This window comes from Flavihumibacter solisilvae, assembly GCF_000814475.1.
Taxonomy (GTDB): Bacteria; Bacteroidota; Bacteroidia; order Chitinophagales; family Chitinophagaceae; genus Flavihumibacter; species Flavihumibacter solisilvae.
The window spans coordinates 1-198,125 of the sequence record NZ_JSVC01000027.1; the positions used below are offsets into that span (position 1 = coordinate 1).

Annotated in this window: 159 protein-coding genes and 1 tRNA gene; 78 read left to right on the forward strand and 82 right to left on the reverse strand. The window is 47.1% G+C overall.

Annotated features, from left to right (window positions below):
• Positions 1-244: 244 nt before the first annotated feature.
• Positions 245-826, forward strand: a complete 582-nt coding sequence (locus OI18_RS20230) for an RNA polymerase sigma factor (protein ID WP_039143312.1) — start codon at positions 245-247, stop codon at positions 824-826.
• A 449-nt stretch (positions 827-1,275) separates the two neighbouring features.
• Here OI18_RS20230 and OI18_RS20235 read toward each other — a convergent pair whose 3' ends face one another.
• From OI18_RS20235 to OI18_RS20255, 5 genes are all read right to left on the reverse strand, one after another.
• Positions 1,276-3,279 carry a protein-disulfide reductase DsbD family protein gene (locus OI18_RS20235; RefSeq protein ID WP_039143315.1) on the reverse strand — a complete coding sequence of 668 codons (2,004 nt, stop codon included), beginning with the start codon at positions 3,277-3,279 and terminating at the stop codon, positions 1,276-1,278.
• Between the two features lie 35 nt (positions 3,280-3,314).
• A complete protein-coding gene (locus tag OI18_RS20240; protein ID WP_039143317.1) occupies positions 3,315-3,767 on the reverse strand; it encodes a protein-disulfide reductase DsbD domain-containing protein in 453 nt (150 codons plus the stop codon).
• A gap of 54 nt (positions 3,768-3,821) precedes the next feature.
• Positions 3,822-4,499: a phosphoribosylformylglycinamidine synthase subunit PurQ gene (purQ, locus tag OI18_RS20245; RefSeq protein WP_039143319.1), complete on the reverse strand. Its 678-nt coding sequence runs from the start codon at positions 4,497-4,499 to the stop codon at positions 3,822-3,824.
• 90 nt (positions 4,500-4,589) lie between these two features.
• Positions 4,590-5,576, reverse strand: a complete 987-nt coding sequence (locus OI18_RS20250; RefSeq protein ID WP_039143323.1) for a hypothetical protein — start codon at positions 5,574-5,576, stop codon at positions 4,590-4,592.
• A gap of 17 nt (positions 5,577-5,593) precedes the next feature.
• Positions 5,594-7,132 carry a hypothetical protein gene (locus OI18_RS20255; RefSeq protein ID WP_152616901.1) on the reverse strand — a complete coding sequence of 513 codons (1,539 nt, stop codon included), beginning with the start codon at positions 7,130-7,132 and terminating at the stop codon, positions 5,594-5,596.
• A 154-nt stretch (positions 7,133-7,286) separates the two neighbouring features.
• Here OI18_RS20255 and OI18_RS20260 point away from each other — a divergent pair, with 154 nt between their 5' ends.
• From OI18_RS20260 to OI18_RS20275, 4 genes are read left to right on the forward strand one after another with little or no spacing between them, the layout of a single operon-like run.
• Positions 7,287-9,281 (forward strand): KUP/HAK/KT family potassium transporter, encoded by a 1,995-nt coding sequence (locus OI18_RS20260; protein WP_039143330.1) that lies wholly within the window; start codon positions 7,287-7,289, stop codon positions 9,279-9,281.
• Positions 9,281-9,574, forward strand: coding sequence for a rhodanese-like domain-containing protein (locus tag OI18_RS20265; protein WP_082038066.1), 294 nt, complete (start codon positions 9,281-9,283; stop codon positions 9,572-9,574). Before OI18_RS20260 ends, OI18_RS20265 begins: the two co-directional genes overlap by 1 nt.
• Positions 9,575-9,592: 18 nt before the next feature.
• Positions 9,593-10,378: an alpha/beta hydrolase gene (locus tag OI18_RS20270; protein WP_082038067.1), complete on the forward strand. Its 786-nt coding sequence runs from the start codon at positions 9,593-9,595 to the stop codon at positions 10,376-10,378.
• 16 nt (positions 10,379-10,394) lie between these two features.
• Positions 10,395-11,207, forward strand: coding sequence for an alpha/beta hydrolase (locus OI18_RS20275; protein ID WP_039143333.1), 813 nt, complete (start codon positions 10,395-10,397; stop codon positions 11,205-11,207).
• Between the two features lie 14 nt (positions 11,208-11,221).
• Here OI18_RS20275 and OI18_RS20280 read toward each other — a convergent pair whose 3' ends face one another.
• Positions 11,222-12,157: a hydrogen peroxide-inducible genes activator gene (locus OI18_RS20280; protein WP_039143335.1), complete on the reverse strand. Its 936-nt coding sequence runs from the start codon at positions 12,155-12,157 to the stop codon at positions 11,222-11,224.
• Between the two features lie 73 nt (positions 12,158-12,230).
• The gene (locus tag OI18_RS20285; protein WP_039143338.1) at positions 12,231-13,139 is read right to left on the reverse strand and encodes a S66 peptidase family protein; all 909 of its coding nucleotides are present in this window, start codon (positions 13,137-13,139) and stop codon (positions 12,231-12,233) included.
• Between the two features lie 88 nt (positions 13,140-13,227).
• On the opposite strand from OI18_RS20285, the gene OI18_RS20290 reads away from it, so the two are divergent.
• From OI18_RS20290 to OI18_RS20305, 4 genes are all read left to right on the forward strand, one after another.
• Positions 13,228-16,044: a TonB-dependent receptor gene (locus tag OI18_RS20290; RefSeq protein ID WP_082038068.1), complete on the forward strand. Its 2,817-nt coding sequence runs from the start codon at positions 13,228-13,230 to the stop codon at positions 16,042-16,044.
• A 75-nt stretch (positions 16,045-16,119) separates the two neighbouring features.
• Positions 16,120-16,689: an RNA polymerase sigma factor gene (locus OI18_RS20295; protein ID WP_039143340.1), complete on the forward strand. Its 570-nt coding sequence runs from the start codon at positions 16,120-16,122 to the stop codon at positions 16,687-16,689.
• 3 nt (positions 16,690-16,692) lie between these two features.
• Positions 16,693-17,028: a hypothetical protein gene (locus OI18_RS20300; RefSeq protein ID WP_039143342.1), complete on the forward strand. Its 336-nt coding sequence runs from the start codon at positions 16,693-16,695 to the stop codon at positions 17,026-17,028.
• Positions 17,029-17,033: 5 nt separating this feature from the next.
• A complete protein-coding gene (locus tag OI18_RS20305) occupies positions 17,034-17,486 on the forward strand; it encodes a Spy/CpxP family protein refolding chaperone (RefSeq protein ID WP_160290268.1) in 453 nt (150 codons plus the stop codon).
• A 4-nt stretch (positions 17,487-17,490) separates the two neighbouring features.
• On the opposite strand, the gene map is transcribed toward OI18_RS20305, so the two are convergent.
• From map to OI18_RS20320, 3 genes are read right to left on the reverse strand one after another with little or no spacing between them, the layout of a single operon-like run.
• Entirely contained in the window at positions 17,491-18,261 is a 771-nt protein-coding gene (gene map, locus OI18_RS20310; RefSeq protein ID WP_039143348.1) for a type I methionyl aminopeptidase, read from the reverse strand.
• 22 nt (positions 18,262-18,283) lie between these two features.
• Positions 18,284-18,475 (reverse strand): hypothetical protein, encoded by a 192-nt coding sequence (locus tag OI18_RS20315; RefSeq protein ID WP_039143351.1) that lies wholly within the window; start codon positions 18,473-18,475, stop codon positions 18,284-18,286.
• Positions 18,476-18,497: 22 nt separating this feature from the next.
• Entirely contained in the window at positions 18,498-19,526 is a 1,029-nt protein-coding gene (locus OI18_RS20320; protein ID WP_039143354.1) for a S66 peptidase family protein, read from the reverse strand.
• A gap of 74 nt (positions 19,527-19,600) precedes the next feature.
• Between OI18_RS20320 and metG the strand changes: the two genes are divergently transcribed.
• Positions 19,601-21,715 (forward strand): methionine--tRNA ligase, encoded by a 2,115-nt coding sequence (gene metG / locus OI18_RS20325; RefSeq protein WP_039143357.1) that lies wholly within the window; start codon positions 19,601-19,603, stop codon positions 21,713-21,715.
• A 75-nt stretch (positions 21,716-21,790) separates the two neighbouring features.
• A complete protein-coding gene (locus OI18_RS20330) occupies positions 21,791-25,576 on the forward strand; it encodes a hypothetical protein (protein ID WP_039143360.1) in 3,786 nt (1,261 codons plus the stop codon).
• A gap of 53 nt (positions 25,577-25,629) precedes the next feature.
• On the opposite strand, the gene OI18_RS20335 is transcribed toward OI18_RS20330, so the two are convergent.
• Both OI18_RS20335 and OI18_RS20340 read right to left on the reverse strand, forming a co-directional pair.
• Positions 25,630-26,205, reverse strand: a complete 576-nt coding sequence (locus OI18_RS20335; RefSeq protein WP_039143362.1) for a porin family protein — start codon at positions 26,203-26,205, stop codon at positions 25,630-25,632.
• 288 nt (positions 26,206-26,493) lie between these two features.
• On the reverse strand, positions 26,494-27,828 hold the full coding sequence (locus OI18_RS20340; RefSeq protein WP_039143365.1) for a glycerate kinase type-2 family protein: 1,335 nt from the start codon (positions 27,826-27,828) through the stop codon (positions 26,494-26,496).
• 112 nt (positions 27,829-27,940) lie between these two features.
• On the opposite strand from OI18_RS20340, the gene OI18_RS20345 reads away from it, so the two are divergent.
• From OI18_RS20345 to OI18_RS20355, 3 genes are all read left to right on the forward strand, one after another.
• A complete protein-coding gene (locus OI18_RS20345) occupies positions 27,941-30,319 on the forward strand; it encodes a 3-hydroxyacyl-CoA dehydrogenase/enoyl-CoA hydratase family protein (protein ID WP_039143368.1) in 2,379 nt (792 codons plus the stop codon).
• 108 nt (positions 30,320-30,427) lie between these two features.
• Positions 30,428-31,321 (forward strand): ABC transporter ATP-binding protein, encoded by an 894-nt coding sequence (locus OI18_RS20350; RefSeq protein ID WP_039143656.1) that lies wholly within the window; start codon positions 30,428-30,430, stop codon positions 31,319-31,321.
• Between the two features lie 9 nt (positions 31,322-31,330).
• Positions 31,331-32,149 carry an ABC transporter permease gene (locus tag OI18_RS20355; protein WP_039143371.1) on the forward strand — a complete coding sequence of 273 codons (819 nt, stop codon included), beginning with the start codon at positions 31,331-31,333 and terminating at the stop codon, positions 32,147-32,149.
• 7 nt (positions 32,150-32,156) lie between these two features.
• Here OI18_RS20355 and OI18_RS20360 read toward each other — a convergent pair whose 3' ends face one another.
• From OI18_RS20360 to mraZ, 14 genes are all read right to left on the reverse strand, one after another.
• Positions 32,157-33,092, reverse strand: a complete 936-nt coding sequence (locus tag OI18_RS20360; protein ID WP_039143373.1) for a TIGR01777 family oxidoreductase — start codon at positions 33,090-33,092, stop codon at positions 32,157-32,159.
• A gap of 130 nt (positions 33,093-33,222) precedes the next feature.
• A complete protein-coding gene (gene ftsZ, locus OI18_RS20365) occupies positions 33,223-35,121 on the reverse strand; it encodes a cell division protein FtsZ (protein WP_039143376.1) in 1,899 nt (632 codons plus the stop codon).
• A 42-nt stretch (positions 35,122-35,163) separates the two neighbouring features.
• Positions 35,164-36,540 (reverse strand): cell division protein FtsA, encoded by a 1,377-nt coding sequence (ftsA, locus tag OI18_RS20370; protein ID WP_039143379.1) that lies wholly within the window; start codon positions 36,538-36,540, stop codon positions 35,164-35,166.
• Between the two features lie 13 nt (positions 36,541-36,553).
• Complete coding sequence (locus tag OI18_RS20375; protein ID WP_039143382.1) at positions 36,554-37,540, reverse strand: cell division protein FtsQ/DivIB; 987 nt, start codon at positions 37,538-37,540, stop codon at positions 36,554-36,556.
• On the reverse strand, positions 37,537-38,922 hold the full coding sequence (gene murC / locus OI18_RS20380; protein WP_039143384.1) for a UDP-N-acetylmuramate--L-alanine ligase: 1,386 nt from the start codon (positions 38,920-38,922) through the stop codon (positions 37,537-37,539). Before murC ends, OI18_RS20375 begins: the two co-directional genes overlap by 4 nt.
• 11 nt (positions 38,923-38,933) lie before the next feature.
• Entirely contained in the window at positions 38,934-40,040 is a 1,107-nt protein-coding gene (gene murG, locus OI18_RS20385) for an undecaprenyldiphospho-muramoylpentapeptide beta-N-acetylglucosaminyltransferase (protein WP_039143387.1), read from the reverse strand.
• On the reverse strand, positions 40,037-41,263 hold the full coding sequence (locus OI18_RS20390; protein ID WP_039143389.1) for an FtsW/RodA/SpoVE family cell cycle protein: 1,227 nt from the start codon (positions 41,261-41,263) through the stop codon (positions 40,037-40,039). The genes murG and OI18_RS20390 overlap by 4 nt, the downstream gene beginning before the upstream one ends.
• Positions 41,264-41,311: 48 nt before the next feature.
• Positions 41,312-42,652: a UDP-N-acetylmuramoyl-L-alanine--D-glutamate ligase gene (murD, locus tag OI18_RS20395; RefSeq protein ID WP_039143391.1), complete on the reverse strand. Its 1,341-nt coding sequence runs from the start codon at positions 42,650-42,652 to the stop codon at positions 41,312-41,314.
• Positions 42,653-42,751: 99 nt separating this feature from the next.
• Positions 42,752-44,026 (reverse strand): phospho-N-acetylmuramoyl-pentapeptide-transferase, encoded by a 1,275-nt coding sequence (gene mraY / locus OI18_RS20400; protein ID WP_039143394.1) that lies wholly within the window; start codon positions 44,024-44,026, stop codon positions 42,752-42,754.
• 83 nt (positions 44,027-44,109) lie between these two features.
• Entirely contained in the window at positions 44,110-45,576 is a 1,467-nt protein-coding gene (locus OI18_RS20405; protein WP_039143396.1) for a UDP-N-acetylmuramoyl-L-alanyl-D-glutamate--2,6-diaminopimelate ligase, read from the reverse strand.
• The gene (locus OI18_RS20410; protein WP_039143399.1) at positions 45,576-47,684 is read right to left on the reverse strand and encodes a penicillin-binding protein; all 2,109 of its coding nucleotides are present in this window, start codon (positions 47,682-47,684) and stop codon (positions 45,576-45,578) included. The genes OI18_RS20405 and OI18_RS20410 overlap by 1 nt, the downstream gene beginning before the upstream one ends.
• 26 nt (positions 47,685-47,710) lie before the next feature.
• A complete protein-coding gene (locus tag OI18_RS20415; protein ID WP_039143402.1) occupies positions 47,711-48,031 on the reverse strand; it encodes an FtsL-like putative cell division protein in 321 nt (106 codons plus the stop codon).
• A 6-nt stretch (positions 48,032-48,037) separates the two neighbouring features.
• Positions 48,038-48,994, reverse strand: coding sequence for a 16S rRNA (cytosine(1402)-N(4))-methyltransferase RsmH (gene rsmH / locus OI18_RS20420; RefSeq protein WP_052273441.1), 957 nt, complete (start codon positions 48,992-48,994; stop codon positions 48,038-48,040).
• A gap of 3 nt (positions 48,995-48,997) precedes the next feature.
• Positions 48,998-49,459, reverse strand: coding sequence for a division/cell wall cluster transcriptional repressor MraZ (mraZ, locus tag OI18_RS20425; protein ID WP_039143405.1), 462 nt, complete (start codon positions 49,457-49,459; stop codon positions 48,998-49,000).
• A gap of 247 nt (positions 49,460-49,706) precedes the next feature.
• On the opposite strand from mraZ, the gene OI18_RS20430 reads away from it, so the two are divergent.
• Positions 49,707-50,975, forward strand: a complete 1,269-nt coding sequence (locus tag OI18_RS20430) for an S-adenosylmethionine:tRNA ribosyltransferase-isomerase (protein ID WP_240312809.1) — start codon at positions 49,707-49,709, stop codon at positions 50,973-50,975.
• Here OI18_RS20430 and OI18_RS20435 read toward each other — a convergent pair whose 3' ends face one another.
• Positions 50,976-52,316 (reverse strand): sensor histidine kinase, encoded by a 1,341-nt coding sequence (locus OI18_RS20435; RefSeq protein ID WP_039143407.1) that lies wholly within the window; start codon positions 52,314-52,316, stop codon positions 50,976-50,978. It lies immediately after the preceding gene.
• Positions 52,317-52,478: 162 nt separating this feature from the next.
• On the opposite strand from OI18_RS20435, the gene OI18_RS20440 reads away from it, so the two are divergent.
• Positions 52,479-53,036 carry a YqgE/AlgH family protein gene (locus OI18_RS20440; RefSeq protein WP_039143410.1) on the forward strand — a complete coding sequence of 186 codons (558 nt, stop codon included), beginning with the start codon at positions 52,479-52,481 and terminating at the stop codon, positions 53,034-53,036.
• Positions 53,037-53,103: 67 nt separating this feature from the next.
• Entirely contained in the window at positions 53,104-53,286 is a 183-nt protein-coding gene (locus tag OI18_RS24580) for a hypothetical protein (protein WP_152616902.1), read from the forward strand.
• Between the two features lie 123 nt (positions 53,287-53,409).
• Here OI18_RS24580 and atpC read toward each other — a convergent pair whose 3' ends face one another.
• Both atpC and atpD read right to left on the reverse strand, forming a co-directional pair.
• Positions 53,410-53,679, reverse strand: coding sequence for an ATP synthase F1 subunit epsilon (gene atpC / locus OI18_RS20445; protein ID WP_039143412.1), 270 nt, complete (start codon positions 53,677-53,679; stop codon positions 53,410-53,412).
• Between the two features lie 48 nt (positions 53,680-53,727).
• The gene (gene atpD / locus OI18_RS20450; protein WP_039143414.1) at positions 53,728-55,227 is read right to left on the reverse strand and encodes a F0F1 ATP synthase subunit beta; all 1,500 of its coding nucleotides are present in this window, start codon (positions 55,225-55,227) and stop codon (positions 53,728-53,730) included.
• Positions 55,228-55,367: 140 nt separating this feature from the next.
• On the opposite strand from atpD, the gene OI18_RS20455 reads away from it, so the two are divergent.
• Positions 55,368-56,993 (forward strand): L,D-transpeptidase family protein, encoded by a 1,626-nt coding sequence (locus OI18_RS20455; protein ID WP_039143417.1) that lies wholly within the window; start codon positions 55,368-55,370, stop codon positions 56,991-56,993.
• Between the two features lie 11 nt (positions 56,994-57,004).
• Here the strand turns inward: OI18_RS20455 and OI18_RS20460 are convergent, their stop codons facing one another.
• The 3 genes from OI18_RS20460 to OI18_RS20470 form a co-directional block, all read right to left on the reverse strand.
• A complete protein-coding gene (locus OI18_RS20460; protein WP_039143420.1) occupies positions 57,005-57,376 on the reverse strand; it encodes a hypothetical protein in 372 nt (123 codons plus the stop codon).
• The gene (locus OI18_RS24005) at positions 57,351-57,689 is read right to left on the reverse strand and encodes a phage holin family protein (protein WP_160290269.1); all 339 of its coding nucleotides are present in this window, start codon (positions 57,687-57,689) and stop codon (positions 57,351-57,353) included. The genes OI18_RS20460 and OI18_RS24005 overlap by 26 nt, the downstream gene beginning before the upstream one ends.
• Before the next feature lie 65 nt (positions 57,690-57,754).
• Entirely contained in the window at positions 57,755-57,961 is a 207-nt protein-coding gene (locus tag OI18_RS20470) for a YtxH domain-containing protein (protein WP_039143421.1), read from the reverse strand.
• 124 nt (positions 57,962-58,085) lie between these two features.
• On the opposite strand from OI18_RS20470, the gene OI18_RS20475 reads away from it, so the two are divergent.
• The 6 genes from OI18_RS20475 (at position 58,086) to OI18_RS20500 (ending at position 64,778) form a co-directional block, all read left to right on the forward strand.
• Positions 58,086-59,258 carry a hypothetical protein gene (locus OI18_RS20475; protein WP_039143424.1) on the forward strand — a complete coding sequence of 391 codons (1,173 nt, stop codon included), beginning with the start codon at positions 58,086-58,088 and terminating at the stop codon, positions 59,256-59,258.
• Positions 59,259-59,267: 9 nt separating this feature from the next.
• Complete coding sequence (locus tag OI18_RS20480) at positions 59,268-60,428, forward strand: hypothetical protein (protein ID WP_039143427.1); 1,161 nt, start codon at positions 59,268-59,270, stop codon at positions 60,426-60,428.
• A gap of 48 nt (positions 60,429-60,476) precedes the next feature.
• Positions 60,477-62,291 (forward strand): DNA polymerase III subunit gamma/tau, encoded by a 1,815-nt coding sequence (locus OI18_RS20485; RefSeq protein ID WP_039143430.1) that lies wholly within the window; start codon positions 60,477-60,479, stop codon positions 62,289-62,291.
• A 199-nt stretch (positions 62,292-62,490) separates the two neighbouring features.
• On the forward strand, positions 62,491-63,249 hold the full coding sequence (ubiE, locus tag OI18_RS20490; protein ID WP_039143432.1) for a bifunctional demethylmenaquinone methyltransferase/2-methoxy-6-polyprenyl-1,4-benzoquinol methylase UbiE: 759 nt from the start codon (positions 62,491-62,493) through the stop codon (positions 63,247-63,249).
• Positions 63,210-63,965, forward strand: a complete 756-nt coding sequence (porT, locus tag OI18_RS20495; RefSeq protein WP_039143435.1) for a type IX secretion/gliding motility protein PorT/SprT — start codon at positions 63,210-63,212, stop codon at positions 63,963-63,965. The genes ubiE and porT overlap by 40 nt, the downstream gene beginning before the upstream one ends.
• A 36-nt stretch (positions 63,966-64,001) precedes the next feature.
• A complete protein-coding gene (locus tag OI18_RS20500; RefSeq protein WP_052273443.1) occupies positions 64,002-64,778 on the forward strand; it encodes a rhomboid family intramembrane serine protease in 777 nt (258 codons plus the stop codon).
• Between the two features lie 12 nt (positions 64,779-64,790).
• Here OI18_RS20500 and OI18_RS20505 read toward each other — a convergent pair whose 3' ends face one another.
• Positions 64,791-65,933 (reverse strand): hypothetical protein, encoded by a 1,143-nt coding sequence (locus OI18_RS20505; protein ID WP_152616903.1) that lies wholly within the window; start codon positions 65,931-65,933, stop codon positions 64,791-64,793.
• A gap of 174 nt (positions 65,934-66,107) precedes the next feature.
• Here OI18_RS20505 and OI18_RS24010 point away from each other — a divergent pair, with 174 nt between their 5' ends.
• A complete protein-coding gene (locus tag OI18_RS24010; RefSeq protein ID WP_052273444.1) occupies positions 66,108-67,607 on the forward strand; it encodes a glycosyltransferase in 1,500 nt (499 codons plus the stop codon).
• Positions 67,608-67,681: 74 nt separating this feature from the next.
• Here the strand turns inward: OI18_RS24010 and OI18_RS20515 are convergent, their stop codons facing one another.
• Positions 67,682-69,370, reverse strand: a complete 1,689-nt coding sequence (locus OI18_RS20515; protein WP_039143670.1) for a pyruvate dehydrogenase complex dihydrolipoamide acetyltransferase — start codon at positions 69,368-69,370, stop codon at positions 67,682-67,684.
• Between the two features lie 94 nt (positions 69,371-69,464).
• Between OI18_RS20515 and yihA the strand changes: the two genes are divergently transcribed.
• Together yihA and OI18_RS20525 are read left to right on the forward strand one after the other, a co-directional pair.
• Entirely contained in the window at positions 69,465-70,097 is a 633-nt protein-coding gene (gene yihA, locus OI18_RS20520) for a ribosome biogenesis GTP-binding protein YihA/YsxC (RefSeq protein ID WP_039143441.1), read from the forward strand.
• Between the two features lie 52 nt (positions 70,098-70,149).
• Positions 70,150-70,596, forward strand: coding sequence for a hypothetical protein (locus OI18_RS20525; protein WP_039143443.1), 447 nt, complete (start codon positions 70,150-70,152; stop codon positions 70,594-70,596).
• Between the two features lie 97 nt (positions 70,597-70,693).
• Here OI18_RS20525 and OI18_RS20530 read toward each other — a convergent pair whose 3' ends face one another.
• From OI18_RS20530 to OI18_RS20565, 8 genes are all read right to left on the reverse strand, one after another.
• The gene (locus OI18_RS20530) at positions 70,694-71,167 is read right to left on the reverse strand and encodes a ribonuclease H-like YkuK family protein (protein ID WP_039143672.1); all 474 of its coding nucleotides are present in this window, start codon (positions 71,165-71,167) and stop codon (positions 70,694-70,696) included.
• A gap of 80 nt (positions 71,168-71,247) precedes the next feature.
• Positions 71,248-71,616 (reverse strand): CoA-binding protein, encoded by a 369-nt coding sequence (locus tag OI18_RS20535; protein WP_039143445.1) that lies wholly within the window; start codon positions 71,614-71,616, stop codon positions 71,248-71,250.
• Positions 71,617-71,679: 63 nt separating this feature from the next.
• Positions 71,680-73,152 (reverse strand): hypothetical protein, encoded by a 1,473-nt coding sequence (locus OI18_RS20540; protein WP_039143448.1) that lies wholly within the window; start codon positions 73,150-73,152, stop codon positions 71,680-71,682.
• Positions 73,153-74,307, reverse strand: coding sequence for an NAD(P)/FAD-dependent oxidoreductase (locus OI18_RS20545; protein ID WP_039143450.1), 1,155 nt, complete (start codon positions 74,305-74,307; stop codon positions 73,153-73,155).
• Positions 74,304-74,990 carry a methyltransferase domain-containing protein gene (locus OI18_RS20550; protein WP_039143452.1) on the reverse strand — a complete coding sequence of 229 codons (687 nt, stop codon included), beginning with the start codon at positions 74,988-74,990 and terminating at the stop codon, positions 74,304-74,306. The genes OI18_RS20545 and OI18_RS20550 overlap by 4 nt, the downstream gene beginning before the upstream one ends.
• Entirely contained in the window at positions 74,987-76,063 is a 1,077-nt protein-coding gene (locus OI18_RS20555) for a type III polyketide synthase (protein WP_240312810.1), read from the reverse strand. Before OI18_RS20555 ends, OI18_RS20550 begins: the two co-directional genes overlap by 4 nt.
• A gap of 4 nt (positions 76,064-76,067) precedes the next feature.
• Positions 76,068-76,931 carry a UbiA family prenyltransferase gene (locus tag OI18_RS20560; RefSeq protein ID WP_039143457.1) on the reverse strand — a complete coding sequence of 288 codons (864 nt, stop codon included), beginning with the start codon at positions 76,929-76,931 and terminating at the stop codon, positions 76,068-76,070.
• Between the two features lie 29 nt (positions 76,932-76,960).
• The gene (locus tag OI18_RS20565; RefSeq protein WP_039143459.1) at positions 76,961-78,625 is read right to left on the reverse strand and encodes a hypothetical protein; all 1,665 of its coding nucleotides are present in this window, start codon (positions 78,623-78,625) and stop codon (positions 76,961-76,963) included.
• Positions 78,626-78,659: 34 nt separating this feature from the next.
• On the opposite strand from OI18_RS20565, the gene OI18_RS20570 reads away from it, so the two are divergent.
• From OI18_RS20570 to OI18_RS20585, 4 genes are all read left to right on the forward strand, one after another.
• Positions 78,660-80,000, forward strand: coding sequence for a dihydroorotase (locus tag OI18_RS20570; RefSeq protein WP_039143462.1), 1,341 nt, complete (start codon positions 78,660-78,662; stop codon positions 79,998-80,000).
• A gap of 61 nt (positions 80,001-80,061) precedes the next feature.
• Positions 80,062-81,378, forward strand: a complete 1,317-nt coding sequence (locus OI18_RS20575) for a MutS-related protein (RefSeq protein WP_039143465.1) — start codon at positions 80,062-80,064, stop codon at positions 81,376-81,378.
• 15 nt (positions 81,379-81,393) lie between these two features.
• Complete coding sequence (locus tag OI18_RS20580; protein WP_039143467.1) at positions 81,394-83,007, forward strand: M1 family metallopeptidase; 1,614 nt, start codon at positions 81,394-81,396, stop codon at positions 83,005-83,007.
• 38 nt (positions 83,008-83,045) lie between these two features.
• Positions 83,046-84,587: a YifB family Mg chelatase-like AAA ATPase gene (locus OI18_RS20585; protein ID WP_039143470.1), complete on the forward strand. Its 1,542-nt coding sequence runs from the start codon at positions 83,046-83,048 to the stop codon at positions 84,585-84,587.
• Between the two features lie 6 nt (positions 84,588-84,593).
• On the opposite strand, the gene OI18_RS20590 is transcribed toward OI18_RS20585, so the two are convergent.
• On the reverse strand, positions 84,594-85,283 hold the full coding sequence (locus OI18_RS20590; RefSeq protein WP_160290270.1) for a sugar transferase: 690 nt from the start codon (positions 85,281-85,283) through the stop codon (positions 84,594-84,596).
• Between the two features lie 86 nt (positions 85,284-85,369).
• The gene (locus tag OI18_RS24735) at positions 85,370-86,686 is read right to left on the reverse strand and encodes a hypothetical protein (RefSeq protein ID WP_039143472.1); all 1,317 of its coding nucleotides are present in this window, start codon (positions 86,684-86,686) and stop codon (positions 85,370-85,372) included.
• Here OI18_RS24735 and OI18_RS20600 point away from each other — a divergent pair.
• Genes OI18_RS20600 through OI18_RS20615 form a run of 4 tightly spaced genes read left to right on the forward strand, consistent with a single transcriptional unit; the run spans position 86,685 to position 91,016 of the window.
• Entirely contained in the window at positions 86,685-87,899 is a 1,215-nt protein-coding gene (locus OI18_RS20600) for a hypothetical protein (RefSeq protein WP_039143475.1), read from the forward strand. The genes OI18_RS24735 and OI18_RS20600 overlap by 2 nt on opposite strands.
• Entirely contained in the window at positions 87,877-89,088 is a 1,212-nt protein-coding gene (locus OI18_RS20605) for a glycosyltransferase (protein WP_039143477.1), read from the forward strand. The genes OI18_RS20600 and OI18_RS20605 overlap by 23 nt, the downstream gene beginning before the upstream one ends.
• Positions 89,063-89,779 (forward strand): WecB/TagA/CpsF family glycosyltransferase, encoded by a 717-nt coding sequence (locus tag OI18_RS20610; RefSeq protein ID WP_160290271.1) that lies wholly within the window; start codon positions 89,063-89,065, stop codon positions 89,777-89,779. The genes OI18_RS20605 and OI18_RS20610 overlap by 26 nt, the downstream gene beginning before the upstream one ends.
• A 4-nt stretch (positions 89,780-89,783) precedes the next feature.
• Positions 89,784-91,016 carry an O-antigen ligase family protein gene (locus tag OI18_RS20615; RefSeq protein WP_039143482.1) on the forward strand — a complete coding sequence of 411 codons (1,233 nt, stop codon included), beginning with the start codon at positions 89,784-89,786 and terminating at the stop codon, positions 91,014-91,016.
• On the opposite strand, the gene OI18_RS20620 is transcribed toward OI18_RS20615, so the two are convergent.
• A complete protein-coding gene (locus tag OI18_RS20620; RefSeq protein ID WP_205410082.1) occupies positions 90,995-91,921 on the reverse strand; it encodes a glycosyltransferase family 2 protein in 927 nt (308 codons plus the stop codon). The genes OI18_RS20615 and OI18_RS20620 overlap by 22 nt on opposite strands.
• Positions 91,922-91,978: 57 nt before the next feature.
• Between OI18_RS20620 and OI18_RS20625 the strand changes: the two genes are divergently transcribed.
• Positions 91,979-92,911: a glycosyltransferase family 2 protein gene (locus tag OI18_RS20625; RefSeq protein WP_052273446.1), complete on the forward strand. Its 933-nt coding sequence runs from the start codon at positions 91,979-91,981 to the stop codon at positions 92,909-92,911.
• 11 nt (positions 92,912-92,922) lie between these two features.
• On the opposite strand, the gene OI18_RS20630 is transcribed toward OI18_RS20625, so the two are convergent.
• Positions 92,923-94,323, reverse strand: a complete 1,401-nt coding sequence (locus OI18_RS20630) for an undecaprenyl-phosphate glucose phosphotransferase (RefSeq protein WP_052273447.1) — start codon at positions 94,321-94,323, stop codon at positions 92,923-92,925.
• A 148-nt stretch (positions 94,324-94,471) separates the two neighbouring features.
• Complete coding sequence (locus OI18_RS20635; RefSeq protein ID WP_039143485.1) at positions 94,472-96,892, reverse strand: SLBB domain-containing protein; 2,421 nt, start codon at positions 96,890-96,892, stop codon at positions 94,472-94,474.
• Positions 96,893-97,374: 482 nt separating this feature from the next.
• Here OI18_RS20635 and OI18_RS20640 point away from each other — a divergent pair, with 482 nt between their 5' ends.
• Complete coding sequence (locus OI18_RS20640) at positions 97,375-99,168, forward strand: ABC transporter ATP-binding protein (protein WP_039143487.1); 1,794 nt, start codon at positions 97,375-97,377, stop codon at positions 99,166-99,168.
• Here the strand turns inward: OI18_RS20640 and OI18_RS20645 are convergent.
• The 5 genes from OI18_RS20645 to OI18_RS20665 all read right to left on the reverse strand — a co-directional run bounded on the left by OI18_RS20645 (position 99,140) and on the right by OI18_RS20665 (position 105,936).
• On the reverse strand, positions 99,140-99,694 hold the full coding sequence (locus OI18_RS20645) for a hypothetical protein (protein WP_039143490.1): 555 nt from the start codon (positions 99,692-99,694) through the stop codon (positions 99,140-99,142). The two genes, OI18_RS20640 and OI18_RS20645, sit on opposite strands and share 29 nt — an antisense overlap.
• A 28-nt stretch (positions 99,695-99,722) precedes the next feature.
• Positions 99,723-102,014, reverse strand: coding sequence for a TonB-dependent receptor (locus tag OI18_RS20650; RefSeq protein WP_160290272.1), 2,292 nt, complete (start codon positions 102,012-102,014; stop codon positions 99,723-99,725).
• Positions 102,015-102,150: 136 nt separating this feature from the next.
• Positions 102,151-103,986: a tetratricopeptide repeat-containing sensor histidine kinase gene (locus OI18_RS20655; RefSeq protein ID WP_152616905.1), complete on the reverse strand. Its 1,836-nt coding sequence runs from the start codon at positions 103,984-103,986 to the stop codon at positions 102,151-102,153.
• A 4-nt stretch (positions 103,987-103,990) separates the two neighbouring features.
• On the reverse strand, positions 103,991-104,641 hold the full coding sequence (locus tag OI18_RS20660; RefSeq protein WP_039143495.1) for a LuxR C-terminal-related transcriptional regulator: 651 nt from the start codon (positions 104,639-104,641) through the stop codon (positions 103,991-103,993).
• 119 nt (positions 104,642-104,760) lie between these two features.
• Positions 104,761-105,936, reverse strand: coding sequence for a thiolase family protein (locus OI18_RS20665; protein WP_039143496.1), 1,176 nt, complete (start codon positions 105,934-105,936; stop codon positions 104,761-104,763).
• Between the two features lie 161 nt (positions 105,937-106,097).
• On the opposite strand from OI18_RS20665, the gene OI18_RS20670 reads away from it, so the two are divergent.
• Together OI18_RS20670 and OI18_RS20675 are read left to right on the forward strand one after the other, a co-directional pair.
• Entirely contained in the window at positions 106,098-107,159 is a 1,062-nt protein-coding gene (locus OI18_RS20670; RefSeq protein WP_039143687.1) for a quinone-dependent dihydroorotate dehydrogenase, read from the forward strand.
• A gap of 38 nt (positions 107,160-107,197) precedes the next feature.
• Complete coding sequence (locus OI18_RS20675; protein WP_039143499.1) at positions 107,198-108,013, forward strand: TerC family protein; 816 nt, start codon at positions 107,198-107,200, stop codon at positions 108,011-108,013.
• An 8-nt stretch (positions 108,014-108,021) separates the two neighbouring features.
• Here the strand turns inward: OI18_RS20675 and OI18_RS20680 are convergent, their stop codons facing one another.
• Positions 108,022-108,723: an RsmE family RNA methyltransferase gene (locus OI18_RS20680; protein WP_039143502.1), complete on the reverse strand. Its 702-nt coding sequence runs from the start codon at positions 108,721-108,723 to the stop codon at positions 108,022-108,024.
• Between the two features lie 3 nt (positions 108,724-108,726).
• A complete protein-coding gene (gene dnaB, locus OI18_RS20685) occupies positions 108,727-110,280 on the reverse strand; it encodes a replicative DNA helicase (RefSeq protein ID WP_039143505.1) in 1,554 nt (517 codons plus the stop codon).
• 614 nt (positions 110,281-110,894) lie between these two features.
• On the opposite strand from dnaB, the gene pheT reads away from it, so the two are divergent.
• The 3 genes from pheT to OI18_RS20700 are packed head-to-tail and all read left to right on the forward strand — an operon-like array spanning position 110,895 to position 113,920.
• Positions 110,895-113,318, forward strand: a complete 2,424-nt coding sequence (pheT, locus tag OI18_RS20690) for a phenylalanine--tRNA ligase subunit beta (protein ID WP_039143507.1) — start codon at positions 110,895-110,897, stop codon at positions 113,316-113,318.
• A 12-nt stretch (positions 113,319-113,330) separates the two neighbouring features.
• Positions 113,331-113,618, forward strand: a complete 288-nt coding sequence (locus OI18_RS20695; RefSeq protein WP_039143509.1) for a hypothetical protein — start codon at positions 113,331-113,333, stop codon at positions 113,616-113,618.
• Entirely contained in the window at positions 113,618-113,920 is a 303-nt protein-coding gene (locus tag OI18_RS20700; protein ID WP_039143511.1) for a cell division protein ZapA, read from the forward strand. The genes OI18_RS20695 and OI18_RS20700 overlap by 1 nt, the downstream gene beginning before the upstream one ends.
• Here OI18_RS20700 and OI18_RS20705 read toward each other — a convergent pair.
• Positions 113,913-115,037 carry a TlpA disulfide reductase family protein gene (locus tag OI18_RS20705; RefSeq protein ID WP_039143514.1) on the reverse strand — a complete coding sequence of 375 codons (1,125 nt, stop codon included), beginning with the start codon at positions 115,035-115,037 and terminating at the stop codon, positions 113,913-113,915. The two genes, OI18_RS20700 and OI18_RS20705, sit on opposite strands and share 8 nt — an antisense overlap.
• A gap of 159 nt (positions 115,038-115,196) precedes the next feature.
• Here OI18_RS20705 and rny point away from each other — a divergent pair, with 159 nt between their 5' ends.
• The 5 genes from rny to OI18_RS20730 all read left to right on the forward strand — a co-directional run bounded on the left by rny (position 115,197) and on the right by OI18_RS20730 (position 120,194).
• On the forward strand, positions 115,197-116,762 hold the full coding sequence (rny, locus tag OI18_RS20710) for a ribonuclease Y (protein WP_039143517.1): 1,566 nt from the start codon (positions 115,197-115,199) through the stop codon (positions 116,760-116,762).
• Positions 116,763-116,845: 83 nt separating this feature from the next.
• On the forward strand, positions 116,846-117,208 hold the full coding sequence (rplS, locus tag OI18_RS20715) for a 50S ribosomal protein L19 (protein ID WP_039143521.1): 363 nt from the start codon (positions 116,846-116,848) through the stop codon (positions 117,206-117,208).
• Positions 117,209-117,340: 132 nt separating this feature from the next.
• Positions 117,341-117,574 (forward strand): Sec-independent protein translocase subunit TatA/TatB, encoded by a 234-nt coding sequence (locus tag OI18_RS20720; protein ID WP_039143524.1) that lies wholly within the window; start codon positions 117,341-117,343, stop codon positions 117,572-117,574.
• Positions 117,575-117,594: 20 nt separating this feature from the next.
• A complete protein-coding gene (gene gatA, locus OI18_RS20725; protein WP_240312811.1) occupies positions 117,595-119,055 on the forward strand; it encodes an Asp-tRNA(Asn)/Glu-tRNA(Gln) amidotransferase subunit GatA in 1,461 nt (486 codons plus the stop codon).
• A 68-nt stretch (positions 119,056-119,123) separates the two neighbouring features.
• The gene (locus OI18_RS20730; protein ID WP_039143527.1) at positions 119,124-120,194 is read left to right on the forward strand and encodes a lytic transglycosylase domain-containing protein; all 1,071 of its coding nucleotides are present in this window, start codon (positions 119,124-119,126) and stop codon (positions 120,192-120,194) included.
• Positions 120,195-120,203: 9 nt separating this feature from the next.
• On the opposite strand, the gene OI18_RS20735 is transcribed toward OI18_RS20730, so the two are convergent.
• From OI18_RS20735 to OI18_RS20745, 3 genes are all read right to left on the reverse strand, one after another.
• Positions 120,204-121,391, reverse strand: coding sequence for an anthranilate synthase component I family protein (locus tag OI18_RS20735; protein WP_240312812.1), 1,188 nt, complete (start codon positions 121,389-121,391; stop codon positions 120,204-120,206).
• Between the two features lie 113 nt (positions 121,392-121,504).
• Complete coding sequence (locus OI18_RS20740; protein ID WP_039143533.1) at positions 121,505-121,945, reverse strand: hypothetical protein; 441 nt, start codon at positions 121,943-121,945, stop codon at positions 121,505-121,507.
• 91 nt (positions 121,946-122,036) lie between these two features.
• Positions 122,037-123,299: an adenylosuccinate synthase gene (locus OI18_RS20745; RefSeq protein ID WP_039143534.1), complete on the reverse strand. Its 1,263-nt coding sequence runs from the start codon at positions 123,297-123,299 to the stop codon at positions 122,037-122,039.
• 166 nt (positions 123,300-123,465) lie between these two features.
• Between OI18_RS20745 and OI18_RS20750 the strand changes: the two genes are divergently transcribed.
• Positions 123,466-123,903 carry an SRPBCC domain-containing protein gene (locus OI18_RS20750; RefSeq protein ID WP_039143537.1) on the forward strand — a complete coding sequence of 146 codons (438 nt, stop codon included), beginning with the start codon at positions 123,466-123,468 and terminating at the stop codon, positions 123,901-123,903.
• 50 nt (positions 123,904-123,953) lie between these two features.
• Here OI18_RS20750 and OI18_RS20755 read toward each other — a convergent pair whose 3' ends face one another.
• From OI18_RS20755 to OI18_RS20775, 5 genes are all read right to left on the reverse strand, one after another.
• Positions 123,954-125,357 (reverse strand): RagB/SusD family nutrient uptake outer membrane protein, encoded by a 1,404-nt coding sequence (locus OI18_RS20755; RefSeq protein ID WP_039143538.1) that lies wholly within the window; start codon positions 125,355-125,357, stop codon positions 123,954-123,956.
• Positions 125,358-125,376: 19 nt separating this feature from the next.
• Positions 125,377-128,352, reverse strand: coding sequence for a SusC/RagA family TonB-linked outer membrane protein (locus tag OI18_RS20760; RefSeq protein ID WP_039143541.1), 2,976 nt, complete (start codon positions 128,350-128,352; stop codon positions 125,377-125,379).
• 215 nt (positions 128,353-128,567) lie between these two features.
• Positions 128,568-129,896, reverse strand: coding sequence for a RagB/SusD family nutrient uptake outer membrane protein (locus OI18_RS20765; RefSeq protein ID WP_039143692.1), 1,329 nt, complete (start codon positions 129,894-129,896; stop codon positions 128,568-128,570).
• Positions 129,897-129,907: 11 nt separating this feature from the next.
• A complete protein-coding gene (locus OI18_RS20770; protein ID WP_039143543.1) occupies positions 129,908-132,841 on the reverse strand; it encodes a SusC/RagA family TonB-linked outer membrane protein in 2,934 nt (977 codons plus the stop codon).
• A gap of 104 nt (positions 132,842-132,945) precedes the next feature.
• Complete coding sequence (locus tag OI18_RS20775) at positions 132,946-135,186, reverse strand: RelA/SpoT family protein (RefSeq protein WP_039143546.1); 2,241 nt, start codon at positions 135,184-135,186, stop codon at positions 132,946-132,948.
• Positions 135,187-135,258: 72 nt separating this feature from the next.
• On the opposite strand from OI18_RS20775, the gene OI18_RS20780 reads away from it, so the two are divergent.
• The 10 genes from OI18_RS20780 (at position 135,259) to OI18_RS24825 (ending at position 143,529) form a co-directional block, all read left to right on the forward strand.
• A tRNA-Leu gene (locus OI18_RS20780) sits at positions 135,259-135,340 on the forward strand.
• A gap of 335 nt (positions 135,341-135,675) precedes the next feature.
• Positions 135,676-136,230, forward strand: a complete 555-nt coding sequence (locus OI18_RS20785; RefSeq protein WP_052273450.1) for an RNA polymerase sigma factor — start codon at positions 135,676-135,678, stop codon at positions 136,228-136,230.
• The gene (locus OI18_RS20790) at positions 136,208-136,879 is read left to right on the forward strand and encodes a hypothetical protein (RefSeq protein ID WP_039143548.1); all 672 of its coding nucleotides are present in this window, start codon (positions 136,208-136,210) and stop codon (positions 136,877-136,879) included. The genes OI18_RS20785 and OI18_RS20790 overlap by 23 nt, the downstream gene beginning before the upstream one ends.
• Positions 136,880-136,884: 5 nt before the next feature.
• A complete protein-coding gene (locus tag OI18_RS20795; RefSeq protein ID WP_039143550.1) occupies positions 136,885-137,997 on the forward strand; it encodes a hypothetical protein in 1,113 nt (370 codons plus the stop codon).
• A 99-nt stretch (positions 137,998-138,096) separates the two neighbouring features.
• Positions 138,097-138,924, forward strand: coding sequence for a universal stress protein (locus tag OI18_RS20800; RefSeq protein WP_039143552.1), 828 nt, complete (start codon positions 138,097-138,099; stop codon positions 138,922-138,924).
• Positions 138,925-139,020: 96 nt separating this feature from the next.
• The gene (tig, locus tag OI18_RS20805) at positions 139,021-140,406 is read left to right on the forward strand and encodes a trigger factor (RefSeq protein ID WP_039143555.1); all 1,386 of its coding nucleotides are present in this window, start codon (positions 139,021-139,023) and stop codon (positions 140,404-140,406) included.
• Between the two features lie 192 nt (positions 140,407-140,598).
• Positions 140,599-141,285, forward strand: coding sequence for a ClpP family protease (locus OI18_RS20810; RefSeq protein ID WP_039143558.1), 687 nt, complete (start codon positions 140,599-140,601; stop codon positions 141,283-141,285).
• A 51-nt stretch (positions 141,286-141,336) separates the two neighbouring features.
• Complete coding sequence (locus OI18_RS20815) at positions 141,337-141,966, forward strand: ClpP family protease (RefSeq protein WP_205410084.1); 630 nt, start codon at positions 141,337-141,339, stop codon at positions 141,964-141,966.
• Between the two features lie 141 nt (positions 141,967-142,107).
• On the forward strand, positions 142,108-143,340 hold the full coding sequence (clpX, locus tag OI18_RS20820; protein ID WP_039143561.1) for an ATP-dependent Clp protease ATP-binding subunit ClpX: 1,233 nt from the start codon (positions 142,108-142,110) through the stop codon (positions 143,338-143,340).
• 12 nt (positions 143,341-143,352) lie between these two features.
• Positions 143,353-143,529, forward strand: coding sequence for a hypothetical protein (locus OI18_RS24825; RefSeq protein ID WP_162836164.1), 177 nt, complete (start codon positions 143,353-143,355; stop codon positions 143,527-143,529).
• A 119-nt stretch (positions 143,530-143,648) separates the two neighbouring features.
• Here OI18_RS24825 and OI18_RS20825 read toward each other — a convergent pair whose 3' ends face one another.
• The 5 genes from OI18_RS20825 to porX form a co-directional block, all read right to left on the reverse strand.
• Positions 143,649-144,791, reverse strand: coding sequence for an acyl-CoA dehydrogenase family protein (locus OI18_RS20825; protein ID WP_039143565.1), 1,143 nt, complete (start codon positions 144,789-144,791; stop codon positions 143,649-143,651).
• A gap of 61 nt (positions 144,792-144,852) precedes the next feature.
• Positions 144,853-145,785, reverse strand: coding sequence for a ComEA family DNA-binding protein (locus OI18_RS20830; RefSeq protein WP_082038071.1), 933 nt, complete (start codon positions 145,783-145,785; stop codon positions 144,853-144,855).
• A 133-nt stretch (positions 145,786-145,918) separates the two neighbouring features.
• Positions 145,919-146,704, reverse strand: coding sequence for an MBL fold metallo-hydrolase (locus OI18_RS20835; RefSeq protein WP_039143568.1), 786 nt, complete (start codon positions 146,702-146,704; stop codon positions 145,919-145,921).
• Positions 146,701-146,994, reverse strand: coding sequence for a hypothetical protein (locus OI18_RS20840; RefSeq protein ID WP_039143570.1), 294 nt, complete (start codon positions 146,992-146,994; stop codon positions 146,701-146,703). Before OI18_RS20840 ends, OI18_RS20835 begins: the two co-directional genes overlap by 4 nt.
• A 38-nt stretch (positions 146,995-147,032) precedes the next feature.
• Positions 147,033-148,589: a T9SS response regulator signal transducer PorX gene (gene porX / locus OI18_RS20845; protein WP_039143574.1), complete on the reverse strand. Its 1,557-nt coding sequence runs from the start codon at positions 148,587-148,589 to the stop codon at positions 147,033-147,035.
• Between the two features lie 82 nt (positions 148,590-148,671).
• Here porX and OI18_RS20850 point away from each other — a divergent pair, with 82 nt between their 5' ends.
• The 5 genes from OI18_RS20850 (at position 148,672) to OI18_RS20870 (ending at position 153,973) form a co-directional block, all read left to right on the forward strand.
• Positions 148,672-149,907, forward strand: coding sequence for an HD domain-containing protein (locus OI18_RS20850; RefSeq protein WP_039143577.1), 1,236 nt, complete (start codon positions 148,672-148,674; stop codon positions 149,905-149,907).
• 30 nt (positions 149,908-149,937) lie between these two features.
• On the forward strand, positions 149,938-150,981 hold the full coding sequence (gene lpxD / locus OI18_RS20855) for a UDP-3-O-(3-hydroxymyristoyl)glucosamine N-acyltransferase (RefSeq protein WP_039143579.1): 1,044 nt from the start codon (positions 149,938-149,940) through the stop codon (positions 150,979-150,981).
• 61 nt (positions 150,982-151,042) lie between these two features.
• Positions 151,043-152,449 (forward strand): bifunctional UDP-3-O-[3-hydroxymyristoyl] N-acetylglucosamine deacetylase/3-hydroxyacyl-ACP dehydratase, encoded by a 1,407-nt coding sequence (locus OI18_RS20860; RefSeq protein ID WP_039143582.1) that lies wholly within the window; start codon positions 151,043-151,045, stop codon positions 152,447-152,449.
• A 119-nt stretch (positions 152,450-152,568) separates the two neighbouring features.
• Positions 152,569-153,375 carry an acyl-ACP--UDP-N-acetylglucosamine O-acyltransferase gene (lpxA, locus tag OI18_RS20865; protein WP_039143584.1) on the forward strand — a complete coding sequence of 269 codons (807 nt, stop codon included), beginning with the start codon at positions 152,569-152,571 and terminating at the stop codon, positions 153,373-153,375.
• Positions 153,356-153,973 (forward strand): ABC transporter ATP-binding protein, encoded by a 618-nt coding sequence (locus tag OI18_RS20870; protein ID WP_039143586.1) that lies wholly within the window; start codon positions 153,356-153,358, stop codon positions 153,971-153,973. Before lpxA ends, OI18_RS20870 begins: the two co-directional genes overlap by 20 nt.
• Before the next feature lie 6 nt (positions 153,974-153,979).
• Here OI18_RS20870 and OI18_RS20875 read toward each other — a convergent pair whose 3' ends face one another.
• Positions 153,980-155,194, reverse strand: coding sequence for an alanine dehydrogenase (locus OI18_RS20875; protein WP_039143588.1), 1,215 nt, complete (start codon positions 155,192-155,194; stop codon positions 153,980-153,982).
• Between the two features lie 24 nt (positions 155,195-155,218).
• Complete coding sequence (tsaE, locus tag OI18_RS20880; RefSeq protein WP_039143591.1) at positions 155,219-155,632, reverse strand: tRNA (adenosine(37)-N6)-threonylcarbamoyltransferase complex ATPase subunit type 1 TsaE; 414 nt, start codon at positions 155,630-155,632, stop codon at positions 155,219-155,221.
• Between the two features lie 110 nt (positions 155,633-155,742).
• Between tsaE and OI18_RS20885 the strand changes: the two genes are divergently transcribed.
• Both OI18_RS20885 and OI18_RS20890 read left to right on the forward strand, forming a co-directional pair.
• Positions 155,743-157,881, forward strand: a complete 2,139-nt coding sequence (locus OI18_RS20885) for a heavy metal translocating P-type ATPase (protein ID WP_039143593.1) — start codon at positions 155,743-155,745, stop codon at positions 157,879-157,881.
• Between the two features lie 32 nt (positions 157,882-157,913).
• Positions 157,914-159,812, forward strand: coding sequence for a RecQ family ATP-dependent DNA helicase (locus OI18_RS20890; RefSeq protein WP_039143596.1), 1,899 nt, complete (start codon positions 157,914-157,916; stop codon positions 159,810-159,812).
• Between the two features lie 22 nt (positions 159,813-159,834).
• On the opposite strand, the gene OI18_RS20895 is transcribed toward OI18_RS20890, so the two are convergent.
• Complete coding sequence (locus tag OI18_RS20895) at positions 159,835-161,400, reverse strand: helicase HerA-like domain-containing protein (protein WP_039143598.1); 1,566 nt, start codon at positions 161,398-161,400, stop codon at positions 159,835-159,837.
• Positions 161,401-161,433: 33 nt separating this feature from the next.
• Positions 161,434-161,805: a co-chaperone GroES gene (locus tag OI18_RS20900; RefSeq protein WP_039143601.1), complete on the reverse strand. Its 372-nt coding sequence runs from the start codon at positions 161,803-161,805 to the stop codon at positions 161,434-161,436.
• Between the two features lie 96 nt (positions 161,806-161,901).
• Between OI18_RS20900 and OI18_RS20905 the strand changes: the two genes are divergently transcribed.
• The gene (locus OI18_RS20905; protein ID WP_039143604.1) at positions 161,902-162,606 is read left to right on the forward strand and encodes a response regulator transcription factor; all 705 of its coding nucleotides are present in this window, start codon (positions 161,902-161,904) and stop codon (positions 162,604-162,606) included.
• Between the two features lie 139 nt (positions 162,607-162,745).
• On the opposite strand, the gene ruvB is transcribed toward OI18_RS20905, so the two are convergent.
• A complete protein-coding gene (gene ruvB / locus OI18_RS20910) occupies positions 162,746-163,774 on the reverse strand; it encodes a Holliday junction branch migration DNA helicase RuvB (protein WP_039143607.1) in 1,029 nt (342 codons plus the stop codon).
• A gap of 71 nt (positions 163,775-163,845) precedes the next feature.
• Between ruvB and OI18_RS20915 the strand changes: the two genes are divergently transcribed.
• Both OI18_RS20915 and OI18_RS20920 read left to right on the forward strand, forming a co-directional pair.
• Positions 163,846-164,274, forward strand: coding sequence for a MarR family winged helix-turn-helix transcriptional regulator (locus OI18_RS20915; RefSeq protein ID WP_039143609.1), 429 nt, complete (start codon positions 163,846-163,848; stop codon positions 164,272-164,274).
• Between the two features lie 39 nt (positions 164,275-164,313).
• The gene (locus tag OI18_RS20920) at positions 164,314-165,207 is read left to right on the forward strand and encodes an NmrA family NAD(P)-binding protein (protein ID WP_039143611.1); all 894 of its coding nucleotides are present in this window, start codon (positions 164,314-164,316) and stop codon (positions 165,205-165,207) included.
• 6 nt (positions 165,208-165,213) lie between these two features.
• Here the strand turns inward: OI18_RS20920 and OI18_RS20925 are convergent, their stop codons facing one another.
• From OI18_RS20925 to OI18_RS20935, 3 genes are all read right to left on the reverse strand, one after another.
• Positions 165,214-166,449: an OmpA family protein gene (locus OI18_RS20925; RefSeq protein ID WP_039143614.1), complete on the reverse strand. Its 1,236-nt coding sequence runs from the start codon at positions 166,447-166,449 to the stop codon at positions 165,214-165,216.
• Positions 166,450-166,526: 77 nt separating this feature from the next.
• The gene (gene treA / locus OI18_RS20930; RefSeq protein ID WP_039143616.1) at positions 166,527-168,116 is read right to left on the reverse strand and encodes an alpha,alpha-trehalase TreA; all 1,590 of its coding nucleotides are present in this window, start codon (positions 168,114-168,116) and stop codon (positions 166,527-166,529) included.
• 39 nt (positions 168,117-168,155) lie between these two features.
• Entirely contained in the window at positions 168,156-170,198 is a 2,043-nt protein-coding gene (locus OI18_RS20935) for a kojibiose hydrolase (RefSeq protein ID WP_039143619.1), read from the reverse strand.
• A gap of 91 nt (positions 170,199-170,289) precedes the next feature.
• On the opposite strand from OI18_RS20935, the gene OI18_RS20940 reads away from it, so the two are divergent.
• The 3 genes from OI18_RS20940 to OI18_RS20950 are packed head-to-tail and all read left to right on the forward strand — an operon-like array spanning position 170,290 to position 174,239.
• On the forward strand, positions 170,290-171,207 hold the full coding sequence (locus tag OI18_RS20940) for a GyrI-like domain-containing protein (protein ID WP_152616906.1): 918 nt from the start codon (positions 170,290-170,292) through the stop codon (positions 171,205-171,207).
• 41 nt (positions 171,208-171,248) lie between these two features.
• Positions 171,249-173,324, forward strand: coding sequence for a T9SS type B sorting domain-containing protein (locus OI18_RS24015; protein WP_082038073.1), 2,076 nt, complete (start codon positions 171,249-171,251; stop codon positions 173,322-173,324).
• Between the two features lie 21 nt (positions 173,325-173,345).
• The gene (locus tag OI18_RS20950) at positions 173,346-174,239 is read left to right on the forward strand and encodes a hypothetical protein (RefSeq protein ID WP_039143625.1); all 894 of its coding nucleotides are present in this window, start codon (positions 173,346-173,348) and stop codon (positions 174,237-174,239) included.
• On the opposite strand, the gene OI18_RS20955 is transcribed toward OI18_RS20950, so the two are convergent.
• The 5 genes from OI18_RS20955 to OI18_RS20975 all read right to left on the reverse strand — a co-directional run bounded on the left by OI18_RS20955 (position 174,214) and on the right by OI18_RS20975 (position 186,232).
• The gene (locus tag OI18_RS20955) at positions 174,214-177,534 is read right to left on the reverse strand and encodes a VCBS repeat-containing protein (protein ID WP_039143628.1); all 3,321 of its coding nucleotides are present in this window, start codon (positions 177,532-177,534) and stop codon (positions 174,214-174,216) included. The two genes, OI18_RS20950 and OI18_RS20955, sit on opposite strands and share 26 nt — an antisense overlap.
• Complete coding sequence (locus tag OI18_RS20960) at positions 177,531-180,848, reverse strand: VCBS repeat-containing protein (protein WP_039143631.1); 3,318 nt, start codon at positions 180,846-180,848, stop codon at positions 177,531-177,533. The genes OI18_RS20955 and OI18_RS20960 overlap by 4 nt, the downstream gene beginning before the upstream one ends.
• 71 nt (positions 180,849-180,919) lie before the next feature.
• Positions 180,920-182,443: a RagB/SusD family nutrient uptake outer membrane protein gene (locus OI18_RS20965; protein WP_039143634.1), complete on the reverse strand. Its 1,524-nt coding sequence runs from the start codon at positions 182,441-182,443 to the stop codon at positions 180,920-180,922.
• Positions 182,444-182,461: 18 nt separating this feature from the next.
• The gene (locus OI18_RS20970) at positions 182,462-185,446 is read right to left on the reverse strand and encodes a SusC/RagA family TonB-linked outer membrane protein (RefSeq protein ID WP_039143705.1); all 2,985 of its coding nucleotides are present in this window, start codon (positions 185,444-185,446) and stop codon (positions 182,462-182,464) included.
• 369 nt (positions 185,447-185,815) lie between these two features.
• Complete coding sequence (locus tag OI18_RS20975; protein ID WP_052273453.1) at positions 185,816-186,232, reverse strand: hypothetical protein; 417 nt, start codon at positions 186,230-186,232, stop codon at positions 185,816-185,818.
• Between the two features lie 159 nt (positions 186,233-186,391).
• Here OI18_RS20975 and OI18_RS20980 point away from each other — a divergent pair, with 159 nt between their 5' ends.
• The 4 genes from OI18_RS20980 (at position 186,392) to OI18_RS20995 (ending at position 192,766) form a co-directional block, all read left to right on the forward strand.
• Positions 186,392-189,700 (forward strand): S41 family peptidase, encoded by a 3,309-nt coding sequence (locus OI18_RS20980; RefSeq protein ID WP_039143635.1) that lies wholly within the window; start codon positions 186,392-186,394, stop codon positions 189,698-189,700.
• Positions 189,701-189,923: 223 nt separating this feature from the next.
• Positions 189,924-191,060 (forward strand): hypothetical protein, encoded by a 1,137-nt coding sequence (locus tag OI18_RS20985; RefSeq protein WP_152616907.1) that lies wholly within the window; start codon positions 189,924-189,926, stop codon positions 191,058-191,060.
• A 415-nt stretch (positions 191,061-191,475) separates the two neighbouring features.
• On the forward strand, positions 191,476-191,850 hold the full coding sequence (locus OI18_RS20990) for a hypothetical protein (protein ID WP_039143639.1): 375 nt from the start codon (positions 191,476-191,478) through the stop codon (positions 191,848-191,850).
• Positions 191,851-191,869: 19 nt separating this feature from the next.
• Positions 191,870-192,766 (forward strand): hypothetical protein, encoded by an 897-nt coding sequence (locus tag OI18_RS20995; protein WP_039143642.1) that lies wholly within the window; start codon positions 191,870-191,872, stop codon positions 192,764-192,766.
• Positions 192,767-193,568: 802 nt separating this feature from the next.
• On the opposite strand, the gene OI18_RS24020 is transcribed toward OI18_RS20995, so the two are convergent.
• Positions 193,569-194,138 (reverse strand): hypothetical protein, encoded by a 570-nt coding sequence (locus OI18_RS24020; RefSeq protein WP_052273454.1) that lies wholly within the window; start codon positions 194,136-194,138, stop codon positions 193,569-193,571.
• Positions 194,139-194,820: 682 nt separating this feature from the next.
• On the opposite strand from OI18_RS24020, the gene OI18_RS21005 reads away from it, so the two are divergent.
• The 3 genes from OI18_RS21005 to OI18_RS21015 all read left to right on the forward strand — a co-directional run bounded on the left by OI18_RS21005 (position 194,821) and on the right by OI18_RS21015 (position 198,049).
• Positions 194,821-195,960, forward strand: a complete 1,140-nt coding sequence (locus OI18_RS21005; protein WP_052273455.1) for a tyrosine-type recombinase/integrase — start codon at positions 194,821-194,823, stop codon at positions 195,958-195,960.
• Positions 195,961-196,720: 760 nt separating this feature from the next.
• A complete protein-coding gene (locus OI18_RS21010) occupies positions 196,721-197,290 on the forward strand; it encodes a hypothetical protein (RefSeq protein WP_205410085.1) in 570 nt (189 codons plus the stop codon).
• A gap of 123 nt (positions 197,291-197,413) precedes the next feature.
• A complete protein-coding gene (locus tag OI18_RS21015; RefSeq protein ID WP_039143645.1) occupies positions 197,414-198,049 on the forward strand; it encodes a M949_RS01915 family surface polysaccharide biosynthesis protein in 636 nt (211 codons plus the stop codon).
• The last annotated feature ends 76 nt before the right edge of the window (positions 198,050-198,125 follow it).

Consider the following 198,125-nt stretch of genomic DNA (forward strand, 5'->3'; position numbering starts at 1 on the left):
CATAGCGGAGCCACAAAAGTGTTGGATTATACGTTTTCTCCCTTATAACATCCGTATTGTGAAAGAGGTAAAAAAAATTTTCACAAAATCTTGTTTATTACCAAAAATTATTATTTTTAGTAAGCAATTACGTCCTAAAGAAAAACTGTAAAACTCACGCCTATAGTACAAATACTACTCCGATCGTACTTTTCCCAAATTCCTGTAACCAATATCCCATTATCTTAAAAACCGTAGAAAGTTTATGAAATCACATTGCGTTAAAACTGACAATGAATTGATCCATCTCTTTATGGATGGAGACATGAGCGCTTTGGAAACCCTCATCCTGCGCCACAAAGACAAACTTTACACTTCAATTTTGTTCCTCGTCAAGGACAAATACCTTGCCGAAGACATCTTCCAGGATGTTTTAATTAAAATTATTGACACGCTTCGCGTAGGCAGATATACCGAAGAAGGAAAATTCCTTCCCTGGGCTATGCGCATTGCACACAACCTCTGTGTAGACCATTTCAGGAAAGTAAAGCGCACGCCTGCTATCAAAACAAGCGATGAGCGTGACATTTTCGAAGTGATCAATTTTACTGAAGATGGTGCGGATGTGAAAATGATGAAGCGCCAGAGCCACGACCGTGTTCGTAAGATGCTCGACCTGCTTCCGGAAGACCAGCGTGAAGTGATCATTCTGCGTCATTATGCCGAGTTGAGCTTTAAAGAGATTGCAGCGCTTACCAACTGCAGCATCAATACAGCACTTGGCCGTATGCGTTATGGTTTAATCAACCTTCGTAAGATGATGAGCGAGAAAAATATCGTTCTCTAGGATTAATAAATAATTTACATTCGCAATCCAAACAACGAGCATATCCATTTGTACTTTTACTAAGTAAATCACGCAGATCAAGATACTGTCATTCTGTGGCTCTCTCTACAAATATTGAATTCGCTTGCCCGTAGAAGGTTGTTACAGAATGACGCCTAATTGAAAAAAGCCTCCAGACGGAGGCTTTTTTCTTGTTGCAACGACAAAAGTTCTGCCACTCCAGACAGGGCGACTAGTAGAAGAAACTTTCATGAAGCAATGAAGAAGCTAAGAAGAGCAGTCAAAAAGCTGTCCCAGGACCATAAAACACTAGTGTCCGACTAGTGAAAGACCAGTGCCAACACTAGTGATTCCACGGTCAAACAGTAGTGAAATGTGCATGAACGGTAATTGCTATACATGTATGAACGACCATGTTCCTGTGCACCCCGGGCTTGATTTTCCCTTCATTATTCGCTCTTACTCCGGATCCCGCTTTCCAGCCAATTTTTGTAAGTTTCCGGGTTTGGCGTGTAGCCAACAGGGCGGTTCAATAATTGCTCTTCGGGAGAAAGGATCACATATAAAGGTTGCGAAGCATTCCTGAAGTTTTCGGTCTGGAAGGTCGCATATTTTTGTCCGACCGTTTTGATCTCTTTCTTCGTTCCGTCTGCAGTCGTATATATAAATTGTTCCGAGTCAGGAAGTTTAGCCCGGTCATCGACATAAAGGGAAACAAGGATGAAATTCTTTTCGATAAGTTCTTTGATGCCGGGGGCAGTCCATACATTTTCTTCCATTTTGCGGCAATTGACACAAGCCCAGCCGGTAAAATCAATCAGCAAAGGTCTGTTTTGCTCTTTGGAGAGTTTAAGCGCTTTTTCATAGTCGTTGATCACCATCGGTTCCAGGCCGCTGCTGCCGGCATGGTCATCACCGTAGATACTATAACTTAACGGTGGCGGGAAACCGCTGACGAGTGAGCGGTTGGCATATTTCGTTTTAGTAACTCCGGGTACGAGATATAATGCAAACGCAAGGAATGCAAGCGCCAGAATTTTCCTGCCAGTTGTGAGCTTTGCAGGTGGTGGATCATGTTTGAATTTTATTATCCCGAAGAGATACAGGCTCGTACATATTCCGATCACAATCCATATCAGGAAGAACACTTCCCTTTTCAATATTCCCCAGTGCATTACCAGGTCGGCGTTGGAAAGGAACTTGATCATCAATGCCAGTTCAACAAAAGCAAAAACAATTTTAACGGTATTCATCCATGCACCTGAACGTGGCAGGTTCGACAACCAGTTGGGGAATAGGGCGAATAGTGCGAATGGCAAACCGAGTGCGAGACCAAAACCGGCCATCGCCACCGTAAGTTGTACTGCACCTCCATCCTGGCTGAGTGCACTAACCAGCAAGGTACCCAGGATCGGACCGGTACAGGAGAATGACACGATAGCCAATGTGAGTGCCATAAAGAAGATCCCACCTTTACCGCCAATGCCCGATTTCTGATCTACAGAGCTTGAGAGGCTACCTGGCAGAGTAATCTCAAACAAGCCAAAGAATGAAAGGGCAAAAGCAAGGAAGATCGCAGCGAACACAAGGTTCAGCCATGCGTTCGTGGAGATATTATTGAGGATATCGGCACTTCCACCATCCATGAAATAAAATGGTATACTTAGCAGAACATAGATGAGGAAAATAAAGAATCCATAAGTAAATGCGTTGGCGATACCTTTCTGTCTGCTTTGGGATTTCTTGGTAAAAAATGAAACAGTGAAAGGGATCATAGGAAAGGTACATGGCATGATCAGGCCTATCAACCCACCGATAACACCCAACACAAAAACTGACCAGAGGCTTTTTGAACCGGCATCTTCTCCGCCTGTTCCGCCAACATCAGAAAGCGGCTTATCGAGATTGATTGCTTCACGCTTGAGGAATGTGGAAGTTTGCTCCTGCAGCGCTGACGACCTGGCTGCAACAGTTCCATTTGCGTCTACCGCAAACCGGAAGGGCACTTCTTCGGGACCGATCACTTCTTCGCCCCTGATTGCCATGAATTGTACGGCACCTTTCAGTTCACTCCCAGCTTCAACCGCAGCAATGGGAATTTCAAGAGAGGCCTGGTTTTCGAAAAAGCGAACGGCGATATTATCGAACAGCGGCTCCTTGACTTCTTTCACTGAACCAGCTTCCCTGACCGCACCTGCTTTTTGCAGAATTGCTGAATCAAGTACGACCCGGGTATTGGGTTCGTCATCTTTCATCGTTGTGGAAAACAGTTTCCAGCCTGGGGCAATATCCGCTTTTAGCCGGAGTATCCAGCTATTATCAGGTTGGCGGACCGCTTCATAGGTCCATTTAACAGGGGTGCTGCTGTCTTTAGCTGGTGAGTTGCTGTCCTGTGCAAAGGATGTAAGCACGGTTATCAGTGCCAGGACTAAATTAATTATTCGCCGGTACATGCGTGTAATGGTTCAGAGTGGTGGATCAGGGTAAATTAACCGCCGATGGAAATCTTGAAATCGACAGTAGCGGGTGGAAGGCATTCTTTTTCGTTACATACCATAAATTCAACTTTTCCCGCCAGGTTTGTCTTAGCCTTTCCCTTCACTTTAACCACCTGTACAAAGTTGACCTTCTTTTCGTAGTAGCGTACTTCAGAATCGAAAGCGTCTTCAAACACTTTTTTCATCTTTCCTTCTTCCTTAACGGTTCCGTTCAGGGCAACCAGTGGATTTTTGGTAAAATCAAAACTGGTAGGCACCGGACCTTCGCCTGCATTCTGTGCATAGATATGATAATTGCCACCTATATCGGCGGTCATATGCACTTCATAGGTATTTTCCGCAATTTTTTTTGCCTGGAATGACCATTTAACCTGTTTATCGCTTTGTGCGAAAAGAATAATTGATGCAAACAGGGCCAGAACCGATGTAAGGATTTTTTTCATGCATCAAAATTCAGTCAAATAGTTCTAATTAAAATGTAAAATTGGAAGAAACAGTTATGCCGATACCAACTGTTTCATTAACAGTGTTTCCAGTACGATGCGGCCATCTATATTACCGAGCGCTGCGGTGCAGGCTCTTTCGGGGTGAGGCATCATTCCGAACACGTTACCGGCAGCATTCCGGATACCAGCGATATTGCGGCTTGCTCCATTGTGGTTTGAAGCTTCATTAACATTGCCATTCTCATCGCAATAGCGGTAAATGACCTGTCCGTTTGCTTCAAGCTGATCAAGGGTTGCGTCATCAGCGTGGTAACGCCCTTCGCCGTGTGCGATGGGTATTTTAAGTGCTTTGTCGGAACCTTCTCCTTTCAGGTAAACGTTCTTGCAGATAAACTGCTGGTTGGAATTGCGCAGCAATGCGCCGGGAAGCAGGTGAGCCTCGCAAAGGATCTGGAACCCGTTACAAACCCCGAGAACCTTTCCACCTTTATTGGCAAATTCGATCACGCTCTGCATCATGGGGCTGAATCGCGCAATGGCACCGCATCTTAAATAATCACCGTAAGAAAAACCTCCCGGTAAAATAATGCAGTCTTCCGTACTAAACATGCTCAGATCCCTGTCCTTGTGCCAAAGCATGATCACTTCATGACCAAGGTCATTCTGCAGGGCGTCCTGCATATCTCTGTCACAATTGGAACCTGGGAAAACAACCACTCCGAATTTCATCTTTGCAAGTTAAAAAGTGAAAAGTAAAAATTCAAAATGCGACGACTCTGAACTTTTGGAAGGTGCAAAGTTAAACGGTTTTGGTCATTTTTACATGAGGTGCGGGAAATAGTTAACCGCTACGGCAAACGCGAAAATGAGCCAGTGGAGGATAAGCGGGAACAGCCGGCCGCCCGGATAATAATAAGCTGCAGCGTGAAAAGTGGCAATAGGAATAGTGCTCAGCAGCCAGTGCTGGTAGTTGTCACCGGGATTCACCAGGATGATAAGTACGCCGCAAAGCAGCAGTACCAGCAGCAGGCTCCAGCACTTTCTCACCTGGATCAGCATTTTGTTAAGATTATCCTGCACGAAAAAAGCCCCGATCAGGAAAGGCACCACAAGCAGTACCATTCCCCCGGTTATCCATAATGATGCGGGAAGGCGTGGCAAATGAAAGCTAACCTTGGGAAACAGTTTGTCAGCCTGCCATTTGTCAGTCAGGTAAAGGATAATGTTAAGAAAATAAAAAGGTGACAGGTAACCGATGCCCGCAATGACCCATTCGCCCAGACGAAGCGGCCTGGTAATAATAATCGCCAGTACGATCATGACCATGTAAGCGATAGAGGGGCTGTAAATAAGTGGGAGAATTCCAACCAGCAGGCTCACATTAAAGATTGCAGCCATAGGTTTAGGGTGATTGTACCACCTGATCATCCCATACCAGATCCAGATCAGCAGGAAATTAACAAGCATGGCGGAGGAAAACTGGTTCCACTCCGGCAACAGGGAAGTAACCAGGAGAAATGCCATCCCAAACAGGAAATTTGACTTCGGCAGCAGTTTGACCGTATTGGCCACCCTGTTAAGCAGGCTTGCCTGCAGGTAAAGGAAGATAAATGAAAGCAGTGCATACAGGAAACCCTCCCTGCCTAACGGTGCCAGGATGTCGAGGATCAGCGAGTACAGGTAATTATCTTCCTGCTGCCGCAGCGGAGCGGCCGGGTGCAGGAAAAGGGGAAATTTCAGGATCAGGGCATAAATGAGCAGGATGAAAGCGTTTCCGGCACTCTTTTGCTTAAAGACTCCAATCACAATGGGTTAGTTTTTCTTTAAAAATCTACCCTGGCAAAGCAGAGGTAGTTCCTGTACAAACAGGGAATGATGATCTGCCTTGCACTTACCTGTTTCGCGAATCTCGGCATGAATTCATACCCCTTATCCAGGTTCTTAAACGTAGGATATCGTGTAATCTTGCCCGTTGCATCCATACTTTGATCAGTTAGCACGAATGTCCGCCGCTCGAAAGTATTAAAAAGAAAGTGTACTTCGCCACCTGTGTTCATATTTCCGTATGAAATGAGGTTGTCGGATTCATCGTCAAACTGGCTTTTGGAAATGATATTGCTCCAGGCCATCTTGCCGTCGCGATCGAATGCCAGCACCATGATGTTCTCTGCAAAGTAACGGCTCTGGGTATTTGAATTCCACCCGTAACGGCTCCAGGGCATAGCCCATGGACTGTACATGGGCGACCAGTAGCTGTAGTTCATAGGAGACATCCAGGGGTTGCCCCAACCCATATAATCCCAGCGGTTAAAGCTGTTGTACCTCGAAGTGGTATACAGGGCTTCGCTCACAATTGCAAAAGCGCCGTCTTTCCGGATATAAATATTCTTAATGAAAAAGTCGTTGAAAGCAGTCTTTTTATTGGCATCGCTACCTTTTGCCTGCACGCGGAGTTCGTCGTTAAATACAATCGCGGTATCCATAATTTTCTCGTTGGTCCTGCTGTTCCAGTCAACGATATAAATCCCTTCCATGTTACCCCGCTTCTGTTTTGAATAAAAAGAGGTGAGCAGCAGGCGGTTGTTGTTGTTATCAATTTTAAGAACCAGGTTATCGAGGATCTGCTTCCCGATATCCACGTTCCTGACGCTAAAGCTCAGCGAGTCGGGGTGCTTGATCATCATTGAAACTCCGGAAATGAGGTCGCTGTTGTTCCCTGTTTTGGTAAATTTTGCCACAATGAGCTCCCCTGCATTACTCAGGTGAAAGTCCGAGAAATATTCATTCTTCTCCTCCATCTGCACCTCGCTGAAATTGCGTGTAATCAGCTCAAGCTGGGAATTGTAAAGGAACGAGGTAATGAAAAACCTGCGCGGGTTGGAACTATTCACCTTGAAAAGCATGATGCGTTGTTTGTCGTCGCTGTTTACAAGGGTATAAATTTTGTTGTTGGATGAATAGTTAACCTCTGTGGTATCGAGGGTTACGGGTTGTCCGACTGGTTTCCCATCGCTGTTAATAGTCAGGAAATCACAATAAACCACCCGTTTTTTCTGGTGCTGGTAAAAAACCAGCACTTTGTCGGGATAAGTGATGTAATCAATATTGATCAGCTTGTCGGGCATGAAGTCCAGGGGCACCTGGTTTTTAAGCTTCAGGTCATTATCGTATACAGCCAGCGTATGAACAGAACGGTTATTTTTATAGATAAGGTAGTTACTGTTCAGTTTGCCGATAATTTCAAAGTTGGTCCTCCGGGTGTCATCTTTTTCGGGATCGGAATACACTACGCGCGGGGCCTGGGCGTTTGAAGTAAAAGCGGCTAGGAACAGGAGGCAGGCTATACAGATCTTTATTTTCATGACGGGCGCTTTTAATAAAGGTAACATTATATAGATCACATACAATTTACCAAATGGCAGGGTTGTTGAATCGAATATACACACGGCTATGATATGAATTTTTTAACTATACCTTTGCAATGCAGGTGTAGAAACCATGCAAAATTGACTCATAGTGGGAAAAAATACGGATAAAGCCTCGTGGGCAGGTCTTTTAATAGCACTGGGAATTATATATGGTGATATAGGCACCTCTCCCCTTTACGTTTACAACGCCATTATATCAAACCGGGTGGTGACTGATGACCTGATCATCGGATCGCTGTCGTGTATCATCTGGACACTTACGCTTATTACAACCGTTAAGTATGTATGGCTGGTACTCAGGGCAGATAACCGTGGTGAAGGAGGAACCTTCGCACTGTATGCCCTGGTCCGCCGGCGTAAAAAATGGCTGGTCGTCCCAGCCATGATCGGAGGCGCGTCGCTGCTTGCCGACGGCATCATTACTCCGCCCATTTCCATTACTTCTTCCATTGAAGGTCTCAAGGAACTACCGGCCTTTCACAACATAGCCGTTTCCACCATTGTTTATATCGTCCTTGCAATCCTGACCTTATTCTTTTTCCTGCAACAATTCGGGTCTGCCACAATTGGAAAAATGTTCGGGCCTATCATGCTTATCTGGTTCACCATGCTCGGCGTACTGGGCATTGTGCATCTCTCGGATGATTTTTCCATCTTAAAGGCTTTCAACCCTTACTATGCGGTCGACTTCCTGATCAACTATCCGCATGCGATCTGGTTGCTGGGTGCAGTTTTCCTGTGTACAACAGGTGCCGAAGCATTGTACAGCGACCTGGGCCATACCGGGCGGGCAAATATCCGGTTCTCATGGATCTATGTCAAGCTCTGTCTGATACTTAATTATCTCGGCCAGGGCGCTTACCTGCTTGCAAACCGCACGGGATTGCAGGTAACTGCGGAGACCAAGGCCAGGCTAGGCATCAATGCATTTTATGACCTGATGCCGCAATGGTTTATCATCCCTGGAGTGGTAATAGCTACGACTGCCGCCATTATCGCCAGCCAGGCCATGATCTCGGGTGCCTATACGCTTATCGGTGAAGCAATGCGACTCAACCTTTGGCCAAAGCTCAAGATCAGGTATCCCTCTGAAGAAAAAGGCCAGCTGTTTATTCCCGGTATCAATACAATGATGTACTTAGGGTGTGTAGGTGTGGTGTTGTACTTCAAGGAAACATCAAAGATGGAAGCGGCTTACGGCCTGGCCATCATTGTCACTTTCATGACCACAACGATCCTGTTTTCCAACTACCTCGTAGCTAAACGCATCCCGGCATATCTCATCTGGCTCTTCCTGCTGAGTTACCTGGTGATTGAAAGCAGTTTCCTTGTCGCATTACTCGATAAGTTTATCCATGGTGGTTATATCACACTGCTGATCGGATTCATCATGTTCCTGGTCATGTATGTATCCTTCCGAAGCAGGAAGGTGAAGAACCGTTATGTCGAATTTGTGCGGCTGGAACATTATGTCCCGATGATCCAGGAACTCAGTAACGACAAGACCGTTCCGAAATATGCAACCCACCTGGTGTATATGACCAGCGCTAACAATCCGAAGGAAATCGAACATAAAATCATTTATAGTATACTTAATAAAAAACCGAAGCGTGCCGACATTTATTGGTTTGTCCATGTGGACACACTTGATGACCCTTATACCTGCGAGTATGTGGTGGATCATATCATTCCCAACGACATCATCCGGGTTGAATTCCGGCTCGGCTTCCGGGTGGAGCCAAGAATCAACCTGCTATTCAGGAAAGTGGTTGCAGACCTGGTAAATAACAAAGAGGTGAACATTTATAGTCGTTATGAGAGCCTGGAGAAGAACAACGTGGTCGGAGACTTCCAGTTCATCGTAATGGAAAAGTACCTGAGCCAGGACAACGAATTGCCTTTCTTTGAGCGCGTGATCATGAAGTTCTATTTCTGGCTGAAGGAGATCAGTCTTTCAGAAGAAAGGGGCTTTGGACTTGACCCATCAAACGTAATAGTGGAAAAGTTCCCGCTAATCGTGTCACCGGTTACTTCAATCAGGCTAAGCCGTATTTTTCATGAAGAAGAAGAAGGAGGATTCTGATGGTGCGTCAGATAACGGCCAGCGAATTGATGGAAGCGCTGAACTCCGACAGGCCCCCTGTACTTATTGATGTACGTGAAGATTACGAGCACGAAGATTTCAATATTGGCGGCAGCAACATTCCTCTTGGAGAGATCCTGCGGCATGCGCAGGAAATACCAGGAGATGAAACGGTGGTAGTATATTGCAAGCGCGGAATCAGAAGTGCGATAGCCATTCAGAGGTTGCAGGAGAAGTATGGGTTTACCAACCTGCTCAATCTGCAGGGTGGCATAATGGAATGGCCGGTCTAACCATGCAACAGCATCCATTTGAATATACTGATCTACACACTGATCGGCATTGCCGTACTTAGCCTGCTGGGATACTTCCTGCAGGAGAAATTTATTTTCAAGCCGGAGAAGCTCGATCCGGATTTCAAGTTTGTTTACGACATTCCCTTCCGTGAACTTTTCTTTGATGTATCGGACGGCGTCCGCATCAACGGACTGCATTTTCACCGCGAATCGCCGCTCGGGCTGATCCTTTACCTCCATGGCAATACTCGAAGCATTAAAGGCTGGGCGAAATATGCCAAAGACTTTTACCGGTATAACTATGACGTGGTACTGATCGATTACCGTGGATTTGGCAAGAGTACGGGCAAACGCAGCGAGCGAGAAATGCTGAGCGATATCCAGTTTGTTTACAATACGCTGACGAAACAATACCCCGAGCATCACATAATAGTTTATGGAAGAAGCATAGGTAGCGGTTTTGGCGCAAAGCTGGCATCGGATAACAAGCCCCGGTACCTGATACTTGACTCGCCTTACTATAACTTCCGGAAGGTGGTGGAACGGTTCCTGCCTATTTTACCGGTTAGACTGGTGTTGCGGTATCATCTGCGAACTGACAAGTGGATCAGGCACGTGAACTGTCATACCTATATTATCCATGGAACGCGGGATATGCTGATCCCCATCCGGCACAGCGAACAGCTGCAGCGTGTCAACCCGGGAAAGATCACGCTGATCCGGATCCATGGCGGGGGGCACAACAACCTTCCCTCCTTTCCGGAATACCATAACTTTTTACGGGACATCCTGAAATACTGAAGACTATATTTGCGAAATGAAGATTTTCCGCTGGATCAAGATCATTGTGTTGCTGTATTGCATCGTTGGCATTGCCGCTTTTTACCTCCAGGACCGCTTCCTGTTCCATCCTGAAACAAAAGCACGCAATTCGGCCTATAATTTTGAAGCTCCCCACAAGGAGGTCAACATTGCCTTTGATGCAGGTTCAAACCTTCACATTGTCCAGTTTACAGCTGTTGGCGGTACCGACACTGCAGGGCGGCCGAAGGGTCTTGTGCTTTATTTCCATGGCAACAAAAAGAATATCAGCTGGTATGCCAAATATGCAACTGAATTTACACAACGGGGATATGAATGCTGGATGATCGATTATCCCGGCTTTGGTAAAAGTACCGGAGTACTGACCGAAGAGCGACTGTACGGTTATGCTGCACAGTTGTACAAACTGGGGCGTACCAGGTTTGCGTCAGACAGCATTATCATCTATGGCAAGAGTATGGGAACCGGGATCGCAGCGCAACTGGCTGCTGTACGGGATGCCAGGGCGCTGGTACTTGAAACTCCCTATTATAGCATCCACTCGTTGGTTAGCCGCTATCTTCCGGTTTACCCCGTGTCCAGGATGATCCATTACCGTTTGCCAACTTTTGAGTACCTGCCAAAGGTCACGGCGCCGATCATTATCTTTCACGGCACCAGTGATAACGTGGTTCCCTACTCACAAGCTGACCGGCTAAGACCTCTTCTCAAACCGGGCGACAAACTGGTGACGATAGAAGGTGGGGAACACAATAACCTGACAGAGTTTAAGGAATATACACTGGCGATGGACAGCTTACTGCAGTAAAAATTCAAACGGGCTCAGACGGGGATAATGTTGCGGGCTTTGTTTTTCCGGATCTTTTCAGGGAGGTTGGACAGGATGGCATCTTTAAGTGCAAGGAGTTGTTTCTGCTTTACGAATGTGCGTGATGTGACAAGACTTACCTCACGCATCGGGGAAGGTGATTTAAAGTGCCGGATCAGTTTGTGCTGCGCAGCAGTAAGATCATAAGTAGCCAGTTCGGGAAGAATGGTGATGCCGCGGTTCGTTTCAACCATTTTCTTCAGCGTTTCAAGACTTCCGGCTTCATATTCAAACAGGTAAAGGTCTTTATGTGCCTTCTGGAGTTCACAGAGGTTGAGCATCTGTGAACGGAAACAATGCCCTTCTTCGAGCAGCCATAATTCGTGAACGTCAATATCATTGGCCAGCACGTATGTCTTTTTATAAGCTGCATTTTTCCTGGACACATAAGCGACCATCTCTTCGTAAAAGAGCGGATGCTCTTTGATGGAATTATGCTGAAGAGGTGTAACCACGAGTCCCATTTCGATCTGGCCCCTGATTAGTGCTTCTATCAGGTTATCTGTTGTCATCTCCTTTACCTTCAGCTGAACCTCTGGGTGCCTTTCGAGGAATGTCGGCAAAAACAATGGCAACAAATATGGTGCAAGAGTCGGAATAATTCCAAGCCGCAGTTCGCCATGGATAAGCCCTTGTTTTTCTTTGATCACATCTTCGAGCAGGCTCACCTCCTGGATAATCCGGCGTGCATGAGCCACTACTACTTCCCCAATAGCCGTTGTGGCAACGGGCTGGCGGCTGCGATCAAACAGCTTCACTCCCATTTCTTCTTCCAGTTTCTGAATCTGCATGCTGAGTGTAGGCTGGGTAACAAAACAGTGGGAAGCAGCTGTGGCGAAGTGCCGGTGCTCATCTACTGCGATCACATATTCCAATTGTACGAGCGTCATCCGATAGTTTTCATCTATTGAATCGCAAAATTAATCAATTTGGCTAATGAGCAGGAATTGTGGCGCAGATGTGCTATTTCTCTTTCAGTGTTACCTTGTCTTCACCGACATTCAGCAAATACCGGGCTCCAACTTTAAGCGCATAATTTTCCTTTTCATGACTTACAGGAAATCCAAAACATACAGGATAGCTGTAACTGGCTGTATATTCCTTAAGGATCTCATACACATCCCTCCCAAAAGGTCTTTCTGTGTCTTTATTCTCAGTAAATCCGCCAATAATAAGGGCAGATAATCCATCGAGGGAGCCCGATCTTTTTAACTGCAGCATCATCCTGTCGATATTATACAACAGCTCACCGACATCTTCAATGAAGAGGATCTTTCCTTTGAGCTTGTAAGCCGATGCGGTACCGATTGCGTGAACAAGCATGGCCAGGTTTCCGCCGACCAGTTGCCCGGACGCTTTCCCCTCCTTGTTCAGGTCATGTGGCGGGCAGGAGTAAGACATTTTTTTTCCCGCTAACGAATCCCGGATAGATAAAACATAGGGGGACTCGTAACCGCCGTCATTAAACGCTGCTGCCATAGGTGCATGCATTGTTGCGATCTTTAAAGTCCGGTTGAGATGCGAATGCAGGAGGGTTATATCGCTGAAGCCGATGATCCACTTGGGAGATTTCCGGAAAGCACGGAAATCCAGCCTGTCGATGATCCTGCTTACTCCATACCCTCCCCTGCCGAATAGGATGGCGCTTATCGTTTTGTCATCCAACATTTGCTGCAGGTCCTGGAGTCGTTCTTCGTCAGTCCCGGAAAAATAAGTTTCGGAACTGCTGAACATGGTTTTTCCCAGTTTCACCCTGTACCCCCATTGCTGCAACTGCTCCACGCAGGTCTGGAATCTTTCGGGAGCCATAAAACCAGCCGGACAAACCATTCCAATGGTATCACCTTTCTTAAGTGTAGGGGGATAGATCATACCGCCGAAGATAGGGCATGAAAATAATTTTCAGGGAGGCCGAAGGTTTTTTGGCGGTACTGCGTCTAATAAGGGACAAGATCAAGATATGAGGATTTTTACGATTTTACTGACAGGCATATTGTGCAGCAACATGTTATCGGCCCAGATTACGGTAAAGGGACGGGTTGCCGATTCCACGGCAAGTTCGGCGATGGCCGGAGCAACTGTGCAGCTCCGTAACAGCAACGCAACCAGGAATGCAGTAACGAATAAGTCAGGCGAGTTCAGCATAGCCGATGTGGTTGCAGGCTCCTACAAAGTGACTGTCTCATTTGTTGGATTCGAAACATTTGAAAAAATAATAACAATTGGTACCTCTAACCTTGACCTGGGAACCATTTCGCTTAAGAGCGGCCGGAACCTGGATGAAGTTGTGGTAAAAGGCGTAACACCACCTGCGCAACAGAAGGGAGATACCGTGCAGTTCAATGCCAGCCAGTTTAAAGTCAACCGGGATGCAAATGTGGAGGACCTGGTAAAAAAAATGCCTGGGATAGTAATAGAGAATGGTGCGGTGAAAGCACAGGGTGAAAATGTCAGAAAGGTAACTATTGATGGCCGGGAGTTTTTTGGCGATGATGCCACTGCGGCGCTGCGCAACCTGCCGGCAGATGTGGTTGACAAGATCCAGGTATTCGACAGGTTGAGTGACCAGGCACAGCTGACGGGCGTTGATGACGGGCAGGGATACAAGGCGATAAATGTAGTAACGAGGGAAGACAGGCGGAATGGCCAGTTCGGCCGGATCTATGGCGGTTATGGTACAAATGACCGTTACCAGGCCGGTGGCTCTGTGAACTTCTTCAATAAGGAGCGGCGTATTTCGGTGGTGGGTTTATTCAATAATGTGAACCAGCAGAATTTTTCCGGCTCGGACATACTGGGGCTGACCAGCGGTGGCAGCGGTCGCGGTGGTGGTGCTGGCAGAGGTGGCGGTTTCGGCGGGAATGACAATTTCCAGGTTGCGGGGAAAAGCGGGATCACAAAAACTAATGCGCTCGGAGTAAACTTCAGCGACCTGTGGGGAAAGAATTTTAATGTGAGCGGAAGTTATTTCTTCAATAACAGCATCAATGAGAACCGGTCGGCTTCAAACCGTGAACAATTCATTACACCGGATTCGAGTACCTTTTATAATGAAATTTCGGAGTCGCTTAATAAAAGTACCAGTCACCGAATCAATATGCGGATGGAATACAAAATCGATTCCAACAATACCCTGTTGATCATTCCCAGTTTCAATTTCCAGCAAACAGATAATACCCGGAGCATCGGGGGCTTACAAAGCTTTGAAAACGGTGACCAGATCAGCAGGACTAACAATTTGACCAGGACAAAAGGGGATGGCTACAATTTCAACAATACAGTGTTGTTCAGGCATGCATTCCCCAAAAGAGGAAGATCGATCAACCTTGGTATAACAACAGGTTTCAATAACCGGAATTCAACCCAGGACCTGGCTGCCATTTCTACTTACTTCAAGACGACAACCGAATACGATTCAGTATTGCAGCAGCAGCTATCAGATACCAAAGGATACAATCTCTCAGCCAATGTCAGTTATACAGAACCATTGTCAAAAAGAAGTTTCCTCCAGGTAAGTTATAACCCCTCATACTCCAACAATGATGCAGACCAGCGCACCTGGAAATATGACGACATAAGTGAAAAATACAGCATCCTCGACACCAGTCTTTCCAATGTATTTCTAAATGAAGTAACGACGCAGCGTGGCGGACTCAACTATCGTTTTGTTGAAAAGGATAAGATGATTTCAATAGGGCTTGATGCGCAGGATGTCAGGCTGGACAGCAAGCAGGAATATCCGCAGGCAGGCACTATCAGGAAAAGCTTCAGCAATCTTTTGCCAAATGCAATGATAAGGTGGAAGCTGGGTGAAAAAAGCAATATCCGGTTGTTCTATCGGAGCGGAACAAACAACCCTTCCGTTAACCAGCTGCAAAACGTGATCAATTACAATAACCCACTGTTTATAACGACAGGTAACCCTGACCTGGATCAATCTGTCAGCAACCGCCTGGGTGGAAGATATACATATACAAACAGCCGCAAGGGCAATAGTTTCTTTGTAAACGTGTTTGCGAACCAGGCTGATGGTTATATCACCAATGCCACATATACAGCTTTCGAGGACTCGGTGCTAACACCTACCGTGACACTTTACAGGGGATCACAATTGTCGAAACCAATAAACCTAAATGGCTACTGGAACATGAATACATTGCTTACTTATTCATTTCCATTCAAAGCGATCAAATCGAACCTTACGTTCAACGCTGGAGTTGCATATATAAAAACGCCGGGACTGATCAACAACGTGAAAAACGTCTCAGACAATTACGTGTATAGCGGGGGAATGAATATAGCGAGTAATATCAGCGAATTCGTTGATTTCAATATCAATTACAACGCCAGCTACAACATTGCCAGGAACGAGATTCAACCTAACCTGAACAACAATTATTTTTCGCAATCAGCAGGTGTTGGCCTGAACCTCATGAGTAAGAACGGCTGGGTTTTCAGCAATGATCTGAATAACCAGTTGTACAGTGGTCTCAGCGGCGGACTGGACCAGAATTACTGGTTATGGAATATGGCGGTAGCGAAGAAATTTTTGAAAGACCAGAAAGGCGAACTGCGGCTTTCCGTATTTGACTTGTTGAAGCAAAACCGGAGCATAAGCCGGACAGTGCAACCGAACTACATTGAAGACAATGAAACCCAGGTTCTGACACAGTACTTCATGCTGACTTTTTCGTACAGAATTAAAAATTTTGGCAAAGCTCCTCAAAGGAGGGAACCGGCAAGAAACAGGGAAGGTATGGGAATGCCCTGGAATTAAACCGATAGAACTATTATATTAGTAGTAGCCAGGAAATCGGGAATTCCCAGATCCCTGAATTACAAACAGCCAGCATTGAACGAACCGGAATTTATTGCCAGACTGCAACAGGGAGACGAGACAGCATTCAGCCAGTTGGTTGACGGCTGGAAAGACCGGGTATTCAACACGGCGTTAGGCCTTATCCAACATCATGAAGATGCCGAAGACATAACCCAGGAAGTATTTATTTCAGTCTGGAAGTCGATAGATGAATACAGGGCGGACGCGGGTATTGGCACATGGCTTTATCGCATCACGGTGTCCAGGTCGCTGGATCTGATGCGGAAAAAGAAAGCCCGGAAACGGTTCGCCTTCCTGAAACTGATCTGGCGGAGTGAACCGGAACTGGAAGAGATTCCGGACTTTATCCACCCGGGTGTTCAACTCGAAAGGAAGCAGGACGCCGCAGCGTTGTTCGCCGCGGTCCGCAAATTGCCGGACCAGCAACGGATAGCATACAGTTTACAGAAAGTGGAAGGACTGCCTTATACCGAAATCGCCCTGATCCTTGAAACAACCGTACCTGCAGTTGAATCGCTTCTTCAGAGGGCGAAACAAAACCTGCGAAAATCACTGGCAACCTATTACGGAAAAAATAAATGACCCATGAGAAAACATCCTGATATAGAACAAAAAGTTGAGGACGCGCTGCGAAGCATCGATGGCCTTCAGCCTGCTGAAGCGCCGCCGCATCTATACACCAGGATTAGGGCTGGTCTTGAAAAGCCTGTCGAGAGCAACTGGTCATGGATAGCATCCGTTCTTTCAAAACCATCGGTAGCGCTGGCGCTCAGTATCATACTGATAGCCGTCAATGCCTGGATCATCCTGGGTAATCAACGGAACCTGACTGACGATAAAAATGACCGGGTGGCTGCTCTCGCCCAGGAATATCATTTTGACCATCCGTACCCGCTGGAACAAAACGTACCACAGCCATGAAAAATATGAACAACAAAACCCTTGTTATCATCATTTCCGTTTTGCTGGTGAGCAACCTGGCTTTGCTTGGAATGTACATGGTGAGAGGCAACGAAGCCGCCAAAGAAAAGAAGGTTGAGAAATCGCCTTCGGATTATATGGTGAGAGAATTACAGTTGAATGAACAGCAGGCCACACAGTTCAAAACCATGTGGGAAACGATCAAAGAGAGGAACAGGCCTGTTTACGACTCTCTCCGGAGTCAACGGGAGATCCTTTACAGTTACCTCAGGACAGAGCCACAGCCTGGTTCACAGATCGATGCGGCCGCAACCGCCATTTCGGGTTATGAAAAACAACTGGTGCTGAATAATTACGAGCACTTCAGGAGGGTGCGGGCGATCCTTGACCAGGCACAGCAGGTTAAGCTGGATACACTCATCAATAAAATGGGCAAAAGGATAGGAAGAAGAAGATAAAGCGTTATTGTGCACCGATGCCGTTTGCTGCCGTAAGGATCAGTGGCAATTCATCCGTGATCATAATGGTATGTTCATGCTGGGCAACAAAACTCTTATCTCCGGTCACAAGTGTCCAGCCGTCGTTTGAATCCCTCGCATATACGGATCCGGTTGAAATGAAAGTTTCAATAGCTACGACCATATTTTTCCGGAACCGGTCAAAGTTCGAGCCGTCGTAATAATTAGGAATATATTTCGGGTGTTCATGAAGTTTTCTGCCTATTCCATGACCAACCAGGTTACGGATCACCCGGTAACCGCGTTTGCGCGCGGAGCTTTCAATAAACCGTCCCAGTTCGGCGATGCGCATTCCCGGCCTGATTGTCGCAATTGCCTTCATCAGGATCTCCTCAGACGCATCCACCAGGGGCTGGTGCGCGTGCGGGTCCTTCCCTCCTAATACAAACGAACCGCCATTGTCTGACCAGAATCCATCTAATTCGGCTGATACATCAATGTTAATCAGGTCTCCTTCCCGTAAAATTTTTGTTGAGGCAGGAATACCATGGGCGACTTCGTGGTTGACACTGATGCACGTATAACCTGGGAAACCGTAACTCATTTTTGGCGCGGGATTTGCCCCGGCCGCCAGGATCAGCCGGCCACCATATTCATCCAGTTCCCGGCAATCCATGCCGGGCAAAGCATATTCGCGCATTTTGCGAAGGGCAAGGGCTACCACTTCACTTACTTTCCGCATTCCGAGTAACTCTTCATGAGACGCTATAGACATGAGCCTGCGATTTGATGATTGATTATTTCCTTTTCAGGAGTCTTACTGGAAGGAAAAGAATTTCTTTCAGGGTGAGCAGGACGCCATCCACTGCGATTCCGAGAATCCGGAACGGAAGCAGCAGAAGCCATACCAGGGGATAAAGCACAAGGGCAAATATTGCCAGCGGCCAGCAAAGGATAAACAGGATAAGCCAAAGCAGGAAGGTGATCATGATGGTAAAATAGCCCAAAAAATCATTCCTGCAATACAGCCCCGTTAATATTAACATCCAGTTTTACTATAGCGCCGCATTTCAGGGCAAAGTTGTTCCTCTGGTGACCGACAGGAAAGTCGAAACACACAGGGTATGGGCAATCTTTGACTTTTTCCAATACAATCTGGTGAAGATCCTTGCCAAATTCTTCAAGCGGATCATCCGAGGGTTTTATTTTAAATCCGCCGATAACCAATCCGGCAAGATTATCCAATTTGCCACTACGCTTGAGGTTCCAGAACATCCGGTCAATGCTGTACAGGTATTCACCGGTGTCTTCCAGGAAGAGGATCTTATGTGCGGTAGAAAGGTCTGATCTTGATGCTGCAATAGACTCCAGCGTTTTGCAGTTGCCGCCAACCAGTTCTCCTGTTGCTTTGCCGAACCTGTTAAAGGGATGGGGCGGTACACTGAACCACATCGGTTTGCCGAAAAGCGCTTCGCGGATCGAAAGAATGGTTGCCTGCTGCAACGGATCAGCCACGGACCAGTCGTCAGGAAAACTGTTGCACATTTTGGAATGCAGGGAAGCCACTTTTACCACCCTGTTCAGGTGAGCGTGAAGAACAGTGACATCACTGAAGCCGATCAACCATTTCGGGTTTTTCCTGAAATGGTAGAAGTCAAGCTGGTCAATTATCCTTACAAATCCGTAACCACCACGAGCACACATAACTGCTTTCACTTCCGGGTCGTCGAGCAACTGCTGAAAGTCGAGCAGGCGTTGCTGGTCTGTTCCGCCAAAAGTGCCATCGCGCTGGCCAATTGTAAATCCGTACTTTACTTTCAGTCCCCATGATTCCATGAGCATCACGGCGGGTTGAACCTGTTCATGTGTTATATACCCGGCGGGTGAGGTGATCGCTATGGTATCGCCGGTTTTAAGATATGGTGGAATTTTCGTTTGCAAAGCGACAGGCAACGGCTCTCCGGATTCGGACCTGACATTCACGAGAGGAAGGCCTGTGGCAAGGGTAAGCGCCTTTTGCAAAAAATCTTTACGTTGCATAGGTAAATCGGGAACGGGGGTTCCCTGGACCAAAAATAGGGAGGTTTGAGGTTATCCCGCTTATCTTTGCCCCCATGAATGAACCGAAAAGATACCTGATAACCGCGGCATTACCATATGCCAACGGCCTGAAACACATCGGCCACCTGGCGGGAGCCTACCTGCCTGCGGATATCTATGTGCGTTACCTGAGGTCCCGCAAACGGGATGTCGCCTTTGTCTGCGGAAGTGATGAACACGGCACAGCCATTCCCATCCAGGCTATGAAAGAAGGAACGACTTCCCAGGCTATTATTGATAAATACCACAACCTGATCAAGGAGAATTTCAGGGATCTCAGTATCTCCTTTGACATCTATCACCGTACCAGTTCCCCGCTGCATCACCAGACTTCGCAGGACTTCTTTACTGCACTGAACAACGCCGGCGAACTGGAAACTAAAGAAACCGAGCAGTATTTCGACGAACAGGCGAATACATTCCTGGCCGACAGGTACATCAAAGGAACCTGCCCCAACTGCGGGTTTGATGGTGCTTATGGCGACCAGTGCGAAAAATGCGGTACCGCGCTAAGCCCCGATGAACTGATCAATCCGGTAAGTACACTCAGCGGCCAGCCGCCGATCAAAAAGAAAACAACCCATTGGTACCTGCCACTGAACAGGCATGAAGAATTTTTACGGAACTGGATCATCGGCGAGCATGAAAATGACTGGCGGGCTAACGTTGTGGGCCAGTGCAAGAGCTGGCTGGATGGCGGGCTGCAGCCGCGGGCAGTAACCCGCGATCTTGACTGGGGAATTAAAGTACCCCTTCCCGAAGCAGATGGAAAAGTATTGTATGTATGGTTCGACGCGCCGATCGGTTATATCAGCGCAACCAAACAATGGGCGATCGATAATAACCGCGAATGGGAACCTTACTGGCAGGACAAAGACACCAAGCTTGTTCATTTTATCGGTAAGGATAATATCGTTTTCCATTGCATCATTTTCCCGGTGATGCTAAAGCTGCACGGCAATATCCTGCCGGCAAACGTGCCCAGTAACGAATTCCTGAACCTGGAAGGCGACAAGATGAGTACCAGCAGGAACTGGAAACTGGATATGCAGGACTATATCGATGATTTCGTTAAAAAAGAGAATGGTGGCCCGCAGCTGGTGGATGCGCTGCGATATTATCTCACCCAGATTGCGCCTGAAACCAAGGACAGCGAGTTTACGTGGAAAGGATACCAGGATGCCGTTAACAATGAACTCGTAGCTATTTTCGGGAATTTTGTGAACCGGGCATTTGTGCTCATGCACAAGTTAACCAATGGCAAAGTACCACCACTTCATACAGAGATCATGGATGACAGGGACAATGCGATAATCGCTGCCATAACCCGTTCCAAGTCAAATATTGAGAACCTGCTTGAAGGATATAAGTTCAGGGATGCTCTGTTCGAGGTGATTGACCTGTCGCGCTCCGGCAATAAATACATGCAGGAAAAAGAACCGTGGATCAAGGCGAAAAAACTGGCAGAAGACCCACTCGCACAGCAGGAGATTGACAATACGCTTCATATCTGCCTGCAGCTCTGCGCTAACCTCGCGATCTTCATCAACCCGTTTCTGCCCAATACGGCACAGAAGATGATCCATATGATGAAAGTAGTGGACAAAATGCTGGAGTGGGAAAATGCAGGTAAAACAAAATTGCTGAGTGTTGGCTACAGTTTGCGTGCGCCTGAGTTATTATTCAGAAAAATAGAAGACATGGAAATACAGGAACAGATACAGAAACTTCAGAACAACAGTACACCTTCACCCGGCGTGTCCGCTGCCGCACCGGCACAGGAAAAACAGGTTGAATTGAAAGCCACCATCCAGTTTGATGACTTTGCGAAGATCGACCTGAAAGTTGGCACCATTGAAACAGCAGAAAAGGTGGAGAAAGCAGACAAGTTGCTCAAGCTATCCGTAAACCTGGGATTCGAAACCCGCACAATTGTCAGCGGAATTGCATTGCATTTCAGTCCTGACGAAATTGTTGGAAAACAGGTTGTCGTGGTTACAAACCTGGCGCCGCGGAAAATGCGCGGCATTGAAAGCAATGGAATGATCCTTATGGCTGAGGACAACAACGGAAAACTACACTTCATTTCTCCGGCCAGTGTGATCAATCCGGGTTCCGGAGTAAGTTGATCTTAAACTTTCGCATATAGATGGGGGTTGTCATGGAATAATGGCAACCTCCTTTTTTTTAAGTATATTGTAGCAATGGCGAGGTCTGCATGGAAGAAATGGATAGTCATTGCTTTTAGTGCAATTTTACTGGCGCTTATCCTGTCAATCGGACTGCTGGTTCGGCTGCAATCTGTTTCGGCCGTAAAGCAACTGGTATATGAACTTTCCGCAGGGAAGTATGGCTTTAATGCCTCAAAAATCAGGGTTGATCCGTTTAATATGACAGTTAGGGCCTGGGACATACATATTCATCCTGTTCATACCGGTTCAACGAACAATGAATTTGAACTGCAGGCCGCATCCGTCCGGTTAAATCTCAACGACATTCTTGGTCTGCTCCTGACCCGGACACTTCATGTGGAAAATTTTACTATCGAACGGCCGGCACTCGAACTGCGGGTTTATGAAAAGGACAGTACGAAAAAAAGGATGGCATTACCATTACATATGCAGGTTTCCCGGATCCAGACCGTTTTTTTCGAAGTACTGCATTCACTACAGGTGAAGCACTGCGTTCTGCGGGATGGTTCTATTGCATATTATCCTGAGCGCTCACAGAACAAGGACCGGTATTTCCTGAACCACTTTACCCTTAACATACAGGACCTTCACCTGCTGAAGAAAATAGACAAGTGGAACAAGGATAACAGGGTGATGCTGCAGTTTGAACTGAACAAGCCGCAGATCGAATATCCGGATACAACGATTCGTGTGAACCTGGACAAGTTATTCTGGGATACGCGCAAACATCGTTTTGAAATGAACGGTCTGGCATTTCACAAATCTTTTGTGACCAGCGAAGACAGTTCAGGATTCAGACTTGATGATATCGAACTGGATTCAATTAACTGGAATAAGTTGCTTACAGAAGGCCGGGTTGAGCTTGGCGAACTGAAAGCTTCCAAAGGTTTTTTTTCAAGTAATGAATTCCGGCTCAAAAAAAATAAGGATAGTGTGAGGCTGCGTACCCAGGGAAATCTTCTCGATTTGATCGGGCCGATACTCATACGCCGTTTGAACATAAGGGAAGTTGAATTTACCGGATTCACCCATACCCGTCGAGGCAAAGAAAATATCAGGATCGTTGGCGATCATTTTTTGGTATCGGATCTGCTGGTAGATAAAACCCTACCCAACAAAGTGAGCCTTAACGAGCTGCAACTGAAAGTCCGGGCTTATGTTGAGTCTGACAGCAGCCGGACTTTCCAGGCGGGATTTGGCGAAATGTCCATAAACCGTAACAACCTCGTGCTGAAAGACTACTTTCTGCATACCCCGGCCGGCAGCCGTTATGGCCAGAATACGATTGATGTAAAACAGCTGATCCTGATTGAACTTTCTGTGCCTGACCTTATTAACGGAAAATTGAAAGCGAAGGAGCTTGTACTTTCTGATCCGCGTGTAGACCTGCGACTCAATCCAACCAAAAAGAAACGCGAACAATTTCCCTGGCGGAAGCTGCAGCACGACATCACAAAAAAACTGGATATCGGTCAACTGGAAATCAGGAATGCAAGCGTTGTGGTACACCGACCTGGCTACAAGGAGCCGCTGGTAAACACCGATTCCTTTTACGCGGTCATTTCCAGCAGGAACCTGCTGCGCTCGAGGACACTTGAAGAGTTATTCCGTGGTGAGAGCTCTGTAAAAATGCCACGACTCGTATTACATCTCGACAATTTCAGAATTGACTGCAAAAATGCGATGTACGACAGGCGGACTTTTTATGCCGAAGCAGCAAAGGGAAGAAGCGCTGATGGCGACCTGCGATTTGAGTTCAATCACCTGCTGGCACAAGATGTCAATACTGCAGGAATCATTACGCGCAAGGATTCTGCGTGGCTTCGTTCGTTGACTATCGGTAACGGAGAAATCTATTACAGGATCAGGGATAAAAAATCACGGAAACCTGAGCTGCCAACAGACCTTGTAAGAACCATAAGATCCGGTCGGTTGGGCCTTCACCTGGATGCTCAGAACTGGAGTGTTGTAACTGTACTGGATAGCGTTTCGATTGACAGCCTAAGATATGTTGACAAGGGCTGGAACTGGGACAGCCTGTTTGTATTGGGCAGATCTTTATCCCTGAATCATCCACGGGTGAATGGATCAACAGGTTCTTTTACTATCAGTCATAAACAACCGAATATCATCCGTAAACTTGACATTGTCATAAACAATCCGGGTATGAGGGCGCTGGTCAAGGTTCCGAATTTGCAATTCAATCATCGCATTGTACATTCTGCAAAGATCATGGAAGCGTTGAACCAGGTAACACTGAACCAGCCGTCCGTCGACATCGCATTGAAAACAGTACCACCTGATGAAAAAGCAGGCACATCATCCGGATTGCAATCACTTCGCTTACCGGCAATCACACTGGAAGACCCTTATATCAGGCTGGTAAGAGAAGATGACGCCAATAAAAAAGAACTCGCAAGTGTACAGGGCGGAAAAGTCAGCCTGGAACCATTGCACATAAAAAATGGCACTGTTGAAACAGGCGGCATGGACGTCACTTTCAATCAATTCAGTTCGCACCAGGAAAAGTTTGACCTGGTGTTACCCCACGTCAGTATAAAAACCGGGCATATCAGTTTCAACAAAGACCTACCCCTGAAAACTATCCTGCAAAGGCTCGCCATAACCGGCGGCTCATTCAATTATCAAAAGAATGGAATGTTGCTGGCGCTTACCGGTATCAACACGGAACTGCAAAAGAGTCAGTATCTCAACTCATCAAAAGACTCCCTGAAAAAACTGGTAACATCTTTACCGCACCTGCGGATGGACATCGGCCACTTTATGTATGAAAAACATTCCCGGACATTGGTGGCAGAAAAGCTAAAAGTGGACGCGGATAAAAAGAAAATCAGTTTTGATAGCCTCAGTTGGATAAGTAATATTTCGCGTGACAGTTTTTTTGCCGCCATGCAATACCAGACTGACCTGATCCAGATGAAGACAGGTCCGGGTACTGTTCAGGGTTACCGGATGAGTGACCTGGGTGTTGATACCATCTGGCATGTTGATGCATTTTCCCTGTCTGCAATGGACCTGCTGGTAGAGCGTGATAAACGAATACCTGCAGATTCGATCAGCTACAGGCCAATGCTGACAGGTATCCTTATGAACCTGCCGTTTAAGTTCACGCTAGGCAGGATAGATCTTACAAATTCAAGGATCCGATATAATGAGATCAGTGACAAAACGGGTAAGGAAGGAAGTATTTGGTTCACTGCCATGGATGCCACAGTCAGAAATATCCGGAATATGAACCTTACGGAGAAAGACAGCCTTCGGATCAACGCCCGAACGAAACTGATGAATGAAGGCGACCTGCGATTTTCGTTCAGGCAGTCATATACCGATAGCCTGCAGGGATTTTTTATGTTGGCAAGAATGAGCAAGATGGACCTGAACGCGTTATCACCATTGTTGTTTCCGTTATTTAACCTCCGCATTGACAAAGGAGTTGCGGATAGCCTTTGGCTGCAGGTGAAGGCCAATGATTACCTGGCTTTCGGTCAGATGGAACTCGACTACAGGAACCTTCACCTGAGCCTGCTTAGGGATAATGGCAGGAAGAAAGGGATGACCAGTTTTCTTCTCAATTCCCTTTTACGTAACCAGAATGAGAAGAGCGGGATCGTATATCGTGAACGGTTGCGAAACAAGTCGATCTTCAATTACTGGGGAAAGATTGCACTTAGTGGTTTGCTGACGAATATGGGGGTTCAGCGGGACAAAAAAGCTCTGAAAAAATACCATAAGGAAATAACAGTGCTTGATCTACCCGAAGACCTGTTCGCTGAGTAAATGGCCCTTTTTTAACCGATGGATGGGGAATCCTTCGGCCGGAATTCGTTGGGTCAAAGCGTGATTCTGATACCCGCGTTGATGAAAATGGAACGTGACTTCCCTACATCGACATCCTGCACGTCTTTCTGGACATTAGTGAGAGACCACTCATATGAAGCATCAAGGAATAGTTTCCAAAAGTCGATCCCTACTCCTGCGAAAACGCCCCAGAATGCCTTCTCGAATTCATCCTTGTCAAAATCGCCGCCCGTACCGGTCAGGAAAAATGCTGATCCGCCGCCGAAAATACGCAGACCACCAGTTCCAGCTGAGTCACTACCCAGTAATCTAATTCCAATTGCCACAGGTATACGGATGCCGTTGATTTCACCTTTGATTTCATCGTCGAGGTCTGAAACAACTTTTGTTGATTTGGAAGTCCAGAAAATGCCGGGTTCCAGGTAGAACTTTTTCCCAAAAGCAACACTGCCACCAACCTGGTAGCCTACCCGACTTTTAATTTCACCAGATTCGGGGTCCTTAGAAAAGTCAGTGAAGTTTACTCCAACTGCAGGCTTAATAGTCATCTGTGCCTGCAAGCCACAGTATGCCATAAGCGCAATGCATAGTGCTTTAAACTTTTCCATAGAAAGTGTTTTAGTTGGCTACAAATATAACGTATTTAATACATATATTTACAGAGACGAGAGTACAACTATGCTGAATTACAGTTAATTACGACTTTACTTTTATTATATATAATTTATTTCCGTTTATATATGGTTGCAAAAATTTCTTACTCTCCACATCAATGGAACATGCGAATGGCAGTCATATCTGAGTGGGGTACCGAGCCGGATAGCTCAGTTATTAAAGTGATAAGTGCAGGCTAAATCATTTGAAGTTTGTAACAGTGTTGCTCATGTGCTTTTTCCTCAAACGTCGCTTTCACTCAAAGGCTTTTGCAGAAGAATGATAACCAGATCCATTACGTTTGTCTGAGTAGGTCCCGTAATAAGAAGGCCATCCAGGGCGGCAAAGAAATGCCATGAATCGTTGTTTTCGAGAAATGGTTCGGTGTCCAGGCCGAAGTGCCACATTTGTTCGACCAGCAAAGCATCGACAATTGCTCCAGCGGCGTCTGTGGGACCATCAGAGCCGTCTGTGCCGCCACTCAGGATAACCGGCCAGTTAACCGTATCGATTTGAAGCAGGGCATTCAGGGCAGAAAGGGCAAACTCCTGGTTGCGTCCCCCCTTTCCCTGGCCATTAATGGTCACCGTCGTTTCACCGCCGGCAATTACACAAGTGGGTACATCAATTTCAAGCTGGCTTATTTCGTTAACTATATTTGCTGCGGTGAAGCGACATTCACCTTCCAGTTGGCTAGAGGAATTAAGAACACGGTATCCCAGTTTGTGTGCTTCGCGAGCGGCAGCCTCCATCGCGATCCTGTTGGTTGCGACGAGGTGATGATAAACCCGGTCAAAGATCCGATCACCTTCTCCGGGCGTGTCGGCTATTCTGCCTTCAAGTCCGGCTTCAATCCGATGCAGTAGTGGTGCCGGCATCTCTTCATATAATCCATACTTGTGCAATACATCAGCGGCATCTGAAAAAGTTCCGTTATCGGGGAAGAAAGGTCCGCTTGCAATTGTCGACAGATCATCGCCCGGAACATCGCTCAGGACAAAATTGTGGACAGTGGCAGGATAGACGAGCCTCGCGAGCTGCCCTCCTTTCATAATGGAAAGGTGCTTCCTGACGGTGTTCATCTCGCGGATATTGGCCCCGGATAAAAGGAGGCCAGTGAACAGCTTCTGAAGATCTGCAAGAATCGCATTGGCAGGAAGGTCCGATACCAACGAACTCGCTCCACCACTTGTCAGCACAATCAGGAGATCATCTTCGTTCAGGCCTGACAGGAAGTTAATAACTGAACGACCTGCATCAACACTGTTCTGATCAGGTACAGGGTGACCGGCTTCAATAATAGGCCATGGTATTCCAGGCAAGGCATGACCGGTTTTCGTCACAACAAGGCCATCTGTTATCAGATCGTCCAGCAGTTCATGTGTGACAAGGGCCATTGAAGACGCTGCCTTTCCCATTGCCAGCACCTTTACCCGGTTAAAATTTTCACGTGAATAATGTTTATCATCCAGTAAAAAACCTGTTGCCGTTTTTCTTATGAATGCAGGCAGGCTTCCTTCCGGCAATACAGCAGCGCAGGCTGCCCTGAATATGGAAATGGCATCAAACCGCGACATCAATCAGCATGTTTACAACAAGCAAAATAAGTTCTTTGCCATTATAAGTGTGCATTTCAAAAATCCTTATCTTCACCTTAATTAGTTGTTTAGCTAACTATTTTAATCGGCTATGAAAAGAAAGATCAAAAAGGTCGGAGTTTTAGGAAGTGGCGTTATGGGTTCACGTATTGCCTGTCATCTTGCAGGGGCAGGAATTCAGGTGTTGCTTCTTGACATGGTACCGAAGGAAGCCGCGGAAAGCCAGGATAAATCGGCCAGGAACAAACTGGTAAACGATGCTTTGCAGGCCGCCCTCAAAAGTAATCCGTCACCCGTTTACACCAGGAATGTTGTAAAGCGCATAATCACCGGCAATTTCACTGACAACATGAAAGAAATATCCGGCTGCGACTGGATAATAGAAGTTGTCGTGGAGCGGCTCGATATAAAGAAAATAATCTTTGACCAGGTTGAACAATTCCGCAAACCAGGAACACTGGTAACGTCAAATACGTCCGGTATACCGATACATATGATGGCCGAAGGGAGGTCTGACGATTTTAAAAAACATTTTTGTGGAACGCACTTTTTTAACCCACCCCGTTATTTACGCCTGCTAGAAATAATTCCTACACCTGAAACTGATCCTGAGGTTACTAATTTCCTGATGGAATTCGGCAGCCTGCAGCTGGGCAAAACAACTGTCCTGGCGAAAGACACGCCGGCTTTCATAGCAAACCGAATCGGGGTTTATGGGATCATGGCCATATTTGGCCTGGTAGAGAAACTTGGGCTTACTATCGATGAGGTAGATGCATTGACCGGTCCCGTTATAGGCCGTCCGAAATCAGCTACTTTCCGTACTGCAGATGTAGTGGGCATAGATACCCTCGTTAAGGTAGCAAATGGAGTTGCAGAAAACTGTTCCGGTGATGAACAGCGTACCGCATTCAGCATTCCCTCATGGCTTGACAGGATGGTCGGCAACAGCTGGCTTGGAGACAAGACCGGCCAGGGCTTCTTCAAGAAGACTAAAGGTGCAGCTGGTGAAAAAGAGATTCTTACCCTCAACCTTGCGACGATGGAATACGGTCCTCGTCAGAAAGCGAGGTTTGCTACTCTTGAAGCTGCAAAACCGGTTGATGATCTAAAGACCAGGCTGCAGATGCTGGTGCAGGGTAGCGACAAAGCTGCAGACTTTTACCGTCATTTCCACTATGGCCTGTTTGCTTATATTTCACATCGCATACCTGAAATTTCTGACGAGTTGTATCGGATCGACGATGCCATGAAAGCTGGCTTTGGATGGGAGATCGGTGCGTTCGAAAGCTGGGATGTACTTGGGGTTGAAAAGACAGTTGCGAAAATGAAAGAGGCAGGGTACCAACCCGCGGCATGGATTGAAGAAATGCTTGCATCGGGTGGCAAGTCCTTTTATAAGATTGAAAACGGAAAGCGGCTGTACTATGACGCCAGCAGTAAATCTTACCGGCCACTTCCGGGAGGGGATGCGTTTATCGTGATGAAGAACTTTGAGGGACAGACCGTCTGGAAGAACAGCGCATGCCGAACCTACCACCTGGGAGATGATGTGCTGGGACTTGAATGGCATACAAAAATGGGAAGCATAGGAGGTGAAGTTATAGAGGCAATTAACAGGTCTGTTTCCCTGGCTGAAGAAAAATACAAGGGATTGGTGATTGCCAACGACACAGCAAATTTCAGTGCTGGTGCCAACGTGGGGATGATCTTCATGTTTGCTGTTGAGCAGGAGTATGATGAACTCGACCTTGCGGTACGGCAATTCCAGCAGACCATGATGCGCACACGGTACTCTTCAGTTCCGGTTGTTGTAGCGCCGCATGCTCTTACACTCGGAGGTGCCTGCGAGCTGACGCTTCACGCCGACAAATCCTGCGCCGCTGCCGAAACATATATTGGGCTGGTTGAACTCGGAGTCGGGTTGATACCAGGAGGCGGGGGGACGAAAGAATTTGCCATGCGTGCGGCAGACGAGATGCACGAAGACGAGCCGGAGACCATTACGTTAAAAAACCGGTTCCTCACCATTGCAACTGCAAAAGTAGCCACATCTGCATTGGAGGCATTTGAACTTGGAATGCTGCGCAGGGGCGTTGATGAAGTTGTACTCAACCAGGACAGGCGGATAAGTGAAGCAAAGAAATCAGTGGTGGAAATTTATGATAGCGGGTATTTGACACCGTTACCACGCACAGATGTAAAAGTTTTGGGAAGATCTGCATTAGGCGCATTGTATGCCGGTATTAACGGTATGTGGCGCGCCAACTATGCCACTGACCATGATGCATTGGTCGCAAGAAAGCTGGCCTATGTGATGTGCGGCGGCGACCTTAGTGAACCAACACTGGTAAGTGAGCAGTACCTGCTGGACCTTGAGCGGGAAGCATTTTTATCATTGGCTGGCGAGAAAAAAACGCTTGAAAGAATCCAAAGCGTGCTGAAATCCGGAAAGCCGGTCAGAAACTGACAACCTATACACCTGAGAGCGCAGCCGGCCGTATGGCCGGCTTTTTTTTGCGTACATATAAATCTTTTCACCGGCTCCTGCACATCTGTTAAATTGACAAAAAAAGCAGTGCAAGTACTGGAACTGGAGAATATCAGCAAATCGTACGGAAAAATCAGGGCGCTGAACGGGGTCAGTCTAACCGTGCCACAGGGAAGTGTATATGGTATACTCGGTCCCAACGGAAGCGGCAAAACCACCCTCCTGAGTATTATACTCGACGTGCTGTCGGCCGACAGCGGCAGGTACAGCTGGTTCGGGAAACCGGGCTCGAAAGAGCAGCGCAAACAAATCGGTTCATTGCTGGAAACGCCAAATTTCTATCACTACCTGTCGGCAGTGAACAACCTGAAGATAACACGAAGCATCAGTGGCAGGGGCGATGAAGACGATATTGGGAATGTATTGCGATCTGTAAACCTGTACGAACGCCGGAACAGCAGGTTCAGCAGCTACAGTCTAGGCATGAAACAGCGGCTGGCTATTGCCGGTGCTTTACTGGGAAACCCGGGGGTACTGGTGCTTGATGAACCTACTAACGGACTCGACCCCGTTGGAATCGCCGAGATCAGGGATCTGATCAGGAAACTGAATGCGCAGGGCCATACGATCATCCTGGCAAGTCACCTGCTCGATGAAGTGGAAAAAGTATGCACGCACGTTACTATCCTGAAAACAGGTAATATCGTCACATCCGGAAGGGTTGATGATGTGCTGGCACATGATGATATTGTTGAAATCATGTGTCCCGAAATGGAGCTCGTTAAAAAATTATTTGAAGGGTATCCCGGAATAATTTCCAGTAAGGTCGAAGGACCGTCGTTGCTGCTGTATTTCACCAGGGGATTGGCAGACACCAGGAAGATTAATGAGTTTTGCTTTGCAAACGGAATTGTCTTACAGCACCTAAGCCTGAGAAAGAAAAAGCTTGAAACCAGATTCTTTGAATTGACGAACAACTAAAAATTCAGCATGTCTTCATTGGTAAAAACAGAATGGCTAAAAATAAGCAGGTATCCAGCTTTCTGGCTTCTTACAGGTTTGTGTATCCTCTCCTATCCCGGCATTAACTATATTTCACTGAACATCTTCAAAAAGATCGTCAAAAAGGAAAGCGCAGCAGGCCAGGTTATAAGCATGTTCCTTGGTGAACCATTTACTTTCCCCGAAGTATGGCGGACAACTGCATATTTCTCGAGCTGGTTTATTTTCATCCCCGCAGTATTGGTAATTATGCTCATCACAAATGAGTATACGTACCGCACCAGCAGGCAGAATATCATTGACGGCTGGAGCCGGCAACAATTCATACTAGCCAAGATGGTGGATGTATTGATGGTTTCAGTTCTGGTCACGCTTCTGTATAGCGTGGTGGCTTTAGTTATTGGCATAACAAATACGAAATCACCATCACCTGATATATGGGGAAAAAGCTACCATGTCTTTCTGTTTGCTTTACAGACATTTTCGCAATTGTCACTTGCCTTCATGATCGGGCTGCTCGTAAGAAAATCTTTCATAGCCCTGGCAATCTTCTTATTTTACGCGATGGTTGCGGAACCAATTGCCGTTAACTTTTTACGCTACGATGTAAAGAATGACCTGGGCAGATTTTTTCCTTTTGAGATCTCTGACAGGGTTCTACCGCCACCTGCATTCATGGGAATGATTGACGAAAAGGCATACCAGCTTGCCCTGGATTCAGTTAAATATCACACATTCTATACTGTATTATTGATCATAGGCACCTGGTCGATAAATTATTGGATTTATACAAAAAGAGACCTTTAAGCATCGATTACAAAGCAGGGCCAATCAATTGCTGCAAAGCGCTATCCAAAGTCGGATAAGCGAACTGGAAAGCGGCCTGTCTTGTTTTGGCAGAACTGACTGTAGCACTTTTGAGGACTTCAATACTCATTTCGCCCAGAGCCAGCTTAAGGGCAAATTCAGGCACATGAAGAGAAATGAACATTTTGCCGCGTAAATATTTTGCGAGGCTGAGGGTAAGCTCTTTATTGGTTACAGGATTAGGTGAAACTCCGTTATATGCGCCATTCATCTCAGTGTTTTCGATCGCGTCGGTGTATAGGCGGATGATGTCATGGATGTGAATCCAACTGCAAACCTGGTTCCCATCGCCAAGGATGGTGGCAACACCAAATCGCAGAGGTCGCATGAATTCAGGCAGTGCACCTCCTTCCTTCGCCAGCACGATGCCTGTCCGGATATGTACCATCCGCTTACCGAGATCCGTTACGGGCTTCAGGCTGTCTTCCCAGAGACGGCAGGTTTCACCAAGAAAATCGGCAGAGGGTGGATCAGTTTCTTTGAATGGTTCCGGGTTTGGGCGAATAGGGTCCGGACCATACCATCCGATCCCGGATGCGCTAACAACAGATTTGACTTTATTGGGGGTTTCATTAAGTGCTTTTACAATCAGATTACCGCTATTAATGCGGCTATCACGGATCTCCTGCTTTCTCTTTTTGCTCCATCGTTTGTCCGCTACTCCGGCGCCTGCCAGGTGAATAATATGATCTGCCTCGCCGATCGCAGCCGGATCAATAATTTGACGTTTAACATCCCACCCGGCATACTGCACATGGCGATCAGGTTTATGTTCAGTCGGATTGCGGGTCAGGATGGTGACCTTATATCCTTTATTTACGAGGAATGTTGTGAGGGCGGTTCCCAAAAGTCCGGTCCCCCCGGTAATCAGAACAGTAGGCATTGGTTAAAACTACAACCTTCATGCAACAATCTGCAATAAAAAGGCCCTCTGCAAATGCAAAGGGCCGATTATCCGGATAGGATAAACAACTAAAAACAAACCAGTTTTCACAAGACGTGACGATACTTTCCTAGTCCGGCTTTTTACCGTCCAGGAAAGTATTGATCGTGCTGATCTGGGTATTATTGTGCTCATCTGTCTTCACCGTGTAGTTGCTGTAAAAATTCTCAGCGGGTGAGACAGTGTTGTAGAGTTCAAGGTTGCGGCGGATGTAAGCCGGCACAGTGTCAAACTCGTTGTTAGGGTCTGCGGCGTTAATGTTGAATGACAGATTACGTAGTTTCTGTATCCTCTCGGCTGCTTTCCTTTTCTGTTCCTCCGCTTCGTCCGGCATCGCCGGTTCCTCAGCAGGAGAGTAATAAGAAGGTTGAGTTGATGGTGCCCCAGGCGCATCCGCCGCGGGAATTTCATCTTTGATCACCAGTCGCATGTCGAAAGCAGGATCTTCCTCTTTCTGTGGCATTGCCGGCGGCTGTTGACGGATGGATTCATTCACAGGAGACGTTTGTTCCAGGTTGGCTTTGGTTTCCGGCCTGTGAGCCGATTCTGCATAAATATTGGATGGCTTGGCCAAGTATCCCCCGGATGCTGCAGACACCGGAGAATTATTTTCTGACAGCTTGAGTTCGATTCTTTCTTCTCTTGGTGTGGTGGGAAAGCCTTGCGAATCTACTGTATGGAAAGGTGACGGCGCTGAGAAGTTTTCAACAGTAGTATTACGATCAGGTTCATCCGTAAAAAACACTACGGGCTGTGGCGCCGGTGTAATCGCAGCCGGCCGCTGGGGCTCTTCCACCATTCTTGGCTGCAGTTCAACAGGAAGTTCATTAACCACCGGTTGAACATAAGGCTCCGGTTCTACCGTCTTTTTCTCATCAGCGGCGAAGGGCAGAACAGACTGATCATAAACTTTCGACTCCTCATTTCTGCCACCCAGCGTCACAATGATCTTTTCTTCTTTCCGGGGTTCCGGCCGCTTAACTTCCTTTTTGGTGAATGGATCACGGTATTCAAAACCTGTTGCGATCAGGGTGATGCCAATTTGCTGCCCAAGAGTATTGTCATATCCCAGACCGAGGATAACGTCGGTATTTTCACCGGCGTGACTAAGCAGGTAATTCTGGATGATGTCCACTTCGTCCATCGTGAATTCATGCTCGCCTTCAGCCGAGTTTATGTTGATGAGTATCCAGCGTGCTCCCCGGATATCATTGTCATTCAGCAGCGGTGAATTAAGCGCTTCCTCGATCGCCCGCTGAGCGCGGTCCTCACCTGCCCTTGAGGCATTTCCGAGTATCGCAACTCCACCGTTCCGCATAACCGTGCATACGTCCGCAAAATCGACGTTGATCTGACCGGTACTGCTGATGACATCTGTTATACACTTTGCAGCTGTGGCAAGAACATTATCGGCCTTTTCAAAAGCTTCCTTCATTTTCAGGTTTCCGTACTGGTGACGTAATTTGTCGTTACTGATCACCAGCAATGTATCAACATTGTCCTTGAGTCGCTGAATTCCTTCTTCTGCCTGCAGCTGGCGTTTCCGTCCTTCATATGAGAAAGGTGTAGTAACGATACCTACTGTAAGAATGCCGAGTTCCTTACAAATTTTCGAAATTATCGGCGCACCACCGGTTCCAGTTCCTCCTCCCATACCTGCTGTAATGAATGCCATCTTGGTATTCACTTCCAGGATCCGCTTGATCTCCTCGAGACTTTCTTCAGTGGCCTGTTTCCCGATCTCAGGATTCGCCCCTGCTCCAAGTCCCTGTGTAAGATGCGGACCAAGCTGAATCTTGTTGGGCACCTGGCTAAGCGCGATAGCCTGCGCATCCGTGTTACAGATTATAAAATTCACCCCGTCAATACTTTGACTGAACATGTGATTAACAGCATTGCTGCCACCACCTCCTACGCCAATCACCTTTATGATCGATGACTTCTCCTTCGGTAAATCAAAGTGTATCATATCACTGTTGTTAATGGATTATTTAATGGTTAGTAAGTACGCTTATAAATGTTGATCTTCTTCCTCTTTGAAAAGATCAATCAGGTTGTCCTTGAATTTGCTCCAGAACCTGTTGATCCCTAACTCTGATTTTCTGCCCGAAACTTCAACCGGACCCGATGTCACCTGTGCGGTCTTTTCAACTACTGCATCCTTCTGCAATTCACGTGGTATTTCAACCGGGCGGAAATGCCGTTCGAACTGTTTACGGTTTCGCTCATAGTCATCATATCCTTTTAGGATCAGCCCTATACAAGTGGCATACATTGGTTTGGTCAACTCGTCGATGTGTCCCGATGCCAGGTGCTCATTCGGATATCCGATGCGCGCATTAAGTCCTGTAACATACTCAGTCAGCTGAATAAGATGTTTCAATTGGGATCCACCACCAGTGAGCACGATACCGCCATTTAACATCCTGCTATCCATTCCTACCTGCTTCAGGTGATAGGTCACAAAGTCCATGATCTCGCTCATCCTTGCCTGAACGATATTCGCGAGGTTCTTCACGCTGATTTCCTTGGGAGGGAGCCCGCGCATACCCGGGATGGTTATGAATGCGTTAGCCTTAGCTTCATTAGCAAGAGCCGAGCCAAACTGCACTTTCATTTGCTCAGCCTGTGTTTTTAACACGCCAAGACCGGTCTTTATATCATTAGTGATGTTTTCTCCACCGAAAGGAATTACTGCAGTATGCTTAAGAATGCCTTCGTAAAAAACGGCGAGGTCGGTAGTACCACCTCCGATGTCAACGATGGCTACTCCAGCCTCAATATCTTCCTGGCCCATTACTGCTGCTGCAGATGCGAGTGGCTGTAAAACGAGATCCTTCGTGTGCAGTCCACTTTTTTCCACTGCGCGGTTGATGTTCCTGATCGCATTTTTGTCACCGGTAATGATGTGAAAGTTTGCACCAACTTTCACCCCGCCGTAACCAATCGGGTTTGGAATATTCTGGAAATTATCTACCGTGAATTCCTGCGGGATCACATCGATGATCTGGTCGCCCGCAGGAATGTAGGTTTTATACTGGTCAGCGACAAGCTGATCAATTTCCCGTTGTGAAATTTCCTCTTCATTGCTCTGGCGCACAATATCCCCCCTGGTCTGCAGGCTCTTGATGTGGTGACCTGCAATACCTACATAAACCTCGCTGATTTCGAGGTTCGGGTTTGAAGCATAACAGTTTTCCAGTGCGCAGGCTATTGCCTTGATCGTTTCATCAATGTTCAATACCTGTCCATGCTTTACTCCGTTGCTGTTTGAACGACCAAAACCCAGGATCTCAAGCTTTCCAAATTCATTCTTACGGCCAGCGATGGCAGCAATTTTTGTCGTTCCGATATCAAGCCCAACGATAATGGGTTGTTCGTAATTCATATCTATGTTGTTTTTAGTTGTTCACCTTACTCATTACCGCTTTTGGCTGCCGGATAGCAGCGGTGCGGACAGGAGTTGGATCTTTAACTGTCTTTCTTTCGGGTTGGGATTTTGCGGATGCAGGGTCCGGAACGGCTGGCCTGTTACTAATAACCGATAAAGATGTATCAGCAAAAGTGACGGGCATTATTTTTTTTTCCACCGATGTGGATATTGCATCACCTCTTACACCAATTACCTGCTGATCGAATTTTATATTGATGGCGCTGTAGTAATCGAAGCCTGTGTGCGCGAGAACGTTGCGATAGAATACCGCAAGCCTGCTGAACTTTTTATCACACGAATTACCATTACCAAATAATATAATATGCCGTCCGACAAGAGGTACTAATTCAAATTCATTTCCAGCGGTAACATCGACCTGCGTGATCTGCGCCGACCAGAATTCATCGTTGTACAGAACATTACTGATTGCTTTTATATGTGAAAGCAAAGTACTGTCGCTGACCTGTGCAGGTTTCAGTTTCTCAGGCATACCTGTAAACACAGGAAGTTTTACTGGCGGTTTACCCGGTGACAGAGGCAGATATTTGCCACTGCTGTCGAGGTACCAGGAATTTCCTGAGCGGGTAAACAATCGCGCGATCGGCTCTCTTTCTTCAACCTGCACCTGCAGCACCCTGTCATTATCGAAGAATAGCTCAACATCTGCAACCCAGCTATTGGCGCTGATCCTTTCTTCCATGCTGCTGAGGTCGAAAGAAAGTGTTGATTTCCCTTTCAGGTCTGCAGTCGTTTCCGAACCCATCAGCCTGATCACATCAGACTTATTCAGGAAGGAAAATTTGCGAGATCCTTTAATGCTGATCGTGACTCCCGAGCAGTTTGCATCATTGCCGCTCCTGATGGCAGCGACCAATAGCACCAGCACTGCAACCCCGGCCATCAGCCATAGGATTGCGGCAACAAGTTTTCTGATATTGATCCTGCGTTTATTCATATTTTTTCCAACAGTTCTTTTACCGGTTGCACGAGCGCGTCTATATCACCTGCTCCGGCTGTGATCAGCAGCTCCCCGAATTCGAGGTTTGCCGCAGGAACGTATTCGTTTTTTATATAATTGGTCAAATCTTCTCTTTTAACCACTTTCACATAATCCGATTTCATGCGATCACGGATCATTTCACTTGTAACTCCGGGCATGGGCAGCTCACGTGCGGGATAAATCGGCAACAACACCACATCGTCGGCAAGGTCAAGGCTTGAAGCGAACTCATCGGCTAGATCGTGTGTCCTGCTGAACAGGTGCGGCTGAAAAATCACGGTGCACTTTCTTCCCGGGTAAAGGGTTTTTGCTCCTGTGATCAATGCCCGCAACTCTTCCGGGTGATGGGCATAATCATCTATAAAAACCATCCGGCTGTTGCGGATTACATATTCAAACCGCCGCTTCACTCCCTGGAATTTTTCCACGGCATCGACAATCGCTGCAGGTTCGATGCCAAGCTGGTGTGCAATTGCGATAGACACCACAGCATTTTCTACATTGTGCATACCACCCATATGAAGGGTAAAGCCATCAATGCCACCACCCGGTAACGCAACGGAAAACCTGTAGCTGCCATCATGCATGGTGATATCCTTCGCATAGGCATCAGCAGATTCATTTTGCAGGCTGTAGGTATAGTGTCTTCCTGCATTCAGGGCACTTCCCCTTGGCAGACCGTGTTTGCTGAAAAGTGTACCACCCGCTTTTACCTGCTGACTGAATGCAATAAATGCATCCTGCAATGCCTCTTCCGTGCCATAAATATCCAGGTGATCCGGATCCATCGAACTAATCACTGCAATATCAGGGTGTAGGCGAAGGAAACTGCGATCGTATTCGTCGGCTTCGATGACTGCGACATTGCGCGGGTCACTCCAGAAATTTGTACCATAGTTTACTGCGATTCCACCGAGGAAGGCATTGCATCCATACCCGGTGTGTCGCAAAATATGAGCCGTCATACTGGTAGTGGTGGTTTTACCGTGAGTGCCACCAATACAGATATTAAAAGAGCTATTACTGATGATGCCGAGCACTTCGCTCCGCTTCATTACCGTGTAACCACACTGCAGATAGAAAATCAGTTCTGCATGGCTCGACGGCACTGCAGGTGTATATACCACGAGTTGCACGTCTTTTGGAATAATCTGCAGGTTTTCTTCATAATGAACCGGTATACCTTCCTTTTCAAGCGCAGCCGTCAGTGGTGTTGCCGTCTTATCATAACCGCTGACTGATTTGCCAAGCGAAACAAAATACCGGGCGAGCGCACTCATCCCGATACCGCCAATGCCGATAAAATAAACAGCCTGTATGTCTTTAACAGATAACAATCTCTTATCTTTTATATCTTTTGCCCAGTCAACCGTAACACTTCAGTTGCAATTATTCTGTCTGCATGTGTGACGGATAAAGGTGAAATATTGTTTTTAAGTTCTTTTTGCTGTAAAGGATCTTTAGCCAGGTCAATAGCAGTTTGAACCAGTTTGTTTTTTGCATCACCGTCGCTAACTAAAATCGCAGCATGCTTGTCTGCAAGGTTCCGGGCATTAACAGTTTGGTGATCCTCCGCTGCAAATGGATAAGGCACCAACACAGCAGGCTTTTTTACAACACAGATCTCAGCGATCGCCATTGCCCCCGCTCTTGAGATGATCACATCTGCCGCCGCGTAGGCATATTCCATCTGCGTAATGAATTCGTTCACCCAGACATTGCCTTTCCCTTCCGCAACTTCCTTTCCTCTTTGTGAATAAGGTTTGCCGGTTTGCCAGATCAACTGTAATCCTTCAGTTTCGAATTGCCCCAGGCCTGCGTCAATGGCCTCGTTTATGCTTTTAGCGCCTAGACTCCCCCCGATTGAAAGGATTGTCGTGCGTGAAGGATCCAGGCCGAAAAAGCGGATTCCTTCTTCCCGGCTGAGCGTAGCACTGACGATCGCGGTACGGACAGGATTCCCGGTGATCATGATCTTACCTGCTGGAAAGAATTTTTCCATGCCATCGGTTGCCACGAACACTTTGTCTGCATGCCTGCCAAGCATCTGGTTGCTTTTACCGGCAAAAGAATTTGATTCGTGCAGGAAACTGGCGACACCTTTCTGCTGGGCATATTTCAAGACAGGGAAGCTCGAATAACCGCCTACGCCAATTACTGCATCCGGCCGAAAGGACTGGAAGATCTTTTTTACCTGGAAAAAACTCCTGATGAGCTTAAAAGGCAAACCAACATTTTTTATCAAAGAGCTCCTGTTGAAGCCTGCAATATCAAGTCCTTCGATCCTGTACCCGGCCTGCGGCACTTTCTCCATCTCCATTTTTCCTTTCGCGCCTACAAACAGTAATTCTGTTTCAGGCTCCAATTGCTTCAGCGCATTTGCAATCGCAATGGCCGGAAAAATATGACCACCCGTTCCCCCTCCTGCTATTATTATCTTTCTTCCTCTTTTCATGCCATTTCATTTTCCGGTTCACCATCTGATGTTTTTACAGCCTCATTCTTCTCCACATACCTCGATACGCTGAGGATGATTCCTATGGCCAGGCAGGTAAACAGAAACGAACTTCCTCCCATACTGACGAGAGGCAGGGTTACACCTGTAACCGGGAAAAGATTCACATTCACCGCCATATTCGCCATTGCCTGGATAACCAATGTAAAACTCAGTGCAAGTGCCAGAAAGGCACCGAAGGCATAAGGACATTTCCTGAACAGCTGGATGCTCCTGAACAAAAAGATCAGGTATACGAACATCACAACACCACCACCAATTATGCCATATTCTTCTATTATAATAGCATAGATAAAATCTGAATAGGGGTGTGGAAGAAAATTCCGCTGCTCACTGTTACCGGGACCAAGACCAAAGAATCCACCTTTGGCTATAGCAATCTTCGCCTGGTTCACCTGGTAATTGTCATCGTCATCTTCATCCGAATTACCACCATACATAAACGATTCCACCCGGTTCACCCAGGTACTCACCCGGGCAGTCAGTTTAGACTTATTTTCTGACCGCGCCTGGATACCATTTCCATTACTATGTTGAAATATGGCAGCACCAATCAGCATGGCTATCGGAACGAGGGCAACAAGGCCGGTCAAAAACAGGTGCTTCATGCTGACACGACCAATGAACAGCAACATCATGCTGGTCGCCCCAACCAGAAGTGCTGTTGACAGGTTTGCCGGTGCTATGAGCATACAGGTGATACCGACCGGGATGATCACAGGAAGAAAACCTTTTTTGAAATCCTTGATCACCTCCTGCTTCTTACTCAACATCCGGCTGATATACATAAATAAAGCCAGCTTTGCTAAGTCAGAGGTTTGAAAGGTGAGATTGATTATCGGCAAACGGATCCACCTGCTTCCTTCGTTTAATCGCACCCCAAAGAACAAGGTATATATCAGCAGGGGTATGGTCAGGATAAATACGACCTGCGCAATCCTGGAATATAAGGTATAGTTAACCTGGTGAGCGAAATAAATGAAAAGTATACCGATGCAGATGAAAACTACCTGCTTGAATAGGTAAACTTCCGTATTACCCCGGTACATCTTGTATGCCAATGACCCTGTGGAGCTATACACAACAAGCAGCGACATGAGGGCCAGGAGCACCACCAGGGCCCAGATCACTTTATCGCCTTTCGTTTTGTTTAGCAGGGACACTATATAGAAGTAAAATTAAAAAATCAAAAATTTGAAGAGTCTGTCCAATCAGAGTTCACGAACTGCGGCTTTGAACTGGTTTCCGCGATCTTCATAATTGCGGAACAGATCGAAGCTGGCACAGGCGGGACTCAACAAGACTACATCACCCTTGTCAGCAAGTTGGAAGGAAGCATGAACAGCTTCTGCCGCACTGCCTGTGTTAACCATTACCGAAACATCGTTCTGAAATGCTTCATGGATCTTGCGGTTGTCTACTCCCATGCAAACGATCGCCTTTACTTTTTCTTTAACAAGATCGAGGATCTGCGCATAATCATTGCCCTTGTCAACACCACCCAGGATGAGAATAGTTGGCTTGGTCATGCTTTCGAGGGCATACCAGGTACTGTTCACATTAGTTGCCTTACTGTCGTTGATGAACTCAATGCCACGAACAGTTGCGACATGCTCCATGCGATGTTCAAGCGCTTCGAACGACTGTATTGCTTCCCTGATCTTATCTTTCCTCAGTCCAATTACGGACGCTGCCAGCCCTGCTGCCATAGTATTATACTGGTTATGTTTTCCTTTGAGCGCAAAGTCATAGATGCTCATCTGAAGTTTCTCATCCGAATTTGCCACTGTCATTTCCTGCTCTTTAATAAATGCGCCCTGGAGTAATTCTTTTCTCATACTGAATGGTAATGGGTTAGATAGTATTGGAAACTCTTTTATATGCTGTACAGTCACTTCGTCATCAGCATTGTAAATAAAGTAATCTGATGACTGTTGATTTAATGCTATTCTGAATTTGCTGTTGATGTAATTCCTAAAGCTGTAATCGTAACGGTCAAGGTGATCTTCGGTTATATTCGTCAGGATAGCAATATGCGGTCTGAAAGTCACAATATCATCCAGCTGAAAACTACTGATCTCTGCTACATACAACGGCTTTGGATCGTTTGCAACCTGTCGCGCAAAACTGATCCCGATATTCCCTACCAAGGCACAATCCAGTCCGGCGTGTTTGCAGATATGATATGTTAATGCAGTTGTGGTCGTTTTTCCGTTACTACCGGTTATGGCTATTACGCGGCTGTCGCCAATATACCGGTAGGCCCACTCGATCTCACTGATCATTTCAATTCCTTTTGCCCGGATCTTCTTCACCAGTTCATTCTTCTCAGGAATTCCGGGACTTTTGATCACCAGTGCTGCACTCAGAATCTTTTCTTCACTGTGCGTTCCTTCTTCGAATTCAATTCCATTTTCCTCCAGCTCGGCTTTATGCGCATTTTTGAGTTGGCCGCCATCACTGACAAAACAGTCAAATCCCTTTTGTTTTGCCAGCAAAGCCGCGCCAACCCCGCTTTCGCCGGCACCTAATATGATAACCAGTTCATTCATTTCAGCAAAAAAGGTTTTCCACGGATCGGGGGTTCTTCAACAGCATAGGATTTCTGCACCACAAATGCGTTCGTCGTTGGTTGGTTTTTCAGAAAAGCCTTAACGGATCTTCAGAGTCACAATTGAGAAGATCACACATAATATAGTCACTATCCAAAATCTGGTTACTATCTTACTTTCATGATACCCGAGCTTTTGGTAATGGTGATGAAGCGGGCTCATCAAAAATATCCTTCTCCCCTCACCATACTTTTTGCGGGTGTACTTGAAATAACTAACCTGCAAAACCACACTCAGATTTTCGGCAAGAAACACTCCGCAAAAAATGGGTATCAATAATTCCTTTCTCACAATTATAGCCAGCGCCGCAATGATCCCACCGAGTGTCAGGCTACCGGTATCACCCATAAAGACCTGTGCGGGGTAAGCGTTATACCAAAGGAACCCGACACAAGCCCCTACCATGGCACCAATAAATATGGACAACTCACCCAGGTTAGGGATGTACATGATGTTCAGGTAATCTGCCAGTACCAGGTTTCCACTTGCATAGGCGAATACCGCGAGACAAACCCCGATGATCGCACTCACCCCGGTTGCCAGTCCATCCACGCCATCTGTAATATTTGCTCCATTTGAAACAGCCGTGACAATAAATATTACGATCAGTATATAGAGCACGGAGGTAAATCCGCGTAGCGCCTGCGGAAGCAATTTCGAATAATTGAATTCGTGACCCTTCACAAAAGGGATCGTTGTGATTGGTTCATCGGCTTCAACAAAGTATCGTTTGGCATTCTGGAATTTAACTTCTTTCACCGCCTCGTTCTGTGATGGCGTTCCGCGGTATTCGCGCCATGCCTTCGTATTTTCATTAAACAGAAGCGTAATTCCGATGATCAGTCCGAGTCCCACCTGTCCCAATATCTTGAACCATCCCGCCAATCCGTCTTTATCTCCTTTTTTATACTGAACGCCCTGTTGCTGCGCAATTCTTTTGGCTCGCAGCTTCAGGTAGTCATCCACAAACCCTATCATCCCCATCCAAATGGTGCTGAAAATCATCAGTCGCACATAAGCCTTATTGAGATCCGCCAATAATAGTGTCGGCAAAATGATCGCTAATATTATAATCAGTCCACCCATTGTAGGTGTTCCCTTTTTCTGCTGTTCTCCTTCAAGCCCCAGGTCACGTACGCTTTCACCGACCTGTTTTTTAAGCAGGTAATTGATCAGCTTCTTTCCGAACAGCGTAGTGATAACCAGTGACAGAATAACGGCCAGCAACACCCGGGAAGTGATGAACTGAAACAGCGCACTTCCCGGGAATTTAATATCCATTTCTTTTAACCAATCAATTAAGTGGTACAGCATGATGGTTTTTTTGTCACTGGCTTACCATCCGGTGTCCAGCCGGATGGATTTGTTGTTCGTAACCGTCCTAAAAATTTATATATCTACTTTCCTAATAATTCAATCGCTTTCGTCATCTCTTCCATGTCATCAAAATGATGTCGCACTCCCTTCACTTCCTGGTACTGTTCGTGTCCCTTACCTGCAATAAGAACAATATCACCCGGATTGGCAAGACTAAAAGCAGTCTTAATTGCTTCCCGCCTGTCTGCGATGGAAATGAATTTCCTTTTCGCTGCCGTATTCAATCCTGATTCCATGTCCCGCAGGATTTCCTGAGGATCTTCACTGCGAGGATTATCCGAAGTGAAGATTGCCTTTGTGCTCAGGTCACATGCTGCCTGAGCCATAACGGGTCGCTTTGTCTTATCCCGGTCGCCTCCACAACCCACAACAGTTATCACCTTCTCATCTCCTTTCCGCAACTGCCGGATGGTCTTCAGCACATTAATAAGAGCATCAGGTGTGTGCGCATAATCAACGATTCCGATTACATGGTCCATTGGGGAAACCACGTATTCAAATCTCCCTGCTGCCCCGCTCAGTTCGCTCAGGCTCTGCAACACTTCCTGTTTATTTTCTCCCAGGAGAATAGCTGCACCATATACCGCAAGCAAGTTGTATGCATTGAATTCTCCAATCAGCCGGAAATGCACTTCCTGGTCATTCAACTGCATCACAAGCCCGGTAAGGCCATTCTCCAGGATCTTTCCTTTGAAATCTGCGACTGATCGCAAACTGTACAATTTTTTCACAGCAACCGTGTTCTGCAACATCACCTGGCCTCGCTTGTCATCGAGATTACTGATGGCAAATGCATCGGCCGGCATAATATCGAAGAATGACTTTTTTACCCGTATATACTCATCAAAAGTCTTGTGATAGTCAAGATGATCATGAGTGATATTGGTAAAGACTCCACCTGCGAACTGCAGGCCGCTGATCCTGTGCTGATGGATGGCATGTGAGCTTACTTCCATAAATGCAAACCTGCAACCTGTATCAACCATCTGCCTGAGCAATGCATTCAGGCTAATGGGATCAGGTGTCGTATGTGTTGCCGGCATCACACGGCCGGCAATCATATTCTGCACTGTACTCAGTAATCCACAATCGTATCCCAGCGATGTAAAGAGCTTATATAATAAGGTAGCGACAGTTGTTTTTCCATTTGTTCCTGTAATTCCCACCAGCTTCAGCTTTGCGGAAGGCTGGTCATAAAAGTGATGCGCCATCCAACCCGCAGCATCACTACTGTCTTCTACCTGTACATATGTTATACCGTTGCTAAGGCTTTCCGGCAGCGATTCACAAATCACCGATCTTGCACCAGACTGAATTGCTTTATCTATGAATGCATGACCGTCTGCCGCCGAACCTCTTATTGCAATAAAACAAGAACCGTTTGTCACTTTCCGCGAATCAATCTGCAGGTCATTTACTTCACATTGCAGGTTGCCGTTCACCGAACGGATCCTGGCCTGGTACAGTATGTCTTGTAATATGACCATTAGTTCAATTCTATCTCTACCCGACTATTGACAGGTACCGGGCTACCCGGTTCGATTGACTGCCTGACTACTTTCCCCCTGCCTTTTACGATCACTTTCACTTTCAGATCTTCCAGTATGTAAAGCGCGTCTTTCAACCCCATTCCCTTTAAAGCCGGCATTTCCTTTTTCGTAACCTTAAGTGCAGCCAACTCCGTTTTATGATCCGTCGTACTGGCTACTGTTACCCATCGTTTATCTACTGCACTATCTCTGTATGGTACCTTCAGTACCTCAAACACTTTGCGTACCTCCCCGGATTCGCCAGCATAAAAAAATGCACTGCTGTCGATCCCCGGACCCATTGCTGTTGCTGCAGGTAATTTTTGGGACAGCATAGCGAAGAGCTTATCTGCTATTTCCCTGAATACCGGCCCTGCAACAGCTCCACCATAGTATTTAACTGCATGTGGTTTATTCCTGATCACAACTATACAACTGTATTCAGGTTTGTCTGCCGGAAAATATCCTGCAAATGACGACTGGTAAATATGATCTGAATAACCATGGTTACCATTTGCGACCAGGGCAGTCCCGGTTTTACCCGCAATTCCATAATAAGGAGTTGACAGGCTTTTAGCGGTTCCATTGACCACCACTCCTTCCAGGCAGGTTTTCAGTTGTCTCAGGGTTGCGTCGCTGCAAATTTTCTCAACCATCACTTCCGGTTCATGCGTCCTCACTACTTCTGCACCCTGTCTTATTTCCTGCACGAGATAAGGTTTCATCATCTTCCCGTTATTCGCAACTGCGTTATAAAGCATCAGTGTTTGCAGCGGGCTAACCAGAACTTCGTAACCGAAGGACATCCACGGTAATGAGGTAGCACTCCAGGTTTTCGATTTCGGTGTTTTCACAATCGGTCGGGTTTCACCAACCAGGTCAATACCGGAACCTTCGTGCAGTCTGAGCCTGCGCAAATGACTGATATACTGCATCGGATTACCAGCGTAGTAATTGATCGCGAGTTTGGCCATTCCGACATTGCTGCTCAGCTCAAACGCCTGCTGAATAGTTACATCAGTTCGTTTATGCCTTTCACTGTCAAAGACCGTTCTCCCATTCACTTTCCATACTCCGTTCTCAAGGTTTACATGTGTTCCGATGTGCGCTTTATTATCTTCAAGCACCGCCAGCAATGTTGCCAGCTTGAATGTAGACCCCGGTTCAGAAGCACGTATGGCGTAATTCAAATCTTCCCAATATTCTCCCGCGGATTTCTTTCCGAGGTTTGCAATTGCTTTCACTTTTCCGGTTGCCACTTCCATCACGATGCAGGTTCCATGTTCTGCCTCATTTTCGATCATCATCTTCAGAAGTGCGTTTTCGGCAATGTCCTGAATGTTCACATCAATGGTTGTCACAAGGTCTTTCCCGTTTTCAGGTTCAACTTCATAGCCTTCCACGGGCACTGCCACACCTCCGGAAATAAATCTCACCAATTTCTTGCCGGATTCTCCTTTCAGAAGGCTGTCGTAAGTTCGTTCCAGACCCACATTCTGTGCATTCTCACGAGCCAGGCCAATGGTACGGTTTGCGAGCAAGCCATAAGGATTCAGGCGCCTGCTTCTTACTTCCGCAATAAACCCGCTTTTGTTTCTTCCCTGCCTCACGAGTGGAAAGTCGCGCAGTTTTTTATACTCCTGGAAACTGATCCCTTTTTTCAACTGGAAATACCGGTCTTTTTTCCGGAAGCCAGTTTGCAACAATTGGCGATACTCCTGCGAGCTTCGATCCTGGAAAAGCTGGGCGAGTGAAATACTTAGTGAATCGAGATTATCCCGGAACCTTTTTCCTTTCTTCTCCTGCAACCCTTCTGCCCCGAAATCGATATAGATATTGAAAAAAGGAATGGATGTACTTAGCATATTTCCGTCAGCACTATAAATAGTACCGCGATCTGCGTCAAGATTGATGATCCTTGTATGCAGACTGTCACTTTTACTCCTCCAGTATGAACCTTCGGCGTTCTGTATGTAAAGAGCTCTTCCTAATACTGCGACAGATAACAATACTATACCCAGAAAACAGAGGTACACCCTCCACAGTATATCGCGTTTTACTTCCAAAGCAACCGCTGTTTTTTTTGATCTTATTATTTATTATCTGCACTATCTTTAATTACAACCGGTGGAGTGACAAGTTCTTTCAATCCCAGCGGCTCAACAACTCTCGCAAGTTCTGTCTGTTTGCTCCTGAACATCACTTCACTTTTCAGCGTTTTATATTCAAACTGCATTTCCTTTAACTCCCGGTTCGTTCTGCTGATCGACTTGATCAGTTTGTCCGAATAATGTCCATTATAAATATATAGTACAGCAAGTCCGCATAGGAACAGGATAAACGGGAGGTTTTTTACAATTGCCTCGTAATTGATCCTGAACCACTTTTCTTTTTTGTTGCGCTGCTGTTTCATGTCCGCTTATATTTTTTCTGCGATTCTGAGTTTTGCACTTCTGGATCGCGGATTTCTTTTCAGTTCTTCACTCCCCGGCAGCACCGGCTTTTTGCTGACTACCTTAAGCAGAGAAACACTCTTTTTATTTTCAAAGGGATTGTCATCCTCTTCTGTTTCAAAAGTGCCATTCTTGAAAAAATTCTTCACAAGCCTGTCTTCGAGAGAATGGAATGTTATCATTGCTACACGTCCCCTATGTCTCAATAACAGCGGCACCTGTTGCAGCATTTCCTTCAATGCGCCCAGCTCATCATTCACCTCAATTCTCAATGCCTGGAAGACCTGTGCAAAATATTTATTCGGATTCCCCTTAACGATTGGCTGCAGTGCTGCCTTGAACTGGCTGATCGTGGCCAGCGGAATTTTACTTCTTACCGCCACAATGGTTCTCGCCAGTGTTTTGGCATTTGTCACTTCACCAAATTGTTCAAAGAGCCGGTGTAACTGTTGTTCTGAGTACGTTGCAATTACATCCGCAGCTCTCAGAGTCGCCCGTTGGTCCATTCTCATATCGAGGCCGGCATCGTACCGGATGGAAAAGCCACGTTCACCTTCGTCGAACTGGTGGCTGCTTACGCCCAGATCGGCCAGCACTCCGTCTACCTGCTCAACTCGATGAAGCCGGAGGAACCGTTGAAGATGCCTGAAGTTGTGAGGGATAAAGATCACCCGGTCGTCGTTCGGCAGGTTGCGGCGGGCAGCATCATCCTGGTCGAACGCGAACAGCTTGCCATCGGGTCCCAGGGCTGCAAGTATGGCGCGTGAGTGTCCACCTCCGCCGAACGTACAGTCGACATATATTCCGGCAGGCCTGATATTAAGCCCGTCAACAGTTTCCTGCAACATGACCGGAATGTGATAACCGCCTTCTTCCGGATCCTGCCCTTCGATTCCTGATGGTATGTGGGTCTCTTTTGCCATGACCTAAATTCCGTTTTCACTGGCCTTTGCCATAACCTGCTGGGCAAGGCTACTGAATGCTTCTGATGAAAATGATTCAAAGAACTGCTTATATCTGGCAGCGTCCCATATCTCTATTTTGTTTACCGCCGAAACCAGCACAATATCTTTTTCAAGGCCAGCATGCTCTTTAAGGTTTGGCGGCAACAGCAACCTGCCTGCACTATCCGGTTCCACTTCAGTTGCCCCATTCATGAAATACCTTCTGAATTCCCTTACTTTCGGGTCAAAATCATTCAGTTTGCTGATCTCCGTATATATAGGCTCCCAGCTTTTCATGGGATACAGGGTGAGACATTTCTCAAAGCCCCTGTTGATCACGAATTGCTGTTCCCCTTCCGGCAATTGCTTTTTCAGCCCTGCCGGGAGCAGGAATCGCCCTTTGGCGTCCAGCGTAGCTTCGTATTCGCCTAAAAAACCTTTCATTTACCCAAGTATGTCTGCGTATTGACATTTATTACCACAAAATAACACTTTTTCCCACTTTCGATAAAAATTTCGAACCCTTTATTTTTTCCACATAGGGGATCTACGTCAGGATGCAGCGTACATGTACGTTTTAGCGAAAACATGCATCGAAACTGGACAATGGGATGTGAACTGATTGTGGATTGCGGTGGATATCATGTTAATTGCCAGCAACTTCTTAAAATAAGAGGGCGAATTTGAGCGAATGATGCAATTTGCAGGGAGTATGAACGGCACCAATTCACCAAAAACCCTGGCAATTGCGGATTACACTTATGATTTACCCGATCACCGGATTGCATCATATCCGCTTTCAAATCGCGACGCGTCGCGGTTGCTGGTTTACGAATCCGGAAACATACACGAGACGACCTACAGGCAGCTAGCAGACCAGGTTCCTGCAGGTCACCTGCTGGTATTCAATAAAACAAAAGTTGTAGAAGCCAGGATCTATTTTACCAAACCCACGGGTGGGGTAATCGAACTTTTCTGTCTGGAACCTCACCCGGATTACCCCGATGTTACTACCGCGATGCTGCAGACCGGCCAGGTCAGGTGGAACTGCCTGGTTGGAGGTGCCAGTAAATGGAAGCACGGGACAATCCTGGAAAAATCGGTTACTTATGGCGATACGACAGTTCATCTGACGGCTGCTATCGACGCGCGGAATCAGGACACGTTTAGTATTCTGTTTACCTGGGCTCCAGATACTTTATCATTTGCAGAGCTTCTTCATGCGGTTGGCGTGATACCCATTCCCCCATACTTAAAACGTGACAGCAACAAACAGGATAGTGACAGATACCAAACCATTTATGCAGAAATGGAAGGTTCGGTGGCAGCCCCTACAGCGGGACTTCATTTTACAGACCAGGTATTTAAAGAACTATCTGATAAAGGCATCAGCAGGTCCTTTGTTACATTACATGTCGGTGCGGGAACATTCAAGCCTGTAAAATCGGAATACATTGCTGATCATGATATGCACGCAGAGTTCATAGAGGTGGACATAGCAACCATTGAAGAACTTCTGTCGTATGAAGGAAGAATTCTTGCAGTGGGAACAACATCGTTGCGCACACTGGAAAGCTTATACTGGATGGGAGTTAAAGCATACGTTAATCCCCGGATTAACATTGAAGGACTGGAAATGAAGCAATGGGAAGTATATGAAGAATTGGGCAGGCACCAGCTCACGGCGGGACAGTCATTGATCAGCCTGTTAAGCTGGATGAAAAAACACCAAATGGTTCGCATACTTTGTAAAACTCAAATCCTGATTGCGCCTGGTTATTATGTCCGGATGATCCGGGGACTGATTACGAATTTTCATCAGCCACAATCAACCCTGTTGTTGCTGGTAGCAGCACTGATCGGCAACGACTGGAAAAAAGTATATGCTTACGCTCTTGAAAATGATTTCCGATTTCTTAGTTATGGCGATGGCTCACTGTTGTGGTGCAACAAACCGTAATTATTTTCCGAAAGGCATTTCAATAGTGAATGATGTTCCCTTCCCGAGCGTACTATCAACCTTGATTTTACCCTGGTGTGCGTCAACTATTGTTTTAACATAACTAAGACCGAGGCCAAATCCCTTAACATTATGGAGGTTTCCGGTATGAACCCGGTAGAATTTCTCGAAGATTCGTTTTACACTTTCTTTTGTCATGCCGATACCATTATCCTCAATCTTAACCTGAATACCTTTATTGGTATTGGTGGTACTGATTCTGAGATGAAGGTTATCTTTTGAATACTTTACACCATTATCAACCAGGTTATTGATCAGGTTTGTGAAGTGTACTTCATCAGCCATGATCTCGTCATTTTTTGCATTGAGCAATATATCTGCACGGCCGTTTTTGTTCTGGAACTGCAGGTCGAAATTTTCGAGCACCTGTTCAATTATTGAATGTACGTGTACAGGTTTTTTGTTAAGCTGGATCTCCTGCCGGTCCATAAGTGCAGCCTGCAGAATCGTCTCAACCTGTTTGTTCATTCGTTTGTTTTCCTCTTTGATGATGCCGGTGAAGTAGCCCATTTTTTCCCTGTCCTGCGAAACTTTTTCTGTACGTAATGCATCCACTGCGAGTGAGATTGTAGCAAGTGGCGTTTTAAATTCGTGGGTCATGTTGTTGATGAAATCGTTTTTGATTTCACTCATCTTCTTTTGCCTCAGCAAAGCACTCACCGTTACATAAAATGCGGCCAGCAAAATAAGTGTAAATAGAATGGCCCCTGCCAGCATCCACCTTAGTTCGCGAAAAACGATATGCTTCACGTTGGGCACCACAACCATCATTACCTCTTCAGGAACCAGCCCCTCCAGATTACTGCCCCCGGGAATCTGTAATGGATAAATAAAACGTCTGTTACGGAGGGTATCTTCAACAACCTTATCAAAATTACGCGAGCGCAGTTCGTCATAGGTTAGAAACCCTGCATCGGAAGTAATAACAAACTCGAATTGTGTGTCTTTGAGCCCGTTTGAATTAAAATGTTTACGCAGCTTTTCTTCTACTTCAAAAGTGGTAAACTTTTCAGAAATGGTTGAGGGTTTCATGAGCTCCAGCATAAGCTGGTCCGACGGCCACGTAAGGTTGGGACGCATTCTCCGGTTTTTGAGAGAAGGCAGGGTGCCTTTTTGGGCCATCAGCTCCTGGCCTGCATTGTCCATCGCTTTAATCACCCGTTCAGCTAACTGATCTTCTTTAATCACGAGCATGGAACGGAACCACGAAACCTGTATTACGATGATACCGACCAGAGACAACAGAACCAATAAAATAATAAGTGGAAAGATCCTCTTCATTACAGCAAAAATAACTTTGGTATATGTTTATTCATTATAACTTTCGACAAAGCTTGTTGAATTAACAGCGTTTTATATTCACCCTCCAGATGAACACAAACCGACGGTTGAACGTATCAAACATTTGTTGTGTTATTCCTCAATATTCTATAAATTAATGGTATGGCAAAATTATTACCTGCTGCGGGGGTACTGCTTATCGCTGATCCGTTTCTGAAAGACCCGAATTTCATGAGAACGGTCGTGTTTCTTTGCGAGCACCAGGATGAAGGCAGTTTTGGGTTTGTGCTGAACAGGCAATATGATTTCACCCTCGACCAGTTGATGGCAAGCGCTGAAGGAATGCCGATCACCGTCTACTATGGTGGACCGGTTCAGATGGATACCATACATTTTCTTCACCAATTTCCTGACAAAATACCGGGAGGCTTCGAAGTTACAGATGGTATTTATTGGGGTGGCGATTTTGAAACTGCGGTTTCATTGTTGAAATCAGGCGATATCGAAGTCTCTGGTATCCGGTTTTTTATCGGTTACTCCGGGTGGGCTGAAGGCCAGCTGCAGGGTGAACTGAAGGAAAAATCATGGATTACTTCACGCGGCACAAGCAAACTGATCTTTCATGAAGACTTCAATGCAATCTGGAAAGATGCACTCCTCGAGTTGGGCGGCGATTATGAACAACTGGTAAACTACCCGATAGATCCCCAACTGAACTGAACAACCAGTCATTCCAGGATAAAAGAACGACAAAAAACCGGCACACCCATTTCTGGGGACCGGCTTTTTGTCTGACTTACCAACCCACGAATCCCTCGATGATAACATTGACAGCATTCTCCCGACCAACATTGCAGCTTACCCCATCCTGTCGCTTTTGTATCACCGGGATCCTGATGCAATATTAACTACAACAGCCGGGCTGCACCAGAGTGTTTTAGCGGTAAATGGTATGGTGAAAACACCCTGAACAATGTTTAAAAGCAAAAAACCCGCAGCCTTTCAGCTGCGGGTTCAGTCATTTCCCTAGATTATAGACCGTGCCGGTTATTCGAATTCTCTCCTTTCTTGTTCCAGGGTACGCGAGTCAGGCTTATCGGTTCGATTCAGCCGGAACAGCACCTTCAACCAACACGGTTACTTTATTATGGAATACTTCAACAAATCCGCTCTGGATCGTAAATGCAGTTGATTCATGCTGGTTTTTATCCTTCAGCACCTTCAATTTTCCTGCTTTCAGGGCGCTTACCATTGGTGCGTGTTTTTCCAGTACCTCAAAAAGTCCATCCACACCAGGCAATTGCACACCGTACACTTCACCACTGTAAAGTTTTCGTTCCGGAGTCAGTATTTCAAGATTCATATTTCAGTTTATCATTTGTGGATTGGGGTTAGTTATCCCCAGCAATTGTTATCCCTGTGCCTGAGCAAGCAGTTTCTTGCCTTTTTCAATGGCATCTTCAATAGTACCAACCAGGTTGAATGCGGCTTCAGGATACTCATCCACTTCACCGTCCATGATCATATTGAATCCGCGGATTGTGTCTTCTATACTTACGAACACCCCCTTCAGACCGGTAAATTGCTCTGCCACGTGGAAAGGCTGGCTGAGGAAACGCTGTACTTTACGTGCACGCTGAACCGTCATCTTGTCCTCATCGCTCAGTTCGTCCATTCCAAGGATCGCAATGATATCCTGCAGTTCCTTATAACGCTGAAGAATCAGTTTTACGCGGTTGGCCGTGTTGTAATGTGAATCGCCAACTACCTGCGGACTAAGGATTCTTGAAGTTGAATCCAGCGGGTCAACCGCAGGATAGATACCAAGGTCAGCGATTTTGCGGCTGAGTACGGTCGTAGCATCCAGGTGAGCGAAGGTAGTCGCAGGAGCCGGATCGGTAAGGTCATCCGCCGGTACATAAACCGCTTGTACGGAAGTAATTGATCCGTTCTTTGTTGAAGTAATACGCTCCTGCATCAGTCCCATTTCAGTTGCCAGGGTAGGCTGATATCCTACTGCGGAAGGCATACGTCCAAGCAGAGCCGAAACCTCCGAACCTGCCTGGGTGAAACGGAAGATGTTATCCACGAAGAACAGGATGTCTCTTCCCTTACCTGTACCATCTCCATCACGGAAATATTCAGCTATGGTCAGTCCACTCAGGGCTACGCGCGCACGGGCACCAGGAGGTTCGTTCATCTGTCCGAAAACGAAGGTTGCTTTTGACTCCTTCAGTTCGTCCAGGTTTACTTTTTCCAGATCCCATCCACCTTCTTCCATGCTATGTTTAAAGGCATCACCATATTTCATGATTCCCGCCTCGATCATTTCACGCATCAGGTCGTTTCCTTCGCGGGTACGCTCACCCACACCTGCGAATACAGACAGACCACCGTGTCCTTTTGCGATGTTATTAATAAGTTCCTGGATCAATACGGTCTTACCTACTCCGGCACCGCCAAACAGACCGATCTTACCACCTTTCGCATAAGGTTCAATGAGGTCAATTACTTTGATACCTGTGAACAGCACTTCCGTAGATGTGCTGAGGTTTTCGAATAACGGTGGCTTATTGTGAATCGGACGGCCATTGCTCTTGTCAACTGCAGGAAGTCCATCAATAGGATCACCCGTTACATTGAAAAGGCGACCATTTATGCTTTCGCCGATTGGCATGGCAATAGGTTTACCGGTGTCAACTACTTCCATTCCGCGTACCAGACCTTCTGTACCGTCCATCGCGATACAACGAACACTGTCTTCCCCAAGGTGCTGCTGTACTTCAAGTACCAGAGGCTCAGCGTTTTCGCGCTTTATTTCAAGGGCGTTCAGAATTTCGGGTAATTTCCCATCGAATTGTACGTCCAGTACCGCTCCGATGATCTGTTTGATCTTTCCTTTAGTTGACATTTTATAAAGACCTTTTTTGGTGAGGTTTTCGAATTTTGCCGCAAAGGTAAGGGTTGGGCCGTAAAATCCATCATTTCAACAAGGAATTTGAAGAATCCCGATCCCCGTTATTGGTTATTTTTATTCAACACTCGTTTACCATGAAAAAACCAGGCCCGTTCTATGTTTTTGCCCTGATATCGGTCGGGATTCTCCTGCTGGTCCTGCCCTGCTGCCAGATGCCCGACAGTTCAGCCGAAAGCCCTGATATACCGCGGGACACTGCAATCTCAGCTGAAAATGCCTATTCCGGGCTTTTTTTCGACAGCCTGGCAATGGAAGAATATCTTGATAAAATAGCCGTAGCAGATACAGCGAAGAAGCTGTTCCGGGAGTTTTATAACCAGCGAAACTTCCAGTTTGCGTGGTTCGATACCTCGGGAGTCGCGGAACAGGCGCGTAGTTTCTGGAACCTCCAGGAAAATTTCCTCGCTTACCAGGGCGACAGCAGTATTTATAACCCGTTTCTGCAGCGTTGGTCTGACTCGGTGGCAGTTTATGGACTAAAAGCCATCCCGGACAGCACCAGGCCACATGTGGAATGGGAAATGACTTTCCAGTTTTTCCGTTATGCCGCAAAAGCGTATCTGGGCAATAAAAACCTCGATGCTTCGGCACTGAAGTGGTATATCCCGAGAAAGCGGATTGATATACTGTCGCTTCTCGACACACTGGTAATTGACAAAGGCATGGACATCCGCCGGTATGAGCCTGTAAACCGACAGTACACTTTACTTCGTGAACAGCTGAAGCGCTACTATTCCATGAAACAAAACGGCAGCTGGGACACACTCATCACCCGTAAATCCCGGCTGAAGGAGGGAGACGCCGATTCCGTCCTTTTAAAATTAAAACATCGCCTGTCCATGGGTGGGGACCTGGAAAGAAATGACTCTACTATTTTGTTTACAAAGGAAGTTACGGCGGCAGTAAAAAACTTCCAGCAACGGTATGGATTGAAAGAAGATGGTGTAATCGGCGGCACGACGCTCACAGAACTCAGCCGGCCGATAACTTACCGGATAAGGCAAATCCTGGTGAACATGGAACGATTGCGGTGGGTTCCCAGCGAACCGACAAGCGACTACCTGCTTGTTAACATCCCGGAATACCGCCTGCACGTATATGAAGGGGGGAAATATGCCTACAACATGAATGTAGTAGTGGGTACCTCCACAAACAGTACAGTAATCTTTACCGGGAAGCTACGGAATGTAGTTTTCAGCCCTTATTGGAATGTACCTCCCGACATACTTAAAAACGAGGTACTTCCAGGCATAAAAAGAGATCCGGCTTACCTCGCCAGGCATAATATGGAATGGAATGGCGGCCGTGTCAGACAGAAGCCCGGACCTAAAAACTCCCTTGGACTGGTCAAGTTTCTCTTCCCGAACAGTTACAATATATACCTACATGATACACCTTCCAAAAGCCTTTTTTCTGAAAATAAAAGGGCATTTAGCCACGGATGTATCCGTGTATCTGAACCCGAAAAACTGGCAGCCTGGGTATTAAGGTCTGACAGCAGCTGGAACACCAACAGGATCAGTCTTGCCATGCATTCAGGGAAAGAACAATATGTAGTTGTAAAAAAAGATCTGCCGGTTTTCATAGGATATTTCACGACATGGGTTGACCGGGACGGAAAATTGAATTTCCGGGAAGATATTTACGGGCATGATCAACGGATGAGTGAGAAAATGTTTGGAACGGAACGCAGTCAGTAATGATCTGGCTGCTATTTTTTCTTTGACTTTCTGAATAAGAAGCTTGTTCCGAGTTTTACCAGGGAAAGTATGGCTGCGCTTTTAAGTGAACCTGAAAGTAATCCGCCAGCAGGGGTATTTTTAGATTTAGGAGAAATAAGGTTAGCCAGAAAAGAAGTACCTGCATTAATTGCCATGCTTGAAAGTTTAGTGGCTGCAACCGCGGGCACTACACTAAAAAGTCCGGCTTTAAGCGCTTCCTTAGGAAGTGTTTTCAACTGATGCTTAAGCGCATCTTCCTGGGCCTGGATAACAAGCTCCAGCCGTCTGGCCTCTAACCGAAGGTCACGGACATTATTAATGGTCGAGAGATCTCTTTCACTTACTTCCTTCAGTATGTTCATCATCTGCAGTTTTATCAAAAAAGACGCGTACAATAGTGTTGGTAATGAACGGGTCGATATATTTTTTCCGCAACAGGAACACAATTATAAATAATAAGACATATATGAGGGCGACAATACCGAATCCATAGAATAGACTCCCGGTCACTTCTGCAAAGTAGTACCCTGCCATCATGCTTATAAAAAGCAGGATCAGAAATGCCAGCATCATCAGCACAAGGAAAATCACCAGCAAAGACGCCAGTCGTGCTGTCTTTTCCGTGGCCAGTAGTTTTAACAGCAGCAGCCTGTTCCTGATATACTGCTGAAACATTTGTCCGGTTTGCTCAAAATATCCAGGTTCCTGCTTATCCTGCTTATCCATATAACGTTTCTTGATCAGGTGTTTATGCTACCAGTCTCAGATTCAATATCAGATCCGAATTTTTGTACAGTGTCCTTTACTTTTTCACCTGCAGAAGTGAGTGTTGACTTAAGTTCTTCAAGCATTTCCTTGCCTTTTTCAGAAGTCAGGAAATAAGCAATGGCAGCACCGGCAGCTGCACCTAAAAGAACACCGGTCATGAATTTTGAATTTTCGCTCATGTCAAAGGTTTTCCGATTAACTTATATAAATTTACGCCTTCCACATTGAAATAATCGTACCAGTAGATAAATTAGCGGCTTCGGATTAACTAGGCCGGCTTCGGCACAGAAATTCACAACAACAATGAAGGTCATATCGGTTGAAGATAAAAACCAGGCCAGGCAGTTTTTGCAGGTTCACATAGAAATGAACCGACACAACCCGGATTTTATTCGTCCGCTTGACCAGGAAATAGAACAGGTTTTTGACCGCGAAAGGAATAAAGCTTTCAAGTTTGGCGATTGCCGAAGATGGCTCCTGGTCAATGATTCCGGAAATTTTATTGGAAGAATTGCAGCTTTTACACATTCAAAGTATCGCTCGAAAGGTGATTACGGACCTGTAGGTGGAATCGGATTCTTCGATTGTATCGACAACCAGCCAGCTGCTTCAATCTTATTCGACACTGCTGCCGAATGGCTTCGCAATAAGGGGATGGTTGCAATGGATGGCCCGATAAATTTTGGGGAAAGAGACAAATGGTGGGGATTACTTGTAGAAGGATTTCAACCGCCACCCTTCGGCTTAAATTATAATCCACCTTACTATAAGAAGATGTTTGAAGCCTATGGCTTCAGAATTTTCTATCACCAGATCTGCTGGAGAATGGATGTATCCGGTGAATTCGGGCAGCTTAGTCCGAAATTTTATGAGGCTCACCAGAAGTTTGCTAAAAATCCGCTTATCCAGGCAAGGATGGTGAGGAGGAATGATATCGAAAAATATGCGGGCGATTTCTGCAAAATTTATAACGAAGCATGGGCCAAACATGAGGGTAACAAGCAAATGACCGAGGCTCAGACAATCCGGTTATTCCGGACCATGAAACCGATTCTTGACGAATCAATTGCCTGGATAACATATGATAAAGAAGAACCCGTGGCGATGTGGATCAATATACCTGACATGAACCAGATCTTCCGTCATTTTAATGGCAAAATGAACCTGATAAATAAGCTCAGGTACCTGTATTACAAATGGATGGGCGAATGCAACCGCTTTATCGGCGTGATCTACGGCATTGTACCCCGTTACCAGGGTTCGGGAATCGATTATTATATGATTGTGGAGGCGGAAAAGGTTATTAAGAAAAACGGCAGATATAAAGAGCTGGAACTGATGTGGCAGGGCGACTTCAATAAGAAGATGCTTAATATTTCCCGAAACCTGGGGGCAACGGAAAGCAGGCGGCTGATTACCTGGCGGTACCAGTTCGACCGAAGCAAGGAATTTTACAGGCATCCTTTTATAGATTAAAAAAGATTAATGAGAATAGTTGAAGTTCAGACATCGCAGCATTGTCGACAGTTCCTGGATCTGCCTGTAATTATATATAAAGACTTAAGTGAATGGATCCGCCCGCTTGACAAGGACATTGAAGAGGTGTTCAGTCCGGCGAAGAACAAGGCATTTCGCCAGGGAGCCGCTACCAGATGGTTGCTGTTAAACGGAGACGGGATGCCCGTAGGCAGAATTGCTGCATTCATAAATAAAAAGTACCGGAACAAGGGAGATAATGGCCCGGTTGGAGGAATAGGATTTTTTGAATGTATAAACGATTTTGAGTCAGCACGGCTATTGTTTGACACAGCAGCAGACTGGTTAAAGAATAAGGGGATGGAAGCGATGGACGGACCAATCAACTTTGGTGAACGTGACAAATGGTGGGGGCTGGTAACTGATGGATTTCAGTCACCACTTTATTGCATGAACTATAACCCCCCCTACTATAAAGCCTTGATGGAACAATATGGGTTCATGCCTTTTTTTAACCAGGTATGTTTCGGAATGCACCCGAAGGAAATGCTTCCGAAAAAACTCATTGAACGGCACCAGGTACTTGAAAACGACCCTGCCTTTCGTGCCAGCCAGTTCCGGAAAGACCAGCTCGAAAAATTTGCAGCTGACTTTCATATCGTTTACAATAAGGCATGGGCCGGTCACGCTGGCAATAAGGAAATGAGTCTCGAGCAATGCAGGAAGATCTTCCGTAGTATGAAACCGGTTATGGATGAAAAGATTATTTGGTTTGCTTATTACAATGAGGAGCCTATTGCCATATTTATCAACCTGCCAGATTTGAATCAGTGGTTCAGGTACATGAACGGAAAATTCGGCTGGTTTCACAAATTGCTCTTTCTCCTGATAAAAGCTACCCGTCCCAACAAAAGATGCGTTGGAATTGTATTTGGAGTAACGCCGGAATGGCAGAACAAAGGTGTTGACAGTTTCCTGATTGTTGAAGCTTCAAAAATTTTCCGCAGCCAGCTGTCTTATGAAGAATACGAAATGCAATGGATTGGCGACTTTAATCCCAAAATGATAGCTGTGGCGGAGAAGCTTACTCCTATCAGGACACGAACACTTACCACATACCGGTATTTATTTGACCGCGAAAAACCATTTCAGCGTCATCCCGTACTGTGAAGAACCACCTGGCATGCACGTGCAAACATTTACCTAATTTAGCCGCCTATGGAACAGTTTATAGTTTCTGCCCGGAAATACCGGCCACAGAATTTTTCGACAGTTGTTGGTCAGTCGCACATTACAACAACATTGAAGAATGCCATCCGCAATCAGCAGCTGGCACACGCTTTTCTTTTCTGTGGACCAAGGGGAGTTGGTAAAACTACCTGTGCCCGTATCCTGGCAAAAACTATCAATTGTGAAAATCCCGGCGCAGATGGTGAAGCCTGCAACACCTGTCACTCCTGCACCTCCTTTAACGAAGGCAGCTCCCTGAATATTCATGAACTCGATGCCGCGAGCAACAACAGCGTCGACGACATTCGTGCGTTGGTTGAACAGGTCAGGTTTGCGCCGCAGGCAGGCAAATACAAAGTATATATAGTGGATGAGGTGCACATGCTTAGTACCAGTGCATTCAATGCATTTCTGAAAACGCTTGAAGAACCGCCGTCATATGCAATCTTCATTCTCGCCACTACCGAAAAACACAAGATATTACCTACTATTCTCTCGCGATGCCAGATTTTTGATTTTAAACGCATAACCACTTCCGATACAGTGGAGCACCTGGAAGAGATATGCGAAAAAGAATCTATCCATGCTGAAAAGCCGGCGCTTCAGGTAATAGCCCAGAAAAGTGAAGGATGTATGCGTGACGCTTTAAGCATCCTGGACAAAATAGTGAGTTTTACCAACGGTGAGCTGTCCTATACCAATACGCTGGAGCACCTTAATATACTGGACGCGGATAATTATTTCAAACTGATGGATTGCATGCTGGCACAAGACCTATCCGGTGCAATGCTGCTCTATGACGACATCAACCGGAAAGGTTTTGAAGGCGACCTGGTTTTGAATGGTTTTGCAGAATTCATCCGCAACCTGCTGTTAAGCATAGACGAAAAGGTAGCTTCCCTGATGGAAGTAGTGGAAAGTTTCAGGAGCAGATATATTGAAACTGCCGCGAGAGTGAGCCCAGCTTACCTTGTAAGTGCACTCAACCTGCTGGCCGAAGCAGAGATAAATTACAAGGCTGCAAGGAATAAGCGACTGCATGTCGAACTTGTCCTGATCAGGCTGTGCTACTTGCAGCAAGCAATTGAGCTGGTAAACGACGGAGGTAAAAAAAAACTGACGGAACTACGGCCGCTTAATTTTCGGATACTCGGTCCTGTTGCACAGACTGCTTCAATCCAAACACCTCCTGCACCGCAACTAAATAACCCGGCACAAGCTACCAGCCCAATAGCGGCTTCACCTGCTCCTGCTACTAACCCCAAAGCGGCTGTAAAGGAGAATCAGCCAGGTGGCGCTGTTTTAATAATTGAGGATAAAGTGACACCCCATTCTGCCAGGCCCGCCGCCGGTAAGCTGGGATCGTTGAAAAAACTTCGTGAACAGGTAAGCAGCACTACACAGACAGGCACTGCAAGAAGTGCAATTATCCTTACAGACGAGCTGCTGAAAATGGCATGGGACGAGTTTATTGAACAATTGAGGGCTGCACGTAACCCTGCAGTCCAGAGCTTCGAACTCGCAGAACTTAAGGTCTTGGACAATCAGACATTTACCGTGGTCACGCCAAACAACCTGCAACAAAAATTCATCGATGGAGAAAGAATCCCATTGTCTGAATATATGCAGCAGCGCTTCCATAACCGATATCTTACATACCAGCTGATAGTTGAGCAGCGGGAAGACCTGATGATTAAAGTGGAAATGCCGCTAAATTCAAGAGAACGATTTCAGCAAATTATAGAACAATTCCCATTGGTTAAAGACCTCAAAGACCGGTTAAGGCTTGAGCTCGACTATTAAAAGAACAGACCTGAGCACTTCCAGGATGTGACGATACTGCGAAAATCGGCGAACCCGGACGCTCAGCGATTTCTCCTTTTTCACAAGTCAGCAGCCCCGTAATGCAATATGAATCCCTGAGTCCCATTATAAAGATGGGCATATAAGATATAAATCAAGAACAGAAATCCAAACAGTAAAGGGATTAACTTTGCCCACCATGAGTAACTCACTGCCACACGACAGCATTGTGCCTTTTGGTGACACGCGCCGCAGCAAGAAAGAACAGGTAGCTGAAATGTTTGACCAGATTGCATTCCGTTATGATTTCCTGAACAGGTTTCTTAGTGGCGGCACAGACATTTACTGGAGACGAAGGGCCATCGCCGAATTGAAAGCGGTAAAACCAAAACTGGTGCTGGATGTAGCAACCGGTACTGGTGATGTGGCACTCATGACGATGAAATACCTTCAACCTGAAAAGATCATAGGAATTGACATTTCCACCGGCATGCTCGAACTCGGCCGGAAGAAGATTGCAAAGGCAATGTTAAACGACAGAATTGAACTTGTGGAAGGTGACAGCGAAACAATAAATTTTCCAGTTAACACGTTTGATGCAATAACCGTGGCCTTTGGCGTACGCAATTTCGAACATCTGCAACAAGGATTGAAGGAGATGCTGCGTGTATTAAAACCTGGGGGCAAACTTGTGGTCCTTGAATTTTCCAGGCCTAAACAAACAGGATTCAAAGCACTGTACAAGTTGTATATGAAACTTGTTGCTCCCGGCATCGGCAGGCTCATTTCGAAGAACAAAACTGCATACCAATATCTTAATGATTCCGTACAAGCCTTCCCGGAAGGCATGAAATTTGTGAACATCCTGCAGGAATGCGGATATACCGGTACCTATCTAAAAACGCTGAGCTTAGGAATATGCACAATATACTGCGGAACAAAACCTACAGAAAAGTAAGTATTATCCTGTTATTCCTGCTGGGCATGTCTGGCGTTTACAGTTCAGCGTTTGCTCAATTGAGGGAGTCGCTCAATATGCCGGACAATGATGACAAGTGGTATCACATTGGTATCGTGATCATGGGAACATCCAACCGTTTCCAGATAAGCCAGCATGAAAGATTCCTTCAGTATGACAGCGTGTTGGTTTCAAACCCCAACAACAGCTTTGGATTTGGCATTGGTGGTATGCACACTTTCCGTATAAGCAACCGCTTTGAGGCACGTGTTGTTTTTCCGCAATTACTATTCGTTAATAAGTCGATCAATTATCACTTAAAATATCCGGATCCTGGTAAGGAGGAAACTTCTGTCATGAACCAGAATGTCGAATCCATACTCCTGGGCATCCCGGTTCAGCTCAAATTAAAGTCCGACCGGATAGGAAATTTCAGGGTGTATATGATGGGCGGTTTCAAAGTAGAGACAGATTTATCTTCCAAAGCAAATGCCCGCAACGCCGAGAATTTTGTGAAGCTGAAAAAAATGGATTTTGGAATTGAAGCTGGTATTGGATTTAACTTCTACAATAAAATGTTCATTTTCTCTCCGGAGATCAAGATCAGTAATGGCATCGGAAATGTGCATTCACGCGACGAAAGCCTGAAGTACTCTAACGTGATCGACCGCATTCAAAGCAGGCAGATCATCTTCTCCGTAATTTTCGAAGGATAATTTTTTCGTATCGGATGCATTGATTAAATTGATCATATGCTGCTTCCCATCAGTGATGACAATACCGACAGGCACAGGACGCCATATTTCACATGGGCACTTCTGGCAATCAATATTTTCGTTTTCATTTTTCTTCAGGGATTTGGAAGTAATATCGCCTTCACCTATGCATACTCCACGGTTCCCGCAGAAATATTGACCAACACTGATATCATAACAGAATCGCAGGTGATACGTGATCTTCAAACCGGCGAGCAATTTGAAATGCCTGGTTTACAGTTGACACCTATACCGGTCTATTTTACCCTGGTAACCTCTATGTTCATGCACGGAAGCCTAGCACATCTCGGTGGCAACATGTTATACCTCTGGATATTTGGTGATAACCTGGAAAACAGACTTGGACACATCGGCTACCTCTTATTTTACCTTTTATGTGGACTCATTGCCTCGCTGAGCCATGTGTTTTTTACTCAGTTCACAGGGGCGAATCCCATGGTGCCCAGTCTTGGGGCGTCGGGAGCAATATCCGGGGTAATGGGCGGGTATCTCATGTTGTACCCGACGCGGAGAGTAAATGCACTTCTTGGCTGGATAATAGTGGCTATCCCAAGCTGGGTGGCTTTAGGCCTTTGGATCTTGCTGCAAGTTTTCAGTGGGTTTGGTACTATCGGTGGTGCGGGAGACGGGGTAGCATATGCTGCACACATCGGTGGATTTGCTGCCGGATTCCTTCTTATCAGGCTTTTTACGGACAAAACCCCACGTCCACCCAGGAAGCAGCAAACCCGCTGGGTCCAACGCAGATACTGATCTATTTTAGATTCAGAATGAGGATGCTGATTGAATTCGACTGATCATGAGCTGGTAACAATTGCGTACCAGTCGGTCTGCAATCTGGTTCCTCGAAGGCGGATAATCATCAAACCGGTTGTTGATAAGCGCCCAGTCCGAACTGGACAGCGCCCTCTTGTCACCGGTGAATCGCGCCGTTTCCTGTTTCCAGTCGAACCGGTCGGGAAACCTGTCAAACACGATATCACGATTTGTTTCACGGTCGAAAATCCTGCACTCCAATGTGGCGTATGAAGTTAAATATCGGCGGTTTACAAAAACCGTGGCGGTTACGGTTGTATACACCGGTTTCGGGGGGTTGGTTTTCGTTTTTCCGGTTTCAATCTGCGCCGTCCGCTGGTAGGATCTCGAGTCCGAATGCAACTGGTCGATGAACAGGTCTGTGAAAACGAGGTCAACGATCCTGTCTGGCACAAGCTGCTGCGACTTGATTTCCCAGTCAGAGTAAAAACGGACATTTGCCCAGGCCCTCGAGTTAAGGTCCCGAACCATTTGCTGTTGCAGGAAGTCACTCTGGAATCCCCAATAACTCCAATTATAACGGTAATAATTTACCGGGTTCACAAGGACCCGTAACGTAGCCCGCGAAGCAGCTTCATTCAACAAGCGATTGATGTCTCGGTAACCAGGTGAGATTTTGGCAGCCCGGCTGAAATTATCATAGGCCTTTTGCGCATAGTCCCGCGTGTTATAACTCATAAATGTCATACCCTGTTCATAATATTCCTCGACCGCTTTTTGCCGCGCATCGTCAATCTCGTTCGACGGATCCCAGGGTTCGGACAACGCCCTGGTTGCCGCAGGTGACTTTTTCACCTGTTCATACATCTGCTTCACCACAGCCCACTCTTTCGCCACATCTTCGAACCGAAGTCCGGGCTGGCCATGGCTTTCCAGTTCTGAGGTTACCTGTTTCCTTTTGCTGACTGCCGCTGAATAGGCTTCCGGCAATTGCCTGGACGCTTCCCTGTCAGCCGGGTTTTTATTAAGCCTTTCTATCAGATCGAAGACCGCCTTGTCCTCGTAGGTATATCGGTTGGACAGGGACCTGCCGCCGCCACAGGCGGTCAGCAAAACAACCCACAAAACCAACAGATATTGATATATTTTCATATTATGAAATTTAAACTTAAAAGAAGAATTTTCCATCAATGGCACAGATTTTTCTAATAAGGGTAGAGGTATGAAAATCCCATTAAAAAGGCCTTCCGGAACACCCCGACCAAACCGGCGCCATGAATATGGGTTATATTTAGATAACTGAAATTCCCTGCAAAATCCCATTCTATGGTATCAGTAATTATCCCGGTGTTAAATGAAGGTGCTACCATCCGCAAAGTGATCAAAATCATTAAGCAGACCAGGTTGCCCATTGAAATCGTTATTGTAGATGACAACTCAACGGATAATACGATATCGGAAGCGAGAAAGGAAAATGTAAGGATCATAACGAGCAGCATGCGGGGAAAAGGATTGTCCATGCGTGAAGGTTTGCTTGCTGCGAAATATGAGGTTGTAGTCTACCTTGACGGTGACATCATAACATACCCGCCAAATGTCGTTGACCTGCTTTCGCAACCGATCATTGACGGCAAGGCAGACTTTGTAAAGTCCACATTCAAAAGGCAGGCCGGGCGTGTAACACAGCTGGTTGCGAAGCCATTGCTGAGCATATTGTTCCCCGAACTTGCATACCTGGAGCAACCGCTGAGCGGCATGATAGCAGCTAAGCGGTCATTCCTGAAACAAGTCAGTTTTGAGAAGGATTATGGCGTTGACATTGGCCTGCTGATCGACATGCACCGGTTGAATGCGAGAATTCAGGAGGTAAATATCGGACGGGTTCAGAATGCCATGCAATCACTCGAACAATTGGGAAAAATGTCAAAGGAAGTTTCCCGCACAATCCTGAACAAGGCAGACGCTCTGGGCTCTCCAAACCTTGGAATGCTGGGACCGATTGATCTAATTAATCGCCAGATGGAATCGGCGGTAATGGAATCCATTGAAAAAATGGAAAAGATGGTGCTGCTTGAAATGGATCATATTGTTTTACAGGGCAATTTTCTCGATACAGCTTCAAAAAGTCTCGGATTAGCCGGCGGGCTCAAAGAGATCAATGAACACTACCTAGATGGCAAGGACCGCCTGAATGCAATAGCGACATTGTTTGCTGGAACAAGTATGCCTGAGTTGCTCGAGATAGCAGATAGCATGTCGTTGGCAACGGGCGTCCGCGAACTGATCACCGAACTCCGGAAACGAGGCTATACTGTAGGTATTGTAACGGAACAGTTCTCCTGCGTGGCCAAGCATTTGAAAAATGTACTGGGATTTGATTTTATTCTTTCCAACCAAATGGTGCTTAAGGATGGAATTGTTACAGGCGAAATTGACTTCGCGCCTTATTTCTTTTCGGTGGAAGGGGAAAGCAAGTATGGCAAACAAAACTTATTTGCGCATATTCAGTTACGCTATAAACTATCGTCTGGCAATATCATCTATGTTACCGGTACTTATCTCGACCGGGAAAGCCTGCAACAGGCAGGTATCGGCCACCTTGTAGAATCAGGAGATGTGCTTTCACTACTGGATTTATTGCCAGGCAAAAAGCCAGAACGAAGCCTGATCGGCTTCATGGCCCCTCCCAGACCTGCTGCCCTGGTACTGCCGGCCGTCATGTTAACCGCCATCGGAGTAGTTGCTTACCTGGGCCTGAAAGCATTCAGAAACACCATCGAGGATGTCACTTCATCGCCTGAAGACAGAAACCTCGCTCCCGCTTAAATTCGTCGGCTGACGAACTACAAAATAAAAAAGCGCCCTGTTAAAGGGCGCCTTCATTAATATTCGTTAGTCATTTAAACCAACATCCGTAAAGGCTCTTCGAGCAGAGATTTCAACGTTTGCAGGAATGCGGAACCGGTAGCGCCATCTACAACACGGTGGTCACAGCTAAGTGTTACCTTCATAACGTTCCCGGGTACAACCTGGCCATTTTTAACTACAGGTACCTGTTGGATCGCACCAATTGCAAGAATACAACTGTCGGGGGGATTGATAATTGCGGTAAACTCGTCAATTCCAAACATCCCAAGGTTACTGATAGTAAAGGTGCTGCCTTCCCAGTCAGAAGGTTGGAGCTTCTTATTCTTCGCGCGGGTAGCAAAATCCTTCACTTCTACTGCGATCTGAGCCAATCCTTTCGTATCAGCGAACCTTACTACAGGTACAAGAAGACCATCTTCCACTGCCACTGCCACTCCGATATTCACATGATGGTTTGTGCGGATACTTTCTCCCATCCAGCTGCTGTTAACTGCAGGATGTTTTTTCAGTGAGAGAGCGACAGCTTTGAGCACCATGTCATTGAAAGAGATTTTTACAGGCGCGGTTTCATTGATCTGCGCTCTGCTTGCCACAGCTTTATCCATGTCAATAGACATGGTAAGGTAAAAATGTGGAGCCGTAAACTTGCTTTCAGCCAGGCGCTTGGCTATTACTTTACGCATTTGAGAAACCGGCTTGTCTTCGAAGCTCACCTGTCCTGCAGGCGCTGCCTGAACAGCAGCAGGTGCTGAAGCAGGTGTAGCTGACGGAGCGGCCGCAGGAGCTTTTTCCGAAGGCTTGAAGGTTTCGATATCTGCTTTAATAATCCTGCCACCATCGCCGGATCCCTGGACCTGGTTGAGGCTGATTCCTTTTTCTGCAGCCATTTTCTTGGCAAGCGGGGAGGCTTTCACCCGTCCGTTAGTTGCAGCTTCCTCTTGTGACTGTGTCCCTGACGGCGCCGAAGTTGTCTCTGCACTTTCAGAAGGCTGACCAGACGGCGCTGAAGCTGATCCACCACTGCCGGCTGCTGCCTTAATTGCCTCCAGGTCAACTTTGCCCTCCTCACCTATCACACATAGTAAAGAGTTAACGGGAACTTTGTCACCCTTATTTGCACCGATATATAACAATGTGCCATTTTTATAGCTTTCGAGTTCCATTGTAGCCTTATCAGTTTCCACTTCGGCCAGGAGGTCACCCTTACTCACCTTATCACCAACTTTTTTATGCCATTCTGCAATCACACCTTCTGTCATGGTGTCGCTAAGCCGAGGCATAAGAATAACTTCTTCCACCTTGCTCAGGTCAAGTTGGGTGCCGGTATTTCCTTTAGGAGCAGGAGCGGCCTGGGGAGTTTGAGGTGCCGGCTGGGGCTGGGGTTCTGCAGCTTTTTCGGCGGCAGGCTGTGCTTGTGACGCAGCCTGAGGCTGAGAAGCGCCCGCGCCAGAATTTGCAGCAACGAGAGAAGCAATGTCTTCACCTGGATTGCCAATAATAGCAAGCAGGTCATTTACCTGGAGCTTGCCGCCCTTTGCAACACCAATATGCAATAAAGTGCCATCCTTATAGCTTTCGAGGTCCATGGTCGCTTTATCAGTTTCCACTTCTGCCAGCAATTCGCCTTTCTTCACCGGATCTCCTACCTTTTTATGCCAGGCTGCGATCACCCCCTCGGTCATGGTATCGCTCAAACGGGGCATCAATATCACTTCTGCCATTTGACGTATGTGTTTTGTTTTCGTTTGCTTTTGAGAGGCCGAAATTAAGGCAAATTGGCCAAAAAGAAGCGGCTGGCTTCTTCTATCTTTGCGCATGCACATCTCAAAAGCAGCCTACCTGGTCAGCAGTCCTGAAGTTGAAAAATGTCCGGCACCCGACAGGCCGGAATATGCCTTCATCGGCAGGAGCAATGTAGGGAAATCGTCACTGATAAATATGCTGTGCCGTAATCAAAAACTGGCAAAAACTTCAGGATCACCCGGCAAGACGCAGTTAATCAATCATTTTGAGATCACGAGCGTTAAACAGGAAGGAGGGCGCGACTATTCGAACTGGTACCTCGTGGATCTGCCAGGTTATGGTTTTGCCAAAGTATCCCAAACCCAGCGGCGTCAGTGGGAAAAAATGATCGAAAATTACCTCCGGAAGCGGGAAAACCTGATAATGGTGTTTATCCTGATCGACAGTCGCCATGAACCGCAGCGGATCGACCTTGATTTCGTAAACCAGCTGGGAGAATGGCAGGTGCCATTTACCCTCGTTTTTACCAAAGCGGATAAGGAAAACCAGCGGACTGTCGCCAAGAATGTGAAGGACTTTCTCAATGCAATGCGGGAGACATGGCAGTTTCTTCCTGCCCATGTTGTGAGCAGTGCAATTAAACAGACCGGCCGGGACAAGATCCTCGGCATAATAAGCGAATTAAATAAGGAAATTTCCGGTTAGGCATCGCATTTCAATAATTGGGTGTAGCTTCAATATATCACAATAATTGAATATGAAAAGACTGACGATCTCCCTGCTGGCATGCCTGGTGCTTGTTGCAGCTCATGCACAGACTGCAGTGAACTACCCCAATGATGTAAAAACCGTGTTAGAAACCATCAAGACAAACGCTTTCAAGAATGGTTACCAACATATGATCTCGTATGATGAAACCAGCAATGCGTCTCTTTTTGTGAAACAGAACACGGAATACATTGTATTCTTCGTATACGATAATACAAGCCGGCCTACCCCGGATTTCAAGGGATACCTGATGACGCCGGATAATGAGCTCAAGAAAAAATACACTGCGAAGCCCGATGACATTGGCCAGGTAGGTGCCGCCCGCGTTGCAAGACTCAACTTCAAGACCAGAAAATTTGCCGATGGTCACGAACAATATCCAATAAAACTGGAAGCTAATCCAAAGGCCACGATCTATATTTTCTACAGAGGTTAAGGGCCGTTCCGGCGAAGTAAAGCAACTGGTGGGGGAGATGATTCCCTTAGCGGTGATATAACACCACTTTCGGACATGGATGAGGGTTAGTGAACAATCAGTTCACCACTTTGTTGGCACAACTGCTTGAAGCAAAAGCTTCCGGCTTAGCCTTGAAGGCGAAGCCCATTCCAAGAATGTATCCCATCGCTTCCTTTAATGCATCATTGCTTTTAAAGTGCGGATTAGTATTAATATCCGCATGTACTTCCATATCGACATCATACTCGGTAAACAGGCTACAAAGTTCATAAGCAATTTCAATGCTCCTGGCCACTTCAACGAGCATTCTTTCTTTTATGGAATACTTCTGGCGGGTCTTTTCATTGTGAATAAACATAAAGCCACCGTGTCCCTCCCTTAGAAATACAATAACAGTGGCAAATTCGGTTTCGGCGCCTTTCACCTGTGAGTCGGTCCCTATGCATACCTTAAGGTGATAACCCTGTTCGGTTTCGCGCCGTATGGCTCTTTCTACGGCGTCGCGGATCGGCAATTCGATCGGGTCGCCATTAAATTTTCTCCATAACATAAAAATGGGTTTTTGTAATTTAACGAAAAACCCCGTCTTATAAGGCATTTCCGCCTGTTAGGGAAAAATTAAATTACCATTCAGTATTGCCCGGTGCTCAACAAAACAAGGGTACACGCTTCCTGTGGATAGATATTATTTTCCTTTGCAAGATCTGCCAGTTCATCATTTTCAGCACCAGGATTGAAAATGATCCGCTTGGGCTTCAAAGAAAGAATGTAGTCGTAGTACTCACGCTGATGGGCAGCTGAAAGGTATAAAGTGACCGTATCGACTCCTTCCAGCATAGGTTTGTCCTTACGGATGTCTATATCTGAAACCCGGACTTCGCTTAAGCCAATACCTTCAACAGGATGGCCATGCGCCCTGAGCTTGTTGATTGCCAGGTAGCTATACCGTGCCGGATTACCTGATGCTCCTAATACCAGTGTCTTTTTTGTTTGTGCCATTCTCTTCCGTTTATCGTACCAGTTTAACAAGATTGCTCTGCATGTGGTTCAGGGAGTCAGGGTTTACAAAGGCGGACAGTCAAGACTATTTCCGCGTGTCGAAGCCGTTACTTTATTCATTGGACGCAGTGTAAGGGCAATATATCCACCTCCGTTTGCCATTTTGTTCTTACTGAATATATTTCCGAGGTTGTGAAAGCCCAGTAATAACGGGCCCGCTTTAAAACCTGCGCCTATCCAGAATTTCCCCTGATTGCTGACCTGAATTGGCATATATACGCCCAGCTTGCGGGTTTCCCATCGTGGCGTTAGCCTCAGCAGGTTCATATTCCGGACATAGAGCCGCTTATCGCCCGCCCAAGGCGAAATATTAATGCTTAGTTCTGCATTTACAAACCATGCGCCAGCCAGGTATCGGTCCACATTTAAAACTAATCTGGCTGGAGAAATAATCTTAAAATTATTGGCAAGGCCTTCCAAATGCAAAAGACCACCCAAAGAATCATTGAATTGTGGCAGATTCTTTACAGTTGAGTCGATTGCCGCATCGAGTTCACTACCAGTAATACCGGAAGCCGGAATCGAGCCTTTCCTGCTTTCCACTCCCCCGCGATATTGCCCCCAGCCAAAATCTATAAGCGAAGCGCTGATTTTCCAATCGTAATCGTAGTATGCCTCCTCGTCCGCCATGAATCCCGGAACATCTTCAGGTCTGATCAGAAGTTCCAGGCCGGCGTCGAAAGAAAATGCAGTCCGGGTAGCTTTGAGAAATTCTTTCAGGTTTGAATTATTATCGCGGCTATTGTCCCACTTGTCAAAATTGGACGAATAAGCATAGGCGAATGAACCGCCATTAAGCACATATTCCGTTTGATCGTTTACCACTGTGGTGCGATGGCGAATATTATTCACTTCGGCACGAACGCCGGATACACCGCGGTTTATCTTGACCGTTAGCCCCCCGTTCAGCCGGTAATTGGTGTTTTCCCAAACCGTTTGTGCATATGCGAGATAAAGCTCAAATAAGGAACTGCTTCGGAACCTGGCATCGAACGGTCCAGTCTGTGTGTTCAGCGCAAGAAACTGGTTGATATTATCGATGCTGTCGATGTAGTTGTATTCTTCGGTCCGGACATTTGAGGCAGACCGCAGGTTGGCGCCAAAAGCGATCGCCCTTCGACGACCCAAAGCGATTCGGCCGTTAAGGAGATTTAAATTTGCCTGTTCATCACCGAAACGCTTAAACTGCCCGTTCAGCACCATGAACTTTGAATTTAAAACTGATGTGACCAGCGAATAATCGATTACTTTAACTGCATTTGTCTGGTATTTTGCCTGGATCCCTGCCAATGTCAGGTCCCAGGGGTAAGGAGTGTTTACAATAGAAGCCGGGTTATTATGTACGCCCAGCGCTCCGGCATGGTTGGACCCCTGGATTGCGTGATAATCCTGGCAGTAAGCGTGCACAGAGGCAGAACAAAGCACCATAGCAATGTAATACCTGGCCAGATTTACCAATGCAGTATCCTTCTTCATTCAATATTTCTCTCCATGAGTTTGCCTTATAAGAAAGCCGGTTACACCAGGAATCCTGGCTGCTATTCCCACAAGCAGGCCAGTAAGCTTCGGATCACCAAAAAAATACTGTATCACCCTGCCGGCACGAAGCCTCTTAGCAAAATGTCGGTTCCATTGCCTGCAATAATTATGCTCCAGTTCGTCCCTGGAGATCTCGCCACGCAGAAATGCATCTGCCTCATGACACAACAGCTTACCGGCGTGCAGCGCCATGCTCATACCGTTTCCACACAATGGAGTGATCATACCAGCGGCATCCCCTGCCAACAACACATGATCATGAACCTGCGATTTGGCCGAAAAAGAAACCTGTGAAATGCTTAAAGGTTCATCCCAAATGATTTCTGCCCGGTCCAGCAATCGGTCGATGTGGGGATTTTTCCGGAGCAGCCTGTTTTCCATCTGCAGAATGGAATTATCGTTTGACCGGAGGTTGCCTGCAGTCGTAAGATAACACATACAATACAATCCGTCTTCAATCCTTGAAACTCCGCAATAACCGTTACTGAAGTTGTGTAAAGCTATAGTGTCCTCATCGAGGTCAACTCCCCGTAAATGGTACTTAACAGCTATATAGTTATCCAGCTTGCCTGGCCGGTGAGTAATAAAAGGTCGCTTCCACTTTACATCCACATTACTACGTTTACCGAAGCAGCCAATGGCCAGTTTCGATTCCAGTATGCGTCCCTGTAAAAAGCACTTCATCTTTCCATCATGATAAACCATATCAATGACTTTCGTACCCTCGAAAAGATGTACGCCATTTTCTTTTGCAATGTTTGCCAGAAGTGCATCCAGCCGGAACCTGCTTATGCCGAAGCCACCGGGTATCAGCGGCGATCGAACCACTGATCCACCAGGCGAGCTCACAATAAGTTTGTTTATACGCGGAAGTTGCAGTTTGTGAAACGGAATTCCCAAACTCTCCAGGAAAGGCCTGCTTTCTTCACTGATATATTCTCCGCATACACGGTGAAAGGGATATGTGTATTTCTCGACCAATGCAACTTTATGACCAGCTTTACTCAACCCAATCGAGGTTGCAAGACCAGCGAGTCCGCCACCCGCGATAACCACATCGTAGTCTGTTATATGTGCTGATGCCGGACTCATACGTGATGGAACGTTATCAGCCACCTGAAAGCCCAATGCCAGTGAATGCTTACCTCGTTTATACCAGCACGGTTTATAATATCCTTCCATTCACTCCTGGTAAAACCACGTAACACGGATAATGGCGCATCATTCCGTACCAGCCTTGACCGTGAAAAGAGTGCTGTCAACATTCTGATGGAATGATAGGCCATTGGGTGGCGGTGCAGGTCGTTGATAAAAAATCCAACAGCGGAATTGTCCTTCATCCATTCCAACTGCTCTGCCAGTTCATCATCAGTAAAATGGTGGCAAAAAAGCGATGAGAAAATAATATCAGGTTTCTCGCTGAATTTAATATTCCTGTAATCGTCATGGATAAAATTCCCGACAGGAAGCTGCTCCTTAGCATAATTGAGGCAAGCCGGGTTAATATCTATACCGGTGCAGGTAATTTCCAGGTCATGGGCGACACCATAGTCGCGGATAACCCGAAGATTGTCTGCCCCGCCGCAGCCAATCTCGCAAACATGGACTCTTCCTTTACTGAAATTAAATTCGCGCATAGCCTTCCGGGTTATAGAATGTCCTCCCAGCCATGTGTTGATAACATCAAGTTCCTGCATATTGGTCCGGATATCCTCAAAAGAAATCCCTGTTCCATCCAGCAACTCCTTTTCGTATGAGCGATTCCGGAAGTTCACCGGCTGGCCGCCTCCAGCCAGCAGGTTTCCATTGTGAGTCCGGGCCCGAAGGCAGCCGTTAAGATATTACCTTGTGCGCCCCTGTCGAGCATGCTTTTCAAAACAAACAATACGGAAGGCGATGAAAGATTCCCATATTTATCCAGCACTCCGTAGCCAGCTTCAAGTGCCGTGGGTTCAAGATTGAGGCTTTTTTCAACTGCCTGTAATATTCGTTTACCCCCTGGGTGAATACACCACGCGTCAATATCTTCGTACTTCAGCGAATATTTCATAAGCGCCCTTTCGAGCAAAGGTCCGAAATCCGTTTCGATAAGTTCAGGCACATAACCACTGAGTGTCATCAGGAAACCACTTGAACTAAGCTCCCAGGACATGTCCTTTTTGCCTTTTGGAATAACTTCAGAATAAAACCCCTTTACTTCCACACCTTTTTCACTTTCATCATTTGCAACAAGTACTGCTGCTGAACCGTCGGCGAACAACATAGAAGCCGTTATATTATCAATAGTCGGTGTTTTCTGAAAGTGAAGGGTGCAAAGTTCGGTACAAACAACCATTACCCTTGCTTCCGGATCAGATTTACAAATCGCAGCTGCCTGCTTCAGTCCATGCAAAGCGGCATAGCATCCCATGAAGTTGATGGACGAACGGTTAATTGATCTTGAAAGCTCCATCAGGTCCATAACCTGCAGATCAAGTCCAGGTGCGCTCATCCCGGTACAACTGACCGTTATCAGGTGGGTTAGATCTTCGGGCTTTGTCCGTGTGTGTGAAAGACAATTCCGGATAGCATCAACAGAAAGCGCTGCAGCAAAACGATTGTATTGGTTCATCCGGGATTCCAGTGACGGAAATGGTTCAAGCGATTCACCGGCAGGAAAAAATTTCCATTCGCTCATTGGCCTGCCATAGTCAGGAATTACCGAATATCTCGTTGAAATCCCGCTGTTCTTGTACAAATATTTTAATTTTCGCTGACTGGCTAAATCAAGATCAAACACCTGTTGCATGAAATGAAGAATCTCTTCCTGGGAATGACGGAAAGAGGGTAGCGCAGTTCCTATAGACAAAATCTTAGTCAATCAGTTTCCAGATTAAAATGATGAGGAAGCCTGTGTTTGAACAGACTGCCGAAATTATGTTCATCTTCATCAGGTTATCAAAATTTGCCTCATGAGCGTCTTTCCATGACTTACGCATCCACCAGAGAAAAAATATCTGAACCGGCAGAAAACAGCACAACAATACAAGGAACCTGATCAGTTCGAGCTGCAATGCGAAATGCAATCCAAGTGCCACGAACGCCATTGAAAATAACAAACTTGAAAGCACAAATGTTCCTTTGATACCCACCAACATACTTATGGTCTTAACCCCGTCATGGGCATCAGCTTCATGCTGGTAAATCTGGGTAAGCGGGTATGCACCGGCAATCAGCAATGACGATGCTACGCACCCGGTAACAGGTACCTGAAGGGGAAGACTGAGATGAGAACCATGGTATACCAGCCAGAAGACAAGCGCACCCTGGCAGCTGATAACCAGCAGGAAGCCTGATATTGCAAATCGTTTTAATCTCGTTACGCGGCTACTGTACATCCTGGATGCTAAAATATAAACCAACACGCCAACCGTAAACCAAATGTCAACGAACATCGACAACAGTACGGCAGCAATATCCATAACGGAGACCACCTTCAATAATTCAGGGGTTGGCAGAAGGGGTGACCGGATACCTCCTATCGGACTTTCATCCCGGTCCATATAACTATTATAGCCGTTGCTTGCCGGGTAAACCAATAAATGCAGTATACAAAAGATCAGCATGGCCTTCCACCAATTTGTATAAACCACCTGGCTAAGGGCAAACAGGTAAACCGGCAGCAGGAAAAAGGAAAAATGAACCCGGAGCAATTGCAGGGTCGACGGTTGAGGCATTTGAATTCGGTTAGGCTTAACAGGCAGGCTTAGTAATCGTATTCCCGCCGGAACATATTCATTCTCAATCCAAGGCTGAACATAGTGCTGTTGGTTGTAAGCTTAGGATCATCCGGCACGTCCATCTTCCGGATCATCATTGAACCATCTATAAACAAATTTTCCAGAACCTCGAATCCCACCCATAATGACGCATTGATTCCGGTTGATGACCGTCCCTCCCCGATCGACCAGCCGTAATCCATAGGCCTTGTTGTGTAGGACCTGAGCGGATTGCTGCCGAAATTCACGCCAGCTGAATCGAGCCCCTGGTTCCAGAAGATGAGTTTCGACTGAACCTGCCACTTGGGATGTGGCTGGTATCGTAATATCCCGACTATCTCATAAAAATTCGCACCTCGCGGATGGGCAAGCGGCTGGTTATAATGTGTGTAGTTGGCGATAGAGTCTTTATGGGAGTACGTGAATGGTCGCGCCAGGTTCACTTCACCCTGCAGGTCGAGGTTCTTTATTCCCAAAGCATCTATATATTTTCCGCCAAGCTGCAGGGCATATTTATTTCCCCACCACCCTTCACCACCTTTCACCTCACTCAGCTTAAATTCGTCAAACAACAGCTGGCTATACAGTTGCACGCGCTTCAGGATATTGGCTTTTATGTCGAGGCCCACATTTGCATTGTCAAAGCTGCCATTTTGCTGTTCGATTGACCGGAGAAAAATCACGGGGATCAGGTAGCTGAACTCGAAATGGTTTTCCCGCCCGAAAATAACAGATTCAAACAAGCCGATATTGAGCCATTTTGTTGCCTGCCAGCTAAGGTGGTGCATTGCCGCATATTTCTTATCCAGCAGCTTATTTCCTGAATTGACGGGCTCTTCAGGCACTAATTCCATAAACAGGTTCTGGTAATTCAATTTCCAGATCCGGGTATTAAGTTTCAGGAAAAGATAGTTGTTTGCAAAGTCGCTCAGGTATACACTCCGGTATCCATTCCCGATAAAATTCTTATCATAACCGAATTGTACGTTGATATATTTGGTGACATTGAAATACATCGAACCCCTCGCATCAAAATAGTCATATGCGGTCTTTTTGAAAGATTTGTAAAACCCGGCACCCGGAACCGCCCGGAAGCTGTCTTCCCAGTTTCGCACAAACATTGGCGGCCTTTCCTGATTGTCAGTAAGATAAAAGTCGAATCCTATCTTTTTGGCGATCAGGCCACGGGCCCTTGCCCCTTTTGAATTAAGGAAAACCGTTTCGTCAGAATCAGAATCCTTCGCAAGATTAAACTGGAAAACAGGGTTTACACTAAGAAAAAAATCCTTAACATCCACGAGGGCGAAGTCTGATTTGGATTTGTAAAACGTCCTGAACCATGGCTTCCTGCTCTTAAAAGACTCTTTTGAGCCGGTTACCCATTCCTGGTTGTTCATCAATGCATCCTGGATATTATAGGCATCAACCCGGGAAAAACTGTCAGTCTGAACTGATTCCAGAAAATTAACCCAGGCCTTTCGCTCGTAAGGCTTCAGATGCTGAAATGACAAAGCGCTGTCACGGAACCGGATCTCAAGCCGGTCCATTAATTGCTGGTGTTTGTAACCCTGGGGAAGCATTGAGGATTGGGAAATTGCAACTACAGGTGCGAATAATAGGGTAGTTAACAGCAGTCTTTTTATAACTTGCATCGATTCGTTTTGTTTTACGGCTAACCGACAAATTATGCAAAAATATCTGATTAAAAATACCAGCATCGTAAATGAAGGAAGCATTATCAACGGCGATCTGTTGATCGAAGATGGCCGCATTGCAAAGATTGCAAGCCAAATCAATGCCACAAATGATGTAAAGGAAATAAATGGCGAAGGCAGGTTTCTACTGCCCGGCGCCATTGACGATCAGGTTCATTTCCGTGAACCCGGTCTTACGCATAAAGCAAATATCTATACCGAGTCCCGGGCTGCAGTTGCCGGCGGTGTTACGAGTTTCATGGAAATGAGCAATACTGTGCCACCCGTTTTCTCACATGATCTGCTGGAACAGAAATATGAGATAGGTGCCAAAAGTTCGCTGGCAAACTATTCGTTTTATATGGGAACCTCGAATGACAATATCGAAGAGGTTCTCAGGACAAACGAAAAGAAAGACAGGGTTTGCGGAGTAAAGGTCTTTATGGGCTCCAGCACCGGCGGCTTACTGGTTGACAATCCGCTTTCGCTGGAAAAGATCTTCAGTGAGTCGGAACTGTTAATCGCCACGCATTGCGAGGATGAACGGATAATTAAAAGGAACCTGGAGAAGATGAAGGCTTCCGGCAGGCAGCTTACGGCGGCTGATCACCCCCTGATCCGGGATGAAGAAGCCTGTTTCGAATCATCTTTCCTGGCAGTTCAGCTCGCCAAGAAACATGACACAAGGCTGCACATCCTTCACATTTCGACTGCGAAAGAACTACAACTGTTTTCGAATATGCTTCCGCTTGAAGACAAACGTATTACTGCGGAAGTTTGTGTGCATCACCTGCATTTTACCAGTAATGATTACCCGAAATGGGGCAACCTGATCAAATGCAATCCGGCGATAAAAGCTCCTGAAAACAGGGAAGCACTGTGGCAGGCGTTGCTGGATGGCCGCCTGGACGTGATTGCAACCGACCATGCTCCTCACACCTGGGCCGAAAAGCAGGAAGATTACCTGCATGCCCACGCTGGCCTTCCCCTCGTTCAGCATTCCCTGCCTCTTATGTTGAGATATGTTTCAGAAGGCAGGATCACCATTGAGCAGGTAGCAGATAAAATGAGTCATGCCGTTGCAAAATGCTTTCGGATCCGGGAAAGAGGTTATGTCCGTGAGGGTTATTTTGCAGACCTGGTTCTTGTTGATCCAAACCAGGGTGAGATTGTGGTGAAAGAAAATATCCTGTATAAATGTGGCTGGAGTCCGCTTGAAGGGACCATTATGCCTATGGGAATAACGCACACTTTTGTAAACGGACACCTCGCCTATGAAAAGGGAAATTTCGACAACTCCAGGGTGGGTATGCGCATGACGTTTGACAGGTAAGCGATGAACTTATACAATTTCCGGTAAGCAATGAATCCTATAAACCCGTAAATTGAATGCCATGGAAATTGATAAGACCTCGCAACATGATCTGAACATTTTTCACCCCGAGGAGGAGTTCTCCATTTTTCACCGACTTAATTTTACCAGGACAAGTGAGGGAAAAGAATGGATGAAGCAACTGTTCCTTGAGCCATTCAGCACTACACGGAACATTGAACAGACGCAACAGGTTCTGAAACTGATCGGAAGCAGGCTGGAACAGTGGCCGGAATCCATCAGCAATGGAACGATTATGGTCATCGAACGGTTCTTCAGTACCCAGGTTGACACCATTCCCACAGACCATAACCTTTTCAATGGCATAACTTATAAGCTGCTACACGGGCCTGATTTTGCGATAGTCCGGTATAGTATCGGCCATTTTGCCGACTTCATTCGTGGCTTCAGGAAACTCATGCAGATTTTCGAAGGGGCTGAGATTCCGCCCAACATGCTGGCACTTCTTGATAGGGCGGCCTTCCTGGTCAGGGATGAGCATCTGCAGAGTCTTGCAGATCATCCTGCGGAAAAAAAGTTCTCTCCCACCCAGGTCGTATATTTCGGCAATTACCTGAGGTACCGGTTTAAGAATGCTGCCCTGGAACTGATCGATATTTATGGACGGCTGGATGCCTGGTACGGAATGGCAACAGCAGTAAGGCACTTCGGACTCATTTATCCATCAGTGATGCAGACAGAAAAACCGTTCATTGAAACTTCCGGCTTATATCACATTCTGCTGCCTGATCCGGTTTCATATAATTTAACGCTCGACGAGACCCATAATTTCCTGTTTTTAACTGGGGCCAACATGGCAGGCAAAAGCACATTCATCAAATCTGTGGGCGCGGCTGTTTATCTGGCACATATCGGTATGGGCGTGCCGGCAAATTCGATGCGTCTTTCACTTTTCGACGGCATATTGAGCAATATCAATGTAACCGATAATATTGTCAAAGGAGAAAGTTACTTTTTCAATGAAGTACAAAGGATCAAGAATACGATCCTTAAGATCAATGACGGAAGAAAATGGCTGGTGCTTATCGACGAACTTTTTAAGGGCACCAATGTTCAGGATGCTATGAAGTGCTCTCTCACAGTCATTAAAGGCCTTATCAAAATCAAAGATTCCATCTTTATCCTTTCCACACACCTCTACGAGATCGGAAAGGAACTCGAAGATCAGCCCAACATTATCTTCCGGTATTTTGAAACATCTGTCAATGATGAACAGCTTAATTTCAGTTATCAATTAAAAGAAGGCATTAGCAACGACCGTCTCGGTTACCTGATCCTGAAACGGGAAAAAGTCATTGACCTACTCGAAAAACTTTAGATCAAACACATTTCGATGAACCTGATTCAGCGCGGCATCGCTCTTATTTTTTGCTTACTCCCGGTTTCAGTGCCGGCACAATCCTACAATTATAACGATCCGCTTTTGGACGTTCAGCATTACCGTTTTGAACTTCAGCTGACGGACACAAGCAACCTGATACGGGGCACCGCCTTTATTGATATCCGGCTGAACCGTGACGCTAAAGAACTGACGCTGGACCTTATAGACATGAAGAGTGACGGTAAGGGTATGAAAGTGGAAGCTGTTGCCTTAAATGGAACTGAAACCGGCTTTCAACAAAAGGCGGACAGGATCATATGTACCACGAACCAATTGTTAAAGAGCAATACAACCTGCCAGCTGATGATCCGATACCAGGGAGTTCCGGCGGATGGCCTTATCATTTCAACAAACAAGTACAATAAACGAACCTTTTTTGCAGACAACTGGCCTAATCGTGCACGCCATTGGCTTCCCGTAAATGACCATCCATCTGACAAAGCCACGGTCGAATTTGTTGTAACGGCTCCGGACCATTACCAGGTTATTTCAAACGGCATTCAGACAGAAGAGACTAATATTGGAAATGGCTATACAATCACCCACTATAAAGAGAATGTAGCAATACCTACCAAGGTGATGGTAATCGGCGTGGCAGGGTTTGCTGTCGGTTATGCCGGATCGTCCGGGTGCGTTGAGGTATCCAGCTGGGTGTTCCCGGAGGAAAAAGAAAAAGGCTTTTATGACTACGCACAGGCAGTTGACATCCTGCCATTTTATATTTCAAATGTTGCAAAATACCCCTTCAATAAGCTGGCGAATGTTCAGTCTAAAACAATATTTGGGGGGATGGAAAATGCGGGCTGCATTTTTTACCATGAAAACTCAGTGAACGGGCAGCGAAAAGAAGAAGCATTGATTTCACATGAGATCGCTCACCAGTGGTTCGGCAACAGTGTTACTGAGAAGCACTGGAGTCACCTCTGGCTCAGCGAGGGCTTTGCCACGTACCTTACCAACTGCTACCTGGAACAGAAATACGGCACTGACACATTGCATAAACTTCTGAAGGACCAGCGTAATACTGTCAGCCGGTACAGCTTGAAGGAGCCGGGCCGGCCGGTTGTTGATTCTCTTGAACAACAATACATGAATCTTCTGAATGCAAACAGTTACCAAAAAGGTGCCTGGTTTCTCCATATGTTGCGCAGGAAGATTGGTGACGCGGACTTCTGGAAATCGTTGGCCGGATATTATGCTTCATTCGAAGGGAAGAACGCTACAACCCAGGATTTCCGCAGGAGTTGCGAAAATGCAAGTGGACTGAACCTGGAAGCGTTTTTTAACCAGTGGCTATATCTGCCGGGACAGCCTGAGCTTGAAATAAGCTACCAGTTACAGAAAGGGAACGAAGTTGCAGTCGTGGTAAAACAAGCGCAAAAGGAACTCTTTGATTTCCCGCTCGAAATTGAGTTTATCGGTGATGGAAGCAGGATAAGAAAAACGTTTATAATCAGGGAACGGGAAGAAAAAATTCAGGTCAGGCTACAGTTCAGGATGAGCGGGATACAGGTAGATCCAGATACCAATGTACTGGCAACATGGAAAGTAAAATCCGTTAAATAACGGTTTTTTCCGGCGCCATACCACACTAATTTGCCTCCATGTTAGTGAAGACTTATGGAAGCGCCGTTTACGGGATTGAAGCAATAACAATCAATATTGAGGTTAATATTACGTCAGGCACGCATACCTTCCTTGTAGGTTTGCCAGACAACGCCGTCAAGGAGAGCATGCTAAGAGTGGAAAGTGCCATCAAGTCAAATGGCTTTTATATGCCGAGGACGAAAGTTATTATCAACCTGGCGCCGGCTGACATCAGAAAGTCAGGCTCTGCTTTTGACCTTCCGATTGCGGTTGGAATTCTGGCAGCTTCTGACCAGATCGTCAATATTCCCGCGCTTGATAAATATATAATAATGGGTGAACTCGGTCTTGATGGAACCATTCAGCCTATCAAAGGGGCTCTGCCGATTGCCATAACCTCCAGGCGGGAGCGATTTCGGGGCCTTATACTTCCTTCACGCAATGCCCGTGAGGCGTCAATCGTGAATAACCTCGAAGTGTATGGACTTAATCACCTGAATGAAGTCGTTTCATTTCTCGAAACACCTGAATCCCTGAAACCGGTTCAATGCAATACCCGGGAAGTATTTATTGAATCAACCAAAGAGCCGGAACCGGACTTCGCAGATGTCCGGGGGCAGGAACACATCAAGCGGGCGCTCGAAATCGCTGCGGCGGGCGGGCATAACGCAATACTCATTGGTCCGCCCGGGTCCGGAAAAACCATGATGGCCAGGAGACTGCCTTCCATACTACCTCCACTTACCTTGAATGAGGCCCTGGAAACTACGCGGATTCATAGTGTCGCGGGCAAGTTGCCTGACAACGCTACATTAATAAGTAAACGCCCGTTCAGATCTCCGCACCATACCATCAGTGATATGGCACTTGCGGGCGGCGGTGGAATTCCCCAGCCAGGAGAAATTTCGCTTGCACATAACGGTGTACTATTTCTGGATGAACTGCCGGAATTCAGGCGCTCGGCACTGGAGGTGATGCGGCAACCGCTCGAAGAAAGAAGGATTACCATTTCAAGGGCAAAAGCAGCAATGGAGTTTCCGGCAAGCTTTATGTTAATAGCCTCAATGAATCCCTGTCCATGTGGCTTTTACAACCATCCGGAAAAAGATTGTAATTGCCTTCCTCCGTTAGTACAGAAATATCTTAATAAGGTTTCCGGTCCATTGCTTGACCGGATTGACCTGCATGTTGAAGTAACCCCCGTAACTTTTTCCGAACTCACGGGGGGCCAGTCGCGTGAAGCTTCTGCAGCAATCAGGAAAAGGGTCATAGACTCAAGAGAGATCCAGGGAAACAGGTTGATCAATTTTGGGGCAACTTATTGCAATGCCCAAATGGACAACAAAATGGTAAAAGATTTTTGTATTCCGGATACAGCAGGGTTAAACCTTTTGCGCAACGCCATGCAACGCCTGAGCCTTTCAGCACGTGCATATGAAAGAATACTCAAAGTCAGCCGTACTATTGCAGATCTCGCAGGGTCAGTCAAAATTCTGCCTGAACACATTGCGGAAGCTATACAATTCAGAAGTCTCGATCGGCAAGCATGGGCCGGATGAAGTTTATCAATTATTCACCATTCCCAATTTCGGCTCAGCTTTCAAAACCCTAACCATTGGAATTGCGGAAGGTTGCTGAACAGGCTTCTCTTTGGTAAAAATAATTTTTACCATTTCCGTGAAAGTGTCAAAGATTATACGCACGTCAAGCATCATATGAGCATTACGAACATAAAATGCATCCCACTGGTAACGATGAAAGACACTGGTAAAATCAGGTGCCGGGCCTTTAAAACCCTTCACCTGGGCCATGCCCGTTATTCCTGGCTTCATAATGCTCCTTTCGTCATACCCTTTAATAAGTTCAGCGAAACGCAGGTCGTCTGCAAGCATATGTGGCCTCGGTCCTACGACACTCATATTACCAGTAAATACATTAATGAATTGCGGCAGTTCATCAAGGCTGCTGTTTCGAAGAAACCGGCCCACACGTGTAATCCTCGGATCACCTTCTACGGCCTGCTTTATATCGGCATCTGCATTGATTACCATTGTCCTGAGTTTTAGGCAACGGAACATTTTTCCATTTTTACCAACTCGTTTCTGTATAAAAAATACAGGACCTCGTGAATCGATCCAGATTACAAGGGAAAGAACAGGCAACAACCAGGATAATACAAATACAATTACAAACAAAGAGAAGAACAGATCAAAGGCACGTTTAAATAATAGGTAGTCAGTGCTGCTGGTTTTCATAACAGTAACTTTATTGATTTCATAAACAGAAGGCCAATGGGCTTCTGACAAGCATCCATCATAAAGCGTTGCGTAACGAATCAAAACTATTGCATTGGAGTAGCGACAAATTTCCTGCCATATAATAATGCGCATACAATTCCCACTATCACATAACTGAGTAACAGTGACCACAGAATATCGCCTGCGGCGTAACGCATCAGGCATGGGATAACAAAGAAGAGAGAAACCTGGAATACAAATACGATCCGCTGTTTCATTAGCGGAACCGGCTTTGCAACGACATAGAGGCACACCGATACTGCTGACTCCCCCATCACAAGTGCCAGGCCTGCTATCCATGCACCATCTCCGAACAACGCTCCGGAAATTAATGTTAAAAACATTGTGCCAACCCCCGTCAGTGTGCTTATTGCAAGGGGTCTGTCCCTTCGTTGCAGCATGAGAATTGTGGACTGTGTGTTCAGGAATGCATATATAAGTGCCGCGACACCCGTTAGCTGATAATAATATATGTATGGCAGGAAGCGCTCACCGAAGAACAATCTTACGGAAGCGTCCGGAAAGAAAAACAAACCTGAACAGTAGAATAAGGCCACAAGCATGGACAGCTGGTCAACATTAATATTGACCTTGGGCATTAACATTTCGCGGAGGTAAGCCTGGTGAATGATCCTCACTACTCCCTTGTATATCACGTATAGCTTCAATCCCACAAAAACCGCATGGGATGCAGCTTCCGGGATAAAATATGGCACGAGGAGCATGAGTCCCAACCCCACCATATACTGGCCCAGCCCCACCAGCCCAAGCACAAGGCTTTTAACATATAACAAAATATCCCGCCAATATGGGATATTAATAAATGTCACAGAAAGACGGCGCATTATTAACCAGTCAGTTATAAAAAAAACCGGCATAAGACTTGCAACGAATGCGTAAAGAACTTTGTCAGGTGCAATATGAACTATCACCAACGTGATGCCGTAAGGAATTATCATCCTGAGAAAGGCCATCAGAGCACCGTATACAGGGTACCCCCTGGCATAAACCGCATAATCCGCGTTAGCGGCCAGCAAAGGCGCTATTAAGAAAACTATATACGATGATTTCCAAAATGCAAGCAGGCATATTGGGAGTAACAGTATTGCCATACATATACGCGCAGACTGGTATTGTTTAAGCAGTGATTTCCAGTCGGCGGATATAACCAGTTCGCGCATTGCCATGGACTGCAATCCAAAAGCAATGACGGAAAGCAACAACTGATAAAATGCATCAGCTTGCACAAAATCAGTAAACGCATCCGCCGCACTGTTAGCTGCAATGGATTTGATTGCGAAGATGGAGAACAATTGTCCGGCACCAGTCAATATAGCAATTGGAAGTAAACGCCTGATCATGTATGGTAATGCAAAGGAAATGAAAATGAAAAAACAGCACATCATAATAAACATTTTTTTTACTGTCCTGCTGTTATATTTAATTGCCCCCTGGTTTTTTGAAAAACAGTTTTTTTTCAATGAACTACTTTCTGCATTTGGCTGTGCAACCCTCATTTATAAAAGAAGGAGCATACCGACCGATAATATTTCGCTCGCCATAATTTTCCTGCTATTGCTGGGCGGAGTTCACGCCATTGCATCCCTGTTCCGCATGGATGAACTTTATTATTACCTGAGGAATACCGTTATCGTTTATTCCATATTCGGCTATTTCGCAGGATACTTCACCTGGAGATACCTGTTCCCTTATATTGAGAAAATCCGCCTGCCGTTAGCAGCGTATAGTGTTACTGGCATTGCATTGAGGGCTCCGAAATTACTCGTTGAACGATTTGGAATGTCAGCCCTTTTCCCGGTCCTCTTCTATGATGTGGCAGGCAAGTACATTCTGCCTTTGTTGATAGCCTCCAATGTGATCTATGCCATTGCATATGACTCATCCACAACGATGATCCTTTCCGCGTTTTACCTGTTTGTCTGGATTGTGCCTGGATACCGGTTCTTTGTTATTGCAGTGGTTGCCGGGCTGATTGTCTTTTCCATCTTTTTCTGGAAAATGATCCCCAACCTTAGCCTCATTTCCCAACACTATAACCATTTCAATGAACGGGGAATAAGATCAGTTGTTAATTCCAACCGGATACTTGCGATAGATCCAAACAGTACCTGGCGACTGATTCTTTGGAAACAGTCAATAGTTGACAAGTTTCCGGAAAACATACCGGGTATAGGTTTCGGAACGCCTATGTACAAATATTACCCTATTGAAGATCACAGGAAAATACCCCAGTTGCCTTATGTAATGGGTGCGCACAATTCATTTGTATATGTTTTCGCCAGGCTGGGTATAGGTTTTGTTGCTGCCATCGGGATTATATATCATGAAGTTATGAGAAGCTATTTCCGGATGAAGCGGTACGCAGGGGAGCGAAAGGAACTACTCCTGTACTACAGTTTTTTCGCAGTAACATTCATCGCCTTATTTAATCCGGCACTTGAATCACCGATATATGCAGTCGGATATTGGACCATCCTGGGACTTCTTTCTGCTGCTATACAACATGTAAAAAAAGAAATACCGGAATTCCATGAAAGTCCTGTTTATACATAACCGCTATCAGCACCGGGGTGGTGAAGACGCAGTACTGGACATGGAACGCAGGCTGTTGGATTCCCATGGACATGCTACGGAAACCCTTTCTTTCGATAATGAATCTATTGCCGGCGTAGCAGGTAAAGTGTCGGCAGCCATGAAAGCTGTATACAATCCACAGTCGGCAAAAAAGCTCGGTTTTAGAATATCAGCCTTCAGTCCTGATGTCATACACGTGCACAATCTCTTTTTCGACGCCTCACCTTCCGTACTGTACCAGGCAAAAAAAATGGGAATACCTGTGGTAGCCACATTGCACAATTATCGGCTGATCTGTGCTAACGCTATGCTGATTAGGAGTGGGACCATTTGTGAAAAATGTATTCATTCCACTTTTCCTTCGAGTGGCATCATCAATAAATGCTACCGCAACTCTGCAGTGCAATCAGGTCTGGTTACTGCAATTACGGGTACCCATAAAATGCTGGGCACTTGGAAGAATAAAGTTGACGCCTATATAACGTTGTCGGGTTTTATGCGGAATAAAATCCTGTCGGGTTCAGCCGGTCTTGAAGCCGGAAAGGTCTTCATTACACCGAATGCTATTGCAGATCCGGGCCAGGGCTCTTCTGTAAGGGATGACTATTTTCTTTTTGTAGGACGAATTTCTGCAGAGAAAGGAATTCTTCAGCTTGCCCGAAAGTTCGCAGAGACAGGCGACAGGCTGGTCATCGCCGGTGATGGGCCGCTGGCCGAAAGCATCAGGGAAATAGCAGCTACTGCAGCCAATATTAATTATCTGGGATTACAGCCCGCGGAAACGATCATTCGTTACATGAAACACGCGAAGGCACTCGTTTTCCCGTCAACCTGGTATGAAGGGATGCCGATGACGATCATAGAAGCATTCGCTACGGGAACCCCGGTTCTGGCATCCAGGCTGGGCTCGATGGAAGAAATGATTGAGGAGGGAAGCAATGGATTTCTTTTCGAGCCAGGCAACATGGACGATCTGCATGAACTGCTGAAAAGAATAAAATGGAAGGAAGAACTGTACAATCGGGCACGGAGTTCATACCTCGAAAAGTACAGCGAAGAAGTACACTATAACAATATTCTCAATATCTATAAACAACTATCCGATGGACAACACAAGAATCCTATTATCGCAAAGTCAGTTAATGAACATCAGCATCAATACGCTTAGTTACCAGCAGAGCATTGACAGGGTAATGGAATGGGCAAAAGAGAAGCGCAAGGCATACATATGTTTCGCCAATGTACACATGTCTGTTGAAGCTTACCGCAACCAGCGATATGCACAGATTATCAATAAGGCAAACCTGGTTTTGCCTGATGGTAAGCCTATTGCAATAGTTAATTCGTGGCTAAACAAAAAAAGCCAGGAAAGGATTTCCGGGATGGATTTCCTTGAGTCTCTGCTGAGCCAGTCTCACCCCGTGCGGCTATTCATTTACGGAAGTACAGAAGAAGTAATCGAAGCTTTCCGTAACCGAGTGAAGAACCAACATCCTCACATAAATATCGTCGGGCATATCTGCCCTCCTTTCCGTGCACTTACCGCTGAAGAATCAGAGCAGGATAATGCAAATATCAATGCTGTGAACCCTGATATCGTTCTAGTAGCATTAGGTTGTCCAAAGCAGGAAAAATGGATGGCAAAACATACCAAGGATATCAATGCCGTTTTGCTTGGTATAGGTGCCGCCCTTGAAGTTTCATCTGGCCGGAGAAAGCGTGCACCACTCTGGATGCAGCAAGCCAGCCTGGAGTGGTTGTTCCGTCTTGTACAGGAACCAAGAAGGTTGTTCAAGCGTTATCTTGTGACGAATACATTTTTTATGTACCTTCTTGTCAAGCATTATCTATTAAAGTAACAGGATGTTTTCATTGTTCGAAATACTTTCACAGTTGGTCGGGGGATCACTGATCTTCTGGCCACTGCTGAATTCCTTGGCAATAATCGCACTCTTTTTATACTGGATCTTTTTCGGACAAAAGAGAAAGCCTGAAGAAAAAATCACCTTCTACCTTTTTTGCCTTTTCGCCTCTTTGTACCTTCTTAAGATCATTGGCACAATCTATTCGAGCGATCTTAAAACTGCAGGCTTTAAATTACAGCAGACATCAGCCTTGCTCGTTCTTCCGCTGATATATGCATTTAGCTCACTGCAGCGCAATCGGTTCAACAGGACCATGGATTTTTTTTCGATATGTTGTGCTGCAGGTGTCCTGGCAGGTTTGGGCTGGGGTGTAGTCCGGCTTTTCAACACCGGCTCGCTTCATCATCTGCAAGGTTATGACCTTGTGATACTGAAAGGAATGGCGCCATACATTTTCGGCCTCTGTTGTCTTACCAGCATGTCATGGAATGCTTACAGGCTTGAACAGGACGGACGAACAGTAAACAAAATATTCTGGCTAAGAATCTCTTTACTGTTATTGTTTACCCTTTTCCTTCTGCTTCTGGGTAACAGGTTATCAATAATGTTATTGTTCTTCCTTGTGCTGATTTACTTTTTCAAAACCAATTTTCGTAAAAGTTATAAAATTGCTGGTCTGTCATTAGTGGTGTTTTTGGTAATGGCGATGGGAATGGTAACTCCGAAATTGCAACAGCAATGGAATGAGATCAGGGCAATTTCGAAACAACAAATTATCCGGCTGGATGAGGATTCCTCACTCGGACGATCCTGGGGAGGTGGTGTGCTTCGGCTGGCGATCTGGCAATGCGCTTTTGATGTCTTTCAGGAACACCCACTGGCAGGAGTAGGCACTGGTGACGCCCAGCAGGCTTTACAGGAGAGCTATGAAAAAAGAAAATTCTATTTCGCTTCACGTTACAATAAGTACAACGCCCATAACCAGTACATTCAACAACTCGTTACGCATGGTTTACCAGGCCTGTTGTTGCTAATCGCCTGCATCGCTACCGGACTGGTTATAGCGTTCAGATCGGGAAACGATCTGGCCCTATTTTTTTGGGTGTGCTTTGGGGTAGCCTGTTTCACGGAATCTATTCTCGAGATTAACAAGGGAATAGTCTGGTTCAGTTTTTTTGGAAGTCTTTTTGGCCTGCAATCAAACGATGATCAACTGCCGACTCCGAAATAGGAATTGAAAAGTAACTGAATCCGTTTAAAGCAATTTTTAAATTTCAGCCACGGAGAAACCGTCAATTCTTCCAGCGGACCTGTATAAGCTGTTCCTCGCTTAAGAAAGTAGTTGGTAAGAGTGCTGGATGTAATTCCCCATTTTGCGATAAATTGATAATACCCTGGATTTATTTTAACCCTCTTAGTTGAAATACTTCCAAAATGGTAAACCCGGCTTCTCCCCACGCCTTTAAACAGGCGAATACCAGACTGCCAGAGTTTCATCGAAAAATCTGGATCACTGTACAAACCCGGACTAAACTCAACGCTATATCCTCCAACCATATCCCAGATATCTTTATGGACAAGATTGGGAGGCCAAGTAGCTCCATTCCAGTCAGCTTTGTCCAGCGCCTGGTAACTGCTGAGCAATTCGCTCTCACGGAACGTTTGTATGGTACGGCCAAAATCAGCTTCAATAGAACAGTTGCTTTGTGCATCTGGTTCAATTGCCGTTGCCGAAATAAAAAAACGATTATGCCTGATCTGCTCCACTTCTTCCCAAAGCGCTTTATCCCACCCGGGGCAGACAAACATATCATCATTCATGTACAGGATGTAATTTGTATCAACAAGGGTCCGGGCAGCATTTAGAGCATAACATACCCCCAGGTTCTTCTCGCTGAAAGTATAGTCAATATCATCCTGAGAGTCAAGCCATTCGATAGTTCCATCCTTACCTTCATTAACATGCACAATAATCTGATGATCAAATGATGAATATTTACGCAGGCTTTTTATACACTGCTTCAGATATTGAAGATTGTTCCAGGTAGGAATAAGAATGGAAAAAACATTTTCTTTTGAGGATTGGGTTTTTCTCGTCGAAATGCCCATTTCGGCGAGAACCATTAGGTCATTCATCAATATTGGCAATTATAAAAAAACTGAAATGAAGTTTGCTAATTTGCATCAATCAATATGAACACTGATCTCAGTTATCCGCTTATTTCCGTCGTAATGGCAACGTACAACGGCCAACGATTCATCACAGAACAATTGAACAGCATAATCAGGCAAACATATTCTAATCTTGAAGTGATCATAGTTGATGACGACTCAACTGATGACACTCACGCTATTCTGCAGGAATTCAGCAGAAAATATCCATTTATTAAAGTCTACAGGAACGAGACCAACATCGGTTACATCAAGAACTTTGAGCGCGGTTTGCAAATGGCATCAGGAAACTTTATAGCCCCCTGTGACCAGGATGATATCTGGGAGCCAGAAAAGCTGACAACACTTTATCAAAACCTGGGTATCCATGAAATCATCTATTCGGATTCAACCCTGATTGACGAAGCCGGCAATAGCCTGGGTAAGAATCTTTCGGATATAAAAAATCTTCGTGGATTTGACGATTGCCTTTGCTATGCTATTGGCAACAGTGCTCCGGGACACGCCATGCTTATTAAAAGATCTGTCATAGACCGAAGTCTTCCGCTGCCCCCAATCTTCCCCCATGATTACTGGATCGGCTTCATCGCGACTTGCCAATCTCCTATCAGGTACTTAAATGTCCCACTTGTAAAATATCGTCAGCACGAGACAAACGTATTTGGCGTAGCGAACACGGGATCATCCAAACGACGGCATTCAAAAGAGAAAACCGATAAGAAAACACTTGCTTTGAACCGGATGCAATTGCTCTACCAATCATGCCCCGGGGACATTCCGCAGAAGAATGTTTACGCCGGTATCCTGGACTCATACCGGGATTTTTCACTTACGAACAACATCAAACGAACACTTATCTTCTTCAGACATCAGGATAAGATCCTTGCCTACAAGAAAAAACCCCTCTGGCGTAAATGGTTATTCTGTTTGAAAATGTTTGCCATGATCAAATGAATTTGCTGCAATCAGAAGGCTTGTTCATCACCTTTCACCATATTCACCAATGTCTGCAATATGATCTGCAGGTCAAGCCAAAAGGTCCAGTTCTCAATATACCACAGATCGAATTCCACACGCTTTTCCATTAAGTGAGGCTTCCTTGTTTCACCACGGTATCCGTTCACCTGAGCCCAACCCGTTATTCCAGGCTTCACCCAATGCCGCATCATGTAATTTTCAACGCTGTCCCTAGATTGAATATTAAGCGGAACGGGATGTGGGCGCGGACCCACTACTGACATGGAACCCAACAACACATTAATGAACTGCGGAATCTCGTCGAGGTTAGTTTTACGAAGGAACGCCCCAACACGAGTGATGCGCGGATCATCTTTCCTGGCTTGCTGATACCTGCCCTTTTCGTCCGTATCCCTACTGGTATTCACCATTGTCCTGAACTTATAACAAATAATAGATTTGTTATTCAGACCCCATCGCTCCTGTTTAAATAAGACAGGCCCCTTTGAGCTCAACTTAATTAAAATAGCAATGATCGGGAATAACCAACTCAACACAAACACCGTTACCAGGAATGAAAAAATGACGTCAAAAATGCGTTTCAGCATTTTATTGTCAATGACATCCAACGGGAGCGAGCGTAAGGTAATAATCGGAAGACTGCCCAGCCGGTCAATATGTAATTTACGTGCACCGAACCGCTGATAATCCGGAATGATACGAACCAACTTCCCCTGTTGTTCCCCTGCGCTAATAATATGCTCAAGCACATTATCATCCGTTATGGGCATAGCAACTACAATATCATCAAGTTCATGCTTTGCCAGCACGCGATTAATTTCAGATGTTTTTCCCAGATACTGACCGTTCAACAAAGGGTTACTCACATCGTCAACAAAGCCGGTGAGTTCATAGCCGTAGTTTTTGTCCTTAACGTACTGTTTGTAGAAGTCCATTCCATTGTCGCCGGCTCCAACGATCAATACCTTACGGGTTAAGATTTCACTCTTTCTTATTCTTTTATAAACGATCCTTATCAGAACCTTCTGTATGGGTATAAAAACAAAAAGGAGGGCAAAATATGTAACGAGCTGCGTCCGGCTAAAGGGATAATTCTGCAGTACAAAAAACAGGAGGAAGGAAACTAAAAGTGAAAAAACGATCTGCGTTTTAAGAAAGGATATCCATTCCATCGAGAATGGTTTAATCCTGAAGTCTTGGTAAAGTCCCATGATCCGGCCTGAGAAGAACCAGGTAATCATTAACATCAATACCAGCGCAAGGTTGTGACTGGAATATGTGTCGGATATGAATATAATATTCCCGCGAACAGCGAAAAAGATCAGGGCAACGAGTAAGAGATCCGCAGTAATTTTACCACGAATCGATGGTCGGTACGAAGTTTGCATCAGCTAAGGTTTAAGGTTTATCAGTCAATTCGGTATTTCAGTCAGCGGAATGGCTTCGCCACATCACTCACAGGGTTAACCTGAAGCAATGATATCTCCATACACATTCTATCGTTTTTCCTATGTAGCTATTTGCAGCTGACTTACTCTACTTGGTAAACAATGCCACTGCTGTAATTAGCGCGGTTATTGCTGATACCAAAATACCTGCTCTACCTGCATCAAACTGACCATCACGTTTCGGTTTCTGCGGAACGAATATGCTTGAGCCCGGATATATTTTAGGTTGCCTTGGAAATATTCCGAGCATACGCTCAATTTTACTGGCGCTTCCATTTGCATAAATCACAAATGCCTTTCTTCTCTTGCCTAATTGGGTAACGCCTCCCGCATCAGACAGGTAATCCTTCATCTTCTTTTGCCTCTCATACATGATATCTACGGGTTTATAGACCTCACCGTAAATACTAACAGTATTATTGATCCTCGGAACGATTAATTCATCACCGTCCTCGAGAATTATATCATCTGCACTGCCAGGATGTTTGAGAATATAATCCAGATCAATTGCCACTACTCGCTTTGTCTCATTAAGTGAGCTGTCCTCAGATGTAGCTGTCGAATCCTGCTTTACACTAATCAGCAATCGTTTTACAATTGCTGTATCCACTATTTCCCTTTTCTGGCGCATCAGTTTCGCTCCCCTGACATTTGAGGTATAAAGCAAACCACCTGAGCGTTGAATAATCGAGCTCAGCCTTTCTTCCCTGCTCTGTAACGTATATACAGCAGGCATCAATACCTCGCCACTGATCTTCACACTAATCTGCTTCTTGTAATACGGATCTTCTTTAATAGTGATGATGTCGTATGGCTTCAATATTATGTCGGAAGCTATTTCGGACAGATCCATATTGTCATTGATCGTTATAATGTCGGCGATTGCGCTGCCTGATTGTTTAACATCCACATCATGTTTCCGGCGTGAGATCTCGATCTGGTTGCCAGTAGCATTTTCAGCATAACCACCGGCTTTCAGAATGAGTGATTTCAATGACAGACTGTCTTCAAACCTGAAAGTTCCCGGTTTGCGAACTGCACCGTTGATAGTCACGCTAATAGTATCCTTCAGATCAAAAATGGAAGCAATGTGAATACTGTCTTCTTTAACCAGCGTCATTCCTTTTTGTAGTCCGGCGAGGATCGGTTTCAATTCCACCGACATATATTCCCTGGTCAGATCAGTACGTGTGCGTACTACGATCGCCCGGCCACTATACACATCTTCTTTAAGGCCCTGGGCCTTATTTATCAGGTCTGAAATTGTCATTCCTGCTTCTAAAGCGTAGGTGCCAGGTTTGAATACGGCGCCGTTGATGATAACGCGGTTTACGTACCGGTTCAAGACCGAATCAACTACAAATTCATCACCGTTATGTGCTTTGTAAACTCCGAATGAGTCTGATGGGATATCAATAACACTTCTCCCAAAATCCGTATATCGCTTCCCGGTAATGCGTCCTCTGAATGCCTTGCTTTTAAAGCCACCTGCAAATTCGATCGCTTCTTCAAGGGTTTCCGACGGCCTTAATTCAAATATACCCGGCCGGTTAAGTTCCCCGTTAAATGTTACCAGCAACTTAGCAAAGGGCACCCTTATTACATCGTTGTCTTCCAGGCTTACGTTTCCGCGTTGGTCGCCACGCACGAGAAAATCATACAGATCAGCAACCTGGATCACCTTGCTGTTGCGGATAAGTTCAATGTTCCGGAATGAACCATTTTCCGCAGGACCGCCGCTGACATATAAAGCATTGAACAAGGTGGCAAGTGATGGCAATGTATAAGTACCCGGACGATTAATCGCCCCAATCAGTATCACTTTAATGCTTCGGATACTGCCGAGTGACAATTGAAGTTTTGTCTGCCCGTTGCTTAACCCGGGATAATATTTACTTAACCGGTTCTTCAGCAATAATGTCGCAGCCTCAACAGTCATTCCGTTGACCTGGATTACCCCGGCATATTTTACATTTACTGTGCCTTCGGGTGTCACTTTCAGTGTCTGCTGAGACATATTCTGGCCATAAATGTTCACCAAAAGCTCGTCATCCGGACCAATTGTATAGTTTTTGGGTGTCGCCATTCGCAGATCAGGCTCGAATGAAAGGTTTTCATTGCTGAAAAGATCTGCGCCGAACAACCGGGATGTATTGGCAGGCTTCAACAGGTCAATACGAACTGCCGGATTGGCCTGAACCTTACGTTTGGTATTTGTAGCCGGTTCGGAAGATGGGAAAGTCGGCGTTTCAACCGATGTTTCCATTTGTTTTATCCGCCTCCTTAGCTCTACCAGCTCGGTCTCAGGCATTCCCCGACGCAGGAATTCAGCTTCAACCTCCTGTTGCGAGTAGCCATTAGATTTAGCCCTCGAAAGATATTGTTGTAATTGTGCATCTGTAATTTGATCAGACCGAACCTGGCTTAGGTCGTTAGGAACCTGTGCAGAAACAAAATTTACGGAGAAGAAAATGAGGAGGAATGCTATCAGCGCCTTGCGGAATTTCATACTTTATGGATTTACAGCACACAATCGTTGTCGAACACACCTGGATCCAGATGATTCAAATGATTTGGAATGCTGAAGGAATAAGGTTTTACCAATCATTTTTCTAGCGCGCAAATATAGTGACTGAATTAATAGCAAAGGTGTTGCTTCTGCAATAAATTAAATATGAACAAGGGGATTCAGCTGCCGGCCCAACCAGAGACTTCAGCTTAGTTACAGTTGAAGTAATATTTCGCATAAGCATGGATAAAACTGGCCGCAAGTAACAAAATATAATCTAAACTTTTTTGGGGAAAAACACCGAAAGATGACGGGAGTTATGGTATTGGAAGAACTTATTCAGGTAAACATTATATATTTTAAAAAGCTTAAATCGTAAAATTTCGCTGAACTTTGGTGATTTTAATACGTTATGATCTTGCTGTATAACGGCTAACGGCTGGTTCAAAAACCACTAATTTTAGTAATATTTCCTCATTATCATGAAAATTCTGCTACAATATCTCAAACCTTATAAATGGCTGGTGCTGCTTACCCTGCTGCTCGCGTCGATCAACTCCGGCTTCTCATTACTTGATCCCATCATTTTCGGCAGGATGACCAAGGTCGCTTTCGACGTCTATCACTACCGGGACCTCGGAAACTGGAACGTCTATGTCAATGCTGTCCTCTGGCTTCTACTCCTTTCCATCGGGGTGGCAATGGTAAGCCGTATTGCAAAAGCATTCCAGGATTACTTTTTCAATGTCATTACCCAGAAGTTCGGTGCAAGGATTTTTACCGATGGCTTACAACATGCCATGTCGTTGCCCTATCACGAATTTGAAGACCAGCGAAGCGGTGAAACACTAAGCATCCTGCAAAAGGTAGAAAACGATACGGAGCGCTTTATTTCGAACTTCATCAATATTCTGTTTGGGGTCATGATCGGGATTCTGTTTGTCAGCATTTATGCTTTCAGCATTCACTGGACGCTACCGTTCGTGTACTTTGGAGGAATATTCCTGCTCACGATCATCACGAACCTGCTGAGCAAAAAAATAAAGACCATTCAGAAAAACATAGTCTCACAAACTACATCACTGGCCGGCACTACAACCGAATCTCTGAGAAATATAGAACTGATCAAAAGTCTTGGCCTTACCAGGCAGGAGGTTGAGAGACTGAACAAAAACACCTATAAAATCCTCGGGCTCGAACTCACAAAGGTAAAAAGAGTACGTAGTCTGAGTTTCGTACAGGGCACTTTCGTTAATACACTTCGCCAGGTGATCCTGTTTATCCTTATGTGGCTGATATATAAAGGCAATATGAAACCTGAAGAACTTGTCACTATGCAATTCTATTCCTTTTTCATTTTCAGTCCCTTGCAGGAAATCGGCAACATCATTCTCTCCTATCGCGAAGCGGAAGCATCACTTAACAATTTCCGCGACCTGATGCACAAGAAACCTGAACCAAGACCGGTTCATCCAAAATCATTGTCTGCGATAAGTTCACTAGTCTTCAATAAAGTGAGCTTTCGTCATAAGACCGCACAACAACATGCAATTAACCAGATCAGCTTCTCGGTAAAAAAAGGTGAAACCATTGCTTTTGTCGGGCCATCAGGTGCCGGCAAAACTACCCTCGTAAAACTGCTTGTCGGATTGTATCGCCCCCAGGACGGCAGCATCAATTACAACGGCATCAATGAAAATGAGGTCGACTTTGAAGAATTGCGGAAACAGATAGGTTTTGTTACACAGGATACGCAGTTGTTTGCCGGCTCCATCAGGGAAAACCTGACCTTCGTTCGGCCAGAAGCTACCGAGGAGCAGGTTATAGATGCGCTTCATAAAGCAAGCTGCCAGAACCTGCTGCGGAGAGCAGAAAAAGGAATTGATACAATGATCGGTGAAGGAGGATTAAAACTGAGCGGTGGTGAAAAACAACGTTTGTCAATTGCAAGATCACTCCTGCGACATCCTAATCTCCTGATCTTTGACGAAGCGACCTCAGCGCTCGATAGCCTGACCGAAGAAGAGATCACCACGACAATCCGGAATATTTCTGCGCAGCGCGAACAAGTCACTATTATGATAGCACACCGGTTATCCACTATTATGCATGCGGACCGTATTTATGTGCTCGAAAAAGGAGAAGTAGTGGAAACAGGAACACATCTCGACCTGCTCGAAGAAAAGGGATTATACTATGCCATGTGGCGTCAACAGATTGGCGAACGCAAAATCTTACAACAGGCTGCTATTCCTGAACCCTCGCAACAAAATTAAGGTCAATATCAGTCTCGCCTTTGCTTACATCATCGTTGGAAGCTTTATTGCCTGGCTTATGCTTGAGCACAAAGCGTACGGTTCCGGTACTTACTTCACCGGTAGTCCATTGCGATAGTATTCCCAGGGGTAATCCCGCATTATCCTGGTCTGTGACGGCAACATTAATATTCACACCTGCCGGCAAATAGAAAAACTGGTGATCATCTGCCTCTTCAGCAACTTCGGCAGTAATATCTGTATCCGGATCAGTACTTTCATTCAGCAAGGTTGCTGTTACACTATAAGTTGTATTCGGGCGTAACCTGATCTCATCAAAATAAACAGGCTCCTCCCCCCCTTCGCCATCCGGATCACTGAAGATTACACTGAAGCGGTCGCTTGACCCATTGTCACGGAATTCAAGCACGGCTGTCGTGATCAATTCTTCCTCGTTGGCAACTTCGTCTTTGTCTTTTGAACAAGCGGCCAGGGATAAAGCGAAAGCCAATAACGCAACAAAAAAAGGCCGGTGAAACTGTTTCATTTTACACGATTTGATCTTTTAAAATGGACTATTGTTTTTTGACCCCGAGTGGAATTTTCACCCGTAAGCCGATGTTTCTTCCCATATCCAATGCATAGTAACGGAATGCATTCATGTAATCCCTGTATGCGACATCAAACAGGTTGTTCACGCTTAAGACCAGGAACAATGGCTGTCGCCCCATCATCAGTTTCGTACCCGCTTCAGCGTTAGTAAGCAGGTATGCCCCAGGCGGCGGCGCATAATCCGGTTGAAGTGTTATGGTTCCGTCAGGAAGCTGCTTCTCAATATTTCCACTGTCGGGAACGCGTGTTTGTTTCATCACCTGCTGCAGGTTGATTTTGACATATGAATCCTGCAGTTTTTTCCCGTTACCAAAATCATATTGCAACTCAGCTTCATACCTGTCGGCAGGCATCTGAATCAGCCAGTCATCCGCCTGTTTATCCCACGCACGAAGCAACGATGCTTTAACGGCGGCTTTCCAGTGAGCCGTTATGGCATAACCCGCTGAAAGATCCAAACCGGTCAGACGGGCATTCGTTTGCCGGTATTCAAACGCCGGAAATGCTCCACGTATCGTCAGCACAGGCGGATATGTTGGCGCCAGATAAATAAAGTCATTAATATCCTTATAATAAAACCCCAGGTCAATATCCCACTTCGAAGGGTTGTACAAAAAGTTAAGCAGCCAGCTGTTCGCACGCTCAGGTTGCAGTGTCGGATTGCCTTTCTCGACCCTTGCCGAACTATGGTGAAGGCCATCGCTGTATAGTTCATTTACCTGTGGTGCACGCCATGCGCTGGAAAAATTCAGCGTAGTTTTAAGGTCATCACGCCACCTGTATGTAAAACCTGCAGATCCCGACATGCTGCTGAAATACCGGTCGTCGTAGACCCCTGCCTGGTTATCGCTCACGTCATAGATCGAGCGAATATCATACCGCAATCCTCCTTCAAGAATCCACTTTGCATGCGACCATTTTTCGATCAGAAAGACGCCTGCATTATATGCCCGGTAATTCGGGATAAAAAGCCGTTGCTTGTAGCTCTCATTCTTTTGAAGTGAAGCGGTTGCACCAATGGTTCCCCGTAATCCCTTCCAGCTGTTGTGATCCCACACCAGGTCGGCATTACCGGTATTTATTCCAAGATCGAGTTGGGGCACGTTCGAGCTTGACTGAAACTTGCGCATGTCAAACTCCATGCGGTTGTTGTACTGGCCCGAAAGCACAAGGTTCAATTTTCCAGCATTACCTGTAGCAAGGTATGATCTTATCTTCAGCAGCTGGTGATGTACTTCCTGGTAGGGCCGGTCAATCGAATAGCTGAAAGAAGCATTTTTTATCTCAGGGGAAGGCTCCTGCCGGTCAATAATATTTTGGAGGTCAGTTACATTTCCGATATGCGCGCCCTTAAATATTCCCAATTTGGTATTGAACTGGCTATAGAAGACTTCGACTCCACGGTGAGCATTCTGGAGACCCGCAGCAACTGAAAAGTTATATTCCTCCACCCCGGAATTTACCAGCCAGTAATCGGGCGTTTTAGCATCCCCGCCTTTCTTTAATGTTCCCTGAAGTCGCCAGGAAAATGCAGGGATTTTCCTGGCATTACCTTCAACAATCCCGGAAATAACTCCCTGGCGGCCATTGCTGAAAAAAGCCGAGTTGATTTCGCCATAAATTCCAGGATTTACAGGCAAAAGGCGAGGCTCAACCAACACAACACCACCAATAGCATCAGCACCATATCTGAGGGAACTGGCACCCTTTATCACTGTCAGGCGGTTCGCAATATAGGGGTCCACTTCGGGCGCATGCTCACTTCCCCATTGCTGTCCTTCCTGCCTGATGCCGTTATTTAATATCAATACACGGTTACTGTGTAAGCCATGGATGACGGGTTTATAAATATTGGAACCGGTCTGCAATACGCTTACTCCCGGTACCTGTTTCAATGATTCACCAAGAGTCAGACCCCTCGTAGCCTCAAGCTGCCGCCCCTTGATCTCACCGGAAATGCCGGTGCCGCGTGTGTTTGCAGTTCCGACCACTGTAACTTCCGACAGTTGTCCCTGCGCATGCGGCAGCACAAAATCCTGCCGCAGATCTTCCTTGACATGGATATGCGCTTCAAGCGGCTGACATCCTATATGTGTAATAAGCAGATTGTAACTACCCGCACAAAGGCCTTCCACCTTGAATCGGCCGTCTTCGTCTGTACTGACAGCCTTCCTGACTTCTCGGATGAGAACATTCGCACCGCTTAACCGTTGCCTGTTATCGGCGTCGGTAACTACGCCGGTTAATCGAAACACACATTGCGCCCGGACTCCCAGACCCGTAAATACCAATATAATTGCAAAAAAAAATTTTCCGGTCAGATTCACCATTTCCTACTTTAAGATGGACAAAACTAAGGAAAACAGCATTAATTGCAACAATGTTGCTTTTTTATTTGGAAAATCTCACGGTGAAGGTGGTTCCTGCCCCGGGTTCGCTTTCCACGAGGATAGTCCCGTTCAGTTCATTTACCAGGCGTTGTACTATAGATAATCCCAGCCCTGTTGAGGATTCGCCAGCTGTCGGCCGGGCTGAAAGTTGTGCATACTTTCCAAAAAGGAAATGTTGTTCTTCCTTAGGAATTCCTATGCCCTCATCTGCCACTTCCAGTTCAACATGATCTTTGTCTTCGCGGACAGATACAGTTATTGATTTGCCAGAGAATGTAAACTTTATGGCGTTGGAAACGAGGTTATCGAGAATACGGGAAAAAAGATGTTGATCGGTAAGCAGGTAAACCGGTAGTTGCGGCCGGATAGTCTGCAGTTTGACTTCTTTTCGCTGCGCAGCAGGCAGGTGGGTACTCACGAGGTGATCCGTAAAAGCAGCAACATCCATTTCCTCAAGTTCAAGTTTTTCATGGCGGGTGCCCTGTTTTTCAATTTCAAGGATATTCCTGATAAGCCTTTCTCCGTTTAGGGATGACTCCCTGATCCGTGCCAGCGCATTTCGCTGCTCCGGAGTCAGGCTGTTATCTTTTTCCAACAGCTGGCTCCACATGGCGATGCTGGCAAAAGGTGAACCCAGGTCATGAGAAACGATGCTGATCAATGAATTCTTTTCATAATTCAGATCTGCGAGCTTTTCCTTCTGCCTGACGATCACCTGGTTCACTTCCACAAGTTTCCGGTTACTTCTCCGGTAAACTACAAGTAGGAGACCGACAAGTAACCCGATAAGCACAGCTGCACTTGCCAGTGAGCTCAGAGTTTTGTTACGAAGTTTCTCATGTTCAACTTCGGCCTGCAGCAGCCTGTTCCTGTTTTCTCTGTCGCTTGCATTGAAACGCTCCTGGAGCTCAACGATGGTTCTTCCGGAGGCTTCGTTCACCAATGCCGTGTCAAGCTGGTACCACTTCCGCTGATACCCGTATGCCAGCCGGTAATTTTCCAGCTTTTCATACAACTTGGCGAACAATGCGTAAGTATCCGCTTCCTTGCTCTTCGATTCCAACGAAATAGCAAGCTGCAGGGCACTATCAGTATGCAATGTCGCTGAGTCGTATTTTTTCAATTCAATGTAGGCATCACCGATATTGAGGTGATCGACCCACAGGTCCGCCGAATTCCTGGTTTTATCGTGAATCAGTTTGTTCTGACGGAAATAACCAAGTGCTTTTAAAAACTGTTGCTTCTTGAAATACGCATTTCCGGTATTGTTGTAAACAAAAGGAAGTGACTCTTCATGATGATGCTGGTTTATCAGGCGGTGTGCCACATTAAGAAAGTAAAGGGCACTGTCGGGCATGTTAAGCAGGTTATAAATTGCCCCGATGTTGCAGTAGCTCGAAATCATACTGGAAACCTCTCCGTTCTTCTCGACCAGGCGGAGTGACTGCATATACACGTCCTTAGCCTTTTCCGGCTGCTTGATTGCCGAATAAACAATTGCCAGGTCGCTTAAGGCAGCAATTTCATATTCCGTAATTGAAGATTCCCGTGATGCTGACAGGGTGAACAGATAATACCGGATCGCATTTTCATAATTGCCCGATAGCTCGCTGTGATAACCTCTCAACCTGTTTGCAAGGATCTTCCCCTTACCGAATTTCAGCGAGGATGATTGTTTCTCGATGTATGCGGCTACCCATTCAATAGAATCCAGCTTTTCTTCATTGAAGGAAATGGTGCGATCGTATAAATCTTTGAGGTAAGTGGTATCAACAGGTTGTGCTTGCGCAACCCATCCCATGCAAACGCTTACGGCTATAATATAAAGCGCTCTCAAAAAATCAGTCAATCAGGTTATTCCTGATGGCAAACTTGACCAGCCCCACAGTATTCTGCACACCAAGTTTGGCGATCAGGTTCTTACGATGTGTTTCTACGGTGCTAATGCTCAGGAAAAGCTTCTGTGCAATCTCAGCATTGCTGAATTCCTTGCAGACGAGCTTGAGTACTTCTATTTCCCTCCTCGAAAGGATCTCTTCAACTTTCCGGTCTTCAATAGTAAGCGTATTCCTGAAATCATTTTCACTCAATATATCAATTTCCTTGCTGAAATACGTGCTGCCGTCACTAACTGATTTTATTGCTGAAACCAGTTCGTCTATTGTAGCGTTTTTAAGTATGTAGCCCTGTACTTCATATTTCAGCAGTTTATGGACATACCGGGTTCCCCGCATAAGGGTCAGGTATATAATTCTCTGGTTAGGCCGGATCTTCTTTATTTCCCTGATCAGGTCTTCTTCTTCCATATCCGGAAGGTGAACATCAAGCAGCAGCACATCTTCCGGGGAGAGTTCAGGAAGCCTGGAAAGAAGATGTCTTGCCGACAGACTCGTTCCGGTAACTACCACGTCCGCATGTTTCTGTAACAGGAGTGAAAGGCCTTCTAAGTACATCTCATGGTCATCCGTTATATAAACCCTTGTTATACTCATTTATGCAGTTTTCTATTGAGCCCTTTTAAACAGGGATTACAAAGAAAATGCTTTTAGGCATCATATATATAAAAAACGCTGTGTATTAACGCAGCGCTTCAAATTTTTAACCCGTTTTCTTACAGGTTTTCGATGATGCCGGCAATTCCCTGTCCACCACCGACACAGGCGGTCACCATCCCGTATTTTTTATTCAGGCGTTTCATATCATGTGTAACCTGGATGGTCAGTTTTGCTCCGGTACACCCGAGTGGATGTCCCAGCGCTATCGCTCCGCCGTTGATATTAACTTTTTCAGGATCCAGGCCCGCTTCCCGGATCACCGCAAGTGCCTGTGAAGCAAATGCTTCGTTCAGTTCTATCAGGTCTATATCCGTAAGATTCATTCCAGCCTGTTTCAGTGCTTTGGGAATAGCAGCCACAGGGCCGATGCCCATAATTCGTGGATCAACGCCTGCACTCGAACAGGCAACCAGGCGTGCAATTGGCTTCAGGCCGAGTTCGTTCATCATCCTTTCTCCCATTACCACTACGAACGCCGCTCCGTCACTGGTCTGCGATGAGTTTCCTGCCGTTACACATCCACCCGCCGCAAAAGCCGGCTTCAAACCTGCCAATACTTCGAGACTGGTGTCTGCACGCGGCCCCTCATCTGTATCAACCAGATATTGTTTTTCTTTCTTTTTGCCTGCAGCGTCAAGGTATACCTGGTCAACATTTATCGGAAGTATACCGGGTTTGAAGTAACCCTCTTTTATTGCATGGATGGCTTTCCGGTGCGACTGAAAAGAAAATTCATCCTGCGATTCGCGGCTTATGCCATACTCCCGGGCCACCGCTTCTGCCGTAAGTCCCATGCTGAGGTAGTAGTCCGGCGTTTCCTTTGCGACACTGTATGCAGGAACCGTTTTCCAGCCCGCTGTGGGAACGAGACTCATGCTTTCCGTTCCTCCGGCAATAATACAATCTGCCAATCCGGTACGAATCTTGGCTGTTGCGATGGCTATAGTCTCAAGTCCACTGGCACAATACCTGTTCACAGTCATGCCTGGGACATCCATCCCCAGTGCCCGTACAGAAATCATCCTGCCGATCTGGAGGCCCTGTTCCGCTTCGGGAACTGCATTTCCTACTATAAGGTCATCAACCCGTGCAGGTTCAAGTTGCGGCATTTGCGCGAGAATTCCCCTAATCACATCAACAGCAAGGTCGTCTGGACGAACGAACCTGAACCCGCCACGTTTTGCTTTGGTAACCGCAGTACGATAACCTGCCACTATATAAGCTTCCTGCATATCGATCAGTTTTAATCACCCGTCGGATGGTACCCGACGGGTAAAATGGACAAAAAAATAAAAGTTGCATAGACAACTTTCTATTTCAAATTTAAATGATCTTTGCTGCAGGAAAAATATATTTTTTTGCAATCCACCTTCAATGGTTTTTTTTTGACACCATGTATGACTTTATAAGGAAGCTGTTGTTCAGGTTTCCCACGGAACCTGTGCATTATTTTTCAATGAATTGTTTACAGGCAGGATGTTCCGTACCAGCTATGCGGAAATGGATAGCCGGAAAATTCACTCCGCCTCAGCACAACCCGGTTCATGCTTTCGGACTTACATTCAGAAATAAAGTAGGACTGGCGGCGGGATTCGATAAAAACGCACGCTATCTCCGCGAACTGGAAACTTTGGGTTTTGGGTTCGTTGAGATCGGGACAGTTACCCCCAAACCGCAGGATGGCAATGACAGGCCAAGGCTGTTCAGGCTTCCGAAAGACCAGGCACTGATCAACAGGATGGGGTTTAATAATGACGGGGTAAAAGTGGTAGCGGAACGCTTGAGACGGTGGAAAGCAGACAGGGTATCGGAAGGAAAACAAAATATTCCCCTGGTAATAGGTGGAAACATCGGTAAGAACAAAGTGACCCCCAACGAAGAAGCATGGAAGGACTATGAGATTTGTTTCCGGGAACTATTCGATGTTGTGGATTATTTCGTGGTGAATGTAAGTTCGCCTAATACACCTGGACTCCGTGCCCTGCAGGAAAAGGACGCTTTATATAAGATCCTGTCACACCTTCAGACCATCAACAGCCAGCAGGCCCATCCAAAACCCCTGCTCCTTAAAATAGCACCTGACCTTACCCGTGAGCAGGTAGACGATGTAATTGACCTCGCCCAGGAAATCGAACTTGACGGCCTGGTGGCCACTAATACCACCATCAGCCGCGACGACCTTACCACGAGTCCCGCGGAACTGGAACAGATTGGCGCAGGTGGACTCAGCGGTGCACCCTTACGCCAACGAGCTACCGAAATGGTACAATACATCGCTGAACGTTCGGAAGGGAATATCCCGGTAATAGCCAGCGGCGGGATATTTTCCGCAGCGGACGCCCGGGAAAAGCTTGATGCCGGAGCACAACTGGTGCAGGTTTGGACGGGTTTTATTTATGTAGGTCCGTCAATTGCAAAGGATATCTGTTCAGGTCTGCAGTCTTCAAAAAACTAACCTGGCCTGGTTACCATAACAACTAACTACTTATCTCAATGGAACATCTATTTACCAGCGAAAGCCTTATCAGCTTTATTATATTGGTCATCCTGGAAGTCGTACTCGGCATCGACAACGTGATCTTTGTCAGTATTATCATGAACAGGTTGCCGAACCTGAAAGACCAGAAGCGGGCAAGAAGATTCTGGATGATCTCAGGTATCATTATGCGCAGTCTGCTATTATTGGGACTGGGGTGGCTGTTAAAGCAGAAAGGTAAAGCCGTATTCGAACTGGGCGGCAAGGGTTTTGACCTGGCGAGCCTCGTAATGCTGGGCGGTGGCCTATTCCTAATTTATAAATCAGTTAAAGAGATTCACCATAAACTTGAAGGCGACGATCCTAATGCTGCCCTTAACAGCCAGCCTTCAATCTCAGTAGCACAGGCACTTGTACAGATCGTGGTGATCGATGCCGTATTCTCATTTGACAGTATTATTACTGCCGGTGGCACTGCCAAACATGTAGAGATCATGATCGCCGCTGTCATTATCGCTATGACCATAATGTTCCTCTTCAGTCCAAAGATCTCGGCATTCATACATAAGCACCCAACCCTGAAAATGCTGGCCCTGTCTTTCCTCGTCATGATCGGACTAAGCCTGGTGATTGAAGGATGGGATAGTACAGCAGCCCACCAGCTTCACCTCAAGAATTACATTTATTTTGGAATGGCGTTCTCATTCGGAGTCGAATTGCTGAATATGACAATGAGAAAACGCGTTGCGCAAAAACCAGTTGAGCTGCGTGAACCGGTGCTGGATAAAACTGCGGCTGATAATAAAACAGATCATGGAGACATGGCCCGCTAAGTTTCCTGTCAGCGTACACATAACAAAACAGCGCCCGTCATACCAGCAGTCTCTGACCGGAGCCTGGTATCGCCAAGGGCTACAGGTTCAAATCCATGCGACAGCGCCAGTTCAATTTCCTCCGGTGTAAAATCGCCTTCGGGACCGATAAGCAGTAACTGGGCATGGTCCCGGGGTCCTTCAGACCGAAGTGATCTCTTGTCGGTATCGGTGCAATGTGCGATCCATTTTTGCTGGTAAACTGCGTGCGTCACTACCTGCGAAATCGGCTGCGGTTCGCGGAGCAGGGGAAGCCATACCTGCTGGCTTTGCAGCATAGCGCTTACCAGGATCTGTTGCATACGGTCAAACCTGAAATGTTGCTTTTCAGTCCTGTTACAAATGAGGGGCAAAATTTCGGCTACTCCCAGTTCTGTAGCTTTTTCCAGAAACCATTCAAGGCGTGAAACATTTTTCAGCAGCGAGATGCCGATACCAACGGAGCCGACATTCCTCTCAACAAATTTTCGTTCCCTGATGGTAACGGTGCATTTTTTCTTGTGGGCGTCGGTAACAGTTGCAGTAAACAACCAGCCTTTGCCGTCAGTCAGATGAAGTTCTTCTCCGTTCTCCATCCGGAGAACGGAAACTATATGCCGGGAAGTGTCCTCATCCAGCTGAACCAAATCATCGGGGGCTGGCTGTGACAAATAAAAGAATGGAAGCGCCATACATCAGAATGGAGTTTCGTCATCATCGAATGAGACATCATTCATCCGGCTGCCGATCTGCCTGTAACCACCGTTGTCCGCAGGTCCGCCACCCGGCGTTATCGGCTTCCAGGCCGGAGCGCCACCGCCCGGTCCTTCGCCTTCCACTCCTTCATCAACAAATTTCTGGATATGCAGCTGGGCACGCAACTTGATCGTTTCCAGCGATCCGTTACGGTGTTTGGCGATCCTTACGTGGGTTTCACCCTTGACGCTTTCGCCATGTTCGTTGGCATTTACATCATAATATTCAGGGCGGTATATGAACATAACCATGTCTGCATCCTGTTCAATGGCACCGGATTCCCGGAGGTCACTAAGCTGGGGCATTTTATTACCCTCTTTCCTGGTTTCCACGGCACGGCTCAACTGGGAAAGTGCAATTATCGGCACTTCAAGTTCTTTTGCCAGCTGTTTCAACGAACGGGAAATCTGGCTGATCTCCTGTTCACGGTTCGTATTACCGCCTCCACCGCTCATGAGCTGCAGGTAGTCGATAATGATCAGACCCAGGTCATGCTTGTTCTTGAGCCTCCGGCATTTGGCGCGAAGTTCAAATACGTTGAGGGCAGCTGTGTCATCAATAAAGATCTTGGCCTCGGAAAGGCGTTGAATGCCTTTGGCATAGAGCTGCTTCATTTCGTATTCTTCAAGTTTACCCCGGCTGATCTTTTCCAGCCAGATCTCACTTTCTGCAGAGAGGATACGTTGAACCAGCTGCCCGGCACTCATTTCAAGGCTAAACACAGCGACCGCTGTAGGACGGATGGGGCTCAAAGCCGCATTACGCGCCAAATTCAGCGCGAATGCAGTTTTACCTACAGCCGGTCGGGCTGCGAGGATGATAAGGTCGGTCTTCTGCCAGCCGTATGTCACCTTGTCGAGACTTGGGAACCCTGATGGCACACCGGAAATATCTTCAGTCTGGTTACGGAGATCCTCGATCCGCTGAACAGCCTTAACCAATACGGAATCAATAGAATTGTAATCTTTCCTCAGGTGATTATTGGTAATCTCAAAGAGTTTGCTTTCCGCATTATCAAGCAGGTCAAATACATCGGTAGAATCTTCATACGCATCGCTTATCACCTCGCCACTGATGCGGATCAGCTCACGTTGAATAAATTTCTGCAATATGATCCTTGCGTGGGTATCAATATTGGCAGAAGAAACCACCGTGTTGGTCAGTTTGGTCACGTAGTACGGTCCACCCACCATCTCCAATTCTTCCTTTTTGCGCAGTTCTTCCACAACGGTAAGGATGTCGATCGGCTGGCTTTTCTGGGACAGGGACTGCATGGCTTTAAAAATGCGCTGGTTCGCATCCACATAAAAGCATTCCGCCTTAAGTATCTCGATTACAGTATCAAACGCACTTTTCTCCAGCATTATGGCTCCAAGAACCGCCTCCTCCAGGTCTTTTGCCTGGGGCGGTACTTTACCATACACCATGGTACTGAGATCCAGTGATCCTTTTCGCCTGTTTTTACGGTCTTTATTAATATTAGTAAGGTCCATTTACGTTGCTTTCCGATGTTACGGGAACATTAAGGAATTATGAAGCAGGTGTTAACACCCTAAGTCAGGACGGCGAATATATAGCCCGCCTATTCTATAAAAAAAATTTTTCTGACCGTTTAGTTATGCTTAAGTAATACAGTGGGTTATCCACAACGCTAACGGGCTTATCCACCCATTTAGCGTTGCTATCCACAATTTAAAAAAGTTTTCCTGCTGTTTCCGAAAGAAATACACACCGGGTGTGAAGAAAGAATTACAGCCTGTTTTTTGGCAGGGTTGTTACATTAACAGGATGGCGTTTGCAGACAATCCGTAGGTTACGGAATTGTAAACAATTCGCTGGAACGCTGTATGGCAAAGCATTACAGCGGATAAACAATTTCATCCATATTACTCCGATCCGTTTGCACAACCACTTCCAGCTGCGTTTACTGCCACCGTTAAAACACCCTTTTTATAAGAACACCATGTTTCACCGCTGTTTCACGGTACGAAAATTGCAAAGAAGCGGCCGATTTTTCACCGGCCGGGGATCGACTACTTTTCGTTTTTGGATTTTACTTTTCAACTTTTTAAAACTTTCCTTCCACCCTCGCTTTATCTTTGCGCCTATGACTATTTCGTATAACTGGCTCAGTGAATATTTACCTGTAACCCTGGAACCGGAAAGATTATCCCGAATTCTTACCGCAATCGGACTGGAAGTTGAATCAATGGAATCATACGAATCCATCAGGGGCGGGCTGAAAGGTCTGGTGATCGGCGAGGTGAAGACTGCCGAACAGCACCCTAATGCTGACAAACTAAAGCTTACTACTGTTGATACAGGCGGTCCGGAACTCCTCCAGATCGTTTGTGGTGCGCCAAATGTTGCGGCAGGACAAAAAGTAGTCGTTGCCCCTGTTGGCGCCACAATTTACCCGGCAAAAGGTGAACCGGTGACTATGAAGGTCGCCAAAATCCGTGGAGTGGAAAGTTATGGAATGATCTGCGCTGAAGACGAAATCGGCATGAGTGATGACCATGGTGGTATTTTGGTATTGCCGGCTTCTGCGAAAACAGGGGCTCCTGCATCATCCTGGTTCAATCCTTACCACGACACCATATACGAGATCGGGCTCACGCCAAACCGTATGGATGCCATGAGCCATATGGGAGTGGCCCGTGATGTTTGTGCGTACCTGACACATCACGACAAAAAAGACCTCCGGATCAAATCACCTTCCGTAAATGCTTTCAAGGTCCAGGACCATTCGCTGTCCATCGATGTCACAATACAAAATACAACCGCCTGCAAACGTTATTCGGGTGTGAGTATTACCGGTATTACAATTGATGAATCACCGCAATGGATGAAGGACAGGCTCAAAGCCATAGGGGTAAGACCCATCAATAATATCGTTGATATCACGAATTATGTGCTCCATGAAACCGGACAGCCGCTACATGCTTTTGACGCCGATGCCATTACAGGTAACAAGGTAATTGTTCAGACCCTGCCTGCGGGTACTCCGTTCATCACCCTCGATGAAAAAGAACGTAAGCTCCACGAAGAAGACCTGATGATCTGCAACGCAGATGCGCCAATGTGTATCGCGGGCGTCTTTGGTGGAATTAAGAGCGGTGTAACCGGAACCACTACCAACATCTTCCTGGAGAGCGCCTGGTTCCACCCGGCCTGGATCAGGAAAACATCCTTCCGCCATGGTTTGCGCACAGATGCAGCAACAAGGTTTGAGAAGGGTGTTGACATATCCCAGACCGTAAACGTGCTGAAACGCGCCGCCCTTCTGATCAAAGAACTGGCTGGAGGCACCATTTCGTCTGACCTGGTCGACGTGTACCCTGAACCGGAAGAAAAGAAACAGGTTGCCATCAAATACCACTATCTCAAAAAATTAAGCGGCAAAAGTTACCACCCTGATTCAGTGAAAAAAATCCTGGAAGCACTGGGATTTGAAGTACTGAAAGACGGCATCGATGAACTATGGGTGGCAGTACCGTACAGCAAACCAGATATTTCGATCCCTGCTGATATAGTTGAAGAAATTTTACGGATAGACGGGCTCGACAATGTGCCCATACCACAGGCGATTATGATAAGTCCGTCCGTGGAAGATGATTCTGAAGGAAAACTGCGTGAGAAAATCGCACAGTATATGGCGGGATCAGGATTCCGGGAAATACTGACCAATTCAATTTCCAACAGCGCCTGGTATGCAGGCAACCAGATGAGCACAGCAGTAAAAATGCTGAATAATCTCAGTGTGGAGCTTGATGTTCTCAGGCCATCAATGCTTGAAACAGGTCTGCAGGTAATAGCGTATAACCTTAACAGAAAGAACAACGACCTCCGGTTTTTTGAATGGGGCAAAACCTATCACAGCCAGGAAGTAGGCGTTTACCAGGAGATACCACATTGCTGTATCTACGTTACCGGCAACTACATGCCTTCATCCTGGAGACAAAAAGGACAGGAAGCCGACATCTATGTTTTGAAAGGGATTATTGACAGGATCGCAACTGTTTCCGGGCTGGCCGGAATTCGGTGGGAAACGGCAACAGTTGAGGGACTTAACCAGGCATTATCTATCTGGTACGGAAAAGAGCAGATCGGGATTGCGGGCAATATTTCAAAGGAGAAAGCGGCGCAATTTGACATCAGGCAACCGGTCTATTATGCAGACCTTAACTGGTTGCAACTGGTCAAAATTTCCTCGCGCAATAAGGTCAGCTATCGTGAACTGCCGAAGCAACTCCCTGTTATGCGGGATCTGGCATTGGTAGTGTCCAGGCAATTACCATTCGCTTCAATCGCATCAGCTGTAAATGGCGCAGGCATCAGCAAGCTGACTAAATTTGAACTGTTCGATCTGTTTGAAAGTGATAAATTAGGGGCAGAAAAAAAGTCTGTTGCCGTAAGCTTCACATTCCTCGACGAAGAAAAAACGATGACCGATAAAGAGATCGATTCAATGATGGCAAAGGTGATGACCATCCTGGAAAATGAAGTCGGTGCTGAAATAAGAAAATAAACCTGCTTATCCATGGAAGATCTGCTCCAACATATCAGGCGAATACAGGAAAAGCTGCAGGTATTGCAGAAACAGTTTTTTCATGCCCAGCGGGAAAACGAACGTTTGCAGCAGCAGTTGCAAAACTATTTTGAAAAGGACCGGCTGCAGCAACAACGCCTTGAAGACCTGGAGCGACAGCTCGAAGTTGTAAAAGTAACCCGCCCGCAGATGAGCGAAAAAGACCGGCAGGCACTGGAAAAAAGGATCAACCTTTACCTGCGGGAAATTGATAAATGCATAGGCCTGCTGAACGAATAATGACACAGGACACACTCATACCAGTAAATATTGTGATCGGTGACCGTACTTACCGTATCAAGATCCGTCCGGAAGACGAGGAAGCAGTACGCAACACAGTTAAAGTGATCAATGAAAAGGTCGTTGAATTCAAAACACAGTTTTCCGCCAAGGACATGCAGGACTATGTGGCCATGGTACTGGTGTGGTATGCTACAGAGCAGAGCCAGCAGACCAAAAGCAATCTCGACATCCAGGCAGTTACAGATAAACTGTTACAGCTCGAATCGCTGATAGATAAAACAACCGGCGACATCAATTGAAGATCTCCCGGAGTTTGTCCTGGAGTTCCTCACCCCTGAGGTTACGCGCAATGATTTTCCCATTTGGATCGATCAGAAGGTTCTGCGGAATCGCATTGATACCATACTGGCGGGCAACTTCATTCTCCCAGAATTTCAGGTCCGAAACGTGTGCCCAGGCAAGCCCGTCGTCGTTTATTGCTTTCAACCATTTTTCCCTTCCGTTAGGGCGGTCCAGCGATACGCCGAGGATATAGAATCCTTTCCTGCTATAGGTTTCAAATGCTTTTACCACATTTGGATTTTCCTGGCGGCAGGGCCCGCACCAGCTGGCCCAAAAATCGACAAGCAGGTATTTTCCCCGGAAGGACGACAGCGAAACAGGGTTTCCCAGCGTGTCATTTTGGGTAAAGTCCATTGCGACCTGGCCAACGGCAGTTTTTTTCGCAATAATTATTTTCTCATTCAGATCCTGGGCAGTGGGATAATTCCGGGTTGCGGCAGGAAGTAGGTTGAACAATGGTTCTACCTTCCCCGGCTCAAGGTCATAGCCTGCAAACTGGGTCAGGGCATATAAAGCTGTGGGAGATGCCGGAGATTCCCTTACGAAAGCTCCATAAACACGCCCCCTGAGTTCGCGATCCACTTCCTCAAGCTGTTTTTCCACAGCTTCCATTCCATCTTTGTCACCGGCTTTCCTGGCGTTTATATAAGTCCCTCTTAACCCGTCCCGCTGTGTCAGGTAGGGCTTGGCCTGTCGTTGCAGATCAAGGTAATCTTCATGTGCCTTTGAGCCCGAAACACTGCCATTGGAGAAGCTGTCGGTGTGTATGACCCTGATAAGACCGGGTTCCAGGAATACCTGCATCACCATCCGCCGCGAACTATTATCCTTTTCAGGCTGGAATACCGACAGGGATGCCAGTTTCGGCTCGGTAAGTTCGCCTGTGAATTTATATTCACCGTCCGTCAGAACTGCGCTGTCCTTCTTCCACTCCTTGCCATTCCGGAATTCAAGGTAAATCTTGTCGGAGGGAAGCGTAATGCGTTTCAGGCTGCCCTGGAGCGAAAAAGAAGGTTGTTGGGCAGTAAGCAAAAGAGGGGTACACGCTAACAGGGTACAGAGCAGGCGCTTCATAAACGGGTAATTGTTTTGGCAATTTACGTTTACCTGCTGAAAGCCGTTTACCTTTTATCCAATCATTTCGTACTTTCGCGAATTAGCATCTGACTCAACTACTTATGAGGTATGTGCAGCATATATATACGATTGTAAACAGTTTAAATCAACAATTAAATGGACTCAACGATACTGGCAGTTATTGCCGCCGTCATTGCCCTTGTTGCGGGTATAGTGGCGGGTAAATTTATTTTTAAAGCGAACACGGAAGAGAAGATCAGGGAAGCGGAAAACCAGGCACAGAAAACCATAAATGACGCAAAATCTCAGGCTGAAACATTAAAAAAGGAAAAATTACTCGAGGCTAAAGAAAGATTCGTTCAACTTAAGGCAGAGCACGACAAGGAAGTGATGGATCGCAACAGGAAACTGGGCGATTCTGAAAACAGGATCAAGCAGAAAGAGGTTTCCATAAACCAGAAGGAGGGATCACTCGAAAAGCAAATCAAGGAAAATGAAGCCATCAAGGAAAATCTGAACCGCCAGATCGAGCTCGTAAACATAAAACGCACTGAACTGGAGAAACACCAGGAGGAGCATATCCGCAGGCTGGAAAAAATTGCGGGACTCACTGCCGAAGAGGCTAAATCCCAACTGGTGGAAAGCCTGAAGCACGAGGCCCATACGCAGGCGCTGGCTGTTCAGCAGGAGATCATTGATGATGCCAAGCAAAAGGCCAATAAGGAAGCCCGCAAGATCATTATTCAGACCATTCAGCGTACTGCTGCTGAACAGGCTATTGAAAACTCCATCACGGTTTTCAATCTTGAGAGTGACGAAATCAAGGGCCAGATCATTGGTCGTGAGGGAAGGAATATCCGTGCTATTGAAGCGGCAACGGGCGTTGACCTGATTGTCGACGACACCCCGGAAGCAATTATCCTCTCCTCTTTTGACCCGCTTCGCCGTGAAATCGCACGACTCAGCCTTCAGCGCCTGGTAACAGATGGCAGGATCCACCCGGCACGAATCGAAGAAGTTGTCGAAAAGACCCGCCGCCAGATCGAAGAACAGGTTATGGAGATAGGGGAAAGAACAGTAATTGAACTGGGCATCCACGGGCTTCATAAGGAACTGGTAAGGATTGTCGGAAAAATGCGTTTCCGCTCTTCTTATGGACAAAACCTGCTCATGCATAGCCGGGAAGTAGCAAACCTTTGCGGTATCATGGCATCTGAACTGGGAATGAATCCCAAACTGGCCAAGCGAGCAGGACTACTGCATGATATAGGCAAAGTACCTGATGAGGAATCAGAACTGAGCCATGCCCTTCTGGGAGCCAAGCTCGCAGAAAAATATGGTGAGAATCCGGCCGTGGTAAACGCGATCGGTGCCCACCACGACGAAATGGAGATGCAATATGTTATCTCACCAATTGTACAGGCCTGTGATGCCATCAGCGGTGCCCGTCCGGGTGCCCGTCGCGAGATTATGCAGCAATACCTGCAGCGGATCAAAGACCTCGAAAATATGGCGATGAGCTACCAGGGGGTGGAGAAAGCCTATGCTATCCAGGCGGGCCGCGAGCTGCGGGTTATCGTTGAAGCCGATAAGGTTTCCGACGCAGACAGCGACAAGCTGAGTTTTGAAATTGCACAGAAGATTCAGACAGAAATGACTTTCCCTGGCCAGATCCGCGTAACGGTGATCAGGGAAAAGAGGGCTGTAAATGTAGCCAGGTAAGCCCGGCCCCACATTTTTTGAATATTGAATTTTGAATTTTGAATTTTTCAATTACCTTTGCCGTCCGATAAAATACAGAAGTCATGAACGCAGTAGCATTTGTTCACGAGCAGTTAACGCAAAAAAGAGAGTTTCCGAACTTCAAAGCCGGTGATAACGTAACCGTTAATTATAAAATTATTGAAGGTAATAAAGAGCGTATCCAGAGCTTTAAAGGTGATGTAATCAAGCGCCAGGGGCAGGGTAATACGCAGACCTTTACTGTTCGTAAGATTTCTGACGGCGTAGGCGTGGAAAGGACTTTCCCCCTGTTCTCACCGAACATCGATTCAATCGTACTCAACAAGACCGGTAAAGTTCGCCGTGCTAAACTGTACTTCCTCCGTGAACGCAGTGGCAAGAGTGCTCGTATCAAAGAAAAGAAAATGGCTGTTGCTGCGAAGTAATTGTCCACACAATAGTAAAAAGGCTGCCCTCAGGCAGCTTTTTTTTTGCCTTGCAGCCTTCTTTTGACTTTTGAATTTTGACTTTTGAATTCGTAATTGCGTACCTTTACAAACTACAAAAATCAATTTAGCATGTTAGTAGCTAATTCCCTCTTAATGATCTCCATGCCCGGCGGTAGTGAGTGGATCCTGATCATCCTGGTTGTGTTGCTTTTATTCGGCGGTCGCAAAATTCCTGAACTGATGCGTGGCCTTGGCCGTGGTATCCGTGAATTCAATGATGCAAAGAATAATGTGAAACAGGAAATTGAAGAAGGTATAAAGGAGAAGGACGCCAAAGCACCTACTTCTACCTCTCAGTCCTGATTGCTGGATTTTTCTTGTAGGTGAACCATAGAACCAGACTGGCTTTGTTTGTATTCGAATCAATAGCACACTATCATAAAGAATTGAAGAATGGCTCCATTACCTGTAAAAAGGTAGTGGAGTTTTATTTGCAGGAAATCGCCAGGCAAAAGCACCTTAATGCCTTTATCGAGGTGTTTGACCAAACGGCAGCTCATTCTGCAGAAATTCTCGACCGGCAGGTCGCGGAGGGCAAGCCCCTTCTGCCTCTCCATGGCGTAGTGATTGGCATTAAGGATGTCTTATGCTATAAAGATCACCTGGTATCTGCGGCTTCGGTAATGCTGGAAAACTTCCGGGCTCCTTACTCTGCCACTTCCGTGCAAAAGTTGGTTGACGCCGGTGCCATCATTATCGGCAGGTTGAACTGCGATGAATTCGCCATGGGTTCGTCGAACGAGAATTCCGCTTATGGTCCCACCCTTAACGCCCTTGACAATAGCAGGGTACCCGGAGGCTCATCCGGGGGTTCGGCCGTAGCAGTGCAGGCCGGGTTATGTATGGCCAGCCTGGGTACGGATACCGGCGGATCTGTAAGGCAGCCGGCCGATTTCTGCGGCATCATCGGGCTTAAACCTACCTATGGCCGGATTTCCCGTTATGGCCTGATCGCTTATGCTTCATCATTCGACCAGGTAGGCATTTTTGGCAAAAACATTGCCGACGTAGCGCTTGTGCTTGAAGCAATTGCCGGCAATGACCAGTTCGACAGCACAGCTTCCTCTTTGCCTGTTCCTGAATATTCGGCAAACCTATCGGTTGATACACCGAAATGGAAGTTCGCCTATATCCGCGAGGCAGTTGAACATCCTTCCCTTGACCCCGAGATCCGATCAGCCTTACTGGGCTATTTCGATCAACTACGCAATAGCGGCCACTCCGTAACGCCGATTGATTTTCCCCTGTTGGAATATATCGTTCCAACGTATTATGTCCTGACGACAGCAGAGTCCTCTTCCAATCTTTCCCGGTTCGATGGCGTCCGTTATGGACATCGTACTCAGGCTGCAACAGACGATTTATCAGAATTTTATGCAAAAAACCGGTCAGAAGGATTTGGCCGGGAAGTCAAGCGCCGTATCATGCTTGGCAGTTTCGTACTCAGTGCCGGGTATTATGATGCTTATTTCACAAAGGCACAACAGGTCAGAAGACAACTTAATGACCAAACGCAGTTGATCTTCAACGACTTCGATGTAATTCTTCTTCCCACAGCTCCTACCCCCGCCTTCCGTTTCGGGGAAAAGACCGAAGACCCCATTGCCATGTATTTGGGGGATATTTATACGGTTTTTGCCAATCTGACAGGAGTTCCAGCAATCTCATTACCAATGTTTTGGCACAGTAATGGCATGCCTTTTGGTATCCAGGCTATGACTAACCGATTCGAAGAATTACCTTTGCTCCAGGTTTCAGAGTTACTGGTGAAGCAAAGGCACTAATCCTCCGTTGAAAGCCAAACCAATTCCCTTAGAGAAAACTGGTCGTTTTGTGAACCAAAATCTGGAACATGAAAAAACTGTCATTGTTGGGCATCCTGTTATTGGGATCAATTGGATTTTCCGTAGCCAGTGAAAATATTTCATTTGTTACCTTACCCGCTATTATCAAAGATACCGTTGGTGAAAGCAATGCTGCCGTTACCTCGGGCAGCGTTGAAATTGAAACACCCGCACGAATAGACAATCTCTTCGACACTGATGCCGCTTCCGGCACGGCTACACCGCGCCTGAATCCCCGCGCGGCGAGTTTTGTGTCAGATTATGTGGATACATACAGTAAGTCGCTCAATTCCATGAAAGGCTGGGCACTACCTTATTTCAATATGATGGATGCCGTATTTGTAAAACATGGACTTCCGCGCGAGCTGAAATATCTTGCTGTAATCGAATCAAAACTTAAAGCTGGGGCCGTTTCATGGGCCGGCGCAGTTGGTCCCTGGCAATTTATGAGGGCAACGGCCATTAAGCTGGGCCTCAAGGTGAACAAGAGTGTCGACGAACGCAGGCATTATGTTAAAAGCACCAATGCAGCCGCCCGCTACCTGAAAGACCTGTATGCGATCTATGGCGACTGGTTGCTGGTTATCGCAGCGTATAATGCCGGACCTGGAACAGTTCAAAAGGCTATTGCGAAAAGCGGAAGCCGCAATTTCTGGGACCTCCAGTACTACCTGCCAGCTGAAACCCGCATGCATGTCAAGAAATTCATCGGAACACATTACGTATTTGAAGGACAGGGCGGGCTGACCACCCTTACCAAGGCAGAAACAACTGCCCATTATGGTCCTTACATGTATACGCTCAACAGGAAGATCACACCGGAAGAGCAAGAAGTTGCCACTACCCAGCAGGTGTCCGGGAAATACCAGTCTGCGATAATCGCAAAACATATTGCCATGGACATTTCAGACTTCAACAGGTTCAATCCGGAATTTGATAAAGTGATGGCACGCAGTACTTCTTATGAAATGAAGCTGCCAGCCAACAAGATGGAATCGTTCAATGCAAGCAAGTATGCCATTCTGCAGGAGTCTGTTCAGCTGATGCTAACTACCACTGCAGCGATGAACGGGAAATAATCAATAAAATTAGCCCAGAGCTTTAATAATTGCCGCTGCCTTCAACAGGCATTCCTCGTATTCGTAGGCAGGATCTGCATACCAGGTAATTCCCGAGCCCACGAGGCATGAAAGGTGTTTACTACCGGCATTATACATGATGCTCCTGATAACTACATTAAAGTCCGCATCACCTTCCGGCGTACAATAGCCAACTGCTCCTGAAAAAATTCCCCGCCTGGTCAGCTCATATTTTTCTATCAGCTCAACTACACGTTTCTTGGGCGCACCGGTCATGGATCCCATCGGGAAACCTGCTTCCACTGCATCAATCCACTTCAACCCGTTTCTCAGCTTACCCTTAACCGTCGAAATCATCTGGTGAACCTGGGGGAAAGTATAAATTCCAAATAGTTCCTCTACTTCAACTGAACCGGGCTCGCAAACCCGGGAAAGATCGTTGCGAACCAGGTCCACCACCATTACATTCTCTGACCTTTCTTTGCTGCTGGCACGCAATGATTTCGCCAGTTCGGCGTCAATCCCCGCATCACCCGGGTTTCGCGGTGCTGTTCCTTTGATCGGCTGGGACAATAAGGTTCCTTTGTCGACCTGGAGAAACCGTTCCGGGCTTGCACAAAGAAGATGAAGTTCATTCAGCTGGTAATACACCGAGAATGGGTTCGGGGAGATCCCGGCCAGCCGCCTGTAGGTTTGAACCGGGTCAATGACAACATTGCCTGCGGAAAACTCCTGGCAGAAATTGATCTCATAACAATCACCACGATGGATATGCGCTTTCAGCGCCTCAACTTTCTGAATGTATTCTGACCGATCCATACCGGCAACAAGCGTCACCGGGGGACAGGCACTTTCCTGCTTCCGGGGCATGGAAAGCACTTCCTGGATTATCCGATCGGGAGATGCCGAATGACTGCTGATAAGCAACTGGCCGCCTGCGACGAAGAGCAAATGTTCCGGAACAAAAAAATAGCAATCGGGGAAACCGGTCTTGTCCGGCAAAAGTGAAGGAACCTGTTCAGTCTCCTGTTTCAGGTCGTACCCGAAATGACCGAAAAGCCAATCCTGTTCATGATCATAGAATGCTTTCAACAGGGCGAATGCATTCCCTGACTGCAATCTGATCCACTTCCAGTCGCCAGCCGCAAGTATACATTCATAACGCTGATGCTTACCTGCATAACCGTGATTGTCCATAAAACAGCAAATGTTGAATTGGTTGCCCCAATCCAACATTTGTTGTTTTACAGCCTGTGTTACAGTCAGCGAGTATCCCGTGAACTGCCGCACAGAAATGTTATTCGTTGACATTAAAAGTCATCGTCATCATCATCGAAGCCGGAATCATTGAACAGATCCATGTCCTTGAAATCATCATCAAGTCCAAGATCATCTTCATCTTTTCCTGCTTTCTTCGCACCGCCGCCGCCTGCCGGGCCCTTTTTGGTTTTCGATTTCGGAAGATCAAACTCTTCGAAGTCGGGATCCCAGTTATCATCTTCTTCAACTTTATCCCAATCATCTTCCTCATCTTCGAGGTCTTCATCATCGTCATCGTCATCATCAACCTTGGAGGATTTGGCTGCTTTCTTTGAAGATGCTTTCGGAGTTTCCTCAACATCATCTTCAAGATCATCCTCATCCTCTTCCGTTTGTTTCTTGGACTTGGAAGAAGTTTTCTTTACGGGCTCGTCTGCGTTCTCGGCAGCTTTGGGGGTTGTCTTTTTTTCCTTACCTGATTTGGAAGCCATAGCACAAAAGGGATTACATTGTAAAATTTCAGCGTTCTTTTTAATTGGCCAAATTTTTAAAAAATATTTTTCCTCACATGCATTCTGCCAGTTAAACCGTAACGATCTGGTCGCGACCAGGACCGTTTGAAATATGTGAAATATTAACTCCGACGAACTCGTTGATAAATTTTACATATTCCTTCATCTTTTCAGGCATACCAGCATATGTTGTCACAGCTGATGTATCTGTATTCCAGCCCTGAAAATGTTTAAGCGAAGGCTTGATCTGGTGCCTTGTCATCTGGAAAGGCACATAACCTGATTCTTTACCATCGATACCATAATCAGTACACACACTCAGGTCCTGGAATTTATCAAGCACATCAGCTTTTGTCATGATCATCTTTGTAACTCCATTGATCATGCACGCATATTTGAGCGCTACAAGGTCAATCCAGCCGCACCTGCGCGGACGGCCTGTAGTAGCCCCGAATTCGTTTCCAAGTTGTCTCAACTCCTCTCCTGTTGCATCATGCAACTCCGTCGGAAAAGGTCCGCCACCAACACGAGTGCAATACGCTTTTGTTACGCCCATCACTTCACGGATCTTCTGCGGCGCAATGCCTAATCCATTACATACTCCTGATGTTGTCGTATTGGATGAAGTCACAAACGGGAATGTTCCGAAATCAATATCCAGCATGCTTCCCTGTGCGCCTTCAGCCAGTACTTTTTTACCTGCAGCGATCTTTTCATTGATGAAATATTCGCCGTTTACAACATTCAAACTACGAAGGAATTCGATTGCTTCGAAAAATTCTTCTTCCCATTCTGTAATATCTTCCTGGAAATTCATGCCATCGAGCAGTCGCTGGTGTTTGAGCCGCAGGCGAATGTACTGTGTGGTAAAACTTTTGTCCAACAGGTCACCTACGCGTAGTCCGTTACGACCGGTCTTATCCATATAGGCAGGACCGATCCCCTTCAGCGTTGATCCGATTTTATCGTTACCCTTCTGAATTTCAGAAGCCTTGTCGAGTGCCCGGTGAGTGGGCAGGATAAGGTGTGTCCGGTGCGAAATAAACAGGTTCTTTTTCACGTCAACACCAAAAGAAGCTACAGTATCGCACTCCCTCTTAAGGGTTACGGGGTCAAGTACTACTCCATTTCCGATCAGGTTAGTGGTATTATCATGGAAAACCCCTGAAGGGATCTGGTGAAGCACGACCTTCTTACCTCCTACATAAAGTGTGTGGCCGGCGTTCGGGCCTCCCTGGAAACGGGCGATAATATCATACTGGGGGGCAAAGAAATCTACTATCTTTCCCTTTCCCTCGTCGCCCCACTGGAGGCCTAAAATTGCGTCTACCATGTATAGTTTTTTTGAATGCTTGCTTACAAAACAGGCAGCAAAAATAGGGCAATAGGGCAATAAGGCAATGTACTTCGCATCTGACCTGTGGAATTGTCTCATTCACACCGCACCAATCCGGATTTTCAGCCACATATTTGTATGACAATTCTTTAAAATATCTGATATGGAAAAGAAGCAATTCAAAATTCTGATCAATGCTCCCCGGGAAAAGGTATGGGAGAAATTGTGGAATGATGCCAGCTACAGGGAGTGGACATCGGTATTTGCAGAAGGCTCGTCAGCTGAGACCGACTGGAATGAAGGCAGTAGAGTACTGTTCGGTGATGGTAAGGGGAATGGCATGGTGAGCAGGATAGCCTCAAAAAAGATCAACGAGGTCATGTCATTCGAACACCTCGGGATGTTGAAGGACGGGGTTGAGGACCTGAGCAGTGACGAGGTAAAACAATGGAGCGGAGCTAAGGAAAACTATTACCTGCGGCAGGAGAACGGCAAAACTGAACTGGTAGTGGAGATTGATCTCGCCGAGGATTTTACAGCCTATTTTGAAGAGAAATTCCCGGTGGCACTTAAGAAAGTAAAGGAACTTGCCGAAAGTTAAGGAAGAAGGAGGAGGACAATGCCTCCTCCTTTTTTTCTCCTTCCTTCGTACTACTGACACGGATTAGTTGCATCCCAGTCCACTTCCTGCTGGGGTTTTACGAAATTGGTATACACATGATGCTCTGGCTTGTCGAGCGGCAGCTCATCGAGCTTGTCATACCTGCGCATATCAAACCAACGGTGACCTTCCATAAATAGCGAATACCGGCGCTGATTCAACAACTCATCGATCAGCAGGACCTTGTTACCAATGACTGCCGGGCGGGCAATAGCCAACACCTGCAGGCCATATGCCTGGCGGATGATGTCAAGTGTCGAAACCGCTGCTGCCAGGTCATCCTGCTGCAACTTTGCTTCAGCATACATCAGCACCAGTTCCTCATTCCGGATAATTGAAATAGGCGAAACGTTTGTGGCATACATCTGCACTTCATGGGTCATCAGCGGGTAATCAGGCGGCGCTGATGGCGTAGTACGCATTCTCACCTTGGCTTCGCCATTAGCCGGAACGCTTGCGCCAAATACCCTTTTATCGCCTGTTTCGGCCTCATCCACAAAATTCACCTGTACCAGCATGGGGGTCGAATTGTTCTCTGCAGACCGCCACATCGGGTTTACCGCATCATTTGCAGTTGTTGAAAACTGCATATAAGGTCCTGTCTTCAGGTTCCCGTTCAGGCTCAGGAAAGATCCGGAAAGTGCCGTTTCCATTCCCAGCCAATCTTCACGGTACATGGCAACCCGGGCTGCAACCGCACGGTTGAATTTTTTGAAATCCGCAGGCGTAGCAAAGCCTGTCCAGCCCGCAACCATGGTGAAGGGGAAATCAGTGCTTCCGGCAACGTCGAGCGCGGCCAGTCCATCGTCTGCGAGCTTTTTCACGTAATCCAGCGACTGGCTGTAACTGTTGAAACAACCGGGTTTCAATAGGTCCCCAGGCACATTAAGGTCGCTGAAGCTGGTACGGACACCAACCTCGCCCATCATATTCAGGCAGTTCAGCATGGCGTAAGCCTGGATGGTTTTGGCAAAACCTTCCACAGCTTTCTTTTCCCCGTCTGTGATACTGTTTGTTTCAGTGGCAGACCTTAGCAGCAGTTCTGCGCGGCGACGGGTCTGGTTGTAGGAATTGTACCAGTCGTACATGATACCGGCGGGATCAAGGGGAATTTCCCCCTGCAGCTCACGGTAATAGCGACTTTCCGTTTGCGCGAAATAAACAGTTTCCCTGCCGATCGAACCGGACCAGGTGTAAAATGAAAACAAGCCATTTCTTACCACAGATTGAACGCCCACTCCCAGCTGGTTGATCTGTACCCGGCTGGCATTTTTCAATACGGATTCCTGCGTTGGTGCGTTGGGATTCACCACGTATTCCGTCTTTGTGCAGGAGCTGCTGATCAATGAAACAGCTGCTGCAAGAATTACACAACGTTTATAAACTGGATTCATCTTGATTCTTTTTATTCTGTTAGAGACCGATGTTCAGGTGAAAGAAAAACCGCTTCGCCATGGGGAAAGGGGTAAGGTCAACACCGCCTGTCAGCGCGCCACCGGCGTTCCCGGTATTGAAGTTGGAAACCTCCGGATCGTAGCCATAGTAATCTGTAATGGTCACCAGGTTCTGCCCCGACACGCCAAAGCGGATATTCTGGACGTGGTTGCCGAACATACTGGTGATCTTTGTTGAAGGAACGGTATAGTATAATCCAAGCTCGCGAAGGCGGATATAGCTGGCGTCAAATACAAAATTTGAAACTATTGTCTCCTGCCTTTCTATACCAATCGGGTCTCCCGATTTACCAGTGTTGCTCCAGTCTTTCGTGGTGCCGCCTTCATCTTTTGTCAGCCTTGTCAGCGATGAATTATAACCACCCTGGCTGGTATGCCACAGCATGCTCAACTCGAAATTTTTTGCAAGCCGCAGGTTGTTGCTCCAGCTAAGCTGGTAATCCGGCTGGTAATCTTTATACTGGATCAGCGTACCATCTTCATCAAATCCCCACCAGGCCGTAGGTGAATAGCCCTGCTGGATCCTTTTTCTTCCATAGGCCCCAAACCCTGAACCGGCTACAAATGAAGGCGGAATAGTCAACCGGGTAACCTCGGATTTGTTGGTCCAGAACTGAAGGCCTGTAGTCCATTCCAGGCGGGGCTTTTTCACGACCTGCGCATTCAGCCCGATCTCAACACCCTTGTTTACCATGTCACCAACGGGGAAGAGTTTGTAGGACACAACGCCGGTCGACGGTGACAGGCTGAAGGGATAGAGGAAGTCCACTACTTTTTTGTGATAGTAAGTAGCTTCGAGCGTAACCCGGTTGTTCAGGAAGCCAAGGTCAAGCCCGACTTCAATTTCCTTTGCCCTTTCCGGATCCAGTTTTTCAAGTCCCAGCTGAACGGGAGCTACTTCGCCGAGCTGCCCGCCATAATTCACCCCAATCAGGTTGGAATAAACCGCATCAAATGATGGAAATCCTGAAGCTTCACCATATGCCGCACGGGGCTTGAGTTGGGAAAGGAATTCAGGCGCCCAGGAACCCAGGTTGGTAAGGTTCACGGCCACGGCTGCGCGCGGGTAATAATAATACTTATCAAAGTTGAAGCCTGACAAGGTCGACTTATCAGCACGAACCCCTACCCTGCCAATTACTTTATCATCCCAGTTGAATTCCTGGCTCGCATCTATTGCTACAACTGAACTTTTTGTCTGGTTGTTGTCTGTAAGCCGTACGGTTGCGATACTGGGGTTGCGTTGTGCGGTCAGCAATCCTTCACCCTGGATGAATGACTGGTCCACTTTCTGGTCGTCGCGCAATACAACGAGTCCGGTTGTCAGGTCAATATTCTTTCCAACGTTGGTGTTGAAATTCAAACCTGCCTGCATGTAAGTATATAAAGCTTTATTCGTGGTAAGCCTGATCGCGCCCCTATTGGCCACATTCACCATGAACTGCAGATCTTCCGGCATATATGTCATTGGCTCAGATACCAGGTAATCCACTCCGCCCCTCATGGAGAGTTTCAAAGTAGACCGTTCCTTCTTCAACAGGTAAAAGTTCAGCTCCCCGGAATTGAGGAAACGGTTTGTCTTTTCCTTGTTCTCCGCGCGATCTACGATCTCCAACGGGTTTTGCGCCCTGCCCGGGATCTGCGGATAGGTGCCGTCCGGCCTCCTGGCGATATCGATGAAGTTGGGAATATAGGCGATGGAATAACTAAGGGATACACCGTTGTTATCATTCCCCGTAAAACTCCTGCTACTGTTTGAATTAATATAGTTGCTGCTCACTTTCAGGTCCATGAACTCGTTAAACTTATGATCCAGGTTGATTCGGAAAGACTTGCGGCTGAATCCTGTTTTCTTCTGGATACCGGTTTCTGTCTGGTATGAACCCGCGATGTAAAATTTCGTCCGGTCATTACCGCCATTGACATTCACGTTTGTATTGGAAATAAAGCCGGTGTTGCCCCAGATCATTTTTTCATAATCCCAGGTCTTGCCGCCGGCAGCATTATACAGCTCAAGCGCTTCTTCTTCCGACAGGTTATAAGCCCCTCCGTAGGCAGCGATCTTTTCCGGGTTCCAGTCTGACGACCCAAGTAAATTGCTCGCTTTGGTGAATCCCAGGTCCTGGTTCACATTGATCCTTGTCTTACCTGATTTCCCCCTTTTAGTGTTGATCACAATTACACCTGCTCCCGCCCGTGAGCCGTAAATGGCTGAAGCGGAAGGTCCTTTCAGCACTTCAATGCTTTCGATATCGGCAGGGTTGATGTCGGAGATGCGATTTGGCGCCTGGTCCTGCGAACCGGCATTGGCACTGGTAGCACCATTGAAAGCCCTGGTACCCGCACCCGTTGCAAACTGGTCATTGTTCACAATTACGCCATCGATCACATATAGCGGCTCGGATGAACCGGCAACGGTCGATACCCCGCGAAGCCTGATGGAAAGTCCGCCACCTGGCGCACCGGTATTTGCAGAGATCTGCGCACCGGCTACTTTGCCACTCATGGCGCCATCAATGGTTGGCGGCCGTGTTGAGCCTGTTAATTCACGGGCGCCTATCCGTGCAACCGAATTGGCAGCATTAGAACGCTTGATGGAAGAAGACAATCCCGTCACTACCACTTCACTCAACCCCTTTTCATCTTCCCTGAGTGCGATTACATTCTCTCCCTGCACTGCTGTTATGGTCTGGCCAACAAATCCGACGTATGAAACATCGAGCCTGGAGTACTGCTGTGGCAGCGTGATGGTAAAGTTTCCTCCTGCATCGGTCTGTACCGAAATTTTCGTCCCCTTTACTGAAACGGTTGCACCGGCAAGAGGATTACCTGATGCATCCAAAACCTTTCCCCTTACTGCCTGCTGTGCTGCCGCAAGTAACGGCAAGGCCAGACCGAGCAGGACAGGGAACAGCTTTCCCGCAAATTTTCTCATTTGTTTAAATTTTGATTGTCGGATACTGATATCCGTTGGATAATGTGTTAGCGGTAAATGATCGCTTTTCAGGTGAAGACGTTTCAAAAAGACGACGAAATGCTTTTCAATTTTAAGACTAGATAATTTGCAGCCGTAAAAATCTGATCATGACAAGAATAAAAAATGCCGAAATGTAAAACATTCCGGCATTTGGGTTCCGACTGAAAATATTGTTACTGTCCTGGCAGTTCTGTGAGTGGTACGGGGAATTCAACCCACACATCATCCCCTGGACGGTCAAGCGGCAGTTCGCTCAACCTATTATAACGACGCATATCCACCCAACGGTGTCCTTCGAAGAATAGCGAGTAGCGCCTGTTGTAAAGCATTTCATCGACAAGTGCGTTTTGTGTAATAGCACCTGCATATGGAGTTAGACCATGTTCCTGGCGGATCCGGTTTAATGCTGTTACTGCATCCGGAAACTGACCAAGCTGAATCTTTGCTTCTGCATACAATAGAATCAGCTCCTCATTCTTGATAATGGGAATGGGTGCTAACTGCGAGGTATATACCCACACATCGCGATCGCTTGTCAGGTCATTGGATGACGCAGGTTCCTCCCGCTGAAGCGTTTTGCCCTCCCTGTCATCATTAGGCTGCAGGTCAGGCACATAAGATGGATGTGCCAGGCGTACTTCACCGGTCTGGTTCGGAGGGAAGAAAGCTGTATTAACCTGGTCTCCTGCCCCTGTTGTGAATACATGGCTTATTCCATAGCTTAAAGGCAACTGCAGTCCGAAAAATGATTCGTTAAGTGCAGTCAGGACATTATCCCATTGCGCACGATATGCATATACCCGTGCAGCAAGCGCCCGGTTCACTTTCACCATACCGGCCTGGTCATTCAGATCGGGCAGCGCAGCAAACGCACTGGAGAATCCACTCGTAAGTGCGAACGTGATCTCTGCCCCGCTGAAGTCGGACAAGCCTTCGTCAAGCAGATCACTGATGTCCTGCAACGCCTGGGGATTGGTAACCAGCGGGCCGAGATTGTCCGGATCTGCAACGTCGATCCGAATACTGTCGTAGGTCATATTCAGGTTGATCAGCAACTGGTATGCCTTGAAGGTCTTCGCGAATCCGTAGTATCCCTTTTTCTCAGCATCATTGAGCAGTGTTGAATTATTGGCAGCCTCAATAAGCAGGTTGCAGTTCTTCACTACGCGGTAACGCGATTGCCAGGGATTGTTCAGGTAAAAAGTATTGTTATCAAGTGTTGCGTCACCAAAACCGAGAAGTTCGGTAGTATAACGTGGTTCCGCACCCGAAAACCGGTACATCTCCCTTCCGATCATTCCCATCACATCGAGGTACATCGGCAGGTTTGTACGCATCCCGGACTCAATACCGGTCACCAGGTTGTTAAGCTCGGCTTTTGATGCATTTTCCAGGAATTCATCTGTAGTCGGGCTGTTCAGGTTACCGATTTCTTTTTTGCATGCCTGCAGTATGAAGAGCGGCAATGCTATCAGCAGTAATATATATTTATACTTTTTCATAGCAGTCATGTTTAAAAGTCAACGGAAATGTGAAAGGTTGCGCGTTTGGAGGAGGGGTAAGGCATAACCTCAACACCTGTTGAGAATCCGGAGCCGAAGTTGGACACTTCGGGATCATAGCTTTTATAATCTGTGTGCACCGCGTAGTTGTTAGCAGATACTCCCAACCTGATACCCCTGATGTTTTTCCATCCCACTTTGAAATTGTAATACAGCGCAATTTCGCGCAGCTTCACATAACCTGCTTCCTGGACAAAAGGCCTCGCAGTTACACCCAACTGGTTGATCCTGTCAATGCCATCCGGAATACGGTTAGCATTCTTGTCATCATCGTAATCGTGACTTGTTCCTCCAAGATCTGTCAGCAACTCAGTGAGGTTGAGGTTATCTCCACGTTGTTTCCAGTGAATGAGGAAACGCAGTGTAAAGTTTTTGAAGAAGTTCACCTCGTTCCAGAAATTCATCTGGAAATCAGGTTCCTGGTCACCCAGCTTCACTGCAAGGCCGCCCGATCCTTCATCAATTCCTACGATCTGTGTGGCAGATGCGCCTTCTTCGATCCTGAATGTGCCGAGTGTATTGCCGAATGCACCGAGAACTGTTGGTGGTATCACCAGTTTGGTTACTTCTGATCGATTTTTCCAGAAGTTGACTGTTGTGTTCCATTTTACGTTCGGCTTCGATATTACAAGTGCATTCAAACCAATTTCGATCCCCCTGTTCCTGAGGTCACCGGCATTTACCCATTCCAGTGCAAAACCTGAAGATGGGGGCACGGTTCTTTGAAGCAGGAAGTCCTTCACCACTTTGTTGTACCAGCTGAATTCAACACTCAGCCTGTTGTTGAGAATGGTAAAATCGAGACCGGCTTCAAACTCTGTCTGCCTTTCGGGTTCGATTGCCGCATTTCCCCTGATGCGGTCTACAATGGAACCGGGAAGCCCGTCAATATTGTTGATGATGAACGCTGTGAACTTACTGCCATAAGCAGGGAAGTTACCGGCTTCACCATAAGCGGCACGGACCTTAAGGTTATCGAACAGGTTGTTTTCACCCAGTCCGAGTCTTGACAGGTTCCATGACACACTTGCTTTCGGGTAGGCATAATATTTATCCGGATCGCCGTTGTTTGTGGATTTGTCAAAGCGCACACCACCAGTCAGCGTGATCGCATCATGCAGTGTAGCTTCTTCCTGGATGAAAAAACCATCATCTTTATTTTTTGTCCTGAATTGCACCGGGGTCAGAGCGCCTGCCTGGTCAACATTGGTTTGCCCCGAGATTACCTGCGTTGCCGTATTCAGCAGGTTATCGAATTCATGTTTTTCCTGCGTCATCCCGAGAGATGTAGTAAGACCCAGGTTATCTGACGGGTTCCAGTTGTTTACCAGTGAAATGATATAGTTGGTGTTCAGGTTATTGGCAAAGCCCTGTATGGAAGTTCCCTTGGCCACTTCCTGGAATTGCAATGTACTGGGGAACTGGGCATTTGTTTTGAGGCCGTAATAGTCTACCCCGCCACGACCTACAACACGGGTAACTGATTTCGGGCTCTTGTATAATATCGCATCCAGGTTTATTCCAAATATGAAGCGGTTCACTTTTTCGTTGTTCGTTACCAGGTCGCGCGTCTGGATCGGGTTAGAAGCAGCATAGCGGTTATCGGGATATTCGCCTACGCTGTTCGGGTGTAATTCAGTAAAGCTGGGTGTGGAAGACAACGCAACACCAAGGGTAACACCGGCATTATCATTCTGGGTGAGGCTGCGGTCAGAAGATGAGTTGATGTAGTTTGAAGTGAAGCCGACTTTGATATTGTCTGTTATCCGGTGATCAACATTCAACCTAAGGCTGCTGTTCCGGTAACCGGTATACTTCACAATGCCTTCCTCATCTTTCTGTGCGGCAGAAAAATAAAATGTGGTTTTATCGCTGCCGCCTGTCATACTGAAGTTTGTGTTCCGCGTAAATCCTGTTTCACCATAAATCTCTTTTTCGTAATCATAGATTTTCCCGGCAGCAACTGCTGCCCTGTATTCTTCCACATTCCATTCCTGGTCGATCACCCTTTGCTCTGTCAGCGGGCGTGCTCCCAATAATTTGCGGGGCTTGACAAATCCCAGGTCCTGGCTGATGTTGAAACGGGTCACTCCCTGCTTACCGCGCTTGGTGGCGATGATCACCACACCTGCCGCAGCTTTCGATCCGTAAATGGCGGAGGCGGAAGCACCTTTAAGGATTTCGATGCTTTCAATGTCTTCGGGACGGATATCAGAAATCCGGTTGGAAGGGTTGTCCTGGTTTGCAGGGTTACCCGCAGCTGCGGCTTGAGTAACGGTGTTCAGGCCTGCAGGTGTGGAACTGTTATCAATAAATACCCCATCCACTACATAAAGCGGTTGTGTATTACCGAAAATAGAGGTAACGCCCCTGAGCCTGACTGAAATACCTCCACCCGGAGCACCGGAGTTCGAATTGATATAAGCACCGGGAATCTTGCCGTTCAGCGCAGCATCAAGTGTTTGCGCCGGTGCTGTACCGGCGAGTTCTTTACTCGAAACAGTTGCCACAGCATTGGCAAGATTGCGGCGTTTCACATTGGTTGCAAGACCTGTCACCACAACCTCGTCCAGTTTACCAGCATCTTCTTCAAGTTTGATAGACATGTTGGCAACTTCAATTGTGCCCAGCGTGATGGTCTGTGATTTGAATCCAACGGACGAAATTTCGAGTTGTCCGGAGTTGGATGGAATATTCAGCGAGAATCTGCCGGTGGCATCGGTTGAAGTACCGATGGTTGAATTTCGAAGCCGGACAGACGCCCCGGTGACGGGACTGTTTTTGCTATCCAGGATGGTACCGCTTACCGATACCTGTGCCCATAGAACTACCGGGCACAATAATGCCAGTAGCATTGGCATCAGGAAGCCTTTGAATTTTCTCATAGCAAGCAATTTTGGATGATGAATTATTATATGCAGACAGTGTAATTATTCACTGTGATGCTTACAATTCACACATTCTTCAGCTTGGCCCGCTCATGAAAACTTTATGCGATCTCGGCGTCAAATCTTTCAACTGCATGAATTCCACTGAGGCTTTTCAGCCGGTGTACCAATTCATCCAGTTCCTCTTTGTCATGGACAAACACTTTTATCGAGCCTCTGAAGATCCCTTCTTTCGCTTCGATTGATAAGGCACTGATATTAATTTTCATTTCCCCCGAGATCAGGTTGGTTATCTTGTTCACCACACCCACATCATCAAGACCGATGATATTAAGACCGGTGAGGAATGAAATTTCCTTGTTCTTGGCCCATTTTGTTTTAACCACCCTGTGCCCGTAGTTAGCCAGCAATTTAGAGGCATTTGGACAGTTGGTACGATGTATGGTGAGTCCTTTTCCGGTGGTCACAAATCCAAACACATCATCACCAGGGATCGGCTTGCAGCAATTCGCGAGATTGTACATGATCTTATCGCTGCTCTCACCAAAAATGATCAGCTCTGCATCTTTCTTATTAAAATCAGGGTGCGGATGCTGATCCGGTTTAAGCTCGATTACAGGACGCTGCGGCTTCGGTGCTTCCAGTTTATCGCCAAGAACATGGAACTCCTTAAGCTCTTTAAGATCGATTCCACGCGTAGCAACCTGGTAAAAGAAATCAAGTGATGACTGTTGTTTATAGAAATCGCTAAGGATATCCGTGTTATGCTGGCTGTATGCTGCGCCCATATTTTCCAGCTTCCGCTGTACAATATACTTACCGTCTTCCGCAATTTTTCTTTTTTCTTCCTTGAGCGCGTCCTTGATCTTTGTTTTTGCCTTGGCAGTAACAACAAAGTTCAGCCAGTCTTCTGTGGGTTTCTGTTTATTTGACGTGATGATCTCCACCTGGTCGCCGCTTCGAAGCTTATGGCTCAGCGGAACAAGTTTGTGGTTCACTTTAGCCCCGATACACCGGGCACCCACAGCCGAGTGTATGGCGAATGCAAAATCGAGTGCCGTTGAACCCACCGGAAGCATTTTTACATCCCCTTTCGGCGTATAGACGTAAATCTCTTCTGCAAGGAAACTGGTTTTGAAATCCTGCAGGAAATCAACTGAATCATTGTCCTGGTTCTGGAGCACTTCCCTGATCTGGTGAAACCATTTGTCGAACCTGCTTTCGTCGGCTGCTCCCTCTTTGTATTTCCAGTGTGCCGCGAGACCTTTCTCCGCGATATCGTTCATCCTCTTGGTCCGGATCTGGACCTCCACCCATTTTCCCTGCGGCCCCATCACAGTGGTATGCAGGGCTTCATAACCATTACTCTTCGGATTGCTCAGCCAGTCGCGGAGTCTTTCCGGCGAAGGGGTATACTCGTCGGTGATCATAGAGTACACTTTCCAGCAGTCTTCTTTTTCCCTGTCAGTAGGAGAATCGAGGATCACCCGGATGGCAAAGAGGTCGTACACTTCTTCGAAGCTCACTCCCTTTTTCTTCATCTTGTTCCAGATGGAGTGAATGCTTTTCGGCCGCCCATAGATTTCGAAGTTAAAGTCAGCCCTTTCCATTTTTTCGCGGATAGGGCGAATGAATTCGTTGATGTAACGGGTCCGCTCGCGTTTGGTTTCGGCAAGCTTCCGGGCGATCTCCTTGTAGGTCTCCGGTTCCATGTATTTCATGGCCAGGTCTTCCAGCTCGGTCTTGATCGTGTACAGGCCCATCCGGTGCGCAAGCGGCGCATACACATACACGGTTTCGGAAGCGATCTTCAGCTGCTTTTCGCGCTTCATGCTTTCGAGCGTGCGCATATTGTGCAGCCGGTCGGCAAGTTTTATCAGGATCACCCGCGGATCGTCCGTCAGGGTGAGCAGGATCTTTTTGAAGTTTTCCGCCTGCTGGGAGGCGTTAACGTCGATGACATTTGAAATTTTAGTAAGCCCGTCGACTATCCTGGCAATCTCATTCCCGAACTGCCGTTCGATGTCATCGAGGGTAATGTCGGTATCCTCAACGGTATCGTGCATCAGGGCACAAATCGTGGAACGAACACCAAGGGTGATCTCTTCCACACAGATCCGGGCAACGGCAAGCGGGTGAAGGATATAAGGTTCGCCACTTTTACGGCGCATCGTCTTGTGGGCATCGGCCGACATCTCAAAAGCCATCCGTACAAGTTCCTTATCCCCGGGTTTAAGCTTGGGTTTGAGAGCTCTTAAAAGTGAACGGTACTCCCTCAGGATCAGTTTCTTTTCCTGGTCTTCGGTAAGATTGTATTTAGGTATCGCTGCTACAGTTTCCATCTTCAACGAATTTACATAAAAGAAGGAGTTTTTAATTTTTTGGGGAAATCCCCTACTTTTGCGCTCCCTGACGCGGGCGTGGCGAAATTGGCAGACGCACCAGACTTAGGATCTGGCGCCGCGAGGCATGTAGGTTCGACTCCTATCGCCCGCACACAGAAGCTGGAACTCAATTGGTTCCAGCTTTTTCATTTTTTATAACGCCCTCCATAATGCTGGCAAAAGTCAGTCTACCTGTAGCCATGCTTTACGAGACTTTCACGAGACCTTGACAAGACCTTAACGAGACCTTTACGGGACTACAATACGGTTTCGATAAGCCCACGACAAAGCCCCCATATAGCCGCCCCGGTCCGACAATGGCCTATCGCTGCCCGCCAGGCGCGTTTCCGGATTTATAAATTTTGTTTTTTAAATTTTTAATTTGAACCCGGGCAACTCTTCCCTCCTGCCCCGCATTTATACCTTTGTACCAACCAATTGCATTGAATGAGTATACCGGCATGGATAAACGAGGCCAAAAATGGAAGCAGGGCAGCAGAGAAATGCCTGTTCGACTTCTATGCCGAAAAAATGATGCTTGTTTGCTGCCGTTACCTCAAGAACCGGGAGGATGCAGAAGAAGTGCTGCTTGACGGGTTCTATAAGTTCTTTAAGAACATAGGGACTTTTCATTACCAGCACGATGCGGCCGTAACCGCTTTCCTGAAGAAGATCATGGTGAATGAGTGCCTGATGTTACTGCGAAAGAAAAATGTGTTCACAATTGTGTCGGACACAATACCGGAAGTTATCAGCGGGAACGATGACGCATTGAGCAATCTGACCGCCACTGAAATCCTGCAGCTGATAATTCAGCTGCCGGTCGGCTATCGGACGGTTTTTAACCTGCATGCCATAGAGGGAATTGAGCACCAGGAGATCGCAGAGCTGCTGGGCATTTCAGCAGGCACCTCAAAATCACAGTTAAGTAAAGCAAGGGCGCTGTTGCAAAAAATGGTTGCCCAAAAAGGAATAACATATGCAAGACAGAAATCCAGGTAATCAAAGCCGGCTGTCGCAGCTGCTGGATTCCATCGAAACGCCGCCGGATGAGTTCCGGCTCGATAAAAATGCAGCATGGAAGAAGCTGTCAGCGCGGTGCAGTGAATCACCAAAACGCAAGAGGGCCGGGCTTTTATGGCCCGCTGCCGCAATACTGTTGATTTCAGTGGGAGCATTTTTGTTTTACAGGCAGGATCCCGGAAAAACGCCGGACCAGGCACGGGTGGAAACAGAACGTCAGACGAAGCCTGAAACCGAAATGTCTTCAGTCGAAACAAGAAACATTCCAGCAAAAAAAATTCAACATTCCATGCCGGTTAAGCAGCCTGTAATGACCCGCCGCGCGGTGAAAGTTGCGGCACCGGCACTTGAACCATTACCAGCCATAATACCGGATACAGCAGCTTATTTCAGTTCCGTGGCCCCCGAAACCACCAGTGTCGCTGTTATCAGTCCATTGCCGAAAAAGAAATTAAAGCAGGTCCACATTAACGAACTGGAGCCCGCATCAGGCACACAGCAGGAAATCCTTACCAGGAAAGAAAAGAAGCGCTTTTTCCTTTATATGAATACCGGCTCAGCTACTTCAGTTGAGACCATGGCCGGCGGATCAGACCCGCAGATCAAAATAAAATTCAACAACAACTGACCGACATGAAAAAATGTTTACTGGCACTGGTGCTTGCAACAGGCATCAGCGGGACAGGCTTTGCCCAGCAGTCAAAGACAGACAAGGCCTTCGAACCGCCCACCGACTTTAGTTTCAACCGCAGGTTCTATTTCGAGCTCGGCCAGGGAAACAAACTCCGGGTGGAACTCAGTGATATCAATGACCTGCAGCGTGTAGGAAATATCGATTCAATACTGGCGCTTGTATCCAAAGACCTGGAACTGTTTAAGGACTCACTTGCCATAAAAGAGAATACCAGGAGGGTGGACCATTTTACTGATGCCGCCGGAAACCGCAAGGTCAGGATCCTGCAATTCCCCCCGGATGGTTCCAGCTTCCTCATTCACGGCAACGAACCGGCATCCCTGAAGGTTGAGCAGGATACCCTGAATATCCTGGGAATCATTAAGAATCCTCCCACACCTTCGGAGAAAATCAGCCGAACCAAACCCAGGTATTACCGCTTCAGCTTATACCTGAACGATCTCGATAATCTTCAGACTTACCTGGATGGCCGACTGAACCAGAAAATAGAAGTTTTCAGGGAACACTATACGGACAAGTGGGATAAAAAGAAAGAATGGGGCAGGCTGACCCTGACACAGGATCCTACGATAAAAGCAGACCAGCCCAAAGCCTTTGCAACGGGTCCGGGTGACTATATAGGCTTCAACGGCAGCGTGCAGGTGCAGAATTATAAGAACTATTTTGTACCGTCATTCGGCCTGGGTGCAGAAGTAACCTTAAGTAACCGTGACAGGCAGTGGCGGCATGTGATCGGGGTGAACTGGGAGCCGCAGTTCCTGTTCGCGAAAGACGACAAGGAACAGATGCAGGTATACCGGAATGATTTCGTAAGCCTGCATTATGGCCAGGGTCCGGTTAAGGACAATGACCCCCGAAAAGAGACCCATTTTACCGCTATTGTTTCACTCGGGTACCTGGTATACAGGAAAGGCGATTTTTATGAGAAAAATACATTCCGGCTTGGCATGGGAAGATTGAAGCTTGTGAAAACTTCCATCGAGCCAATGATTTACTTCCATGACTTCTTCCGGGGTGTGTCGCCGGGCCTACGGGTGATCCAGCATTTCTGATTACCAGCGCCTTATCAAAGGGTTTATTTCCGTCAGCGTTTAAATATGATTGTTGTTGCGGTTGCGAAAGCTTAATTTCATATTATAAATACTACTGAAATGAAATCCTTTCTGGTAGCGACAGATTTTTCCGATATCTCCAGGGAAGCAGCGATGTATGCCGCGAACCTGGCAAATGCAGCCGGAGCCGAACTCACCCTGATCCACGCCTACCTGTTACCCACGCCTGTAAGTGAAGTACCTTATGTTATGGTGTCAGTTGATGAGTTGCAGCGTGACAATGAGAAACTTGCCCGCGAGCTGGCCGACCACATTCATTCCCAGACAGGGGTTTCAGTCCGGACAATCGTGAATATCGGGCTTCCGGCTGACGAAGTGGTATACCAGGCTAAGGAGATCGGTGCTGACCTGATCGTAGTGGGGATGCGGGGTGAAAACAAGACAATCGACAAGATCATTGGCAGTACAACGGCAGCCATTATGAGAAAGGCGACCGTACCGGTACTGGTAGCACCGGCTCATACCGTTTATTCTCCCATCAAACAATTCACATATGCTACCGACTTCAGTTACACCATGAACCTCAGGTGCCTGAAGACATTACAGGAAATGGCCCGCATCTTCATTGGCGCAAGGCTGAACGTGGTGCATATTCAGCGCCCCGGTGAGGTGATGAATGCCGAGCAGGTCGCGGGTAAGGTTCGTCTTGAGCCAATGCTGGAAGGAATCCACCATGAATATTTCAACCTGGAGCATACCAATGTCGAAACCGGGTTGAAAACTTTTCTCTCCCAACACCCCAGCGAACTGCTCGTAATGGTCGCCCACAAGCATAGCTGGTGGGAGCGCCTTGTCAGCGGCAGCCATACCAAGGAAATGGCCTACAAGTCCGATATTCCGCTGCTGGTTCTGCAGGACAAGGATTGAATATTTCGAATTTTTCCTATTTCCTCGTACCTTTGCCCCCCAATTTAAAGGCAGGCGAGACCCGTTTGCCATTGTATCAACTCAAAATTGCAATGTATGGCAACCGTTACGAGGGAAAATATCGGTCTGTTGAACGACAAGATAACTGTGAAAGTGGCAAAAGAAGATTATTTGCCATCCTTCGAGAAAGCTTTGAAAAATTATAGCAAGCAGGCCAATATGCCCGGCTTCCGTAAGGGGATGGTGCCCGCCGGCCTCATCCGCAAAATGCATGGTCAGTCTGTTTTCGTTGATGAAGTACTCCGTACGGTTGAAAAGCAGCTGAGCGACTATATGGTTAACGAGAAACTCGAGATCTTCGCCCAGCCGTTGCCTTTGCCCGAGAACGATTCACGCCAGCTGGATTTTAACAGTCCCAATGAATATGCTTTCGCATTCGAGATCGGCCTGAAGCCTGATTATAAGGTTGCAGACCTGGCAACTGCCAGCCTTCCCTTCTTCAAGATCAATGTTACCGAGGAAATGATAAAGGAAGAGATCGATCGCCTGCAACTGCGGAACGGTAACATGACCGAGCCGGAATCAGTTACAGGTGATGACAATGTTCTGAACGTAACATTTACAGAAGTTGATGCTGAAGGAAATGCGGTAGAAGGTGGCGTTACCAAAGACAACTCGCTCCTCGTAAAATACTTTGCGGAATCTTTCCGCCCTTCACTCATCGGCGCGAAAAAAGACGATGTGGTAACCATCCAGCTGAGCCAGGCCTTTGATGCAAAAGAAAGGGAGTGGATCCTTGGCGACCTCGGGTTTGCAAAAGATGACGCAGCTGCTGCTGACAAAAATTTCAAACTTACCATTACCAAAGTTGGACTGGTAGAGAAAGCCCCGCTGGATGAAAACCTGTTCAAGGCAGTGTTTGCAGGAAAGGAAATTGCTGATGAATCAGCTTTCCGTGAAGCCATTAAGGAAGATATCCAGGCCCAGCTCGACAGCCAGAGCCGCAACCAGCTGTACGACGGCATTTACCATTACCTGCTGGACAATACCCAGATCAACTTCCCTGAAACTTTCCTGAAACGCTGGATGCAGAACAGCTCAGAGCAGCAAAAATCTGCCGAAGATGCCGAGAAAGAATATCCTTCATTCTCAGGTTCATTGAAGTGGACTCTGATCGTTGACCAACTGGTAAAAGACAACAACATCGAGATTCAGCAGGACGATATCCGCGATTTCGCGAAGGCTCAGCTCTTCAGCTATATGGGCAATATGAACATGGGTCAGCTTGATACCGAACAGCCATGGGTAAATGACTATGTTGAGCGCATGATGAAGGACCGTAAGTTCGTGGAGGACAGCTACCACCGCATCCAGACTGACAAGGTTTTCGGATTCGCTGAAAGCAAGGTAGGTAAGGTTGAGAAGCCGATCAGCCTGGAAGATTTCCAGAAGATGCAGGCAGAACACCACCATCACCACTAAGATGATCTGCGATTGGTCGATAAGTGTATGACTCAATAAGTGAATAAGTGAAAGGGCGTCCGTCAAAACCGGGCGCCCTTTTTTATTGCGCACCTGTTTTGTCAGCCCGATTGACCTTTTTTGTCATGATTTTCAATTGGAAAGATATTTGCACCACTCTTCTACCTTATTTTTAATAAAATAACCAGGGATATGAGTTCAGAATTTGAAAAATATGCGGTCAAGCATCGTGGAATTTCGAGTTTGACCCTACACGACTACCAGAAGCATTTAGTTACGAACCTTACTCCGAACATTATAGAGGAGCGTCCGATGAACGTTGCGGTTATGGATGTATACAGCAGGTTGATGATGGACAGGATCATCTTCCTGGGATATCCCATCAACGACGAAGTCGGAAACATCATCACAGCCCAGTTACTTTTCCTGGAAAGCACCGATCGCACGCGCGATATCCAGATGTATATCAATAGTCCGGGTGGAAGCGTATATGCGGGTCTCGGTGTGTATGACACCCTCCAGTATATCACTCCTGATGTTGCCACCATTTGTATCGGGATGGCTGCCTCCATGGGCGCCGTTTTGATGTGTGCAGGAACAAAGGGCAAACGTACAGCGCTGAAACACAGCCGGATCATGATACACCAGCCAAGTGGCGCAATCGGTGGACAGGCATCTGACATCGAGATTACGGTGAATGAGATCCGCAAGCTGAAAAAGGAACTTTATGACATCATCGCTTTCCATACCGGCAAGCCTGTCAAGCAGGTAGAAAAGGATAGCGACCGTGATTACTGGCTCAATTCCCAGGAAGCGAAGGAATATGGCCTGGTAGATGAAGTTCTGCTGGTGAACCCCCGCAAAGAGCACAAAGACTAATCACCGCCCCACCTCCTTTTAATTTTACATTTTTAATTAAAATTTTGAAAGATGTTTCCCTTAAGATATTCAGGTTACCGCATGGATGATGAAGAAGAAAAACAAAGAGAAGACAAGCGTGATGAGCTTATCATGCTGAATAAGAGGCTGGAACAACAATTTTTTGAACAAAGGGCCGTGTACCTGTGGGGACCGGTGGACGATAAATCGGCCCGCGAGACAGTGACGAAGATGATGCTGCTCGATTCCGACAAGCCGGGTACAGAGATCAAATTCTATATCAACAGCCCGGGTGGGGTAGTTACCAGTGGCATGGTAATTTATGATACTATGAAGATGCTGAAAAGCCCGGTGAGTACCATTTGCATGGGACTTGCTGCTTCAATGGGTTCGATCCTGCTAAGCGGCGGGGTTAAAGGCCGCCGGTTTATTTACCCCCACGGTGAAGTGATGATTCACCAGCCGAGCCTCGGTGGCTATATGCAGGGAGTAAGTGCTGACCTTGAAATCCAGGCCAAGCAGACCAAAAGAGTTAAAGAGCTGGGAGCCAAAATCTTAGCAGAGAATTGTGGAAAAACCATGGCCCAGGTAATGAAGGACTTCGACCGGGATTACTGGATGGATGCCCGCGAAGCGATTGAATATGGCATTGTGGACCAGATCATTGAAAAGAACAATTAAGGTTTTAATCCGTTTTGTAGGATAAATACGTTTATTTAACGTAATAAGTTACCGTAAATAACCGTTCCGTCTAAGCGGAGCGGTTATTTATCTTTACCAATCTAATGGATTAGATACCTTTGCAACCAAGCAACAGCGAGTATGGCAAAAAACACTTTACATTGTTCGTTCTGCGGCAGAAGCCGGGATGAGGTGAAGATCCTGATCGCCGGACAGGACGGACATATCTGCGAAAACTGCGTTGAGCACGCACGCGAAATCATTGAACAGGAGTTACTGACACGCTCAGAGACAACCGGAAATGGTTTCAAACTGACAGTTAAGAAACCAATAGAAATAAAGCGATTCCTGGACGAATATGTTATTGGCCAGGATGATGCAAAAAAGGTACTTGCCGTGGCGGTTTACAACCACTACAAGCGACTTCAGCAAAAGACCACCGATGGAGATATTGATATTGAAAAGAGCAATATTGTCATGGTCGGCGAAACCGGTACGGGTAAGACCCTGCTGGCGAAAACTATCGCAAAGCTGCTGAATGTACCTTTCGCAATTGTTGATGCGACTGTTTTTACCGAAGCTGGTTATGTTGGTGAAGACGTTGAAAGTATCCTGACCCGCCTGCTGCAGGTGTGTAATTACGATGTAACCGCGGCAGAAAGAGGGATCGTTTATATTGACGAGATTGATAAAATCGCAAGAAAGGGAGACAATCCCTCCATTACCCGCGATGTAAGCGGCGAAGGTGTTCAGCAGGGATTACTGAAGCTGCTGGAAGGCACCGATGTGCTGGTGCCACCACAGGGTGGAAGAAAGCACCCGGAACAAAAGCTTATTAAGATCAACACCCAGAATATTCTTTTCATTTGTGGTGGCGCATTTGACGGCGTTGACAAACTGATCGCAAGAAGGGTTAACACGAATGCGATCGGATTCAACGTGAACAAAGAGCAACAGGAGGCTGCGAAGAAAAACCTGCTGCAGTACGTAAATGCCCAGGACCTGAAACATTTTGGTTTGATCCCTGAACTGCTCGGCCGTCTGCCGGTTGTAACCTATCTCAACCCGCTCGATGCCGAAACTCTCCGCTCAATTCTGACCGAGCCTAAGAATGCGCTGATCAAACAGTATAAGAAACTGTTTGAGATCGAAGGAATCGAACTTTCCATCGACAACGAAGTGCTTGATTTCATGGTGGCAAAAGCTATGGAATATAAGCTTGGTGCACGCGGATTGCGCTCGATCTGTGAAAGCATTTTGACGGACGCCATGTTCGAGTTGCCGTCCAGCAAGGAAACCAAATTCCATCTCACCTTTGAATATGCTGAGAAGAAATTTGACAAGAGCAAGATGAGCCTGCTCAAAGTAGCCTGATAAATAATTAGCATGAAGGAATTAATCGATCAACTGAAAGCGGAAGGATTAACTGAAGAACAGGCCTATAAAGCTGTTGAGATTGTAAAGAACTTTGCGAAAGAAAAGTTCCCCATCTTCGGCGGTGCAATTGACAGGCTTTTTGAGAAGTATGGACCAAAGGATAAAGACGACGATTTTCTCGATTGATCGTGACCGATAGTTTATTACAGCCCCGGTGTTACCGGGGCTTTTTTATTGGAAAAAAAATTGCCGCTCCAAAAATGAAGCGGCGTTCTATAGCAAGCAAACGAAGAAACAAATGTTTGTTACGCGTTCAATACTTCACGCGCGATGACGATCTTTTGAATTTCAGAAGTACCTTCTCCTATCGTGCACAGCTTACTGTCACGATAAAATTTTTCAACCGGGAAGTCTTTCGTGTATCCATAACCGCCAAAGATCTGCACAGCGTCAGTGGCCACCTTCACAGCTACTTCACTTGCAAAGTATTTCGCCATGGCTGCTTCTTTTGTCATCGGTAAACCACGGTTCTTAAGATCTGCGGCCTGGTTTGTCAATAATTCAGCTGCCATGATCTCTGTGGCCATGTCTGCAATTTTGAAAGAAATTCCCTGGAAACTTGCAATCGGTTTATCAAACTGGTGACGCTCTTGTGAATATTTGATTGACGCTTCCATTGCGCCTTTGGCTATTCCCAATGATAAGGCTGCGATAGAGATTCTTCCACCATCGAGCACTTTCATCGACTGGCGGAAGCCATCACCCACTTTACCGAGTCGGTTGGCATCGGGGATCCGGCAATTGTCAAAAATCATTTCAGCTGTTTCACTGGCGCGCATCCCCAGCTTATTTTCCTTTTTGCCGCCACTGAAACCCGGTGTGCCCCTTTCCACGATGAAAGCAGTGGCATTGTCCCTTGTCCGGGCTTCCCCGGTACGGGCCACTACCACTGCTATGTCACCGCTTTTCCCATGTGTGATCCAGCACTTTGTGCCGTTTATTATCCACGAATCGCCATCACGGACGGCGGTCGTTTTCATGTTTCCAGCATCACTGCCTGTATTCGCCTCTGTAAGTCCCCATGCCCCAAGCCATTCAGCAGTAGCAAGCTTTGGAAGATATTTAGATTTCTGCTCCTCATTGCCGAAAGCCAGGATATGGCCCGTACACAATGAATTATGAGCCGCCAGGCTAAGTCCAATTGACCCGCAGACTTTGGCGACCTCCTGGATAATGGCTACATATTCCAGGTAACCAAGGCCAGCGCCTCCGTACTCTTCGGGTACCAGCACTCCCATTAAGCCATACTTTCCCATTTCCCGGAAGAGATGATCAGGAAACTCCTGCTTTTCATCCCATTCCATTACGTGGGGTAATATGAATTGCCGGGCAAAGTCCCGGGCAGTGTCAGCAATCTGTTGCGTCAAAACGGTTGATTCCAGTTCCATTCCAGACTATTTGAATACCATTGCAATATAAGAGGTTTTTTCTTGCACTAACAAGTGTTAGTTAGCGAAATTTACAATAAGGCTCCACTTTTCTTAACCAGTCCGTGTCCGCAAGATGGATTTTCATTAAATCCCCGATTGATTGGTACGCACCATGAGCATCCCGGTAGCTGATAACAGCGTTGGCCATCGGTCCCCTGAAATACGGGTGCTTTGACAATTCCTCCCTGTCTACTGTATTAATGTCAACCTGCAACGGCATGCCTGGATCCGGCTCCAGGTATGGTAGCAGCGTGTTCAACAGGGTATCCCTGATTCCATACACTTCCAGCAACTGGCCAACACGGTAAAAGCCACCCAACTTATTCCTGTATCCAATGATCCTCGAGGCCAGCTTAGGACCGATTCCCGGCAGTGCGACCAGCACTGCACTATCGGCTGTATTAATATTGACTTTGGCTTTTACCCGGGGTTTATCCGGCCAGGATTTTTTATTGCCAGGAGGGTTGTGATCTGTGAGCTCCCTGATCCTTACATAAGGCTTCAATTTATCAGCGAGTGCTGCAGGAAGTCCATAAATATTATCGAGGTCGTCTGCTTTCCTGAATCTTCCCCCCTTTTCCAGGAACCTGCTTATTGTAAGCGTCGTTTTTTCCCTGACTCCCAGTTGCATCCATTCGCTGGGCGACGCCGTATTGGGATCGAAATAAAACAACTTTTGACTCGCCGTAAAAGTTGCAGGACGGTTGCGAGTCCACTTACCCGTATCATTGTTATATTGTCTCCTGTAGGCCGGTGAATCGCGCTGCCAGAGTTTTATCACAGCCATAGCCAGGCTGTCTTCCTCAACCACCCTGGACGCCGTTTCCGGTATAAACCGGGGCAAGATCAAAAGCACTACCAATACCAGGGCCAGCGCCATCACCGCCCATCTTTCCCTCCGGCTAAACGTTAGATAGTCCGCCGCCCAATTTCGCCAGTCATTCTTTTCCATCCTGCGAATTAAACCTCATCAAGGTTGCCAAACAACCGTTTTTTCACGGTCCTTCACCCGACGGGTGAGACCCGACGGGTGAGACCCGACGGGTGAGACCCGACGGGTGGGACCCGACGGGTGAACGTTAGGGTTAACAGGGAACGGTGACCGTAAGGCCATCGTAGGCGAGCTGCATGCCCGGGGGCAATGAGGCGTTTACCAGTTCGTGGAGTCCGAGCTGGTGGCTGATGTGCGTGAAGTAGGCGTTGGGAACGCCGATGGTCTGCACCATTTCGACGGCCTCGCCGAGGGTGAAATGGGAGATGTGTTTCTCGTGGCGGAGTGCATTCAGCACGAGGTGACTGCTGCCACGGATCTTCTGGATCTCCGGCTCGTCGATCCTGTTGGCGTCAGTAATATAGGTGAAATCACCGAAGCGGAAGCCGAGTACCGGCATCATCATATGCCATACGAGGATGGGCACGACCTCGATGTCACCAACGGTAAACGGATCCATATCAATGGCATTTATCTGGATATCCGGAACACCGGGATACCGCGTTTCTGCAAATGCATAGGGAAACTCACGGATGATCGCCATCTGCGTCATCTCGTTCGCGTAAATATGCATCGGCTGTTTTGAGAAGAAATTATAGGCGCGGACGTCATCCAGCCCGGCAATATGGTCTTTGTGAGGATGGGTGAATACAATACCATCGAGCTTTTTCACCTGGGCCCGCAGCATCTGGTAACGGAAGTCGGGGGTTGAGTCAACAACCAGGGTCGTCGTCGCCGATCTCACCAGTATGCTCGAGCGAAGCCGGTTGTCGCGCTTATCAGTGGAAGTGCAAACCTCACAACTGCACCCGATCATCGGAACGCCACTGCTGGTTCCGGTACCGAGAAATGTTATAGTGAGTGAGGAAGGTCGTTTCATAATTCACCAGGAGGATTTTCCTTTGCTTCGCGCGAACGCTCAAGAACCTCGTTGTACGTTTTTTTTGCTTCCGGCGTAAGGTCGTCTGGGTTCACTTTCAGCTGTGGAATAATGTCTATCAGCGTATTTATCCTCCCTTCGAGCTGGAGAAATTTATTCAGCACCACCACCTTTTTCTGTTCGAGTATGCAATAGCCGCTCTGAAAGGTTCCGCGTTCATACCTGACTATATATGACGCCTCCTCAAGCACCTGCTCGATCTTGTTTAAAGTAGCCTGGGTATATTTCATAAAGTCAAAAGTAAAATGAAAAAGTAAAAACCAGCGTTCTACTTCGACGTCATCTTTATTACCGGTACGATCATCTCTTCAAGGCTGATGCCGCCATGCTGGAAAGTGTTCCGGTAGTAGTTCACATAATGATTATAATTATTGGGATAGCAGAGATACCCGTCTTCCTTGGCAAAAATGTAGGATGAATTAACCGTCGGAACCGGCAGCCCGGCGTCCTTGGGATCCCGGATCGCCAGTACATCCTTTGCCTCGTAATTCAGGTTGCGACCATGTTTATAGCGAAGGTTGGTCGTGGTCTGCTTGTCGCCCACCACTTTATGTGGGGTATTCACCCGCACGGAACCGTGGTCTGTCGCCAGAACCAGGTTGATCTTTTTATCAGCGATCTTTTTCAGTGCCTGGAACAGCGGGGAATGCTCAAACCAGCTGGTCGTAATGCTGCGGTAACTGATCTCGTCACTGGCGAGTTCTTTCAGCACCTCCATTTCAGTGCGGGCATGGCTGAGCATGTCCACGAAATTGTATACAATAATGTTCAGGTCATTGCCCAACAGGTTGTGGATATTATTCACAAGCTCGTTCCCTGCCTGGTGGTTTACCACCTTCACATAAGAATGCTTTATATCATCGCGCTTCAGCCTTTTCAGCTGGGCGTGGAAAAAATGATCTTCCTGCAGGTTCTTCCCACCTTCTTCTTCATCATTCTTCCAGAGTTGCGGAAACTGCTTTTCAATCTCCAGTGGCATCAGTCCTGCAAAAAGCGCGTTCCGTGCATACTGAGTCGCAGTAGGCAGGATGCTGTAAAATGTATCTTCCTCGAGTATGCGAAAATATTCGGCAAAAATCGGTTGGATCGCTTTCCACTGGTCGAACCGCAGGTTGTCAAGCAGGATAAAAAAGGTCGGGACCTCCTTGCTGATATGCGGCAACACCTTAAACTTAAACAGGGTGTTCGACATGATCGGTGCATCATCAGAACGGGGGTTGACCCAGTTCAGGTAATTGCGGCAGACAAACTTGCAGAATTCGGTATTGGCCTCCTCCTTCTGGGATTGCAGCACTTCCTGCATTTCCGGGCTATCGCTCTTTTCCATTTCCAGTTCCCAGTAGACCAGTTTTTTGTAGATGTCCATCCACTCGTTGTAGTCCGGGTTGCTGTTCAGTGCCATGAACAGGTTACGGAACTGTTGCTGGTAGGCGGAAGTGGTCCGCTCTGCAACAAGCCGTTTATTATCGAGGATCTTCTTCAGGCTGAGCAGCACCTGGTTGGGGTTCACCGGTTTGATCAGGTAGTCGCTGATCTGCGAGCCGATGGCTTCGTCCATCAGGTTCTCGGTTTCATTTTTTGTGATCAGTACAACGGGAATCTGTTGGTTAAGCTCCTTGATCTTCGCAAGGGTCTCCAGCCCGGTTATGCCGGGCATGGTCTCGTCAAGCAAAACGAGGTCAACCGGCTGTTGCTTTACAAATTCGATGGCGTCGAAACCGTTTGTCAGGGTATGTACGGAATATCCTTTGTTTTCAAGGAACAGCTTCTGTGATTGCAGACTTTCTATTTCATCGTCTACCCAAAGAATGGTGGCTAATGGCATGAAGCCAAATGTAATTTATCTGTAGCGGCTTCGTACTTTTGCCGGCCAACATTCACAGAATTTAACAAAATAAGTCAGGGTGATGAATGCAACCAGGAAGATTGTGAACGACCCTGTTTATGGGTTCATCACCATTGATCATCCGCTGCTGATGCAGGTGATCGCACATCCTTATTACCAGCGGCTGAGGCGGATCCAGCAGATGGCTTTTGCCCACCTCGTTTATCCCGGTGCGGTGCATACCCGCCTCCATCATTCCCTCGGTGCCTATCACCTCATGTGTAATGCACTCATGGAACTGAAAAACAAAGGAGTACATATTACACCTGAAGAGGAAACCGCAGCGAAAATTGCGATCCTGTTACATGATGCCGGTCACGGACCTTACTCTCACGCCCTCGAACATACGCTGATCAAAGGACTACGGCATGAATCCATTTCGCAGCTCATCATGGAATCCATCAACAGGGAAACCGGTGGTCAACTTGAACTTGCGATCCACATTTTTAATGGTCAATACGATAAACCATTTCTTCACCAGCTGGTTTCCGGGCAACTGGATGTGGACCGGATGGACTACCTAACCCGTGACAGCTTTTTCACCGGGGTCTCAGAAGGCGTAATCGGCTATGACCGGATCATAAAAATGCTCTGTGTATGGAATGGTGAGCTGGTGGTAGAAGAAAAGGCCATTTACTCGATCGAAAAATTCCTTGTCGCCCGCAGATTGATGTACTGGCAGGTGTACCTGCACAAAACGGTGCTTTGCGCGGAGAAGATGCTGGTCACCATTATCCAGCGGGCAAAAGCGCTCATCGGTGCAGGCATAAAGGTTGCAGCGCCTTCGGAAATCCTCAACTTTTTCCTGCAGGAGGGCGAAAACCTGAAGATCGAAGATCACCTGGAAAAATTCTGCCAGCTGGATGATTTCGATGTGATGGGTGCTATCAAAAGCTGGATGCAACACCCCGACAAAGTGCTGTCCGCTTTATGCCGGATGCTGGTAGACAGGCAACTGCTGAAGGTCCGGCTGCAGGCGGAACCATTTGACCCGGCATTTATGGCAGAGCAACGTGCCATAACCGCAAAAGCTGCCGGCATCACCGAAGAGGATGCCGGGTTCCTGGTATTTACCGGTGAAGCCAGCAATACCACTTATGATCCCTACGAGGAAAGGATCCAAATCCTGTTCAAGGATGGAAATATCAGGGATATTTCACAGGTGGATAACGCTCTTATCCAGCACAATTTATCCCGCCCTGTTAAAAAATATTACTTTTGCTACCTGAATCCGGCAGTTGCAGAAAAATTGTTCTGAGAGTATTGCCGCATTAATAAAAAATTATATATGCAATTCAGCGCCGCACAGATAGCAGTACTGATAAATGGGACAGTAGAAGGGAACCCTGAAGTTTTAGTAGGTTCTTTTGGAAAGATAGAAGAGGCTGTATCCGGACAATTGTCATTCCTGGCCAATCCTAAATACGAAGATTATTTATATACTACTTCCGCATCCATCATTATTGTCAATGACAATCTCGAGCTGAAGCAGCCCGTAACGGCCGCGCTGATCAGGGTGAAGGATGCCTATTCTGCCTTTGCCACTTTACTTTCGAAATACCAGGAGCTGAAGACGCAGCAATTGGTGGGAAGGCAGGAACCCAGTTATGTGTCGACATCAGCGAAAATGGGAGAAGGGGTGTTCATCGGTGCATTTGCCTATATCGGCGAAAACGTAACCATTGGCAACCAGGTAAAGATCTTTCCCCAGGTATTCATTGGCAATAATGTTACCATAGAAGACAACAGTATTATTCACCCCGGAGTAAAGATCTACCATGACTGTAAGATCGGCAGGCAGGTAACGATCCATGCCGGCACGGTGATCGGCAGCGACGGATTCGGGTTCGCTCCACAGGCCGATGGCAGTTTCAAGAAGGTTCCGCAGATCGGGAATGTGGTAGTGGAAAACGGCGTGGAGATCGGTGCCAATGCAACAATCGACCGCGCTACGATCGGGTCAACCATAATTAAAGCCGGCGCAAAGCTGGACAACCTGATACAGGTTGCACACAATGTAGAAGTGGGCAACAATACAGTAATAGCAGCCCAGGCGGGGGTAAGCGGCAGTACGAAGATCGGCAGCAATGTCATGATCGGCGGACAAGCCGGGATAGTGGGACATATTTCTATAGCTGATGGCAGTAAGATCAATGCGCAGAGTGGTGTAAGCAAATCCATCAAGCTTCCCAATACAGCGGTAACCGGGTCACCGGCCTTTGACTATACAAGTGCTCTACGCAGCCAGGCAGTCAGCCGTAATCTCCCCGAGCTCGAAAAAAGGATCAAAGAGCTCGAGCAGATCGTAAAAAGTTTAAAGTTCGAGGTATAGAACCATTACAAGCCGATCCAATCGGTGTTCTCTTTAATTTTGCCGCTTAAGATTCAAACGCATGGACGCAAATTTCAACTCTGACAAACAGCACACCGTAGGTGCGGAGATAAGTATTTCGGGGACAGGACTACACACCGGTGTTAAGGTGGATATGACTTTCCGACCGGCCAGTCCCGGTTTCGGACTCCAGTTTCAACGGATAGATCTCCCGGGTCAGCCCATCATTAAAGCTGATTGTGACCTGGTTACCGATACCTCACGGGGAACAACAATCGAAGACAACGGTGCCAGGGTGAGCACTGTAGAACATGTACTTGCTGCTCTCGTAGGCCTTGGCGTGGACAACTGTCTCATTGAGATCAATGGTCCTGAAACACCAATCATGGATGGCAGCTCCCAGCCTTTTGTGGAGATCCTGCAGGAAGTAGGCGTTGTTGAACAGCAGGCCGCGAAAGCCTGGTACAGCATCGACCAGAACATTTACCACTATGATGAAAAGAAGCGCGTGGAAATGGTGGCGATGCCGGCTGTGGACTACCAGATCACAACGCTGATCGATTTTAATTCACCGGTATTGGGAACGCAGCATGCAGGACTGAAAAACATGTCGGAATTCGTTAAGGAGATCTCACCATGCCGCACATTCGTTTTCCTGCATGAGCTGGAAATGCTGCTGGAACACAACCTGATCAAAGGTGGTGATATCAATAATGCCATCGTGGTGGTGGATAAGCCGGTAACGGAGGAAGAAATGGCGCGCCTGGCAAAATCATTCGGCCGCGACAGGATCGAAGTAAAACATGAAGGTTACCTGAATAACCTGGAACTCAGGTTTTCGAATGAGCCGGCACGTCACAAGCTCCTGGACGTAGTCGGAGACCTGGCACTTATTGGCTACCCGATCAAGGCAAGGATCATTGCCAACCGCCCGGGTCACAGCACCAATGTCGAATTTGCCCGCCAGATCAAACAATACATAAAGAAAAACAGGCATCTGAAGGACGTTCCCATTTACGATCCCAACCAGCCGCCCATTTTCAATGCCCAGCAGATCGAACAGACCCTGCCGCATCGTTATCCCTTCCTGCTGGTTGACAAGATCATAGAACTCACCGATAAGCATATTATCGGCGTTAAGAATGTGACCTTTAATGAACCGTTTTTCCAGGGACATTTTCCCGGTAACCCGGTAATGCCGGGGGTATTGTTGTGCGAAGCTCTCGCCCAGACAGGAGGGATCCTGGCCATCAATTCCATGCCCAGCGCTACATATGATACTTATTTCCTGAAGATCGACAATTGCAAATTCAAGCAAAAGATCGTTCCGGGCGATACCATGCTCCTGAAAATGGAACTGATTGCGCCTATCCGTCGGGGTATCTGTGAAATGAAAGGGACAGTGTATGTGGGTAATAAAGTGTGCGCTGAAGCCGACATGGTTGCACAGGTGGTCAAACGGGGTTGAGGACGGTCCTTTAAATTGCCTAATTACACCTATTTTTGCACGTCAGTTGAAAAAGCTGACGTTTTTTATATCCGGTGTGCACCAGAAATGACCAACCGGCTTGACAAGAAAATATCACAATGATTCACCCGCACACGTACATCCATCCTAATGCGCGCCTTGCCACGAACGTGAAGGTTGACCCGTTTACTGTAATACACCAGGATGTTGAGATCGGAGAAGGAACCTGGATCGGAAGTAATGTTACCATAATGGAAGGCGCCCGGATAGGTAAGAACTGCCGGATCTTTCCCGGAGCTGTGCTTGCCGCCATACCGCAGGACCTGAAATTTGAAGGAGAATATTCCAATGTAGAGATTGGCGACGGCACAACCATACGGGAGTTTGTAACCATCAACCGCGGAACCAAGGACAGGGGAAAAACTGCAGTAGGCCGGGGCTGTCTCATCATGGCGTACAGCCACCTGGCACATGACTGTATCGTGGGTAACCACGTGATCATGAGCAACAATGTGCAGATGGCCGGTCATGTTACTGTTGGCGACTGGGCCATTATCGGCGGGGTGAGTGCGGTTCACCAGTTCGTTCAGATCGGCCAGCACGCCTTCGTAAGTGGAGGATCGCTGGTGAGCAAGGACGTACCTCCTTACATTAAGGCTGCACGCACACCGCTGTCGTATGCCGGCGTAAATTCTGTCGGTCTCAAACGCCGCGGATTCAGTGTCGACAGGATCAACCACATCCTTGACATTTACCGCGTGCTGTACAATAAGGGAATGAATACCTCACAGGCACTTGAATACATCGAGGAAGAATTCAGCGCAACTGATGAAAGGGATGAAATCGTGACTTTCATCAGGGAAAGCGGAAGGGGTATCATCAAGCGCTTTACAAAAGGCAGCAACGATGAGGATATCTCTATCTGATGCCGGGAAAAGATTCAACCGTGAATGGATCTTCCGGAAGCTTCATTATTCCTTTGAATCAGGGAACAGTTATGCCATAACCGGTCCCAACGGATCAGGCAAGAGCACCCTGCTCCAGGCCATCGCCGGTGCACTCACCATTTCAGAGGGAAAGGTCACTTACCAGCTTAACGGGAATGCGATTGCAGATGATGCTGTATTCAAACAGATCGCCATTGCCGCGCCCTATCTTGAATTAATTGAAGAGATGACGGCGACCGAATTCCTAAGCTTTCATGGGGGATTCAAGCCCTTCCTGCCAAATCATACCATTCCGGAAATGCTTACTGTCGTTGGAATTGAAAAAGCGGCGCATAAGCAGATCCGTTATTATTCTTCGGGAATGAAACAGCGGTTGAAACTCGCACAGGCTGTATTCTCAGATACGCCTGTCCTTCTACTGGACGAACCCACTACCAATCTCGACGCCTCCGGCTCTGCCATGTATTTGTCACTGATGGAAAAGTATGCAAAAGACCGGTTAGTGATCGTGTGCAGTAATGATCCTCACGAATATGTGTTTTGTTCGCAGTCGCTCGATATTATGGGTTACAAGTGACCCCGATCACCTTCTACTCGCAATCAGTAAGTTCAAGTCTGTGTATTTCAGGTTGAAACGCTGGCTGAGGTGGAAATGGGTGAGCGCACCTTTGAACAGGTAGATTCCGCTGCGGAGGTGAACCTTGTGCCAGATCAGGTTTTCAATGCCACCGGCATCTGAAGCTTCGAGCAAAAGCGGCATCAGCACATTGCTGATGGCATGTGAGGCGGTTCGGGCAAAACCGGAAGGAATATTGGGAACACAATAGTGGATAACGCCGTATTTCATGAAGATGGGATGCTCATGACTCGTGATCTCAGAAGTCTCAAAGCAGCCACCGCTGTCGATGCTAACGTCAATGATCACACTACCGGGACGCATATTGCTGACCATTTCTTCTGTAACCACTACGGGTGCACGGCCGCTGTTGCTGCGCAGGGTTCCCACGGCTACCTCGCAGGTCTTCAACTGTTTGGCCAGGATCTTGGGCTCCAGGACGGAGGTCCACAACCTATGGCCAACATTATCCTGCAACTGTTTCAGGCGGAAAACGCTGTTGTCAAAAACTTTTACGGAGGCTCCGAGCGCCAGGGCGGCACGGGCTGCATATTCGCCAACGATACCGGCGCCGAGAATGATCACTTTGGAAGGCGGGATCCCCGTTATCCCTCCCAGCAAAACCCCTTTGCCATGATTGGCAGATCCGAGGTATTGCCCGGCAATCAGCATTACAGCACTACCTGCTATCTCACTCATGCTGCGTACGATCGGAAAAGTTCCGTTCTCATCCTTCAACTGTTCGAATGATAAAGCGGTGATCCGCTTTTCCATCATTTTTTCGAGCAGTTCGGCTTTCAGCAGCGTGATGTGCATCGGTGAAATGATCACCTGGTTCTGCTGCAGACAGGGAAGATCCTCTTCAATTACCGGCGCACTCTTTACCAGGATCGGCGCCTTATATACTTCAGACTTATCGTAAACAATTCTTGCCCCAGCCTCACTGTAATCTTTATCACGGTAATGCGCAGCATCGCCGGCATTGTGTTCGATCACCACCTGGTGACCATTGCTTACCAGCACTCCCACCGCATCTGGGGTAAGGGCTACCCTGTTCTCCTGGAAAGCGACCTCTTTTGGAATCCCAATGTGCAACTGCGCCCCCGTCGGCTTGACATCTAAAGTTTCCTCCAGTGTTTCGTAACTAAATGACGGACTGATAAAAGGTTTCTGCTGAGCCATGTAAAGGTTAAAAGAAGTGGAAAATTACAACTTAATAAGCTCTATTAACCGCTTTTTTTCGTCAATGGCCGTGATCGACAACCGCGCTGTTTCATCAGGAAAAATATGCGGGATCTTTTCCGGCCATTCAACGAAACACCATTCACCGCTGTAAAGACAATCTTCCACACCTGCGTCAATGGCTTCCTGCTCATCCCGCAGGCGGTAACAATCGATATGATAAACCGGGCCGTTGGCGGTACTATACTCATTGATAATCGAGAAGGTCGGGCTGCCCACAACCGATGTCACGCCAAGTGCATCGCAAACTGCATGAATCAAAGTGGTTTTACCCGCACCCATCTGCCCCGACAATGCAACTACGCGTGCATCATCCAGCATTTTTATGATTTCTTTCGATACCTGTGGCAATTCTTCAATTGAATAGGTCCAGCGCATGCGGCAAAGTTATACCAGACTTGCAACCGCGTATCTTTTTTATTGGTCATGCAACCAAAACATTGCCCCGTCATAGTTGTATATTTGTATGTGCAACTATAATCAGCAACATGACCGGAAAAGAAACGATAAATTGGAAGGTGGAAGGAATGACCTGCGCAAATTGTGCGTTGAGCGTTACGAAATACCTGGAGAAGGAAGGTATGCAGAATGTAAAGGTGAACCCGATCGATGGCGATGTTCACTTCGACCTGGAAAACCCGGATGATACGAAACAAAAAGCGCTCAGCCGCGGTATAGAATCATTGGGCTACAAGGTTGTCGATGAAACAATAGCTGCGCCGTCGGGTAAGCGGCCAATGAACAGGTTCCTGCGTTACCTGCTGATCTGCCTTCCCTTTACAGCTGTGCTGATGTTGCATATGATTCCAGGTCTGCATATTCACTGGCTGATGAATCCATGGGTTCAACTGGCCCTGTGTATCCCGGTGTATGTTGTCGGCATGTCTTTCTTCGGTGTAAGCGCCGTAAAAAGCATTCGTCACGGCAACCCGAATATGAATGTGCTGATCGCTATCGGTGCTACTGCGGCTTTTGTATACAGTCTCGCGGGCACCATAATGGGCCAGGGCGAACAGTATCTTTTTTACGAAACTGCTGCAACCATCCTCACGTTGGTATTCCTTGGTAATTACCTCGAAGACCTGTCTATTCAAAGCACCCAGCGCGAGTTGAATAAACTGGCTAAAAGCCAGAAAGTAATGGCCAATATGATCGCTTTCGACGACCAGCACCAGGAGCTGATCTTTCCCGTGGAAAATACCCAGCTAAGAAATGGAGATCTTATCCTGATCCGGAATGGCGAGCAGGTTCCCGCGGATTGTAAGATCCTTTGGGGCGAGGCAACCATAAATGAAGCAATCATTACCGGGGAAAGTCTACCTGTAGAAAAGAAAGCAAAGGATAATCTCATCGGCGGAAGCCTGGTAGTTGAAGGCACGGTAAAAGCACAGGTTACAGCAACAGCAGACCAATCTGTTTTATCGAATATCATCAACCTGGTTAAAAAAGCCCAGGGCGATAAGCCGCCGGTTCAGAAACTGGCAGACCGAATCAGCGCGATTTTTGTTCCGCTGGTGCTCGCAATCGCCTTGCTGACTTTCCTGGTCAATTATTTTATTTTCTCCGGCAACCATGCGTCTCCATTTACTGAATCACTCATGCGGTCAATTGCGGTGCTGGTGATTGCCTGTCCATGTGCGATGGGACTTGCCACCCCGGCTGCGATTGCTGTTGGTCTCGGTCGCGCCGCAAAGAATGGCATCCTGTTCCGGGACGCAAAATCACTGGAAGCATTTAAGAGCGTGAGCCAGGTTGTGTTTGACAAAACAGGAACGCTGACTACGGGAGAATTTGTAATTGCAGGCTATCATACAGAGATCGACGATGCCGCATTCAGGAACATAGTCTACTCATTGGAAAAATTCAGCAATCACCCGATAGCCCGTGGGATTGTAAAAGAATGGAAGCAATCGCCCGAAACCCGGTGGAAAAAAATTGAAGAGATAAAAGGGAAAGGCATGAATGCCGTGAGCCGTGATGGTGACACTTACCTTGCCGGTTCTTTTGCCATTGCAAAGGAATTCACCAACGACGACACGCATAATGTTTACGTCATAAAGAATGGCGCGCTTATCGGCTGGATTGATGTAAAGGATGATATCCGTCCCGAAGCAAGGACCGTGATCAATTATCTCCACGCGAGACAAATTAAAACGATCCTGCTGAGCGGCGACCGGAAATTAAAGTGTGATTTGCTGGCCAGGGAACTTGGCATCGATACCGTTATTGCAGAGAAAACTCCCGAACAAAAACTGCAGATCATTGCGGAGCTAACTGCAAAGTCTCCAACTGCGATGGTGGGTGATGGTATCAACGATGCACCCGCGCTGGCCAAAGCGACAATCGGCATTTCGATGAGTGAAGCTTCACAAGTTGCATTGCAGACTGCTGATGTGGTGCTGATGGGACATGGCCTGAAGAACCTTCCGCTCGCACTCGGGCTGGGAAAACATACGCTAATTACCATCAAACAAAACCTGTTCTGGGCATTCTCCTACAATATAGTGGCGATCCCTGTTGCAGCGTTCGGATTCCTCACTCCGACATTCGGCGCACTGGTTATGGGACTCAGCGATGTGGTTCTTGCCATAAACTCTGTCAGGCTATTCGTGAAAAAAACGGTGTGAACTGACAGCCACAGTTTGTAGATTGCCATCCCATGAATCCACCCATTCATTCGATACTTAAAGAATACTGGGGCTACAGTGAGTTCAGGCCTTTACAGGAAGATATTATCCATTCTGCACTGGCAGGGAACGACACACTGGCCCTACTGCCAACCGGTAGCGGAAAATCCGTCTGCTACCAGGTGCCGGCAATGGCTATGGACGGAATCTGTCTTGTGATCAGTCCGCTTATTGCGCTGATGAAAGACCAGGTACAGCAACTGCGAAACAAAGGAATTTCCGCCCTCGCGATCCATACGGGCATGTCGTACAAAGAAGTGATGAAAACAATGGAACTCGCAGTAAACGAGCGGGTGAAACTATTGTATGTGTCACCGGAACGGCTGCAGACAAAATTATTCCGCGAATTCCTCCCGGAAATGAATGTGAGCCTGGTCGCAGTTGATGAAGCCCACTGTGTTTCGCAGTGGGGTTATGATTTCCGGCCAAGCTACCTGCAGATCAGCAGCTTACGGGAATACCTGCCCGAAGTGCCCATGCTGGCACTTACCGCATCCGCAACGCCGCTTGTCAGGGAAGATATCGTTACACAACTTAAACTGAAAAATGCCCGGGTAATCAGTGGTTCATTTGACCGTGAAGGGCTCTCCTACAGCTGTTTTGAAGAACCCAATAAACTGAACAAGCTGACCAACATTCTTACCCAGGTTCAGGGCACCGGAATTGTGTATTGCAAAAGCAGGAAAAAGACTGTTGAAGTTTGCAGGCACCTGAATGAACAGGGATTGCCGGCCATATTTTACCATGCTGGACTTGACCAGGAAACCCGCCATGAGCGCCAGCAACTGTGGACCAGCAACCAGGCGAGGATCATGGTGAGCACCAACGCTTTTGGAATGGGCATTGACAAAGCCGACGTGCGAACGGTTGTACATTTCGATGTGCCGGATTGCATGGAAAATTATTACCAGGAAGCGGGTCGGGCAGGACGGGATCGCAAAAAGGCCTACGCTGTTTTGCTCTACAACCCGGCGGAGTTTGCATCGATGCTGGAACAGGTGGAAAAGAAGTTTCCTGACCTCGAGACCATTCGGAAAGTGTACCAGTCGGTAGCCGATTTCCTGCAAATTCCTTCAGGCGCGGGAGAAGGTAATACATACGATTTCGACCTCGGTCGCTTCTGTACCAATTTCGGCATTGACCGGGTGGTGGCCATCAATGCGCTGCAGATCCTGCAGAGCGAAGGCTATTGTGCGTTGAATGAATCCGTGTTTCTTCCGCCTAAAGTGCAATTCATCAGTGACCGTGGGTGGTTGCAGGAATTCCAGCGACTATATCCCCAATACGAGGAGCCGGTAAAAAGCCTGCTCCGGAATTATGAAGGTCTCTTTACTTACCCGGTATCCATTAACGAGAGCTATCTCTCCCGCAGTTGGCGTAAAGAAAGGGAAGAAGTGAAGGAGATCCTGCAGGCGCTTCACCGTCATGGCATCATCCGTTATGAGCCGCTCAAGGATCAGCCGCAGTTCACTTTGCTGGCCGAGCGGGTCAGGGCTGAATACCTGCGGGTAAACATGAACGTTGTACAGGAGCGAAAAAAACTCGCACTTGATCGGGCAGCAAAAATGAAGCAGTATGTTGAGTCACGTGAATGCCGCAGCGTTTTCATCGGCAAATATTTCGGCGACGAAAAGATCCAACCCTGCGGCATATGCGATAACTGTCTCGCCAAAAACCGCAGGCGCGTAGCTACCGGAACGATAACAAAAGATATATTGAAGCTTTTGTCTGCATCCCCGCTTAGCCCGACGGAAATTAAACAGCAGCTGACCTACGAATGTGATGACAACAGTTTGTGGAACGCATTGGATTTCCTGCTCGCTGAGGAGCGGGTGATCGCAGAAGAAGATGGGTTGTTCAGGCTGAAATAGAGCAATAGCTTTTGAGTTATCCCTACCACAAACTCTTTTTCCTCGAAGATCTTCCACCAAGTCCAAGGGCACCGAGTAAGGTGCGGGTGATTACGCTGGCGGCGGTTCGTCCGACCTGGCGGGCAGCGGAGCTGTCGAGCATTTCTTCGAGGACTGATTTCTCTTCTTTGGTCCGGCGGGAAGCTGGTTTTGCTGCCACCGCTTTTTCCTTTTCAGTCTCTGCTGCTTCGGCTGCTTCTTCGAGCTTGGCAGTCAGTAATTCATACGCGCTTTCGCTGTCGATGGCCTTGTTGTATTTCGCCACGAGTTTACTGGACCCGGTGATCTCTTTGATCTCGTCGTCGGAGAGAATATCCATACGACTTCGCGGAGCCACCAGTAAAACATGAGCCAGTGGTGTGGGAATGCCTTTTTCGTTGAGCATGGTTACGAGGGCTTCCCCGATCCCCAGCTGGGTAAGTAATTCGTCGGTTTTATAAAAGGCAGTCTCGGGATAGTTTTCTGCTGTTTGCTTGATCACCTTGCGATCAGCGGCGGTGAAGGCCCGCAGGGCGTGTTGGATTTTCAATCCAAGTTGTCCCAGCACATCCTTCGGCACATCCATCGGGTTCTGTGTACAGAAGAAGATGCCGATGCCCTTCGAACGGATGAGTTTGATGATCGTCTCGATCTGCTGCAGCAGCGCTTCACTGGCTTCCTGGAAAATGAGGTGGGCTTCATCGATAAAGATCACCAACTTGGGCTTGTCCATATCCCCTTCTTCAGGACTGGAGCCATACAATTCGGCAAGCAGCTGGAGCATAAAAGTGGAGAAGAGCTTGGGGCGGTCCTGCAGGTCGGTGACGCGCAGGATGGAGATCATCCCGCGACCATCATCAGCAATGCGCATCAGGTCATCCACTTCAAAACTCTTTTCGCCGAAGAACTGGTCAGCGCCCTGTTGCTGCAGTTCCACAACCTTGCGCAGGATCGTACCTGTTGAGGTGGTGGACACCTTTCCGTATTCCTTTTCGAGCTGCGCTTTCCCTTCATTACCTACATATTGGAGCACCTTGATAAAATCCTTCAGGTCGAGGAGCGGAAGCTGGTTGTCGTCGCACCATTTAAAGATCATGGCTACGAGCCCGGACTGCGTATCGTTCAGACCGAGGATCTTACTGAGGAGCACCGGCCCAAACTCACTAACAGTGGCCCGTAACCGAACGCCGGGCTCATTGCTGAGGGTAAGCAGTTCAGCGGGATATGCAGAAGGCACATAATCCATCTGCAGGTGTTTGTAGCGCTCGGTGATCTTTTCATTGGCGCTTCCGGCTGCGGCAATACCGCTCAGGTCGCCCTTGATATCCATGAGCAATACCGGGATGCTGTTGTCGCTCAGCACCTCGGCGAGCACCTGCAGAGTTTTGGTCTTGCCCGTACCTGTGGCCCCGGCGATGAGGCCGTGCCTGTTCATGGTCTTAAGCGGCAAAAGGATATCTGCGCCGGGAATGGGTTGTCCATCAAGTATTGCCACACCTATTTTCGCCGAGTCACCTTTGAAGGAATAACCTGCCTTTATTGCTTCCTGGAAGCTGTTGGTATCTGCCATGTGAAAAGATTGGCAGGGAAGATAAAGAAAAGTCTAAAATTCCTCGTCTCTTTCGAGCATCAGGATGGCGCTCTGCGGAACGATAAAATATCTTTCATTCTCGTACATCACTTCGGTGGCTCCGCTTAAGAGAAAGATGGCCAGGTCTCCCTCCTTCGCCTGCAGGGGAATATATTTCACCTGGTCTTCCTGTTGCTTCCAGGTCTCATCTTCAGGTGGAGTCGGAATGGCATAACCCGGGCCGGTGCGGATCACATAACCCTGCTGCACTTTTTCCTTCTCCTGCACGCCGGGCGGGAGATAAAGTCCGCTGACGGTTTTCTCATCGGGCTTCGACGGGCGGATGAGCACCCGGTCACCGATCACAATCAGTTTCTTCAGTTTGTTGTCATTTGTCAGAAGCATACGTAAAATTAAGATGTCCATTTAACAAAAGATTATCCCCTATAGGTTTAGCTGCAGAAATGATTTAATTTTATTTTATCTAATAAATTACCAGTTATGGAAGAAAAGAAAGCGAAAATATTGTTGTGCGAAGACGATCAGAACCTTGGACTTGTTTTAAAGAATTACCTGGAGCTGAATGATTTTGATGTGGTGCTGGAACGCGACGGCCGGCTTGGACTGGCTGCTTTTCAACGCGAAAAATTTGACCTCTGCCTGCTTGATGTAATGATGCCGAACATGGATGGATTTTCGCTGGCTGAAGAGATCCGTGACATTGACCCCGATATTCCTTTATTCTTTCTGAGCGCCAAAACCATGAAAGAGGATATCATCCAGGGATATAAACTGGGTGCTGACGACTATATCACCAAGCCCTTCGACAGTGAAGTATTACTGATGAAGATCAAGGCGATCCTGAAGAGAAATGAAGAACTGAATAAAGAAAACGAGAACAAGGAATTCGACCTCGGAAGTTTTCATTTCAATCCCAAGCTGCGCGAGCTTAGCCATGATGGTCAGACGCAGACCCTTTCTCCCAAAGAGAATGAGTTATTGAAAATGCTTGCCGAACACATGAATGATCTACTGCCCCGTGAGCAGGCGCTGAAAAAGATCTGGGGTAGCGACACTTACTTCAACGGCCGCAGTATGGACGTGTACATTGCGAAGCTGCGCAAATATTTGAAGGAAGATTCCACTATCGAGATCGTGAATATACATGGGAATGGGTTCCGGCTCGTGGTTCCACAGAATGCGTAGCGTGCACTTACTGGCGAATGGCCCCTTCTAAAATGTTTTCAGCATAAAGGCGCCAGGGAGGAATTTTAGATTTCCCCCTTGGCGTCTTTGCTTTACCGGGGGCTAAGCCGTGAGTGAAATCACCGGTCTATTCAGGTTCCTAGAATAACTGTGGACTTCCTCCGCCTCGTGGAGTTCTCCCTAAATGCTCATAAGCTTTTGCCGTCACTTCACGGCCGCGGGGAGTGCGCTGGATGAAACCTTCCTGGATGAGGAATGGTTCGTATACTTCTTCGAGCGTGCCGGCTTCCTCCCCCACTGCGGTGGCGATGGTGGTAATGCCGACGGGGCCGCCCTTGAATTTTTCAATAATTGTTGCGAGAATGCGGTTATCCATTTCATCGAGTCCGTGCTCATCCACGTTCAGTGCTTTGAGTGCGTGACGGGTAATGCCCAGGTCGATCTGTCCATCGTTGAGTACCATGGCGAAATCGCGGACCCTGCGCAGCAGTCCGTTCGCGATCCGTGGCGTTCCCCTGCTGCGACCGGAAATTTCGGCGGCAGCTTCCGCGGAGATGGGCGCATTCAGCAACCCCGCACTGCGATTGATGATGCGCTCAAGGGTAGCGCTGTTGTAATATTCGAGGCGCGATTTGATGGCGAACCTCGACAGCAGCGGTGCGGTCAGCAACCCGCTCCTGGTCGTAGCGCCTATGAGGGTGAAGGGATTCAGGTTGATCTGGATGCTGCGGGCATTGGGACCGGAATCGATCATGATATCGATCCGGTAATCTTCCATGGCGGAATACAGGTATTCTTCCACGACCGTGCTTAACCGATGGATCTCATCGATGAAAAGTACATCGTTCGCCTCCAGGTTGGTCAGCAGGCCGGCGAGGTCGCCGGGCTTTTCTATCACCGGACCGGAAGTCTCCTTGATATGCACACCCATTTCATTGGCGACAATGCGGGAGAGGGTCGTTTTGCCAAGGCCGGGAGGGCCATGGAACAATACATGGTCCAGCGCCTCGCCGCGGATCTTTGCTGCCTTAATGAAGATTTTCAGGTTCTCGATGATCTGCGACTGGCCAGCGAAATCTTCGATCTCTTTGGGCCGGAGACTGTTCTCAAATTCCCTTTCCGCTGAATTGAGCTGTGAAGGATCTGGTTGTAGATTCGGATTGCTCATTTTGTTCGCTCCAATATTAACACAATAATTTTACTTGCATATACAAATAGATAATCGCTACCTTTGAAAAGATGAAAACTTCAGAAAGCAGGTATTGCAAATGTATGTATTTCGCCAGCGGTGCCCTCGCCCGGAAAATGGAGAAGCTGGCCATTGACACCTGGAAAAAAGTGGGGTTGTCACCCAGCCACGCTTACCTGCTGATGATGGTCATCGATGATCCGGGAATTCAGCCCGGCACCCTTGCAAGCGAACTTCAGCTGAGCCCAAGCACCGTTACCCGCCTGATCGAAAAGCTCGAAGAGAAAAAGCTGGTTGTCCGCACCAACGAAGGAAAGCTGACAAATGTATATCCCACACCCAAAGGAAAGGACCTGCTACCAAAACTGAAATCATGCGTGGCAGAATTTCACGACAGCTACTCTGCCATTCTTGGAAAGGAAGAAAGCGCAAGACTGGTTCACAACATCAATAAAATCACGGACAAACTGTTCCCTTAATTTTTTTTCACTCATCATTTGTACATACAAACATAGTTTATGAAATACGTAATCACCGGCAGCGCAGGAAATATTTCACGCCCGCTTGCTGAAAAACTACTCGAATCAGGACACGAAGTAACCGTTATCGGTCGCAATGCCGAACACCTGAAAGTGCTGACCGACCAGGGTGCAAAAGCTGCGATAGGATCTGTTGAGGACAGGAAATTCCTTTCGGAAGCATTCCGTGATGCAGATGCTGTATATACAATGGTACCGCCCATCTACATTGACAACGACTGGAAGGGATACATCGCAGGCATTGGTGAAAACTATGCTGCAGCATTAAAGGACTCACGGGCCCTGTATGTAGTTAACCTCAGCAGTTTTGGTGCGCACCGGCCTGATGGCTGTGGACCTGTATCAGGACTCCACCGTGCGGAACATGCACTCGATTCACTCGCAGGAAAAAACGTACTCCATCTCCGGCCGGGGTATTTCTATTCCAATTTCCTGTCCAGCATCGGCATGGTCAAAAACATGAATTTCATTGGCAGCAATTTCGGCGGTGAAGGATTCAAACTGGTGATGTCGTACACAGGCGACATTGCAGAGGAAGCGGCCAAAAAGCTGAACTCCCTTTCTTTTTCGGGAAAGTCATCTGTATATATTGCCAGTGACGTACGTTCAACCGAAGACATTGCACGTGCATTCGGATCAGCGATAGGTAAACCTGACCTGCCATGGGTCACTTTCACGGATGAGCAAATGAATGATGGGCTGCTTGCGGCAGGCCTGCCCGGTGAGATCGCAAAAAATTATACGGAAATGGGTAAGGCCCTGCGGACCGGCATCATGGCGGAAGACTTCTTCAAACACCGGCCCGCAAGGCTCGGCAAAACTTCACTGGAAGACTTTGCAAAGATCTTCGCAGAGAGTTACAATGCGGGTTAACTGAAATTATTTCTCTCTTACCTGGACGGATATCCGACGATCAACTTTACGTTCTTCGTCGGATGCCGTTTCCGGAATTTTTGCAAACTGCGATCCATATCCTTCAGCACCCGTCACCTGGCCGGAAGTACCACCGGAATTTTTGATGGCATTCATTACTGCTTCTGCCCTGTCCTGGCTCAGCTTCTGGTTGGCTGCAGCATCACCGGTCTTATCTGTATACCCGCCAATCTTGATCTTCAGTTTGGGATATGCTTTAAGGATGGCCACAAGATTTCCGACCTGCTTCTGGCTTTCACCGGTAAGTGTTGAGCTTCCAGTTTCAAAATTGATATTATCGAAATCAAACCACCTGTCTTTCCCTGCTGTGCAGGCCGCATCATTGAGGCAGGCGACAAGCTGGTCTTCGATTCCTCCGCGGTATGCATCCAGTTCGGTGCCGTCCGGAAGTTTCACCATCATCGAAGTTCTTGTTACTGCTGCTGCTGCAGGCTCCGTATGTGCTACCGTGTCATGTGTGACAGGAGCATGGCTAACCAGTTTATCATCGTCTTTATGTCCGCCGCAGCCCTTTACCAGGTATAAAAGCAACGCTATTGCAGCCACGCCAAGCAGGACTGGCGTCAGCCAGCGGCCTTCATTAACTTTAGTTTGCGTGGTCTCATGAACGGCGTGACGTGCTTCGTGTACGGTACGTTCAGCACCAGTTACCACTCCGGGTACTACGCCAGACAGGTTGAGTCCCGGCGGCAGGGCATTCATAAATGCCGATTTCTGCCTCGCCAACATGCCGCTCAAATCTGATGCGTTGAGGTTATTTCCACTTGCATGCTTCCCGATTAATCCGAGTATGAGCGGAACAACGGATCCCACAAGAGTTGCAGCAGATGACCCCTTTACACCGGCAAATTGTGCAATGGCATTGGCGATGCCACCAACTTTATCACCCAGCACACTGCTCAGCAACCCGGGTGCGAAATCGGGGATCCCACCGCCACCAGCGCTGTACGCTGAGGCGAGGCTATTCAGGATGCCCGTGTTGTTGGCTTTGTTGGCAGCATCCAATACTGCCTGGGCACCACCTGACTCAGCTTTCAGAGTTATACCGAGAAGAGAAGCGGGAATCAACCCGTTCAATGCCTTACTAACGGAGGTTTCAGGTTCACCCATGTAAGAAGCGGCTCGGCTGAGAATGTCGGGAGTAAGAAAACCCTTTACTGCATCCAGGATATTAAATGCCATAACAACCAATTTTAAGTTAGAAAATATGGTGTGGATGGGGTCTGGAATGGGGTCTGGAATACTACAAGTTACAGCTATTAATTCGTTTTTTTGAGCCATGCGGAAAGCGCCAGGTAAACGCCATTGGTCCACCCGAAACCATCCTGCGCCGCATACTCACCACCACCGGCGGGCTGGTTAAGGTCGGCTACATTGTATTTCTCCATCATTTTACCTGTTTCCTTAAACACTTTTTCATTCAATTGCAGCCAGCGGTTCGAAATTTCCTTTGCCAGGCCTATCTGGCCAGCGCGTGCGAGCCCGGCAATCGACATCCATTGCAATGGTGCCCAACCGTTAGGGTCATCCCACTGCTCACCGGTATTATATACACTTGTGCTGATACCCCCGGGTTTCAACAGCTTCTCCTTAACCACTTCACCGGCCTGTTGTCCCAGCACGCTAAGGTATCCCTGCTTTTGCGGGAAGAAGCAGAATGGATACAGGCCGGCGGGAGTAACCGCATTTGTCACCTTACCTTTTTTGAAATTATAGTCGGTGTAAAATTTCAGGTTGCTGTTCCAGCAGTATTTGTCCACCGCTACCTGCCTTGCCGCGGCAAGTTTTTCATATTTTGCCGCACCTGAATCGTCGCCGGAGATCTGCTTCGCGCGGGCGATCACCACTTCCATATTATACATGAGGGCGTTCAGGTCAACCGGGATGATATCGGTCGTTTCAATTGTTGTAATGTTCTTTTTGTCGTCGAACCAACGGCTGCTGAAATCGATGCCGCTGGTTGCACCCGCACGCAGGTGCTGGTACATCTCCACCTTGTTGCGTTTCGAACGTCGTGCGGTTTCCACATCTTCACGCCAGCTTTCCTGGCGCGGCACTGTGCTTTCATCCCAATACCTGTTCAGCAGGGTGCCATCTTTCATCCTGACTACGTACCGCACTTCCTGTCCCGGTTTCAGGTCAGCCCCGCCCTGCATCCAGTAACGATGTTCTTTCTCGAGCTGCGGCAGGTAAACTTTGTAAATGCTGTCCCCCTTCACTCCTGCAAGCAATTCAACCATCAGTGAGAAAAACGGCGGCTGCGACCGGCTGAGATAATAGGTACGGTTACCATTCGGAATGTGCCCGTAGGTATCGATCAGGTAAGCAAAGTTCTTTACCATATTCTCGATCATTTCATTCTCGCCGCTTTCCTTGAGCCCCAGCATCGTGAAATAGGAATCCCAGTAATAGATTTCCCGGAACCTTCCGCCGGGAACAATGTACGGGTAAGGCAAAGGCAAAAGAGACGAACCTTTTACTTCTTTGTCCGGCTCGCGCCTGAGCACCTTCCATAATCCCTTTAAGTGTGTAATGATATCTTCATTCGGGTTGGTCTTATACTGGTCGGCAGGATTCTGCGGCACTTCGAAATTTTCCTGTACAAAAAGGTGAAGGGAGAACCTGATGGCGGGATTCTTTTTGATAGCCAGGTAATCTTTTACGATCTCTGCCGGATCACGCTTAGGGATGCAGTCCACGAAGGTCTTACCATCAGGAAAGATCTTCGCTTCCTGGACATCTGTAAACAATTCGCCATAGATCTCATCAGGCGTCTGAACTGACTTTTTTTGTGCCATGACTGACAATGTACAGCACAGGAACAAGAAAGAAAATATCGTGTTTCTCATACGCTGTTCAATTACTATTCAAGTTACGACTTTACCTTATCACCTTTTTACTTCATAGGTTTTCTTCGCTGGTCCCACACCCGTTAACGTTAGTTTCTTCCATTGTGGCGGCAATACCGATTTAACCTGCACGATACCGTTGGATGTGATATCCAGTCCACCGAATCCCATCAGCACACTCTGCACAACTCCACCTGCGCCGGTTGCGAAATACGGGTTCGTTCCGCCACGCGTTTCGGCAATTACCCTGAAAGGCGGATTCAGGTTTGGCAGGTAGGAATCCTTAAACCAGTGATAAGCCTTTTCCGCGTTACCAAGGCGCGCATACAATGTAGTGAACACGGCCTGTGTCATAGCCGGGGTACCTTCATGCGGAACACGCTTTTCATAATACTCGAGGTCCTTCCTGATCGCAGCGGGATCGGTGATCTCACGCAATGGGTATGCCAGCAGGTTCACATCGGCCTGTTTAATGCCTTCACCATTATACGTGGCATGTTCACGGGTAACGCCATCCGGGAATTTCAGGATGGGAATATTATCCGCAACATGCATCCAATCGGGCGAAGCGGGTATGCCCAGCAGCTTCGCTGCTTCAGTCGCGAATTTCAGGTTGGCCTTTGCAGCTGCATTTGTGAAGGCGTTGTTGTTTACATTCTCTGCCCACTCATCGGCGGCGACAACATTGTTAATATCATATTTACCCGGTGCGTTCCTTTCCACCCTGCTGCACCAGAAGTCCGCGGTTTCGGAAAGTATCGGCCAGCCCTTTTCGCGCAGCCATTGCTTGTCCTGGCTCACACAGTAATAGTTCCACGCAGCGATGCCGACACATGCGGTAATATGATGTTCGAAGGGTCCGCTCAGCGCCCATACCGGTGTTTCTTCCACACCTGACTCGGCACTTTCCCAGGGGAACATGGCACCCTTGAATCCCTTTGAAAAGGCATTGCGTTTTGCCGCTTCCAGCCTTTTGAACCGGTACTCCACCATGCTCTTTGCAATGGCGGGTTGCAGCACCAATAGCGAAGGGTACATCCACAGTTCGGTGTCCCAGAACACGTGACCGTTATATCCCAGTCCACTCAGGCCCATGGGCGACGGCGACAAGGCAGTGCCTTCGCGGGTAAAGGAATAGAGGTGATAGATCATGCTGTGAATATCCTGTTGCGCCTGCAGATCGCCATCGATGAGAATATCGCTTTTCCAGAGTTCCTCCCACGCTTTCTTATGAAAATTCAGCAGCCTGTCGCGGCCTTCGAGCCTCGCATAAATGGTAAGCCGCTCTGCTTCGTTAAGCGGATCATCATGATGTGCAGAAGTAATGGAAGAGCCCGCTATCGAAAAACGGTACGACTGACCCGCCTTAAGTTTTTTCGAAAACTTCAGCAGGTGCATGTTATTGTCCCACATTTCATGGATCACGCGTGGCTCTTCGCCGTGATGTTCTTCAAACAAAAAGGTATTCGAAGCACAGAGCTGCAGCTTGCCGGTCGGGCTCTTTGCCGATGAGGTAAGCAGGCTGAGTACTACGTGCGGGCGATCAATCTCGTTGTAGTAATTCTGTACGTCGCGGAGCGCGTCAGGTGCTTCCATCACGCTGGCGGGAGTTATGAGGATATCCTTCTTTGCCGTGATACTAACGTCCATCAATACCGTATAAGGCAGATGACGGAGTGAATAATACGTATAAGAAACAGTAGCTTTATCGGTGTAATCGAATTCAGCAGTGAAAGATGCTTCCTTCATGTTCAGCGACTGTTTGAAGCCGGTAGCCTGCTTTGCATCGAGCCTTTTCCCGTCAATGTCGAGGGTCATGTTCAGCAGGTTGAAGCTGCGGAGGAAATTGCTCACCCGGCCGCGGCCGTACTGGTCATAGGCGCCGGCAAGCACCACGTCTTTCACCTTGAAAGGCTCTGCAGATGATACGATCCCGATCATGCCGTTTGCAACAGTTACGCCGTAATATTCCGAAGTGTTTATACTGTTCACCTGGATCTTCCATGGATCGGGCGACTGGCTGAAGCCGATGGAAACATAGAGAAGTTGGATTGCCAGCAGGGAAAGGAATTGTTTAATCATATGGCTTTTTTTAACCGTTGAGGATTCTCAAAGTGCTTATATTCCGGATAGGTTAATAAATTTACCAAGTGATCACAAGAATTTAAGATTTATGTTAAGGCGCAGAAAGTTTTTATCCGTTCTCATGTTGGGCATGCTGAGCCTTTTATTGCTCGTATCTGTTTCTGTACCACTAACGTTCACGACCAGGGCATTTGTTCCGTTTACACTGAACAAGACCATGGAGCAACTGGAACAGCCGCAGCAGATCAGTAAATGGTTCCTGCCCGCTACCGACGGCATACCACAAACCGAACACATGGTTTCGGTTGTTGATGCCATGCCGGGATACCTCACTTTTTCCCTTGTATATGATGGAACAAAAAAACAATTCCCTGTTGTTGTTTCGCGCGATCCTTCAAACAGTAAAAACTGTATAGTTTCCCTGCCGGTTGTGAACACGCTCTGGAAAGAGTTTATAGATCCGGATCCGCATGATGACATCATGGGCAACAGCATCCGGAATCTTGAAAGGTTTACGAACAGTACACGCCTGTATTACGGCTACCCAATTGCCCGCACAACTATTTCCGACAGCAGCAGTTTATATATCACTACCTCCACTGACACTACGAAATCTTCCATCCAGGCGGGCATCCTGCTTGATTCCCTTATCCAGTATGCCGGGCTGAAAAAGATCAGGTACTTCGGCAAGCGGATCCTTTACAGCCGCCATTATAACACCGATAGTGTGCAGGTTTTTGCAAGCATACTGGTGAACAGTACAGCAGAACCGAAACCATCTGCAGGCATCATCAAGAAGCCCGTCACTGCCGGCAAGGATATGCTGGTCGCTGAATATTCAGGTCCATACCGGAACGTTCCCGCAGTTTACAAGGCGCTGGAGCAATACAAGAAAGACTATTCGCTGGTCGGCGCCTCCGTTCCTTACGAGGAGTATCATTCGCCCGGCTACGGGTTCCAGCCAGACGACTCCGTGCAGCTTAAGGTATGCTTTCCCGTTTTCTGAAGTTTGAGTAAATTACATGACTACAAAACTGGCTGCAGGTCATGCATTGGCGCGTTTTCACCATGTTTATTTTACTCTTCTGCCTTCATGAAAAGGTGACGTTCGGCCAATTCTGCCTGCCCGATGTGTATGCGCGGGAATTCGAAGGTGATCTTGCGGCATATTATAACAACTCCATCAGGCACAACTCCGAATTAATTGTGGTGGGTCATACGCTCCAGCACCGCGACCTCTGGAGTGACCCCATGATCACGAAATATTCTTCAAGGGGGCAGGTACTATGGGCCAAACGCTACAATATCGCCGGCTACAATAACGGTTATTTTTATGCAGTAGCGCCTACGCCTGACAGTGGCCTTCTCGTCTCCGGCTTCTTCAGTATGCTCCGGAAGCGCCAGAACGATGGTGTTGTCGAATTACTCTATTCAGCGGCAATGTTGTGGAAACTGGACAAATACGGAAATATGGTTAACGGGAAGATCATGACTGCATTTGCCTCCTACTTCGTTTCCATCAACAGCCTGCTTGCTTTGAGAGAAGGCGGCTACCTCGCTGCGGGTACCGTAAATGGAAGAGGATATGCCCGTAACCTGCTGTTCAAACTGGATGACGCCCTGAACGTAGTGTGGGCAAACGAGTTCTATGATGAACACAGGACTTTTGCTTCCATAAAAATGTTCCAGCGAAAAAACGGGGAAGTGCTGATAGCAGGCAGCTCCATGGAGGATACGGAAGATCATTCGATGATCGCAAAAACAGGTTATTACTTGTTTAACGTGCGACCAGAAGGCGGGAGCCTTGCCTGGAGCAGGGCTTATCACTTTAATTCGGCACCGGTGAGCCGGCCTTCCTCATTACAAAACGTGCCCTTCATTGTGGAACATGATAACGGAAATATTTCACTGTTCAGCAGCTATTCAGACAGTACTGTATTTGTCCTGCTGCCGAATGTAAGAAGTGCACTGCATCTTGAAGTCAATGAATTTGGGGTGATCCGGCAGGCCACGGGAATAACCCACGAACAACCTGGCTGCAGGCTCATCGATGCACAATATGAACCGGAACAAAACAGGTTCATCCTGTTCACGGAAGATGGCGAATACAGTCGCCTCAGCGCTTACCGGTCGGGCGGGAATTCCGACTGGAGCCGTACCATGAGCAGGATAAACGGAAATTTAATGGGCTCTGCCTTATATCGCGACCGCTCTGGTTATCTGCTTTTTTTTAGTGGCAGGACACAGGTGGCCAACTCCGGTATCATCAAGACAGAAGCGGAAGGTGTGGCACCCTGCATGGAAACGCCTTCGCAGTTACTGACCAGGGATGTTACACCAGAATTCAGGCAGGAGAATATAGCGCCGCGATATACACCCGCGCAACGCAATCTTTTTGAAGACCTGCTTACCGGGCCGAACAAACCTGATTATCCCTGGAAGGCGAACACAGTTTGTGAAACAAATTGCTGTGTCAACATTCCATCAGACACCAGCAGGATCCAATTGTGCAACCAACCCTCCTACCAGCTCCCTGATTTTAAACAGGTGAGCCAGTCCGGGCTTTACTATACAAATCATACAACAGCTTTCGGCTGCGACAGCATTGCCTTTTATGATATTACCTTTTCGACCGTACCACAGGTGAACCTGGGTGCTGATACCTGTTTCAACAAAACCGACAGCCTGGTAATTTCCGGACCGGAAGGTTATGATACCTATACCTGGAATAACAGCAGCTCGCAGGCTTCATCCATCAAGATCACAGAACCCGGTACATATACACTTGAATTGGAAAACCATTGCGGAACAGGTAAGGATTCGATAGTCATCTACAAAGACTGCGCTTTCGAGATCCTGATGCCCAACGCGTTTACGCCAAATGGCGACGGCATTAACGAACAGTTCCGGATCCCCAAAAATAACCAGAACAGGCTTATCCGTTTCTCCATTTTCAACCGGTTCGGGCAGCTGGTCTTCGAAACCAGCGACATAAAAAAAGGCTGGGATGGCAACTGGAATAACAGCCCGCAGCCATCAGGAACATTCGTGTACCGGCTCGAAATGTTATCACTCGACGGCCGCAGTTTCACCCAAAAAGGAACAATTGCCCTGATTAGGTAAAATGCAATAAATTTATTGCCTATGAAACGAACTATTGTCTTTTCCGTGGCAGTTTTCATTCTCGCTTTCCTCGTTATTTCCTACATACCGGTAACTATCAGCCATGCTGTAAAGGTGTCGTACCCGATGGACAAGACAATGGAACAATTCCTTAGCTCGAAGTCACTTGCAAAATGGTATAACGAAGACAGTACGCAATACAAACTGAAAGTGACACCCATCAATCCCGCCACGCTTAATGTGTATGCAACTGACGCCAATGACCGGAAAAGGCATATCGTTATCACGATGACGCCCGACGCATCAAACCCACTGACTACTATTGTTACGATGAAAATGAAGGGGCACATCACTGAAAAACTGTTCCCCGGACGGCCACCAAAAAATAACCTGAGCCAATTGCTTAACAAGCTACAGGCATATATGGAAGATTCGGAGCGGATGTACGGATTCAGGATCCGGAAAACACTTGTCAGTGATACGACATTTATCTTCATGACCCGCACAGTTCCGACCACATCCAAACAGGAAGAAACAAAGAAGATCTTTAATGACCTGATTTCTTTTGCTGCAGCCAACAACATTACTTACAATGGCGTCCGGATCTTTCATACCGAAAGAATCAACAGGGAAACCATCCAGCTTTTTGCCAGTATCGGGGTCAGCAGCTATGTGCCTGATCATCCTTCAGACAGCATCCTGGTGAAGCATATGCCATATAAGAAGAACCTTCTTGAAGCTGAGTTCGAGGGTAAGTATGGAGATGCCGACAGTGTTTACCAGGCTCTCGATGCGTACAAAACTGATCGCAATCTCATCAATATGGCAATCCCTTATCAAAAATTTATTACGCCTGGTTACGGGTTCTCCGACACGCAGCGGGTACGCATCAACGTATACTACCCGTACTATTGAACCTTACAACTGCAAGGCTGTCGCTGTTCCGTATCATACATAGTGTATTCTTCATTCCATCAATACCGATTGGAAATACTTTCCTGACCTGGCCTTTGATACAAAGCGATCCGGTGGGTTCATACCTGAAGCTTCCTTTTCCATTGTTCACCAGCACGGTACCCATGTCCGCATCATTGCGGCCCATCTGGACATTATTTTCATAAAAATTACCTGCCAGGATAAGATCAGGAAACCCGTCTTCATTGATATCAGTTGCAGTTGCATGCATATACGGTGTTAATTGGGCCTGCCAGGGAAGCGCCTGCACTTCAAACCTGTTTTCTCCCTTGTTGATCAGGACAGAAGAGAGAAAATAATCTGCGGTCCGGACTTCGGAGGCAGCCAATTTTTCCTTGCCGAAGATCTGCTCTGGGTTGGCTTTTGCGAAATCACCGGCGTAAAGGAATTTCTTTTTCAGTAAGGGGATCTGTTTCTCCAATTCCATTTTGTTAGCGAATGGCAATTCCTCGCCGTGAATGTAATAGGTAACCAGCTGTTCTTTCTTCCCGTTTCCGTCAAAGTCATTGTAATACAACCGCACAGGTCTTTCTTCACTTGCTTTCAGCCTGCAGTTCATACCCATATTGCCTGCGACAAGGTCAATTTTGCCATCGCCGTTGACGTCAACGGGTAAAACAAAATTCCACCATCCTTTTTTATCGGTGAGCATTGTTTTCGTGAAGCGTCCCTGCTTGTTGACCATTGCGCAGATGCCATCCCATTCCAGGGCCAGGACAAGGTCCTTATCGCCATCATTGTCGATATCGGTCCATTCGCCATCGCGCACCAGGCCTATCTTACCATCAACTGATTTTTCGGTCGTGAACTTTCCCTTCCCATCATTTACCAGGAAATATGATTCAGGGATCTTGCCATATTCGTAAGGAACAGCACGTGCACCGACAAAGAGATCCACATATCCATCACCGGTAAAATCATTCGGCAGAATGCATGACCCGGTCAAATACACGTTGGAAAATGCATCCTTCTTCCTGGTCAGTTTCCCTTTGCCATCATTGAGGTACAACCTTGGCAACATCATTGAATCATGACCGTAATATTCATTACCACCACTGGCGACAAGCAAATCAGGAAAGCCATCACCATTCACATCTGCCCAGCATGCATCCACATCTTCGTAGTTGCTATCTGCTGCGAGTTCGGGTTGCGGTTGGCTAACAAATTTTCCACCGCGCTGTTGCAGGAAGACCTGTGATCTGAAACCCCGTGCCGATCCGGCAAATACATCGTCGAGCTTATCGCCATTGATATCGGCAATTGCCAATGCTGGCCCTTCCGTCGATAACATCCGGGGAACAAGGGGCTCCCGGTTGAACTCGACGAAATTATTTTCCTTATGCAGGTATTGCAGGCCGGTCTGCGCCGTTACGTTTTCGAAATCAGCAACCTCATGCTGTACAGGCAGCAGTTTGCTTTTATCAACCTTTGGCAGGCCGGGCGAATATTGAACGGTGATTTGTTTTTGCGTGGGTGAATAATTGATCTTTTGTACAGACTGATCGGGCCACAGCAGGATCAGCGAATCAACGGAAGTATTCCGAAGCCCGATGTGCAAGGGGATTTCCATCGACGACTGGAAGCCATGCACCGCCGTCTTTTCATAAGTCCGCACTTCAGTCCCACTGTAAAGAAATACGGTTGCACCCGAAGCATTTATATTATTTTCCGGACCCTTAAGCCTGATGTCCAGGTATGTGGCCGAATCCTTATCGTTTGCGGTATTCCGGTACAGCATCACAGGGTCGCTGATGTTGTTTACTACAAGATCGAGGTCACCGTCATTGTCCAAATCCGCATATACTGCACCGTTTGAAAAAGTGTTCTGATCATTTCCCACACTCGCAGCCAGGTCCTTGAACTGTGCGTTCCGATCATTCCGGAAAAAGCGGTTTGGCAATTTTATCCGCGGGAACTTATCAATGGCAGTCATGTCTTCTTTAGTAACCCTGGCCTCCCTGATCTTCTGCTGTAACTCATCATTGGTGATGTAGTTCACATAATCCATATCATTCAGCCGCCTCGGAATGCCGTTGGAAATAAAGAGGTCTTTCCAGCCATCATTATCAAAATCGAGCCAGAGCGGTGCCCATGACCAATCGCTGGCATATATACCCGCATACAATCCGACTTCACTGAACATGGCATTACCCCTGTTGAGCTGGAAGTTATTCCGCGCATACTGGTAACCATAACCGTAACCGATCTTCATTTTGAAGAGGTTGTATTCATCTTCTCCCAGTGAACGTCTCAAAATATACGGGTCATCCGGCAACATATCCATGGACACAAGTTCAGGCAGGCCATCATTGTTGATATCGCCGGCATCAACACCCATGGAGAACTGCGAGCTGTGCATGGTTCGTTCCTGCATTTCATCCCGGAACGTGCCGTTACGCTGGTTTATATAGAGGTAGTCGTTTTCGTGGAAATCATTGCCGATAAAAATGTCGGGATACCCGTCCATATTGATGTCGCTGATCACAATCCCAAGTCCATAACCAATGACAGAGCTGTTGATCCCGGTCTCCTTTGTAATATCCGTATATTGCCCGTTGTCATTCCGGAAAAACCTGTCGCCGGATAAGGGATGGTAAGTTCCCATAAACCTCTCGCGTTTCCCGAATGTTCCGTTATGATGAACAGAGTGATTCATCAGGAACATGTCGAGGTCACCATCAAGATCATAATCCAGGAAAGCCGCCTGTGTGCTGAAGCCTGAAAAGGACAATCCATATTCCGCTGACCGCTCTGTATATGTGGGGATGCCGTCCTTTATCCCATCACATACCAGCAACTGGTTGGCACCTTTAAGTCCTTCGAACTGGTCGACCCGGCAAACATAAAGATCCAGCAGTCCATCGCTATTGATATCCACAACAGAAACCCCGGTTGACCAGCCACTGTCTGCCGGAATGCGTGCCTCTTTTGTAATGTCACGAAAGTGAAGGTCCCCATCATTCAGGTAAAGTGTATTCTGTGCCTGGTTGCTCGCAAAGAACAGGTCAACCTTTCCATCATTATTGAAATCACCGGCCGCTGCACCTGCGCCATTATAGAAATACATGTACTTGAACATATTGAGACGCGCGGTTGGCGTAAGCTCATTGGAAAAATGGAGCCCGGTACGATTACTATCCAGCAACTCAAACTGCATGTCTTTGGCTTCCTCGCGACATCCCGCAAGGAGCATAACGCAACAGGTTGCGAGAACTCTTTCTATCCTGGAAATCATTGCCGTGATAATGGTGAATTATTGTATCGGTAAACTACAGCGCTGTCATTATTCTGGAGCACGAGCACGTGCTTTTGCTTACCTGCCTGGAATGGAACCAGGTCCCTCACTGCCCCGGACACCTGGATGCCGCTGGTTTTGTTGCTTGTATATACCAACTTTCTATTGCCTTCATTCAACATAAGGTGACCATAACTGGCATCGAGCCGGCAGAACTGCGGCTGGAGTGCAAAGACGTTTCCGCCCATTACGACATCCGGCTTATTATCTCCATTTACATCAGTGATGGCAATTGCATTCACTGATGACAGCTGCACGGGAACCGGAAGTTTAACAACTTCAAAATGTGGTTCCTTACTTCCGTACGCAACGCAGGAGGAAGTATAATTATATTCACGGGTGGCGGCATGATCAATATTGTCTTCAGAAAAAAGTTCCTGGATGGAACGCGAAGCATACTGGGCGTGCTGGAGGTTTTGTTTTTTCAGTGATGGCAATTGGTCGGTCAGTTCACGCTTCAGGAACACGGGTACATCACGATCGTTGATTGTCCTCGTGAAAACCTTTTCGACGTTCCCGTTACCATCAAAATCGTTGATCCATAATTTTACGGGGTGTGTACTATCCGGCCTGAGGTAAAAATTCTCACCCATGTTACCCAGCACCAGGTCATCATAACCGTCCTTGTCCAGATCAGCAGCAGCAACAGATTGCCACCATCCTTTCATGGAACTGAGATTGGTTTTTATTTCGCTGGCTTTCCCGGAGGCAAAGGAGAAAATCCGCGGCCCCATCCAATCGCCGACAACCACAAGCTCAGGTCTTTTATCGCCGGTTACATTTGCCCATACAGCACCGGTCACCATGCCCAGTGATGCAAGCGAAGGATTCAGTACGGAAGCCATGTCGCGGAAATTGCCATGACCGTCATTGATAAGCAGGTTGCTTTTTGGCGTAACGCCATAGTTCAGTGGCACAGAGCGGGCACCCACAAAAAGATCCAGGTCTCCATCATCGTCAACGTCATGCGCTACGGCAACTGCGATATTTGCGTTATTGGCGGGAAGTGAATTTTCATCGTAAGTAAAATTGCCCTTTCCGTCGTTGAGATACAACCGGTGATTCATCCTTATGCTTCCCTGCTGGTTGTTGCCACCGGAACCAATATATAAGTCAGCATCTCCATCTTTGTCGGCATCGAAGAACAACACAGCAACATCTTCCAGGTCAGCAAATCTTTTGAAGACCTCATTTTCTTTTTTGATGAAACCTTTTGCTGTCTGCAGGTATAATTGCCCCGATTGCTTTGCTGCGCCGCCGATATAGATATCATCGAGACCATCAGCATTCACATCAGCAACAGTTGCTTTCGGTCCTTCGCGGGACAGCATGATGGGAATATTTCTTTCGTTGTAGAAATCGACATAGTCGTCTTCAACATGTTTATCAAACTGCTGGTTCCTGGCAAGTTCAAAAAGGGATGAACCGTCAGTAGATGGTTTAATGTTCGTAGGTTTACCGGTTCCTTCTTTGATCGTATGCAACTTGTTAATGGCGAGTTTACCGAACGACTCGGTAATTCCGCCAGGCCAAATCACTACCACTGAATCAGCTTCATTTTTACCGAGGCCGAAGGTTATTTTATACTCTACAGATGATTGAAACCCGCGGGTAGGAACAAGTTCGCGCATCAGGACCTGGTTTGCCTGGTGGACAAAAATTTTCGCACCGATGGCATGGAGATTATTTTGCTTGCCCTGCAGGTTGAATGCGATATAGTTGAATTTATTCTCTTCGCGCGCATTGTTGCGGTATACAAAGGCTGGTTGGTTTACATTGTTCACCACCAGGTCAAGGTCGCCGTCGTTGTCGAGGTCTCCGTATGCTGCACCATTTGAAAAGGAAGGCTCAGCCATACCCCAGGCTTTTGCCTGGTCAGTAAATTTGAGCGACCCATCGTTGTGGAACATTTTATTTGGGATTGGCCTGCTAGGCATTTTTGCAATGATCTGGTCTACTTCTTCCTTTTTCCCGGTCATCACCATTTGCTGGATAATGTCATTGGCAAAGAAATCAATGAAGTCCTGGTCGGTAACATCACGATAAATCCCATTACAAATGTAAATGTCATTGAAACCATCATTGTCTGCATCGAAGATGAGCCCGCCCCAGCTCCAATCAGATGCTGCGACGCCACTGTAGAATGCAGTTTCCAGGAATTTCCCGTTGCCATTGTTTACCTGCAGTGTATTCTGCATGTACTGGTGGTAAAACCCTGACCTTTCCTTTAAGCGCTGCACGTCGATATTTTCGAAAGAGGTGGTTGTTTTCAGGCGCGTTTCATCGTCGGGCAACATTTCGGTAACAAAAATATCCGGTTGCCCGTCGTTGTTGATGTCGGCCATATCAGCACCCATCGAAGAATGACTGATGTGCTGCATCCAGTTTTCGAGTTCTTCCCGGAATGTTCCGTTCTTCTGGTTGATGTACAGGTAATCGCGTTCAAAAAAATCGTTTGACACATAAATGTCGGGATACTGATCGTTGTTCACATCGCCCACGGTAACACCAAGGCCAAAACTGATCAGGCTTCCATAGATGCCAGCCTGTTCGCTTACATCTACAAATTTTCCATTATCATTCCTGAGGAGATATGAACCACCGCCTTTCAGGAAATCGGCAACCGGCCAATCCTTAGCGCGGAGTTCTCGTTTATTTGAATAGTTGAGTGTATTAACCGGGATGAAGCTATTGTTGAGAATATAACAATCGAGATCACCGTCTGCATCAAAATCAAAAAAAGCGGCATGAGTAGTGTAGCCGTCGTTGGCGAGTCCATACTCGCGGGCTGCTTCCCGGAAAGTAAGGTCGCCATTGTTGATGAAGAGGGCGTTTTCCTGGCGCATCCCTTTCTGGTATCCGGCGTTACATACATAGATGTCGAGAAGGGAGTCATTGTTGATATCAACCATCACAACACCGGTGCTCCATTTACCGGACTCTTCAATTCCGGCTTTTGCGGAGATATCTTCGAATTTCCAATCGCCTTTGTTGATGTAAAGTTTGTTACTGCCCATGTTGGCAGTGAAAAAGACATCAGCGAGTCCGTCGTTATTGAGATCACCGATAGCACATCCGCCGCCGTTGTAAAAATTCCGGTAGCTGAAGATGTTGAAGTCTTTTGTATCGGTAACCTGGTTGGTAAAATCTATGCCGGTGTCGTCCATCGGCGAGAACATCGTTTTCTCTTTCTCTTTTTGTGAACAGGCGGCAAGCAGCAAGGGCAGCAGAACTAAAAGCGAAGCACGTCTCATAATGTCAACAATCTACAAACAAAAAGAGGTCATTCATTCAAATGACCTCTTTTTTATACATGAAATAAGAATTAGTAACCGGGGTTCTGAACCAGGTTCGGATTCGCTGCGAGCGAACGGTTTGGAATCGGGAACAGCAGCCTTTCGGGGCCGGAAGCACCTTTTTCCTGCCATGCGTCGAGGAATTTTCCGAAGCGGACCAGGTCATTCCTTCTCCAACCTTCCCAGTACAGTTCGCGGCTTCTTTCATCGAGCAGCTGGTTCAGGTCAACTGAGCCCAGTGTGGAAGCGCCACGGATAGTACGTAACTGGTTAACGAGAGTCAGTGCACCTGCAGCATCATTGGTACGCAGCAGTGCTTCGGCTTTCATCAGCAGTACGTCTGCATAACGGAAGTAAACGAAGTCGTTGTTCACGTTATCACCGGAACCATAATCGATCGGATACTTAATAACGCGGATACCAGTTACCTCCAGGTTGTTACCTGTTTCTTTCAGTTTTACTTCGCGGGTGAACGCAAGCGGGTTGTTTTTCCTGTCTTTCAGCGCTACACCATTCTGGTCGTATTGCTGGCCTTCCAGCAAACCGACGCGAATACCTGATACGTTTGTTACACCAGTATAGCTTGCTCCCCTGCGGGTATCGGTTGCTTCAAACTTGTCATAGAAATCACTGAGGGTAGTGAAACCATTCCATCCGCTTGGGTTGTTGTTGTAGTGCAGTGTACAGAACCAGTAGAAACGTACGTTACCGCTGCTGGAACCACCCCTGTTTTCGCCAGTCCAGATGTTTTCTTTGGAGATCGCATCGTTCGTTGGCGCGAAGTTATCGTAAAAGTTAGCCTGCAGCTGGTATTTACCGCTGTTGATCATCTGGTCGGCATAAGTAATCACCTGTTGCATATCGGCTGCATCGAAAGAAGGGCTCGCGCGGTTTGCATAAACACCTTTGTTGAGGTAACACTTCATGAGGAGTGTTCTTGCGGCATCCTTGTTTGCGAGATAAGCAGGTCCATCCGGAAGGTCCGGGATGATTGCTGTCAGCTCACTGATGATCCAGTCGAGTGCTTCCGAACCTTTTCTCACCTGTGGCAGGTCGGCAAGGTCACCACCTGGCTCCCTGTAAGGTACCTGGTCCCATCCGTCGAGCCATGTAAAGCTTGCAAAAGCGCGCAGGTAGCGGGCCTGTGAAGCCTGGGAAGCGGGCGGGTTGAATTTCAACAGGTCGGTAGTAGCAAATACCACCCTACCTACGTTACGATAAGCATCTGCAAGGAAGCTATGGTCAGCGTCCCACTGATGGCTGTGCAGTACGCGCCATACACCGTTATCGTCCCAGTCACCACCTCTTGTTGGTCCGATTGTTTCGTCGGTAGTATGCTGACCGGCAGCCCACACCTGTGACTGATCCTGGTAAGGGTTACGCATTGCAATATAGGCGCCTTCCAGCAGAGCAGATACGTCGGGGTTTGCACCGCCGAACAACTGGTCAGCCTGGTCGCCTGTTATAGCGGAATCCACATCCTCATCCAGTTTTGTACAACTGAATAGGAAGGATGAAAGAATTATTGCCGTTAAGATTGATTTACAATTCATATGGCTGGAATTTTTTAATTAGAATGAAAAGTTTACCCCTAAAATAATATTCCTTGCAGTCGGGTACGGAGCATACTCAATACCAAATGAAGGACGACCAGCAACGTTCTTATCTACGTTTACTTCAGGATCAAATCCTGAGAAGCCAGTTATTACAAACAGGTTCTGACCAGTGAGATAGATGTTTGAGTTCTTGAAAACAGATCCCACATTACCCAGGGCATAGCTCAGGGTAGCGTTGGAGAGCTTCATGTAATCACCTTTCTCGAGGTAACGTGAAGACGCTGTGATCGGGCTTGAAGTAGCTTCGAGCGGATTGAGATCCATCAGGTCTTTGGAGATATTCCTGTTACCCAGGTTGCTTATCGGCAGAACTGTGTTTGCCGTGTTATTATACAACTCATGACCAAATGCACCGTTCATGCTGATTTCCAGGTTGAACTTCTTGTAACGCAGATTGGTAGTGATACCAAGCAGAACATCCGGGTTCGGATCGCCGAGGTACCATTTTGTAGCGCCACCATCTTTCAGGATAGCCTGGCCGTCTTTATCAATTCCCTGGAATTCGCGAACATAGTAAACGTTCAGCGGCTGGTCATTCACGAAACGCTGAATGGTAGTACCGGAGATACCCTGACCGTGCAGACCACCTGTCGGAATTACGATCTGACCAAAATCAGTAAGCTTGTTATCGAGGAAGGTTGCATTTGCACCGATATCCCAGCTGAAGTCCTTGTTGCTGAACACCAGTACATTCAATGCGGCTTCTACACCACTGTTGATGATCTGACCGGGAAGGTTAACCCAGGTTGCTGCATTACCAACTGGAACCGGGTCAGCCAGGTCACGGTCGAACAGGATATCTTTTGTCTTTTTGTTGAAGTATTCTACTGAACCGTAAACACGTCCTTTAGAGATAGAGAAGTCAACACCCGCATTGATCACTGTAGAGGTTTCCCATTTCAGGTCCTTATTTTCCAGTGTATAACGGTTGAATGACTGCTGACCAGCTGTGTAAATTTCCTGTGAAGCAAATGCAGGGAATTCCTGGTTACCGGTCTGTCCCCAGCTACCCCTGATCCTCAACTGGTCGAATATGCTGCTTCCTTTCATGAACTCTTCGTTGTGCATGTTCCATGCAAGTGCGAGTGAAGGGAAGTAACCATATTGGTTGTTCTCACCGAATTTGCTGGAACCGTCAGCACGGAAAGTTCCGGTGAACAGGTACCTGTCTTTGAAGTTCAGGATCACCCTGCCGAAGTATGACTGCAGTTCAGAAGTTCCGTCGTAAGAATAAATCTGGCGGGAACCCTGTGTAGTATACTGCATGTAGTTATAATAAGGAGTCGACACGTTCGCGAAGTCCTGCCCGAACTGGCCTTCACCCCTGTTTACGAACTTCATGTACTCATAACCCGCAAGAGCAGTAAGTGTCAGGTTATTTTCAAATGTTTTCGTATAGTTCAGGGTGTGCGTAAGTTGTGTGGTAGTTAATGAACCGTTCGCGATATTGGCCAGGCCACGTCCCTGTACACCATCGAGGTTAATCCAGCTCCTAAGCTGGTTCTTACGGTTGCTCACCTGGTGGTTAATTGAATACAGGAAGCGATAATCGAGGCCTTCGGTGATTTTGTAAGAAGGTGCTATGTAAGCGAGAATGTTTGAAGTATTGGAGATATCATCATACGCTTCTGACATTGCCAGCGGGTTGATGGCAGTATTACCAAATTGTGGAATGATATAGATGGAATCACCTGTAGCTGTTTTCTTCATGAGCGGGTGCGTGGGGTTCCACTGCAGCGCCTGGCTTACGAGGCTTCCGGTAAATCCGGCATCGTTTGAAACCGGTACTGCATTCTCCGTATTGTGCCCTACAGTAACGTTGAAATCAAGTCCCAGTTTCTTGCTCTGGAGGAACTTGAAAGAACCATTCATTCCCGCAGTGTACTTTTTAAAGTCGGATTTCAGGAGGATACCTTCCTGGTTGAAATAGCTCGCAGAAATGCGATACTTACCATTTTCGTTACCACCTGAAACACCAACACTGTAGTTCTGAGTGATCGCATTGCGTGTAATAGCATCCATGGCGTCAACGTTGGAGCCATAGTCGCCGGAAGTGAGGTTGTATTTAGACAATGCATCCCTGTATTCATTTCCGTCGAGCACATCGAGCTGCTTCATAATGCTGCTCACACCTACAGAGGCATTTACATCAACACGCTGACCACTGGCAGTACCCTTTTTGGTAGTAATGATGATTACACCGTTGGAACCGCGGGATCCGTAAATAGCGGCCGCAGAAGCGTCTTTCAACACTTCCATGGACTGAATGTCGTTGTTGTTGATAAAGTTCAAAGGGTTAGTTGTAGGCAGGTTACCTACGCCACCTGCGTTTACTCCCGGTCTTGCTGTACGTCCGTCGAGTGCAACTCCGTCAACTACGTACAACGGCTGGTTACCTGAACGGATAGAGGCGTTACCCCTGATACGAACAGTTGTGGCGCCGCCGGGTGCACCACTGTTGTTAAGAATTTGTACACCCGCAACCTTTCCCTGGAGGAGCTGGTCGGGCGCAGTTACTACACCTTTATTAAAGTCCTTGGCTTTTACCGATGCAACGGACCCGGTAATGTCCTTTTTCCTTGCAGTACCATATCCTACCACAACCACCTCGTTAAGGTCGGCGTTCGTAGCGGTTAGTGTACTTGCAACTTCAGTCAGCCCACTGATGTTCACTTCCTTACTGCCGAAACCAACTGATGAAATCACCAGTACGGTTGCGCTTTGGGGAACTGAAATGGTGAAACGGCCGTCCGTTCCGGTCGACACGCCCTGTGTCGATCCCTTTACGGCGATCGTCGCTCCCACCACTGGTGAGCCGTCTTTTGAGTCTGTGATTTTTCCTGAGATTACCCGCTCCTGTGCCTGAACGGCAGAGCCTAGAAACAGCATAAGTAAAAGGACTGATAGCCCCCTTACCCAACGTGGCAATGCAGCAATCATAATTGTTGAGTTTTGGTTTTGGTTTTCGTGACGGTTTATAAAAAGTTTATATAGTCTTTTTTGCAACTCCCTCACTTGCTCTTTCGAGCTCAACCCCCCGTTGATTTTCAGCATCTAATCAGCCGCTTGCTCACCAGTATTTCAACTTCAAAGGCACTGTAAAAAAGTCAAACGCTGCTTGACTTTCACATAATCAGCATACCTGAATCATGCACAATGACTGCCCACGCAATCGATTGTGTGTACAAAGTACATATTTTTATGCAAACATAGATTTTTTTGCTTTTTAACAAAGTTTTTTTTGGACGCTTAAATAATTAACTATCAATGGTTCTGCGCTTATCTTGATCCAAAATTCCCCGCAAACCACTACGATTGGTGTTCCAACACGCCCGCAAAAGCTTCCATATATTCTATCACGTCTTCGCGCCGGTTTTTCTTCAGCCAGCGGAAGCCCCCCGGAAGTGCCTGCAGCACCTCGCGGTCTTCGAGATATTCAAGATTATGGATGTCGACAGGGGTGAGCCCGATCAGCTCCAGTTTGTGCATGAGCAGGCTGTGTGGGGCATTGGTGACGCCGCAATAAGAGTCTGCGATCTCGGACCATTCGCCTGTGCCGTGATGCGCATAAGCCAGGATCTCCTCTTTACTGAGATTTGTAACCACCTGGATGAGGTTTCCGCAATTGCAGCCGCCATGGTGCCCCCAGGCATAGTATACGCCTCCCCTGAGCCTGCGCGCTGTTTCCCGCAGCGCACCGATCAGTTCGGGATTGGGATGGGCCATACGAGGTTTTGTTACTTGAATTTCCCACTCCTTTCCGCCCCGGCCAAACCTTGTTTAAACTTTGCTGCGCCATTCATAAGCAATTTCGAACGGTGATGAATTCCTGCGGCCAAAATAAAACCGGCTGCCCCTAACTTTAAGGATTAAACAGCTGAAAATATGAAAGCCCTTCTAACCGCGCTTGCCCTGGCATCCGGCATCGGACTCGCCAGTGCCCAGGAAGCCCCCCTGTGGTTGCGATACCCTGCGATAAGTCCCGACGGCAAAACCGTTGCCTTCGGTTATAAAGGCGACATCTACCGTGTTGACGCAGCCGGTGGTGTGGCCGTTCCGTTAACGATCCACGAAGCGCATGATATGATGCCCGTGTGGAGCCGCGACGGCAAGACAATCGCTTTTGCGTCTGACCGACATGGTAATTTCGACGTGTATACGATGCCCGCAACAGGCGGCACGCCGACCCGGCTGACATACAACAGTTCGCCGGACTACCCCTACGATTTTTCGCCCGATGGCCGCCAGGTGATCTTCGGCAGTGCCCGGAGCATCCCTGAAAAGAATGTCCGCTTTTACAGTCCGCGCCTGTTCCTGAACCTGTACAGTGTTCCGGTTACGGGTGGACGCAGTATCCTGATCACCAGCGCCGGTATGGAAAATGCCCATTACAACAGTAAGGGCACGCAGATCGTGTTCCAGGACCGGAAAGGTTATGAGGATGCCTGGCGGAAGCACCACAATTCTGCGGTTACCCGCGACATCTGGATCATGGATGTGGCTTCCAATACCTATCGCCAGGTGAGTGGCTATGAGGGTGAGGACCGCGAGCCGGTATTCAGCAATGACGACCAGTTTGTGTATTACCTGAGCGAGAAGAATGGCAACCAGAATATTTACAAGGCGCCGGTGAAGAATAAGATGGCCGAGCAGCAGCTGACGAAGCTTACCACGCACCCCGTGCGTCACCTGAGCATCAGCGATAAGAACACGCTCTGTTATTCCTATAACGGTGAGGTTTATACGCTCGCAGACGGTGCCGCACCGAAGAAGCTGGATGTGAAGATCTATAATGACGGTCGCGCCGGGGTGGAAAAGAACGTATCTATCAATGGTAACGTGACCGAGTTTGCGATCTCACCCAATGGAAAAGAGATCGCTTTCATTACGCGCGGGGAGATCTTCGTAACCAGTGTGGAAGGCACGCAGACGAAAAGGATCACCAATACACCGCAGCAGGAAAGAATGGTGGAATGGAGTCCGGATGGCCGCAGTATAATCTATGCGGCAGAGCGGAACGACAACTGGGACATCTTCCGTTCAACCATTACCCGCAAGGAGGAGCCATATTTCTATGCTTCAACCATTATTACAGAAGAACCGGTGATCGCAACTGCGGAAGAGGAATACCAGCCAAAGTATTCCCCTGACGGTAAAGAGGTAGCTTATGTTGCAGAAAGGAATATCCTGAAAGTATATAATGTGGCGTCAAAGAAGACCCGCGTACTGTTGCCGGAAGGCCGGAACTATTCATACGCCGACGGCGACTGGAATTTCAACTGGAGCCCCGACGGCAAGTGGATCATCTCCGATGATGGCGAAGGCAACTGGTTCACCGGCAATGCAGCCATGATCAAATCCGATGGCTCTAACGGCATTGTACACCCGATGAAAAGCGGTTTCGGCCAGGGCAACTTGAAATGGAGCATGGACGGGAAGGTGATCACCTGGACCAGCTCGAAGGAAGGCCGGAAGTCGCTCGCCATGCAGGGCAGCCGCGAGGTTGACATTTATGCCGGTTTCCTTGACCAGGAGCTGTACGACAAGTTCAAGCTGAACAAGGAAGAATATGCATTGCTGAAAGAGAAGGAAGAGAAAGACAAAAAGGAAAAAGAAGAGAAGGAAAAGGCTGCAGCAGACGCGGCGGCAGCGGCAACTAATGGATCAAAAAACGGGAAGGATAAAAAGGCACCCGCTGCACAGGCTGTGCCCAAAGTACCCTTTACACCACTGCTCGACAACCTCGAGAACCGGGTGGCAAGGCTTACCATTAACTCCTCTTCCATTGCCGATTACGCCATTACGCCCGACGGCAGCAAGATCTATTACCTGGCTTCCTTCGAAAAAGGCTATGACCTGTGGGTAACGGAACCGCGTACGCGTGAAACCAAGATCCTCGCTAAGCTCGGTGGCACGCCGAGTGGCATTGAAATGAGCAAGGATGGCAAGACGCTGTTCGTGACGAACCGCGGTTCACTGGTAAAAGTGGATGACCAGGGCAAGATCAGCCCGATCGGCATCAATGGTGAAATGGTACTGAACGCGGAGAAAGAGCGCGCATATATTTATGACCATACCTGGAGGCAGGTACAGAAGAAATTCTATGACCCCAAACTGCACGGACTCGACTGGAAAGGACTGAAGGCTGACTACGCCAAGTTCCTTCCCCATATCAGCAACAACTACGATTACCAGGAGCTGCTGAGCGAGTTGCTGGGTGAGTTGAATGCATCGCATACGGGCGGACGTTATTCCCCCAAAATGGATAACCCCGACCAGACTGCGGCGCTTGGATTGTTGTACGACGAATCCAAAGGTGGCAACGGCCTGGAGGTGACAGAAGTGCTGGAAGGCGGTCCGCTCGACAAATCAACCAACAAACTGAAAGCGGGGATGGTGATCGAAAAGATCGACGGTGAAGCCATTACCGATAAAGAAGACTGGTCGAGCCTGCTGAACAGGAAGGATGGCAAGAATACCCTGCTGAGTGTATATGACCCCGCTACGAACACGCGGTGGGACGAAACCGTTAAGCCTATTACGTTCGGTGAGGAAGCCGGCCTGATGTACAAGCGATGGGTGAAGAAGATGGAAGCGATGGTGAACAAGCTGAGCAATGGCAAAGTGGGTTATGTTCATGTGCAGGGCATGAATGACGGCAGCTTCCGGAATACTTTCGACGCTGTGCTCGGTCGCAACTTCGACAAGGAAGCGCTGATTGTTGACACGCGCTTCAATGGTGGTGGCTGGCTGCACGACGACCTGTACACTTTCCTGAGTGGCAAACGCTACCTCGACTTCGCGCCGCAGGGCAATCGCCTGAAAGATGGCGAACCCATGGGCCGCTGGGCGAAACCCAGCTGCGTGGTGATGAGCGAGAGCAACTACAGTGATGCATTCATCTTCCCTTATGTATACAAGCAGAATGGCGTAGGCAAACTGATCGGGATGCCGGTACCCGGAACAGGAACTGCAGTATGGTGGGAGCAGCAGATCGATCCCACGATCGTGTTCGGAATTCCGATGGTAGCAACTATCGGCAAGGAGAACAGGCCAACAGAAAATTTGCAGCTGGAGCCGGATATCAGGGTACCGCTGACATACGAGGACTTCCTGAATGGCCGCGATCCCCAGATTGAAACTGCGGTGAAGGAGATGCTGAAAAGCATCAGCGAGCCGAAGAAGGGGTTCTGAGTCCTGGTTTCAAAATTAGAAATTCAAAGAGGTCTCCGTTGGGGGACCTCTTTTTTTCTACTCAGCACCGACTCTTCACATCCACTTTATGTCCCCTTGATGTCGACTTGATGTTCACTCAAGGTCCACTGAAGACTTCTTCCCGGAGTTTTCACTTTTTACTTTGAAATTGATTGAAATAGAATTGAAGGAACATCGTTACTTAGCTTTGAAACTTTTTAATATGACGATACCTGTGAGAATTATTACGGTGATATTGGGATTAATGTTTCCCTGGTTATTGTCTGCCCAGACGATTACAGGTGTGTGGCGGGGTAAGATCAAGGGAGCACAGGCCGAAGTGAAGCTGGTGAAATCCGGCGACAACCTGGTTGGCGTAGCCTATTACTACCAGAATAAGAACAGGTATAAGCGATATAGTGTAAAGGGCCATTTTGATCCCAATACCAATGCGGTGATCTGGTGGGACGAGCTGCTGCTGGAGGAAATGACCAAATCGCGCCCATTGCCCTTTTCGGCTGACCCCGAGGCCCAGCTGATGGTTGCGGATTTTAACTGTCCGGGTGCCGATGAAATGTACCTCGACGGAACGAGCAGTTCCCGCGACAACAAGCAGAAGCAAAACGGCAATGTTCACCTGGTGAAGATGGACAAGCCATTGTTCCGCGACGAATGGGATTTTATCATTGACAATTACTTCGTGGGGGGTAATGACCCGCAGCTGATCGATAGTGTTCGCCTGGTGGCGGTTGCGCCAATGCCAGAGGAGCCAATGGGTACACCAGAGGCGTCCCCTGCGCGCCCGCCGTTAACGGCCCACCAGCCGGCTACCGTGCCAGCTGTTACGGCTCCCGGATCGGGCCAGCCTTCGGCTTCCATTCCACCCGCTGCGACCTCTGAACCGGTAGCAGCCTCAGCGCCGCCAGTGACCGCTCCTGTGACTGCTCCCGTGACCCCTCCCACTGTAAAAGCGGCTCCCCCCGCCAACGAAATAAAGTTCAGTTCCCGCAAGAATGTACTGCAGACGGTGATTCCCATTACCGCCAAAACCATTGAGCTCCGTTTTTACGACAATGCGCAGGTGGATGGTGATTCGATAGCCCTTTTCCTCAATGGGAAAATGCTGCTGCAACATATACGCCTGACCGAACAGCCCTATATCGTTAAGCTGGACGCTTCCGAGCTTGGCGATGACAATGAACTGGTGATGGTAGCCGAGAACCTGGGCAGCATTCCCCCTAATACGTCGTTTATGGTAGCCGAGGTTGGCGACAAGCGCTACGAGGCCCGCCTGTTTGCGAACGAGAACAGCAGTGCGCTGATCCGGATCGTAAGGCCCGCTGCGAAGAAGGAGGAATAAGAAGCGCCGGAGTGCCGCAATTTCTAGTTTTTGTATTACGCTGGGTTTCAAAATTTTACAAAAAGTAACTAGGGAGAAGGTAGGGACAAGCTTAGGAATAAGTTTGGTTTGCTTCCCTGTATCTTCCGTGTAAGCTGGCCGTTAGCTGGCCTGATGGTGCGATGACGCCGTTTCAGCTGTTAAAAAATCGGGAAAATTTGGTTTTAAGGTGGATAAAAGCATTTCATATCAAGGAAAAAAATATAAGACGAAACGCTATTCCAACAGTTGCAGGAACCCCTGCTTTATTATATTTTTTCGCCCGGAATCTATTTGCAACCTTATCCTCTTCACTCTCCTGCCCTACGGGCATGTTGTGACTCAGGCTGCGAAGCGCTGTCCACAAAACTGCGTCTAAATCCCCTAAACCAAATGTATGTTTTCACCTAAAGCTATCCGGATCGCGTCCATTATTGCTTTATTGCTTTCCGTAACAGGCTTGCTACTGTGCATCCTGCTATTTAATTATTCCGGAGCCTCGGCGGCAATGGGCATTATCTCCTGGAGTCTTTTAATCTGGGCCTCTGTGATCGGCCTGCAGTTGAGCCGGTATAAGTTGTATGAAGACGAATACCGGAAAGTGGCTATCCGCATTTATGCCATTATCGGCTGCTTCCTTTTGTTTCTTTTCGTAGGAATAATCGTTGGGCTAGTGATTTCAGCGATCATTTTATCCATGCTCTGGGCCTTAAAAAGCAATTACGATGACTGGGTCCCATCAGAACAGGAAAACACTCCAGAAGCTGAATAACCAATCATTATCACCGACTATGAAAAAAACTGTCTTAGCGCTGCTTGGATCCTGCATTACGGCATTGACTTTCGGCCAGGCGGAAATCAACCAGAAGCTAATTGAACTTGGCAAGACTTACAAAGACTTTATGTTCCGCAATACAGCAACAAAAGAAGTTTTAAAAGACGCCAAAGCAAATGTTCCGGAAAGCCTGGTCTATTCGACTGACTTTATTGTTCAGACCATCACGACAAAAAACAAGTTATTATCACAACAGTACCTGACACGGCCTGATGACCAGACCCTGAGACAAATATTTATCATCAGGGCCATCAACCACAACCTGCGGGAAGAAAACCAGATTGACAATAATAAACTCATTGACAGCCTTAACGCTGCGGAGATCCCGGCTTATGAACTGGTTGACAATTATTACGGCATGCTGTTTACGGCAGTAGGCAACAAGAATCAACCCTTTAATCTTGCAAAAGTTGATTTCAAACTCAAGGACTACAAATTCAAAGACGAAACGGAAAAAGGAATCTTCTTTTTACGCTGCATGAAAGATTGCAACAGCGTGATCTGGGGATACATGAATGTTGTTAAGCCGCCTAATACCAAAAATGCCTACGAGAATATAAATAAGTTTCCTGAATTCAACGGGCAGCCCTACTATCAATATTCAGACTTCTACTTCACGGATTTTGAAATGAATATTATCAAGGACCAGGGCAGACAGAGTTATAAAAGCTATTATCTCGACAAATACTTCGAGACCCTGCTTTTCCATCTCATCTGCTTAAACCGGGAAGGCGGTTCGGAAAAGGAGAAGAACGACTTGTTGCTCGGTTCCATACTGAAAGATAGCAACCTGTATAAGTATACGAACTACCAGGACACACTAAAAGAGATCTTCAAAGTACAGAAACAGTAAACGCTGAAAAGAATAATAGAGATCACAGTGTTTGGAGAACCCAGAAAGGCCAAGTAAGATGAAGAGGCAAATTGCCTGGACGATTGTAGCAACAATATTGTTTTACATTGCTGGCAGGCTTGCATACGAGTACTTTAACCAATGGACACTTAGCCTGATTACATACTTTTCGGGAAACAGGATCTCGTTCTTTGGCAAGTTTCCTTTTTTGTTTGTAGGAGATCCGAATTTCGGGCTCATTTTTTCTTCAATACCATTGAGCATCTTTTTATGCCTTCTGGTTTTGCGAAATAGAACTTCTCCAGGATTTCGGTGGACAATTTTACTATACTTACCTGTATTAGTTCTCACCTATTTACTCAACTGCAAGCTTTTCAGTTTGCACTTGTTGACATCGGCAGATGCCTATAAGCAAGGAGAAATGCTTACCTACCCATTATGGATCATTAAGATCAATTCCCTGCTGCTTAAATCAATAATCCTGACGACAATCCTGGTGATGACCGTCAATCTAATTAAAAGGTTTAAAAGGATTGCCCAGCAACATAATTAGAATGCGATCTAAATTTAAAACCATAGTGACTGTACTTCCCTATCTCATCGTGCCATAGAAGTTGGCAAAGTATGGAATTCAACATATGAGCATTACTATAAGGATAGCTTGTCGCAACAAGACCTCTCTAACTTGATTCTTTATATCAAAATTGCGGTAAAGCGAAAATATATTCGGAAGTAGTGGCAGAAAATCAAAATGAAGCTATTCAAAGGGGAAATCCCCCGGCTGCAGTCCGGGGGGATTTCTTTAAAGGGTAATATCCATCCTACCCTCATTGCCCGGGATATCCCTGGCCGTTGCACTGACACTACCCCCTGCATATGCAGGATTATCTTCTACTGTCGTGTACGTCCATTTATTCCGGTTGATCGGGTTAAGTACTGCATTACCCACTTCGACCAATTCTCCCGTTGCCGTTCGAATGCTTATACTGACTTCAGCAATCCTGAAGTCGTCTTTTGCCTTCACAACAATAGGAGACCCTGGGAGTCCGGCATATTTGCTGACATCGATGCTTATCACCACCGGAGCTTTAAGGTAATCCCGGAAGGCCGCATTGAAAGCGGTCTTACCCGAAGGGAGGTTTCTTTCATATTCTGCCTTCAATTCAGGGTTTGCGTTTGCACCCTGGGCAAATAAAGAAGCTTCTCCGAACCGATCACGGACCCTTACCTGATTCTCAGTTGGTTCAGCGTCTTTGTCGACTTCCGGCAGACGCGTAATAAAGGTGTCGTCGCCTCTTTGTTTGTAGACGAACTGATCACCTAACTTACCGCTTGCTCCTTTCACGAGGAGATTTTTAGTAACCTTGGCCATAATTTTTCATTTAATTGAATTAAAAAATTTATTACGATAACCGCTTCAGAAGGAAGCCTGGCGGGGTCTCACCTCCCGTTTCAACTTGTGAGACGCTTCTTTAGCGGTAAATCAGGAATAACTAAAAAAACAAGAATGAATCTTACAAGCACTATTTCATAATCCGACTAAAAAAGGGAATAATCCGACCAAAAAGCGGAATAATCCGTTTTGGAGGATAGTCAAAAAAGCTGCAAAGCCGGGAAGTTGCATCCTTTATGCAGTGAAAAAACCGGCCAAAATTTCGTTTTTCCCGACCAAAATTTCGTTTTTCAATTACCCCTTCATCCACCAAGCATGTATAATCCATGTATTATCCATGTATTATCCATGTATCATCCCCTCTGAAATAGCATATTTAATACATGGTTAATACATGGTTTATGCATAGTTCAGGCAACCGCCTGGTACAGCTAAAACCTGATCGTATATCCCTGTCAGTGGTGTAATCTGCTTTCTGTAATTAAAACTCAAAAAAGAAGGAAAACACCTTTGCAGGAATGACCGGAATATTCTATTTTTTCGCCGGAATTGAACACCTTATCCTTGTCACTCCTACCCCATTATCGGTCAGGTCATGTGACTAAGGATGCGAAGCGCTGCCCGCCAGCCTGATCTTGTGTAAACGAATAACAGAGAGGAAATGGAAAAGATCGTCTTGCGGCCTTATCACCGCACCGGAAGGCTGCATATAGGCCTTTACTTCACCTTTAACGCGGAGTTGGTTAACGTGGTCCGGCAATTGCCAGATGCACGTTGGGAACCCGCGGGCCGCTGCTGGCATATTCCTTATTCGGACCATGCCTATTCCCGGTTAAAAGAGCTATTGTCCGGAAAGGCAGATCTTGACTTCGCTGCGATAGATGCTGCTTTAAGTGGGGAACTGCCCCTGTTTCCAATCCCGGCCAGCTTGTCGGCAGAGAACCGTGCTGAGTTAGACCGCTTCCTGCAGTTGCTGCAGTTGAAGGCTTATAGTCGCAATACGATCCGCACCTACCGGAACGAGGTTATCCAGTACTTTCAGCATCTTGGAGACAGGTCCGCGAAAGTCGTTTCTGTCGAAGGGGTTAAAGAATACATACACCAGGTGCTTACAGTAGAAAAGTTGAGCGAGCATACGGCCCATAGCCGGTTAAATGCATTGAAATTCTATTACGAGCAGGTATTAAGTAGGGAAAAGTTCTTCCTTGAAATTCCCAGGCCTCAGAAACCGCACCAACTGCCCAAAGTATTAAGCGAGAGGGAATTGGAGCGGATGTTCACGGCTGTACAGAATCTCAAGCACAAGGCCTTGCTATTTACTGCTTACAGTGCAGGACTGCGGGTAAGCGAAGTAGTAAATTTACGACTAAAAGATATCGACAGCGGCCGGATGCAGATCCGGGTCGAGCAATCGAAGGGGAAGAAAGACCGCTATGTAGGTTTAAGTGTATTGTTACTGGATGTGCTTCGGGCCTACCTGACCCAGGTACATCCCCGGCCCCTTGTATACCTATTCGAAGGCGACCGACCCGGACAGGCCTACACGAGCCGATCAGCGCAGGCGGTGTTTCAGCAGGCGAAAGAGCGGGCAGGCATCCTCAAATCAGTAGGATTTCATGTGTTACGCCACAGCTTTGCGACGCACCTGCTAGAGAAGGGCATAGATATCCATTATATCAAGCAGCTTCTTGGACATTTCAGTATAGAGACTACGGAGCGCTACCTACATGTGAAGAAACAGGACCTGGTGGCGATAATCAATCCACTTGATGAGTTGTTCAAAGGAAGAGAGTGGAGATGATGATTTTGGGGTTCGAGGTTAAGTCAGCAAGTGAACAGGTGAATTTCAGAGCCACCTCATTTTGTCCGAGGCCGCGCAATACAAATAGCGCATTAACCTGCCAATTTATTGACGCAACTTCGCTATGCAAATAGCGATCACCTTACAAGTTGAAAAACAAGTCCAATCGCGAATTAAAAACTTCGTACTATTCGTAAATACATTCGTTATGGCGCCAGTCGTGGGACTGTCCTTGGATCAGACCTCTGTGTAACAAAATGAATGGCGTCTCTAATACAATTATTCAGTGAATATTTTCAGCTATCAAATGCGGCAATCAATGGAATTAACTAGTAAAATTTATGTTTGCCAGGCTAGCCATCGGCGGAGCGGCTGTGAGCTTGCTCGCGAAGCGGCGACGCCCGCTGGCTAGCCAAAGCTAAAAGAAAATTGACACAGTGTTGATCCATAAATAACGGTAATTGGCGGGTGAAAACACCCTATATAAAATAGAATTATAGTTGTCCATGAATGTCACATTCCGATATAATGTACCGACTGCGGAAATGGGATTTCCGCAATCTCGGTTGGGTGTACACGGTGGATCTTGCCGATTGGCCAGCCCCCGACCGGGGACCGGTATTAAATTCTCTAAGTGTAAGACCCTGCAGCCGGCGCATAACAACATATTGGCAAAAGCGGCATATCATTGTTTTAAATAAAAGACTCAGCGGCCGCCTTCGCCAATACCTTAACGTTGTAGGCAATTTAAATGACCCGTATGCAGACTGTAGGCCAATATCAAATAGAAATCTATCGCGACGAGACTTTCGACAAACATTCCAATGACAACGTTCATTTATACGATCATGTACATTTCAAAAAAGACAACTATGTATTTCCTACAATGATAGGTGTCAAGGTATTCAAGGGAAATAATTTAATACAAAGCGCCATTATTGGCTCTATTGGTGGCGGGACTGGTATTCATAGCACGTCTGTTATTTATGAAAATGAAAGACTATTAATTTGTTGTTCTGACAGTATATTTTGCTTGTCGATTCCAGACCTAATATTACTATGGCAAACACGGGCAGACCAAGCAACTTGTTTTGAAATTTACAAATATCAAGATAATTACATTGTTCATGGCGAATTAGAAATATCCAGACTCGACGTAGATGGTAAAATACTTTGGCAAAGAAGCGGAGCAGATATATTTACAACAATAAGTGGAGAACAGGCATTTAAACTGACTGACAATTTAATCATAGCAAAAGACTTCGAAGATCGAGTTTATAAATTCGACTACGATGGAAATGAGTTGACAGATATGTCTCAGTTTTCATAAAAATAACTAGTAAAAAACTGCCTACAACATGGTATTGGCAAAAGCGGGCTGCCAACAACCAGGCGAATTTTCAAGGATCTAAGCGCCCGCCTTCGCCAATCCCTAAACGTTAGCACCAATACAATGCCCCACATTCGAGCACTCATCATATTCTTCCTGATTCCTAAGATTGGACTCAGTCAATTTGTATTAAGTAAATTCAATCCAGATACTCTAGGCAAGAAATCAATAATTAGTGGTCAACCAATCTATACTATCAAATGGAAAGACAAATTGGGTGACAATTTTATCATACTTACAGAAGGAAAAGAAGTGAATGTTGATCCGATGAAAGCGCCCGCTACTATGAATGATGATGACGTACACAAAAACAAGAGCCTTTATGCATTTCATCTAGTAAACGGAGATTCAGTTCTCTGGAAATTAACTGACTTTGAGAAATTATGTCCATTTGATGTTATTGCAGAATTTCGTGACGGTTCAACAAGAATTACTGACATCGACAAAAACGGTATTGCAGAAACCTGGATAATGTATTCAACAACTTGCGCTAGTGATGTTAGTCCAAGAACATTAAAATTAATTTTGCATCAAGGTTCAAATAAATATGCAATTCGAGGCACGTCTCAACCATCTACTAGTATGGAGGATAAAGAATATGGTGGCAAGTTTGTTCCTGATCATTCCTTCCAGACTTTGCCAAAATCGTTTTTGAAATATGCCCAAGAACTGTGGTCACAATACTTATATGACTATTAAAAAGTACTGGTGCTAACATGGTATCCTATGTATAACGACCTTAGAGTGGACGAAAAAACCACCACAATTTTCTTTT

Coding starts and splice junctions, on each gene's coding strand:
- OI18_RS20230 (WP_039143312.1), top strand. CDS start 245: ATGAAATCACATTGCGTTAAAACTGACAATGAATTGATCCATCTCTTT.
- OI18_RS20235 (WP_039143315.1), bottom strand. CDS start 3,279: ATGTACCGGCGAATAATTAATTTAGTCCTGGCACTGATAACCGTGCTT.
- OI18_RS20240 (WP_039143317.1), bottom strand. CDS start 3,767: ATGAAAAAAATCCTTACATCGGTTCTGGCCCTGTTTGCATCAATTATT.
- purQ (WP_039143319.1), bottom strand. CDS start 4,499: ATGAAATTCGGAGTGGTTGTTTTCCCAGGTTCCAATTGTGACAGAGAT.
- OI18_RS20255 (WP_152616901.1), bottom strand. CDS start 7,132: ATGAAAATAAAGATCTGTATAGCCTGCCTCCTGTTCCTAGCCGCTTTT.
- OI18_RS20265 (WP_082038066.1), top strand. CDS start 9,281: ATGGTGCGTCAGATAACGGCCAGCGAATTGATGGAAGCGCTGAACTCC.
- OI18_RS20275 (WP_039143333.1), top strand. CDS start 10,395: ATGAAGATTTTCCGCTGGATCAAGATCATTGTGTTGCTGTATTGCATC.
- OI18_RS20280 (WP_039143335.1), bottom strand. CDS start 12,157: ATGACGCTCGTACAATTGGAATATGTGATCGCAGTAGATGAGCACCGG.
- OI18_RS20285 (WP_039143338.1), bottom strand. CDS start 13,139: ATGATCTATCCCCCTACACTTAAGAAAGGTGATACCATTGGAATGGTT.
- OI18_RS20290 (WP_082038068.1), top strand. CDS start 13,228: ATGAGGATTTTTACGATTTTACTGACAGGCATATTGTGCAGCAACATG.
- OI18_RS20300 (WP_039143342.1), top strand. CDS start 16,693: ATGAGAAAACATCCTGATATAGAACAAAAAGTTGAGGACGCGCTGCGA.
- OI18_RS20305 (WP_160290268.1), top strand. CDS start 17,034: ATGAACAACAAAACCCTTGTTATCATCATTTCCGTTTTGCTGGTGAGC.
- map (WP_039143348.1), bottom strand. CDS start 18,261: ATGTCTATAGCGTCTCATGAAGAGTTACTCGGAATGCGGAAAGTAAGT.
- OI18_RS20315 (WP_039143351.1), bottom strand. CDS start 18,475: ATGATCACCTTCCTGCTTTGGCTTATCCTGTTTATCCTTTGCTGGCCG.
- OI18_RS20320 (WP_039143354.1), bottom strand. CDS start 19,526: ATGCAACGTAAAGATTTTTTGCAAAAGGCGCTTACCCTTGCCACAGGC.
- metG (WP_039143357.1), top strand. CDS start 19,601: ATGAATGAACCGAAAAGATACCTGATAACCGCGGCATTACCATATGCC.
- OI18_RS20330 (WP_039143360.1), top strand. CDS start 21,791: ATGGCGAGGTCTGCATGGAAGAAATGGATAGTCATTGCTTTTAGTGCA.
- OI18_RS20335 (WP_039143362.1), bottom strand. CDS start 26,205: ATGGAAAAGTTTAAAGCACTATGCATTGCGCTTATGGCATACTGTGGC.
- OI18_RS20340 (WP_039143365.1), bottom strand. CDS start 27,828: ATGTCGCGGTTTGATGCCATTTCCATATTCAGGGCAGCCTGCGCTGCT.
- OI18_RS20345 (WP_039143368.1), top strand. CDS start 27,941: ATGAAAAGAAAGATCAAAAAGGTCGGAGTTTTAGGAAGTGGCGTTATG.
- OI18_RS20355 (WP_039143371.1), top strand. CDS start 31,331: ATGTCTTCATTGGTAAAAACAGAATGGCTAAAAATAAGCAGGTATCCA.
- OI18_RS20360 (WP_039143373.1), bottom strand. CDS start 33,092: ATGCCTACTGTTCTGATTACCGGGGGGACCGGACTTTTGGGAACCGCC.
- ftsZ (WP_039143376.1), bottom strand. CDS start 35,121: ATGATACACTTTGATTTACCGAAGGAGAAGTCATCGATCATAAAGGTG.
- ftsA (WP_039143379.1), bottom strand. CDS start 36,540: ATGAATTACGAACAACCCATTATCGTTGGGCTTGATATCGGAACGACA.
- OI18_RS20375 (WP_039143382.1), bottom strand. CDS start 37,540: ATGAATAAACGCAGGATCAATATCAGAAAACTTGTTGCCGCAATCCTA.
- murG (WP_039143387.1), bottom strand. CDS start 40,040: ATGAAAAGAGGAAGAAAGATAATAATAGCAGGAGGGGGAACGGGTGGT.
- murD (WP_039143391.1), bottom strand. CDS start 42,652: ATGAATGAACTGGTTATCATATTAGGTGCCGGCGAAAGCGGGGTTGGC.
- mraY (WP_039143394.1), bottom strand. CDS start 44,026: ATGCTGTACCACTTAATTGATTGGTTAAAAGAAATGGATATTAAATTC.
- OI18_RS20405 (WP_039143396.1), bottom strand. CDS start 45,576: ATGGTCATATTACAAGACATACTGTACCAGGCCAGGATCCGTTCGGTG.
- OI18_RS20415 (WP_039143402.1), bottom strand. CDS start 48,031: ATGAAACAGCAGCGCAACAAAAAAGAAAAGTGGTTCAGGATCAATTAC.
- rsmH (WP_052273441.1), bottom strand. CDS start 48,994: ATGGCAAAAGAGACCCACATACCATCAGGAATCGAAGGGCAGGATCCG.
- mraZ (WP_039143405.1), bottom strand. CDS start 49,459: ATGAAAGGTTTTTTAGGCGAATACGAAGCTACGCTGGACGCCAAAGGG.
- OI18_RS20430 (WP_240312809.1), top strand. CDS start 49,707: ATGATGCAATTTGCAGGGAGTATGAACGGCACCAATTCACCAAAAACC.
- OI18_RS20435 (WP_039143407.1), bottom strand. CDS start 52,316: ATGAAGAGGATCTTTCCACTTATTATTTTATTGGTTCTGTTGTCTCTG.
- OI18_RS20440 (WP_039143410.1), top strand. CDS start 52,479: ATGGCAAAATTATTACCTGCTGCGGGGGTACTGCTTATCGCTGATCCG.
- atpC (WP_039143412.1), bottom strand. CDS start 53,679: ATGAATCTTGAAATACTGACTCCGGAACGAAAACTTTACAGTGGTGAA.
- atpD (WP_039143414.1), bottom strand. CDS start 55,227: ATGTCAACTAAAGGAAAGATCAAACAGATCATCGGAGCGGTACTGGAC.
- OI18_RS20455 (WP_039143417.1), top strand. CDS start 55,368: ATGAAAAAACCAGGCCCGTTCTATGTTTTTGCCCTGATATCGGTCGGG.
- OI18_RS20460 (WP_039143420.1), bottom strand. CDS start 57,376: ATGAACATACTGAAGGAAGTAAGTGAAAGAGATCTCTCGACCATTAAT.
- OI18_RS24005 (WP_160290269.1), bottom strand. CDS start 57,689: ATGTTTCAGCAGTATATCAGGAACAGGCTGCTGCTGTTAAAACTACTG.
- OI18_RS20470 (WP_039143421.1), bottom strand. CDS start 57,961: ATGAGCGAAAATTCAAAATTCATGACCGGTGTTCTTTTAGGTGCAGCT.
- OI18_RS20475 (WP_039143424.1), top strand. CDS start 58,086: ATGAAGGTCATATCGGTTGAAGATAAAAACCAGGCCAGGCAGTTTTTG.
- OI18_RS20480 (WP_039143427.1), top strand. CDS start 59,268: ATGAGAATAGTTGAAGTTCAGACATCGCAGCATTGTCGACAGTTCCTG.
- OI18_RS20485 (WP_039143430.1), top strand. CDS start 60,477: ATGGAACAGTTTATAGTTTCTGCCCGGAAATACCGGCCACAGAATTTT.
- ubiE (WP_039143432.1), top strand. CDS start 62,491: ATGAGTAACTCACTGCCACACGACAGCATTGTGCCTTTTGGTGACACG.
- porT (WP_039143435.1), top strand. CDS start 63,210: ATGCACAATATACTGCGGAACAAAACCTACAGAAAAGTAAGTATTATC.
- OI18_RS20500 (WP_052273443.1), top strand. CDS start 64,002: ATGCTGCTTCCCATCAGTGATGACAATACCGACAGGCACAGGACGCCA.
- OI18_RS20505 (WP_152616903.1), bottom strand. CDS start 65,933: ATGAAAATATATCAATATCTGTTGGTTTTGTGGGTTGTTTTGCTGACC.
- OI18_RS24010 (WP_052273444.1), top strand. CDS start 66,108: ATGGTATCAGTAATTATCCCGGTGTTAAATGAAGGTGCTACCATCCGC.
- OI18_RS20515 (WP_039143670.1), bottom strand. CDS start 69,370: ATGGCAGAAGTGATATTGATGCCCCGTTTGAGCGATACCATGACCGAG.
- yihA (WP_039143441.1), top strand. CDS start 69,465: ATGCACATCTCAAAAGCAGCCTACCTGGTCAGCAGTCCTGAAGTTGAA.
- OI18_RS20525 (WP_039143443.1), top strand. CDS start 70,150: ATGAAAAGACTGACGATCTCCCTGCTGGCATGCCTGGTGCTTGTTGCA.
- OI18_RS20530 (WP_039143672.1), bottom strand. CDS start 71,167: ATGTTATGGAGAAAATTTAATGGCGACCCGATCGAATTGCCGATCCGC.
- OI18_RS20535 (WP_039143445.1), bottom strand. CDS start 71,616: ATGGCACAAACAAAAAAGACACTGGTATTAGGAGCATCAGGTAATCCG.
- OI18_RS20540 (WP_039143448.1), bottom strand. CDS start 73,152: ATGAAGAAGGATACTGCATTGGTAAATCTGGCCAGGTATTACATTGCT.
- OI18_RS20545 (WP_039143450.1), bottom strand. CDS start 74,307: ATGAGTCCGGCATCAGCACATATAACAGACTACGATGTGGTTATCGCG.
- OI18_RS20560 (WP_039143457.1), bottom strand. CDS start 76,931: ATGCCTCAACCGTCGACCCTGCAATTGCTCCGGGTTCATTTTTCCTTT.
- OI18_RS20565 (WP_039143459.1), bottom strand. CDS start 78,625: ATGCAAGTTATAAAAAGACTGCTGTTAACTACCCTATTATTCGCACCT.
- OI18_RS20570 (WP_039143462.1), top strand. CDS start 78,660: ATGCAAAAATATCTGATTAAAAATACCAGCATCGTAAATGAAGGAAGC.
- OI18_RS20575 (WP_039143465.1), top strand. CDS start 80,062: ATGGAAATTGATAAGACCTCGCAACATGATCTGAACATTTTTCACCCC.
- OI18_RS20580 (WP_039143467.1), top strand. CDS start 81,394: ATGAACCTGATTCAGCGCGGCATCGCTCTTATTTTTTGCTTACTCCCG.
- OI18_RS20585 (WP_039143470.1), top strand. CDS start 83,046: ATGTTAGTGAAGACTTATGGAAGCGCCGTTTACGGGATTGAAGCAATA.
- OI18_RS20590 (WP_160290270.1), bottom strand. CDS start 85,283: ATGAAAACCAGCAGCACTGACTACCTATTATTTAAACGTGCCTTTGAT.
- OI18_RS20600 (WP_039143475.1), top strand. CDS start 86,685: ATGTATGGTAATGCAAAGGAAATGAAAATGAAAAAACAGCACATCATA.
- OI18_RS24735 (WP_039143472.1), bottom strand. CDS start 86,686: ATGATCAGGCGTTTACTTCCAATTGCTATATTGACTGGTGCCGGACAA.
- OI18_RS20605 (WP_039143477.1), top strand. CDS start 87,877: ATGAAAGTCCTGTTTATACATAACCGCTATCAGCACCGGGGTGGTGAA.
- OI18_RS20610 (WP_160290271.1), top strand. CDS start 89,063: ATGAACATCAGCATCAATACGCTTAGTTACCAGCAGAGCATTGACAGG.
- OI18_RS20615 (WP_039143482.1), top strand. CDS start 89,784: ATGTTTTCATTGTTCGAAATACTTTCACAGTTGGTCGGGGGATCACTG.
- OI18_RS20620 (WP_205410082.1), bottom strand. CDS start 91,921: ATGAATGACCTAATGGTTCTCGCCGAAATGGGCATTTCGACGAGAAAA.
- OI18_RS20625 (WP_052273446.1), top strand. CDS start 91,979: ATGAACACTGATCTCAGTTATCCGCTTATTTCCGTCGTAATGGCAACG.
- OI18_RS20630 (WP_052273447.1), bottom strand. CDS start 94,323: ATGCAAACTTCGTACCGACCATCGATTCGTGGTAAAATTACTGCGGAT.
- OI18_RS20635 (WP_039143485.1), bottom strand. CDS start 96,892: ATGAAATTCCGCAAGGCGCTGATAGCATTCCTCCTCATTTTCTTCTCC.
- OI18_RS20640 (WP_039143487.1), top strand. CDS start 97,375: ATGAAAATTCTGCTACAATATCTCAAACCTTATAAATGGCTGGTGCTG.
- OI18_RS20645 (WP_039143490.1), bottom strand. CDS start 99,694: ATGAAACAGTTTCACCGGCCTTTTTTTGTTGCGTTATTGGCTTTCGCT.
- OI18_RS20660 (WP_039143495.1), bottom strand. CDS start 104,641: ATGAGTATAACAAGGGTTTATATAACGGATGACCATGAGATGTACTTA.
- OI18_RS20665 (WP_039143496.1), bottom strand. CDS start 105,936: ATGCAGGAAGCTTATATAGTGGCAGGTTATCGTACTGCGGTTACCAAA.
- OI18_RS20670 (WP_039143687.1), top strand. CDS start 106,098: ATGTATGACTTTATAAGGAAGCTGTTGTTCAGGTTTCCCACGGAACCT.
- OI18_RS20675 (WP_039143499.1), top strand. CDS start 107,198: ATGGAACATCTATTTACCAGCGAAAGCCTTATCAGCTTTATTATATTG.
- OI18_RS20680 (WP_039143502.1), bottom strand. CDS start 108,723: ATGGCGCTTCCATTCTTTTATTTGTCACAGCCAGCCCCCGATGATTTG.
- dnaB (WP_039143505.1), bottom strand. CDS start 110,280: ATGGACCTTACTAATATTAATAAAGACCGTAAAAACAGGCGAAAAGGA.
- pheT (WP_039143507.1), top strand. CDS start 110,895: ATGACTATTTCGTATAACTGGCTCAGTGAATATTTACCTGTAACCCTG.
- OI18_RS20695 (WP_039143509.1), top strand. CDS start 113,331: ATGGAAGATCTGCTCCAACATATCAGGCGAATACAGGAAAAGCTGCAG.
- OI18_RS20700 (WP_039143511.1), top strand. CDS start 113,618: ATGACACAGGACACACTCATACCAGTAAATATTGTGATCGGTGACCGT.
- OI18_RS20705 (WP_039143514.1), bottom strand. CDS start 115,037: ATGAAGCGCCTGCTCTGTACCCTGTTAGCGTGTACCCCTCTTTTGCTT.
- rny (WP_039143517.1), top strand. CDS start 115,197: ATGGACTCAACGATACTGGCAGTTATTGCCGCCGTCATTGCCCTTGTT.
- rplS (WP_039143521.1), top strand. CDS start 116,846: ATGAACGCAGTAGCATTTGTTCACGAGCAGTTAACGCAAAAAAGAGAG.
- OI18_RS20720 (WP_039143524.1), top strand. CDS start 117,341: ATGTTAGTAGCTAATTCCCTCTTAATGATCTCCATGCCCGGCGGTAGT.
- OI18_RS20730 (WP_039143527.1), top strand. CDS start 119,124: ATGAAAAAACTGTCATTGTTGGGCATCCTGTTATTGGGATCAATTGGA.
- OI18_RS20735 (WP_240312812.1), bottom strand. CDS start 121,391: ATGGACAATCACGGTTATGCAGGTAAGCATCAGCGTTATGAATGTATA.
- OI18_RS20740 (WP_039143533.1), bottom strand. CDS start 121,945: ATGGCTTCCAAATCAGGTAAGGAAAAAAAGACAACCCCCAAAGCTGCC.
- OI18_RS20745 (WP_039143534.1), bottom strand. CDS start 123,299: ATGGTAGACGCAATTTTAGGCCTCCAGTGGGGCGACGAGGGAAAGGGA.
- OI18_RS20750 (WP_039143537.1), top strand. CDS start 123,466: ATGGAAAAGAAGCAATTCAAAATTCTGATCAATGCTCCCCGGGAAAAG.
- OI18_RS20755 (WP_039143538.1), bottom strand. CDS start 125,357: ATGAATCCAGTTTATAAACGTTGTGTAATTCTTGCAGCAGCTGTTTCA.
- OI18_RS20760 (WP_039143541.1), bottom strand. CDS start 128,352: ATGAGAAAATTTGCGGGAAAGCTGTTCCCTGTCCTGCTCGGTCTGGCC.
- OI18_RS20765 (WP_039143692.1), bottom strand. CDS start 129,896: ATGAAAAAGTATAAATATATATTACTGCTGATAGCATTGCCGCTCTTC.
- OI18_RS20770 (WP_039143543.1), bottom strand. CDS start 132,841: ATGAGAAAATTCAAAGGCTTCCTGATGCCAATGCTACTGGCATTATTG.
- OI18_RS20775 (WP_039143546.1), bottom strand. CDS start 135,186: ATGGAAACTGTAGCAGCGATACCTAAATACAATCTTACCGAAGACCAG.
- OI18_RS20785 (WP_052273450.1), top strand. CDS start 135,676: ATGAGTATACCGGCATGGATAAACGAGGCCAAAAATGGAAGCAGGGCA.
- OI18_RS20790 (WP_039143548.1), top strand. CDS start 136,208: ATGCAAGACAGAAATCCAGGTAATCAAAGCCGGCTGTCGCAGCTGCTG.
- OI18_RS20795 (WP_039143550.1), top strand. CDS start 136,885: ATGAAAAAATGTTTACTGGCACTGGTGCTTGCAACAGGCATCAGCGGG.
- OI18_RS20800 (WP_039143552.1), top strand. CDS start 138,097: ATGAAATCCTTTCTGGTAGCGACAGATTTTTCCGATATCTCCAGGGAA.
- tig (WP_039143555.1), top strand. CDS start 139,021: ATGGCAACCGTTACGAGGGAAAATATCGGTCTGTTGAACGACAAGATA.
- OI18_RS20810 (WP_039143558.1), top strand. CDS start 140,599: ATGAGTTCAGAATTTGAAAAATATGCGGTCAAGCATCGTGGAATTTCG.
- OI18_RS20815 (WP_205410084.1), top strand. CDS start 141,337: ATGTTTCCCTTAAGATATTCAGGTTACCGCATGGATGATGAAGAAGAA.
- clpX (WP_039143561.1), top strand. CDS start 142,108: ATGGCAAAAAACACTTTACATTGTTCGTTCTGCGGCAGAAGCCGGGAT.
- OI18_RS24825 (WP_162836164.1), top strand. CDS start 143,353: ATGAAGGAATTAATCGATCAACTGAAAGCGGAAGGATTAACTGAAGAA.
- OI18_RS20825 (WP_039143565.1), bottom strand. CDS start 144,791: ATGGAACTGGAATCAACCGTTTTGACGCAACAGATTGCTGACACTGCC.
- OI18_RS20830 (WP_082038071.1), bottom strand. CDS start 145,785: ATGGAAAAGAATGACTGGCGAAATTGGGCGGCGGACTATCTAACGTTT.
- OI18_RS20835 (WP_039143568.1), bottom strand. CDS start 146,704: ATGAAACGACCTTCCTCACTCACTATAACATTTCTCGGTACCGGAACC.
- OI18_RS20840 (WP_039143570.1), bottom strand. CDS start 146,994: ATGAAATATACCCAGGCTACTTTAAACAAGATCGAGCAGGTGCTTGAG.
- porX (WP_039143574.1), bottom strand. CDS start 148,589: ATGCCATTAGCCACCATTCTTTGGGTAGACGATGAAATAGAAAGTCTG.
- OI18_RS20850 (WP_039143577.1), top strand. CDS start 148,672: ATGAATGCAACCAGGAAGATTGTGAACGACCCTGTTTATGGGTTCATC.
- lpxD (WP_039143579.1), top strand. CDS start 149,938: ATGCAATTCAGCGCCGCACAGATAGCAGTACTGATAAATGGGACAGTA.
- OI18_RS20860 (WP_039143582.1), top strand. CDS start 151,043: ATGGACGCAAATTTCAACTCTGACAAACAGCACACCGTAGGTGCGGAG.
- lpxA (WP_039143584.1), top strand. CDS start 152,569: ATGATTCACCCGCACACGTACATCCATCCTAATGCGCGCCTTGCCACG.
- OI18_RS20870 (WP_039143586.1), top strand. CDS start 153,356: ATGAGGATATCTCTATCTGATGCCGGGAAAAGATTCAACCGTGAATGG.
- OI18_RS20875 (WP_039143588.1), bottom strand. CDS start 155,194: ATGGCTCAGCAGAAACCTTTTATCAGTCCGTCATTTAGTTACGAAACA.
- tsaE (WP_039143591.1), bottom strand. CDS start 155,632: ATGCGCTGGACCTATTCAATTGAAGAATTGCCACAGGTATCGAAAGAA.
- OI18_RS20885 (WP_039143593.1), top strand. CDS start 155,743: ATGACCGGAAAAGAAACGATAAATTGGAAGGTGGAAGGAATGACCTGC.
- OI18_RS20890 (WP_039143596.1), top strand. CDS start 157,914: ATGAATCCACCCATTCATTCGATACTTAAAGAATACTGGGGCTACAGT.
- OI18_RS20895 (WP_039143598.1), bottom strand. CDS start 161,400: ATGGCAGATACCAACAGCTTCCAGGAAGCAATAAAGGCAGGTTATTCC.
- OI18_RS20900 (WP_039143601.1), bottom strand. CDS start 161,805: ATGCTTCTGACAAATGACAACAAACTGAAGAAACTGATTGTGATCGGT.
- OI18_RS20905 (WP_039143604.1), top strand. CDS start 161,902: ATGGAAGAAAAGAAAGCGAAAATATTGTTGTGCGAAGACGATCAGAAC.
- ruvB (WP_039143607.1), bottom strand. CDS start 163,774: ATGAGCAATCCGAATCTACAACCAGATCCTTCACAGCTCAATTCAGCG.
- OI18_RS20915 (WP_039143609.1), top strand. CDS start 163,846: ATGAAAACTTCAGAAAGCAGGTATTGCAAATGTATGTATTTCGCCAGC.
- OI18_RS20920 (WP_039143611.1), top strand. CDS start 164,314: ATGAAATACGTAATCACCGGCAGCGCAGGAAATATTTCACGCCCGCTT.
- OI18_RS20925 (WP_039143614.1), bottom strand. CDS start 166,449: ATGGCATTTAATATCCTGGATGCAGTAAAGGGTTTTCTTACTCCCGAC.
- treA (WP_039143616.1), bottom strand. CDS start 168,116: ATGAGAAACACGATATTTTCTTTCTTGTTCCTGTGCTGTACATTGTCA.
- OI18_RS20935 (WP_039143619.1), bottom strand. CDS start 170,198: ATGATTAAACAATTCCTTTCCCTGCTGGCAATCCAACTTCTCTATGTT.
- OI18_RS20940 (WP_152616906.1), top strand. CDS start 170,290: ATGTTAAGGCGCAGAAAGTTTTTATCCGTTCTCATGTTGGGCATGCTG.
- OI18_RS24015 (WP_082038073.1), top strand. CDS start 171,249: ATGCATTGGCGCGTTTTCACCATGTTTATTTTACTCTTCTGCCTTCAT.
- OI18_RS20950 (WP_039143625.1), top strand. CDS start 173,346: ATGAAACGAACTATTGTCTTTTCCGTGGCAGTTTTCATTCTCGCTTTC.
- OI18_RS20955 (WP_039143628.1), bottom strand. CDS start 177,534: ATGATTTCCAGGATAGAAAGAGTTCTCGCAACCTGTTGCGTTATGCTC.
- OI18_RS20960 (WP_039143631.1), bottom strand. CDS start 180,848: ATGAGACGTGCTTCGCTTTTAGTTCTGCTGCCCTTGCTGCTTGCCGCC.
- OI18_RS20965 (WP_039143634.1), bottom strand. CDS start 182,443: ATGAATTGTAAATCAATCTTAACGGCAATAATTCTTTCATCCTTCCTA.
- OI18_RS20970 (WP_039143705.1), bottom strand. CDS start 185,446: ATGATTGCTGCATTGCCACGTTGGGTAAGGGGGCTATCAGTCCTTTTA.
- OI18_RS20975 (WP_052273453.1), bottom strand. CDS start 186,232: ATGGCCCATCCCAATCCCGAACTGATCGGTGCGCTGCGGGAAACAGCG.
- OI18_RS20980 (WP_039143635.1), top strand. CDS start 186,392: ATGAAAGCCCTTCTAACCGCGCTTGCCCTGGCATCCGGCATCGGACTC.
- OI18_RS20985 (WP_152616907.1), top strand. CDS start 189,924: ATGACGATACCTGTGAGAATTATTACGGTGATATTGGGATTAATGTTT.
- OI18_RS20990 (WP_039143639.1), top strand. CDS start 191,476: ATGTTTTCACCTAAAGCTATCCGGATCGCGTCCATTATTGCTTTATTG.
- OI18_RS20995 (WP_039143642.1), top strand. CDS start 191,870: ATGAAAAAAACTGTCTTAGCGCTGCTTGGATCCTGCATTACGGCATTG.
- OI18_RS24020 (WP_052273454.1), bottom strand. CDS start 194,138: ATGGCCAAGGTTACTAAAAATCTCCTCGTGAAAGGAGCAAGCGGTAAG.
- OI18_RS21005 (WP_052273455.1), top strand. CDS start 194,821: ATGGAAAAGATCGTCTTGCGGCCTTATCACCGCACCGGAAGGCTGCAT.
- OI18_RS21010 (WP_205410085.1), top strand. CDS start 196,721: ATGCAGACTGTAGGCCAATATCAAATAGAAATCTATCGCGACGAGACT.
- OI18_RS21015 (WP_039143645.1), top strand. CDS start 197,414: ATGCCCCACATTCGAGCACTCATCATATTCTTCCTGATTCCTAAGATT.